General features: G+C 47.9%; 251 protein-coding genes, 1 tRNA gene and 14 pseudogenes (2 of these 266 only partly in view). 139 read left to right on the forward strand and 127 right to left on the reverse strand.

What is annotated here, in order from left to right:
- The 22 genes and pseudogenes from GN277_RS14550 to GN277_RS14655 all read right to left on the reverse strand — a co-directional run.
- A protein-coding gene (locus tag GN277_RS14550) for an RNA polymerase sigma factor (protein ID WP_159751679.1) crosses the window boundary here: on the reverse strand, nt 1-290 show its 5' portion. Its footprint begins 184 nt before the window's first position; the window shows 290 of its 474 coding nt (coding positions 1-290); its start codon is at nt 288-290; its stop codon lies off the left edge, out of view.
- Between the two features lie 64 nt (nt 291-354).
- Nucleotides 355-798 (reverse strand): sigma factor-like helix-turn-helix DNA-binding protein, encoded by a 444-nt coding sequence (locus tag GN277_RS14555; protein ID WP_159751680.1) that lies wholly within the window; start codon nt 796-798, stop codon nt 355-357.
- 556 nt (nt 799-1,354) lie between these two features.
- On the reverse strand, nt 1,355-1,528 hold the full coding sequence (locus tag GN277_RS14560; RefSeq protein ID WP_159751681.1) for a cysteine-rich KTR domain-containing protein: 174 nt from the start codon (nt 1,526-1,528) through the stop codon (nt 1,355-1,357).
- Nucleotides 1,529-1,549: 21 nt separating this feature from the next.
- Nucleotides 1,550-2,581 carry a serine hydrolase domain-containing protein gene (locus GN277_RS14565; protein ID WP_159751682.1) on the reverse strand — a complete coding sequence of 344 codons (1,032 nt, stop codon included), beginning with the start codon at nt 2,579-2,581 and terminating at the stop codon, nt 1,550-1,552.
- 73 nt (nt 2,582-2,654) lie between these two features.
- Nucleotides 2,655-2,915, reverse strand: coding sequence for a hypothetical protein (locus GN277_RS14570; RefSeq protein WP_159751683.1), 261 nt, complete (start codon nt 2,913-2,915; stop codon nt 2,655-2,657).
- A 35-nt stretch (nt 2,916-2,950) separates the two neighbouring features.
- The gene (locus tag GN277_RS14575; protein ID WP_159751684.1) at nt 2,951-3,223 is read right to left on the reverse strand and encodes a TetR/AcrR family transcriptional regulator; all 273 of its coding nucleotides are present in this window, start codon (nt 3,221-3,223) and stop codon (nt 2,951-2,953) included.
- A 245-nt stretch (nt 3,224-3,468) separates the two neighbouring features.
- The gene (locus GN277_RS14580) at nt 3,469-4,236 is read right to left on the reverse strand and encodes a conjugal transfer protein (protein WP_330587280.1); all 768 of its coding nucleotides are present in this window, start codon (nt 4,234-4,236) and stop codon (nt 3,469-3,471) included.
- On the reverse strand, nt 4,209-4,841 hold the full coding sequence (locus GN277_RS14585) for a CatB-related O-acetyltransferase (RefSeq protein ID WP_159751685.1): 633 nt from the start codon (nt 4,839-4,841) through the stop codon (nt 4,209-4,211). Before GN277_RS14585 ends, GN277_RS14580 begins: the two co-directional genes overlap by 28 nt.
- Before the next feature lie 129 nt (nt 4,842-4,970).
- Nucleotides 4,971-5,234, reverse strand: a complete 264-nt coding sequence (locus GN277_RS14590; RefSeq protein WP_159751686.1) for a CD3324 family protein — start codon at nt 5,232-5,234, stop codon at nt 4,971-4,973.
- Nucleotides 5,235-5,601: 367 nt separating this feature from the next.
- Nucleotides 5,602-5,973, reverse strand: coding sequence for a TnpV protein (locus GN277_RS14595; protein ID WP_159751687.1), 372 nt, complete (start codon nt 5,971-5,973; stop codon nt 5,602-5,604).
- Between the two features lie 95 nt (nt 5,974-6,068).
- Nucleotides 6,069-6,941: pseudogene (locus tag GN277_RS14600) on the reverse strand (LPD25 domain-containing protein); the annotation flags it as partial.
- Between the two features lie 14 nt (nt 6,942-6,955).
- Nucleotides 6,956-7,414 (reverse strand): DUF3435 domain-containing protein, encoded by a 459-nt coding sequence (locus tag GN277_RS14605; RefSeq protein WP_159751688.1) that lies wholly within the window; start codon nt 7,412-7,414, stop codon nt 6,956-6,958.
- A gap of 70 nt (nt 7,415-7,484) precedes the next feature.
- Nucleotides 7,485-7,709: a hypothetical protein gene (locus GN277_RS14610; protein WP_159751689.1), complete on the reverse strand. Its 225-nt coding sequence runs from the start codon at nt 7,707-7,709 to the stop codon at nt 7,485-7,487.
- Nucleotides 7,706-7,912 carry a hypothetical protein gene (locus tag GN277_RS14615; protein WP_159751690.1) on the reverse strand — a complete coding sequence of 69 codons (207 nt, stop codon included), beginning with the start codon at nt 7,910-7,912 and terminating at the stop codon, nt 7,706-7,708. Before GN277_RS14615 ends, GN277_RS14610 begins: the two co-directional genes overlap by 4 nt.
- A 12-nt stretch (nt 7,913-7,924) precedes the next feature.
- On the reverse strand, nt 7,925-8,623 hold the full coding sequence (locus GN277_RS14620) for a hypothetical protein (protein WP_159751691.1): 699 nt from the start codon (nt 8,621-8,623) through the stop codon (nt 7,925-7,927).
- Nucleotides 8,623-9,228 (reverse strand): hypothetical protein, encoded by a 606-nt coding sequence (locus GN277_RS14625; protein WP_159751692.1) that lies wholly within the window; start codon nt 9,226-9,228, stop codon nt 8,623-8,625. The genes GN277_RS14620 and GN277_RS14625 overlap by 1 nt, the downstream gene beginning before the upstream one ends.
- Nucleotides 9,218-9,376: a hypothetical protein gene (locus GN277_RS14630; RefSeq protein ID WP_204162862.1), complete on the reverse strand. Its 159-nt coding sequence runs from the start codon at nt 9,374-9,376 to the stop codon at nt 9,218-9,220. The genes GN277_RS14625 and GN277_RS14630 overlap by 11 nt, the downstream gene beginning before the upstream one ends.
- Nucleotide 9,377: 1 nt before the next feature.
- On the reverse strand, nt 9,378-9,653 hold the full coding sequence (locus GN277_RS14635; RefSeq protein ID WP_159751694.1) for a hypothetical protein: 276 nt from the start codon (nt 9,651-9,653) through the stop codon (nt 9,378-9,380).
- Nucleotides 9,643-9,963, reverse strand: a complete 321-nt coding sequence (locus GN277_RS14640; RefSeq protein ID WP_159751695.1) for a hypothetical protein — start codon at nt 9,961-9,963, stop codon at nt 9,643-9,645. The genes GN277_RS14635 and GN277_RS14640 overlap by 11 nt, the downstream gene beginning before the upstream one ends.
- An 8-nt stretch (nt 9,964-9,971) precedes the next feature.
- Nucleotides 9,972-10,277: a hypothetical protein gene (locus GN277_RS14645; RefSeq protein WP_159751696.1), complete on the reverse strand. Its 306-nt coding sequence runs from the start codon at nt 10,275-10,277 to the stop codon at nt 9,972-9,974.
- A gap of 161 nt (nt 10,278-10,438) precedes the next feature.
- Nucleotides 10,439-14,587, reverse strand: a complete 4,149-nt coding sequence (locus GN277_RS14650) for a SpaA isopeptide-forming pilin-related protein (RefSeq protein WP_159751697.1) — start codon at nt 14,585-14,587, stop codon at nt 10,439-10,441.
- Nucleotides 14,588-14,852: 265 nt separating this feature from the next.
- Nucleotides 14,853-15,800 carry a ParB/RepB/Spo0J family partition protein gene (locus GN277_RS14655; protein WP_159751698.1) on the reverse strand — a complete coding sequence of 316 codons (948 nt, stop codon included), beginning with the start codon at nt 15,798-15,800 and terminating at the stop codon, nt 14,853-14,855.
- A gap of 390 nt (nt 15,801-16,190) precedes the next feature.
- On the opposite strand from GN277_RS14655, the pseudogene GN277_RS32160 reads away from it, so the two are divergent.
- Nucleotides 16,191-17,524, forward strand: a pseudogene (locus tag GN277_RS32160) (IS110 family RNA-guided transposase).
- Nucleotides 17,525-17,919: 395 nt separating this feature from the next.
- Nucleotides 17,920-19,383, forward strand: a complete 1,464-nt coding sequence (locus GN277_RS14665) for an IS66 family transposase (RefSeq protein WP_159750299.1) — start codon at nt 17,920-17,922, stop codon at nt 19,381-19,383.
- An 83-nt stretch (nt 19,384-19,466) separates the two neighbouring features.
- Here GN277_RS14665 and GN277_RS14670 read toward each other — a convergent pair whose 3' ends face one another.
- Nucleotides 19,467-20,243, reverse strand: coding sequence for a ParA family protein (locus GN277_RS14670; RefSeq protein WP_159751699.1), 777 nt, complete (start codon nt 20,241-20,243; stop codon nt 19,467-19,469).
- 240 nt (nt 20,244-20,483) lie between these two features.
- Here GN277_RS14670 and GN277_RS14675 point away from each other — a divergent pair, with 240 nt between their 5' ends.
- Together GN277_RS14675 and GN277_RS14680 are read left to right on the forward strand one after the other, a co-directional pair.
- Nucleotides 20,484-21,167, forward strand: a complete 684-nt coding sequence (locus GN277_RS14675) for a helix-turn-helix domain-containing protein (protein ID WP_159749279.1) — start codon at nt 20,484-20,486, stop codon at nt 21,165-21,167.
- Between the two features lie 23 nt (nt 21,168-21,190).
- Nucleotides 21,191-22,054, forward strand: a pseudogene (locus GN277_RS14680) (IS3 family transposase); the annotation flags it as partial.
- Nucleotides 22,055-22,168: 114 nt separating this feature from the next.
- Here GN277_RS14680 and GN277_RS14685 read toward each other — a convergent pair.
- The 8 genes from GN277_RS14685 to GN277_RS14720 form a co-directional block, all read right to left on the reverse strand.
- Nucleotides 22,169-22,348, reverse strand: a complete 180-nt coding sequence (locus tag GN277_RS14685) for a hypothetical protein (protein WP_159751700.1) — start codon at nt 22,346-22,348, stop codon at nt 22,169-22,171.
- Nucleotides 22,349-22,394: 46 nt separating this feature from the next.
- Nucleotides 22,395-23,180 carry a TIR domain-containing protein gene (locus tag GN277_RS14690; protein WP_159751701.1) on the reverse strand — a complete coding sequence of 262 codons (786 nt, stop codon included), beginning with the start codon at nt 23,178-23,180 and terminating at the stop codon, nt 22,395-22,397.
- 95 nt (nt 23,181-23,275) lie between these two features.
- Nucleotides 23,276-23,911, reverse strand: coding sequence for a uracil-DNA glycosylase family protein (locus GN277_RS14695; RefSeq protein WP_244324727.1), 636 nt, complete (start codon nt 23,909-23,911; stop codon nt 23,276-23,278).
- Between the two features lie 208 nt (nt 23,912-24,119).
- On the reverse strand, nt 24,120-25,367 hold the full coding sequence (locus GN277_RS14700) for a class I SAM-dependent methyltransferase (RefSeq protein WP_159751702.1): 1,248 nt from the start codon (nt 25,365-25,367) through the stop codon (nt 24,120-24,122).
- A 3-nt stretch (nt 25,368-25,370) separates the two neighbouring features.
- Nucleotides 25,371-26,030, reverse strand: a complete 660-nt coding sequence (locus GN277_RS14705; protein ID WP_159751703.1) for a DNA-3-methyladenine glycosylase family protein — start codon at nt 26,028-26,030, stop codon at nt 25,371-25,373.
- Nucleotides 26,031-26,173: 143 nt separating this feature from the next.
- The gene (rlmD, locus tag GN277_RS14710; RefSeq protein WP_159751704.1) at nt 26,174-27,841 is read right to left on the reverse strand and encodes a 23S rRNA (uracil(1939)-C(5))-methyltransferase RlmD; all 1,668 of its coding nucleotides are present in this window, start codon (nt 27,839-27,841) and stop codon (nt 26,174-26,176) included.
- A 287-nt stretch (nt 27,842-28,128) separates the two neighbouring features.
- A complete protein-coding gene (locus tag GN277_RS14715; RefSeq protein WP_159751705.1) occupies nt 28,129-29,076 on the reverse strand; it encodes a 3'-5' exoribonuclease YhaM family protein in 948 nt (315 codons plus the stop codon).
- A 419-nt stretch (nt 29,077-29,495) separates the two neighbouring features.
- Nucleotides 29,496-30,806, reverse strand: coding sequence for a S1C family serine protease (locus GN277_RS14720; protein WP_159751706.1), 1,311 nt, complete (start codon nt 30,804-30,806; stop codon nt 29,496-29,498).
- Nucleotides 30,807-30,992: 186 nt separating this feature from the next.
- Between GN277_RS14720 and GN277_RS14725 the strand changes: the two genes are divergently transcribed.
- Genes GN277_RS14725 through GN277_RS14735 form a run of 3 tightly spaced genes read left to right on the forward strand, consistent with a single transcriptional unit; the run spans nt 30,993 to nt 35,547 of the window.
- On the forward strand, nt 30,993-33,368 hold the full coding sequence (locus GN277_RS14725) for an endonuclease MutS2 (protein ID WP_159751707.1): 2,376 nt from the start codon (nt 30,993-30,995) through the stop codon (nt 33,366-33,368).
- 31 nt (nt 33,369-33,399) lie between these two features.
- A complete protein-coding gene (locus GN277_RS14730) occupies nt 33,400-34,104 on the forward strand; it encodes a response regulator transcription factor (protein WP_159751708.1) in 705 nt (234 codons plus the stop codon).
- A 36-nt stretch (nt 34,105-34,140) separates the two neighbouring features.
- Entirely contained in the window at nt 34,141-35,547 is a 1,407-nt protein-coding gene (locus tag GN277_RS14735; RefSeq protein ID WP_159751709.1) for a sensor histidine kinase, read from the forward strand.
- Nucleotides 35,548-35,572: 25 nt separating this feature from the next.
- Here GN277_RS14735 and GN277_RS14740 read toward each other — a convergent pair whose 3' ends face one another.
- Nucleotides 35,573-36,325, reverse strand: coding sequence for an N-acetylmuramoyl-L-alanine amidase (locus tag GN277_RS14740; protein WP_159751710.1), 753 nt, complete (start codon nt 36,323-36,325; stop codon nt 35,573-35,575).
- 51 nt (nt 36,326-36,376) lie between these two features.
- Nucleotides 36,377-37,882 (reverse strand): recombinase family protein, encoded by a 1,506-nt coding sequence (locus GN277_RS14745; RefSeq protein WP_322101259.1) that lies wholly within the window; start codon nt 37,880-37,882, stop codon nt 36,377-36,379.
- Nucleotides 37,883-37,940: 58 nt separating this feature from the next.
- Between GN277_RS14745 and GN277_RS14750 the strand changes: the two genes are divergently transcribed.
- The 20 genes and pseudogenes from GN277_RS14750 to GN277_RS14830 all read left to right on the forward strand — a co-directional run bounded on the left by GN277_RS14750 (nt 37,941) and on the right by GN277_RS14830 (nt 48,717).
- Nucleotides 37,941-38,159, forward strand: a complete 219-nt coding sequence (locus GN277_RS14750) for a hypothetical protein (protein WP_159751711.1) — start codon at nt 37,941-37,943, stop codon at nt 38,157-38,159.
- Nucleotides 38,117-39,100, forward strand: coding sequence for a DUF6017 domain-containing protein (locus GN277_RS14755; RefSeq protein WP_025577810.1), 984 nt, complete (start codon nt 38,117-38,119; stop codon nt 39,098-39,100). The genes GN277_RS14750 and GN277_RS14755 overlap by 43 nt, the downstream gene beginning before the upstream one ends.
- 31 nt (nt 39,101-39,131) lie before the next feature.
- Entirely contained in the window at nt 39,132-39,353 is a 222-nt protein-coding gene (locus GN277_RS14760) for a DUF5348 domain-containing protein (RefSeq protein ID WP_002569164.1), read from the forward strand.
- Between the two features lie 41 nt (nt 39,354-39,394).
- Nucleotides 39,395-39,871, forward strand: a complete 477-nt coding sequence (locus tag GN277_RS14765) for a PcfB family protein (protein WP_002586631.1) — start codon at nt 39,395-39,397, stop codon at nt 39,869-39,871.
- Nucleotides 39,868-41,334, forward strand: a pseudogene (locus tag GN277_RS14770) (VirD4-like conjugal transfer protein, CD1115 family); the annotation flags it as partial. The gene GN277_RS14765 and the pseudogene GN277_RS14770, both read left to right, overlap by 4 nt.
- Nucleotides 41,335-41,775: 441 nt before the next feature.
- Nucleotides 41,776-41,982, forward strand: a complete 207-nt coding sequence (locus GN277_RS14775; protein WP_159749052.1) for a hypothetical protein — start codon at nt 41,776-41,778, stop codon at nt 41,980-41,982.
- Complete coding sequence (locus tag GN277_RS14780) at nt 41,966-43,792, forward strand: reverse transcriptase domain-containing protein (RefSeq protein WP_016295882.1); 1,827 nt, start codon at nt 41,966-41,968, stop codon at nt 43,790-43,792. The genes GN277_RS14775 and GN277_RS14780 overlap by 17 nt, the downstream gene beginning before the upstream one ends.
- A gap of 90 nt (nt 43,793-43,882) precedes the next feature.
- Nucleotides 43,883-44,224 (forward strand): annotated as a pseudogene (locus GN277_RS14785) (hypothetical protein); the annotation flags it as partial.
- The gene (locus tag GN277_RS29470) at nt 44,211-44,381 is read left to right on the forward strand and encodes a hypothetical protein (protein WP_002569167.1); all 171 of its coding nucleotides are present in this window, start codon (nt 44,211-44,213) and stop codon (nt 44,379-44,381) included. The pseudogene GN277_RS14785 and the gene GN277_RS29470, both read left to right, overlap by 14 nt.
- 96 nt (nt 44,382-44,477) lie before the next feature.
- Entirely contained in the window at nt 44,478-44,813 is a 336-nt protein-coding gene (locus tag GN277_RS29475; RefSeq protein WP_244324729.1) for a hypothetical protein, read from the forward strand.
- Nucleotides 44,789-44,929 carry a Maff2 family mobile element protein gene (locus GN277_RS14790; protein ID WP_002586628.1) on the forward strand — a complete coding sequence of 47 codons (141 nt, stop codon included), beginning with the start codon at nt 44,789-44,791 and terminating at the stop codon, nt 44,927-44,929. The genes GN277_RS29475 and GN277_RS14790 overlap by 25 nt, the downstream gene beginning before the upstream one ends.
- Before the next feature lie 115 nt (nt 44,930-45,044).
- Nucleotides 45,045-45,293 carry a helix-turn-helix transcriptional regulator gene (locus tag GN277_RS14795; RefSeq protein WP_022742100.1) on the forward strand — a complete coding sequence of 83 codons (249 nt, stop codon included), beginning with the start codon at nt 45,045-45,047 and terminating at the stop codon, nt 45,291-45,293.
- Nucleotides 45,290-45,607: a hypothetical protein gene (locus GN277_RS14800; RefSeq protein ID WP_016227606.1), complete on the forward strand. Its 318-nt coding sequence runs from the start codon at nt 45,290-45,292 to the stop codon at nt 45,605-45,607. Before GN277_RS14795 ends, GN277_RS14800 begins: the two co-directional genes overlap by 4 nt.
- A gap of 144 nt (nt 45,608-45,751) precedes the next feature.
- Nucleotides 45,752-46,042: a hypothetical protein gene (locus GN277_RS14805; protein WP_159751713.1), complete on the forward strand. Its 291-nt coding sequence runs from the start codon at nt 45,752-45,754 to the stop codon at nt 46,040-46,042.
- Between the two features lie 307 nt (nt 46,043-46,349).
- Nucleotides 46,350-46,529: a hypothetical protein gene (locus GN277_RS14810; RefSeq protein WP_159751714.1), complete on the forward strand. Its 180-nt coding sequence runs from the start codon at nt 46,350-46,352 to the stop codon at nt 46,527-46,529.
- A 38-nt stretch (nt 46,530-46,567) separates the two neighbouring features.
- Nucleotides 46,568-46,828: a hypothetical protein gene (locus GN277_RS29480; RefSeq protein WP_162225341.1), complete on the forward strand. Its 261-nt coding sequence runs from the start codon at nt 46,568-46,570 to the stop codon at nt 46,826-46,828.
- Nucleotides 46,804-46,962 (forward strand): Maff2 family mobile element protein, encoded by a 159-nt coding sequence (locus GN277_RS14815; RefSeq protein WP_009243792.1) that lies wholly within the window; start codon nt 46,804-46,806, stop codon nt 46,960-46,962. The genes GN277_RS29480 and GN277_RS14815 overlap by 25 nt, the downstream gene beginning before the upstream one ends.
- A gap of 154 nt (nt 46,963-47,116) precedes the next feature.
- Entirely contained in the window at nt 47,117-47,389 is a 273-nt protein-coding gene (locus GN277_RS14820; RefSeq protein WP_002593556.1) for a helix-turn-helix domain-containing protein, read from the forward strand.
- Nucleotides 47,349-47,738: a TnpV protein gene (locus tag GN277_RS14825; protein WP_009296082.1), complete on the forward strand. Its 390-nt coding sequence runs from the start codon at nt 47,349-47,351 to the stop codon at nt 47,736-47,738. The genes GN277_RS14820 and GN277_RS14825 overlap by 41 nt, the downstream gene beginning before the upstream one ends.
- 16 nt (nt 47,739-47,754) lie before the next feature.
- Nucleotides 47,755-48,717 carry a DUF3658 domain-containing protein gene (locus GN277_RS14830; RefSeq protein WP_009296083.1) on the forward strand — a complete coding sequence of 321 codons (963 nt, stop codon included), beginning with the start codon at nt 47,755-47,757 and terminating at the stop codon, nt 48,715-48,717.
- A gap of 61 nt (nt 48,718-48,778) precedes the next feature.
- Here the strand turns inward: GN277_RS14830 and GN277_RS14835 are convergent, their stop codons facing one another.
- Nucleotides 48,779-49,585, reverse strand: a complete 807-nt coding sequence (locus tag GN277_RS14835; RefSeq protein WP_009296084.1) for a helix-turn-helix domain-containing protein — start codon at nt 49,583-49,585, stop codon at nt 48,779-48,781.
- 483 nt (nt 49,586-50,068) lie between these two features.
- On the opposite strand from GN277_RS14835, the gene GN277_RS14840 reads away from it, so the two are divergent.
- The 15 genes and pseudogenes from GN277_RS14840 to dcm all read left to right on the forward strand — a co-directional run bounded on the left by GN277_RS14840 (nt 50,069) and on the right by dcm (nt 63,380).
- A complete protein-coding gene (locus GN277_RS14840) occupies nt 50,069-50,257 on the forward strand; it encodes a hypothetical protein (protein WP_009296085.1) in 189 nt (62 codons plus the stop codon).
- Complete coding sequence (locus tag GN277_RS14845) at nt 50,254-50,595, forward strand: DeoR family transcriptional regulator (protein WP_006873175.1); 342 nt, start codon at nt 50,254-50,256, stop codon at nt 50,593-50,595. The genes GN277_RS14840 and GN277_RS14845 overlap by 4 nt, the downstream gene beginning before the upstream one ends.
- Nucleotides 50,588-50,884, forward strand: a complete 297-nt coding sequence (locus GN277_RS14850; RefSeq protein WP_009296086.1) for a DUF3847 domain-containing protein — start codon at nt 50,588-50,590, stop codon at nt 50,882-50,884. The genes GN277_RS14845 and GN277_RS14850 overlap by 8 nt, the downstream gene beginning before the upstream one ends.
- Before the next feature lie 591 nt (nt 50,885-51,475).
- Nucleotides 51,476-51,862: a cytidine deaminase family protein gene (locus GN277_RS14855; protein WP_244324730.1), complete on the forward strand. Its 387-nt coding sequence runs from the start codon at nt 51,476-51,478 to the stop codon at nt 51,860-51,862.
- Nucleotides 51,853-52,545, forward strand: coding sequence for an MBL fold metallo-hydrolase (locus GN277_RS14860; protein WP_009296088.1), 693 nt, complete (start codon nt 51,853-51,855; stop codon nt 52,543-52,545). Before GN277_RS14855 ends, GN277_RS14860 begins: the two co-directional genes overlap by 10 nt.
- 181 nt (nt 52,546-52,726) lie before the next feature.
- Nucleotides 52,727-54,307 carry a MobQ family relaxase gene (gene mobQ / locus GN277_RS14865; protein ID WP_009296089.1) on the forward strand — a complete coding sequence of 527 codons (1,581 nt, stop codon included), beginning with the start codon at nt 52,727-52,729 and terminating at the stop codon, nt 54,305-54,307.
- Nucleotides 54,308-54,373: 66 nt separating this feature from the next.
- On the forward strand, nt 54,374-55,018 hold the full coding sequence (locus GN277_RS14870) for a CHC2 zinc finger domain-containing protein (RefSeq protein WP_009296090.1): 645 nt from the start codon (nt 54,374-54,376) through the stop codon (nt 55,016-55,018).
- A complete protein-coding gene (locus tag GN277_RS14875; protein ID WP_016289964.1) occupies nt 54,987-56,324 on the forward strand; it encodes a virulence-associated E family protein in 1,338 nt (445 codons plus the stop codon). Before GN277_RS14870 ends, GN277_RS14875 begins: the two co-directional genes overlap by 32 nt.
- 241 nt (nt 56,325-56,565) lie before the next feature.
- Complete coding sequence (locus tag GN277_RS14885) at nt 56,566-56,763, forward strand: hypothetical protein (protein ID WP_006873181.1); 198 nt, start codon at nt 56,566-56,568, stop codon at nt 56,761-56,763.
- Complete coding sequence (locus GN277_RS14890) at nt 56,764-58,434, forward strand: recombinase family protein (RefSeq protein ID WP_009296092.1); 1,671 nt, start codon at nt 56,764-56,766, stop codon at nt 58,432-58,434.
- 91 nt (nt 58,435-58,525) lie between these two features.
- Nucleotides 58,526-58,609, forward strand: a pseudogene (locus tag GN277_RS14895) (Maff2 family mobile element protein); the annotation flags it as partial.
- Nucleotides 58,610-58,628: 19 nt separating this feature from the next.
- A complete protein-coding gene (locus GN277_RS14900; protein WP_002584320.1) occupies nt 58,629-59,498 on the forward strand; it encodes a VirB6/TrbL-like conjugal transfer protein, CD1112 family in 870 nt (289 codons plus the stop codon).
- Nucleotides 59,499-59,675: 177 nt separating this feature from the next.
- Nucleotides 59,676-60,077 (forward strand): PrgI family protein, encoded by a 402-nt coding sequence (locus tag GN277_RS14905; RefSeq protein ID WP_159751715.1) that lies wholly within the window; start codon nt 59,676-59,678, stop codon nt 60,075-60,077.
- The gene (locus tag GN277_RS14910; protein ID WP_118340138.1) at nt 60,028-62,466 is read left to right on the forward strand and encodes a VirB4-like conjugal transfer ATPase, CD1110 family; all 2,439 of its coding nucleotides are present in this window, start codon (nt 60,028-60,030) and stop codon (nt 62,464-62,466) included. Before GN277_RS14905 ends, GN277_RS14910 begins: the two co-directional genes overlap by 50 nt.
- A complete protein-coding gene (gene dcm / locus GN277_RS14915) occupies nt 62,463-63,380 on the forward strand; it encodes a DNA (cytosine-5-)-methyltransferase (protein WP_159751716.1) in 918 nt (305 codons plus the stop codon). The genes GN277_RS14910 and dcm overlap by 4 nt, the downstream gene beginning before the upstream one ends.
- Before the next feature lie 18 nt (nt 63,381-63,398).
- On the opposite strand, the gene GN277_RS30260 is transcribed toward dcm, so the two are convergent.
- Genes GN277_RS30260 through GN277_RS30270 form a run of 3 tightly spaced genes read right to left on the reverse strand, consistent with a single transcriptional unit; the run spans nt 63,399 to nt 64,548 of the window.
- On the reverse strand, nt 63,399-63,587 hold the full coding sequence (locus GN277_RS30260; protein ID WP_244324731.1) for an IS3 family transposase: 189 nt from the start codon (nt 63,585-63,587) through the stop codon (nt 63,399-63,401).
- A gap of 31 nt (nt 63,588-63,618) precedes the next feature.
- The gene (locus GN277_RS30265; RefSeq protein ID WP_322101290.1) at nt 63,619-64,290 is read right to left on the reverse strand and encodes an IS3 family transposase; all 672 of its coding nucleotides are present in this window, start codon (nt 64,288-64,290) and stop codon (nt 63,619-63,621) included.
- A 15-nt stretch (nt 64,291-64,305) separates the two neighbouring features.
- A complete protein-coding gene (locus GN277_RS30270) occupies nt 64,306-64,548 on the reverse strand; it encodes a transposase (protein WP_244324639.1) in 243 nt (80 codons plus the stop codon).
- Nucleotides 64,549-64,707: 159 nt separating this feature from the next.
- On the opposite strand from GN277_RS30270, the gene GN277_RS14925 reads away from it, so the two are divergent.
- The 9 genes and pseudogenes from GN277_RS14925 (at nt 64,708) to GN277_RS14965 (ending at nt 75,229) form a co-directional block, all read left to right on the forward strand.
- Entirely contained in the window at nt 64,708-66,777 is a 2,070-nt protein-coding gene (locus tag GN277_RS14925) for a C40 family peptidase (protein WP_159756802.1), read from the forward strand.
- A gap of 38 nt (nt 66,778-66,815) precedes the next feature.
- Nucleotides 66,816-67,094, forward strand: a complete 279-nt coding sequence (locus GN277_RS14930; protein WP_009003586.1) for a DUF4315 family protein — start codon at nt 66,816-66,818, stop codon at nt 67,092-67,094.
- Nucleotides 67,087-67,800, forward strand: coding sequence for a DUF4366 domain-containing protein (locus tag GN277_RS14935; protein WP_159751717.1), 714 nt, complete (start codon nt 67,087-67,089; stop codon nt 67,798-67,800). Before GN277_RS14930 ends, GN277_RS14935 begins: the two co-directional genes overlap by 8 nt.
- Nucleotides 67,797-67,985 (forward strand): hypothetical protein, encoded by a 189-nt coding sequence (locus GN277_RS14940; RefSeq protein ID WP_004607959.1) that lies wholly within the window; start codon nt 67,797-67,799, stop codon nt 67,983-67,985. The genes GN277_RS14935 and GN277_RS14940 overlap by 4 nt, the downstream gene beginning before the upstream one ends.
- A 15-nt stretch (nt 67,986-68,000) precedes the next feature.
- A complete protein-coding gene (locus GN277_RS14945) occupies nt 68,001-70,091 on the forward strand; it encodes a DNA topoisomerase 3 (protein ID WP_159751718.1) in 2,091 nt (696 codons plus the stop codon).
- Between the two features lie 239 nt (nt 70,092-70,330).
- Nucleotides 70,331-73,699, forward strand: a complete 3,369-nt coding sequence (locus GN277_RS14950; protein ID WP_159751719.1) for an antirestriction protein ArdA — start codon at nt 70,331-70,333, stop codon at nt 73,697-73,699.
- 3 nt (nt 73,700-73,702) lie between these two features.
- A pseudogene (locus GN277_RS14955) lies at nt 73,703-74,658 on the forward strand (hypothetical protein).
- A 2-nt stretch (nt 74,659-74,660) separates the two neighbouring features.
- Nucleotides 74,661-74,867 carry a transposon-transfer assisting family protein gene (locus GN277_RS14960; protein WP_004853547.1) on the forward strand — a complete coding sequence of 69 codons (207 nt, stop codon included), beginning with the start codon at nt 74,661-74,663 and terminating at the stop codon, nt 74,865-74,867.
- The gene (locus GN277_RS14965; protein WP_025489053.1) at nt 74,864-75,229 is read left to right on the forward strand and encodes a cysteine-rich VLP domain-containing protein; all 366 of its coding nucleotides are present in this window, start codon (nt 74,864-74,866) and stop codon (nt 75,227-75,229) included. The genes GN277_RS14960 and GN277_RS14965 overlap by 4 nt, the downstream gene beginning before the upstream one ends.
- Nucleotides 75,230-75,435: 206 nt before the next feature.
- On the opposite strand, the gene GN277_RS32425 is transcribed toward GN277_RS14965, so the two are convergent.
- The 5 genes and pseudogenes from GN277_RS32425 to GN277_RS14990 all read right to left on the reverse strand — a co-directional run bounded on the left by GN277_RS32425 (nt 75,436) and on the right by GN277_RS14990 (nt 79,109).
- Entirely contained in the window at nt 75,436-76,059 is a 624-nt protein-coding gene (locus GN277_RS32425; RefSeq protein ID WP_159751720.1) for a DUF3267 domain-containing protein, read from the reverse strand.
- Between the two features lie 23 nt (nt 76,060-76,082).
- Nucleotides 76,083-76,664, reverse strand: a pseudogene (locus GN277_RS32430) (methyltransferase family protein).
- Nucleotides 76,665-76,850: 186 nt separating this feature from the next.
- A complete protein-coding gene (locus GN277_RS14980) occupies nt 76,851-78,197 on the reverse strand; it encodes a relaxase/mobilization nuclease domain-containing protein (RefSeq protein WP_159751721.1) in 1,347 nt (448 codons plus the stop codon).
- Complete coding sequence (locus GN277_RS14985; protein WP_004081247.1) at nt 78,158-78,487, reverse strand: plasmid mobilization protein; 330 nt, start codon at nt 78,485-78,487, stop codon at nt 78,158-78,160. Before GN277_RS14985 ends, GN277_RS14980 begins: the two co-directional genes overlap by 40 nt.
- A gap of 268 nt (nt 78,488-78,755) precedes the next feature.
- The gene (locus GN277_RS14990) at nt 78,756-79,109 is read right to left on the reverse strand and encodes a helix-turn-helix transcriptional regulator (RefSeq protein WP_159751722.1); all 354 of its coding nucleotides are present in this window, start codon (nt 79,107-79,109) and stop codon (nt 78,756-78,758) included.
- A gap of 455 nt (nt 79,110-79,564) precedes the next feature.
- On the opposite strand from GN277_RS14990, the gene GN277_RS14995 reads away from it, so the two are divergent.
- The 7 genes from GN277_RS14995 (at nt 79,565) to GN277_RS15025 (ending at nt 84,704) form a co-directional block, all read left to right on the forward strand.
- Nucleotides 79,565-80,941 (forward strand): MATE family efflux transporter, encoded by a 1,377-nt coding sequence (locus GN277_RS14995; RefSeq protein WP_159751723.1) that lies wholly within the window; start codon nt 79,565-79,567, stop codon nt 80,939-80,941.
- Nucleotides 80,938-81,111 carry a cysteine-rich KTR domain-containing protein gene (locus GN277_RS15000; RefSeq protein WP_159751724.1) on the forward strand — a complete coding sequence of 58 codons (174 nt, stop codon included), beginning with the start codon at nt 80,938-80,940 and terminating at the stop codon, nt 81,109-81,111. The genes GN277_RS14995 and GN277_RS15000 overlap by 4 nt, the downstream gene beginning before the upstream one ends.
- Before the next feature lie 491 nt (nt 81,112-81,602).
- Nucleotides 81,603-82,043: an RNA polymerase sigma factor gene (locus GN277_RS15005; RefSeq protein ID WP_159751725.1), complete on the forward strand. Its 441-nt coding sequence runs from the start codon at nt 81,603-81,605 to the stop codon at nt 82,041-82,043.
- Complete coding sequence (locus GN277_RS15010; RefSeq protein WP_016289899.1) at nt 82,024-82,284, forward strand: helix-turn-helix domain-containing protein; 261 nt, start codon at nt 82,024-82,026, stop codon at nt 82,282-82,284. Before GN277_RS15005 ends, GN277_RS15010 begins: the two co-directional genes overlap by 20 nt.
- 133 nt (nt 82,285-82,417) lie before the next feature.
- The gene (locus GN277_RS29485) at nt 82,418-82,564 is read left to right on the forward strand and encodes a hypothetical protein (RefSeq protein WP_204162752.1); all 147 of its coding nucleotides are present in this window, start codon (nt 82,418-82,420) and stop codon (nt 82,562-82,564) included.
- Between the two features lie 195 nt (nt 82,565-82,759).
- Entirely contained in the window at nt 82,760-82,927 is a 168-nt protein-coding gene (locus tag GN277_RS15020) for a transposon-encoded TnpW family protein (RefSeq protein WP_029676856.1), read from the forward strand.
- A gap of 100 nt (nt 82,928-83,027) precedes the next feature.
- Nucleotides 83,028-84,704 carry a recombinase family protein gene (locus tag GN277_RS15025; RefSeq protein ID WP_159751726.1) on the forward strand — a complete coding sequence of 559 codons (1,677 nt, stop codon included), beginning with the start codon at nt 83,028-83,030 and terminating at the stop codon, nt 84,702-84,704.
- A 48-nt stretch (nt 84,705-84,752) separates the two neighbouring features.
- Here GN277_RS15025 and GN277_RS15030 read toward each other — a convergent pair whose 3' ends face one another.
- The 4 genes from GN277_RS15030 to GN277_RS15045 form a co-directional block, all read right to left on the reverse strand.
- Nucleotides 84,753-84,959 (reverse strand): recombinase family protein, encoded by a 207-nt coding sequence (locus GN277_RS15030; protein WP_159751727.1) that lies wholly within the window; start codon nt 84,957-84,959, stop codon nt 84,753-84,755.
- Nucleotides 84,960-85,038: 79 nt separating this feature from the next.
- Complete coding sequence (locus GN277_RS30935; RefSeq protein WP_002323371.1) at nt 85,039-85,161, reverse strand: hypothetical protein; 123 nt, start codon at nt 85,159-85,161, stop codon at nt 85,039-85,041.
- A gap of 421 nt (nt 85,162-85,582) precedes the next feature.
- Nucleotides 85,583-85,831 carry a helix-turn-helix domain-containing protein gene (locus tag GN277_RS15040; RefSeq protein WP_002323370.1) on the reverse strand — a complete coding sequence of 83 codons (249 nt, stop codon included), beginning with the start codon at nt 85,829-85,831 and terminating at the stop codon, nt 85,583-85,585.
- Between the two features lie 6 nt (nt 85,832-85,837).
- Nucleotides 85,838-86,254, reverse strand: a complete 417-nt coding sequence (locus tag GN277_RS15045) for an RNA polymerase sigma factor (RefSeq protein WP_118591622.1) — start codon at nt 86,252-86,254, stop codon at nt 85,838-85,840.
- A gap of 525 nt (nt 86,255-86,779) precedes the next feature.
- Between GN277_RS15045 and GN277_RS15050 the strand changes: the two genes are divergently transcribed.
- Entirely contained in the window at nt 86,780-87,139 is a 360-nt protein-coding gene (locus GN277_RS15050; RefSeq protein WP_159751728.1) for a helix-turn-helix transcriptional regulator, read from the forward strand.
- Between the two features lie 79 nt (nt 87,140-87,218).
- On the opposite strand, the gene GN277_RS15055 is transcribed toward GN277_RS15050, so the two are convergent.
- The 8 genes and pseudogenes from GN277_RS15055 to GN277_RS15090 all read right to left on the reverse strand — a co-directional run.
- Nucleotides 87,219-87,443: a hypothetical protein gene (locus GN277_RS15055; protein WP_159751729.1), complete on the reverse strand. Its 225-nt coding sequence runs from the start codon at nt 87,441-87,443 to the stop codon at nt 87,219-87,221.
- A 27-nt stretch (nt 87,444-87,470) separates the two neighbouring features.
- Nucleotides 87,471-88,124 carry an ATP-binding cassette domain-containing protein gene (locus GN277_RS15060; RefSeq protein ID WP_159751730.1) on the reverse strand — a complete coding sequence of 218 codons (654 nt, stop codon included), beginning with the start codon at nt 88,122-88,124 and terminating at the stop codon, nt 87,471-87,473.
- Between the two features lie 12 nt (nt 88,125-88,136).
- A complete protein-coding gene (locus tag GN277_RS15065; RefSeq protein WP_159442381.1) occupies nt 88,137-88,313 on the reverse strand; it encodes a hypothetical protein in 177 nt (58 codons plus the stop codon).
- A gap of 16 nt (nt 88,314-88,329) precedes the next feature.
- Complete coding sequence (locus GN277_RS15070) at nt 88,330-89,697, reverse strand: ABC transporter permease (RefSeq protein WP_159751731.1); 1,368 nt, start codon at nt 89,695-89,697, stop codon at nt 88,330-88,332.
- Nucleotides 89,698-89,813: 116 nt separating this feature from the next.
- Nucleotides 89,814-90,929, reverse strand: a complete 1,116-nt coding sequence (locus tag GN277_RS15075) for a sensor histidine kinase (protein WP_244324732.1) — start codon at nt 90,927-90,929, stop codon at nt 89,814-89,816.
- Between the two features lie 2 nt (nt 90,930-90,931).
- The gene (locus GN277_RS15080) at nt 90,932-91,600 is read right to left on the reverse strand and encodes a response regulator transcription factor (protein ID WP_159751733.1); all 669 of its coding nucleotides are present in this window, start codon (nt 91,598-91,600) and stop codon (nt 90,932-90,934) included.
- Between the two features lie 142 nt (nt 91,601-91,742).
- Nucleotides 91,743-92,654 (reverse strand): conjugal transfer protein, encoded by a 912-nt coding sequence (locus GN277_RS15085; protein ID WP_159751734.1) that lies wholly within the window; start codon nt 92,652-92,654, stop codon nt 91,743-91,745.
- A gap of 16 nt (nt 92,655-92,670) precedes the next feature.
- Nucleotides 92,671-93,048 (reverse strand): annotated as a pseudogene (locus GN277_RS15090) (C40 family peptidase); the annotation flags it as partial.
- Between the two features lie 79 nt (nt 93,049-93,127).
- Between GN277_RS15090 and GN277_RS30275 the strand changes: the two are divergent.
- Nucleotides 93,128-93,406 (forward strand): transposase, encoded by a 279-nt coding sequence (locus GN277_RS30275; RefSeq protein WP_244324733.1) that lies wholly within the window; start codon nt 93,128-93,130, stop codon nt 93,404-93,406.
- 17 nt (nt 93,407-93,423) lie between these two features.
- The gene (locus tag GN277_RS15095; RefSeq protein WP_244324962.1) at nt 93,424-94,281 is read left to right on the forward strand and encodes an IS3 family transposase; all 858 of its coding nucleotides are present in this window, start codon (nt 93,424-93,426) and stop codon (nt 94,279-94,281) included.
- 41 nt (nt 94,282-94,322) lie between these two features.
- Here GN277_RS15095 and GN277_RS15100 read toward each other — a convergent pair.
- The 18 genes and pseudogenes from GN277_RS15100 to GN277_RS15185 all read right to left on the reverse strand — a co-directional run.
- A pseudogene (locus GN277_RS15100) lies at nt 94,323-94,955 on the reverse strand (lysozyme family protein); the annotation flags it as partial.
- The gene (locus tag GN277_RS15105) at nt 94,952-97,138 is read right to left on the reverse strand and encodes a CD3337/EF1877 family mobilome membrane protein (protein WP_159751735.1); all 2,187 of its coding nucleotides are present in this window, start codon (nt 97,136-97,138) and stop codon (nt 94,952-94,954) included. The pseudogene GN277_RS15100 and the gene GN277_RS15105, both read right to left, overlap by 4 nt.
- Nucleotides 97,138-99,588, reverse strand: a complete 2,451-nt coding sequence (gene tcpF / locus GN277_RS15110) for a conjugal transfer ATPase TcpF (RefSeq protein ID WP_159751736.1) — start codon at nt 99,586-99,588, stop codon at nt 97,138-97,140. Before tcpF ends, GN277_RS15105 begins: the two co-directional genes overlap by 1 nt.
- Nucleotides 99,566-99,964 (reverse strand): conjugal transfer protein, encoded by a 399-nt coding sequence (locus tag GN277_RS15115; RefSeq protein WP_004843362.1) that lies wholly within the window; start codon nt 99,962-99,964, stop codon nt 99,566-99,568. Before GN277_RS15115 ends, tcpF begins: the two co-directional genes overlap by 23 nt.
- Nucleotides 99,965-100,081: 117 nt before the next feature.
- Nucleotides 100,082-100,585 (reverse strand): antirestriction protein ArdA, encoded by a 504-nt coding sequence (locus tag GN277_RS15120; RefSeq protein WP_002323345.1) that lies wholly within the window; start codon nt 100,583-100,585, stop codon nt 100,082-100,084.
- Between the two features lie 17 nt (nt 100,586-100,602).
- A complete protein-coding gene (locus tag GN277_RS15125; RefSeq protein ID WP_159751737.1) occupies nt 100,603-101,106 on the reverse strand; it encodes an antirestriction protein ArdA in 504 nt (167 codons plus the stop codon).
- The gene (locus GN277_RS15130) at nt 101,025-101,321 is read right to left on the reverse strand and encodes a conjugal transfer protein (protein ID WP_159751738.1); all 297 of its coding nucleotides are present in this window, start codon (nt 101,319-101,321) and stop codon (nt 101,025-101,027) included. The genes GN277_RS15125 and GN277_RS15130 overlap by 82 nt, the downstream gene beginning before the upstream one ends.
- A gap of 87 nt (nt 101,322-101,408) precedes the next feature.
- Nucleotides 101,409-101,879: a GyrI-like domain-containing protein gene (locus GN277_RS15135; RefSeq protein WP_077707137.1), complete on the reverse strand. Its 471-nt coding sequence runs from the start codon at nt 101,877-101,879 to the stop codon at nt 101,409-101,411.
- Nucleotides 101,876-102,118 (reverse strand): DUF3781 domain-containing protein, encoded by a 243-nt coding sequence (locus tag GN277_RS15140; protein ID WP_077707136.1) that lies wholly within the window; start codon nt 102,116-102,118, stop codon nt 101,876-101,878. The genes GN277_RS15135 and GN277_RS15140 overlap by 4 nt, the downstream gene beginning before the upstream one ends.
- A gap of 86 nt (nt 102,119-102,204) precedes the next feature.
- Nucleotides 102,205-102,426, reverse strand: a complete 222-nt coding sequence (locus tag GN277_RS15145) for a hypothetical protein (RefSeq protein ID WP_002323342.1) — start codon at nt 102,424-102,426, stop codon at nt 102,205-102,207.
- Nucleotides 102,427-102,561: a DUF3789 domain-containing protein gene (locus GN277_RS15150; protein WP_002322987.1), complete on the reverse strand. Its 135-nt coding sequence runs from the start codon at nt 102,559-102,561 to the stop codon at nt 102,427-102,429. It abuts the gene before it with no gap.
- Nucleotides 102,562-102,573: 12 nt separating this feature from the next.
- A complete protein-coding gene (gene mobT / locus GN277_RS15155) occupies nt 102,574-103,770 on the reverse strand; it encodes a MobT family relaxase (RefSeq protein ID WP_159751739.1) in 1,197 nt (398 codons plus the stop codon).
- A gap of 183 nt (nt 103,771-103,953) precedes the next feature.
- A complete protein-coding gene (locus GN277_RS15160) occupies nt 103,954-105,348 on the reverse strand; it encodes an FtsK/SpoIIIE domain-containing protein (protein WP_159751740.1) in 1,395 nt (464 codons plus the stop codon).
- Between the two features lie 64 nt (nt 105,349-105,412).
- Nucleotides 105,413-106,018, reverse strand: a complete 606-nt coding sequence (locus tag GN277_RS15165; RefSeq protein ID WP_159751741.1) for a VanZ family protein — start codon at nt 106,016-106,018, stop codon at nt 105,413-105,415.
- A gap of 99 nt (nt 106,019-106,117) precedes the next feature.
- A complete protein-coding gene (locus GN277_RS15170) occupies nt 106,118-106,501 on the reverse strand; it encodes a YdcP family protein (RefSeq protein ID WP_159751742.1) in 384 nt (127 codons plus the stop codon).
- Between the two features lie 15 nt (nt 106,502-106,516).
- The gene (locus tag GN277_RS15175; RefSeq protein ID WP_002606075.1) at nt 106,517-106,843 is read right to left on the reverse strand and encodes a YdcP family protein; all 327 of its coding nucleotides are present in this window, start codon (nt 106,841-106,843) and stop codon (nt 106,517-106,519) included.
- Nucleotides 106,791-107,069 (reverse strand): hypothetical protein, encoded by a 279-nt coding sequence (locus tag GN277_RS15180; protein WP_081484684.1) that lies wholly within the window; start codon nt 107,067-107,069, stop codon nt 106,791-106,793. The genes GN277_RS15175 and GN277_RS15180 overlap by 53 nt, the downstream gene beginning before the upstream one ends.
- A gap of 12 nt (nt 107,070-107,081) precedes the next feature.
- Nucleotides 107,082-107,891: pseudogene (locus tag GN277_RS15185) on the reverse strand (SrtB-anchored collagen-binding adhesin); the annotation flags it as partial.
- 198 nt (nt 107,892-108,089) lie between these two features.
- On the opposite strand from GN277_RS15185, the gene GN277_RS15190 reads away from it, so the two are divergent.
- The 65 genes and pseudogenes from GN277_RS15190 (at nt 108,090) to GN277_RS15505 (ending at nt 155,356) form a co-directional block, all read left to right on the forward strand.
- A complete protein-coding gene (locus GN277_RS15190) occupies nt 108,090-108,263 on the forward strand; it encodes a hypothetical protein (protein WP_159751743.1) in 174 nt (57 codons plus the stop codon).
- Nucleotides 108,260-108,535, forward strand: a complete 276-nt coding sequence (locus GN277_RS15195; RefSeq protein WP_159751744.1) for a helix-turn-helix domain-containing protein — start codon at nt 108,260-108,262, stop codon at nt 108,533-108,535. Before GN277_RS15190 ends, GN277_RS15195 begins: the two co-directional genes overlap by 4 nt.
- A gap of 24 nt (nt 108,536-108,559) precedes the next feature.
- Nucleotides 108,560-109,144: a hypothetical protein gene (locus tag GN277_RS15200; RefSeq protein ID WP_204162753.1), complete on the forward strand. Its 585-nt coding sequence runs from the start codon at nt 108,560-108,562 to the stop codon at nt 109,142-109,144.
- Nucleotides 109,145-109,158: 14 nt separating this feature from the next.
- A complete protein-coding gene (locus GN277_RS15205) occupies nt 109,159-109,434 on the forward strand; it encodes a hypothetical protein (protein ID WP_159751746.1) in 276 nt (91 codons plus the stop codon).
- A complete protein-coding gene (locus GN277_RS15210) occupies nt 109,422-110,231 on the forward strand; it encodes a hypothetical protein (RefSeq protein WP_159751747.1) in 810 nt (269 codons plus the stop codon). Before GN277_RS15205 ends, GN277_RS15210 begins: the two co-directional genes overlap by 13 nt.
- Before the next feature lie 11 nt (nt 110,232-110,242).
- Nucleotides 110,243-110,419: a hypothetical protein gene (locus GN277_RS15215; RefSeq protein ID WP_159751748.1), complete on the forward strand. Its 177-nt coding sequence runs from the start codon at nt 110,243-110,245 to the stop codon at nt 110,417-110,419.
- A 148-nt stretch (nt 110,420-110,567) separates the two neighbouring features.
- Nucleotides 110,568-111,920 carry an SUMF1/EgtB/PvdO family nonheme iron enzyme gene (locus GN277_RS15220; protein ID WP_244324734.1) on the forward strand — a complete coding sequence of 451 codons (1,353 nt, stop codon included), beginning with the start codon at nt 110,568-110,570 and terminating at the stop codon, nt 111,918-111,920.
- Nucleotides 111,913-112,650: a 3'-5' exonuclease gene (locus GN277_RS15225; RefSeq protein ID WP_159751749.1), complete on the forward strand. Its 738-nt coding sequence runs from the start codon at nt 111,913-111,915 to the stop codon at nt 112,648-112,650. The genes GN277_RS15220 and GN277_RS15225 overlap by 8 nt, the downstream gene beginning before the upstream one ends.
- A gap of 8 nt (nt 112,651-112,658) precedes the next feature.
- The gene (locus GN277_RS15230; RefSeq protein WP_244324735.1) at nt 112,659-113,399 is read left to right on the forward strand and encodes a cell wall hydrolase; all 741 of its coding nucleotides are present in this window, start codon (nt 112,659-112,661) and stop codon (nt 113,397-113,399) included.
- 29 nt (nt 113,400-113,428) lie between these two features.
- Entirely contained in the window at nt 113,429-114,274 is an 846-nt protein-coding gene (locus GN277_RS15235; protein ID WP_159751751.1) for an ERF family protein, read from the forward strand.
- Nucleotides 114,267-114,620, forward strand: a complete 354-nt coding sequence (locus GN277_RS15240; protein ID WP_159751752.1) for a single-stranded DNA-binding protein — start codon at nt 114,267-114,269, stop codon at nt 114,618-114,620. Before GN277_RS15235 ends, GN277_RS15240 begins: the two co-directional genes overlap by 8 nt.
- 18 nt (nt 114,621-114,638) lie before the next feature.
- Nucleotides 114,639-115,457: a DUF6291 domain-containing protein gene (locus GN277_RS15245; protein ID WP_159751753.1), complete on the forward strand. Its 819-nt coding sequence runs from the start codon at nt 114,639-114,641 to the stop codon at nt 115,455-115,457.
- Nucleotides 115,450-116,133 (forward strand): replicative helicase loader/inhibitor, encoded by a 684-nt coding sequence (locus tag GN277_RS15250; protein ID WP_159751754.1) that lies wholly within the window; start codon nt 115,450-115,452, stop codon nt 116,131-116,133. Before GN277_RS15245 ends, GN277_RS15250 begins: the two co-directional genes overlap by 8 nt.
- Nucleotides 116,133-117,023 carry a DNA-methyltransferase gene (locus GN277_RS15255; protein ID WP_159751755.1) on the forward strand — a complete coding sequence of 297 codons (891 nt, stop codon included), beginning with the start codon at nt 116,133-116,135 and terminating at the stop codon, nt 117,021-117,023. The genes GN277_RS15250 and GN277_RS15255 overlap by 1 nt, the downstream gene beginning before the upstream one ends.
- Nucleotides 117,024-117,104: 81 nt before the next feature.
- Nucleotides 117,105-117,713, forward strand: coding sequence for a DNA-methyltransferase (locus tag GN277_RS15260; protein WP_244324978.1), 609 nt, complete (start codon nt 117,105-117,107; stop codon nt 117,711-117,713).
- Nucleotides 117,714-117,726: 13 nt separating this feature from the next.
- Nucleotides 117,727-118,248: a DUF7768 domain-containing protein gene (locus GN277_RS15265; protein WP_120478115.1), complete on the forward strand. Its 522-nt coding sequence runs from the start codon at nt 117,727-117,729 to the stop codon at nt 118,246-118,248.
- Nucleotides 118,245-118,868 carry a Holliday junction resolvase RecU gene (locus GN277_RS15270; protein WP_159751757.1) on the forward strand — a complete coding sequence of 208 codons (624 nt, stop codon included), beginning with the start codon at nt 118,245-118,247 and terminating at the stop codon, nt 118,866-118,868. The genes GN277_RS15265 and GN277_RS15270 overlap by 4 nt, the downstream gene beginning before the upstream one ends.
- Nucleotides 118,861-118,977: pseudogene (locus GN277_RS32435) on the forward strand (hypothetical protein); the annotation flags it as partial. The gene GN277_RS15270 and the pseudogene GN277_RS32435, both read left to right, overlap by 8 nt.
- A 67-nt stretch (nt 118,978-119,044) precedes the next feature.
- Nucleotides 119,045-119,536 carry a DNA N-6-adenine-methyltransferase gene (locus GN277_RS30280; protein WP_280178610.1) on the forward strand — a complete coding sequence of 164 codons (492 nt, stop codon included), beginning with the start codon at nt 119,045-119,047 and terminating at the stop codon, nt 119,534-119,536.
- Nucleotides 119,533-119,733 carry a hypothetical protein gene (locus GN277_RS15280; RefSeq protein WP_159751758.1) on the forward strand — a complete coding sequence of 67 codons (201 nt, stop codon included), beginning with the start codon at nt 119,533-119,535 and terminating at the stop codon, nt 119,731-119,733. Before GN277_RS30280 ends, GN277_RS15280 begins: the two co-directional genes overlap by 4 nt.
- Nucleotides 119,734-119,750: 17 nt before the next feature.
- Nucleotides 119,751-120,383 carry a replication protein gene (locus GN277_RS15285; RefSeq protein ID WP_159751759.1) on the forward strand — a complete coding sequence of 211 codons (633 nt, stop codon included), beginning with the start codon at nt 119,751-119,753 and terminating at the stop codon, nt 120,381-120,383.
- 17 nt (nt 120,384-120,400) lie between these two features.
- A complete protein-coding gene (locus GN277_RS15290) occupies nt 120,401-121,144 on the forward strand; it encodes a hypothetical protein (protein ID WP_159751760.1) in 744 nt (247 codons plus the stop codon).
- Nucleotides 121,145-121,252: 108 nt separating this feature from the next.
- Nucleotides 121,253-121,945: an ASCH domain-containing protein gene (locus tag GN277_RS15295; protein WP_159751761.1), complete on the forward strand. Its 693-nt coding sequence runs from the start codon at nt 121,253-121,255 to the stop codon at nt 121,943-121,945.
- Nucleotides 121,946-122,156: 211 nt separating this feature from the next.
- Nucleotides 122,157-122,384 carry a hypothetical protein gene (locus GN277_RS15300; RefSeq protein ID WP_159751762.1) on the forward strand — a complete coding sequence of 76 codons (228 nt, stop codon included), beginning with the start codon at nt 122,157-122,159 and terminating at the stop codon, nt 122,382-122,384.
- A gap of 21 nt (nt 122,385-122,405) precedes the next feature.
- Nucleotides 122,406-122,555: a hypothetical protein gene (locus GN277_RS15305; protein WP_159751763.1), complete on the forward strand. Its 150-nt coding sequence runs from the start codon at nt 122,406-122,408 to the stop codon at nt 122,553-122,555.
- A gap of 12 nt (nt 122,556-122,567) precedes the next feature.
- The gene (locus GN277_RS15310; protein ID WP_159751764.1) at nt 122,568-123,224 is read left to right on the forward strand and encodes a hypothetical protein; all 657 of its coding nucleotides are present in this window, start codon (nt 122,568-122,570) and stop codon (nt 123,222-123,224) included.
- Complete coding sequence (locus GN277_RS15315; protein ID WP_159751765.1) at nt 123,208-123,360, forward strand: hypothetical protein; 153 nt, start codon at nt 123,208-123,210, stop codon at nt 123,358-123,360. Before GN277_RS15310 ends, GN277_RS15315 begins: the two co-directional genes overlap by 17 nt.
- Nucleotides 123,341-123,889 carry a hypothetical protein gene (locus GN277_RS15320; protein ID WP_159751766.1) on the forward strand — a complete coding sequence of 183 codons (549 nt, stop codon included), beginning with the start codon at nt 123,341-123,343 and terminating at the stop codon, nt 123,887-123,889. The genes GN277_RS15315 and GN277_RS15320 overlap by 20 nt, the downstream gene beginning before the upstream one ends.
- Nucleotides 123,876-125,216 (forward strand): site-specific DNA-methyltransferase, encoded by a 1,341-nt coding sequence (locus GN277_RS15325; RefSeq protein ID WP_159751767.1) that lies wholly within the window; start codon nt 123,876-123,878, stop codon nt 125,214-125,216. Before GN277_RS15320 ends, GN277_RS15325 begins: the two co-directional genes overlap by 14 nt.
- Before the next feature lie 23 nt (nt 125,217-125,239).
- Nucleotides 125,240-125,737: a DUF1492 domain-containing protein gene (locus tag GN277_RS15330; RefSeq protein WP_159751768.1), complete on the forward strand. Its 498-nt coding sequence runs from the start codon at nt 125,240-125,242 to the stop codon at nt 125,735-125,737.
- Nucleotides 125,738-126,018: 281 nt separating this feature from the next.
- Complete coding sequence (locus GN277_RS15335; RefSeq protein ID WP_159751769.1) at nt 126,019-126,675, forward strand: hypothetical protein; 657 nt, start codon at nt 126,019-126,021, stop codon at nt 126,673-126,675.
- Nucleotides 126,676-126,779: 104 nt separating this feature from the next.
- Nucleotides 126,780-127,490 (forward strand): hypothetical protein, encoded by a 711-nt coding sequence (locus GN277_RS15340; RefSeq protein WP_159751770.1) that lies wholly within the window; start codon nt 126,780-126,782, stop codon nt 127,488-127,490.
- 276 nt (nt 127,491-127,766) lie between these two features.
- A complete protein-coding gene (locus tag GN277_RS15345) occupies nt 127,767-128,342 on the forward strand; it encodes a protoporphyrinogen oxidase (protein WP_159751771.1) in 576 nt (191 codons plus the stop codon).
- A complete protein-coding gene (locus tag GN277_RS15350) occupies nt 128,326-130,263 on the forward strand; it encodes a phage terminase large subunit family protein (protein ID WP_159751772.1) in 1,938 nt (645 codons plus the stop codon). The genes GN277_RS15345 and GN277_RS15350 overlap by 17 nt, the downstream gene beginning before the upstream one ends.
- Before the next feature lie 12 nt (nt 130,264-130,275).
- Nucleotides 130,276-130,554 carry a hypothetical protein gene (locus tag GN277_RS15355; RefSeq protein ID WP_159751773.1) on the forward strand — a complete coding sequence of 93 codons (279 nt, stop codon included), beginning with the start codon at nt 130,276-130,278 and terminating at the stop codon, nt 130,552-130,554.
- A gap of 102 nt (nt 130,555-130,656) precedes the next feature.
- Nucleotides 130,657-132,393, forward strand: a complete 1,737-nt coding sequence (locus GN277_RS15360) for a phage portal protein (protein WP_159751774.1) — start codon at nt 130,657-130,659, stop codon at nt 132,391-132,393.
- Nucleotides 132,377-133,630 carry a head maturation protease, ClpP-related gene (locus GN277_RS15365; RefSeq protein WP_159751775.1) on the forward strand — a complete coding sequence of 418 codons (1,254 nt, stop codon included), beginning with the start codon at nt 132,377-132,379 and terminating at the stop codon, nt 133,628-133,630. The genes GN277_RS15360 and GN277_RS15365 overlap by 17 nt, the downstream gene beginning before the upstream one ends.
- Nucleotides 133,630-134,010, forward strand: coding sequence for a head decoration protein (locus GN277_RS15370; RefSeq protein ID WP_159751776.1), 381 nt, complete (start codon nt 133,630-133,632; stop codon nt 134,008-134,010). The genes GN277_RS15365 and GN277_RS15370 overlap by 1 nt, the downstream gene beginning before the upstream one ends.
- 16 nt (nt 134,011-134,026) lie before the next feature.
- Nucleotides 134,027-135,100: a major capsid protein gene (locus GN277_RS15375; RefSeq protein ID WP_159751777.1), complete on the forward strand. Its 1,074-nt coding sequence runs from the start codon at nt 134,027-134,029 to the stop codon at nt 135,098-135,100.
- A 24-nt stretch (nt 135,101-135,124) separates the two neighbouring features.
- Nucleotides 135,125-135,574 carry a hypothetical protein gene (locus tag GN277_RS15380; protein ID WP_120478095.1) on the forward strand — a complete coding sequence of 150 codons (450 nt, stop codon included), beginning with the start codon at nt 135,125-135,127 and terminating at the stop codon, nt 135,572-135,574.
- A gap of 13 nt (nt 135,575-135,587) precedes the next feature.
- Nucleotides 135,588-135,899: a response regulator receiver protein gene (locus GN277_RS15385; protein ID WP_120478094.1), complete on the forward strand. Its 312-nt coding sequence runs from the start codon at nt 135,588-135,590 to the stop codon at nt 135,897-135,899.
- 4 nt (nt 135,900-135,903) lie between these two features.
- A complete protein-coding gene (locus GN277_RS15390; protein WP_159751778.1) occupies nt 135,904-136,221 on the forward strand; it encodes a hypothetical protein in 318 nt (105 codons plus the stop codon).
- Between the two features lie 12 nt (nt 136,222-136,233).
- Complete coding sequence (locus GN277_RS15395; protein WP_120478092.1) at nt 136,234-136,863, forward strand: hypothetical protein; 630 nt, start codon at nt 136,234-136,236, stop codon at nt 136,861-136,863.
- Nucleotides 136,864-136,880: 17 nt separating this feature from the next.
- Nucleotides 136,881-138,368 (forward strand): phage tail sheath family protein, encoded by a 1,488-nt coding sequence (locus tag GN277_RS15400; RefSeq protein WP_159751779.1) that lies wholly within the window; start codon nt 136,881-136,883, stop codon nt 138,366-138,368.
- 14 nt (nt 138,369-138,382) lie between these two features.
- Entirely contained in the window at nt 138,383-138,892 is a 510-nt protein-coding gene (locus GN277_RS15405; protein WP_159751780.1) for a phage major tail tube protein, read from the forward strand.
- 69 nt (nt 138,893-138,961) lie between these two features.
- Nucleotides 138,962-139,393 carry a hypothetical protein gene (locus tag GN277_RS15410; RefSeq protein WP_159751781.1) on the forward strand — a complete coding sequence of 144 codons (432 nt, stop codon included), beginning with the start codon at nt 138,962-138,964 and terminating at the stop codon, nt 139,391-139,393.
- 114 nt (nt 139,394-139,507) lie between these two features.
- A complete protein-coding gene (locus tag GN277_RS15415; protein WP_159751782.1) occupies nt 139,508-143,131 on the forward strand; it encodes a phage tail tape measure protein in 3,624 nt (1,207 codons plus the stop codon).
- Nucleotides 143,124-143,372, forward strand: a complete 249-nt coding sequence (locus GN277_RS15420) for a tail protein X (protein WP_159751783.1) — start codon at nt 143,124-143,126, stop codon at nt 143,370-143,372. The genes GN277_RS15415 and GN277_RS15420 overlap by 8 nt, the downstream gene beginning before the upstream one ends.
- Nucleotides 143,369-144,343, forward strand: coding sequence for a phage late control D family protein (locus tag GN277_RS15425; RefSeq protein ID WP_159751784.1), 975 nt, complete (start codon nt 143,369-143,371; stop codon nt 144,341-144,343). The genes GN277_RS15420 and GN277_RS15425 overlap by 4 nt, the downstream gene beginning before the upstream one ends.
- A complete protein-coding gene (locus tag GN277_RS15430) occupies nt 144,343-144,690 on the forward strand; it encodes a hypothetical protein (protein WP_159751785.1) in 348 nt (115 codons plus the stop codon). Before GN277_RS15425 ends, GN277_RS15430 begins: the two co-directional genes overlap by 1 nt.
- A gap of 11 nt (nt 144,691-144,701) precedes the next feature.
- Complete coding sequence (locus GN277_RS15435) at nt 144,702-145,388, forward strand: hypothetical protein (protein WP_244324736.1); 687 nt, start codon at nt 144,702-144,704, stop codon at nt 145,386-145,388.
- Between the two features lie 11 nt (nt 145,389-145,399).
- Nucleotides 145,400-145,678 carry an early E1A protein gene (locus GN277_RS15440; protein ID WP_120478084.1) on the forward strand — a complete coding sequence of 93 codons (279 nt, stop codon included), beginning with the start codon at nt 145,400-145,402 and terminating at the stop codon, nt 145,676-145,678.
- Nucleotides 145,675-147,021 carry a baseplate J/gp47 family protein gene (locus tag GN277_RS15445; protein ID WP_159751786.1) on the forward strand — a complete coding sequence of 449 codons (1,347 nt, stop codon included), beginning with the start codon at nt 145,675-145,677 and terminating at the stop codon, nt 147,019-147,021. Before GN277_RS15440 ends, GN277_RS15445 begins: the two co-directional genes overlap by 4 nt.
- Before the next feature lie 13 nt (nt 147,022-147,034).
- The gene (locus tag GN277_RS15450; RefSeq protein WP_159751787.1) at nt 147,035-148,267 is read left to right on the forward strand and encodes a phage tail protein I; all 1,233 of its coding nucleotides are present in this window, start codon (nt 147,035-147,037) and stop codon (nt 148,265-148,267) included.
- A gap of 23 nt (nt 148,268-148,290) precedes the next feature.
- Nucleotides 148,291-148,602: a hypothetical protein gene (locus GN277_RS15455; protein WP_159751788.1), complete on the forward strand. Its 312-nt coding sequence runs from the start codon at nt 148,291-148,293 to the stop codon at nt 148,600-148,602.
- Between the two features lie 18 nt (nt 148,603-148,620).
- Entirely contained in the window at nt 148,621-149,046 is a 426-nt protein-coding gene (locus GN277_RS15460) for a hypothetical protein (protein WP_159751789.1), read from the forward strand.
- A gap of 2 nt (nt 149,047-149,048) precedes the next feature.
- Entirely contained in the window at nt 149,049-149,447 is a 399-nt protein-coding gene (locus GN277_RS15465; protein WP_159751790.1) for a hypothetical protein, read from the forward strand.
- Nucleotides 149,448-149,465: 18 nt separating this feature from the next.
- Entirely contained in the window at nt 149,466-150,599 is a 1,134-nt protein-coding gene (locus tag GN277_RS15470) for an SUMF1/EgtB/PvdO family nonheme iron enzyme (RefSeq protein ID WP_159751791.1), read from the forward strand.
- Nucleotides 150,600-150,669: 70 nt separating this feature from the next.
- Nucleotides 150,670-151,014: a diversity-generating retroelement protein Avd gene (gene avd, locus GN277_RS15475; protein WP_120478077.1), complete on the forward strand. Its 345-nt coding sequence runs from the start codon at nt 150,670-150,672 to the stop codon at nt 151,012-151,014.
- 38 nt (nt 151,015-151,052) lie between these two features.
- Nucleotides 151,053-151,334 carry a hypothetical protein gene (locus GN277_RS15480; protein ID WP_159751792.1) on the forward strand — a complete coding sequence of 94 codons (282 nt, stop codon included), beginning with the start codon at nt 151,053-151,055 and terminating at the stop codon, nt 151,332-151,334.
- 98 nt (nt 151,335-151,432) lie between these two features.
- Nucleotides 151,433-152,560 (forward strand): reverse transcriptase/maturase family protein, encoded by a 1,128-nt coding sequence (locus GN277_RS15485; RefSeq protein ID WP_159751793.1) that lies wholly within the window; start codon nt 151,433-151,435, stop codon nt 152,558-152,560.
- Nucleotides 152,551-152,907, forward strand: coding sequence for a serine/threonine protein kinase (locus tag GN277_RS15490; RefSeq protein WP_159751794.1), 357 nt, complete (start codon nt 152,551-152,553; stop codon nt 152,905-152,907). The genes GN277_RS15485 and GN277_RS15490 overlap by 10 nt, the downstream gene beginning before the upstream one ends.
- A gap of 14 nt (nt 152,908-152,921) precedes the next feature.
- Nucleotides 152,922-153,299 carry a hypothetical protein gene (locus GN277_RS15495; RefSeq protein WP_159751795.1) on the forward strand — a complete coding sequence of 126 codons (378 nt, stop codon included), beginning with the start codon at nt 152,922-152,924 and terminating at the stop codon, nt 153,297-153,299.
- A 14-nt stretch (nt 153,300-153,313) separates the two neighbouring features.
- Nucleotides 153,314-154,813: a GH25 family lysozyme gene (locus GN277_RS15500; RefSeq protein WP_159751796.1), complete on the forward strand. Its 1,500-nt coding sequence runs from the start codon at nt 153,314-153,316 to the stop codon at nt 154,811-154,813.
- A 12-nt stretch (nt 154,814-154,825) separates the two neighbouring features.
- Nucleotides 154,826-155,356, forward strand: coding sequence for a hypothetical protein (locus tag GN277_RS15505; RefSeq protein ID WP_159751797.1), 531 nt, complete (start codon nt 154,826-154,828; stop codon nt 155,354-155,356).
- 93 nt (nt 155,357-155,449) lie between these two features.
- On the opposite strand, the gene GN277_RS15510 is transcribed toward GN277_RS15505, so the two are convergent.
- Nucleotides 155,450-156,010: a hypothetical protein gene (locus tag GN277_RS15510; RefSeq protein ID WP_159751798.1), complete on the reverse strand. Its 561-nt coding sequence runs from the start codon at nt 156,008-156,010 to the stop codon at nt 155,450-155,452.
- Nucleotides 156,011-156,152: 142 nt separating this feature from the next.
- Between GN277_RS15510 and GN277_RS15515 the strand changes: the two genes are divergently transcribed.
- From GN277_RS15515 to GN277_RS15525, 3 genes are all read left to right on the forward strand, one after another.
- Nucleotides 156,153-156,401, forward strand: coding sequence for a helix-turn-helix domain-containing protein (locus tag GN277_RS15515; RefSeq protein WP_159751799.1), 249 nt, complete (start codon nt 156,153-156,155; stop codon nt 156,399-156,401).
- A gap of 117 nt (nt 156,402-156,518) precedes the next feature.
- Nucleotides 156,519-156,755, forward strand: coding sequence for a helix-turn-helix domain-containing protein (locus GN277_RS15520; protein WP_159751800.1), 237 nt, complete (start codon nt 156,519-156,521; stop codon nt 156,753-156,755).
- 62 nt (nt 156,756-156,817) lie between these two features.
- On the forward strand, nt 156,818-157,861 hold the full coding sequence (locus GN277_RS15525) for an IS30 family transposase (RefSeq protein ID WP_159751801.1): 1,044 nt from the start codon (nt 156,818-156,820) through the stop codon (nt 157,859-157,861).
- 40 nt (nt 157,862-157,901) lie between these two features.
- Here GN277_RS15525 and GN277_RS15530 read toward each other — a convergent pair.
- The 14 genes and pseudogenes from GN277_RS15530 to GN277_RS15595 form a co-directional block, all read right to left on the reverse strand.
- Nucleotides 157,902-160,151: pseudogene (locus tag GN277_RS15530) on the reverse strand (SrtB-anchored collagen-binding adhesin); the annotation flags it as partial.
- 287 nt (nt 160,152-160,438) lie between these two features.
- Entirely contained in the window at nt 160,439-160,891 is a 453-nt protein-coding gene (locus GN277_RS15535; RefSeq protein ID WP_244324737.1) for an FMN-binding protein, read from the reverse strand.
- Nucleotides 160,892-160,896: 5 nt separating this feature from the next.
- Nucleotides 160,897-162,843 carry a methyl-accepting chemotaxis protein gene (locus tag GN277_RS15540; RefSeq protein ID WP_159751802.1) on the reverse strand — a complete coding sequence of 649 codons (1,947 nt, stop codon included), beginning with the start codon at nt 162,841-162,843 and terminating at the stop codon, nt 160,897-160,899.
- Between the two features lie 121 nt (nt 162,844-162,964).
- A complete protein-coding gene (locus tag GN277_RS15545; RefSeq protein ID WP_159751803.1) occupies nt 162,965-164,221 on the reverse strand; it encodes a glycoside hydrolase family 10 protein in 1,257 nt (418 codons plus the stop codon).
- A gap of 66 nt (nt 164,222-164,287) precedes the next feature.
- Entirely contained in the window at nt 164,288-165,469 is a 1,182-nt protein-coding gene (gene dnaJ / locus GN277_RS15550) for a molecular chaperone DnaJ (RefSeq protein WP_159751804.1), read from the reverse strand.
- A gap of 216 nt (nt 165,470-165,685) precedes the next feature.
- A complete protein-coding gene (dnaK, locus tag GN277_RS15555) occupies nt 165,686-167,566 on the reverse strand; it encodes a molecular chaperone DnaK (RefSeq protein ID WP_159751805.1) in 1,881 nt (626 codons plus the stop codon).
- A gap of 94 nt (nt 167,567-167,660) precedes the next feature.
- On the reverse strand, nt 167,661-168,353 hold the full coding sequence (gene grpE / locus GN277_RS15560) for a nucleotide exchange factor GrpE (protein ID WP_159751806.1): 693 nt from the start codon (nt 168,351-168,353) through the stop codon (nt 167,661-167,663).
- Nucleotides 168,354-168,369: 16 nt separating this feature from the next.
- Nucleotides 168,370-169,380, reverse strand: a complete 1,011-nt coding sequence (hrcA, locus tag GN277_RS15565; protein WP_159756814.1) for a heat-inducible transcriptional repressor HrcA — start codon at nt 169,378-169,380, stop codon at nt 168,370-168,372.
- A 238-nt stretch (nt 169,381-169,618) separates the two neighbouring features.
- The gene (locus tag GN277_RS15570; protein ID WP_159751807.1) at nt 169,619-169,912 is read right to left on the reverse strand and encodes a hypothetical protein; all 294 of its coding nucleotides are present in this window, start codon (nt 169,910-169,912) and stop codon (nt 169,619-169,621) included.
- 104 nt (nt 169,913-170,016) lie between these two features.
- On the reverse strand, nt 170,017-171,333 hold the full coding sequence (locus GN277_RS15575) for a replication-associated recombination protein A (RefSeq protein WP_159751808.1): 1,317 nt from the start codon (nt 171,331-171,333) through the stop codon (nt 170,017-170,019).
- A 21-nt stretch (nt 171,334-171,354) separates the two neighbouring features.
- The gene (locus GN277_RS15580; RefSeq protein WP_159751809.1) at nt 171,355-172,083 is read right to left on the reverse strand and encodes a tRNA threonylcarbamoyladenosine dehydratase; all 729 of its coding nucleotides are present in this window, start codon (nt 172,081-172,083) and stop codon (nt 171,355-171,357) included.
- Nucleotides 172,084-172,115: 32 nt separating this feature from the next.
- On the reverse strand, nt 172,116-172,727 hold the full coding sequence (locus GN277_RS15585; protein WP_408641724.1) for a polysaccharide deacetylase family protein: 612 nt from the start codon (nt 172,725-172,727) through the stop codon (nt 172,116-172,118).
- Nucleotides 172,728-172,964: 237 nt separating this feature from the next.
- Entirely contained in the window at nt 172,965-173,573 is a 609-nt protein-coding gene (locus GN277_RS15590) for a flavin reductase family protein (protein WP_159751811.1), read from the reverse strand.
- An 18-nt stretch (nt 173,574-173,591) separates the two neighbouring features.
- On the reverse strand, nt 173,592-175,238 hold the full coding sequence (locus GN277_RS15595; protein ID WP_159751812.1) for a putative manganese-dependent inorganic diphosphatase: 1,647 nt from the start codon (nt 175,236-175,238) through the stop codon (nt 173,592-173,594).
- Between the two features lie 258 nt (nt 175,239-175,496).
- Here GN277_RS15595 and GN277_RS15600 point away from each other — a divergent pair, with 258 nt between their 5' ends.
- The gene (locus GN277_RS15600; RefSeq protein ID WP_159751813.1) at nt 175,497-176,201 is read left to right on the forward strand and encodes a S1 RNA-binding domain-containing protein; all 705 of its coding nucleotides are present in this window, start codon (nt 175,497-175,499) and stop codon (nt 176,199-176,201) included.
- Nucleotides 176,202-176,356: 155 nt separating this feature from the next.
- Here the strand turns inward: GN277_RS15600 and GN277_RS15605 are convergent, their stop codons facing one another.
- From GN277_RS15605 to GN277_RS15625, 5 genes are all read right to left on the reverse strand, one after another.
- A complete protein-coding gene (locus GN277_RS15605) occupies nt 176,357-177,217 on the reverse strand; it encodes an ABC transporter permease subunit (protein WP_159751814.1) in 861 nt (286 codons plus the stop codon).
- A 5-nt stretch (nt 177,218-177,222) separates the two neighbouring features.
- Complete coding sequence (locus GN277_RS15610) at nt 177,223-178,119, reverse strand: ABC transporter ATP-binding protein (protein ID WP_244324738.1); 897 nt, start codon at nt 178,117-178,119, stop codon at nt 177,223-177,225.
- Nucleotides 178,116-179,120 carry an ABC transporter ATP-binding protein gene (locus GN277_RS15615; RefSeq protein ID WP_159751815.1) on the reverse strand — a complete coding sequence of 335 codons (1,005 nt, stop codon included), beginning with the start codon at nt 179,118-179,120 and terminating at the stop codon, nt 178,116-178,118. The genes GN277_RS15610 and GN277_RS15615 overlap by 4 nt, the downstream gene beginning before the upstream one ends.
- Nucleotides 179,121-179,209: 89 nt before the next feature.
- Complete coding sequence (locus GN277_RS15620; protein ID WP_159751816.1) at nt 179,210-180,220, reverse strand: GGGtGRT protein; 1,011 nt, start codon at nt 180,218-180,220, stop codon at nt 179,210-179,212.
- A gap of 12 nt (nt 180,221-180,232) precedes the next feature.
- Nucleotides 180,233-180,925, reverse strand: coding sequence for an iron-sulfur cluster assembly scaffold protein (locus GN277_RS15625; RefSeq protein WP_159751817.1), 693 nt, complete (start codon nt 180,923-180,925; stop codon nt 180,233-180,235).
- 309 nt (nt 180,926-181,234) lie between these two features.
- Here GN277_RS15625 and GN277_RS15630 point away from each other — a divergent pair, with 309 nt between their 5' ends.
- The 3 genes from GN277_RS15630 to GN277_RS15640 are packed head-to-tail and all read left to right on the forward strand — an operon-like array spanning nt 181,235 to nt 183,431.
- A complete protein-coding gene (locus GN277_RS15630) occupies nt 181,235-181,996 on the forward strand; it encodes a TetR/AcrR family transcriptional regulator (RefSeq protein WP_159751818.1) in 762 nt (253 codons plus the stop codon).
- Entirely contained in the window at nt 181,993-183,246 is a 1,254-nt protein-coding gene (locus tag GN277_RS15635) for an MFS transporter (protein ID WP_159751819.1), read from the forward strand. Before GN277_RS15630 ends, GN277_RS15635 begins: the two co-directional genes overlap by 4 nt.
- Nucleotides 183,243-183,431 (forward strand): cysteine-rich KTR domain-containing protein, encoded by a 189-nt coding sequence (locus tag GN277_RS15640; RefSeq protein WP_159751820.1) that lies wholly within the window; start codon nt 183,243-183,245, stop codon nt 183,429-183,431. The genes GN277_RS15635 and GN277_RS15640 overlap by 4 nt, the downstream gene beginning before the upstream one ends.
- Before the next feature lie 273 nt (nt 183,432-183,704).
- On the opposite strand, the gene GN277_RS15645 is transcribed toward GN277_RS15640, so the two are convergent.
- The 4 genes from GN277_RS15645 to GN277_RS15660 form a co-directional block, all read right to left on the reverse strand.
- Nucleotides 183,705-183,777 (reverse strand) — tRNA-Thr (locus GN277_RS15645).
- Nucleotides 183,778-183,918: 141 nt separating this feature from the next.
- Nucleotides 183,919-184,263, reverse strand: coding sequence for a cupin domain-containing protein (locus GN277_RS15650; RefSeq protein ID WP_159751821.1), 345 nt, complete (start codon nt 184,261-184,263; stop codon nt 183,919-183,921).
- A gap of 169 nt (nt 184,264-184,432) precedes the next feature.
- The gene (locus tag GN277_RS15655; RefSeq protein ID WP_159751822.1) at nt 184,433-186,418 is read right to left on the reverse strand and encodes an ABC transporter permease; all 1,986 of its coding nucleotides are present in this window, start codon (nt 186,416-186,418) and stop codon (nt 184,433-184,435) included.
- Nucleotides 186,411-187,178 (reverse strand): ABC transporter ATP-binding protein, encoded by a 768-nt coding sequence (locus GN277_RS15660; protein ID WP_159751823.1) that lies wholly within the window; start codon nt 187,176-187,178, stop codon nt 186,411-186,413. The genes GN277_RS15655 and GN277_RS15660 overlap by 8 nt, the downstream gene beginning before the upstream one ends.
- Before the next feature lie 293 nt (nt 187,179-187,471).
- Here GN277_RS15660 and GN277_RS15665 point away from each other — a divergent pair, with 293 nt between their 5' ends.
- A complete protein-coding gene (locus tag GN277_RS15665; protein ID WP_159751824.1) occupies nt 187,472-187,765 on the forward strand; it encodes a hypothetical protein in 294 nt (97 codons plus the stop codon).
- A 42-nt stretch (nt 187,766-187,807) separates the two neighbouring features.
- Complete coding sequence (locus GN277_RS15670) at nt 187,808-188,167, forward strand: hypothetical protein (RefSeq protein ID WP_159751825.1); 360 nt, start codon at nt 187,808-187,810, stop codon at nt 188,165-188,167.
- A gap of 96 nt (nt 188,168-188,263) precedes the next feature.
- On the opposite strand, the gene GN277_RS15675 is transcribed toward GN277_RS15670, so the two are convergent.
- Complete coding sequence (locus tag GN277_RS15675) at nt 188,264-188,728, reverse strand: acyl-CoA thioesterase (protein WP_159751826.1); 465 nt, start codon at nt 188,726-188,728, stop codon at nt 188,264-188,266.
- A 162-nt stretch (nt 188,729-188,890) separates the two neighbouring features.
- Here GN277_RS15675 and truA point away from each other — a divergent pair, with 162 nt between their 5' ends.
- Nucleotides 188,891-189,667 (forward strand): tRNA pseudouridine(38-40) synthase TruA, encoded by a 777-nt coding sequence (gene truA / locus GN277_RS15680; protein ID WP_159751827.1) that lies wholly within the window; start codon nt 188,891-188,893, stop codon nt 189,665-189,667.
- 106 nt (nt 189,668-189,773) lie between these two features.
- Here the strand turns inward: truA and GN277_RS15685 are convergent, their stop codons facing one another.
- The 6 genes and pseudogenes from GN277_RS15685 to garR form a co-directional block, all read right to left on the reverse strand.
- The gene (locus GN277_RS15685) at nt 189,774-190,523 is read right to left on the reverse strand and encodes a DeoR/GlpR family DNA-binding transcription regulator (protein ID WP_159751828.1); all 750 of its coding nucleotides are present in this window, start codon (nt 190,521-190,523) and stop codon (nt 189,774-189,776) included.
- Between the two features lie 165 nt (nt 190,524-190,688).
- Nucleotides 190,689-192,092: a GntP family permease gene (locus tag GN277_RS15690; protein WP_159751829.1), complete on the reverse strand. Its 1,404-nt coding sequence runs from the start codon at nt 192,090-192,092 to the stop codon at nt 190,689-190,691.
- A 105-nt stretch (nt 192,093-192,197) separates the two neighbouring features.
- The gene (gene pdxA, locus GN277_RS15695; protein ID WP_159751830.1) at nt 192,198-193,202 is read right to left on the reverse strand and encodes a 4-hydroxythreonine-4-phosphate dehydrogenase PdxA; all 1,005 of its coding nucleotides are present in this window, start codon (nt 193,200-193,202) and stop codon (nt 192,198-192,200) included.
- 42 nt (nt 193,203-193,244) lie between these two features.
- The gene (locus tag GN277_RS15700) at nt 193,245-194,549 is read right to left on the reverse strand and encodes a four-carbon acid sugar kinase family protein (protein WP_159751831.1); all 1,305 of its coding nucleotides are present in this window, start codon (nt 194,547-194,549) and stop codon (nt 193,245-193,247) included.
- 160 nt (nt 194,550-194,709) lie between these two features.
- Nucleotides 194,710-196,134 carry a four-carbon acid sugar kinase family protein gene (locus GN277_RS15705; RefSeq protein ID WP_159751832.1) on the reverse strand — a complete coding sequence of 475 codons (1,425 nt, stop codon included), beginning with the start codon at nt 196,132-196,134 and terminating at the stop codon, nt 194,710-194,712.
- Between the two features lie 16 nt (nt 196,135-196,150).
- A pseudogene (gene garR, locus GN277_RS15710) lies at nt 196,151-197,050 on the reverse strand (2-hydroxy-3-oxopropionate reductase); the annotation flags it as partial.
- 256 nt (nt 197,051-197,306) lie between these two features.
- Between garR and GN277_RS15715 the strand changes: the two are divergent.
- Nucleotides 197,307-197,963: a GntR family transcriptional regulator gene (locus tag GN277_RS15715; RefSeq protein WP_159751834.1), complete on the forward strand. Its 657-nt coding sequence runs from the start codon at nt 197,307-197,309 to the stop codon at nt 197,961-197,963.
- A gap of 2 nt (nt 197,964-197,965) precedes the next feature.
- Here the strand turns inward: GN277_RS15715 and GN277_RS15720 are convergent, their stop codons facing one another.
- Complete coding sequence (locus GN277_RS15720) at nt 197,966-198,691, reverse strand: LytR/AlgR family response regulator transcription factor (RefSeq protein ID WP_159751835.1); 726 nt, start codon at nt 198,689-198,691, stop codon at nt 197,966-197,968.
- Between the two features lie 243 nt (nt 198,692-198,934).
- Between GN277_RS15720 and GN277_RS15725 the strand changes: the two genes are divergently transcribed.
- Nucleotides 198,935-203,689 carry a hypothetical protein gene (locus GN277_RS15725; RefSeq protein WP_159751836.1) on the forward strand — a complete coding sequence of 1,585 codons (4,755 nt, stop codon included), beginning with the start codon at nt 198,935-198,937 and terminating at the stop codon, nt 203,687-203,689.
- A gap of 64 nt (nt 203,690-203,753) precedes the next feature.
- Here GN277_RS15725 and GN277_RS15730 read toward each other — a convergent pair whose 3' ends face one another.
- The 8 genes from GN277_RS15730 to GN277_RS15765 form a co-directional block, all read right to left on the reverse strand.
- A complete protein-coding gene (locus tag GN277_RS15730) occupies nt 203,754-204,617 on the reverse strand; it encodes a DegV family protein (RefSeq protein ID WP_159751837.1) in 864 nt (287 codons plus the stop codon).
- A gap of 3 nt (nt 204,618-204,620) precedes the next feature.
- Complete coding sequence (locus tag GN277_RS15735; protein WP_159751838.1) at nt 204,621-206,003, reverse strand: MATE family efflux transporter; 1,383 nt, start codon at nt 206,001-206,003, stop codon at nt 204,621-204,623.
- A gap of 151 nt (nt 206,004-206,154) precedes the next feature.
- On the reverse strand, nt 206,155-207,516 hold the full coding sequence (locus tag GN277_RS15740) for a spore germination protein (RefSeq protein WP_159751839.1): 1,362 nt from the start codon (nt 207,514-207,516) through the stop codon (nt 206,155-206,157).
- 111 nt (nt 207,517-207,627) lie between these two features.
- On the reverse strand, nt 207,628-208,146 hold the full coding sequence (locus tag GN277_RS15745) for a dCTP deaminase/dUTPase family protein (RefSeq protein WP_159751840.1): 519 nt from the start codon (nt 208,144-208,146) through the stop codon (nt 207,628-207,630).
- Between the two features lie 49 nt (nt 208,147-208,195).
- Nucleotides 208,196-209,581: an alanine/glycine:cation symporter family protein gene (locus tag GN277_RS15750; RefSeq protein WP_159751841.1), complete on the reverse strand. Its 1,386-nt coding sequence runs from the start codon at nt 209,579-209,581 to the stop codon at nt 208,196-208,198.
- 117 nt (nt 209,582-209,698) lie between these two features.
- The gene (locus GN277_RS15755) at nt 209,699-210,577 is read right to left on the reverse strand and encodes a bifunctional 5,10-methylenetetrahydrofolate dehydrogenase/5,10-methenyltetrahydrofolate cyclohydrolase (RefSeq protein WP_159751842.1); all 879 of its coding nucleotides are present in this window, start codon (nt 210,575-210,577) and stop codon (nt 209,699-209,701) included.
- A 74-nt stretch (nt 210,578-210,651) separates the two neighbouring features.
- Nucleotides 210,652-211,278, reverse strand: a complete 627-nt coding sequence (locus GN277_RS15760) for a cyclodeaminase/cyclohydrolase family protein (protein ID WP_159751843.1) — start codon at nt 211,276-211,278, stop codon at nt 210,652-210,654.
- A gap of 12 nt (nt 211,279-211,290) precedes the next feature.
- Nucleotides 211,291-212,532 carry a serine hydroxymethyltransferase gene (locus tag GN277_RS15765; RefSeq protein WP_159756820.1) on the reverse strand — a complete coding sequence of 414 codons (1,242 nt, stop codon included), beginning with the start codon at nt 212,530-212,532 and terminating at the stop codon, nt 211,291-211,293.
- 259 nt (nt 212,533-212,791) lie between these two features.
- Between GN277_RS15765 and GN277_RS15770 the strand changes: the two genes are divergently transcribed.
- Nucleotides 212,792-213,394, forward strand: a complete 603-nt coding sequence (locus GN277_RS15770; protein ID WP_159751844.1) for a flavin reductase — start codon at nt 212,792-212,794, stop codon at nt 213,392-213,394.
- A gap of 58 nt (nt 213,395-213,452) precedes the next feature.
- On the opposite strand, the gene GN277_RS15775 is transcribed toward GN277_RS15770, so the two are convergent.
- From GN277_RS15775 to GN277_RS15840, 15 genes are all read right to left on the reverse strand, one after another.
- A complete protein-coding gene (locus tag GN277_RS15775) occupies nt 213,453-215,000 on the reverse strand; it encodes a BCCT family transporter (RefSeq protein ID WP_204162754.1) in 1,548 nt (515 codons plus the stop codon).
- 68 nt (nt 215,001-215,068) lie between these two features.
- Nucleotides 215,069-215,830 carry a sugar phosphate nucleotidyltransferase gene (locus GN277_RS15780; protein ID WP_159751845.1) on the reverse strand — a complete coding sequence of 254 codons (762 nt, stop codon included), beginning with the start codon at nt 215,828-215,830 and terminating at the stop codon, nt 215,069-215,071.
- 1 nt (nt 215,831) lies between these two features.
- Nucleotides 215,832-217,652, reverse strand: coding sequence for an NTP transferase domain-containing protein (locus tag GN277_RS15785; protein ID WP_244324740.1), 1,821 nt, complete (start codon nt 217,650-217,652; stop codon nt 215,832-215,834).
- A gap of 100 nt (nt 217,653-217,752) precedes the next feature.
- Nucleotides 217,753-218,382: a hypothetical protein gene (locus GN277_RS15790; protein WP_159751847.1), complete on the reverse strand. Its 630-nt coding sequence runs from the start codon at nt 218,380-218,382 to the stop codon at nt 217,753-217,755.
- Nucleotides 218,372-221,167 carry a leucine-rich repeat protein gene (locus GN277_RS15795; protein ID WP_159751848.1) on the reverse strand — a complete coding sequence of 932 codons (2,796 nt, stop codon included), beginning with the start codon at nt 221,165-221,167 and terminating at the stop codon, nt 218,372-218,374. Before GN277_RS15795 ends, GN277_RS15790 begins: the two co-directional genes overlap by 11 nt.
- Nucleotides 221,168-221,316: 149 nt before the next feature.
- Nucleotides 221,317-222,783: a flippase gene (locus GN277_RS15800; RefSeq protein WP_159751849.1), complete on the reverse strand. Its 1,467-nt coding sequence runs from the start codon at nt 222,781-222,783 to the stop codon at nt 221,317-221,319.
- A complete protein-coding gene (locus GN277_RS29490) occupies nt 222,780-222,950 on the reverse strand; it encodes a hypothetical protein (RefSeq protein ID WP_204162755.1) in 171 nt (56 codons plus the stop codon). The genes GN277_RS15800 and GN277_RS29490 overlap by 4 nt, the downstream gene beginning before the upstream one ends.
- Entirely contained in the window at nt 222,943-223,542 is a 600-nt protein-coding gene (locus tag GN277_RS15805) for an SIS domain-containing protein (RefSeq protein ID WP_244324741.1), read from the reverse strand. Before GN277_RS15805 ends, GN277_RS29490 begins: the two co-directional genes overlap by 8 nt.
- Nucleotides 223,526-225,046, reverse strand: coding sequence for an NTP transferase domain-containing protein (locus GN277_RS15810; RefSeq protein ID WP_159751850.1), 1,521 nt, complete (start codon nt 225,044-225,046; stop codon nt 223,526-223,528). Before GN277_RS15810 ends, GN277_RS15805 begins: the two co-directional genes overlap by 17 nt.
- Before the next feature lie 14 nt (nt 225,047-225,060).
- Nucleotides 225,061-225,924 carry a hypothetical protein gene (locus GN277_RS15815; RefSeq protein ID WP_159751851.1) on the reverse strand — a complete coding sequence of 288 codons (864 nt, stop codon included), beginning with the start codon at nt 225,922-225,924 and terminating at the stop codon, nt 225,061-225,063.
- A gap of 62 nt (nt 225,925-225,986) precedes the next feature.
- Nucleotides 225,987-226,175, reverse strand: coding sequence for a hypothetical protein (locus GN277_RS15820; RefSeq protein ID WP_159751852.1), 189 nt, complete (start codon nt 226,173-226,175; stop codon nt 225,987-225,989).
- A 63-nt stretch (nt 226,176-226,238) separates the two neighbouring features.
- Nucleotides 226,239-227,186, reverse strand: a complete 948-nt coding sequence (locus GN277_RS15825; protein ID WP_159751853.1) for a hypothetical protein — start codon at nt 227,184-227,186, stop codon at nt 226,239-226,241.
- Nucleotides 227,187-227,214: 28 nt separating this feature from the next.
- Nucleotides 227,215-228,024 carry a LicD family protein gene (locus tag GN277_RS15830; RefSeq protein WP_159751854.1) on the reverse strand — a complete coding sequence of 270 codons (810 nt, stop codon included), beginning with the start codon at nt 228,022-228,024 and terminating at the stop codon, nt 227,215-227,217.
- On the reverse strand, nt 227,993-229,276 hold the full coding sequence (locus tag GN277_RS15835; RefSeq protein ID WP_159751855.1) for a hypothetical protein: 1,284 nt from the start codon (nt 229,274-229,276) through the stop codon (nt 227,993-227,995). The genes GN277_RS15830 and GN277_RS15835 overlap by 32 nt, the downstream gene beginning before the upstream one ends.
- Before the next feature lie 28 nt (nt 229,277-229,304).
- A protein-coding gene (locus tag GN277_RS15840) for a glycosyltransferase family 4 protein (protein WP_280178612.1) crosses the window boundary here: on the reverse strand, nt 229,305-229,331 show its 3' portion. Its footprint extends 1,122 nt past the window's final position; the window shows 27 of its 1,149 coding nt (coding positions 1,123-1,149); its start codon lies off the right edge, out of view; the stop codon is at nt 229,305-229,307.

Below are 229,331 nucleotides of genomic sequence, written 5' to 3' on the forward strand. Positions count from 1 at the left end.
AACAATTCATTCCGTTCTTTTTCAATCATGCTTTCATCAAGCGTCTTAGGCACTCGCAATGCCCGTCTGCAAAGCGTTTCGTCCCATACCTCGTTAAACTCCCTGTGCCGCTGGTTCCATTGCTGAAGGTTTCTGTTCCTGCGCTCCATCTGCCGAAATTCAATGAATAATTGTTCAGACACTTCCAGTTCGTGGTGTTCCCCCTGCCCGTCCTTAAAGCTGATAAAATACCTTTTGCCGCTTTCCGTGGATTCCTCCCGAAGCGTGTATGTCTTTGCCCCGTATGCCATTTCCTTTCCTCCCGAAAAATTGAGCGGGAGGATTGCCCTCCCACCCAATAGCCCATGGAAATGGTTAAATTTCCCCGAAAGGATAAAAAATAGGCTTCAATTTTTTACGGAGCCGTTCCAGGCGTTTGTAGACTGCCCTTTCGGTAAGCCCTGCCATTGCCGCAATCTCCCTTGTGGAATACCCCTGCATTTTCAGCAGGAGAATGAGCAGGGTATGCTTGTCCACCGTAAGAAGTGCTTGATACAACTTTTCGTCCTCAATCTCGTCCAGCAAGTCCGCAACGGTATTCGGCTCTGCCTGCTGTTCGTTGCCCGCTATTCCCTCAAGGTATTCTCCAAAATCGCTTGTCCATCGGTAAAACCGCCTGTTGGAATTAAAGTCCGCCCTATCCTCCATGCGGATTTGCTCAATGACCGCTTCATCAACGCCATGCTCACGCAGCATTTTTTCCTCAGCCTCTTTCCAGATGCGCCATTTCCTGTCCTCACGTCCGTGGTTATATGCCATTCCTTATTCCCTCCAATCCGAATTGAGCAGGCTTCTGCCTGCGATGCTTCTTGACTGTTAGGTCAAGAAGATTGCTATTGAACTAATCCAGATTGGAAAGGCGGCGAACGACAGCCAACAGCGGAAACAGCCCTGCGGCACATTCCGATAAAAAACGACAAAAGAATAACCGCAAAGGTTCTGTGACCTCTGCGGTTATAGGAGATACATATTCTGTTATGCGGAGATTCTACTTCTTGTTTCATGGCAAGAAGCAGCGTTGCATGATTCGGGATAATTTTTTTAACTGGTTTCCTACCAATCCCCGATATGCTATGTATAAGTCAATTCTGCGTTGCATGAGCAGATGGATAACTGCCCGAAAAAAGGACATAAAAAAATCCCTCCAAACTTCAAAACAGGTCTGGAGAGTGTCTGTTAAGTCTTTTCGGGCATAGCAATACCGCCCACCAAAACACCGTTTTTTTATATGGTGGGCGTTTGCCTTAAAACCCTATGAAATAAAATAGAGCCAACGAACTGTAATTGTAAATATACAAGTTCATTGGCTCTGCGTCTATGCGTCTGGCTCTGTGATGACTGTAATCTGTAAATTCTTTACTTCAATCAATGTTTCCTGCCTGCATTTCGGACAGTAAAGGGGAAAGTTTTTCAACTCTGTATCTGCTCGTATTTTCAACCTTGTTTTATTTTCACAGACAGGGCAATGTATCCATTCTGTTATCTTCATTTTTTATTACCTCATTATTTCTTATGGTGCAAACATAGCAAGTTGCATTACAAACCTTATAGGCAATGTAGGATATTTCATTTGATTAAAATCTCCAACAAAAAATAACTCTTTGTTTGGATAGTAAAATGCAAATGAGCCTGTTGAGCCGCTATGTCCTATCAAATCACCTTGTCCCAAAAAGGAAGTGGAAAATCCGCCCATTTTTACTCTCATATATCCGCTTCCATAATAAATAGGAAACATAGATAGTTGTAATTTTTTATACAGTTTTAAATCAAGAATTTTTTTGTCAAAAAGCCATCCATGAAAAAACGCCTGTATAAATATCATTAAATCTCTTGCAGAGGTAATACAGCCGCCACTCGCTTTACTACACACTATGAATTGCGGTCTATACAACTGCTTATCCCCATAGTAAACCATAGGTATGTATTCTTTTTCCGAAACAGGCAGATAAGTCCTCGTCATATTTAATTTTGAAAATATGTATTTTTCAAACACCCTTTCTAATGAACATTCTGTGACTTTTTCAATAATATCGCCCAGTATATTATAGTTAATATCTGCATAGTGGGCGTTATTTTTGTAATTAGGAGGAAAATGAGCATCTTTTTCTTTTGTTAACGCAATATTTTTGTCAAAAGTAATAAATGTATCGGAAATTATAGCTTGTTTTTTGACGCTGTTTTTTCCCTCCTCATATATATCTGCCAATCCGCTTGTTTGGTAGAGTAAATCTGATACTTTCAATTCACAAGAATAATCTTTACCTTTATAAACGTGCAATCCCTTTAGATAAGCAGGTTCATAAAAATTTAGCAGATTATCATTCAATGTCATATAACCTTGTTGAATAAGAATAAAAATACATGCAGCAGTAAACATTTTTGTTATACTTGCCGCTATTATTGGACTATCTATATCTTTTTTTCCATAAGCTTTTGAGAATATAGTTTCCCCAGTTCCTTTTTCAATTAGGATTATGCTTTCATAAATCTTTTTTGACTGAATATATTTATCAAATAAATCATCATAATTTTTCGTTTTCATAGCATCACATGTTATATATTTCCGTTCACCTTTCCATAATTCTTTTAATCACCTAAAGAATAAATGTGTTGTACTATTTGGTACGGCTGACTATCATATCCATAAGCCAATCTATCTTTGGCAATGGCGTGCTGGGGATTCTGACTTTTTCCTGTGCAATTCCTTGTACGGCACCCAAAACAGCGACACATAGCGAATGGGGATTTCCCTCACGAAACTCGCCACGTTGTTGCCCCTCTAAAATAACAGGAACCCATTGCTTATAAATATCTGTTGATTCTAAAAGCGACGTTATCTCCTTTTCATTAACTACTGTGTACTGCACATTATCCATAAACACAAACATTTTTGCAAAGAAAGAATTGTTTTCTAACTGCTCAAACGTATTTTTAATAATTTCAAAAGGTAATTGCGAGGTGAGTTCATTGCCATTTTTGTATTGATTTTCATTTCTTGAATGCCAATCTTTATTAATTCAAGATAAATACTATCTTTATTACTGAAATAGTGAAATAACAAGCCAGAGCTTACACCAGCTTGTCTTGCAATTTCGCGAGTACTTGTACCGTAATAACCCTTTTCTATAAATACATCTAACGCAACTCGTAAGAGTTGTTTTTTTCTTTCATCTCCTTTTTCCATGATGAACCTCCCATTTTAAAAATTAAGCATATGCTCAATTATATACTGTTGTCTGCCAACTGTCAACAAATCGAATAAAACTATCACTTCTTCTTTTCATAGAGTCCCTCCAAACATAAAACTCTGGTCTGGAGGGAATTCAATTAATTATATAGGCATAAGAAATCACCCACCAAATCAACCGTTTTTTTATTTGGTGGATTTAACGCAATATAGGTACAACATGTGCTATCGCTCTTTATCGTTTACCTGCTTTCTTTGCAACATATTTTTTGTTTCTGATTCTTGTCAAACTGGTACTCTGTAACATTCATAAAGTCATTATTTAAAACATAATAAACCCGATTCTCTTTTACAGAATATACAAAAGAAACCCGTGTTGCCCAAAGTCCCTCTTGTCTTACTAATTTTAATATGCTGAATGCATCAGCGACCGAAAATTTTTCATTCTGCTTTTTTAACTGCTTATCAGCCCTCTCAAATCTGTCATCTCCAGATACAATGTAAGGTCGGGTTATTTCAGGATTTAATACCGAATAGTTGGTAATCAGAGAATATTTTGTATGCTCGAAACGGTATCCTATCCCTGGCTCAATAATAAGGACACGTCCGTTCTTATCAGAAAGCATAGCCTGCATGGTGGCATCTTTTGCATATACAATTTTTTTGCTTTGGACAATATTGAGTGCATCGTCAAATAAAATTTCACCTTTAATATAGCTTTCTGTTAAATCGGCAACTGTAATATACTCCTCACCGTCGCAATATTCACCGTTCTTATTTCCATTCACATAAAGTAAAGTCCCGACATTCCCGTTTCTATTGATTCCATGAAAAGAGTGATATTGATTATCTGGCATTTTAATGCCAATAAAAAACCTGTCCTTTTCTGCAATAACTGTATGCGTCCATACAGAAAGGTCAATGTCAAAATTAAATCCGACAACTGTATTATCTCCGTTATAAACAAATCTTGTACACATATTTAACCCTCCATAAGCTCCTTGATACATCCCGACTGTATAGCCGCTATATTTCGGGCGATTTTTTCATTTGGCCAGTCCCACCATTCGATACAAAGCAAATCAGAAATAACATCTTCATCAAAGCGTTTTTTAATTGGCTTTGCTGGAACGCCTCCTACAATGGTATATGGCGGCACGTCTTTTGTGACAACGGCACGAGCGCCAATAATAGCACCATCGCCAATCGTAACTCCTGCTAAGATAACAGCTTCAAAGCCAATCCATACGTCATTGCCGATTATTATGTTTCCCTTATTATCCCAACTCTTCGCCACATTCTTTTTATCCAATCCCCATTCTTCAAAAAAGAGCGGAAAAGGGTATGTGCTTAATGAAGCCAATGTATGATTCGCACTGTTGAAAAGAAATTTTGCACCGCAGGCAATGGAACAAAACTTTCCGATTATGAGCTTGTCATGATTGATTGGATAATGATACAATACGTTATTTTTTTCAAATCTCGTAGGGTCATTTAAAAAATCGTTATACATCGTATAATCGCCTACTTCAATATTGGGATTTGTAATCACATTTTTAAGATAAACTGTCTGCATATCTCCTGTACGTGGATATATTTTCTTTGAATCAGCCATTTTTAAACCCTCCTGTCGGCCATGTATGAAATAATTTTATTCATCTGCTGTGTTATTTTCAATACACCAAACATTACAGACGTAATGTGTAAAAAAGAGAGCCGCTTTTCTTTAAGCAGCTCCCAATCATTATTTTTGATATATTATTTTTCTAATAGCATAAACCGAAAGATGGTAAAAATCTGCAAGATTCTCCATAGATATGCCTAGCTTATAATCCGATATAATCTTTTTATTACGGTCTTCAAGCTCTTTTCGGTAGCCAGATAATTCTCCCCAAGATTTATGCTGTTCCGTTTTTGCAGGAATATAGATATAACCTGCCTGCATATACTTTTGCAATTCTTCAACCAGCCTGACAGGGAGAATTTCATTTGCATTTATATATTTCATATGCGGCTTCCTCCTTGATTTCCTTAAGAATCGCCATATGGCATATAGGTATCCTTTAGGATTGATTCAGTCAAGCAGCAAAGCCAGCAATATATGTTAGCGACTAATATTTACTCCATGCAAGCGTCGCTTATACTGGCTTTGCATGGAGCCAAGCTTTATTCTTTCTTTTCTTGTTTATGCACATAAATATCACCACCAGTGTTCTTTTTAATTACCAGAAGAAATTATACCATAGAGGTTTGGACAAATCAAGAAATGCCACATTGTCTTTTGCATACAGAGGACGAATTAAAATTTACAAATTTTATAATCAGCACATCCAAAAACAAACGACAGAGCTTTTCATGCCCTGCCGCCTTGTCACTTATGCGTAAATGATTTCCTCGTTCACAATCTCCCTCGCACACGCTCTTACATTATTCATTCTTCCTGTCCATTCTAAGGCGTTTTCTTCCTTTAGGCGTTCCGTTATGCCCTGTACCTGCTTCATGCCCTCTATGAGCCGTTCAAAGCGTTCCTGCGCCTGCCTGTTAATGTCGGCAAGGTATGTATTCAGCTTGCCGCTTGTGAGAAGATTAGTGTATGTGACCTTTTGGTACTGCTTCAGATAGTCCAGATGTCGCTGTCCCCATGTGCCTATCGGCTGTTCTTCCTCAGTGGGTAATCTTAAATCTGGAATCAGATACCCATTTTCTTCGTGATATGTGCCGCCTAACTGTTCAAATATTGACTTCATATGCAAAAACTCCTTTTCTGTATGGTTTGGTTTCTGCGGGGTATCTGCAAGCAATGTATCAGCAGGCTATATGTATATATTATCTTTAAATTAAGTAATCCCCCTGTTTCGTGTAAGTGATTTCGCTCATTGTATTCGCTCCTTTCGGGTTGTTTCCTGCCTTTATCATACTGGCTTGCGATATTTCTTGCAAATGTGCGGTTCTGCCGCTTCGCTTCGATTTGCACATTTCGGAGTGTCGCAGAGATTTCCCGCAACGCCATCTCGGAAATGTCGCTTGTGGCGATGCCGATGGCGTTAAGGGTGGCAGGCGTGTTGAAATTCGTAATGTCAGCAAAATCCTCACGCTCAAAATAGCCATCCGCATCCAGTCCACAACGGCTCAAAAGCATATAAGCGACGCTGTTTGCCGCCAGACGTTTATAAATCACTTCTATATTAAAGCCGTCCAGTTCCTCTAAGAAACTGTCTTTCGTACAATCTTTAAGCTGTGAAAGGTAATCGGGTAAATTGTCCTCCACGGCGATTTCCGCCGTTCCCATTAAAAAGGTGGCAAGGTCGCCGCCCTCCGTGCCGCCGAACCTGTCCGCAAGCCGTTCCATGACGGGCTGCTCGTACCGCTTATCCATCTGCCATATCGGGACGGGTCGGCTGCCATAATAGCCCTCATGAGTGTCGGAAACGTCAAAATAATATTTCAGCGTGTTCCTGCGTCCTTTCGGGTCAAAGACTGCAATCCCTTTGCTGTCCTTGTTCACCCAACGCTTAAAGAGCCTGTTCCATGTGCCAATCTCGGCAACTGCCGTAGCGTCTGGGCGTTGGGCATAAATTAAGAGCTGCTCGTCAAAGCGGCACTTGTAATTGCGGCAGGCAGAGGATAAAAAGCCCTGCCACGCCTGCGGGTTTCTCGTGACGTCCCTCCCCGTGCGGCGGTACAACTCCGTGATAAGCTGGTACTTTGCAGCCATAGGCTCACACCTCCTTATCGTTCTAAATCCTTGTTTTTTTGCTTCTTATCGTATTCCCCGCACCTTTCGGCGATTTCGGAATACATCTTTTCCCGCATCTCACGCTCATAGGCTCGGTATTCCTTAGCCTTTTCCGTGGGCTTATACCAAACGCTTTTCTGGTCAGCTTCGTCCATCTGCCCATAGCGGTCGTCTATTTTATCCATATATTTCTGGTAGACGGCACGGGCGGCGGGGGTGTCCTTTGCGTATCGGTAGCGGTCAAGGCTTTTATGCGAGCCACGAAGCTCGGCATACTCATAGAGCATACGGATAACCTCACGGTCAAGCCCTTTCTGCCCCTCAGCGGCATAGATTTCCGACAAGCCCTTGCACCTCCATGAATGGTAGGGAGAAGTGTCATTCGAGCTGTGAGAGGACAGATAAACGCCGTCTTTCTTTACTGTGATACGGTTGATAAGCTCGGTACTCACTTCTTACCACCACCCGATAAAACAATCTGTTCCATAAAATATCAATCCTCCTGTTGTCCATGCCCCGCCTTTAGGCAGGGGCATAGCTGATTTTGTTTCGTTCCATCCTCTGTGCAAACTCCCGAACGGCGTATCTTACGCCGTCAATCTCTGCATGGGTTTCATCTAAATAATGGCAGACTGCAAAATAATCCTCCCCATTCCCATAAAGCATACGGATAATGTCGCCATCGGGGACAGAAAAAAGCATCCTGCCTACGCTGTCCGTCATGCAGATTTTTTGTCCTCCGCTCATTCCGTGCCACCTCCCAGAAATGAGATGACCTTGTTTCCTTTGATGCTCTTTTGCAGCTCATTGATGAGCGTGATTTCGGCTACGGTAATCCCCTGCATGGAGGGAATGTCGTCCATCGTCATTGCAGCAATGGCTTTTTCTTCGGTAAAGCCTGCATCCAAAACCTTGTTTAAGGCTCTGACGGCTTTGGGGTTGACTGGCATATCTCAATCCTCCTATCGTTCGTGGTCTTTGTGTTTCGGTGCTTTCTGTACGGATGACGGTTCTTGCGGCTTCGGCTCATAGCTGTGTCCGTTCCTTTCCATACGCTCTGCAAACTCGCAGATGTGGTAGAGATTGCTTCCTACCTCGATATGGTACTCGTCAATATAGCGGCAGGTCTTTTCCGCCTTTTCTCCCCAATCATAAGTGATGATGATTTTGCCGCCGTCTGGGATGCGGAATTTCTCTTTATATCCAGAATCAATAAAGCGGATGCCTTTCTCAGCATTTTTAATGTGCTTATCAAGCCATTCTTTCACATAGCAGTAGCAGTAAAAATCATAGTCGCCCTTTGATGGGTTGCAGCGGAGCAGGAAAGCATGTTTACCCGTATCTACACGGAATCCGTACTCTGTGCAATAGTTCCCCTTAAAGCCACTATCGGGAAATTGCTTTGTAAATGCACCCATATCATAACGGTTATGCAAAAGCCCCTTATCTTCACGCAGGGCATTGATAACCCCGTCCAGACCTGCCTTAAACTCGTCCGTTTTCCATTGCTCCCTTGTATCAAACCAAGTGGTATAAAAGCCATATCCAGAGGGGGCAAAATTACCCCGCAGATGACCGATGCACCCTGTCTGCCCCTCAAGCTGCATACTCTGGGCATAGGTGTATTTCTGTTCGGGCTGTGTCAAAGCTCGTATCTCCATCAGCGTTCCTCCCTGCTCTTTGATTTTTTTGCTTTTTCCTGTTCCTTGATTTTAGAAAGGGCTTCTTTTGCCCAATCGGGCATCTTCTCTGGCTTGATTTCCCCAAGCACATCGTACCTTTCCCATCGGGCGTGTTTGCCGTCCGCAAGCGAAGTCCCAAATACCGCCTGCCCCCTGCCGCCCCTTGCACCGTGTCCGCCGTCCACCAACACAAGCTGATAGGCGGAATGCCGGTACTCATAGCGGTTGACTTCGGCATTGATAACAACGACCTTTCCCACAATGCTGTCATTTTTATTGTCTAGGATGCAGTCGTCTATGGTAAACGGCGTCATGTCGAACTTGAATTGTTCCTGCTCGGCTCTCACAATCCCTATCTGCTCCTGCACCCTGTCCGTAAAAATCTGCATGGCTTCCAGATAGTCGTCTGAGCCGACCGCATCCGTCACCCACTCTGCGGACAGGGGATTGTCATAAGTGCAGTCGCAGACTAAAAAAGGATATTCTTCTTTTAAATCCACACCGAACACCACTTCTTTTTTACCGATATGGATGCTCTGCATGACCTCATAGGAGCTTATCATCCGCTTTTCTTCATTCTCCATCGGGCTTCTCCTTTCCCTGCTTTTTCTCCCTCTGCTCATCTAAAATTTTTCGGATGCAGACGTCGCAGAAGATAACACGGCTGTCCTTATATCGGGGATAAGGACAGTTCGTACAGTCGTATTTCTTATGGTTTTTATTGCTGCTCATGCTACCGCTCACGCCCATCATGCTGCTTCGCCTTTTTATCGTGCTGTTGATTGTACGGCATCTGGCACTCTGACTGGTAGCGTTCGTTCAATTTCTCCCTTGCGGCTTCAAGGGTATTGCAGTAGCAGCCCCAGTAATAGTTGTCGCCGCCCTTACAGTACCAACAGACATAAGGGTTCGGGGCTTTCGGGTGATGCCCGATGACAAGCTCCGTATTCCCGATAGTGCAGCTCTCTATGATTTCATAGCCCTGATTGGAGCGTGTTTCACCGTTCATAGGCGTTCCTCCTTTCCTGCTGTTTTCCGTCCATATATTGCTGCAATTCATACTGGCAGGGGACGTAAAGCCTGCCATTCTCCACGCAGCGGAAAATATCACATTTCTTATCCGTGGATGCAGCGTAAAAATCGTCATAAGAATAAGGGAATTTCTGGCTTCCCCTGCCATAATAGTCGGCGGCAAAAAAGCCAAGTTCCCTGTCTGTTTTTAATCTGCGGGTAATCTTGAAAAAATCATCTTCCCGCTTTGTGAACTGCCGCTCTGGGATAAAATGATACCCTCCGTATTCAAAAGACTTATCCTGCATCTTTCACCTCACGATTTTTTGGCATATCTGCGGTATGCCTTTTCGCCTGCGGCTCTGATTTTCTGCATCCGCACACTGCCTAAAAGCTCTGGGTATTTCTCCTGCAATTTGCGGCGTGTCCTGCCCACGCTCTCAAAGCTCGGCAAGCCAAGCTCCTTATGCCTTGTCATTATTTCTGCAAGCGGCATATTCCCCGCATCTTTCAGATAAAGGTTGCAGAGGGCAAGGTACAGCACCATGTCGTCATTTCTGGCATCCTCATTCTTTTGCAGGACAGCTTTCACTTTCCCCTCTATGGTTTTTAAATTATCCATAGCTACCTCCATACATGGAAAGAGGGCGGTATCTTTCAACCGCCCCAATCCACATCAATCTGTCTTAATTTATTTCTTCCTGCGGATATGCAGCCATACAGCCGCACCACCGATAAACGCTACAAGCACAATAACAATCATATTTTTTTCTCTCATTCTGCTTAGTCCTCCTTTTTCTTTCTTCCACACTGGTAGCCTGCAAATCCGAAGATTCCTGCACCGATTGTAAATGCCGCCGCAAGGCTCACCCACAAACCGAGGTTAAAGTCATCGCCTGTTTTCGGTGTGTCACGCAGCTCGTTGTGCATAGTGACAGTCGCCGTTTCGTCTGTCTTGATGGTCACTTTCTGGTCGGCAGGCAGGATATAGCCAGAGGATGCCTTGTCGCTGACCTCAGAAACGGTGTATTCGCCGATACGCAAGCCGTCAATGACGATTTCGCCGTTTTTATCGGTGGTAAAGGTCTGGTCGTAATCTTTGCCAATGACACGGAAAGAGAAGCCCTCCACTTTGCCGTCCGAGGAAGTCTTGACGATTTTGAGTGAGCCTTTTTGTGCTTCATTTAAGAATCCTTTGCCTGCTTCATTCTCCACGTTGTAGGTCTTGCCATTTTCCTCAATGGATACAGGATAGACATTCTCATCAAGCACAAAGCCTGTCGGGGCGGTTTTCTCACGGACAAGGTACTTGCCATAACGCAGGTCGTCCATCTGGTAAATGCCTTTCTCCACCTCACCCATCTCGCCGAGCAGTTCGTCTTTCTTATCCAGTTTGCCGTCACCGTTCATATCCGAGTAAACCTCGAATACCGCACCCGTGAGCTTGTTGTCTGGATAATCTTTATCTACTTTCGTCAGAGCGATATTGCCTGTGATAAAATAATTGACAAGCTCAACCTCCACAACCTCGTCAACTTCGCCGATTGTCACGCTGATTTCTTCCTCGGAGAGTACATATCCTTTCGGGCTTTCGATTTCACGGATGACCCATGTGCCATACGGAACTTCTTCAAAAGAAAAACTGCCGTCATCCTCGGATGTGGCAGTCACAATCGCATTTTCCTTTGTATATTCTGTTGTGCCTGTCTGAAAGATGCCGATTAACGCACCGCCTAAATCTTCGCCGTCCTCATTGGACTTCTTACCGCTGACAGAGCCGTAAATCAGTTCGTTTTCAATGGCTTCGCCCTCGTTCGCCGTGATGTTTACAACGGCTGTTTCCTGTCCTGCATATTCAAATACAACAGGATACTTTTCATCGCTGACAAGATAAGCGGAATTTGTGCTGATTTCCTGCACATAGTAGCTGCCCATCGGTAAATCGCTGACTGCCTTTCCGTGACCGTTTTCATCAAGGAAGATAACCTCAATCAGTTCATCCGCAGGGATAGAAGAACCGTCTGCGGCAGTCAGTTCCTCGGCGGCATACAGACCAAACGTAACGTCTTTGATTTCGCCGTTATTTCCCACACCGTATGCTTCATCCACCTCAAGGCTCTTGATTACGTCGATTTCCACACGCTGACGCTCGTTGTAAAAATCCGTGCCTGCTTCCGTCACTTCGATTTCCTGTCTCGCATATACAAGCTCCACGGCGTGGACTTCCTCGCTTAACACCATGCCATACGGGGCGGTCACTTCCTTAACCTCATATCTTCCCAGATACAGTTCTTTTGATTCTGCCGTGCCGTCCTCTCCTGTGGTAAGCGTGTCTACAACCTCGCCTTTCTCGGCTCTGACCGTCCCATCCGTTGTGATAATGTTCTCGGCTGCTGTAATCTCATAAACCGCACCCTCAAGGCTGTCTACTACAAAAATCGGCTGATACAGCCCCTTGTTTCCTGATACCCTGCTGAATACCTCCCCAGACTTTTCTACCGTGATTTTTCCTTTTTGTGCCACGTTGGAGCGTTCCACTTTGACAATCGTGATGCCGCTTTCATCCTCGGAATTTTCCTGTTCTACATCAAAATAAACTGGCTCGGAATCCAGAACGTAGCCATACGGAGCCTGCACCTCAACCAGAGAATATCCCTTGCCGTATTCCAGAGTCTGCGGCGTGATAAGCTCACCGTCTGCGGTAGTGTAGAATGTGTCAATCGTTGTCACTTCGGGATAAGTGAACGTCATCGTCACAAGGTTTCCGTCTGGGTCGTAAATCTGGAATCCTGCACCTGCATATGGGATAACCCTGCCTGTTTCTATATCCTTTTTCACAATCTTGATATAGCTCTCAAAGTTGGCATTGTTAATGAGATAACGGTAGGTCTGGCTGTCCTTGCAGATAAATACGTCAAAATCTTTCATCAGCTCACGCCCGTCCCATCCAGAGGTCTGGTGAACCGTATAAATGCCATACGGCATATCTTTTGTCTGTGCAAAGCCGTTTTCATCGCATATCAATGTGTCACGTTCCGTTTCCTCCGCCGCATCAAAGCTGCCTGCGGATTTTAAATATACCTCAAATACAGCCCCCTCCTCTGGCGTTTCAATCTGGGTTTCGCCGTTGTCAGTGTGCTTGATGATGGCGATATTGCCTTTGATGACCTGCTCGTTTACGTCATTCTTTGCAGAATTATATTCCACGGTGTAAAGCTGCGGCTCTGCCCCTACATGGTGGATTGTGGTGTCCAGAAGATAGCCCTCGGACGGGGTAATCTCACGGATGCTCCAGTCATCGCCGCATACATAATATTTTGTTGTGAACTGCCCGTTTTCATCGGTGGTGTAAGTGTCAGCCAGTTCCTCGCCCTTATAGATGCCGTAAACCGCACCTGCAAGGGAAGCGTCGCCCTGCGGCTTCTTTCCTGTTTCCACGTCGGTCTTTAATACCGTGACATTGAACTTCTTCAAAATGTTGTGGAAGCTGCGGTTTGTGACCTTTTTCCACTCAATCGGGGCGGTCTGGGATGCAGGGACGACATAGCGGACTGCCGTATCCACTTCCTCAAGGGTATAAGGCGTGCTGCCGCTGATAAGGACATTTTCAAACTTCGCAACGCCCTTTGCATTGGTAACGGCATATTCATCAACAGCCAAGCCGCTTAAAGACGTGCCGTAAAGGTGGAACTTCACGCCCTCCACAAGATTATCCTCGGATGTTTTTACAACTTCCAGACTGCCACGCTTCAAAGTATTGCTGAATGTGACCGTAGAGGTCTTTCCCCCGATAATCGTCACTGTCTGGGTTTTCTGCGGCTCATAACGGTCAATGGACTGCTCCGTAATGGTATAAGTGCCTGGAAATAAACCCTCCACCGTAATGTTTCCATTCTTATCGGTTTTCACGGTCTTATTGAAGCCGTCGCCCTTGATGGTAAAGGAAATCCCCGCAACAACGCCGTCCTCGGAAGTCTTTTTCAGTGCAACTGTGCCTGTCGGCGTTTCCACGTTGATATATGCCATCATGGTGTCCACGTTTTCCACGCCCGTAATGACATCCTGTAAGTTCGGGTCGCCGTAGGCAATCATCATCGCACCGCTGCTGACAGTCGGCGTGTTGTTCCTTGTAGCGGTAATCCTTGCCTTGCCGTCAATCGCCTTTGATGATGTGATGGTCAGCTTGTTCCCAGACTTGGACACCTTTACATTGCTGTCGGAGCTTGTAAAGGAATACTCGGACAACACGCCGTTGCTGTCGGTCAGCGTAAGACTGTATTTGCCGTCCTTATAGGCAAGCTCCTTTGTGACGTCTTTCTTCCCTGCCGACATAAAGCTCGGAATCGTGCTGTGCCTTGTAAGCATCGACACAATCTGGTCGTAAGCCGCCCTCGCCCCGCTGTTAGCATAGTTTGAGCCAAAGTGCAGGCTGTAAACGGTCGTGCTTGTCTGGCTGTACGGGCTTGTGGCGTTGCGGCATCCCGTGACAAACTCCCACACAAGGGTCTGGGTGGCAAGCCATTTTTCATCATCACTCCCAGACAGGTTTCCGCTGTTGCCCTGATACCCATAGAGCAGGGCAAGCCCCACCGCCTTTTTCTGGTCTGCGGAGAGGGCGTTCCATGTGTTGGAAGATGCTTTTGCAAGCGTATTGCCTGTTTTTAAGGGTACGCCCGGCTGAAGGCAGAACGCCGTTTCCCGGTCCACATACATACGGTACTTATATTCGCCTGTCCCTCCTGCGGTATGACCTCCAATGTTCGCACTGGAATTGTATCTCATGGCGTTCCCTGCACCATCGTAGGTGTGGGTAAAGCTAATCGTTCCGATGTCGCCCGCCGCAAACGCTGTCGTGGCAGGGACGGCGGACAATGCCGTGACCGCAGCCAAAGCAAACGCCGCAGCCCTTTTGAATATTTTACGAATCTTCATTCATTACCTCCTGTTCGTTCTCATGTTGATAGTTGACTTTCTGGCAGAAAAAAAGCCGCCCATGTGGACAGCTTTAATAATTCTTTTCTCGGATAGTTACTGGCAGTATCTAGGGGGAGAGGTGTGGAGAGGGGGTGCCGTGTGCCAGTGGCACACGTTTAGCACCGACCGAAGCGGAGCGGAGACAGCGGAAAAAAATTTGCTGTCCCTCAAGGGGCAGACTTCTCCCTCGGCGTTCCATGCCAAAATCCCTATTTTGCCTGTTTTACCTCTCGTGAGCTTTGTTCCGCTGCAAATGGCGGTTATAAAACTCCAACGCCTTTACGACAAAATCCGTTTCCTGCCCTCTGGGGATGGATTTCGGTATAAGCTTGGTTATCCGCTCGTCCTTAAAGGCGGGCTTCTCTTTCTGGTTTGGCTTGTCCTCCTGCATGATGCTCTGGATAACCTCGTCTGTTAGCTTATCCTCCTGCATAAACTTTTTCATTTTGATAGCCTGTGCAAGTGAGGGCGTGGCATCGTTGTAGCCCATCGCTTCAAGCAGGGTGTACTGCTGTTCCTCGGAAAGATAGGAAATCTCTACCGCAGGACGGAAAGCAATCTGGCGTTCATCTACCATTTGCAGAATTTCAGGTACAAGCTCGGTCAAGCGGATAAATCGGCGTATCTGCTCACGGCTCTCACCAACCTCTTTTCCCAACTTCTCATTTGTTCGGGGAGTTTCTAAATCTGACACCACTGGTGTCAAATTATCTTTTGGTGGTCTGCCCGCTTGTCTGTTCATTGCTTCAAGCCGCATCTTATACGCAAAGGCTTTCTCACTCGGCAGAATAACAGAGCGTTGGAGATTACTTTCAACCATGACAATAATCGCTTCATCATGGGTCAGCTCCTTAACCTCACATTTGAGCGTTTCAAGCCCTGCAAGCTCACAAGCCTTTTTCCGCCTGTGACCGCTGATAAGCTCGTACCGTCCGTCCTCTTTTTGCCGAACTGTCGCAGGGGTCATTACGCCGCTCTGACTGACACTTTCCACAAGCTGCTCCATATCCTCATTCATCAAAACCTTGAATGGGTGGTCTGGGAACTCATCAATCTCGGAAATGGGTATCTCCCTTATCTTGCTTAGATTCGCTTCTGCTCGGCTCTCGTCTGTTTCAAAGAGGTCATCGTATGCGGTCAGCTCGATTTCTGTTCTTTTGTTTCTCGCCAATCTCTGCCACCTCCTAGTATAATAATGGTGTAGTCAAGAATGACCACTGGTTAATAGTTACAAAGTCCAATCTAATAAATCTATATAGATATAACAGAAGGAGGAGTTCCCCCTCCATCAGAAGTTATAAGGCAACATTATTTACCCTGTCTGAGGTTTCCTTAATGCACCAGACAAAACATAGAGGTATAATCACTGGAGGCAGGATCATTGACGACGCCTCCTTGGGAACTGGCCTTCCGGCTGGTGAAACCTCTTAGAAAGTCTGTCAGTCCATTCGGTGGTGATTTATGTTTTGGCTGGTTGGGAAGCCCCAGGCTATACCTGTATAAACCGCTAGGTTGTGTATCCGCCCTCTGGAAATGGATACCTGCCTGAAAGGATAAAACCATGAAATACCAAAAAGTACTTATGATGCTTGAAAGCATCCCTTATCTCTCAGTCGGGCTTGATGTCGGCGCAGACTTCACCTGGATGTCCATCATGCTGCCCAATGGCATTCTCTCTGGAAAACCTTTTAAGATCATTCATTCTGATCCGCAGTCCCGTGAGCAAGCTGTCGCAAAAATAAAGGAAGCACAAGAGATGTATTCCCTCGAAAGCCGCTGCTTCCTTGAGTCCACCGGGATCTACCACATCCCGCTCCTGTACTTCCTTCGTGATAAGGGGTTTGACTGCTCAGTCATTAATCCTATCATCACTAAGAATAGCACAAATATGAACGTTAGGAAACTGCATAATGATAAATTTGATTCAAAAAAAGCTGCCAAAGTCGGCCTGGATGCTTCCCTGAAGACTTCCATCATACCAGATGATGAGGTCATTGACCTGCGCAACCTGGTACGGGACTACTATTACTTCAAGGACCTGCAGTCCGCTGTCGTACTGAAGCTCACGGCGGAACTGAAAGTGTCCTTTCCCGCATACCGGAAAGTGTTTAGCAAGGTCACTACCCAAACTTCCTTAAAGCTCCTGGAAGCTTACCCCTTGCCGCAGACATGCTTGCCGCCCCAAAAGACATACTTGTGGAAACCATACGCAAAACCGCACGTTTCGGTGAAAAATATGCCGTTTCCAAATATGATGCCATACGTGCTGCCGCAAAGGACGCCGCTGTTTTCGGACGTGCGCTTCAAAGCAGTGCACTCCGGATCCGGCTGTATATCAAAACCTACCGGGAATACCAGGAGCATCTGGACAATATACTTGAGGACCTGCATAAGGCTGTTGATAAGCTGGAAGGGACGCCGGTTTATGACCGTATCTTCCTTCTCCAGTCCCTGCGTGGTGTCGGTTTTCTCAGTGCAGCCGTCCTGATCGCTGAAATGGGCTCCTTTGACCTGTTTTCTTCCCCAAAGAAGCTTTATGCTTACTTCGGCTTGGATCCTGCCGTGAAGCAATCCGGCAAGTTCAATGGGGATAAAGTCCACATGTCCAAGAGGGGTTCTAGCCTTGCCAGGCGTATCCTGCATATGGTGGCTATCAATAATCTTAAGGTGGATAAAGGGACAAAAACACCAGTAAATCCAGTTATCCACGGCTATTATACCGACAAATGCAAAAGCAAGAAGAAAAACGTGGCTGTCGGGGCTGTCATGCATAAAATCTGCAATATCATTTTTGCCATGCTCCGGGATAATAAACCATTTGAGATCATCACTCCTCAGGAACACTGTGAGCGGTATCTGGCAGCGCAGCCTGACAAGGTACGGAACGCAGCCTAACAGGTCTTATGAATTTTAAATAGTTCCACATGGGTGGGCTTATTAAAGTTACCCTTTTTACATCAAATGCTTCTGAAAAACTTTTTGTAACAGTTCAGCCTTGCGACTGGCAAAAGAGAGAAATTGAAAAAGTTTTTTCTTCTGATTATCCACATGGAAACACGTAATTTCACGAATTTTATTGCTTTGTGATTAGTATGTGGATAACTTTTGAACAACATGTCTGTTCAGAATCCCATTTTTCATAGTTTTTGTGACCGGTATTCCACAGAACCTCTGGAATACACAAAAATAATCCACCGTCATTTTGACGAACCTATTCTAAAGAGGATTTTTCTTTTCTATTCATTTCTGATAAACTATGGTTATCAGAAATGAACGGAAGGAGATGCCCCATGGGAAGAAAAAGCAACTATGAAAATGGAATGTACCAGCAGCTCATGGAAATCATGGGGCGTCTGGATACGGTTGAAAAAGAACACAAACAGGAAGTTGGGGAATTGAAAGCGGAAATCGCAGATTTAAAAGAAGAGAACCGGCTCTTACGTCAAGAAAACCGACTGCTTAAAGACGATAATGCACGTCTGAAAAGTATTATCAATCATGACAGCTCCAATACTTCCCTTCCACCATCTACCGATCAAAAAGGCGGAAAACCTGCAAATACCTATAACGGAAGAAAGAAAACAAAACGTAAAGCAGGCGGACAAAAAGGGCATAAAGGAACAACGCTTACAAAAGCAGAGATAGAAGTAAAAATTGCTTCCGGCAAATGCAGACATGAAGTAAAAATGATTGGTAATGCAGCCGGACAGAAATACGTCACAAAATATGTGGTTGATCTAGCTGTGGAACCGATGATTACAGAAATCCGTATCTATGCAGATAAAGAAGGGGTTTTACACATTCCAAAAGAATACCGCAGTGATGTTACCTATGGAGCAAATGTAAAAGCGCTGGCTGTATCCCTGTATAGCGAAGGGGTTATGTCAAACGACAGGATTGCTTCTTTTTTAAATGCAGCCGGTAACGGAGAACTCGAATTATCAGAAGGGAGCGTCTATGGATTTTGCAAAAAACTGGCGTCGTTTTCTCAAACAAGCATTTCAAATTTGGAAAACGGACTGTTGAACCAAAAGGTTGTTGCAACCGATGCCACAGTGGTAACAGTAAATGGGAAACAGAATTATATCCGGAATTTCAGCATAAAAAACAGCGTGGTATACCATGCCATGGACAGCAAATCCATAGAAGCACTGAAGGGACTGTATTTTTTGAAACACTATACAGGGATTCTTCTGCATGACCATGAAACCGCTTTGTACCACTTTGGCACGGATCACGCAGAATGCAATGTCCACATCATGCGTTATCTCCGAAAAAATACGGAGGAAACAGGGAATGCATGGTCCGGGGAGATGAGTGCGCTCCTGTGTGAAATGAATCGGGAACGGAAAGAATTACTAGGGCAGGGGTTCCCATCATTTCCGCCTGCAATCCTAAGGGAATATGAAGAAAAATATTTTTCCCTGATACGAAAAGGAGAGGCAGAAAATAAAACGACCAGACATAAATATGCGAAAAAAGAGGAAAAGACATTACTTAACCGTATGGATAAATACAGTCATAACCATCTTTTATTCTTGCATGATTTTTCCGTGCCCTTTGATGACAATATTTCGGAACGAGATTTACGGAAAGCAAAAAATCGCCAGAAAATGGCTGGAGGTTTTCGCAAGGAAAGCGGCAGTGAAATGTACTGTTCCATTATGACAGTCATAGAAACCCTTAAGAAAAGGAAAATGGGGATTATAGAAAATATAAAAATGTTATTTATGGGCACACCGGCTATATTTTAGCCGGTGTAATACCCGTTAGGTCAATCGCAAGGCTGAACTGTTACAACTTTTTTAACATTTTTCATTTTAGCTATTGACATTTCTTAGCTGGACTTTGCAAACTGTTCATAGGCTGCGGCTACTTTGCCGCCTTTGTCGTAGGCAAAAATGCTCTTTCCCTCTGCGGTAGCTTCAACCGCACGGATAGAGTGAGGTATCTGGGCATCAAAAACTTTAATCCTCTGCCCGTAGGCATTCTTTACCGTTGCGGTAATCTCCTTAGAGATGTTCGTGCGTGGCATTACCATCGTCATTAAGATGCCGTCAATCCGCAGATGGGGATTGATTTGCCGTTTGACTTTAGACACGGAGCGAAGCAACAGCTCTAAACCCTTTGCAGAAAGATAATGTGGCTGTGTCGGGATAACTACGCTGTCAGCCGCCGCAAGTGCGTTGATTGTCAGCATCCCCAAGCTCGGCATACAGTCAATAAGGACAGTATCGTAATTCTTTTTTACTTCATTGATGCAGGTTTTCAGCACGCTTTCACGGCTTATGGCGTTAATCAGCCTTACTTCCAGTCCCGACAGTTCAATGTTGGATGGGAGCAGGTCAACGCCCTCATCATGGTGCAGGATAGCTTTCTGGACACTGGCAGGCTCATCGTCTATCACGTCCTGCATGATGCTTGAGAGCGTATCAGACAAATCATCTGGTCTGCCATAGCCAAGCGACATCGTTAAATTTGCCTGTGCATCGGCATCAATCAGCAGGACTTTTTTGCCCTGCTGTGCCAGACTGACACCCAGATTGACCGCCGTGGTGGTCTTTCCCACGCCGCCTTTCTGGTTCGTCAGAGCAATTACTTTGCAATTTGACATAGGTGCGTCCTCCTTTCATTTAGATTTAGCCACTTTGTCAAGGTGGCTATGTAACAGTACCAGAGAACGCAGCTCGATTAGCATCTCGCTGATCGTGACAGTCGCCAAATGGAAATTCAAGCATTTCCACTTGGCTCGTTGCAACACGCAAAAAAGCCGCTTACTCTCAAAACTGATATGCTCCCCTTATGGTAGACAGATGAAATAATAAAACTGTCACTATAAGGAGGAGCATATTTTATGGGACAACATTCAAAATACTCTTTTGAAATGAAATTAGATGCCGTTACAAAATATTTGGAGGGAAGCTGTTCAACAGAAAGTATCGCCCGAAGCCTGGGAACAAATGGAACACGTATCGTCGAGTGGGTGACCTTGTATCAGTCTTTAGGAATAGAGGGGTTAAAAACAACTCCAAAACTCCGTATCTATTCCGCCGAAACAAAACAAAATGCTGTTGCCGATTACCTTTCCGGCAAAGGAACATTAAGGGAAATCCAGAAAAAGTATGGAATCCGCTCAGATAAGCAGCTTCGCAACTGGATTATGAAGTATAATGGTCATGAGAAGTTAAAGACTTCTGGAACAGGAGGAACCAGCGTCATGACCAAAGGAAGAAAAACCTCATATGAGGAACGGGTGGAAATTGTAACATACTGCATAGAGCATGGAATGGATTATGCCCAGGCAGCAGAAAAATACCAGGTATCCTACCAACAGATTTACCAATGGACAAGGAAATACCAGTCAAACGGCGTAGAAGGGCTTATTGACAAAAGAGGGAAAAGAAAATCTGAAACAGAAATGTCGGAACTGGAGAAGCTGCGTGCGGAAAATAAGCTTCTTCAAGCGGAAAAGCGCAGAGCCCAGCTGGAGGTTGCTTTCTTAAAAAAACTCGACGAAATCGAAAGGAGGCGGTTCTAAGCCAGACACAAAATGAAACGGTTTATCTGGCGATACAGGAAATATATGACGAGCAGGGATGCTCAATATCAGAACTCTGCAGATTTGCGGGAATTTCGCGTTCTGCTTATTATAAATGGCTGAACCGAAAACCAAGTGAAAATGAGAAATTCAACCAGAAATTATGTGTCCTTATCAGAGATGCGTACGAGGAAAAAAGCGGAATTCTGGGTTACAGGCAGATGACGATTAAATTGAACCGTGAAAATGAATTTCAAGTCAACGCAAAGAGAATCTTGCGCCTTATGCGGATTTTACATCTGAAATCTGTGTGCCGGCGCAGGAGAAGAAACTATGTAAAATCAACGCCAGAGGTTACTGCCGAAAACATCTTAAACCGGGAGTTCCATGCGGAACGTTTTGGGGAAAAATGGCTTACGGATGTAACGGAGATGAAATATGGAGCCAGTGGGAAGGCATACCTGAGCGCCATTCTGGACTTGTCAGATAAAAGTATTGTTTCCTTTGTCATTGGACATTCCAATAATAATGCCCTTGTTTTTGAAACCTTTGACACTGCCCATGAAAACCATCCAGATGCAAGGCCTTTATTCCACAGTGACCGTGGATACCAATACACCTCAAAATACTTCCGTAAAAAGCTTAACAAAGCGGGAATGACACAAAGCATGTCAAGAGTATCCAGATGTATTGATAACGGACCAATGGAAGCGTTCTGGGGGATGCTGAAATCAGAAATGTATTACCTGAAGAAATTTCAAACATATGAGGAGCTAAAGGAGGCTGTATCAGATTACATAGATTATTATAATAATCATCGGTATCAGAAACGCTTAAACTGTATGACACCGATAGAATATAGAAACTATTTGAAAGATGCTGCATAAAAGCTCTGCCAGTCCTCTTTGCGACTGGCAGGTAAAAATTTTTATTTTTTTAACTGTCTACTTGACAGGGAGCGGTTCAAACAAATAAGAATAAGCGGCTTCTAATAATGTGCCTTAGACATATTCAATTTTCATTCTCTTAATCGGTGCGTTTACTACCTTGAATATCAACTCATCAACGCAGTCTGTATATCTGCCATGTTGAATAAGCTGATTTTTCAGCTCCACAAGGCTATGTAATAAAATGCTTCGTTCTTGGCTATCCACATACAAATGATTTTTCTTTTCTTTCATAAATGCCAGTGTTCTTTCCTAACAACACCTAATATTTTCTATTGCATCATTTAAAATTTAGACCTACTTCATAAGGAAACGGAATTGTTAAATCTTTAGGTCTTTCTGTAAATATTATTCTTTTAGAAATAGCCACCATAAAACCAAACTCAAACATTGTACCTTTTCCAATAAAGCCATCAGGATTACATACAATAATAGCATCGGATTGCCGAAATTTATTCATATGTATATATTTATGTTTCCAAGCATCACGCTTATTTTTTAGAGGCTCTTGACCCTCCAAAAGAATAAAATCAGTTCCTAAAGTTTCTGGTACAACCTTTGTTGTCCAAGGACTTAATACTTCAATGTTGTATTTTTGCAAAACAGTCATTATATCACCGATTTCATCCAAATGCTGTTGAAAGCTACCACATACTACAACTTTTCTGAATTCCTGATGTATCAAACCCTCCATTATATTTTTAGACCCATAAATGGATATGCTTTTTTCCAAATAAAATTGTTCCAAATCGGGCTGTATAATATTAAAATAAAGCCCATAATCCACAAAAGTATGAATTATTAGTTTGGTTTGATCTGTAGAATTAAATTTTTGAAATATTCCAATAGCATACAATCGGATACGCTCATTATTAACCGTTCCAACACTCTTTTCCAAAGTATCTAAAAATCCATCAAGTTTTTCCAATAATGCCTCTGTCACAGAGCATCCTTCAAAAGTAACACATTCCTCACTCAACAATTTTAACGTATTTTCTTTTAAACTATAGACCTTAATGACATTTGTATTAAAAAGAACCAGTACTCTATTTTCTACTATCAACATATCATACATACCCTCTTTCTTATAGACCTAACCTTACTCAACCATAAAACCAATAAATTTACAACTACACTCTGAAAATGATAAGCATAGTATGTTCAACTACATAAGGCGTTGATATATTTCTCCATAAACACATCTTTACGCTTTGAATTGTATTGCATAATAAAGCGTGGATGTTCTAATGGTATAATTGTGTTAAAAAAATTATATTCACTGTTAACTTTTGATAAGAAGGCATAGTTTTCTCCACTTCCAATACAGTAGCATACCGAGGTGTCAATTCCAAAATTTATTTGACTACGTATTGCACTAATAATGAAAGAATATAAAGTCTCTTGTAATTTTTTGTTTTCATAGTAATTACAATTAACTTCATTACCTTTTGCATTTATCCTAACTATACCAAGGGGACAAACAAAATTCATATAAAAATCAGTATAAAATTTCTTACAACCTCCATACTCTTTCATAACATCATATAAAAATCCTGATGATGATTTATTTACATAAAATTTATCAATAAAAATTCCCGTTTCACTCTGAAGATGTTTGGCATCTTCGAAAGGAATTCCTGTTACAGCTGTGCCTCTTCGTGCGGGCGAGCTGCCAAGTATTAAACGACGAGTAGAGGTATCATTATAGTATTTTTTATAAAAAGCAGTTGTTACCTCCTTAACTTGCTGTTTTTGCTCTCCTACAAAAGGATTAATAATTTTATATCCTGATGGCAATTCAAATAATTCATGCGAAAGTTTTTCATTGAATTGTAATACTTGTTCAGCAAATGTCTTTTTTCACTCATACATTATTACTCCTCTTTTTTCATTTTCCAATGAAACAAATTTTTTATTTTACTATTATCCGTCACTGTGGTTGGCATATGAACCTTTCCATAAATTGAAAAAACAATTGGATTTAATCGTTTAGTAATGAATACTCCTAGGCAGCAATCGCCGATAAATATATCTCTGTATTAGTAGGAATAAGTTGTATATTCTTAAATCCTAATCGAATAAATTCATTATGTATTAGTTTAGATGTATTTATACCACGATAAATATCAACAAATTCTGTTCCAGGAATGATTAAGCCAGGAACAATACCATGTTTCTCCGAACACAAAAAACCATTAGCCACAGAAATAATAATTACTGCGTCAGTTTTTAGCACCCTATGTGCTTCTGATATTGCTTCCTTTATATCAAAAAACGATGAGTTGTATGTCCTTAAAGATACATATAAATCATAACTATTATCAGGTATAGAAAACAAACTTCCAGCACTAGAAACAATAATCTTTGATAAAGGAATATGTTCTTTTATCCTTTCCAAACTACTTTGTACGATATCTACAAAAGTAACATGGGTACAATTGGAAAACAGAGCTATTGCCTCATGCCCACCACCAACACCAACATTTAATATATTAATAGCGGACATATTTTTTTCAGATGACCTCTTATAAACAGATATAAAATTTTCTTTCCAGTCCACATCAAGCGAACGAGTATCATCTGAATAATTATACGATGCGTATTTACTACTAAAAGCCTCGGATATCACACCAGATACAATACCGTTAGCTTCCGAATATTCAATCCCATATCTATCACAAAGTATTGATGCTATTGCAGATTTGCTTTTATTTGTATTAAGTTCATCCTTAGAAATAACAAACCCTCTTAATTTCAGCTTTTCAATAACCAAATTGCTAATTCTATTTTCAGAATAGTAAGGACTATATTTGATATGTTGTTTACTTTCTGAAAAAAATTGATAGTTCTGTTCTAATATCTCACGCTGCAATTTATCAGGATAACGGTATACACAATCAAATACAATAGCAGGATCATTATCCCAATAACATGTTAAAGTAGGGTCTGGAAGACCCACGTATATTTCATTAATGCTAATCCTCTTTAACAGTTTAATTAAATCAAATGAACAATCCTTTGATATTGTATTTATCGTAAGATAAATACTCTGTGCATGAGATATTTTGAGTTTCTGTATCTTTCTTAAAAGAACAAAATACCATGATTCATTGCAAGTTTCACCTGAGTAAGCAGAACAGAGTAATTTGTTTTGTTCAGATACAAGAACAGTGCCTACCCGCAAAAGTGAAGGAGATACTTTCTTTGATATATCAATCGAATATTGCATCCAATACATACTGTTAACATTCATATTTTATCCTCCTTGTCCCAAAATCGCTTCGTCAAAGGGCTTTTGTGTTAACCCTAATGAGATAGACTTCCACAAGTACGAAGAAACAATCGTGGCATATTCATTCCAATTAGTAAAATATTTTGCTAATTCTTTTGAAGAAGGCAAGTCTTCTAAACCATACATCCATTGAATAGTACGCCTAATTGTTCCATCTCCTTTTGAAAGTACATTTTCTCGTCCTAATGAAAAAATTAAATACATTTCAGCCGTCCACTGCCCAATGCCCTTTAAAGCCGTTAACCTTGTGATAATCTCCTCATTTGAAAAGTTTTTAAACTCCTCAAAATCTATTCTCTTCTCAACAACACTTTCTGCTAATATTTTAATATACTCTACTTTACGACTGGACAACCCTACCTCCCGAAGATCACTAGTGCCTGTTGAAAACATTATATCGGGCGTTACATTACCAAAAATGGTACAGATTCGTTGCCAAATGGTTTCACGAGCTTTATCGCTTATTTGCTGCCCTACAATATATTTGACAAGACATTTAAAACCATCTTTTTCCATAGCTAATTCGCTAGTACCGATGTATCTAATTAACCTTTCTAACGTCTTATCAGTACGAATAAGATATTGTACCTTCTCATCATTTAAATCATATTTTAAGTAAACCATATCTCTCACTCACTCTAATCATTATTATAATCATTTACTTATTTTAATCTTTTCCCCATTCAGAAACACATATTTAAGGTTCAATTTTCCGCAATGTCCATCATTTCCTCAAAGGAAACCGTCCCACCATTTCTAAGCTACAATCAAATCATACGAAAATGTTCCAATGCTTCTCTTATAGCCATTTCTTTCTCTAACGGACATTTTGGCTGTCTGGAATTTTCCGATTTTGGCAGATTATAATTTGCCCTCTCAATAATACCACATTTCTCCTTTACCTGTGCTATATATAAACTGCTGACTTTCAATCCCGTATGCTCCAACACATAATCCTTGATTTCCTCATAGGTGGCTTTGCTCTCCGCAGCCGTCAAATCAAGCTCGTCCATCTGAAGCTCTACCTCGATATGTTGGTCTGCATGAAGTTTGGACAATAAACATACCGTCTCTACATGCACCGTCTGCGGAAACTGATCCACCGCCCTCACCCTCTCAACCTCATACCCTTCCCCCCTCAGGTACTTCAAATCCCTCGAAAGCGTCGCCGGATCACAACTCACATACACAACCCTCTTTGCCCCCATCTCAACAATCGTCCTAAGCAGCCCCTCATCGCACCCTTTCCTTGGCGGGTCAACCACTACCACATCCGCATAATATTTTCTCCCCTCATGCTCCTCCTCATATTTCTTCCCAAATTCCGGCAGAACCTTCTCCGCCTTCCCCTCAAAAAACTCCACATTCCCAATCCCATTTATCTTAGCATTCATCCTTGCGTCCAAAACCGCCTGAGGCACAATCTCCACCCCATATACCTGTTTTGCCTTCTTTGCCAGAAACAGCGAAATAGTCCCAATCCCACAATACAGATCCCACACCGTTTCCTCACCCGTAAGCTGCGCATATTCCATTGCCACCCCATAGAGCTTCTCCGTCTGCACAGGATTCACCTGATAAAAAGACAGCGGAGAAATCTGATACTTCACATCCCCAATCACATCTGTAATATACGTCTGCCCCCACAACAGGCGAATCTCATTCCCCATAATCACATTTGTTCTCTCCCGATTAACGCTATAAGTTATACTGGTCATACCTTCAATCCCAGACAAACGTTCTGCCAGTACCTCCCCATGTGGAATCCCATTCCCATTAATTACCAGACAGACCATAATCTCTCTGGTCCGGAAGCCGTATCGAATCAACACATGTCGAACCAGCCCCCTATGCTCCTCCTCATGATAGGCGCTGATACGAAATTCCTCCATAAAATCAATCACGCACCGCAGAATCCGTTCATTCACCTCCACCCCCAATGCACATCTGGTATTTGGAATAATACTGTGGGTTCTACCAGCATAGAACCCTGCGACAATCCTCCCATCTCTATCCGTTCCAACTGGAAACTGGGCTTTATTCCTATATGCAAATGGATTCTCCATCCCCACAATCGGCTCCATAGCTTTTGAAACAATCTCCTCTGGTATCCCCCCAATCCGTATAAGCTTCTCTCTTACCTTGTCCTCCTTGAAGCTCAACTGCCTGCCATACTCCATCTCTTGAATTTGACACCCGCCGCAGCTTCGGGCCATGGGGCAGACAGGCTTTTTTACACGGAATTCGGAAGGCGTGACAATATTCACTAATTTTGCATATGCATAATTCTTCTTTGCCTTCATAATCTTGGCTTCCACAACATCCCCAATGACAGCGTCCTTAATAAACAGCGCATACCCTTCTATTTTCCCAATCCCTTCGCCATTGCTGCCTATATCCTCAATCCTTACTGTAGCAATATCATTCTTCCTCATTTTTACCCTCCATCTTGCACCTGACTCCCTCTAATACTTCGTCTGCCCCTAAGTCCCTGCCTTTTGGTATCCTTCCAAGCGTCGTCGCCTAATTTCCTAATAATACTTCATCCACTTCCCTGATTGGCCCTGTAAAAGCCAAAATGACCCTCAGCCGGCAAAGAACCACTCCTAACAACCATTTGCTTCTCTGCCCACCAAGGGTTTTCTCATGCTAAAATATAAATCTCCAAACTACTTCATATGCTGTCAGAGCAAATACCTCTGTTCTAAATATCCCAATCCAACTATATCCCCATAGTCGTTTTTCTCAGATTCGACTCAAACAACCGATTATACCCCAACCAGTCATTGCTGTTCTTATCCTTAAAAATCTCCGTCAATGTCTGCATCTTTGCATCCGCACAGTCTGCAAAATTAAGGGCCAGAGCCTCTGCAAGCGCAGGCTTCTTTGGAGAGCCGTACTCTAGCTCACCGTGATGAGCCACGATACAGTGCTTCAATTCGCTTGCCAGCCTCTCCGGAAAGTCCGGTATCGACCTTACCGCATCACTCACCATCTCCACTCCAATGACAATATGCCCCAGAAGCTGCCCGTCGTCCGTATAGTCATTCTCTGGAAATGCAGACAACTCTCTGACCTTGCCGATATCATGGCAGATTGCCGCCGCGCACAAAAGATCCCTGTTCAAAATGGGATAAGCCCCAGCCATATATTCGCAGAACTTCACCACACTTAACGTATGCTCTAAAAGCCCTCCCGAAAATCCATGATGCACACTCTTAGCCGCAGAGTGCGCCTTGAACCGCCGGATAAACGCCTCGTCCTTCACGAAATAAAATTCAATCATCTGCTTAAGATATGTGTTCCCAATCCTCCCCACATATCCCATAAGCTCACGAAACATCATCTCCGTATTTTTCTCACTGGTAGGCAGATAATCCGCCATAGCATACTCTTCCTCCTGCGCCTTGCGAATCTGCTTGATGTTCAGTTGAAGATTATTGTTGTAATTAATTACCTCACCGTAAACCTCAATGAAATCCATTTCCTCATAATCCGCAATCCCGCCGGAATTGGGGTCCCAAACCTTTCCGTCCAGAACTCCCGTCTTGTCCTGGAGAATCAGATTGTCATATGGCTTCCCGTTCCTTGTCTCCGCTGAACGCTTTCCCTTACATAAATAAATATTCCTAATTGTCTCACCCTCACGAAGAGTATTGATATACCTCATTTTTCTGCCTCTTTTCATTCTGTCAAAATTATTGTGTTTTTATCTTAGTTAATCCTTTGCCCAAGCAGCCGCACATCGAAGGTGCCTAAGCAATTTTTCGCAGGATTTCCTACATCTCCTTACTCTATTCCTCAATCATTAGGTAATTGCGAAACTCTGGAAACCGCATAAATACTGGCTTTTTTGTTGCCATATTTTCTTTCGCTCCTCATCTCGTTTTAGATACATTACACAAAAAGTTTGCTTAAATGTAGATACTAAAACTCCTTTATTGTGTAGTTTCTACAAATTCTGAATGATGTGTTTCGCAATTGCCTATTCCTCAATCATGCAGATGCATCACCATAGCTCTCCCATTCTCTTATGCATCTCCTGACTCTATCCTTCAGTCGCACAACCAAGCGACTCTCCCACTCCCTTTACATCTCCTTACTTCCCACCGTCACCTTAAAATCTATATCCACATAACCATCCGCACCCTGGCGCTGTCCCTTAATCACCGCCTCACTTCCCACCTTCTTTTCCATTAGTGTCCCATGATAAATCCCATAAGAGGTGATCTCCACATCATCTATGCCCGTAATGACGTCGCCGCTCTGGATGCCTGCCGCCATGGCCGGAGAGTCGGCATCCACATTCTTCACATACAACCCCTTTGGAATACCCTGTTCTTCAATCTCCTCCGTGACATCCACGCCCCAAATCCCGATATAGGGAACGCCCTGACCGTTGGAGAGAAATTCGATTACATCCTTCACATCCGTAATCCCATATCCGATAATCAGCTCAGTACTCCCCTCCTCCGCGGCGCTCTGGTCGATTAAGGCAATAATCTCCCCCTTAAGATTCACAATGAACCCGCTTCCATTCTTAGAGCCTGCAATGTCCGTATTAATCAGCCGATATTGTCCGTCAGCCGAATCCAGCGTGTTTTTGCCAGAGGCAATCGAGCCGAACCCCATTGCACCCGCATACCCGAAAGGTTTACCAAGGACAATCGCAATATCCCCCTTAGAAACCGCATTGGAGCTTCCAAGAACCGCCGTATCAATCTGCGCCCATGTAGAATCCTGAATATCCGAACGGTTCACAGCATAGACGCCAAAGCCCAGATTACCGTCACTCTTTTTAAGGGTTGCCGGATATGCCTGACCGTTGTTAAATACAATCTTTAATTCCTTCGCGTCCTTTGCCACCGAGGATTTCCCCAGAACCAAAAGCTCACGCCCGTTGTCTGCCACAATCAAGCCTGACACACTATTCTTATAATCCTTGGACTCCTCCGTCCAGTCCTGGTCCTCCAAAACACCCGCAATCTCCACCACCGAACGGTTCGCCTTGACGCCAATGGTCGTCAAGGACTGCTGCATCTGCCGATAACTGTCCGCGTCCAGCGGCGGCTGCACAACCTCCTCCACAGGCGGAGGGGCTTGTTCTTCCTCCTCCTGAGACTCCTCCTCCTGGGGAATCGTAACCTTCTGCGGGTCGTCCTGAAAAATACTGTCCATAGCGGGCTTCATGGCGCTGAAGCTAAAACAGGCAAACACGCCGAACACCAATCCCAGACCCGCCATCCGGAAAAAGCCCTTCCGCTCACCCCTCCGGTCCCGCTTAATCGTCTCCTGCAAAAATGAATACTCCCTAAACTCCTCCTGCATATCCTCCTGCGCAGCCTCCGAAGTATCCTCCTGTGGATGTAATTCTTCCCTTGGATCTTTCCGTTCTTCCATAGACCCACCCTTCTCTTTCTTTCCATAATGAACCGCCGAAAACCTCTGGCAATTTTGTCCCGATTGCCACTCACATCCCTAAATACATCCTATCGGATATAGTATACTCCAAGAAAGACGATTGTTCAATATTTATCCTTCCCTTTATGGCGTAAATAGGTTAGAATAGTTCTAGGTGATTAAATTATGAATAAGAAAACATTAAACAAACTAGAATACAATAAAATAATCGAGTTACTGACAGACCATGCCTCCTCCTTTAGCGGCAAAGAACGATGCAAAAGACTTCGGCCTATGACCCTGCTGGCGGACATTAACGCTGCACAGCAGCAGACAGCGGCAGCATTTACCCGAATCGTCAAGAAAGGACGACTCTCTTTTAGCGGGTGCAATCCGGTAAATGATTCCCTGAAGCGTCTTGAGGTGGGCGCCGCCTTAGGAAGCGGCGAGCTTCTGCGCATCTGCAAGCTCTTAGAGACAGCCGGACGTGCCAAGGCTTACGGAAGGCATGATAATAACGATGAAGAAGAAGACTGCCTGGATTCCTTTTTCCAGCAACTTGAGCCAATCAGCCTGCTTACCACAGAGATTCGCAGGTGTATCCTGGAGGAAGACGAGTTAAGCGACGACGCCAGCGGGACATTAAAGCACATCCGCCGTTCCATCAGTCAGATGAACGACAAGGTTCATGCCACCCTGTCCGGCATGGTCAACGGCTCTCTTCGCTCTTATTTACAGGACCCCATCATTACCATGAGGGGCGACCGCTACTGCATACCGGTAAAGGCAGAATACCGAAGCCAGGTATCCGGACTGATCCATGACCAGTCCTCCACAGGCTCTACACTATTTATTGAGCCCATGGCCGTGGTAAAACTGAATAACGATTTGAAAGAGCTCTACGGGAAGGAGCAGGAGGAGATTCAGGTCATCCTTGCCCGTTTAAGCGAAGATACGGCACAGTATATTGAAGAAATCCGTACAGATTACACCGTACTGGGTGAGCTGGATTTCATTTTCGCAAGGGGAAGCCTTGCCCTTGATATGAATGCGTCCATGCCAAGCTTTAACACAGAAGGGCGCATCCGCATCCGAGAGGGACGACATCCTCTGCTGGATAAGCGGCAGGTGGTTCCCATCACCGTCACATTAGGAGATGAGTTTGACCTGCTCATAGTGACAGGGCCCAACACAGGCGGTAAGACCGTCTCCCTGAAAACAGTGGGCCTATTTACCCTGATGGGCCAGGCCGGACTGCACATTCCAGCCCTAGACCGCTCAGAGCTTGGGGTGTTTGAACAGGTTTACGCAGATATCGGGGATGAACAGAGCATTGAGCAGAGCCTCAGCACCTTTTCCTCCCATATGACGAATATTGTTTCCTTCCTCACCCATGTGGATGAGCGCTCTTTAGTTCTGTTCGACGAACTGGGGGCAGGGACAGACCCTACAGAGGGCGCGGCCCTTGCTACGGCAATCTTAAGCCATCTGCATAACAGAGGCATCCGCACCATGGCTACCACCCACTACAGTGAGCTTAAGGTCTACGCCCTTTCTACTGCGGGAGTGGAGAATGCCTGCTGCGAGTTTGATTTGGAGACCCTTCGCCCCACATACCGGCTTCTTCTGGGAATCCCTGGAAAGAGCAACGCATTTGCCATTGCAGGAAAGCTTGGACTGCCAGACTATATTATCGCAGAGGCAAAGACCCATTTGACCGAGCAGGATGAGTCCTTTGAGGATCTGCTGACCGATCTTGAGACCAGCAAACGGACCATTCAGAAGGAGCAGGAGGAGATTGCCGCCTACAAACGAGAGCTTGAAAGGCTCAAAATGGAGGTGCGTCAGAAGCAGGAGAAATTAGAAGCCCAGAAGGAGCGGATTCTAAGGGAAGCCAATGAGAAGGCCCACGCCATTTTATCTGACGCCAAGGAGACTGCCGACGAGACCCTGCGTAACTTCCGCAAGTTCGGCAAGGAGAATATTTCCGCCGCAGAGATGGAAAAAGAGCGGGAGAGACTTCGCAAAAAGATGGCTTCTGTCAGCTCTGGCTTAACCCTTGAGGCCAAGAAGCCCAAGAAGCAGCACAAGCCTTCGGACTTTAAGCTTGGAGAGACGGTCAAAGTCCTAAGCATGAATCTGAACGGCTCTGTGATTTCCCTTCCTGATTCCAAGGGAAATGTCACCGTCCAGATGGGTATTTTACGCTCACAGGTTCACATCTCTGATTTGGAGATTATTGAAGAAACTCCCTCCTACTCGGCAAAGCAGATGCACAAGACCTCCAAGGGCAAGATGAAGATGGGCAAATCCTTCTCCGTCAGCTCAGAGATTAATCTTCTTGGCAAGACTGTAGACGAGGCCATTGCAGAACTGGACAAATATTTAGACGACGCTGCCTTAGCCCACCTTTCCAACGTCCGTGTGGTTCACGGCAAAGGAACCGGCGCTTTGCGTACCGGCATCCACAATTATCTGAAACGCCAGAAGCATGTGAAGTCTTTCCGGCTGGGCGCATTCGGTGAGGGAGACGCCGGCGTCACCATCGTAGAACTTAAGTAACTCCGGTAAACACATATAGGAGACAGCATAAATGGTAAATAAACAAAAAATATTAATCGTAGACGATGACGAGAACATAGCCGAACTGATTTCTTTGTATCTGACCAAAGAATGTTTTGACACAATGATGGTGCATGACGGAGAGAAAGCCCTAATCGCCCACGATACCTACCAACCTAACCTGATACTCTTAGATTTGATGCTTCCGGGCATCGACGGCTACCAGGTATGCCGCGAGCTTCGGACCAGATCTAACGTACCGATTATCATGCTATCGGCAAAGGGTGAGGTCTTTGACAAGGTACTGGGACTGGAGCTAGGCGCAGACGACTATATTATGAAGCCTTTCGATTCCAAGGAGATGGTTGCCCGCGTCAAGGCGGTTCTCCGCCGTTACCAGGTAACGCCTAAGCAGGAGGATGCCCCTGAGAATAAGGGGAAATGTGTGGAGTACCCTGGCATTTCCATTAACCTTACCAACTATTCTGTTCTGGTGGACAACACCCAGGTGGATATGCCCCCCAAGGAGTTAGAGCTTCTGTATTTCCTTGCCGCCTCCCCCAACCAGGTATTTACGCGGGAACAGCTTCTTGACCAGATTTGGGGCTATGAGTATATTGGGGATACCCGCACCGTAGACGTCCATATCAAGCGGCTGCGGGAGAAAATCAAAGACCATGGCTCATGGAGCCTCAGCACAGTCTGGGGCATTGGCTACAAGTTTGAGGTCAAATAAACAGGCAAATGAAATCACAAAGGAGTATGAGACCACATGCGCAGTACATTATATCTGAAATTCGTAATCGTATACGTCATATTCGGATTCCTCAGCATTTTTATTGTGGCGACCCTGACATTTAACCTGACAGAAAGCCCCCTGGAAATTGAGATGGCTACCTCCCTCTACCGAGAGGCGAATCTTTTTGCCAACCACTATCTCCCCTCCTACTTTTCGGAGGGGGTGGACGACTCCCAGGTACACCTACAGTTGTCCGGCATCGAGATACAGTTGGAGGCAGCCGTGTGGTTTGTTGACAAGGACGGTGTCATGATTTCCTCTGCGGTATCAGAGGAATATCCCTCAGCCCCCTATGAGATTGAAGCTTTTGACCCTGTGGAGAGCAAAGGAAGCCAGTACCAAATAGGCGATTATCATGAATATTTTGAGGAGGATGTGATTACCGTCATTGCTCCGGTGGTCTACAGCTACTCCCCCAAAGGCTACCTGCTGATTCACAAATATGTTTCTGATTCCCTAAAGCCTCAGAAAATCCTGCTTCGGGCTTCGGTCATTACCGTGTTTGTCATTTATATTCTCTCCTTCATGGTACTCCTTGCCTTCCAGTATTTTGTCTATCTGCCCCTGCGCAAGATTACAGAGGCAGCCACTCAGTATGCCTTGGGCAATCTGGAATACGAGATACCGGTAAACACCGAGGATGAGATGGGATATCTGTCCGCCTCGCTGAACTATATGTCCTCACAGCTTCGGGACATGGAGGATTATCAGAAAAAGTTTGTGGCAAATGTGTCCCATGATTTCCGCTCTCCTCTGACCTCCATCAAAGGATACGTGGAGGCTATGGCAGACGGTACCATCCCGCCTGAGCTTCATGAGAAATATCTGAAGATTATTTTATTTGAGACAGAACGTCTGACGGATCTGACCCAGGACCTTTTGACTCTGAATGAATTTGACACAAAAAACATGCTGTTGAATAAGGAGGTTTTTGACATTCACGAGATGATCCGGAATGTGGCGGCCTCTTTTGAAGGAACCTGTAAACAGAAAAAGATTTCCATCGAGGTCATTTTTCCGCCAAAGAAGCTGACCGTCAATGGGGATAAACGGAAAATCCAGCAGGTTCTATATAACCTTTTAGACAATGCCATCAAGTTCAGCGAGCCTGATTCCGTGGTTACGATTGAGACTACGGAGCGTGGCGAAAAGGTTTACACCTCGGTCAAGGACGACGGCATTGGAATACCGCGGACTTCACTGAATAAAATCTGGGAGCGTTTCTACAAATCAGACCTCTCCCGCGGGAAGGATAAGAAGGGGACTGGACTTGGACTTGCCATTGTCAAGGAGGCGATTCAGGCCCATGGGGAGAATATTAATGTGGTCAGCACAGAAGGAGTCGGGACGGAATTTATCTTCTCCCTGCCCAGAGGATAATGGGCAGGGTTCTTTTTATGCCTTCCTACTTCACAATTACGGTCGGGAAGCCCGCCTGTTTTAGACGCTGCTCCATCTGTACCGCATCGTCCATGTCGTCAAAATCTCCGACCTGGACTCTAAGATAGGGACCAGAATCGTCAATATATGCGGGGAAGCCTTTCTCAAGAAGTTCGTTTAACAATCTTTCTGCATATCTGCGGTTGCGGAATGCGCCTACCTGGACGCGGTAATCTTCGTCTTTTATGATTCCCTGCGAGTCCAAAGTGTCTAAGACGCCTGCTGCGATTGCCTGTGCAATATCCTGAAAATTTTCGTCAAACAACTGATTATCCACATCTGAGTTAATGAATCCGGCTTCCACCAGAAGCGCCGGCATGTTGGTTCTTCTAAGTACTGCCAGATTGGGGCGTTCCTTCACTCCAAGATTCACGAAGCCAACAGCCTCTAACTGGTCGTTGATGTCCTGTGCCATCTGATATTTCAGCCCTGACAAATCGTACACCAGTGTTTCCACACCTGATACCTCGTTATCTGTGGGAAATGAATTCCTGTGGATGGACAGGAAAAGGTCAACTCCCGCCTGGTTTGCTTCCATTGCTTTCTGAATGGGTGTCTCGAATACATCTGTGGTCCTGGTATATTCTACGTCAATTCCATGGTTCTGGAGGATTTCACCTACCGCAAGGGTCAGACGCAGTGCGTCGTCCTTCTCCTGGCGTCCGTTGTAAACTGCGCCGGGATCGCTTCCGCCATGTGCTGATTGTAGTTTACGCAAATTGTGATATGTATTCCCCAGTATATATGGGGAGTTAGAAATGTATTGAGATTAGATAGCCTTTTTCTCCAAGTCCTCACAGTAAACGCTTGAAAATAAATGTTCCAGCTCATTTCCGAAGTTGTATGAGATTTTAAGTTTGCGGTTTTCATAAACTGTTATCTGGTCTATCATTTCCACAATAATATCTCTGTCTAATTCTTCAATGTCTTTCAGTTCCAACAACCGCCTTAACCACGGTGTTTCAAAAACATCTTCTGTTACACTTTCCTTTTTCTTTTCTTCCAGCGTTACAATCTGTTTGGAGTAAAGCGTTTCTTTTTGTTGATAGTCCTCTCGATAAGAAAGAAATTCTTCTTTAGAAATCAGTTCGTCTTTGTAATCTTCATAAATTGACTTTTTCAACTTCTTCACTCTTTCAAGCTCTGCTTTTAACTTTGTCAGTTCTATGTCTGTTGATTTTCTGATTTTTGTTGCTGTGAAAGATTGTGATTTTACAAGTTCCTGCAAGTTCTCTACATTGCGGATAATCTGCTTTAAATCTCCCAGCACAATATCATTCAATACTTGAAACGGGAGCGTGTGCGGAGTGCAATAATCTTTTCCACTTCTTTTGTAAGTTCCACAATAGAATGAATAGGACTTACTTCCGTCAGCACGTCGCCAGAAATTTTTCATCATTGCCCGACCACAATCACCACACTTAATAAAACCTGCAAAGATATTTTTATTTGTTTCTAAATCAATATCCCTATGCTTTTTCGTCAGCAGTTTTTGTACCTTATCCCACAGTTGACGGTCTATAATCGGTTCATGTGTATTTTCAACCCTTATCCAGTTTTCTTTCTCAACTGGACGCTGTTTGCTTCTCATACGTTGATGTTTCTTTCCTTGTACCATGTTTCCAATATAAAGCTCATTTTGTAACATCACTTTAATCGTGGAATACGTCCAATAAGAAGTTTTCTCTAAACGGTTGCAATTTTTGTAGTTTTCGCCGTTGAGCTTTTTATATTCCGACGGACAAAGGATACCCTCTGCATTTAGTATTTTTGCAATGCTTTGTTTTCCTATTCCTTGTGCATACATATTAAATACTCTTTTTACAATTTCGGACGCATATTCATCAATCACAAGTTTATTCTTATTTGCAGGAGATTTCTTATAACCATAACTTGTAAAAGCTCCGATAAATTCTCCTGCTTTCTGCTTTGATTTTACTGTCGCTTGAATTTTATTAGAAATATCTCTGGCATACTGTTCGTTGAATATATTTTTAATAGGAAGTAACATATCGTATGCCTGCTTCATACTATCAATATTATCTGTTACAGAAATAAAACGAACATTAAGCTCTGGAAATATTCTTTCCAAATATCGCCCCGTATCAATGTAATCTCGTCCGAAACGGGAAAGGTCTTTTACAACAACACAATTTACCTTGCTATCTTCAATGTCAGCAATCATTCTATGAAAATCTGGTCTATTAAAAGCTGACGTTAGATAACGATACTTTTGAAAACACTGGAAAATCAAGGTTTTTCGAGCGACGGACAAGCAGGGTATTGTACTAAAAACTGAATACGACGCAGAAGCGGCGTTTCTTACTCTCTACATGGGAGAACAGGAACGCCGCTTTTTTCATGCCCTTTGTTACGCAGTAGGGGCAGAAAAAGCCTTGCTACAAGCGGTTTTGCGGGTGTGTATCTGGCGCGGCAAGGGATTTATACCTTATTCCCCGAAACCGCGCTTCTACTGCGTAACAAATCCAAAGCAAAGGAGCTATGAACTATGGCAGTTTTCAGAGTGGAACGGAACAAGGGCTACACCGTAATGAGCAACCACCACCTACGCAACAAGGAGCTTTCCCTAAAGGCAAAGGGGCTGTTGTCGCAAATGCTGTCACTCCCCGAAGATTGGGACTACACCTTGAAAGGCTTATCCCTTATCAACCGGGAGAAGATAGACGCTATCCGCGAAGCCATTAAGGAGCTTGAACGCGCCGGGTATATCGTCCGTTCAAGGGAGCGCGACGAGAAAGGATGCTTGCGGGGCGCGGACTATGTGATATTCGAGCAGCCGCAGCCGCCTACGCCGGATTTACCTACATTGGAAAATCCAACATTGGATAATCCAACGCAGGAAAAACCAACATTGGAAAAACCTACGTTGGAAAATCCAACGCAATTAAATAAAGATATACAAAGAACTGACTTACCAAAAAAAGAAAAAATAATTACTGATGAACAAAGTACCCATTCCATTCCTATCCTTTCCCCTACCCCCTCTCCTTGCAGAGAAGCGGCTACGCCGCCGGAACGGAAAGGAACGGAAGCGACAGCACAGAGCGCAGTTGATATATACCGGGAAATCATCAAGGACAATATCGACTACCACATTCTCAAACAGGACATGAAGTTTGACAGTGACAGGCTTGACGAGATTGTAGACCTCATGCTTGAAACCGTATGCACCGCCAGAAAGCGGGTACGGATTGCAGGGGACGACTACCCGGCAGAGCTTGTGAAATCTAAGTTTATGAAACTGGACGGCGAGCATATCCGCTTTGTGCTTGACTGTATGCGGGAGAACACAACGAAAATCCGCAACATCAAGCAATATCTGAAAGCAGCCCTTTTCAACGCCCCGTCCACTATCGGCAATTATTACACTTCCCTTGTCGCCCATGACATGGCAAGCGGCGCACTGTCACCGAAGAAGCCGCAGTACGGCGACCCGGACTATTATTCATGCAACGAGGGCGAAAGCCTGTAACCACCCACAACCACAAAAGGAGGATTTTATTATGGCACAGAAAATGACAGGAGCATTGGTATTTGACGAGCGCACCGACCGTTACGACATCCGCTTTGACTTAAACAGCTACTACGGGGGCTTGCATTGCGGCGAGTGCTTTGACGTATTCGTGCGGGGCAAGTGGAAGCCGACCCGGATTGAGTACGGCGACAACTGGTATCTTGTGGGTATCAGAGCCGAGGACTTGAACGGGCTGCGGGTGCGTATCTGACCGCCGCCCCATAAAGAAAAGCGAAAGGAGGACGCGAGAAATTGCAGGACGAAGTAAACGAAAAGACCATAGCCCTTTACATCAAGACCGGGAAGCTGACCGCCCAGACGCTCCAAAAGGCAATGAAAGCCATACTGTCAAAGGGAAAAAAGCAGCTTTCCAAACCGCCACAGGGCAAGCAGAGCTTAAAGCAGCTTATGAAGCAGAACGCGGGCGTTTCCAACATTGAGATTACCGAGGGCAATATCAAAGCCTTTGAGAGTACGGCGAAAAAGTACGGTATCGACTTTGCGCTGAAAAAGGACGCGACGGAAAGCCCGCCCCGCTATCTGGTTTTCTTCAAGGGGCGGGACGCGGACGTGCTGACCGCAGCCTTTAAGGAATTTTCCGCAAAAAAGCTGACACAGGAGAAAAAGCCCTCAATCCGAAAGCTGCTCTCTACCCTCAAAGAAGCTGCACAGGGCAGAAACGCGGAACGGGCAAAGGTCAAGAACAAGGACAGGGAGGTATCGCTATGAAGCCGGAAATCAAGAAGCTGCTTATCCTAAATCTCCCGTATCTGCTCTTTGTCTGGCTCTTTGATAAAGTGGGCGCGGCTGTCCGGCTCTCCCCCGGCGCGGACGCAAGCGCAAAGCTGCTACATCTTGGGGACGGTTTTACCGCCGCCTTTTCCAGTATCGCGCCGAGCTTCCACCCGGCAGACTTAGCTTTAGGCATTGCGGGGGCGGTCATTGTCCGGCTGATTATCTACACCAAAGGCAAGAACGCGAAGAAATACCGCCGCGGAACAGAGTACGGTTCGGCGCGTTGGGGGACAGCCGACGACATAAAGCCGTACACCGACCCGGTATTTGAGAACAATATCCCCCTAACGCAGACGGAACGGCTCACCATGAACAGCCGCCCGAAGCAGCCGAAATACGCAAGAAACAAAAATATCCTTGTAATCGGCGGTTCCGGCAGCGGCAAGACCCGGTTCTTTGTGAAACCGTCGCTCATGCAATGTACGTCAAAGGATTTTCCAACGTCGTATATCGTCACTGACCCAAAAGGAACACTGATTTTGGAAACCGGGAAAATGTTACAGCGGTACAAATACCGTATCAAAGTGTTAAATACGATTAACTTCAAAAAATCCATGAAATACAATCCCTTTGCCTATCTGCGGAGCGAAAAGGACATTTTGAAGTTAGTCAATACCATTATCGCCAACACCAAAGGCGACGGGGAAAAATCCGGCGAGGATTTCTGGGTGAAAGCGGAAAAGCTCTACTACACCGCGCTAATCGGCTATATCTGGTATGAAGCCCCGGAGGACGAGAAGAACTTCACGACGCTGCTTGAAATGATAAATGCGTCGGAAGCCCGCGAGGACGACGAGGACTTCCAGAACCCGGTTGACCTCATGTTTGAACGTCTGGAAGAAAAAGACCCGGAACATTTTGCAGTCAAGCAGTACAAAAAATACAAACTTGCGGCGGGCAAGACCGCAAAAAGCATACTTATCTCATGCGGCGCGAGGTTAGCCCCATTCGACATTAAGGAGCTGCGGGAGCTTATGGAAACCGACGAAATGGAGCTTGACACCATAGGCGACAGAAAGACCGCCCTTTTCGTGATTATCAGCGACACCGACGATACTTTTAACTTTGTCGTGAGTATTCTCTACACACAGCTATTCAACCTTTTATGCGACAAGGCAGATGATGAATACGGCGGGCGGCTTCCCGTCCATGTAAGGTGCTTACTTGATGAATTTGCGAATATCGGGCAGATACCAAAGTTTGAAAAGCTCATTGCAACGATACGGAGCCGGGAAATATCCGCGTCAATCATCTTGCAGAGCCAGTCACAGCTAAAAGCAATCTACAAGGACAACGCCGATACCATAGTCGGCAACTGCGACACCACCCTTTTCTTGGGCGGCAAGGAAAAAACGACGCTCAAAGAAATATCGGAGATTTTAGGCAAGGAAACGATAGTGCGCCCGTTAGGGTGTATGCCATAAACCGCCTTTAGCAAGCGGTAGACAAAGATATCAAAGAAAGGACGGTGAAAATTTATAGTCTATCATTCCACGACTTATCCGTGAGGGGAAACCCTCTGGGGAGTGTAGCATGTCGTTGTTATAGCCGCCACTATTAACGCTATAACTGGCATAAAACGGCGCAATCTTCTAACCGCTGTTTTATGTGGGGATGAAAATCCGTGTATGAGGATGAAAGCTAAACTGCTTGATTGGTAGCCGGAGCCTGGGAGTATCTGGCCTACGTGCGAAAGAAGATGAAACGCACGGTGCTTTGGCGTCTGTCGCTCAATCGTCGGCAGACGTGCGATATCCAAAGCAGGGCAAGCCTTAGATTAGGTTGAACGGCGAACGCCACATATCTACAAAGATTACCGACAACACGGAACGCTAAGTATGGCATACGCTACCGGGGATGACCTAAACCCGCCCATATGCGGGCATGGTTACACAGCTCCCATAGTAGCCCGTGGACTCTGGATTTACAGGGATAGCCGTAAAAACGGAAGCGGGAGAGCCGCCCACATGACGAAGGGGAGCAGTATGCTTTTAATACAGAGAAAGAAAGGAAGGTGCGTGAGGCATCATGAGAAATCCAACTGATGTATTGAATAGCCTAAACAAACAGTCTAAAGATTTATCGTATAGGTTCCAAAGGCTCTACCGGAACCTGTACAACCCGGAGTTTTACCTTTTGGCATATAGAAATATCTACGCCAATGAGGGAAGCATGACGCCGGGTGTGGATGGTGAAACACTGGACGGAATGAGCAGTCCGAGAATAGAGCGTATCATCAGCGCATTAAAAGACCGTTCTTACCGCCCAAAACCTGCACGGCGTACATATATTGCAAAGAAAAACAGCAGTAAGAAGCGTCCGCTTGGGATTCCTTCCGGGGATGACAAGCTGGTGCAGGAAGTAGTCCGAATGATATTGGAAAGCATTTATGAGCCAACCTTCTCCGACTATTCCCACGGATTCCGCCCGAAAAGGAGCTGCCATACAGCCCTCGAACAGATACAGCGGACATTTGCGGGGGCAAACTGGTTTGTGGAAGGTGACATTCAGGCATGTTTTGACAGCTTCGACCACCATGTTATCATTGATATTCTGCGCAGGCGCATTGATGACGAAGCTTTTATCTCATTGATGTGGAAATTTCTGAAAGCCGGATATATGGAACAATGGCAGTACAACAGGACTTACTGCGGCACTCCGCAGGGTTCCGGTATCAGTCCCATATTGGCAAATATTTACCTGCATGAATTGGATATGTATGTGGAGGAATACAAAGAAGGCTTTATAAAAGGGAACCGGGTAAACCGTAAAGTGAACCCGGAATACGCCAGACGGAACCGTGAAGTGCAGAAGTTCATGCGCCAGAACAGGGAAGTATGGGATACGCTTACCGAAGCCGAAAAGAAAGAACGTGCCGGGGAATTACGCAGACTGCGGGAGAAACAGAGGGAAATCCCGTCTAAGCAGTTCAGGGATGAAACCTATAAAAACCTGCAATACGTCCGTTATGCGGATGACTTTATCATAAGCATTATCGGGAGCAAAAGGGATGCGGAAGAATTAAAAGCAGACCTTGCTGTATTCCTCAAAGAAAAATTAAACCTTACGCTGTCAGTGGAGAAAACCAAAATCACCTATGCTACTGACCGGGCGAGATTCCTCGGCTATGATATCTCTATTTCAAAGAGCCGGGAAATCACAAAACGCCAAGGCAGGAAAGTGAAGGGGTACAGCGGCGCAGTAAAGTTATACATGCCGCATGAAAAATGGGAATCAAAACTGTTGGAGTATGGCGCAATCCGTATCAAGAAGGACAAAGTTACACAAAAAGAGCATTGGAAAGCCATTCACAGACCACAGCTCATTAACCGTAAGGATATCGAAATCCTGTCAAAGTACAACTCTGAAATCAGAGGTTTGTACAACTATTACTCACTGGCATGTAATGTATGCGCAATGAGCAAGTATGCGAGTTTAATGCATTATAGTATGTTGAAAACATTCGCAAATAAATACCGCACAAAGACCAGAAAAATCAAAAAGAGATATTTCAGAAATGGACGGTTTACAGTCATTTATAAGACAAAAGGCGGTATGAAGGAGAGCGTATTTTACAGAGGGCCTTTTATCCGCAAGGACAAGCCTAATGTGCCGCAGGCAGATATCCTGCCCGCCTATAAGCGGTATGATAAACCGAACCGCATAGCGGCAAAACTGCGCTCCAAAACCTGTGAACTCTGCGGACAGTACACAAATGACGTGGAGATTCATCAGGTGAAACGGCTGAAAAGCCTTAGCGGTAAATATGAGTGGGAAAAAGTTATGTTAAAGAACCATAGGAAAACGCTGGCAGTATGCCCGGCGTGCCACCGTGAGATACACGGAAAAGACTGATTTTGTTAGTTGATGGCATATGGAGAGCCGTGTGCATCGAGAGGTGCCCGCACGGTTCGGGAGGGAGCGTCCACGAGGCGCTTACCTCATGACAGCTTCAACACTTCCGAAACAAGGGGACGGGAGCTTTCGCATGGGCTGAACTATCAGAAATTGGGAAAGCAGCTTATGACGGAAGATGAAATTGCAGTCATGGACGGAGGGAAATGTATCTTGCAGCTACGCGGGGTGCGCCCGTTCTTTTCGGATAAATTCGACATAACGAAGCACCCGAAATACAAGTACCTGTCCGACGCAGACCCGAAGAACGCCTTTGACATGGAAAAGCACCTTAAACGCCGCCCCGCCATTGTCAAGCCCGACGAGGTTTTTGACTATTACGAGATTGACGCGGCAGACTTACAGGAGGGCGCAGACCATGAGGAAACGTAGCGCAGAGGAAAAACAAAAGCAGCTTGAACGGTTTTTAATGAATGTTGCGGAAGCCGCCGACGCTGCATTATGGGAGTATTGGCGGGAAAAGGAAGCGGAACACCGCCGTTTTGCAACGGAGTATGTCACGCGCCGGGGGCTTATCCCGCAACAGTGACAGCATGGCAGACCGCCGGGGGACAGGGGAAGCTACACTTCCCCTACGCTGCCTTGCGGCAGCTACCCCTTTGTGAACTTGCGGGAAGCGAACACCTTGCTACGCAAGCTATTCACTTCCCGCAAGTCTGAAAAAAACGTCCGGCAGCACAGCGGGACACAGAAAGGAGCGATTGAAGCAATCACATCTATCCATACCGGCTACATGATACGCGCCCCCACTTTCCGGCGCAGTACACAGCGGCAGGAGCCGCACCCCTTACAACTGAATACCGCCGCGCCGCAGGACTTACGCAGCGCGGGGACAGCCGCCTTTACCAGAGGGCGGTTTTTTTGTGCGGCGGCATATGCTGACCGCCTTTTGTCCGCTTGCCGGACAGCCGCAGACGCGGCAGAAAGGATATATTTATGGCATTTTTCAATAGCGCAGTAGACGTTTTGCAGACCCTTGTTGTAGCACTTGGAGCCGGGCTTGGTATCTGGGGCGTAATCAATCTGATGGAGGGCTACGGCAACGACAATCCGGGCGCGAATGCTCATGTGCGGTAAAGTAACAAGCAAAGATTTTGATAGGCAGCCGCCCGCTATTCCGTAAATATTTCTAAATCTTTATTTCACAAAATGCAAGAAATATGTTATACTTACAAGCGCATGAGAAAACAAAATGGAGAAAGGCGGTGAGCCAGTGGCGAACAAGAATCAATACCACTTTGACAGTAAAATTCATATATATCGAGCCACAAAAAGAATGACACAACAAGAGCTTGCCGATTTGGTGGGCGTTTCAAGACAAACGATTATGCAGCTTGAAAGAAACCGATACAATCCCTCTATGCTGTTGGCTTATGCTATTGCAAGAGTATTTGACGTTTCGATTGAAGAATTATTTGATTTTTGGGAGGACGAAAAATGATTGAAATATTAAATGAGATTGCCAACAGCACAACACTATTCATTGTGGGCGCATGGTTTGGATTAGTAATTACAATCGTTCTAATCATATTGTTTTTCGTTAAATCTTCCCGTGATGAAAGAGGTCGGTCTATTATCGGCAAAGCAAGCATTATTTCTACGATTGTATTTATCGTTCTTGTAAATTTTGTTTGTAAAATATTGGATAATATTGAAATTAACTACGTTACTATGGGCTTTTGTTTTCAATGGATTTATGATATTGTCCTTGCCGTAGAGGTTATTGCAATTCTGATTTACAAAAGAATTGAATAGACGATAACCGAAAAATTCAGCGGTTGCTTTCAAAATGCCGCTGAATTTTTTTGTTTTATAATGTATGAAATACTTTACTTTGAGCAAGAAATATGATATGATAGCGTTGGTCGGAAAGACTGAAGAAATTATGGAGGTAATGATATGATTGAAACGATTATCGAGGTACTTATCATTGCAGGAACATTAGTCTGTGCCAGCCTGCAAATGAGAAAGGACGCACTGAAAGCCAGACGAGTGTACGCCATAGCGTTTGTTTTAATGATTGCCGTCTGCATTGCTTTTGGCATTGCACAGGGCGCAGTTGCCGCAGGAATATTCTATACTACATTGTCCTTTTCTCCTATTGAGGTATTATCTCTCCTTGCAGTTATCTACTGGATTTCCTTAATAACCGAAAAAGGGAAAATGTTCAACAAGGTAATCGGAGAATGAAATAGCAAAACCAGCCGAGCCAGTCAACGGCAAGATGAACGGGCTGCGCCCGCCGTTGACAGCCCCGACTGTTTTCGCTGATAGGCAGCTAAGGGGCGACAGCAAAAAGTGCTGCCGCCCTTTACTATCATAAAAATCAAATTTCAATCCACGCATTTGTAGAGGAAAGGGGGAAATTTCCATGACCTGTACAGAAGAATACAAGGAGCCTATCGTTTACACATTCCATGCCTTTTGACAACTGAATAACCGCCGCCAGAGGACGGCACACCGAGCAGGAAATCAGCAACAAGGTTTCCTGCTTTTTTTGCGCTTTGCGGTTGCCGGAATCGCCCTCTTTGCATTACTTATGCAGAGCCAGTCACAGCTAAAAGCAATCTACAAGGACAACGCCGATACGCTGCCTTGCGGCAGCTACCCCTTTGTGAACTTGCGGGAAGCGAACACCTTGCTATGCAAGCTATTCACTTCCCGCAAGTCTGAATAATACCCGTCCGGCAGCACAGCGGGACACCGAAAGGAGGAATGGAAGCAATCACATATATCAATATCGGCTACATGATACGCGCCCCTACTTTCCGGCGCAGTACACAGCGGCAGGAGCCGCACCCCTTACAACTGAATACCGCCGCGCCGCAGAACTTACGCAGCGCGGGGACAGCCGCCTTTACCAGAGGGCGGTTTTTTTGTGCGGCGGCATATGCTGACCGCCTTTTGTCCGCTTGCCGGACAGCCGCAGACGCGGCAGAAAGGATATATTTATGGCATTTTTCAATAGCGCAGTAGACGTTTTGCAGACCCTTGTTGTAGCACTTGGAGCCGGGCTTGGTATCTGGGGCGTGATTAACCTCATGGAAGGCTACGGCAACGACAATCCGGGCGCGAAAAGCCAGGGCATGAAGCAGTTCATGGCTAATTAAAGGGAACAAAAAGAAAGGGAAAGCCAATCCAGACGGTATCAGCGGCAGGATACAAGAATAAATTGTGATTTCACAAGATTGGTGCTATAATAAGAGAAAAGTTCCTGCCGGGGCAGCCGCCCCGGTGGTATGGATAGAAAGGCAGGAAAACAATATGCACATCAGCTATAAACCACTCTGGCACACACTGTTAGAGCGTGATATGAGGAAAGAGGATTTAAGGCTTGCTGCTGGTATGACAACAAATATGATTGCCAACATGAGCAAAGAGGGAAAGCACATCAGCATGGATACATTAGCCCGTATCTGCGAAACGCTGAATTGTGAGATTACCGATGTGATTGAGTTAGTACCAGACGAGCCTGCTTCCACAGGAGGTAAGGAACATGAGAGAATTGAAACCAAGAATAACGGAAAACGGAATTGATTATATCCTTGTCGGAGATTACTACATCCCGGACTTGAAACTGCCGGAGGAACACCGCCCTATCGGAAAGTACGGACGGATGCACCGGGAATATTTAAGGGAAGTCCACCCAGCCAGATTGAATACATTGATACTGACCGGAGAATTGTGGACATATCTTGCAGACCTGAACGAACAGGCACAGGAACGGTTAGACACTATCATGGAGCAGATGAAAGCCACCGAGGGCGTGACAGAGGAATTGAAGCGAACTCAACAAATGGAATGGGTGCAGCGTTGTAATAACATTCACAACCGGGCAGAAGAAATTGTTTTGCATGATATAATTTATTCATACGGGAGTAATTAAATCGGAGGTATATAAGATGATTGAAATTGTATTTGGTGAAAGTGCCTGTGGAAGTTTGAAAATTGCCCAAACTTACGGTAAGGGAAAGTATAGAGGAAGTGCAGTTTCGGTCTTTATGAGGCACGAAGATGGGAGTGTTCCATCTTCAGATGAAATGAAAGAAGCACAAATTCAAGCACAGGAACAAGAACATATTGCTTGGGAGAATGCTATTCCATTGGGAGGCAAGAGCAGTGATGTTTATTGTTTTGATATGGCTCTTAGTGTGGGAGATATTTCTGATAATGGAATTGGCGAACAGCGGAAAAATGTTCTCAAGAAAATGCTGTCTGTCTGGTTTGTAGAGGATTTAGACTATCAGGTTGAAGAAAAAATACAGAAAATTAAAACTACATTGTCTTCGGTTATTGAACGATATGTAGCTGGGGAAGAAGTTCGTATTTGGTATAGCTATAATCCGGATGAACTTTGCGGTATGTACTGGCTTATGAAACAACTTCGACCATTAAACTGTCAGACAACAATTTATTTGGTTAAGTTACCTGCCTGGGAATATGGAAAAGAAAATACTATGATATCCAAAATAGCATGGGGTGAGGTTTCTCCTGGCGAATGGGGAAAATATATAACTCTACAAGAAAAAGCTAAGCCTGTATTTCTTTCAGCTTGTGCTATGAAATGGAATCAACTTCAAAATGAAAATGCACCTTTGCGTGCAATGCTAAATGGTAAATTGCAAAGTGTTTCAGAAGATATATATGATAGTTTCATTCTTCGTGAAATTGCGGAACAGCCAGAGCAATTCAAAATGGCTATTGTTATAGGTAATGTTTTAGGAAAATATCAACTTGGAATTAGTGATGTATGGATTTCTAATCGCATTGATAAAATGCTTGAAGATGGTGTGTTGGAAATTATACAGGACGCACCAAAGGGAGAAACAAATTATCGCCGGATATTAAGAAAACGAATGAAATAATAACCACAGCAAGAACCGCTGCTACATGGAAGGCACCCCAACCATGCAACAGCGGTTTTTTTTACCGTTTTTTCCTCTGGCTGATAGGCGTTCCCATTTTCTTTGATTTTTTGAGAATCCGAATCAGCCAGCGAAATTCTTCGTCTGACAGATTTTTATAGTTGATACCGAGCTGCTTGCAGTAAAGGACAACCAGCTTTTCATCCCGGCTGCCCTTGAAATTTTCGACTGCTTCGAGATTTTCTTTCAATTCATCGGCAACGGTGGTCTGGGGCGCACTCTCACTGTCCTTTTTGTGGGCTTCCCGAATATCCCGGATAATCAGGTTGAGGTCATCCAGAACCATGTGACTGAAATACTCATCATCACTGATATGGGCGGCTTGCAGCACTTTCAAATGCGGGTCATCTTCGCCTGGGCGATACCGTTCAATGATTTCATGCCGGACGGTATCGACAAGTGCATTGAGGTTTTGAATCTGCATGGTAGCAATCCCGTCCACATAAATCTCAATGTCTGCAAGAAACTTGATAAAATCTTTATGTGTAGCAAGCTCACAGAGCAGACGGTTGTTAATCCGACCGCTTTTCAGCAGTGCCACCATCTCATCATTCAAATGCAGCTCCGTCAATGGTGTGTTGATCTGCTCCCTGTTCTCTGTCCGGCACAGTAGATAATCAACAGAGACCCCATAGAAGTCTGCCAGCGTGATAAGGTTGCCATGATTGATTTCCTTAAAATCCTCTTTTTCATAACTTCCAAGAGCTGATTTGGAAATGCCTGTCAGCTTTGATAGTTCTTCCAGATTTAAGCCTTTGTCCTTGCGGAGTTCCCAAAGGCGTTCCTGTATGCTTGTTGCTCCTTTCATGGGCGCACGCTCCTTTCCAATGGTTTCATTGCTGCCGCTTATCTGGATTATATCACACTTTCCGCAATCGTGGAAATTTCTGATTTTTACCCCTAATTCCTACTTTGTGGACATACGGCACAGGGCACAAAAATGTTCTATGATACAGGTAGTTCATCGATGGATTATTCCAATCGAATGACCAGCCTGTGTGGGATATGCTTCCCCGGCGATGTAGCGCCATGACTTTTGGCAGGGATGTGGAGGAACCCTGACCGAAACGAGCGTACCAAAGGGAGCGATACGCCGCTGTGAGATTCAGGGGAGGAACGACACCGGGGAGAACTGGCGAACTGACACCGAAATGATACCGAAACACGACAATCTGATAGGGGGATAGTCTACCCTATCGCTGATACTTCGGGAGATTTTAATCGGCTCTATGACCGTAATTTTGCCGAAAATCGCCCCGAAACCATACACTAAAACGGGAGGAAATACAATATGCCGAGAATGAGCAAAAAGAGGAAGCATGAGCTTTCCTTTTACCTCAATGACCGGGGGCGTGTCACTTACAACGAATTATGCCGGAAATGCCAGCATGGGTGCAAGCAGAGCTTCCGGGCGGTTGTGATTGACTGCCCCCGTTATTTATTCAAACGATCAAAGAAAAAGGAGGAACACACCGAATGAATTTTGAATTTATGACGATAGACACACCATTGCCGCCCTGTATGCCATTTCCCAGAGCGTTGACAGGATTTCCAGTCAGCAGCACCGCAAAGGTCATGTACTGCCGGATGCTGGACGCTATGCTATCCAAAGGGCAGGAGGACGAGAACGGAATCCTGTTTGTCTGCTTCCCTGTCACAGCCATTGCCGCAGTCCTGTCCCGCAGTCCCATGACGGTCAAGCGTTCTCTGAATGAACTGGAAAACGCCGGACTTATCATGCGGGTGCGTCAGGGCGTGGGAGAACCGAATAGGATTTATGTGCTGATACCGGGAAAGGAGGACGCTGCCCTTGCCTGATACCTCGAAGCTGGAAAAGCTCAACCGGGAGCTGGAGAAAAGCGAAAAGAAACTGCGGAAAGCCATCAATGATGAAAAGGCATTGCAGCACCAGTTAAAGCAGCTTACCCGAAAGGAACGGACGCACCGGCTCTGCACTCGTGGCGGTATGCTGGAAAGTTTTCTGCAAGAGCCGGAACGCCTAACAGATGATGATGTCATGCTGTTGTTGAAACTCATTTTTCACAGGCAGGACACGCAGGAACTATTGAAAAAAATGCTGGAACGGGAGAAGCCGGAAACCCCTTAGTTTACTAAGGGCGCATTATCCGAGATTTCCAATTATCCGAGGTAACTCTCAAAGCTGCCGATATGAAAGGCTTTCAAAGAAATTATCTCGGATAATTATTTATGAAAAGAGCAACTGCCATTTCAAAAATTATCAGAGGCAAAGGTGTGATTTACCCAATTATCTCGGATAAGTACAAATCACCCACAATTGAAAGCGGGGTTAATTATCCGAGATAATCGTTTTCAAATGCTGTATTCATCGGATTTAATCAATTTACCTCGGATAAGTTTTTATCTCGGATAATGCGCCCTATCCAAGAACTCGGATAGGGCGCAATTATACACCACCCAGAGGTTGGTGCATTGCGTTCTCCGAAGGCTCCTCGCCGGAGGGCTGTGATTTTCCGCAGTCATGGTCTGCTCCAAATCATACAGGGGACGCTACGCTTCCCCTGCGCTGGCTGCCGCCAGCTACCCTTTTGTGGACTTGCCATCTGGGGACACCTTGCCTTGCAAGCTGTTCCCAGCCGACAAGTTTCATAAAATATGCTATCTTTTCGATAGGCAATACAGTATAATGATGTTGATAACAATTTAAGTAAGGAAGATAGTGACGAAAGACTTATATGATATTGCCTTGTGTACGGTAAAAAACATAAATTTAAAGAAAAATGGTAAAGCAGGTCATGTGGCTTGTGCTTTAGAAACAGTAAGTGGTATTGTTTATACTGGCATTTGTATTGATGTGCCCTGTTCAATTGGAATTTGTGCAGAACAGGCAGCTATTGCCGAAATGCTGAAACATGGAGAAACGAAAATCAAAAGAATTGTATCTGTTTATGAAGATGGCAGCATCCTGTCGCCTTGTGGAAGATGCAGAGAATTGATTTCACAGTTAGATCTGGATAATGAAAATACAGTAGTTGCCATTAACAATGACCAAAAGGTTACATTGAAAGAATTATTACCTGAAAGGTGGGACAAAAAATGGGATTAAATAAATTAACCAACAGAATTTATTTTTTAGAACACGCCCCCGAAGTGGACAGACCGATGTTAGCTTATCTTAAAGGAGATAAAATTTCTCTGGCGATTGATGCTGGATATTCGGCATCTCATGTTCAGGATTTTTACAGGGCAATCGAAGCGGAACAGTTTAACAAGCCGGATTTTACGGTTATTACACATTGGCATTATGACCACACCTTTGGTATGCACGCAATCAATGGAATAAGTATTGCCTATGGCAAAACAAATGAGTTCCTCAAAGACCAGCAAGAACAGGCAAAAAACCTCAATTATATCGAAATTCTGAAAAAGGAAGATATTCATTTTAGAAAAGAATATTGCGGACAGGACAAATTAAGTATTGTGCTGTCCGACATAACTTTCTCGGATAAAATGACTTTGGATTTAGGTGGCATTACTGCACAAATCTTTCATACAATTTCGCCACATTCAGAAGATACTACTTGTGTTTATGTGCCAGAAGAAAAAGTTTTGTTTTTAGGAGATTCAACGAGTGAAGATTTCTTTAATAATGGATATATGGATAAGGATAAACTGTATTCTTTGGTTCAGACTATTCAATCTATCGATTGTAAATATTGCATACTAAGTCATTGCGAACCTCTTAGTAAAGAGGATTTGCTTGCTTATTTGTTGTCAGTAGAAGCTTGAAATTCCATTTTGCTATTTTTCTACATCGGGTCAACTTGCCCCGAACTTTTACAACTAAATACCCGCCGCCCAGCGGCATACCGAGCAGGAAATCTGAAAAAGGTCTCCTGCTTTTTTTCTGCCCAAAATGAGGTGGCAAAACGCCACCCCATCCACCAAGCATAGAAAGGAGGGACACGAAATGCCCTGTCCACACAACGAAATCACGATTGTACAGCGAAGCCAGCGGCAGTCTGCGGTTGCCGCCGCTGCTTACCAGAGTGGCGAAAAGCTTTTCTGTGAATATGACCAGCAAGTGAAGCACTACCCGGAAAAGCGTGGTATCGTCCACAATGAAATCCTGCTCCCGGCAAATGCCCCACAGAAATATGCAGACCGCAATACCCTATGGAACGCCGCCGAAGCGGTGGAGAAACAATGGAACTCTCAGCTTGCAAGGCGGTGGGTGCTTACCATCCCCAGAGAGATACCACCTGACCAGTATGCTGTCCTTGTCCGGGAGTTTTGTAAACAGCAGTTTGTTTCCAAAGGCATGATTGCTGACTTTGCCATCCATGACCCCCATCCGCCGGGACACAATCCCCACGCCCATGTCATGCTGACTATGAGGGCAATGGATGAACATGGGAAATGGCTTCCCAAGAGCCGCAAGGTTTATGACCTTGACGAAAACGGGGAACGGATAAAACTTCCCTCCGGCAGATGGAAAAGCCACAAGGAAGATACGGTTGACTGGAACGACCAGAAGTATTGTGAAATCTGGAGGCATGAATGGGAGGTCATCCAGAACCGCTATCTGGAAGCCAATGACCGCCCGGAGCGTGTGGACTTGCGTTCCTATGCCAGACAGGGGCTTGATATTGTCCCCACTGTCCATGAGGGTGCTGCTGTCCGGCAGATGGAAAAACGTGGTATCCAGACGAATATCGGCAATCTGAACCGGGAAATCAGAGCCGCCAACCGCCTGATGAAGTCCATCCGGCAGCTTATCCAAAACCTCAAAGGCTGGATTACCGAGCTGGGAGAAAAACGGAAAGAGCTGCTTGCACAAAAAGCGGCGGAGGAAGCGGTCTTTCTTCCAAATCTGCTGATGAAGTATATGGAGATACGAAAGGAAGAACGGAAGGACTGGACAAGGGCTGGACAGAACCGGGGGACTTCACAGGACTTAAAGGCAGTCAGCGAAGCCCTGTCCTATCTCCGGCAAAAGGGGCTTTCTACTGTGGAGGACTTAGAAGTATTTCTGGAATCTTCCGGGAAATCAGCCGCAGATTACCGCAATCAGATGAAGCCAAAGGAAGCCCGCAGCAAAGTGATTGACGGGATTCTTGCCAGCCGGACAGACAGCAAGGAATGTAAGCCCGTCTATGACAAGTACCAGAAGATATTTTTTAAGAAAACAAAGGAAAAATTCAAACAGGAACACCCGGAGGTTGCCCGGTATGAGAAAGCCGCCGCCTACCTTGCTAAGCACCCGGACGATAAGGACAGCACTCAAAAGGAACTGCAAGAGGAGCAGGAAACGCTTCTCAGCGAAATCGCAGAGCTGAAAGTACCGCTGACCGAGGTACAGGAGGATTTGAAGAAGCTGCGGGACATCCGTTATTGGGTACGGAAAGCCACACCCGGCACAGAGGAAAGTAAAGAGCCACCCAAGAAACAGCCCATCAAGGAAGCCTTGCAGGATAAGGTGGACGAGAAAAAGGCTAAAAGAACTATCCCGGCGCAGACAAAACGCAAACAACAGGATATGGAACTTTAACAGACACTTGCCATTTTCAATCAGAGAATGTCAGGTGTTTTTTCTTTTTTTCAAGGAGGGACAGATTTGAATGTATTTGAAGCTGTGAAGCAGTCCGTCACAACCAGACAGGCTGCGGAGCATTATGGAATCCATGCAGGGCGGAACGGGATGGCTTGCTGCCCGTTCCATCACGATAAAACCCCAAGCATGAAGCTGGATCGGCGTTACCACTGCTTCGGTTGCGGTGCGGATGGGGATGTGATTGATTTTGCCGCCGCCCTGTATGGGCTGGGAAAGAAAGAAGCCGCCGTACAACTGGCACAGGACTTCGGGCTTTCCTATGAGGACTGGAAGCCGCCGGGAAAGGCAAAAAAGCCCAAGCCCTGGCAGAAATCCCCGGAGGAACAGTTTCAAGAAGCAAAGAGCCGCTGCTTCCGTATTCTTGCCGATTATCTCCATCTGCTTCGGGCATGGAGAACGGACTACGCCCCACACTCCCCGGAGGAAGCCTTTCATCCCCGGTTTATAGAAGCCTTACAGAAGCAAGACCAAGTGGAGTATCTGCTGGATGTGCTGCTGTTCGGGGAAACAGAGGAAAAAGCGGCTTTGATTACGGACTACGGAAAGGATGTGATACAGCTTGAACAGCGAATGGCAGAGCTTGCCGCCGCAGACGCAGCAAGAACTAAAAAACACCATGAACGCCATGCAGCCACCCCAGAGCATTGAGGAAATCAAGGAGGGGCTGGAAACTACCGAGAAAGGCGGCGTCCGTCAGAGTATACGGAACTGCCTGACTGTATTCCAGCGTGACCCGCTGCTTTCCGGGGCTATCGCATACAATATCCTGACTGACCGCAAGGACATCATAAAGCCCATCGGCTTCCACAGGGAAAGCACCCCCCTGAACGATACAGATATGAAGTATCTGCTTCTCTATCTGGAAGAAACCTACGGGCTTACCAATGAGAAAAAGATTGATAACGCCATCGGGATTGTGGCGAATGAAAACAAGTACCACCCCATCCGGGATTATTTAAGTTCCCTTGTGTGGGACGGGACAGAGCGAATCCGCTTCTGCCTGCGGCACTTTCTGGGGGCTGACGCAGACGATTACACCTATGAAGCGTTGAAGCTGTTCCTGCTGGGTGCAATCTCACGAGCCTTTCAGCCGGGGTGCAAGTTTGAAATCATGCTTTGTCTGGTAGGCGGTCAGGGGGCTGGCAAGTCCACCTTCTTCCGTCTGCTGGCAATCCGGGACGAGTGGTTCTCCGATGATTTGCGGAAGCTGGACGATGACAATGTGTACCGCAAGCTGCAAGGTCACTGGATTATCGAAATGTCGGAAATGATGGCAACCGCAAACGCCAAGAGCATTGAGGAAATCAAGTCATTTTTAAGCCGGCAGAAAGAGGTTTACAAGATACCCTATGAAACCCACCCGGCAGACCGCCCCCGTCAGTGCGTGTTTGGCGGCACTTCCAATGCCCTTGATTTTCTTCCCCTTGACCGTTCCGGCAACCGCCGCTTTATCCCCGTCATGGTGTACCCGGAGCAAGCCGAGGTTCACATTTTGGAGGACGAAGCCGCTTCCAGAGCCTATATCGAGCAGATGTGGGCGGAAGCGATGGAGATTTACCGAAGCGGCAGGTTCAAGCTGGCTTTCAGCCCCGCCATGCAGCGGTATCTCAAAGAACACCAGCGGGATTTTATGCCGGAGGACACCAAAGCCGGAATGATACAGGCGTATCTTGATAAGTACACCGGGAGCATGGTCTGTTCCAAGCAGCTCTACAAGGAAGCCTTGAACCATGCCTTTGACGAACCGAAGCAATGGGAAATCCGGGAAATCAACGAGATTATGAACCAGTGCATTTCCGGCTGGCGGTACTTCCCGAATCCAAGAATGTTTTCAGAATATGGCAGACAAAAGGGCTGGGAGCGTGAAAACCCGGCAACGGACTCCGGCAACCCGTCTGAAAAAATGGTGGACGGTTTTGTGGAGGTCACAGAACAGATGGAGCTTCCATTCTGAAAATGACAGCCTGTTGCACACCCTGTTGCTATCCCGTTGCCGAGCCGGTTGCCGGAGAAAATCCCATAACTGCGGGCTTTTCTCCCCTATGACAACCAAAACAACAGAAAAATAAAAGAAAAATATAAATAGTAACCATCGCCAGATTGAGATTGTTTGCAAGGTCTTTTGAAGCCCGTTGCCGGACTTCGTTGCCGACACCCTCTGTCTGGCTATTTTCATGTATGGAGGATAACTGCCTATGGCAAAAAACAAAACAGAGATTCATGTGACTACTGTGTTTGACGGGGAGCTTGACGCAACCGATGTGTTCGTCAGCCTGATTTCCCAGAAATATGGAAAGACAAATTCAAAAGAATATCTTGCTAAAAAGAAAGATTTGAAGTATAATGAAGATGAGGTTCAAAAGAGCCAGATACCGTCTGGATTGTGTGGGTAAATGGCTATGATGAACGAAATGGAATACAGAACAATCGGTTCGGCACTTGCCGGGGGCTATCGTGCAGCGGTCTATTGCAGACTGTCAAAGGACGATGACCTGCAAGGCGAAAGTGCCAGTATCGCAAACCAGCGTGATATGCTGGAAAAATACTGCGAAAAGCAGGGATGGGAGGTTGTGGCAGTCTATCAGGACGATGGCTTCACAGGTCTTAATATGGAGCGTCCTGATTTACAGAGAATGTTGAGAGCCATTGAGCGCAGGCAAATCAACCTTGTCATCACGAAAGACCTCAGCCGACTGGGGCGGAACTATCTGCAAACCGGGCATTTGATTGAGGACTTTTTCCCAAGAAACGGTGTCCGCTATATCGCCATGAATGACGGTATCGACACCCTGCGGGATAACAACGATATTGCCCCGTTCAAGAATATCCTGAACGAGATGTACAGCAAGGATATTTCCAAGAAAGTCCATTCCTCTTATCTTCTGAAAGCGCAGAAAGGACAGTTTACCGGGTGTCTTGCCCCGTTTGGGTATCGGAAAGACCCGGAGGACAAAAACCATCTGCTCATTGACGAGGAAACCGCCCCGATTGTGCGGCTGATTTTCGGATATGCCCTGAACGGTCATGGTCCGAACTATATCCGCAGACGGCTGGAGGAAGAAAAAATCCCCTGCCCCACATGGTGGAACCGGGAACGGGGGCTTCGCAATACCCGCACCAAATGGGAAAAGAAAGACCCGGAAAACGGGCGGTATATGTGGGACTTCTCCGTTATCAAAGACCTTTTGATGAATCCCGTCTACACCGGGGCGATTGCTTCCCAGAAAAAAGACTACCGCTTCAAAATCGGCACGATTGGGGAAAAGAAGCCGGAGGACTGGATTGTGGTGGAGGGACAGCATGAACCGCTGATTGACCGCATGAGTTTTGACATTGTGCAGAACAAGCTGAAATCCCGCCAGCGTCCGGGGCAGACCAATGAAATCAGCCTGTTTGCCGGACTGCTAAAATGCGGCGAGTGTGGGAAGTCGCTGACGATACGCTACACAAACGCAAAACATCCCCAGCGGATATACTCCTGCAAAACCTACAATGCCTTTGGAAAGAACCACTGCACCCAGCACCGGATTGATTATGACACCCTTTACAGCCATGTGCTGCGGAAAATACGGGAATGTGCCAGAGCTGCCCTGATGGACGGGGAAGCGGTTGCCGACCGCCTGACCAATACCTGTGAAGCCGAGCAGCGGGAACAGCGGGAAGCAATGGAACGCTCCCTTACAAGGGACGAGGAACGGATTGAGGTTCTGGACAAAATGGTAATGCGGCTTTATGAGGATATGATTGCAGGGCGTATCAGTGAGCAGAACTTCAACACCATGCTGGAAAGGACACAGACCGAGCAGACGGAGCTTAAAACAAAAGTGTCCGAGGGCAGGAAGCGGCTGTCCGATGAAGTCCAGCTTGCCAATGACGCAAAACAATGGGTGGAAGCCATTCAGGAATACGCCAACATCACAGAGCTGGACGCAGCCACCCTCAACCGCTTAATCAAAGAAATCGTCGTGCATGAGCGCATTGACGAAAATAAAACAAGACACATTTCTATCGAAATTCATTTTAATCTCAAACCCATCCCGGAGGTGGAACAGGTCACTGCCTGACCTGTCCCGCCGGGACGGTTCTCTTAACAACACCATATAGATTTTTTGTACGCCGCCGCCCGCCATCGAGCAGAGTTTTTACACCTAATTGGGGATAAAACAGCTCATGGCGGGCGGCGGCGTTGCCCTTATCGGCATGACCCTTGTACCGCTGCTTTCCGGGCTGTTCGGTTAAGAAGCGTGGGTAAAGGCTTATGCAGAGCATACTTGACGCGATTAACGAATGGATAAAGGAAATCCTCATAGGAGCCATAAACGGTAATCTGTCAACTATGTTCGGGGACGTAAACGAGAAAGTCGGCACTATCGCCGCAGAGGTAGGGCAGACCCCGCAAGGGTGGAACGCAAATATATTCTCCATGATACAGACGCTTAGTGAGAATGTAATCGTACCCATTGCGGGGCTTGTCATTACCTACGTCCTATGCTATGAGCTTATCAGCATGGTAACGGAAAAGAACAATATGCACGACGTTGACACTTCCATGTTCTTCAAGTGGGTGTTCAAGGCGTTTGTGGCAGTCTACCTTGTGACGCACACCTTTGACATCACTATGGCGGTGTTCGATATGGCGCAGCACGTTGTTTCCGGCGCGGCGGGGGTAATCGGCGGCAGCACAGAGATTGATGTTGCCGCCGCCCTTGCTTCCATGCAAAGCGGGCTTGACGCTATGGAAATCCCCGAACTGCTCTTACTTGTCATGGAAACAAGCCTTGTGAGCTTGTGCATGAAAATCATGTCCGTACTGATAACCGTTATCCTCTACGGGCGCATGATAGAAATTTACCTTTACTGTTCGGTATCGCCTATCCCGTTTGCAACTATGACTAACCGGGAATGGGGGCAGATAGGAAACAACTACCTAAAATCCCTGTTCGCTATCGGTTTTCAAGGCTTCCTCATAATGATATGCGTCGGCATTTACGCGGTTTTGGTAAACAACATGATAATAGCGGACAACCTGCACAGCGCGATTTTTTCCCTTGCAGCCTATACCGTTATCCTCTGTTTCTCCCTGTTCAAATCCGGCGCACTGGCGAAGTCGATTTTCTCCGCGCATTAGCGGCGTGTCAAGGGCAGGGTGGAGATTTTCAGAGCGAAGCGGCGAAAATACGACCCGACCTTGACGCGGATAACCCCCATATAATACGGGCGGGCAAAGGGCATAGATTGACCTTTGCCTTGATTACCCTTATGGAAAATTACAGCAACACCAAACCCAGAGAAAGGAGGTTTTCACTTGGCGTATGTACCCGTACCCAAAGACTTATCCAAAGTCAAGACAAAAGTAGCTTTCAACCTTACCAAACGGCAGATTGTATGTTTTGCGGCAGCTCTCATTATCGGCTTGCCGCTTTTCTTTCTGCTCAAAGACAGCACAGGCACAAGCCTTGCGTCTATGGCTATGATTGCCGTCATGCTGCCCTGTTTCCTGTTCGCCATGTATGAGAAGCATGGACAGCCCCTTGAAGTGGTGGTGAAGAACATTATTCAGACGAAATTCATAGCCCCCAAAGAACGACCATACAGGACAGACAACTTTTATTCCGTCTTAGAACGGCAGAGAAAACTTGAAAAGGAGGTATCAGCGATTGCAAAAGGAAACACGAAGAAACAGCGCGGCGGGAAGCGCAAAGCCTAACCCGCCCCGCAAGCTCACCCGCGCCGAGAAAAAGCAGATTGCGGAAATCATCAGACAGGCAAAGGGCGACGGGAAAGCGCATACCGCGCAGCAGACAATCCCCTATATCCAGATGTACCCGGACGGTATCTGCAAGGTTACGGGACGCAAATACTCAAAGACCGTCGCCTTTGAAGATATTAACTATCAGCTTGCACAGGCAGACGACAAGACCGCCATTTTTGAAAACTGGTGCGACTTCCTCAACTACTTTGACGCTTCCGTTTCGGTGCAGCTCTCTTTCATCAATCAGGGGACGCAGCGGGGCGAAGCGGAAAAAGCGGTCAATATCCCGGCACAGGAGGACGCTTTCAATTCTATCCGCACAGAATACCGGGATATGCTGAAAAACCAGCTTGCAAAGGGCAACAACGGGCTTGTCAAAGCAAAATATATCACCTTTGCCATTGAAGCCGACAGTCTGGGCGCGGCGAAATCCCGCCTTGCCCGTATCGAAACGGACGTACTCAACAACTTTAAGCTCTTGGGCGTGTCTGCCCGCCCCATGACAGGCTATGAACGCCTTAAAATGCTGCATGGCATTTTCCACCCGGAGGGCGGGCAGTTTGCCTTTGATTTTTCATGGCTTGCCCCGTCCGGGCTTTCCACAAAGGACTTTATCGCCCCGTCCTCTTTCCGTTTTGGCGAGGGGCGGTATTTCCGCATGGGGCGCAAAATCGGCGCGGTTTCATTCCTTGAAATCCTTGCGCCGGAATTAAACGACCGTATCTTGTCGGACATTCTGGACTTGGAAACGGGCGTTATCGTCAATCTGCATATCCACAGTATCGACCAGACCGAAGCCATAAAGACAATCAAGCGGAAAATCACCGACCTTGACAAAATGAAAATCGAGGAACAGAAAAAAGCGGTACGCAGCGGCTACGACATGGATATAATCCCGTCCGACCTTGCCACGTTCGGCAGCGAAGCGAAGAACCTCTTACAGGACTTGCAGAGCCGGAATGAAAGAATGTTCCTCTTGACGTTCCTTGTGGTGAACATGGCGGACACGAAGCGGAAACTGGAAAATGACGTATTTGCGGCGGCGGGCATTGCACAGAAGAACAACTGCGCCTTAACCCGCCTTGACTACCAACAGGAAGCGGGGCTTATGTCCTCTGTACCGCTTGGGGAGAACCTTATCCCCATTCAAAGAGGGCTTACCACGTCAAGCACCGCTATCTTTATCCCCTTTATCACACAGGAGCTTTTCCAGACGGGCGCGGCTTTGTACTACGGCTTAAACGCCCTGTCTAACAACATGATACTCTGCGACCGCAAGCAGCTAAAGAACCCCAACGGCTTAATCTTGGGTACGCCGGGAAGCGGGAAATCCTTTGCCGCCAAACGGGAAATGACAAACGCTTTCCTCATTACAGACGACGACATAATTATCTGCGACCCGGAAGCAGAGTATTTTTCCCTTGTGCAGCGGCTTGACGGGCAAGTGATACGGTTATCGCCTACGGGCAAGGGCATTGACGGGAAGCCCCAGTATGTGAACCCTATGGATATTAACCTCAATTACAGCGAGGACGACAGCCCCCTTGCGCTGAAATCCGACTTTATCCTCTCCCTCTGCGAGCTTGTCATAGGCGGCAAGGAGGGCTTGCAGCCCGTCGATAAGACCGTCATTGACCGCGCCGTTAGGAACGTGTACCGCCCTTTCCTTGCAGACCCCGACCCGGAGAAAATGCCTATCTTGGGCGACCTCTACAACGAGCTTTTGAAGCAGCCGGAGCCGGAAGCGGCGCGTATTGCGGCGGCGTTGGAGCTGTATGTTTCCGGGAGCCTTAACGTATTCAACCACCGTACCAACGTGGAGCTGAACAACCGCCTTGTCTGCTTTGACATCAAGCAGCTTGGGAAGCAGCTCAAAAAGTTAGGTATGCTCATTGTGCAGGACCAGGTATGGAACCGCGTCACCGTCAACCGGGCAGAAAGGAAATCCACCCGGTATTTTATGGACGAATTTCATCTTCTCTTGAAAGAGGAACAGACCGCCGCCTATTCCGTTGAAATCTGGAAGCGTTTCAGAAAATGGGGCGGCATACCCACAGCCATTACGCAGAACGTCAAAGATTTGCTTGCTTCCCGCGAAGTGGAGAATATCTTTGAAAACTCTGATTTTGTCCTCATGCTCAATCAGGCGGCGGGCGACCGGGCTATCCTTGCAAAGCAGCTCAACATCTCCCCGCAGCAGATGAAATATGTCACCCACACCGAAGCGGGCGAGGGGCTTATCTTCTACGGAAACGTGGTGCTGCCCTTTGTAGACCGCTTCCCGAAAGACACCGAGCTTTACCGGGTAATGACGACGAAGCCGGAGGAAGTGGGCGAAGCATGATAAAAAACGAAAAAAATATAAAACCACTGACACATTTAAGCCTGTTTACCGGGATAGGCGGCATAGACATAGCCGCCGAAGCCGCAGGCTTCACAACCGTCTGCCAGTGCGAATGGGCGGATTACCCAACCGCAGTATTGGAAAAGCACTGGCCGGACGTTCCACGTTTCAGAGATATACACACTCTGACAAAGGAGGCTTTCTATGAACGGACAGGAAAAAAAGAACTCACGCTGCTCTCCGGCGGCTTCCCATGCCAGCCCTTTTCCAGTATCGGGCCAAAAAAGGGGTTTGAGGACACCCGTTACCTCTGGCCGGAAATGTGCCGCGTCATTAACGAACTCCGGCCCCATTATGTGCTTGGCGAAAATGTTGCTAACTTCATCAATATGGGGTTCCACAAAACGCTCATTGACCTGGCAAAAGCGGGATATGCTGTTTGGACATTCGTACTTCCTGCTTGTGCCGTCGGCGCATGGCATGAACGCAAGCGAACTTTTATCGTGGGGATTGATGTTTCCTACTCCCCTTGCCGCCGACACAGGCTCAAGGACAAGGACGGAACGGATAAGCATATCCCCAAACGGGGCGTTCCGCCGGAAGAAACGGGACGGGAGGTACTGGTCGGCGGGGCTTTCGGAAACAATCTATTTTCTGACGCCGGTAACAGACCCGTCCCTGCGCTTCAACCCGGAATGGGTGGAATGGCTGATGGGCTTCCCACAGGGGTGGACGGAAATATCCTCTGGTGCATAGAGCCTACGGATATTCCCCGGCTGTCCCCGAACACAAAGGACAGGTCAAAACGCCTAAAAACGCTTGGGAACGCCGTAGTGCCGGCACAGGTTTACCCAATCTTAAAATATATCGCGGACATGGAAACCGGGAAATGTGGATCTATGTCAATACTTTAGACAAAAAAAGTTGAAAGATTATGCTGCTTTTTTGAGTTCCTCATCCTCCTTTTGCTGTGGTGTCAGATAACCGATAGAGCTATGGATCCGTTTACGGTTATACCAGCCCTCTATGTATTTAAAGATTGCTCTGCGAGCTTCCCTTAAATCCTGGTAAGTATGAAGATAGATTTCTTCCTTTTTCAGTACGGAATGGAAAGATTCCATACAGGCATTATCGTATGGATTTCCCTTACGACTAAATGAACAGGATTCCTTTACTGCCCAGGCAGTCTTCAAATGCCTGGCTCGTATACTGACTTCCAAGATCACTATGAAGGATGATCCCCTCGGTATCCCTGACATTCAGGCATGCGTTTTCTACCGCTTTAACCGCCAGTTCCGCCGTCATAGATGTGCCATAGGCATACCCTATAATCTTTCGGCTGCACAGATCCATGACAGAAGCCAGATAGGTCCATCCTTCTTTCTGTACATGGATGTAAGTGATATCCGTACACCATTTCTGGTTGATGGTCTCCGTCCCAAAATCACGCCTCAGGATATTTTTCTTATCCTCCGGGATGCTGCCATGGTTGGCATGATGATTGTACTTCTTTACTACGATAGAGCGCAGTCCCTGCTCTGCCATATGCCTCTGCACCCTCTTGACGCTGCAAGGTGTACCATTATCATTCAGCACACGGCATATTTTGACAGCCCCATACCTTTGTTTTGAGTCATCATATGCCTGTTTCACTTTCCTGCCGAATTCCGCATATGCCTTCTGCTTATTTGAGGGTACACAAACCAGAGCCTTGTAATAGGTACTCCTTGGGAATTTCAGAGCGCTGCAAAGCTGAGATACACAGTAGCGGGTTAAGTTGTTCTGGATAAAGGAAACAATCTCGGCTATTGTTCTTTCGCGAATATGGCGGTCGCTTTTTTAATATTTCATTCTCAATCTTAAGGCGTTGGATTTCTTTCTGGAGAGCCTTATACTCCTTAAGGGTGACCGTCTCCTCCCCGGATACTTTGATGGGGAGAGCTGTTTTACCCAGTTGCTGAGTGTGCTTCGATTTACGCCATATTCACGCTCCAGTTGCGGATACGAGGTTCCTCCGGCATTATACAGATCCACGATCTGCTGCTTGAATTCCGGAGTGTAAGATTTCTGGTTTTTCGCCATGTAAAACATCTCCTTTGCTTTTTCACTTGATAGTATAGGTTGTTCAACTTTTCCTGTCCACACTTATATACTAACACCAATGTTCGGAATGGTGCGTCTGGGAAAAGGAGGTGGCAGACCATGAAACAGTATAAATCCAGTGACAAGACCATGCTGAAAATGACCCGCGAGGGGGCTGTCGAGGTAAACGCCGCCACCGGGAAAAAGAAACGTATCAGCAAGCGGATAAGGGACGCGGACTTTGCAAAGACCGAAGCCCCGCCGCAGCCGGAACAGGCAGCGCAGACCCTACCGGGCGGCGCAGCTCCCGCGCCCACAGCCGACGCGCCGCCGCTTCCCCATGCGCCGGGGGCAGAACGGGAACAGGACACCGCAGCAGCCGAGCGCGTCTTGGAGCGTATCGACGGGACGCGTACCAGAAAGGCGAGCAAAAAGGCGGCGAGGAAAGCACAGGCAGAAGCCACAGCAAAAGAAAAATCTTCCCGCTTGCAGTTTACCGACGAGGAACGGGCAACGCCGGAGCTTGAAAGGTATATCCGAAAATCGGACAAAGCCGCCGACCGTCTGGACGCGGCAAAGGCAGCTATCCCAAAAGAAAAGAAACTTGTACGGGAGCGCACCTTTGACGAAGCCACCGGGAAAGGCAAGACCCGCCTACATTTTGAGGAACGGGAAAAGCCCATAGGAAAAGAAAAACCCCACAGCAACCCGCTATCCCGCCCCGCACAGGAAGCGGGTATTTTCGTCCACAACAAGATACATTCCGTTGAAAAGGACAATTCCGGCGTTGAGGGGGCGCACAAATCCGAAGAACTGGCAGAGCGCGGCGCAAAGTACGGGGCGCGGAAAATCCGGGAGGGCTACCGCAGCCACAAGCTCAAACCCTACCGGGCGGCGGCAAAGGCAGAGAAAGCGGCGTTCAAGGCGAATGTGGATTTCCAGTACCACAAAGCCCTGCACGATAACCCGCAGATTGCGGGCAATCCCCTTTCCCGCTTCATGCAGAAGCAGCAAATCAAGCGGCAGTATGCAAAGGCGGCAAGGAAAGGCGGCGCAAAAACGGCGCAGAAAGCCGCAGAGAACACCCGCAAGGCGGCAAAAAAGACCGCCGAGGAAACAAAAAAGGCAATCGCTTTTGTAGGGCGGCACCCGGCGGGCGTATGTATCGCCGTTGCCGCGCTGCTCTTATTCATCATGGTATCGGCGGGGCTTTCCTCTTGCGGTTCCATGTTCTCCGGCTTGATGAACGGCATACTTGGGACTTCCTACACGTCGGAGGACAGCGACCTTGTGGCGACGGAGAACAATTACGCCGCAAAGGAAAACGAGCTTCAGCAGCAGATTGACAATATCGAAAGCACCCACCCCGGCTATGACGAATACCGCTATGACCTTGACAGTATCGGGCATAACCCTCACGAATTAGCGTCCTACCTCACCGCCCTTTTACAGACCTACACCCCGCAGAGCGCACAGGCAGAACTAAACCGCGTCTTTGCCATGCAGTACACCTTGACGCTGACGGAAGAAACGGAAATCCGCTACCGCACAGAAACAAGCACCGACCCGGAAACAGGGGAAACGACCACCGAGGAAGTACCCTACGAATACCATATCCTCAACGTGAAGCTGACGAACAAGCCCATTTCCGAGATTGCGGAGGAACTTCTAACGCCACAGCAGCTTGAAATGTACCGCGTCTATCTGGAAACAAGCGGCAACAAACCGCTGATTTTCGGCGGCGGCTCCCCCGATATGGGCGCGTCCGAGGATTTAAGCGGCGTACAGCTTGTAAACGGCACACGCCCCGGCAACACCGCCGTTGTAGACCTTGCGAAGCGGCAAGTCGGCAACGTGGGAGGGCGACCCTTTTGGAGCTGGTACGGATTTAACAGCCGCGTGGAATGGTGCGCCTGTTTTGTTTCATGGTGCTACAATCAAGCCGGGAAAAGCGAGCCGCGCTTTGCCGGGTGCCAGTCACAGGGCGTACCCTGGTTCCAGTCACGCGGGCAATGGGGCGCGAGGGGCTATGAGAATATCGCCCCCGGCGACGCTATCTTTTTCGACTGGGACGGGGACGGGAGCGCAGACCATGTAGGGCTTGTTATCGGGACGGACGGGGAGCGCGTCTATACCGTCGAGGGCAATTCCGGCGACGCCTGCAAGATAAAGAGCTACCCCGTCAATTATGGCTGTATCAAGGGCTACGGCTTAATGAATTGGAACTGACAACAAAAAAATGAAAATCTGAAAGGAGAAATTTATTGATGGCTATGAACAAAATTGAACGTATCGACAAGGAGATTGCAAAGACCCGCGAGAAAATCACCGAGTACCAGAATAAATTAAGGGGGCTTGAAGCGCAGAAAACCGAAGCGGAAAACCTGCAAATCGTACAGCTTGTGCGCTCCATGCGCCTTTCCCCGCATGAGCTTTCCGCTATGCTTTCCGGGGGCGGTATTCCGGGCATGGAAGCCGCGCCGGGCTACCCCGCAGAACCCGCAGACCATGACAACGAAGAAATGGAGGACACCGAGAATGAATAAGAGCAAATTTATCCGCAGCTTTTTTGTGCTGCTTACCACATTTATCTGTATGGGCGGCTTTTCCGTCACCGCCTTTGCACAGACCCCGGAGGGACAGGACGACACCGACGACAGCGGCGTTGTCTACGAGGAACCCGAAAGGGAAGAACCCCTTACCCCGGACGGGAACGCGACCCTTGTAGACGATTTCGGCGGCAACAAGCAGCTTATCACCGTAACGACCAAAAACGGCAATTACTTTTATATCCTCATTGACCGGGACGACGAGGGCGAGAATACTGTACATTTCCTTAATCAAGTAGACGAAGCCGACCTCTTAGCACTTATGGAGGACGGAAGCACCGAAGCAGCCCCGCCCGCCGTTTGCAGTTGCACCGAGAAATGCGAAGCCGGGAAAGTAAATGTGAGCTGCCCCGTCTGCAAGGAGAACATGACCGCTTGCAGCGGCAAGGAAGCGGAGCCGGAAACCGAAGAACCGCCGGAGCAGCCCAAAGAAAAAGGCAATGCGGGCGGGCTTGTGCTTTTCCTTGTCGTGGCACTTCTTGGCGGCGGGGGCGCGTTCTATTATTTTAAGTTTATGAAGCCGAAGCAAAACGTCAAGGGCGGCACCGACCTTGAAGATTTCGATTTTGACGACTACGACGAGGACGAGCCGGACGAGGGGGACGGGCTTTCTGATGAAGAACAGGAGGACGAGGAAGCATGACCCTGTTTACCGACAATCCCTTTGAAAAGATGATGATACAAAGACCGGGCGGGCGGCGTGACAATGCGCCGCCCGTTCCCCATTCCCCGGCTTGCGCTTCCTGTCCGTACAAAGGGCAGCTCCCTTGTGTGGGCTACTGTCTGAAACAGGTACAGGAGAAAAAGGCAAGTGAGCCGGAACGCTGAAAGGAGGATTTTTTCATGGCACTTAGACTTGTGATTGCAGAAAAGCCGAGCGTGGCGCAGACTATCGCCGCCGCGCTTGGCGTTAAGGAAAAGAAAGACGGATATATCAAGGGCGGCGGCTACCTCATTTCATGGTGCGTCGGGCATTTGGTACAGCTTGCGGAAGCTGCCGCCTACGGGGAACAATACAGGAAATGGCAGCTTGACAGCTTACCCATTCTGCCGGAGGAATGGCAGTACGCCGTTGACCCGGACAAGGGGAAGCAATTCAAAACCCTAAAAGAGCTTATGCACCGCGCCGACGTTTCCGAAGTGGTAAATGCGTGTGACGCGGGGCGCGAGGGTGAATTGATTTTCCGCTTTGTCTACGAAGCGGCGGGCTGCAAGAAGCCCATGCGCCGCTTGTGGATTTCCTCAATGGAGGACGGGGCAATCAAGGCGGGCTTTGCTTCCCTCAAAGACGGGCGGGACTATGACGCGCTCTTTGCGTCTGCCCTCTGCCGCGCAAAGGCTGACTGGCTTATCGGCATTAACGCCACCCGGCTTTTCTCCTGCCTGTATGGAAAGACTTTGAACGTGGGGCGCGTCCAGACCCCGACCTTAAAAATGCTTACCGACCGGGACGCGGCTATCTCCCATTTCCAGAAAGAAAAATATTATCATGTGCGCCTTGATTTATCCGGCGCGGAAGCGGCAAGCGAAAGGATTTCAGACAAGGCAGAAGCCGCCGCGCTGAAAGGGGCTTGCGAAACACAAACGGCGGTATGCGTTTCCCTCACCAGAGAGAAGAAAACCGCAGCCCCGCCGAAGCTCTTTGACCTTACCTCTTTGCAGCGGGAAGCGAACCGCATTTTCGGCTACACCGCGAAGCAGACCCTTGACCTTGCACAATCCCTTTATGAAAAAAGACTGCTTACCTATCCGAGGACGGACAGCAGCTTTCTTACTGACGACATGGGCGGCACCGCAGCGGACATTATCACGCTGCTCTGCGAAAAGCTCCCCTTTATGGCGGGCGCGGACTTCACGCCGGAGGTTGCAAAGGTATTAGACAGTAAAAAAGTATCAGACCACCACGCAATCATTCCCACTATGGAGCTTGCAAAGGCTGACCCGGACGCGCTGCCGGAAAGCGAGAAAAATATCCTTACCCTTGCGGGGGCGCGTCTGCTTTTTGCCACCGCCGAGCCGCATATTTATGAAGCGGTTACGGCGGTTTTCTCATGCGCTGATACGGAGTTTACGGCGCGGGGAAAGACGGTGCTTTCTGACGGGTGGAAAGAGATTGAACACAGATACCGGGCGACGCTGAAAGATAAACCCGACCCAGAGGACGGGGAAAATGAGGGCGTGACGCTGCCGGAGCTTTCCGAGGGACAGGGCTTTCCTAACCCCGCCGTAAAGGTAACGGAGCATACCACAACGCCGCCGAAGCCCCACAGCGAAGCGTCGCTTCTCTCTGCTATGGAGCGAGCCGGGAACGGGGACACCGACCCGGACGCGGAACGCCGGGGGCTTGGCACTCCCGCCACCCGCGCCGCCGTCATTGAAAAACTGGTAAAGGGCGGCTTTGCAGAGCGCAAGGGGAAGCAGCTTATCCCCACGCAGAACGGAGCCGCCCTTATATCAGTGCTGCCGGATATGCTCACTTCCCCGCAGCTTACCGCAGAATGGGAAAACAATCTGACGCAGATAGCAAAGGGAGCCGCAGACCCCGGCGAATTTCTGTCCGGCATTGAAGCTATGACGCGGGAGCTTGTGCAGACACACGCCGCAGCACTGGACGGGAAAAAGGATTTGTTCCGGGAGGAAAAGCCCTCTGTCGGCAAATGCCCCCGTTGCGGTTCCCCCGTCCATGAGGGGAAGAAAAACTATTATTGCAGCAACAAAGAATGTGCCTTTGTCATGTGGAAGAACGACCGCTTTTTCGAGGAACGCAAGACCGCTTTTTCCGCGAAGATTGCCGCCGCGCTCCTTAAATCCGGCAAGGCGAATGTGAAGAAGCTCTACTCCCCGAAAACAGGCAAGACCTACGACGGAACTATCGTTCTGGCTGACACTGGCGGGAAATACGTCAACTACCGTATCGAAGTGCAGAAGAACTAAAAACTTGAATAGCAAGCATAGGAAGCGGGTACCCACTTCCGTAAATCCCCGTTGCGACGCTGACGCGCCGGACGGGGATTTTGCTTGTTGGGAAGTTTCCCAAACCCTCTTTTGCGGAGGGCTTCACCCTCTAAAAATTTTCAAAAATATTTGGCAGAAATGCGGGCGTACCCGTAGTAGACCATGCAGCCAAAAAATGCAGCTTATGACGCTGCCGCAGAGAAAGGAGGTTTTTCACTATGGCAAGTTTACGGGACACCGTAAAGGACTATCAAGACGAGCTTAGGGACGGTATCGCATGGGTGGCGTTCTGGAAACAGGGGCGTTCATGGAACGCGGAATATTTTCATCTTGATATGGACGATACGCTCTACCCGGAGGACAGGAGCCGGTTAGAGGAAATCAAAAGCACCGACCCCGCCGCCGTTATCCTAAACGGCTACTATTGCGGGCATTTAGGCGAGGACATGAGCCTTGACGAGCTGACCGCCGGAGTGCGCTACCACTACGAAAACAGCATGAACGACATTGACGGTTTTATCGGGGCGCATGACGACAGGCTTCCCCCGGAGGTTATCGAGGAAGCGAGGGCAGCCGCCCATGAAGCGGGGCTTCCCTTTTCCGAAAAGCCCTACCGGGACGGAGAGGATTTTGACCCCTATGTATTTGACGGTAGACAGAGCTACGAAGATTACGAGCTTATGCACCGCATGATGAACGAAGAAAGGAGCAGACAAATGGCAGAACCGATTTTAAGCGGCTATCTTTCCAATCTTGGGAAGTACACCGAGGGCAGACCCGCGGGCGAATGGGTGACGTTCCCCACGACTGCCGAACATCTGAAAGAAGTCTTTGACCGTATCGGGATTGACTTCAAGCACTATGAGGAATGGCATTTCACAGAATTTCAATCCCCTATCCCCGGCTTGACGGAACATTTAAGCGAGTATTCCCACCCCGACGAGCTGAACTATTTAGGGAAGCTCTTGGAAATGCAGTTTGACGACGACCGGGAGAAATTCATTGCAGCCATTGAATACGGCGACCATGCCGACAGCTTACAGGACATCATCAACCTTGCACAGAACCTTGACTGCTACTGGATTTATCCGTCCGTCCACAATGAAGAAGAATACGGGCGTTATCTGGTTGACGAACTGGAAGAACCGGAGCTTCCCGAAGAAGCGAAAAAGTATTTCATGTATGAGGAATACGGGCGGGACGCTTCCATTAACGACGACGGTATGTTTACCGAAAAGGGCTATATCTACAACAACCGCAACACCTTTACAGAATGGTACGACGGGCGCGACGTGCCACAGGAATACCGGGTAACGCCGCAGCCCCCGCAGCGGTCACGCCCCGACCCGCAAAAAGCAGATTTTGACGCAGCCACACCGGGACAGAGAACCGCACAGACCGCAGAGCAGCCACAGGAGCCGCGCCCGGTTATCCCTATCGTGCTGACGAGCGAGAAGCCCGCCGAGAAATTAAAAGAGATTACCGACCGTCTGGAACAGGGTATTGCGGAACTCTTTGACAGCGAGCGTTACAAGGAATATCTGAAAGTCATGTCAAAATTCCATAATTACAGCTTCCGAAACACCGTCCTTATCGCCATGCAGAAGCCGGACGCTTCCCTTGTGGCGGGCTTTTCCGCTTGGAAGAACAACTTTGAGCGAAACGTGATGAAAGGGCAAAAGGGAATTAAAATCATTGCCCCGTCGCCCTATAAAATCAAACAGGAAATGCAGAAAATCGACCCGCACACGCAGAAGCCCATAATCGGCAAGGACGGGAAGCCCGTCACCGAGGAAAAGGAAGTCACCATACCCGCCTACAAGGTGGTATCCGTCTTTGACGTTTCCCAGACCGAGGGAAAGGAGCTGCCGGACATTGCCATTGACGAGCTGCCGGGCGACGTTGACCGCTACAAGGATTTTTTCGCAGCCCTTGAAAAGACTTCCCCCGTTCCTATCGCCTTTGAGAATATCGAGGGCGGCTCTCATGGCTACTACCACTTGGAGGACAAGCGCATTGCTATCAACGAGGGCATGAGCGAATTGCAGACCTTAAAGACCGCCATTCACGAAATCGCCCATGCGAAGCTGCACGACATTGACCTCAACGCGCCAAAGGACGAGCAGCAGCCCCACATTGACCGCCGCACCCGCGAAGTCGAAGCGGAAAGCGTCGCCTATACCGTCTGCCAACATTACGGGCTTGACACGTCGGACTACTCTTTCGGCTATGTCGCCGGGTGGAGTAGCGGGCGGGAATTGTCCGAGCTGAAAAGCTCCCTTGAAACGATACGCAGCGCAGCCGCCGAGATTATCAATTCAATAGACGAAAATCTTGCGGAGCTGCAAAAGGCACAGGACAAGGAGCAGACCGCCGGACAGGAGCAGCCCACCAGAGAGGAACAGGCAGCCCCGCCGGAGCAGCCGCAGCCGGAAGCCCCGGCAAAGGCAGATACAGCCGGGAAAGAGAAGCCGGAAGCAGCCGCACCGGGAAAATCCGGCGCACAGGAAAAGGCGGGTGCCGCCCCGAAAGAAGCCTTTACCCCGGAAACGATTTACAAGGTGCGCCGGAACCCTTACAGCGACAGCCGGGAAAACAGCTACCTCTTGCAAGCCTATGTGACACAGGAGAACGGGCGGGCGAAAATGGGCGACGTGCTTTATACGGGAACGCCGGAGAAATGCCGCGAGCTTATGGGGCAGCTCAAAAGCGGCGAGCTGACCGAGGGCGACGTAAAGCAGCTTTACGCAAAGGCACAGGAAACGGCGCAGACCGCCGGACAGGACAAAGACACCTTTTCCATTTACCAGATAAAAGGCGGGGACGAAACAAGGGATTTCCGCTTTGAGCCTTACGACCGCCTGCAGGCGGCGGGGAATGTGGTTGACAGGGCGAACTATGAGCTTGTCTATTCCGCGCCCCTTGCGCCGGAAACTTCCCTTGAAGATATTTACACCCGTTTCAATATCGACCACCCCAAAGATTTTAAGGGACACAGCCTTTCCGTTTCGGACGTGGTAGTGCTTCATCAGGACGGACAGGACGCGGCGCATTTCGTTGACAGTGTAGGTTTCCGGGAAGTGCCGGAGTTTTTACAGGAGCAAAAGCAGCTTACCCCGGACGACTTGGAAACGGGCGAAACTGTCAAAACACCGAGAGGGACTTTCCATGTAACCGCCATGAGCCGGGAGCAGATAGAAGCCGCCGGATATGGCTTTCACCACCAGTCGGACGACGGAAAGTATCTGATTATGGGGAATGGGACGCGGGCGTTTGCCGTTGCCGCAGAACAGGCGCAGCGGGACAATCCCTTGAAAACCGCCGAGCAGACCACAGAGCAGAACGGGAACATGATTGACGGTATCATCAACAACACCCCCACCGTTGACGAACTGGAAGCAAAGGTAAAGGCGGGCGAGCAGATTTCCCTTGTTGACCTGGCTAACGCTGTCAAAGCCGACAAGGAGCGCGGCAAGGGAGCGAAGCCGGAAAAGAAGCCCTCTATCCGGGCGCAGCTTAGAGCCGACAAGGAAAAGGCACAGAAGAAAAACGCAAAGCAGAAGTCACAGGACTTGGAAAGGAGCTGACCCATGCCGGAACAGAGCAAATTTGAAAACGTGGATTTGTTCGCTTCCCTTGAAGCGATTATGAAGCAGAACACAGGCTTTTACCAGAGCGACTTAGACATTGACAAAGAGATTATCGCAAAGGCGGCGGCAAGCCCCCCACAGGGAGGACAAGACCCTTTTTGTGGTTCTGCCGCCCGTCCGGGACGCACTGTTTCCGGGAGCGCGACGTTTTCCTCAAAGACACCGCGCCCCACAACACATGGCGTTTCTACATGGAGCAGACAAGCGACCGCGTTCTTGCCTATGCAATCGAGCTGACGGGAAAGGAGCGCGGGAAAATCAAGGGCAATCTGTACGAACTGGACTACTCTAAACATTATGAGCGCGTCAAGGAAAAGGAGCTGCCCGCCGATACGGTGAAGCTGATTTATGAGCGAGGGGAAAGGGAGATACCCGCCGGACGGTTCTTCAACGGCAACCCAGACCCGCAGCTTGGGAAGTTTGAACGCTTTGAAGCCCTACCCAACGACCCGGACGCGCTGCAATCGCTCTTACAGGAAGAACGGCGCAGCCGGGAGCAGCTTTCACCGGGGGACTTCAAGGCGCATATCACAGCCTTGCGGGACGGGCTGATTGAAACGGAAGCGCGGCGCATTGTGCGGGAAATGAAGCGGCATTACGAGCCGAACAGCCCGAACAAGACCCATTTCATGGCAGAGCTTTCCCCGGCGTTCATGCGGCTTGCAGCCACAAAGGACACTGACCGCCTTTTCTCCATGCTGCCCTACAAGACACTTTCCTTTTCCAAAATCGAGGGCAGACATGGGATGTATGCGCTGATTGACAAGGGGGAGAACCGGGACAGGGAGATAAGGAAGCCCCGCCCCTCTATCCGGGCGCAGATTAAAACGGACAAAGCAAAGACCGCCCCGAAAAAGGCGGCGGCGAAAACAAAAAATCACGATTTGGAGGTGTGAACATGACAAAACTGACCGTAGAGGAAACAAACCTTTTGAGCATTTACAAGACCGGGAGCCGACAGGGGCTTATCGTCGCCATGAACGCCGCGCTGCCCTTTATGGACGGGGAAATGCGGGACTTTGCAGCCCGTACCCTTGCCAAAGTGGAGCGCATGGGCGAAGCGGAGTTTGCGGTGCTTCCCATTTACGCCGCTGATGAAGCATGAGTGGGATTAAGCGGCTGACACCGCCCCAGAGCCGGAAAGTAAATGCGCTTGTGCGCCGGACGTGCTGCAACTGCGATAACGGGAACTGTATCTTACTGGACGACGGGGACGAGTGCGTATGTCCGCAGCTCATTTCCTATTCGCTTCTCTGCAAGTGGTTCCGGGTTGCGGTGCTTCCCGCCGACAAGCTGCTCTATGCGGAGCTTTACCAGACCGGGGACAGGAAGAAGTGTACCGAGTGCGGCGCGTTCTTTGCGTCAAGCTCTAACAGCGTCAAATACTGCCCCGACTGCCGGAAACGTATCACTCGCAGGCAGGCCGCCGAGCGCATGAGGAAAAGACGCGCCCCTGTTACGCAGTAGGCGCGGAAAATCCCTTGATTTACAGGGCTTTCCGGGCGGGAAAATTAGACAGGCGATACTTTATACCTTTATCCCCGAAAATGCCGTCCTATTGCGTAACAATCCAATCTCTGCACCCATAAAAAACCGGGGCGCGGTGGCTATCTGATAGCTGCCGCGTCCCGATTTTCTTTTGTCCTACAAGTGTGAATTTGTAGTATTCGTTCCTATTTCTCAAAAACAACAAAACCACATTCGTAAGGATGGGCGCAATACAAACTTTCTCGCTTATCAGTTAATATACTTCTCAGTATAAGTTGAAAATCTCCGCCACCTGATAAAATCATGTATTCTGCCGCAAAAAACAGCAGTAACTGATTTGTCATCACCGCAGCCGCTGCACCCCCGCCTCCTAAAACCAATGTAGGCATAGCCGTTCCTAACAGATATTGCCATTTTTTCAATGGTTCGAAGCAAGTGCAATATGGAGATAATGTACTCCAAACGATTCCGAAATCAATCGCATGAAAATGATTTTTTGCAAAAATCCCCCAGGTAATTCCATGTATCAGCTCATGCACGATAATCAGGCATAAAATAAGCAGAGGCAACGCCACAGCATATCCCCAGGAAATACCATCTAAATTAAAACCATTCACCTTATTGTAGAGCCAAAATGTTAAAGCCATAAACGGAAACATGACTAAAAGAGCTAAATACTTTGCCTTTTGCGTATTGATAACCACATTTTTCATTTTATATCCTTTTTGTTGCATTTCAGAGCTTATTTTTTCAAAGTCATTTTTACGTTTCAATTCTTTTTCTGTTAATTTTCTTTTATCGTCAGCCATAGATAATTCCTCCAAATTTGACTTTATCTTCTTCTGCCAATATAACGGCAAACTTTTTTTCTTATATTTCAAATATTCATTTCCAAATGTAGCAAGTAAAAAATCTTCCTCGACGTTGACAATCTGCAAATGGTACATAGTGACCGCAAATACAGTTAAGAAGCACAAAATCCAGTTAAAAAACATTAATAGTGTACCAATATACAAAAGGTCAAATCCCAGAAAGGCGGGATTACGGCTGATATGGTAAATACCGTTTGTTATAAGTTCTGTTTTATCGGTTTTGGATACTCCCGCCCGCCAACTGTCCCGCATAGTCCATACTGCAACAATAAATATAACCGTTCCTCCAACACTTATTATTGCGCCCATAACTCGAATAGCAGTAAGACTATGCCCCGTTTCAAGGAAAATACTGACAAGTCCCGCTATAAAGACAAGAATAGCCGCAATCTTCATTGTGATTTCCACAAATTTTACAAAACCGATTTTGTCCTTTCCAATTTGGTCTGTTTGTATTCCTTGCTTTTTTGATGAAACATTTTTAAAAAATAACATCCATAAAAAGCAATCATGCTTGCTATGGAAATCAGCTTAAATTCCATTCTTTTCCTCCTCCAAATTCCGATTTGCCTAATTATGAATTTACAGTTCTTATTATATGATTTCTAAGTTCTAAATTCAATATCTTTAGGACTATAAATGAGCAAAATCATAATATGCACAAAAATCAATCGAACTTGTTTTCCTATTTGTACAACTTTCGGATTTTCTCATTTATAGTTTAAGCATTATCCGCGCTCTGTCTGCTGTTCCCGTGCTGGCTGTTTCTCTGTCTGTAAAATGCTGTCAATGTTCTGCTTGATAATATCATATTCCCGGACTTTCTTTTTCAGCTTCCCATAGTCGGCGTAAAGGGCTTCTTTCTGCGCTTGGAGGGCTTCATATTCCGATTGCAGCGCGGCGAGGTTCGGGAGCTTTGCAATGCCCGCCGCTTTCAGCGACCTTGCGGCGGCTTCATGTAGGATAATCGCCTGTTCCTGTCCGGCGCGGTACTTCTCCCTGTTCCTTGCCTTGCGGTATGCGTCATAGACGGGCTTTGTCTTTTGGTAGGTGGAAACATTCTTGATAAGCACCGCCATGTCCGCAAGCCGCTTTTCCGCGTTCTTCAATGCGTCTGCCGCCTGTCCGCTTTCCGCTGACATTTCCTCAATCCGGCTGACTAAATCCGCGTACTGTTCAATCTTGTGTTCCGTCAAGAAATTCATGGTTTTAGCTGCCTGTTTCAGATTGTGGATTTTCGCCCACTGTTCATAGCCCTTACTCTGCGCCGCCTTGATACTGTTCTCAATGTCGATAAGCAGCGACACGCCGCGCTGTTCTCTGGGAGCTTTCGCCGCTTTTGCCCGTCTGCCCGCTATCCGTTCCCTTATAGCTTCCTCTGTATAGTCTGCGCCGAGGGTTTTAAGGCGTGTGAAGCGTTCCTGTCCGGGGGCGCGGCATGACACATATTTCCCCGGCTTTATCTCATAGCCCGCCGCCTGTAACCGCGTTAGCAATTCCTCAAAACTGGAAACTTGGGGGATAAGCGCGTCAAGGGCGGTTTTCAGCTTGCCTTTCCAACTTGTACCCGTCTTTTCTGCCTGGTACTCCGCATAGCTCTTTCCCTTGCTGCCCTTGCCGGGGACGACGACGGACAAGCCATTCTCCCGGCACAGCTTGTCGCTCATGTTCCGTATGCCGTAATAGCTCCTTTTGTTGGAATTGTATTTATGGTGGTCTACAAAATTCACCGCGCAAAAAATGATATGGTTATGGACGTGTCCTTTGTCAATGTGCGTCGTGAGTACATATTCATGCTGCCCCTTTGTTACCGCGTCGGCAAGCTGCTTTCCGATTTCATGGGCTTTCTGATAATCGACTTCCCCCGGCTCAAAGGACTGTATCAGATGAAAGGCTAAATTGTTCCCCTTTTGGAGTGCTTGGGACAATGTATATTCAAACTCAATATCTGCCGTTTCATAGGAGCAGCCGAAAGAGGACACAAGCATTTTTCCGTCCGTCTTGTCCGGGTTTTCGATATAGTCAAGGGCTTTGCTTAGAGTGCTTTTAACAGGCTTAATCTTTGTAACCGCCATATTTCCGCAAGCACCCCCTTTATTTCCTCTATGTCCTCTTGGTATGCGTTCCCCGTCGCGTTTACGCGGCGTGCTATCTGGTTGACGTTGACCCCGATTTTCTGTATCTCTGCGGTCATTGCCTTAATGTCGCTGTGGTCTATCTGAATGATGTACCCGTCAATGGCAATCTTCCGCAGATATGCCGCCATGTTCCGGGTGGGTACGAGCTTCATTTTTTCCAGTATTAAATCCCGTTCCGCTTCCGTCACTCTGAATTTGATTTGTACCGTCCTTTTCCGTCCGTCCATTGCTTCGCTCCTTTCCTTTCCATTCTGAGGGTTTGGGACACTTCCCAACAAGCCATTTTCAACCGACGCACCGCAGCGCGGGAGGGGGAAAATACGGAAGTGGGTACCCGCTTCCTATGCTTGCTACGAATGTTTTTATCTTTTAGGCTCTTATCCCCTACTACGGAGAAAAAGCTATTTTGCCAAACTTCCGCAAAAGAAAAACGCCGCAATCTCAAAAAAGATTACAACGCTTTCTAAATCCTGTTCAGTTTTAAGCCGGACATTCCTATCCGCCCTCTTTTTCGACTTCGGAAATCTCTTTTGCCGTTGCGGTCACAATCCGTATGCCTGTATCGCTCATACCGTCAAGGAGCGCGTCAAGCTGCCGCCGCTGCGTGTTCTTCTCTGGCGGCGTTTCCAAAAGGAACTGGTCTACGGAGATATTGTAGCGGAGCATAAGCTCAAAGAATATCTGCAAACTTGGGTGCTGCCCCTTGTTCTCAATGTTCGCAAGGTAGCGCGGCGAGATAAACATTTCGTCGCTCACTTTCTTACGGCTCTCCTTGCGCCCTGTCCGCGCCGCCTTTATCGCTGCCCCAAAAGCCTTGAAGTCGTATTTTGGTACTGGTCTTTTTGCCATAATTATTCACCCTGTTACATTTTACAATTCCTCTTTTTATCTGAATATGTCTACACAGTACCTATTATTAGCCAAAATAGAGCATAATTCCAACTACCCACCTAACTACATCATTGACAAACACCCTTAGAGCGTTTATAATAAGGACAAATTTCTAAGAAAGGGTGAGTACAGTGTTATTCGGGAAGTTTTGTATTGAATATAGCTCCGCACAATTTGAAATTTCAAAGCATTGTACGGAGCCTAAAGAACACAGGAACATTTACGTTTAGGCTTGCTCTGGCTATTGATAGTTTGGAGTTTTGTTCGTGTGTTCATAGTTAATTTTGATGTTTAGGCAGTTGGCAATGTTTTGTCTGCTGCCTTTTGTTTATGACGATTGTTTTTTTGAGCAGAGGGCGCACTTTATCGTGTTTCCCTCTGCTTTTTTGCGTTAAAGAAAGGATTTTGACAAAATGAAAAAAGAACAAAACTTGGCAATAGGAAGTGTACCCAAAAAGCTCATTATGTTTGCGCTTCCTTTACTGTTAGCAAACTTGCTGCAGTCCTTTTACAGTGTTGTTGATATGCTTGTTGTTGGAAATGTTGTCGGCGAAACAGGACTTGCCGCGATTAGCAATGCGTCAATGATAAGTTTTATTATCAATTCTATTTGTATCGGCGTTACTATGGGCGGTACTGTTTTAATTGCACAATATAAAGGAGCTGATGACAAACAGGCACAAGTCGAAACTGCAGGGACATTATGTGTAATATCCTTTGTTGCTTCACTTATAGTTACAATAATAGGATTGTGTGTGTATAATCCCCTTTTTCATGTTCTGAATGTTCCTATGGCTTCCATGCAAGAAGCCTGCGAATATATGAAAATCATTTGCTACGGCACTATATTTGTATTTGGGTTTAACGCTATATGCTCTATTATGAAAGGTTTTGGAGATTCTAAAAGTCCACTTTACTTCATAACGATTGCAACGATTGTAAATATTGTTCTGGACTTGATTTTAGTAGGGCTGCTTGGCATGGGAACTGCGGGTGCAGCTTATGCTACGATATTTGCACAGGCAATTTCTCTTATGGTTTCAATTATTCACTTAAAAAGGACACACTTTATCTTTGATTTTAAGCCAAAGCACTTTATTATAAAATCGGATAAATTGTTAGTTATTCTAAAAGTTGGTTTGCCTACCGCTATTCAAATGGTAGTCGTCAATATTTCTTATCTTGTGATTACAGGTATGCTCAACAATTTTGGTGTATCAGTTGCCGCTGCATCTGGTGTTGGACTTAAAATCAATACATTTGCCGGTATGCCTTGTTGGGCAATCGGACAGGCTGTAACTGCTATGGCAGGACAAAATATGGGTTCAAATGATATAGAGCGCGTAAAAAAGACAACAAAAATCGGACTGCTTTTGAATGTGGTTATTACTTTTATCGTAATTGTAACCGTACAATTATTTGCGAAGCAAATCATCACATTATTTGAGCCAGAAAGTTCAGAAGTCATTAAAGATGGAATATTGTATCTAAGGATATGTTGTGGAATTAACAGTCTGATTTATGCAATTATGTATACATTCGATTCTTTCGCTATTGGTATTGGTTCAGCAAATATCGCTATGATAAACGCTCTTTTGGACGCAGTATTTGTCCGACTTCCTGTAGGTTGGTTGTTAACTTTTGTGGTTGATATGGGATTTTCTGGCGTATATATCGGGCAAGCAATTTCTCCGATATTACCTGCAATAGTTGGTTTACTGTATTTCAAAAATAAAGCATGGGAAAAGAAAAAACTAATACCTTGTATAGATAAGGGGGTGCAGCCATGAAACATATGGAATGGTTGCTATGCCCCATATGTCACAATAAAACCCGTATCAAAATACGCGAAGATACAGAACTTAAAAAGTTTCCTCTTTACTGTCCTAAATGCAAACAGGAAATTTTAATTAACGTAAAATTGAGCAATATATACGTTATCAAAGAGCCAGACGCTTAGACGCAGAGCCGATAACATGTAGACATTGAGCTACGGTTATCGGCTCTTTTTTTAATAATAAAATCAAACTGCCGCACGACGGCAAAAGAAAAAAACCGTCGTAACGCAGATATTTTGTCACGCCTTTTTTAAGAAACGGCGGTTTTGAGAAATCAGAACCGCCTTTTCTTTTTTGAACAGGAGCTGGCGGTATCAAGGAGGTATCGCCATGCCCTTTACTATTTTCTATTCGCCGTTTAACGGTAACTTATCAAAAAAAGCCCGTCCACCGCCGGGAATCTCTCTACCCTTGAATATGAACTGTCTAATCACCTGAATACTGTTTACAATACCTATACGCCTATCCGATTTTTTCGGACAGGCGTATTTTGCTGCTCAAAAAATTTTTTGAAGAAATTTCAAAAAATCTTCGGCGTTTTTCAAAAACGCCGTATTGCCCCGCGAAAAGGGGGAAGCACCACCAACTTTCCAACGAGAAAGGAGGTGAGAATGTGGAACCTAATAGCAGGGAGTTTTACAAACAGTGTGCTTTTCAGAAGTTTTGTAATACGGTGCTGCACAATGAAGCGTGTGACGCTCACAGGGAGCTACACAGGCATAAGGCAAGGGAAGTCACCTTTTCCGATTTGCCCTTAGACGAAGCGCGGCAGCTTCATACCTTTGATGAATATTTCAAACGGGAAACCGCCGAAACCGTCTTTGAGAAAGCCGGGAAGAAAATCACGCCGAAGCTGCTTCTTGAAGCAATCCGTACTTTGCCGGAAGAAAAGCGCAAAGCCGTACTCCTGTACTATTTCGAGGGAATGAACGACACCGAGATTGCGGAGCTGTTCAATACGTCGAGAAGCACGATACAGTACAGGCGGACAAGCTCTTTTGAGCTGCTAAGAAAATATCTGGAGGAAAATGCTGATGAATGGGACGAATGGTAACGAACCCGGCTACCCGGAAAATGCCCTTGTTCCCTATCCTGTCATTGTGGCAGCGACAAAGGGCGACCCGGACGCTATGAAGATTGTCTTGCAGCATTTCAGCGGCTACATAGCCCGCCTCTCCATGCGGAAGCTGTACGACGAGCGCGGGAACGTCTATTTCGGCGTAGACCACGACATTCGGGAACGGCTGCAAGCAAAACTGATGATGGCTGTCCTCACCTTTAGGACAGAGGAATAAACCGCAGCGGCGGGACGCTTTCATTCTCACCCCCTTTTCCGTTCCGCTGCTGACGCGGGCAGCACAGCCATTTTGAACCTTGAAAAAGAAAGCGGCGCAAGATAACGGCGGCGCAGCATAGGGCAAATCGGATATGTTCCTTTTGCGCCGAGCCATACAGCGGGTGCGCCATGACGCTATCCGGGAGGGATTACCCCGCCCGGACAGCCGAGCGACCAACACCGCGCCGGAAAGCAAGTGTAGCGGCTTGCGGGCGACGACAGCGCAGAATATACAATGATACTTCCTTACAGCCACAGTCCGAGCGTTAAGAGCGTCGCAGGCAATGGGTAGGGCGGCATGAGAACCATGCCGGGGTGAAATTCCCATGAGGTTATGCTAATAACCGTCCGATTAAAGCCTTTGTTTTATTGAATAGTGGACTTGCTGCTATTCATAGACTGTATTATATTTGCGAAAGAAAGGGGGATTTTCTTTGACGCAAAACCAAACGCCCGTTACCACAACGGAGCATAAAATAGGGAAAGTTACTTACCTTGTATGTTCGTCCGCAAGTGAACACGCGACGGACACACTGGATAAAAAGATAAAGAAGCTCATACGCAAAGACATGGAGCTGAACCCCGCAAACGCCCGGAAATAGGGCGTTTCTTCACATTTTATACATGACACAGGCAGCGGTATGTGGTATAATATAAACAGTACAAATACCATGCTTGTCTGTCGTCGGAAAGGAGGACAAAATGTTACAGACAGACAAGATTACCGCTTTATATTGCAGATTGAGCCAGGAAGATATGCAAGCCGGGGAAAGCGAGAGCATACAGAACCAAAAGCTGATTTTACAGAAGTACGCTGACGAACACCACTTTTTCAACACGCGCTTTTTCGTAGACGACGGATTTTCCGGCGTGAGCTTTGAGCGTGAGGGGCTTCAAGCCATGCTGCATGAGGTTGAAGCCGGGAACGTAGCGACCGTCATAACAAAAGACCTTTCCCGTCTGGGACGTAATTATCTGAAAACCGGGGAGCTGATAGAGATTGTCTTTCCCGAATATGAAGTGCGCTACATTGCCATTAACGACGGTGTAGACACCGCAAGGGAAGATAACGAGTTTACCCCTCTGCGGAACTGGTTCAACGAGTTTTACGCCCGCGACACTTCAAAGAAAATCCGGGCAGTCAAACAGGCAAAGGCGCAGAAAGGCGAGCGCGTCAACGGCGAAGCCCCTTACGGCTACCTTATCGACCCGGATAACCGCAATCATCTGATACCCGACCCGGAAACGGCGCACGTTGTAAAACAGATTTTTGCAATGTATGTACGGGGCGACCGTATGTGTGAAATCCAGAACTGGCTGCGGGACAATGAGATATTGACCGTCGGGGAACTGCGCTACCGCAGGACAGGGAGCAAACGCCACCCCCGCCCACAGCTCAACGCATGGTACAACTGGCCGGACAAGACGCTGTACGACATTCTGACAAGGAAAGAGTATTTAGGGCATACCATAACCGGGAAAACCTACAAGGTATCTTATAAGTCGAAAAAGACGAAAAAGAACCCGGAGGAAAAACGGTATTTCTTCCCCAACACTCACGAGCCTTTGATTGATGAAGAAACCTTTGAACTTGCACAGAAGCGGATTGCCACCCGGCACCGCCCGACAAAGGTTGATGAAATTGACCTGTTTTCCGGGCTGCTCTTTTGCGGGGACTGCGGCTACAAAATGTATGCGGTACGCGGAGCCGGGACGCTTGAGCGAAAGCACGCCTACACTTGCGGCAACTACCGCAACCGGGCAAGAAATGATATGCTCTGCACTACGCATTATATCCGCAAAAGCGTATTAAAAGAACTTGTCCTTGCAGACTTGCAGCGCATAACGTCTTATGTGAAAGAGCATGAACAGGAATTTATTCAGACCGCCAACGAGTGCAGCGCAAAGGCAGTACAAAAGACGCTGACACAGCAACGGAAAGAGCTTGATAAGGCGCAGAGCCGGGTTAGCGAGCTGAATATCTTATTCCGCAAGCTCTACGAGGACAACGCTTTAGGGAAACTTTCAGATGAACAATTTGCTTTTCTGACTTCCGGCTACGACGAAGAAAAAAAGACGCTGACCCGGAGGATTGCAGAGCTGTCACAGGAAATCGACAACGCCACCGAGCGCAGCGCGGACGTGAAAAGGTTTGTCGCACTGGTACGCAAGTACACTGCCATTACCGAACTGACCTACGAAAACGTCCATGAATTTATTGACCGTATTCTTATCCACGAACTGGATAAGGAAACGAACACCCGCAAAATCGAAATCTTTTATAGCTTTGTCGGCAGAGTTGATACAGGCGACAAGCCTACCGAAAGTATCTCCTATTTCAGACAGATAGGAGCCGACGTAAAGAGTTATGCTATCTAACATACATCAAAAAGAGGTAAGATAACACCCTCTGCAAAAAAGGTATCGTTATCTTACCTCAACAAAATTCGTTCCCGTAAAACCGTCATCAATATAAACATCATATAGGATAAAGTCATCATGCTTGTTCACATATTCTGTTAAAAGTTTTCTCTGATTTCCTACACTATCGCTTTCTTCCTTATCTCCGTCCTCTCGTGATAATCTGATATAAATAGCCACGTTAAATAAGTTTGAACCTTTTTGATAAATCATTTTTCCACCTATTCAACTGCCGTACCTATGATAATATTATACCATAAAGTACGGCTTCTTTCCATTGTTTTCAAGGGTTTTATCCTCTTGATAGTCCTTTTTTTACATGAGATTTCACGATACGGACAAGCAATTCCTCTACGGAAAATTTACCTAAAAATTCCCGTTCTACGATATATTGTGCAGGTTCTTTTTTAGCCAAGTTATCAGCCCCCTTAGTCAGCTATCTATTCTCAACATACGCACATAGGCTTATCCAATATGCGTATTTTTCACAATGTTACAGAAGCAGACAGACGGCTTTGGAAAGCTCCATTAGTATCTCAACTATTCCCATTCTTGTGGGCAGAACCGCACCATGCGGACGTATCATTATTCTGTGAGGATAGGTCGTGGCAAAACGACTTTTCCAACAGTCGCTCTCGGATCACTGCGTGGGTCGCTCGCTTTCTTTTGAAAAGGTCGTGGCGTACAGTCCCCGTGGCTCGCTATCTCACAAACGTATCTGTCTGCTTTATTCAGTTGTCAAAGAGCTGTGGCGAAAGCGTGTTACTTTCATGTAAAAGCAGGTGCAGAGCAGGAAAGAGGGGATTGAACAAATCATGCTCTGCGGTTACTGCTTGTTATTCTTCTTCGATTTCTAAGGCAATATCAAACCCTAAAATCATTTTAATAAGTGCTTCTCTGATAAGTCCCTTTAACTCCATATCTACAACAATATAGACATTGCCGTATTCATCATAGAGTGGACGCAGACAGCACTTTGATATGTACGGGTCATAAAATGCCAGTATTTTTTCAATCGCTTTTTCGTCCCCGTCCATTGCCTGCGAAAGCAAGTAGTAGGACGGCTTCTTCATTGTGTGTTTCATTTGCTATCATTTCTCCTTTAGTATTTTTTTCATAAGCTCTAGTGAATTGTGTCGGTTTTGAAAAACACCACTTCTTGAAATATTTTGTCTTTTTGCAATCTCGGTATCGCTCATTTCCAAGAAATAATACATCAGCAAATTTTCTCGATTACGCTCAGACAAATGTTTCAAAGCTTCTGCCAGTTCATCATCACAAATACGAATATCACTACCACATACATTGAAAATCGTATAGTCCGTATCGTAGTCGTCCCAGACAGCCAGATTTTCTACAACGATTTCTGGAAGTTCACAAAAAAGCGTTTCTTCCTTTTGTCGTCGTTTTAATTTCTTCTGATAGTCCTTAACAACATGTCGGACAACTTTCTTCAAACAACTTTCAAAACGGCATTGAACTGTTTTCTGGAAGTCAGACGGTTTCATCAATCTCACCCCCTTTCCGTTACGACGTGAAAAGTGGTTATCCCTCTTTCCGCACCATATAGGGAACGGCAGGTGTGATTTGCTAAGTTGAAACCGAAAAAAGTCGAAAAAACTTTTTAACAAAGCAAAAACAGCCCGATAATGTGTAATTACACAAACGGACTGTTTTATAAATTCTATTGATATGAAATTTTAACTCATATAAAGGGTATAATGATTGTGATAGTGGACGGAAATATTTATCCAGTTGAGAACGGCAGAACGTTCTTCCGTATGCAATCATGGTATAGCCCCCTTTAACCAGAGCTATACCTTATTTACCCCTAAGAAAAAAAGGACAGTTCTGATTATATCCAAAACCGTCCCGTTATTTTTCAAGACGCACAAAAGTATATTATCTAGGAACGGTTTTTTTTATTTACCGCACACGATAACAGCTTTTGAATTATTACTGCATACTATATGCAATTTTAACACATTCTAAATATACAGCATGAAGTATAAACTCATGCTAGGTGATTTAAAATGAGAAAAGCAAAAGAAACACAAACTTTTGATTTCAGACCTTTAGGACTGGCAATCAGAGAAGCCCGTGAGAGAGCAGGGCTTTCTCGTAATGATTTAGGCGATAAAGTGTTCTATGGAGAACGCCATATCGCAGATATTGAAAATGTTGGTTCACACCCTAGTTTTCAATTATTCCATGATTTAGTTACCATGTTCAATATATCGATTGATGAATATTTCTATCCAGCAGAGAACGTCGTAAAAAGCACAGCTCGCCGCCAGATAGAAACCTCTCTTGATTTATTGAATGATAACGAATTAAAAATCATTCAAGGTACGATTGACGGTATCTTGAACAGCAGGGAGAGCAAGAAGTAATCAGCTTCTTGTTTTCCCTTTTTGCTATTCTGCATTATCTATTTGCTGATCTGCTCCGCAAGTAGCAAATAGTCTTAAATCAAACTTTTGTCTTTTTCGTAATCTTGTAAATATATTCTTCTGGTGTAGGACGTTTATTACCAAAATACTTTTTGAAATTTGCCTGCACCTCTGGGTCTGGACTGTTCATAGCTTCATCAATCGTCGCTTCAATATTTGTCCGAATATCAGCCAACGACACACCGCCAGCTTTTGCACCTGCTTTCAATGCTTTTTTTATATCTCGTTTTCTTAGCCCTATCATATTTCAAATAACCTTTCGTATGAATTTTCACATTAAATTCTTTTTTGATGTATCTATGATTTGTAAAGTACCTCGTTTTAATTGAAAAACTACATCAGCACGTTTCGCAACTTCACTAGAATGTGTAACAATAATCGCACATTTATTCAAATGATGTACACTTTCTTCTAAAATTCTCATAATCGACATTGCCGTATCTTCATCAAGATTTCCCGTAGGTTCGTCTGCCAAAATAATAGGTGCTTCGCTGGCTAATGCTCTTGCAATCGCTACACGTTGCTGTTGTCCGCCAGAAAGCTGTAACACATTTCGTTTCATTTCTTCTTTTGTCAATCCCATTTTTTCTAAAATCGGTTCGGGTGGCAATTTACTTGTCAACTTCACATTTTCCAATGGTGTCATATAATCAATCAGATTATATGCTTGAAAGATAAAAGAAACGTGATTACGACGATGATTTTCCAATCCCTTTTCAGCAATATCTTTTCCATTAAATAAAATCTTACCTTTTGAAGCACTATCCAGTCCACCAAGTAAAGAAAGTAATGTCGTTTTCCCACAACCAGATGTTCCCAAAATGACATATATCTTTCCTAGTTCCATTTGAGCATTGATACCATTTAGTACATTTTTCTTGTTATCATAAGAATATTTTAAATCTTGTATTTCCAAAACACCCATATTGTCTCCTTTCTACTTTGTCGGTGTAAATTCAAATATAAAGTCATTCGTATTTGCATTATCTTTTAATTCCCAATCATATTCATTTATATTTTCCATATTATTTGTTGTGTCCTCAGTTTCTAAAGTACAGCCACAAAACATTACAGAACAAACGCATATCAATAGAACTATTCCTATTTTCTTCATCACAAACTACCTTTCATTAACTCATTTTTGTCAATATTTCACGGGGCTTTAATCGCATGATTGAAATTGAAGATATCCCTGCTGAAATGACAACAATTCCAATTCCCAAAATAAATAACATAACCATTTCTTCTGATTGAACTTGAATATCTAAATCTGGCATAGTTATATTTGTATTCGCTACATCATCACTTGTACCGTTTCTATTATCGTCAACCAATCCCTCGGTATCTTCTGATATTTCAATTTGCTCTGGTGCATTTTGTAAATAACTTCCTACTTGATCTGCAACAACAGTAGCAGGGAAGTAGGAAAGGAAAAACGCAATGACTGCAATAAGAAGTACCTCTGTAATATATTGACTGATAATTGATGTTTTCCTTATTCCGACAGAAAGCAAAATTCCCGTTTCGTGAATACGAGTTCTTGACCACATTGTTAAAATAAGAGAAAGAATAATAACACTTGCAATGAAAATAATAACTAAAAATGTGGATACAAGATTAGAAATTTGTTGTAATGAGCTTGTTGCATTATCATAGTTTTCATTATTTTCTATAATAGAAAAGCCTTTCCAATCAACCGTCTTTATGTCTTTTATGGTAGAAATAATTTTCTGCATACTTTGAGGGTCAGAAATAGAAACTGTCATTTCATTAAAACCTTGAATAGCTGGACTGTTTTCTAAAGCAATGAGTGTAGCTAAATCAGCAATCATTAAATTCTGAATTTTGTCATAAGAAGTAACTTGTTCATTGATACTTTCCGTTTCATTTTGCTGAAACAAACCGACAATTTCTAGGTCAATTCCTTTATCTGTTTTAAGAATATCGCCCACTTGTATTTGATTTTTTACAGCTAAATCTTTGCTTAATATCACTTTGCCTTTATCTTGTGGGGTAATATGCCTGCCCTCAACTAAATTTATCTGTTTAGAAGTAAAATGTTTATTTTCTTCGCTTTTCCAAACACCTAAAATCTTAGTCGTATTCCTAAATTCTTCTTCTATCGGTATGTTTCCCTTAAAGAAATCAATCGTAGAAAATGCTGTAAGTGTTTCTGTTATTGCACTACAATACTGTACGCCTTTTATTTTACTTATTTCTTCAATCAAGTCTGGAGTAATTTGCTGGGTAGAATACATAATTGTACTACCATCTACCGCTTCTACATTCAAATAAGGGTTAGCTTCCGAATAATCATATCCGATTGTAAATTCTCCCCCTAAACTTTTGCGTAAATTATCTTGTGCTAATGACGAAGCCTTATCAATAGCCAACGCACTTAAAACAAATACTGCAATAAGAAAAAGAATACAAAATAGCAAAAAACTTTTTCCTTTTTTTCTGGTGGTATATAGCCAGCCACGCTTTATACAATTCATAAAAATGCCTCCTAATTTCATAATATCTGTTGCAACAACTATAAAATAACATCTCAATATGGAAGCAATATGAAATTTCAGATAAAATCAAAAAAACCTCCCACAATGAGAGGTTTCTAAAAATACAATGTAAAACACATACCTTGTAAAGCGTTCATTTGCTTAAATGTATATGTCAGATTTAATGACTTTGCTATCATATCAACGATATATAAACCAAGACCATTTCCACCGTCTTTTCTATTTCTGGCAAAATCTGGACGGTAAAATGGTTCAAACAAATGCGGAATTATACTCTCTGGAATAGGTGTACATTCATTTTTAACCATAATTTTGTTTTTTTGCAAAACTACCGAAACACTATGTCCCAATTCCGTATAAGAAACAGCATTTGATAATACATTTGAGAGTAGTTTCTCCATGTGCTTTTTTGAAGTATTTACAAGGCAAGTATCTTGAACAGTTACTTGAAAATCAATTCCTTTTGACTGTGAAATTAGTTGGTATGGTTCACAAATTTTATTTAGAATTTCCGCTAAATTAAATTCTTCGGTTTTTTCACTTCCAGCTAAAAAGTCTAATCGGGAAGTATCTAAAATTTCTTTAATCATGTGAGAAAGTCTATCTGCGATTTCTTTACACTCCAACAAATAAACATCTTTATTTTTATATTTTCCAACTCCCAAAATCATATTTTCTAAAATCGCATTTAAAGCAGTTACGGGAGTTTTCAATTCATGTGAAGCAGAACGCAGAAAATCAACTTTTAATTGTTCGGCTTCATTACTCTTTATCTTTTCATCTTCTAAATTGTTAATAGTCGTGATTAGATTTTTATATAATGTATTTACATTTGTAGCCAAGACACCTATTTCATCAAATGAATAAACAGAACATGATACCTCTTTCTTTAATTTTGCCATTTTTTCCGTCGTATCAGAAATTTCTTTAATCGGAGTTGTAATTACTCTTGAAAATAAAAAAGAGCAAATGAAAGCGATTATTATGCTAAGTATAAAAGAGAACGGAAACGCCCGTAAAATTGCTTCAGAAACAAACCTCTCTGTATTTAGAGCATTTTCAATCATAATTCCATTTTCTGATATGCTGTTTATACTTGATAACATTTGCGGAGCAAAAGTATAAATCATTATATGTGCAATAATAATGATAAATAGCATTACAGAAAATGTATAAAGAAAAATTTTAGGGAATAATTTCAATTTTTTCATAATCATATAATTTCCTCATATTTGTAGCCTACACCCTTTACAGTAATAATATTATCTATATCAAGTTTTTTTCTTAGGTTCTTAATATAAGTATCAATTATTCTGTCTGCAATAGGATAGCCGTACCCCCATAAATCATCAATAATCTGATTTCTCGTCAGTACAAGCCCTTTATGCTCTACAAGCAATTTTAACAAATCAAATTCTTTTGGAGTAAGGTCTATTTTCTCGTTATCTTTTTTCTTTGCAGTATATCCAGCAAAATCTACCACAATATCATTTATCTGTAATTGTTTCATATCACAATTTTTCCCACTACGACGCAATAACGCTTTTACTCTTTTTTCAAGCAAAATCATAGAAAATGGTTTTGTAATATAGTCGTCTACTTCTGCGTCAAAACAAGAAACTTGCGTATGTTCATTTTCGATTGCAGTTAATACAAGAACGGGAATAGAGCTATTTTCTCGAATTTCTTTCAAAACACTAATACCGTCTTTTTTAGGTAGCATAATATCCAATATTACTAGGTCAACATTATTTTCTTGTAACGTAATTATTGCTTGCACTCCGTCAAAAGCAGATAGAGTGCTATGTCCGACCATTTTCATATATTCGCTGATTGCTTCATTTGTATCATAATCATCTTCAACTACTAATAAATTTGCCATATTCTCACCTCAACGTATATTATACAAAATGAATGTGGAATAAATATGAAATTTGTTCAGAAAATAAATTTAGAGCATTTCTGTTTATAAACAAATATTGTAAAAGCGTGCAAATCTGGCAAGAAATGCACGCTATATCTGTTTATCCTACAATCTTCCAGTTACTATCCTTATGTAGTACAAGCTCGTACTGTGATACCTGCGTCGCCTTTGTCTGATTATCAATGAATTTTACCGCTACCTTGACTTTCACATTATCCCCGTCCTTTGTAAAGATAGGGTTTACAAATTCAGAATAAAGGTAGTCCCTGCCGATAGGTTCAAGTACATTACCAGATACATAATAGGCAAGCTCTTTTTCTGTGGCTGTTGGGTAGAGCTTAAAGAATGTTTCCAGAAATGCGGTAGCGTCATTGACAGTATCAGCGTCTACGCTTGCGTCTGCTTCTAGTGTCTTAGGCTCATAGTCTGATTTTTCGATTGCTGGTGCAAGGGTAGGGTTCTGAACGATTACCATATCCCCGTCAGCGTCCACATGGACTTTTACGGTATAGGTTGCTTTCACATTGTTTGTCTGTTCTCCCTCTTTTATCTGCTGATCTACTTCGTAGGTAGCAGAAAAAGTGTCCGTTCCCGACTGTTCAATACTCCATACAATCACATCTGTAACTGTGGAGCTGGTCGGTATATCCGTTCTGATTGTATCAATATTCAAGTCCTGCAATTCCTTTGTCAGATAACCGTTGATTGCCTGCGTCCTTGCTTCAATCGCTTCTTTGCTGTTATTCCATGTGTAATAAGACTTCGCAAAGTTCTTCACGAAATTTTCTATCCCGTTGGTGTCCTGCAAGCGAAGTTCAATGATTTCTTTTTCATGGGTCGTGTGTTGGTCGATAGCGGTAAAATTCTTATATACCCCAAAGCTCACGCTTGCGATAAGCACCCCCCACAACGCAATCACGGTTTTCTTATGTGTGCCTACCTTAACGGTATGCACCTTTTTTTCTTTTGGTTCTTTGAGAGTTTCTGTCTGTTTCTTATTCTTCTTAAACATATTTTTCAAGTCCTTTCTATTGTTTTACTCGTCCTGCACCGATTAAGTGCTGTTGCCAGTAACTACTGCTTAGGTCTGCATATCCTATCGGGTCGCCTGCATGGTACATCTGGTTATTTCCTACATAAATGCCGACGTGGGTTACATACGAACCAGCGTTATAGGTAGAATGGAAAAATACCAAGTCCCCAGCCTTTGCCTGCGAGAGTGGAAGATGTTGGGTTGCGTCATACTGGGCTTGTGCGGTTCTCGGTAAGGAGATACCAGCTTTTCCATAGCACCATTGCACAAGTCCGCTACAATCAAAGGAAGTGTTCGGGTTACTGCCACCATACACATACTTCCAGCCTTGATATTTCAACGCTTCATTCATAATCGCTTGTGCCGTCGCATTTGGTGTTAGTATATAAGTGTGGACAGGAAAAGTTGAACAACCTATACTATCAAGTGAAAAAGCAAAGGAGATGTTTTACATGGCGAAAAACCAGAAATCTTACACTCCGGAATTCAAGCAGCAGATCGTGGATCTGTATAATGCCGGAGGAACCTCGTATCCGCAACTGGAGCGTGAATATGGCGTAAATCGAAGCACACTCAGCAACTGGGTAAAACAGCTCTCCCCCATCAAAGTATCCGGGGAGGAGACGGTCACCCTTAAGGAGTATAAGGCTCTCCAGAAAGAAATCCAACGCCTTAAGATTGAGAATGAAATATTAAAAAAAGCGACCGCCATATTCGCGAAAGAACAATAGCCGAGATTGTTTCCTTTATCCAGAACAACTTAACCCGCTACTGTGTATCTCAGCTTTGCAGCGCTCTGAAATTCCCAAGGAGTACCTATTACAAGGCTCTGGTTTGTGTACCCTCAAATAAGCAGAAGGCATATGCGGAATTCGGCAGGAAAGTGAAACAGGCATATGATGACTCAAAACAAAGGTATGGGGCTGTCAAAATATGCCGTGTGCTGAATGATAATGGTACACCTTGCAGCGTCAAGAGGGTGCAGAGGCATATGGCAGAGCAGGGACTGCGCTCTATCGTAGTAAAGAAGTACAATCATCATGCCAACCATGGCAGCATCCCGGAGGATAAGAAAAATATCCTGAGGCGTGATTTTGGGACGGAGACCATCAACCAGAAATGGTGTACGGATATCACTTACATCCATGTACAGAAAGAAGGATGGACCTATCTGGCTTCTGTCATGGATCTGTGCAGCCGAAAGATTATAGGGTATGCCTATGGCACATCTATGACGGCGGAACTGGCGGTTAAAGCGGTAGAAAACGCATGCCTGAATGTCAGGGATACCGAGGGGATCATCCTTCATAGTGATCTTGGAAGTCAGTATACGAGCCAGGCATTTGAAGACTGCCTGGGCAGTAAAGGAATCCTGCATTCATTTAGTCGTAAGGGAAATCCATACGATAATGCCTGTATGGAATCTTTCCATTCCGTACTGAAAAAGGAAGAAATCTATCTTCATACTTACCAGGATTTAAGGGAAGCTCGCAGAGCAATCTTTAAATACATAGAGGGCTGGTATAACCGTAAACGGATCCATAGCTCTATCGGTTATCTGACACCACAGCAAAAGGAGGATGAGGAACTCAAAAAAGCAGCATAATCTTTCAACTTTTTTTGTCTAAAGTATTGACATAGATCCACATTGTCAAAATGTGCCACGGTCAGATATTGATTGACTAATTCCACATAGAACATATTTCCATAGCCATACCGCCAGCCCCCATTCTTTGCAACGGCTATCGGGTTGGTGTAGGTTACTTTCTTTCCACCCGATTTTTCACGGGCGAAGTTCTCTGCAAGATTAAAGGTGTGTTTCTTTCCTTTTCCTGCCACATATCCCACATAGCCACCGCCATAGTTATAAGACTGTATTGCTACATTCAAATCGTCGATACCTTGATTTTTGCAGGAAGAAAGCAGGGACGCAAAATACTTACACCCCTGCTTGATTGAGCTTTCCGTATCTAAAGAGTTGGGCGGTAAACCAAGACTTTCCGAACTCTGCATAACATCTTCTGCCGTACCGCCACTTTCTACTTGAATGATAGCCAGTAACACATTGACATACTCGGAAATGCCGTATTCTCTGGCGTATTTTTCCACCATAGGCTGATGTTTCAAGACTTCTGCGGATAAGTTCATACCCGTAATGCCAGAAGAAAAATTGCTGTTCTCGTCGTCGCTGTCCGCACTAATCAACACTCCAAAGAAAAGCACCAGAGAAAAGAGGATAGGAAACAGACTGCCGATAAGAGCGATATGTTTCAGTTTCATTTTTTCTTCTGTCCTTTCTTCGTTACAAGGTTACGAGTTTTCTCTATGGTCTGTTGGTTCTTCTGGACGCTCTGCGTCTGCTGAACCTTTGTCCTGCGGTCTTTGGTGTAATTCTGGCGTGTTTCCTGCGATACCACTTTTTCTACATTCTGCCTATGTACTGTCTGTGCAGGCTGGGTCGCTTTCCTATCAGAAACACCAGAAGATAACGGACGCTCTTTAATAACATTTGTCTTGACTGGCTCACTTGCTTTTGAAGTGGTCGCTGTGGCAGGACGTTTCACTTCCTGCGTTTTTTCAGCACTCGGCTTTGAAGCTGTGGCTGGTCGCTCATGGGGACGGGTAGCTCCCGTTGTCGCTGATCCGTCAGCCTTTCGCTGTGCCTGCCTTGCTTCTTGTGCCTTTTGAAGCTCCATACGCTTGTCAGCGATACTCTGTCTATGCTGTTCCTGCTTTTCTAAACGTCCCGTCTGTCTGGACTGCTGTTCCTGCACCATGCCACGCTTGAAATCAGACACGCTGGACTTTGCCTTTTCCTTTGCGGAATACACCGCATAAGCGGTCTGTGTCGGCATATCCTTGATATTCTCTTTGACAGCGTTTGCTTTGTCTTTCACTTTATTTTTCGTATCTAAGACAGCACCCACCTTTGAACCTGCACGCTGTCCCATGCTGGAAGTGGTATTGCCCCGACTGTCTTTTGTAGCTGTGTTCCTTGTCGGTTTTCTGTTTGAAATCGTGCTACCTGCCACCGCACCAGCGACACCGCCAGCCGTAACCGCACCAGCAAGCCGTCTTTCCATACGCCTAGCTCTATGTCGCATAAACAGATACGGTCTGTGGAATATCCTGCGTCCCATGTTTTGACTGTCGCCAGCGTTCAAAGAAAACATATTCATTAAGTCGCCTAACTTGATAAAGATACCTGCAAAACACACTATCTGTAAGAACGCCACCATAAAAAACGGGTACTCTTTGGAGATGTTATAAAACATACTGGAAATACTGAACGCTACCGTTACAATGAGCGTAATTCCTGCCCGTGTCATTATGGTATTAAACACCCTCACGATTGCCTGCTTTGCCAGATTTTCTTGACTAGGTATCATAGAAAGAAGAAAACTGATAGGTAAAAACATTGCAAAGATAATAAAAAGTATCTGGCTTAACATCATTATCCCCGTCAATAAGAATACAAAGATTGTGATACCTATATTAAAAATGAATAGGAAGAACACCATGCCTAAACGGTTCACGACCTGCGGTATCGTCAGATTGTTGTTGTCATTGTCCTCGATTTCTGTTTTCACGACTTCTTCTCTGGTTTTCCCGTCCTCGTCCTCTGGGCTTGCCGATACAAGAGCTTCCACACGGTCTGCCCCGATTTCCTCTGCGTTGCTGTTACCGAATTGAAGTAAAAGCCACGGCTGTTCCACTTGAATAGAAAATAAGCTGTCCCGTATCAAGTCCACGCTGTCCTTGCCCTCGCTGTCAGAATTAGGGAGCATGATTTTTGTTCCCAAATCAAGTGAAGCGGTACTGATGTCTGATGAAAACTCATTTATCTTCTTGATGTAGTCGGGAGCGTAAGCAATAAACGAAGCGGATAGTACGAACACCACAAGAAAATTGATAACCGCTTGAACCGCTTTGCTGGTTTCTCTTTTTATCAGTCCCGTATAGGCAACATAAATACCAATGATTAAAATTATCAGTAATAGAGAACCTACATAAAATCCCGTACTCCCAAAACCATTCTCGGTAACGCCTGCAAGTGTCTGTATGCTCTTTCCGATACTGTCTGCCATATCATTGATGAAGTCCAGTTTGTAGGCTTCCTGCACCACATAGCCCGTAGCATTGCTTAAATAAAGGCTTATCGTCCAGATAAAGTTGGTAATGCAGTAAAGCCCGTACTGCACCGATTTTCCAATCCCGTCCAGCCAGTTCCACGGAAGCCACGACCAGCTATTATCCACATAAAAATCAAGCTGGTAGTTGGAAAGGGGATATTTTGAATATAGATTTTCTGCGTTTATGGTATCGTCCACAAGCCCCGTCGCATGAGCCACCGTCCCCAGAAGTGAAAGCAGGATAAGGGAGAGTGCCACCACGAACAGAGCCATTTTGAGAAAGTGAAGTATCTTCTTTTTTGTGAACGCACCTTTTATCCTTTCTTTCATCACTCCACCTCATTTCTCTGTACGGGCGGTCTGGTATCAAAGGCGTGTAGCAGTTCTTCAAAAACTGGGTGTATCTGCACCACACCGACACGCCCGTATAAGTCCTGCAATAAGCATTGTCCGTTCTCCAAATCACGCAAGCGTTTCTGGTTATTTTCGTCGTCCTTGTCGATACCGAAAAATTCTAAGGTCTGCTTTATCTCGTTGATGTCAGTAGAACGAAAGGCAAACTTCAAGCCGATATTGTTTTTCAGACTTTCCTTTGACACGTCGCCAGAAGATTGTGTAACGAAATAAACGCCTGCCTGCATAGCTCGTCCAGCACGCACCAGCTTATTTGATAAGGTTTCTCCTTGTGCCACATTTAAGAACGCCCACGCTTCGTCAAGGTCTACAATCTTAAAAATACTTCTGTCCGAATGGATAAAATCAAGAGCAAAGGTACTAATCACAATCAGCATAGACACCGACAATAATTCAATGGTCGTGTATTCCTCAAAGGTCGTGTCCTTATCTGGCAACACAAGGTCGGCTACTTGAATGATATTGAGCTGGTTATCCAGACTGATAGCATTTTCTACCGTACCGTCTGAAAACAGCAGGTGTGCAAAGTCGTAGTCCGTGAAGCTGTCGATATGGTCTGCAATATTTCTTGATATGGGCGTATCTTCACGGCGTAGCTCGTCTATCACATGGAGCAAGCCCCGACTGTCGCTCTGGGTAACGGAGCGAACCGCTTTACGAAGTACGGGGAATTTTTCGCCGTCCCTAGAGGAAATACCCGTAAGGAATGTCAAGATGTCGATTGCCAGACTTTCAGCGTCTTTTACATTCTTCATAATCACGAATGGGTCAAGAAGTCCTGCATTGTCCTTGTCGCTGGTAAGATTTACGATATTGATTTCATGGGCGATTTCTGGGAGCGTTTTTTTCCAGTTGCCACGCTCTGATTTTGGGTCTAAGATAACCGCTTGTCCCCCAAAGAGAACCGAATAATACACCAGAAGATTGTTACAGAACGACTTTCCACCGCCAAGCGAACCGACAAAAGCAGACGCAAGGGCATTTGTAACTGTACCTTTCACACCTTGACTGGCAAGGGACGGTTGCAGGTACACATTTCTTCCCGTATCAACGGAATAGCCCATATAGATACCCGTAGTTTCCCCTAACTGCTGTGTCGCACCAAAACCAAGCCCTGCCAAGAAGTCTGATTTTACATACTGCACATAGTCGTTGATATATCGCTTGCTGGCAGGAAGAAATTCAGAATGAAGCCCCAGCATATCCCCAGCAGGACGCACCAGCTTTACATTGAGGTCGTCGTAAAAGTCCTTGACTTCATCACAACGGCGTTTCAGCTCGTCAAGATCGGGTGCAGACACCCGTATCACGTAGCTTAACTTATACATACTTTCTTTGCTCTGGTCTAAGTCTGTTTCCAGCTCGTCCACGCTATCTAATGCGTCCACCACATTTGAGCTGGTTTCACTTCCTGCTTGATAAGCGTGATTGTCAAGGTCTTTCAATTCCTTTTTCTTGTTGCGGACTGTTGTTAATGCTTTTCGATTTTCCACGATTTCTACATTCATAGAAGTATCAACGGGGAATGTGAATTGCTGTTGCTGGAAATAGAAGATTTCAGACGACGGAAAATCAAGCTCCCCGACAATCGTATTGACAGTAAAGTAGGACGCATAACTTTCCTTGTCCTCATGTTCCAATCGTAAATACCGCTGGCTTTCCTCAATCACACACCTTGTCGGACGGATAAGGTCGTAGTATTTTATCAGCGTTTCTTTGTTCAATTTTTTCTTTGGTAGCTGGTACTCATAATCTTCATAGGCGATACCGTCCCTGCCGTAAAGATGTTCCATGAGATACCCAAAATCATTGATTTCCAAGCGACGCACCTTAAAGCGACGGGAGATTTTATTTTCCAGTAACTTTTCCATTTTCATGTAACGGTTGATTTCATCATTCGGCATGGAAACAAAATCATTCATCAGCGAGTGGTTCACTTCATGGAGAAATTCTGTGAACGTCAGCCAAGCCGATTTTTTGATGTTCTTCAGATTAAGCTGTTCTTCCGTAACCATGAGCTTAAAGCCAAGAAAAAAGCGGTAATCCACTTGATTGTCCCCAATCATAGATACTAACGCTTCGGTCTGTTCGTCTATTTTCTGGTAAGCAACTTCCTTTAATTTTCCAGTTACCAGTTTCTTTGACTGTTCCTGCATACTGCGGATTGAGCTTTCTGTGGCAATCTGCAAGGCATGAATTTTACCCTCACGGGACTGTGCGATAAGCTGTCGAAAGCTGTCATGCACGATAAATTTCTGCTCTGCGGATAAGAAAGAATAGTTGTACGGTATCAGCTCATAGTAGGCGAATACCTCATTGTCCTTGTTCCAGACAAGGTTATTGTCAATATATTTTATCGGGAACATAGTTCACACTCCTTACTGCCGTGATTGTTTCATTCAAGGTCTGCTTATGCAATTTTACGGCTTTTCCTGCATAAGTGATTTTAGGTCGCAACGCATAAGTTATCTGTGATTTCAAAAAGCTGTACGGCTTCTTTCCGTCAAAGGTTTTCTGCGACATAAACCAAGTGAGAGCAACGGGAATACCGAAGTATTTGAGAAATGCTCCCTCAATCATGGAAAGTGGGGGAATATCCCCAAACAGAATGATGATAAATTCCGTAATCACAAACCATGTAATCTGTGTAAAAGTAACGGGAAAGGGCAAGTTAAAATCATTGATTGCATATAAGACTTTTTCCACGTTCCAGATACCCGTGTAAGATTTAATCTTTTTCAAGTTCTTTCAGCTCCTTTCGTAAGTTCTTCAAAGAGAAAAGGACAGCCATTTTCAGACTGTCCCTTAAAGAGAAATACGCTGTCAGTAGCAACAATGCTTGTCGCTGATCTTCCAGCGTTAATATGGTATCTCGCACATACCTCGGCTTGTTTCAATGAAGCAACCGCCCATATCCAAATCTCGCCCGTAGGCTTCATAGTCAATGTAGTTCTGCAAACTGGGTGGAATATCCCCAAGTGCCTGCAATTCGTCTATGTAGTAGTAGGCAACGTCTGTCATGGTTTCACAGTCGGGATAATAATAAATATCGTCCTTATGTTCCACGACTTCTTCCAGCGTCCCGTAGTGGCTGATAAATTCGTCCAGACATTCTACGATATAGTCGGGAAGTTCCTCTATCATTTCATACATCTCGTTGAGTTCTTCAATGGAAACATACTCACCAATCGCAATCGGGAAGTTATCGGTATCATGGATTGCGTATTCCTCATACTGTTCATTCAAGCCGATTTTTTCTTTCACATCTTCCTCGTCAATGGGAAATGTGAACCAAGCACCGACTAAATAGCCCTCGTTGTATTTGCCAAGATTAGCAATATAAACCGCCATATCATCAATCATAAGCACCACCTCATTTCCTACTCTGGCAGTTCAAAGATACCGTGTTCTGTTACTAAAAATTTCCCGTGTTCCTGCAAGTGAGAAGCATAGGCTTCAAAGTCAAAATAGTAGGCTTGACAGTCCTCGGATAAATGTTTGAACGTCGGGTCGTTCATCAGCTTTTGCTTTGCAACATCTATCATGCTTTTGCAGTTGGGATAAACCGTAATCACATTCCTGCAAATATAAAGTGCTTCTAAATTTTCATATACGGTAAGAAGTGATACATATTCTTCCTGCATATCACTTGAAAGCTGACGGTACATAAAATCTAATTCGTTGAGCTGGTACACGCTTGTATGTTCGTGAACTTCATCAGCATAAGGCAACACCTTTTCGATAATACGGTAATCCCCACTTTCTGCACCGACACCTAACTTTTCTTCAAACTCGGCAACATCTATCGGCAGTTCAAACCAGTATGATGTTGTTTCTTCGCCAGTTGTTCCTCTCGTTTCCACCAGCACCCTTGTTTCCTGCATTGTTCCTCACGTCCTTTCTGTTGTTTTATCACATCTTTTATGGTCTGGTACGACATACCAAACACATACTTTGAAAAATCTTCTAACTGTCTTTCTTCATAGTCGGCAGGGTTCAGTCGTTTCATTTCATGCCATACCTTACGCTTGTAAGAGGGCAGGTCAGAAATATAATCACAGCCGACCTTTGCCTGCATATCCTTAAAAATATCGTTCATTTCATCCCTCCAATCTGAAATTTGGGTATGAAAAAAGCAGTCAATCCTAAGACTAACTGCTTTGTGTGTAGGGATATAAAATTGTTTTTAATCTTGAATAGGTATCCAAATTTCAATAACTGAATTATCTCTATTCCAATGGAAACGGTAATCATATTTTTCAAAGTGCAGGATAATATTTTTTATAGGGGTATATGGTGTATTAGGAATAATTTCCTGATAAATTTTTCCATAAGTTTCATATATTTTTTCCATAGCACCGATATGCTCCATGACCAAATATTTATAAGACGGTATTTCTTTATACAGAAAGTTGTCTGGAATAATAGTTCGCTTTGGTATAGAACAGAAATAATAAAGTTTTCCATTTCTCCGTTCCATAAAAGCATATTTTACCCAATTTTCCGATTGTGAAAGATATGATTTCTTCAAATTACTGTTAAACTTTCTCCAAAACTGCGTACTAATCTGAATATTCCTTTTTTGGTAATTCGTAAGCTCTACTTCCTGCCCAATAACTGAAAATGCGTCTAATTCTCTTATAGAATAATTCATCATTTTACTTTGTGAGCAGTGATAACGGTATAACTGTACACATTTATTGTAATGATACAATTATCAATCGTTATGTACCAGTTTTTCCCTTTTCTTATAATTTCTGCATTAGAAAGACTGATTTTTTCTTTGCACCATTCAATCACGTTTTCTACATTCAAAGATAAGTTCTTTTTAATTCTAATAACGCCAAGTTCAGTTGTATGAAGTCTATCCAAGTTTTCCAGTAATTCATTTGCCATATTTTGACACCTCATTTTTCAACAGATTTATTTGTATATTTCATATCCCAATTATATCATTCTCATACCAGCACCACAATAAAATTTTATGCACCGATAATCTTATTGAACAGCTCTAACAGTACATCTTTCACACCACCAGCATTGAATACCAAGCCGACAGCAATCAAGGCAACTACCAAGAAGCCGATAAGTTTTGAAAACTCACGCTTGAACCCTAAGTAGATACCGATAACCACAATCGCCATAAGCACTAAGCTCTGTGCGTTTGATAAAAACCATTGATATAAATTTTGTCCGAAATTCATTTAATTGTCCTCACTTTCTTTTAATTGTTTCATTTCACAGTCAGCTTCTTTGCCGACATTCAAAATACACATCAAGACTACGCCGATACCCATTCCCATAGATACCAGCAGGAAGTCTTTTAATAATACCCACATTTTTTATCACTCCTAACTTTCTATCAAATCTTTTGCAGGGGTCGTCTGCTGTTTGATTATCATTTCATGCTTTTCTGTGAGCTTTGCCTGCTGTTCGATAGTTTCCATGTAGTCTGTACCGTTTCCTTTATCAATCTTTTTCAGCATTTTCAAGGTCGGTGCTACCTGCCTTTGTACCCAACGCAATGTACGGTCTAAGGTATAAGGTTCTGGCTTTGTCGTCAGCTTCAAGCTCTGTCTGTTATCGCCGATAAACCACGCCCAGCGGTCATTGAGTTTCCAGTCATTTTTTCGCTTGTCTGGTTCTTCATCAACAAACCGCACATACTGGTTGATGATAGAAAAGGCGGTCTGTTCTGCGTCATAATAGGTCAGCAAATCCCGTACTGCATAATAGGCACGTTCATTTCTAAGCCGTATCTCAAAACGGTTGATAATGTCGGCTTCATCAAGCGGTGTACCTAATTTGACATACTGTTCATAGTCTTTTTCATAGATACAGAAATACACATCTGATTTCAGCGAACCAAGATAAAGGGTACGTCCCATATATTCTCTGTCGTCCTCTCTGTGCTTGATAAGCTCGCCCGACTGGTAAAACTTATAACTTCTGGACTTTCCGATATATTCCCGTTTCCTGCATTTTTCCGCAAGCTCTGGAATATCCAAAATGCCCGTATGGTCGTTGATAGCAAGGTCGATACGCTTCATCACGCCACCGTCTATAAGTGCGTCCATAAGAAAGTCATACCAGCTTCTCTGTTGTGCCAGCAGGTAACTTTCAAACTGTCGGCAACCACGCCCCTTTAACTCTAAAAGGACACCTTTTTCTTCGTCTGCCGACGTATAGATAAAGATGTCCCCTAATGAATAATGCTCCGTATAGCTGTAATGTCCGTAATCTTCATGGAGCATATAATTGATGTTCAGTTTTAATATATCTTTGATGATGTGCTGTATATCCAGCGTGGGAAAACGAATTTTTACATAATCAAACAGCATGGTAAGCGGTGCTTCTGGATTGAACTTTGCCAGTTCTTTATGCAGAGTTTCCAAAAGCTCCTTTGACGGCTTCATTTTTCCGCTTTCTATCTTGTTGAGATATTCCCTTGTGATACCAGAAGCCACCGCCAGCCTGCCTTGTGAGATACCGTAAGCAATCCGTTTCTCCCGTAATTCTTTTATCCATTGTTCTTCATTCAGAACCATACCCCCAATCTGTAAAGTGTGAAGTTTTTTAAAGCGCCTTCACAGCCGATTTTTGCTAGGAAATCATGCCAGAAGCCTTATGTTTCCTATGTTTTTTATCTATTGTCTATTTGCAAACGTACCCCTCTGTTAGATACCGAGGGGTTTTACCTGCTGGCGTGGCTGACGCCACACCAGCAACGGCTAGTCCGTGCCGTCGCCTTTCGCTTCGCACGTCGCCGTCCCGTCCTGCCTTGCTTGTGCAAGAAAACCGATTGTCTGCAAAAAATCATGTCCTTTCGGGACTAAAGGCGTGTAAAATTCACTTATGACGCTTGTTCCCACATCACAATAGCCACGCCCTTTGATACGCTTTTGGAAAAACTGCTTTTTCACATCTGAACCAAACAGCATACCGTAACCTAACTCGCTGATACGCCCCAATCCCACACGGAAATTGAAGTTATCTCTGATACCGTCCGAGAAATATTTTGCGTCTGGACGCTGGCAGGCAACGATAAGGAAATAACCTGCTTGTCGTCCTAACATGACGATTTTCTTTAACTGGCTAAGTAAGCCCACACTTTCTTTTGTCCCTAGCATTTCAAAAAACGCCACATATTCATCAAAGATAAGAAAGCAGGGTGGCAGTCCCAGATAGGCGTAATTTTCGCCCGTCTTATAGTTCGGGTGTCGTTTCATTTGCTCGCTTCGCTGTACCATGCCCTCATAAAAAGCATTGACACAGTCTATCATTTCTTCTTTGGTGTGATACACGTTTCCCATGACTGTTCCCAAGTCTGCTAAGTCCGCATTTTTCGGGTCTAAGATGTAAAGGACAGCGTTGGTATGCAGTAGAGCTTCAATGAGCGTCAGAAGAAAATATGTTTTACCGCCACCAGTCCCACCAGCAATCAAAGCGTGAGGGAGTGCGTCATATTCCCAGACAAGATTTTTCATCAGTCTAAGACAGCCGTTCTCTGCCCGTACTTCATCAATGGTAATGCGGTTCGCTATCATATCATAAAGCAGGGTATATTCGATATAGCCGTCATGCAGGGTCTTGTCGGTCAGCTCACAATACAAGCCACTTTCCAATTTATCCTCTAACCGTAAAAGCTGGTCTTGATATTTCCCCAGCGTAATTTCACAGCGGATATGAAGCAGTCCCTTTTCCATTTGATAATAAATCTTTGGAAACCAGACGATTTTTTCCCTTGATCTGCTTTGCAGGTCAGTAAAAAAACCACTGTCTTGTACGGTATCGGCTTCATACCACTTATTTTCCAGTATCATTCGTGCCAGCTTTTGACGGTGCAGGAGCTTCTTGAAACTGTCGTAACAGAAGCGGTAGTACAGAAAAGCGACCAATGCACAAACACCAGTCGCTATCAGTATGGTTATGAAGTTGTAAGGAGAAAGCGTCAAGCCGTTCTCTAACAAGCTGAAATGCTCCCAATCGGTACACATGAACTGTTTTATATTCAGTAGCAAAAGAACCGCCACAAATACAAACAGAAGCGTCCCTATGGAAAAGTGGTAAACAAGGTGCTTGTCGCTGGCTCTGATACGGTGTCCTTTATTCCAAATCTTTTGCATAAATCAATCACTCCTTTCTGGGTATAAAAAAAGTGGTCAATCATATAGACTAACCACTTTATTTCTAAAGAAACCATGTCCAATTATATAGTAGAAAATTACATGCACAAGCTAACACCAAATAGATAACTGGCTCGAAGTTTCCCAATGAAATAGTTCGCTGTTTTTCTTTTTTATTAAAGAAATGATTTCCAATCATTTTCCACACTACATATCCTAAAACCGCACCTAATGTATTCATCAGCAAATCATCAATATCTACCAAACGATTAGTTGGTAATTGAGCAAATTCGATAAATATTGAAAATGCCAATCCTGTTAAGGCTACTTTTATCGGATTTCTAAAATTTCTCCATATATAAGGCAATAGAAATCCTAACGGCATAAGCATAATTATATTCATGCAATAAGTGAATAAACCGTCTGACTGAAATGGGATAATTCCTATATTTGCTTGTTGAAAAGTTTCAATCAAACCACCTTTTGAAATAATATCCCATACAGAACCGATACCCGTAACAGAAAAAACAAGCCATATATAAATCATCATAGTGTAAGTCCAAAAATAATGTGTAGAAGTTGATTTTTTCTTACACAACGATAAAATTACTTGATATAGCATTACTGGAACCACAGTTAAAATAATAGGAATAGTCATCATTATAATCATTATTCTCACTCCTCTCTGAAACTATATTTAATATATTATCATACAATTATGAATAAAATCTCAAAGATAAGCAAAAGAATTTCTTGATTTTCTACAATTTTATTTTTTCGGCTGTCCCTGCGGTGTATGGTTCTGTGGATTACCTGTGTTCTGATTGCCTTTATTCTTCAACACAATATCCTCTGCTTTTACATACCAGTCCACATCTGCACCCGTATAGGTCTTTCTTGATACCGTATCGGCTACGGGATTGACAAGCTCCACGACTGCATTGTACGGAAATTCCCTCAACGGTACTTCTGGCGGTACAGACACGGGGATAATTCCACCATGCAGACTGCACTTCAAATCATAGATACGCTTTTTAAGCTGGGTACTCGGTGTCCCGTCCTCGTTCTGCAAGAACACATCACGCACCGCTGTAAATTTTAATTCTCCAAATGTTTTTTCTTTGTCAATAACAAACCCGTTTGATAATCTCATAAATTCTTCACTCCTTTACTTTTCTTCAACTGCTACAATATCATCAGCAACTAACACATAATCGGTATGTCCCATATCCCCGATTGCGTAACCTCTGCCGTATAACTTCGGATTGACAAGTTTTACTTTCTGCTCATACTTGAAATGCTTTTCGCCAGCCTGCACGGGAATTTCCACCACAACATTTTCGCCTTTCTGTACGTCAGAATAAAGGTTATAGCTTCGTCTGGCTAAGACCCTGCGGTTATTTTTATCTCTTTCAAAGACTGGCTCGCTTTCGCCTGCAAATTCAAGAGTTCCAAAAGACTGTGCCATATCTGGCACGACATATTTCATTTCCATATTGTTTTACCTCGTTTCTTTCTATATTCGATAAGTTTTTTGATTGTGATTTCTTATTCTGGCGGTTTGGGAAGTACCAGCAATCCCCCAGATAGTAAAGGGTAAAATCAATGCTTACGCACCCTTGACTATCCGTGTTCTTGCAGGTTGTAGGCAGACAAGCCAGAATAAGCAAAAGTCTGCCGTTTGACAGCTTCGGCGGAGAGCGTGATTTTTCTTTCATCATACCATTACCGCCTTATGATTTCTTCAATTTACGGCGTTTGTAAAGATATGTTCCAGCCAGTCCACCAGCAGACGCAAGCAACATCACAACAAATGCCATTACATTTGTACTGTCGCCCGTTTTGGGACTGTCGCTAGGTCTGTTAGGCTTTTCTGGTGTCGGTGGTGTTTCGGGTTTCTCTGGTTCTTCTGGCTTTTCCTTAAAGGTAATTGTCTGTCCCTTATCCTCAATATCCTTATGCTCGGTAACTTTCTTCGGCTCGTCTGGATTGCTTAAATCGTACAATTCTTCAAAAGTTACAAGCTGTTTGCCGTCAAGAGAAGTAGCGTCAAACGTAAAGGCAACTTCTACTTTCATAGTTTCGCTGTCAGCAGTAAACGTATAATCACTTTCCACACGCTTTCCATTGATAAGAAGTTCTGCATTTTCTTCTTTCAACATCTGCCAGCCCACAAGTTTGTACTGTGTACCGATTTCTAAGCCCTCTAAGGTTACGGTATCAATGATTGTAACGTCTTTTCCAGCTTCAATCTCTTTGTTGCCGTCCTTATCGGTAGCAGTCGTATGAATTTTGATGATACGCTCTGTGATAAGTACGGTTTGCCCGTCGTCCTCAATGTCCTTGTGTTCCGCAACTTTTACGGGTTCGTCTGGATTGCTGAAATCATACAATTCTTCAAAGGTAACAAGGTTCTTGCCACCTAAAGCAGACGCATTGAATGTATAGGAAATTTCCACTTTCATTTCTTCCTCATCAGCGACAAAGGTATAATCGTTTTCTACACGTTTCCCGTCAATAAGAAGTTCTGCGTTTTCTTCCTTTTGAAAATTGTAACATTAAATGCGAAAGGAAGCGAAAGCCTCCCGACGCATTATTTTTTTACCACAAAACGGGCAACACTGGCCCCTCGGCCATTTTGTAAAGTCTGTATTTATCGGTGAAGGATAACAAGTTTTAAGTCCGGTTTTTAAGGTGAAAACCGGGCGGCGGTGGAGAGCAGCAACGCCTAAAAAGGCTCCATGTCGTTCAACAAGTTTCCGGCTTTTAAGGTGAAAGCCGGTACGGTCAAGGCGGCCCAGAAAAAAGACGCCAGCCGGAGCGCGGGAGGCCGGTTGAGAAGTACCCGCCCGAAAATGCAGATTTTACAAAATGGCCGGAGTATGCACCCACACCACAAGGAGGTGAGAACGTGAGAAACTACCGATATTTGACACTGGCAGACCGCGAGGCTCTGGAGTCCCGCTATCTCAAAGGAGAACGCCCGCAGGATATAGCCGACTCTCTCGGCATGCATGTGGCGACTATCTACAAAGAGCTGAAACGCGGGGACACTGGGGATCTTGACTGCAACATGCGGCAGGGCTACAACGCAAAGCTGGCCCAGCTGCGGCTCCAGCAAAACCTCAAACGCCGAGGCAGCAAGGCCAAACCTGAACAGCAGAAACTTGAAACTGTCACCACATAACGCACAAGAAAGGAACACTCCGCCATGATGTTAGAAGAATTTGAAAAAAGAACGGGCTACTTCCCTACCATGGAAGAATACGCAGCGATCGAGAAGGCTTATATGGAATTTAGCGGCGACAAAGACGCCTTTTGCAAAGCCTACAAAAAGAACGAGGACGGGATCGCCGAAAGGATCCAGCGCGAGGTAAATATGCAGCACATCAACGCGCAGAGCGAGGCCGAGAGAGCTCAGAAGGCCATGGAAGAACGGATCGCGGAACTGGAGAAGGCGCTGGAACGCGAGCAGGAATGGCGGCCCTACGAGGACACCGACAACGTGCAGCAGGCCGACTACGAAAGACTGGCGAGCCAATCTGACACCGAGCACATGAGCGACGAAAAGGCCAAGGATCTGCTCTATGAGTGGTACGGCTTCGCCAAGGAGAAGATCAAGATCCACCGGACGCTCCCGCGGTACGAAGTCAACCGGCACCGGCAGCTCCGCAAAGTCGGAGAAATCGACCGGGCCCCGCTCTACAATGCGACCGACTGGAACTATATCCGCTTCGACTGCGGCTGCATGAGCTACGAGCTTTACAACGACAACCTGCGGCCATATATGCACTGAAAGGAGGCACCGGCATGGCAAACACTGACGACTTCAAATATGACGCCGCTCTCTTGTGCCGGGCTTCGTTTCCGGCCGTTCTGGAGGACGGCGGCCGCCCCGGCATTGTGGAGGTATCAGTTTACCGGCTCAACGCCGTGGCCGCCACCAGCTATTCACTTGACGGGGAGGATCCTCTGCTCCATTTCCTCGGACTGGATAAAACAGATACATACATCACCCGGCATGAAATTGACGACCTTTTCACCGTCGTTCACGCCAGAAGGGAGGCAGAACCATGGCAGCAATAAACACGATCGCAAAAGAATGGGCTGGCGAGCTCCGCGACGGGATCGCGTGGGTGATCGTCTGGAAAACCGGTCGGAGCTGGAACGCTACGGCGGTATGGCTGAACAGTGACAACGACACCTTCGAGCCGGAGGATCTGGAGCGGGCCCGCAAGATACTGGAGCAGGATCCAAACGCTGTTATGCTAAATGGCTACTACTGCGGACACTTCGGCGAGGACATGACCGTGGCAGAGCTGGCGGCAGGGATCCGCTGGCACTACGAGAACGGCTACAACCTGCTGGACGGCTCGACGGCATTTCCACCGGGGCCTATGGAACACCTGGCAGATCAGCAGCAGGAAACAGATAAATGCCCAGCGCCCAGCGCTCTGTATATTGACGGGAAATGCTTCACCGGACAGATCACAGAGCTGACGCTTCCGCGCTTCTCCCCTCCTGAGCTGAACCTCCCAGAGCTTCGGAGCCCGCCCAGCATGGAGCTGAACCTCACGATCACACCGAACACGGCCGCGGCTATTCTGGAAGCCCTACAACCGGCAGTGCTACGCTTTTTCGAGGCGCTTGTCAACGCTGCAAGGGAGGCGTGGGCTGGGATCAAACGATCGGCCAAGGCGGCGGGCAGGATCGTGGCCCGGATCGCTGGCAGGTGCATAGACGCCATGCTCTACAAAGCAAACGATCACCCGAAATGGTGGCACTACTACAAGCACGCTAAAAAGTACCGTGTGCGCAAAAAATACCGGCGACGACTGGAGCAGCAACTCTGTGATAAGCTGCTGGCCGCCGCTGCTGGATAGGAGGTGGACACATGAGCAAATCTAAACCGTACCGCGTATGTCCGAATTGCGGCTGCAATTTGGATCCCGGCGAGCGTTGCGACTGTAAAGAACGCGCGGAGCTGGACGCCGCCAAAGAAGCCGCGCAGCTGGCAGCAGACCTGACGCACATAGACCGGCGCGAGCCCGTACTCATGCCCGGCGCATAAGCGGCGCACGCTATGAGACATGCCGCGAGTGCGGGCTGGAATGGAATATAAGCAAACAAGCGACGATCCCGTGGTATGGCTATCTCTGCCCGCGGTGCCGGGCAAAGTATAAGCAGCCACGCAGGATCCAACCGAAAGGAGCAAACACATGAGAAACGAGGTTATTTTTGACAGAAAAGGGATCCCGGACATTATGGTGGTATTCACACCGGACGAGCTGGGCCTCCCGGCAGAAATCAGAGGCAAGGCCGTGAAGGAGTACGCGATCAGCAAGTACCCCAACACCCTGATCGGGGGCGTGCCCCACTCCATGCCCTACCAGCAGCCCGCCGTAAATATCAACCACGACGAGGCGATCCGGCTCTGCGAAAGCAAAGGCCCCGGCTGGCACCTTCTGACAAACGACGAATGGGCCGCCCTGGCACACCAGAGCCGCAAAAACGGCACCCTCCCCCGTGGAAACACTGACTGCGGAAAGAGCCACAGCCACCCGGAGGAAACCGGCACTACATACAAAGACAACAGCGGCAGCAGTAAAACCCTGACCGGCTCCGGCCCGGTGACATGGAACCACGACCACACAGCCGAAGGAGTCGCCGACATGTGCGGCAATGTCTGGGAACACGTCGGCGGGATCCGCTTCATAGACGGCAAGGTGCAGGTGATACCGGGAAACGAGGCAGCAGCAGGCGCGGATCAGTCCAGAGACTCAAAGGAGTGGAAAGCGATCTACACAGCCGACGGCGATCCCGTCTACTACAACGTAGAGGACGGCGAGATCAAGCTCCAACCGATAGCACCGGAGGGCAAAGACTACGACGGCGTACAATTCACCGATCTGAACACCTCGGCGCTGGAAGTCCCGGAGAAGCTGATCGAGCTCGGCCTCTATCCTGCGCCCGGATATGAGGGCACGGACTACTTCTGGCTGGACACTGACGGCGAAAGGATCGTGGTCCGCGGGGGCGCTTGGCCCAACGGTGCGAGCGCTGGTGTGTTCTGCTTCGACGGCTACAACTCCCGCGCGTTTGTGTCTTGGGGCGTGGGCTTCCGCTCCGCTTTAATTCGATACTCTGGCGACTCTGGATCTCTGGACGATCTGGACGACGAAGCCGCCGATCTGAGCGACGCGCCGCAGGAAATCAAGAATGAGATCAAGGCTAACGCCGAAAAACTGGAGCATAAAGACACCATGACGGATATCACAAAGGACTGGCCCTTCCCCCTTCCTGACACGCTGCCGGGCATGATCCGGCTGACACTTGCCAAGGTACTGACAGACATATACACAGCCGCAGGCGGGCAGGACGCGCTCAGCTTCCAAAGTCTGGCCTACAATGCCAGCGAGGCAGAAATCAAAGTGGCGATCCCGATTGCCTCACAGCTGGCGCAGATCAACATAGCAGCCGAGGCCATGAGGCGCGGCATGGAGCAGCTAAAGCTCGCCGCCACCACTTCACTGACACTGACACTCGGAAAGGAGGCCGCCGATCGTGAATAATCTCCGGGAAGTATTCAGGAAATATAAGGCCGTCGTGTTCTTCGACGTGGAGACAACCGGCCTCGACGCCAAAACCTGCCGGATCATAGAGCTGGCAGCAATCAGGATCGAGCGGGCAGGTGACGGCACCCTCTACACAGCGGGCCGCGCTGACATGCTCATAAAACTGCCAGACGGACAGCGGATCCCCGAAAAGATCACAGAGCTGACCGGGATCACGGACGAACAGCTGGAAGCCAGCGGCGTGACTGAATACAACGCTGCAGCAGCCTTCGCCTTCGAGTTTTTGACCTGCGGGCCCGTCCTTCTGGTGGCCCACAATGCACAATTTGATCTTTCATTCACTCAGGAAATGCTCGGCCGGTATGGAGACGACGCGCTGCAACTTTTGAAAGACTGCGACTATCTGGACAGCCTGACGGTGTACAAAGACCGGAGGGACTACCCACACAAACTGGAGAACGCGATCGCGGCCTACAATCTGGGGGACAAGGTAAAGAACACCCACCGGGCGATCGACGACGTGAAGGCACTTTTTGAGGTATGCAGAGCCATGGACGACGAGCGGCCCGATCTTCTGAAATATGTGAACACCTTCGGCTACAACCCGAAGTACGGAGTCGGTGGACAGAGGATCGAAAAAGTGAGCTACTGGCCGCAGCGTTTCAACAAATACATGCAGCCGCCAAGCTGCACACTACCGGCCCTGATGAAGAAAAGGAGGAAATGAACAAAGAAATGATTAACACGAAAATAGAGCGGCACCCACCGCGAATGAGAAGCCGCTCCGCAGGCTATCGCGCAAGCCGCCGAAAGCCTAAAACCATTTTACACCGCTTCTCTCTATTTTTCAAGCGGAGAAAATGGAAACATGCGCTTGTTTTGGCGCTGGCCGTCCTGGCTGGACTGGGCGTGCTTTTCCTGCTGCACTGGCTGATCTATTCCTCGAATGGAAGTGACACCACCGCAGCATATACGCCGGAGCCTTCAAGGCCACCGGAAATCACCATAGAACCGGAGGACAAGCCGCAGACGTACATATTCAAGGACGGCGACGGCCACCCGGTAGACTGGGAACACCTAACAGACGCATGGGCGAAAGAGTCCGGTTACGAAAAGCGCTACACTCTCACCGACGACGAGCGGCTGGAGATTGCGCAAGTAATCACCGCAGAAGCCGCAGGCGAGCCCTTCGCTGGCAAGGTAGCCGTGGCCCAGTGCATACTCCAGACATGTGAGGACGAGAGGATCCGCCCGTCCGAGGTTCTGGAAAAGTATAAATACAGCAAAAGGCGGCCGGATCCTACCGCCGAAGCTCTGGAAGCCGTGGAGGCCGTGTTTGACTTCGGACACGTTGCAACCAGCGAGCCGATCCGGTACTTCTACGCGCCGGAGCTTATAGAAAGCAGCTGGCACGAGTCGCAGGCGTATGTAATGACAATTAACAACCATAAGTTTTTCAAAGACATTAACCGCTGAAAGAAACCATCAACCAAAGGAGGTAGACCATGGCAGGAAGTCCAAAGGCTGACGCACAGCCGCAAAGCGCAGAAACACCGCCGCGGGAGGCCATGAGCCTGCAAGAGAAGTTTGTCAAGCTCCGGGAGGCCGTGCCTGCAATCACGCAGCGCCAGCACTCGGAGGGCGTAAAGTATAAATTTGCAAAGATTTTCGACGTTTACGAGCTTCTCACCCCGGCTATGAACCAGTACGGCGTCAACTTCGACATTGTGGCCGAAAAAGCCACCAGACACGCCGAAAACGGCGATCCCGTCTACTACTCACATTTTCAGCAGAACACCCAGAGGGGCGGGCTGATCGTGTGGGTGTATGAGGCAGACCTGACAATCCGCTGGACGAACGCAGACGATCCAGAGGACATTCTGGAGGTAACTCTGCACGCGATCGGAACCAATGACGGCGGGCCGGACAAAGCAAAAGGATCCGCGTGGACGTACTGCCTCAAATACTATCTCTTTGAAAAGTTCGGCATAGATCAGGGAGACGACGATCCAGACCTGACCGACCGCGGGCAGACAGCGCCGCCACCGGCCGCAAATCGCCCCGCAGCGCCTCAAAACGGTGCCGCGGGCAGAAATACCCAGCCGCAGCAGCAGAACGCCCAGAACGGGCACACAGGCGCTTCACGCCCTCTAACTGACGCGCAGCTCTCCCGCATGTACCGAAAAGGTGAGGACGCCGGGATCACGCAGGCGCAGATCAATGAGGATATAGCCACGCGGTACAGACAGCAGGATCCGCACAACCTGACACGCGCCCAGTATAATGAAATCTGCAACCGGCTGGACGCCGTAAAGAAACAGCAAGGACAAGGAGGAAACTCAAATGTTTAACCATGTAGGGCTTCTGGGCCGTCTGGCTCAGGAACCGGAAATCAGATACACCCAAAGCGGCGTACCCGTGGCGAGCTTCGACCTCGCCGTGCAGGTGCCGAGCAAAGACAAGAACACCCCGCCCGACTATATCCCGATCACATGCTGGGACAAGCAGGCCGAGTTTGCCGGGCGCTATCTCACCAAGGGCCGCCAGATCGTAGTCGAGGGCCGGCTCTCCACCCGGAAATATACCGGTAGCGACGGAAAAACCCACAAAGTCGTAGAAGTCAACGCCTCCCGCCTCTATTTTGCTGACAGCGGCCAAGGAGGCACCGGGGACTATGACGGGAGCAGCCAAGTATAACAGAAAGGAGGCAGGGCTATGGCGCAGGACTCAAAAAAAGGCTTTTTGTTGTATTACGACTACCGGAAACACCTCTCACTTTTAAGCGACGCAGAACGCGGAAAGCTGCTCATGGCTCTGCTGAACTATGGGGAGCGTGGAGACATGCCGGAGGATCTGGACGGTATGGCCTTTATGGCTTTTTCCTTCATCACCGGGCAAATGGACAGAGACGCCCAGAAGTATGCTGATACCTGCCGGAAACGCAGCGAAGCAGGCAAGCAGGGCGGGCGGCCTAAGAAAGAAACCGGAAAGCAGGACAAAGCAAAAAAAGCAAATGCTTATTCTGAAAAGCAAACCGAAGCAAAAAAAGGTGATACAGAGAAAGAGACTGATACAGAGACAGTAACAGAGACAGACACAGAGAAAGGGAAAGAAAGCTCTACCCCCTACCCCCTGAAAGGGGGCCAGCAGGATCCCGTCCCGTATTCAAAAATCGTGGAGCTTTACCACTCAATCTGTACCAGCTACCCAAAGCTGAGGGCCGTCGAAGGAAACCGGGAGAAGCAGATCGCGGCACGCTGGAAAAAATACAAGTCCCTCGACACCTTCCGGGAGCTATTCGAGAAGGCCGAGGCGTCGGACTTCCTGAAAGGTGAAAACGACCGGGCGTGGACGGCCGACTTCGACTGGCTGATCCGCCCCACAAACATGAGCAAAGTGCTGGAAGGGAAATACGACAGCGGCAGCAAGCCCAGATCAGGAACCACGCAAAGCCAGACCGGGGGCAAGCCCTCCACCATGGACGTGCTCGCCGGTATTATCGCAGACGAGGAAGGAGGCGGCGTTTTTGACTAAAGCAGACGCGGCAAAGCTGGTGGCGATCGTCGTCACGGCCTACCCCAATTATGACAAATTCAGAGACGAGGCAGCAGTCACCGCCACAGTGAACCTCTGGGCCTCAATGTTTCAATCGGACGACGGCCGGATCGTGGCGCTGGCCCTGAATAAACACATAGCAACAAACAAATGGCCGCCCAGTGTGGCAGAGATCCGGGAGCTCATGCTGGAGCTTATGCACCCTGACCTCATAGAGCCGGATCGGGCGTGGCTCGCAGTCAGTGACCTTCTGTACACGGCCGGGGAAAACAATCACGGCGACCTGCACCAGCAGCTCCCACCACTGGCGGCCCGTGCCGTTGAGGCGATCGGGTACTGCAACCTCTACGAAATGCACCGGAGTTGTTACCGAGGCGGCAAGCCCGGCATGGATCGCGTGGCCTTCATGGACATTTACAAGCCAATGTACGAGCGGGAGAAACAGCGGGCCATGACACCGGAGGGGCTCACCTCGCAGATCGACGCCGTGGCCTCTGCTATTCCTGACAAGGGCCAGCACCTACTCGCTGACCGTGAGCAGGCCCGCAGGGAACACGACGACACCATGAACCGGATCACATACGGCTGGAGCCGCAGGGCTCTGGAAGCGGCAGACGCGCCGCTGGAACTCACAGACGGGGAGGTGAAAAGCTAATGCAAATTATAACCGGAGAAGCCACCGAAGCGCTGCGCCTGCTGCCGTCTGGCTGCTGCAGCACATGCGTGACCTCACCGCCCTACTATGGGCTGAGAAACTACGGAGAAGCCGGGCAGATCGGGCTCGAAGAAACGCCGGAGGAATACACCTGGCGGCTGGTAGAAGTATTCAGGGAAGTGCGTAGAGTCTTAAAAGACGACGGCACCCTCTGGCTGAATATCGGCGACAGCTACGCAGGCAAAGCGGCAGCAGGTGAAGTCAAGCGCAAGGATCTGAACGGAATCCCGTGGCTTCTGGCCTTCGCGCTACGATCGGACGGCTGGCACCTGCGGGCCGATATAATCTGGCACAAGCCCAACACTATGCCGGAAAGTGCAAAGGACAGACCGACAAGGGCCCACGAGTATATTTTTTTGTTAAGCAAGAGCCCAGACTACTTCTACAACGCCGAAGCAATCAAGGAACCGGCAGCAGGTTTTCCGGGAAGCGAAAACCCGAACGCCAGACGCCGGGGCAATACCAAGACATTCAGAGGCGGCAACGCATACACACACGATCAGGCGGCAGAAAACAGCGCCAGTGTGGAAAGAGACAGCCACGGCCTCACGCCGAACGAAACCGGAAAGCGAAACCGGCGCACCGTCTGGACAATCGCCACAAGGCCCTACAAGGGCGCACACTTCGCCACATTTCCAGAGGAACTGGTGCGGCCGTGTGTCCTGGCTGGCAGCAGGCCCGGCGACACCATTTTGGATCCGTTCTGCGGGAGCGGGACTACTGGAGCGGTGGCAATTCAGGAAGGCCGGGACTTTATCGGAATAGACATAAACCCGGAATACTGCACCATGAGTGAACAGAGGATCAAGGAGGCGATAACATGCGGGTAGAACATTTTAGAAAGGCTACGCTCTACTGCGGAGACTGCCGGGAGATCCTGCCAGAGCTCGCGGGGGGGGGTGGCGGCCATAGTGACGGATCCCCCGTATGGGATCTCATATCAGACCGGGCGGCGCAAGGTAATGGACACGCCAGACATGCTGGCAAATGATAGCAAAGCCCCGCTTTGGAGCGTGCCGCTCATGTATGAAGTTGTCGAAAATACCGGGGCGATCTATCTCTGCACCCGTTTTGATGTAGCACCAATGTGGCAGCAGGCGCTCATTGACGCCGGGGCAATCTTAAAAACTCCGATTATATGGGACAAGGGAAACTGGACAAGCGGCGACTTGACCGGGGACTACGCGAACCAATGCGAGCTCATTTTGTTTGCACATAAAGGCAGGCACAAGCTCAAAGACGGCAGGCCCTCAAACCTCTGGCGAGTATCGCGGGATCCGGCTGGAGAACACCCGACACCAAAGCCGGTCGCACTCATGGCCCGCTGCATACATAACAGCGTAAACAAAGGCGGCACGGTGCTGGATCCGTTCATGGGAAGCGGGAGCACCGGTGTGGCTGCAATCCGGGAAGGCTGCCATTTTATCGGCATAGAGCTGGAGCTGAAATACTTCGATATTTCCTGCCGACGCATTGAGGCCGAGGACAGCCAACTATCAATATTTGACTTTATGGAATGAAAGGAGCAACACCATGAGAAAACGGTTTATTTATATCTGCTCCCCGTGCCGGGGAGATATGGAAAAGAACATCACCAAAGCGCAGGGCTACTGCCGGGAAGTCGTCGAGCTTTTCCCTGACGTGGTGCCGATCGCGCCGCATGTCTATTGTACGCAATTCACGGACGACACAAACCCGAAGGAGCGGGCCCTCGGCATGGAACTGGGGATCTCCCTTTTGGGGATATGCTCAGAGCTCTGGGTGTACGGCATGGACAATCCAAGCGAAGGCATGAAGGCCGAGATCGAATACGCGAAGGAACACGGGATCCTCGTCCGGGACGCAGCGGAGGCATACCAGAGCGCAGGAAGCGAAACGCCGGACACCGAGCTGGGCGACGCGCTGATCGTCCTTCCCTGCCACGTCGGCACAATGAGCGGGATCTCCGTCGTGGAGTCTACCACCGTTCAAATACCCGGCGAGGCTGTCATAGAACTGGCAAACGAGCTCAGGAAGCACCCCGGCCACGACATAACCATGGAGGCAGATCAATGAGCTGGGACACGGTGCCCGGAAAAAACAGCGAGGGCTACCGGGATCCGACTGCTGCCACCGCCCTCTCCAATGTGCAGCGCAGCCAGCGCGGGCTCCAGAGCAAACGGGCCGGGGAACACTTCGAGAACCTGATCTCTGCAAGCCTGAACTGGTACAAAGACAAGGGCGTGGCCTTCATTGAAAAGACGCCGGAGCCTATGCGCCCTCTCCGGCCGCCTAACCGCATGGGCCAGTTTCTTGCCTGCTATACCAAAGCGGGGCAGCCTGATTTTAAGGGGACGCTGACCGGAGGCCGGGCCGTCGTATTTGAGGCAAAGCATACGGACGGCGACCGGATCGAATATGGACGGCTGACCAAGGAGCAGATCGACAGCCTGACAGAGCACCACCGCCTCGGAGCTGCCGCCTTCATCATGGTGAGCTTCGAGCTGCAAGACTTCTACCGGGTGCCGTGGGAAATATGGCGGGACATGAAAAGTCGGTACGGCCATAAGTACATGACGCAGGCAGAGCTTGAACCCTTCCGCGTCGAATATATCGCCGGAGTGCTCAAACTGCTGGAAGGCGTGGAACTTGACGCTCCAGACATTGAACAGAAAGGAGATCAAACAAATGAATGAAGCATTGTTAAGCAGCAAAAAGCTGGACTGGTGTACACCGGCCGACTTTTTCGCAGAACTGGATCAAGAGTTTCATTTTAATCTGGATCCGGCCGCCACCGATAAAAGCGCCAAGTGCGCGAGATATTTCACACCGGCCGACGACGGCCTAAAGGAAAGCTGGGGGGGGATCTTGCGTGTTCTGCAATCCTCCATATGGACGCAATATCGCCGAGTGGGTGAAAAAGGGCTACGAGGAAAGCCAGAAGCCCGGCACCGTCGTGGTTATGCTCATACCGTCCAGAACGGACACCTCATATTTCCACGACTACATACTGCACGGGAAAGCAGACGAGATCCGCTTCCTGCGGGGGCGGCTCAAATTTACAGACGAGGACGGAAACGCGAAGGACTCCGCGCCCTTCCCCTCTGCCGTCGTTATCTGGCGCAGCAAAGACATTGGCCAGAGCCTCCGGGACATGGTGCTGGATCTCATTAAGGGCGAGTCAATGACTGCAAACGAGATCGCGGCCACTCTCTCCGATCGGGGGCAGCAGGTGAGCCGCAGCGACGTGGGCCCGATCCTCACCAAAGCGCAGGCAGCAGGCAAGGCAAAGAACGCCGGGAAACGGGTGTGCAGCGTGACGGGACGCTCCGCAATCGTCTGGACGGCAGCGGAGGGCGCATGAACGGACTGGCAACCATACACGACGACTGCCTCGAATATGAGCTTGAAATCATTTCCATAGCGGAGGAATTAACCGAAAGACGCCTAAAAGCCTACAAAAGCGGAAAAGCGGAAAGTTTCAAGGATATTATTTCCCTGCTGGAAAGTATCAAGCAGGAGGCTGAAACCTACAAAGAATATTTAGACGAATTAAATTAAAAGGAGGGATCCCAGACATGAAGAAACAGAAAACCGAGGCAAAGATCAACCTCGAAGCGCTGGCCGGCGGTGCCTTCGCCGAGAAGCTCAACGAGGCGCTCATTCAGGTGGCCGACAATATCCAGAACCCGAACACCGAGGCCACCACCAAGCGGCAGATCAATGTCACAATCAAATTTGCACCGAACAAAACCCGCCAGCTCGTCAACACCCAGATCGCCGTCACAACCAAGCTGGCCGCCACCGAGGCGATCGACACTCAAATGATTATGGGCGTAAACATGAGAACCGGCCAGCTGGAGATCGCGGAGTATGACGGACAGATCCGGGGACAAATGAGCTTCTCTGATCTCACCCAGCCGCAGGAAAAGCCGGAACCGGCAGCAGGCGACGCCCAGCAGGACAAAGCGGCCGAGGCGGCAGCAGGAACCAAGGAGCAGGAAGCAGCCGAACCGGAGCCCACCGGAAAGCCGCTGGATCTCAAAAACAGAAAGAAAAAGCCGGAGCCTGAAAAGGCCGAAGCGGCAGCAGGCGATCTCGTGCCTGGCAGAGACTTTGATCCTGACACCGGGGAAGTATTAAAAGACGGGCACCCGGTAGACGATCAGAAAAAAATAGTTGCAATCGGCCAAAGAGCCGCACAAGCATAAAAAAGGAGGACAAACACATGGAAGGTATCAAGGAAGCAATCGCTTTTATCACGGGACTGGCAGTAAAGGCAGAAAAGCCCGAAGTCGTGCAGATCAATGGAAGAACCTACTGCACAAAGGATTTAAGGCGCTACGACGCAGCGGACAAGGCGAAACCGATCAAGGCGACCACCCTCACCTCTCTGGTGGACTACATAAAAGAAATCCGGGAAGAACTGCGGGATCGCATGATTATTCAGGTAATAAGCGCCACCGAGGTGCTGCTCTATTCTGGACTGCTGCCGGAGCGGGATCGCGAAACACTGTTCGAAGTCAACGCCCTGCTGCCTCAGTTTGAATACGGCCGGGAGTACGATCAGGAGAGTTTTCTCGTGTCCATGCAATCGTGCTTTATGGCAAGCGACGACCGCGAAGCCGTCACCATTCTGGCGAGCAATATCACCAACACGCAGGAGCAGGCATATTCAGACAACGGCGTCACCCAGCAGGCAACCATGAAAACCGGGATCACTACGAAGGAGAACGTGCTGGTGCCGAACCCGGTCAACCTGATCCCCTACCGCACATTTCTGGAGGTGGAGCAGCCCGCGAGCGACTTCATATTCAGGATCAGCGAAGGCAGGGGCGGCGCTCCGGTATTCAAGCTCGTGGCAGCAGACGGCGGGCTCTGGAAGTCTCAGGCCGTCGAGAATGTGAAAAAATACCTCACCGAAGCGCTGAAAGATATACCAAACCGCGAGCAGATCACCATTATTGCATAAGAAGCACGGGAGGGCCTCAAACCCTCCCAAAATCTAAAAAGCATATCAAAGCAAAAGAAAGCAAATAAAAGCATAAAAAGCAAATGCTTTTATTAAGGAAGTGAAAATATGAAAGCAATCACAATATGGCAGCCGTGGGCTTCTCTCATAGCCTGCGGTACTAAGAAATATGAGACAAGAAGCTGGCCCACAAAATACCGCGGGCCGATCGCTATTCATGCAGCAGCCAAAGAACCCCGGACGCTCCCGCAGGAAGTCCGCGAAGCTCTGGATCAACTCGACGAGGTGCCGCTCGGCGCTATTATAGCTACCGCTGAACTCGTGAATGTCTGGCATATAGTATATAACCCCGGCACAGACGTGGACGTGGCAAAGAATATCCCAATCGGAGCCGAAAGCCTCACCACAGACAAGCACGCGCCGGACTTCGGCGACTACTTCGTGCCAACCGAGCAGGAAATGGAGCTCGGAGACTGGACGCCGGGCCGGTATGCATGGGAGCTCCAGAACGTCACCTTCCTGCCGGAGCCGATACCGATCAAGGGCAAGCAGGGGCTCTGGAACTGGGACGTGCTGCTGCTGAGGCATAAAGGCCGTGACAGCTGGGATCGTCCAGTGTACGAGGACGAAACCGGGAAACTCTGGAAAGACGTTGAACCGAGGGCCGACGACGGGCCGAAGTTATGCAGCGCTCTGTATAATGCCTTCGACGGAGAGCCAGACACGCCGCTGGAGGTTATGGAGCGATACAAGGACAAGGCGATTGTGTTCATGCCGAAACGCGACACATGGACATGGTAAGGAGGCGAGCGCATGAAAACAAGCACATGCAAAAGCTGCGGAAAGCCGATCCACTGGATCCGCACCCGCTCCGGCCGTTCAATGCCGTGCGACACTCGGCCGGTAAGCTACCGCATAAAGCCCGGAGGCAGCACAAAGCTGGTAACGCCTGCCGGGGACGTGATAAGCTGCGAAACAGTGGACGATCCGGCAGAGGCTCAGGGCTGGGGCTATGCGCCACACTGGAGCACCTGCAACGCGCCGGACTCGTTCAGAAAGAGGTAATCATGGCAAAGAACAGAAAAAGGCGCAGAAGGCAGCCGCCGCCATTGTGGCAGCGCCGGACGTGCGACACATGCGCAAGTCAAAAGAGGTGCGACGACTTTTTCGAGAGAGCATACGCCCGTATGGGAATGAAAGAGCCGGAAAGCTGGAGAAAATGGGCTTGCAAAATGTATAAAGAAAAGGAGGACAAAAGGAAATGATCGCACTCAACATTCTGCTGGGCGTCGTGGCCGCGGTGCTGCTGCTCGGCGTTCTGGGTGAAAAGGACAACCAGCGCCACAAGTCGATCGTGCTCGCCTTCACGGCCGTGATCGCGCTCATTATCTGCATGAATACAATTTTTTAAGGAGGACGCAAAATGGGATATAAACCGAAAATCATCACCGGAAAAGTGACCGGAACGGGCTGGCCGATTGACGGCCATGTGCTCTACTTCTCCCAGTGGGACTATGACAACTACGACAGCTGGCACCTCTACGGCTGGGACGACGCCGACGACGAGGCCGTCATGGAGACAATGTTCGTCACCGAAACGGAGGCTGGGCTCTGCTGCTACGACACGCTGGAAACCTTCGCGGAGGTATGGCGGGCGAAAAAATGGGAACCGGAGGGCGTGTTCTGTCTGGAGCTCGATCAGGTGGAAGTCATAGAGGTGAAGCAGGAAGAACAAAAGGACGACACCCGCGAGAAGCTCCGCAAGTTTGGCATTGACCTGACGCCAAGGAAAGACGGAGAAAAGGGCGGGATCCTCTGCCTGCCTCTCGACGAGAACCTGAACGGAGACACCAAAGCCAAGCACCCGGACTGGGAGCTGATCGACTGCCCCAACTGCGGGCGCAAGTGCTGGAAATCGTCTGAAGCTGACAAGCTCAAAAAAGAGCAGGGCGTCCAGTGGCTCTGTACACGCTGCGCTCTGGAGGCGGGCCTCGTCTCCCCCTTCCGGCAAAACAACACACCGCACCCGGAAGGAAACCGGGCGCAGAGAAGGAGGGCAAAGCATGGGAAAAGAAAATAAATGGACAACCGGCTGCCGAGTAAATGGCTGGTGCGCCGCAAGTTTCTGGGCTTCAAGAATACCACAAAACCAGCCACACCCAGAAGGAAACCGGGCGCAGAGAAGGAGGGTAAAACGTGAAAAGAGAAAACAATAAGCTCTACGCTCTCACCCTTTTGATCTCAGCACCGGCATGGATCGCACTTCTGGCAGCAAAAGGCCGCGGATCCGTCGGCATAAACTGGCCCACCGCTATTCTGGGGGCCGTCTGGATCCCGGCGCTGGCGCTGGTGGCCCTTCTGGCGCTCACCGGCGTGCTCGTCCTGCTCCATGAGGCCACGAAGCGGATCCACGAATGGAAACGCCGCCGGAAAGTCGCCCGGACGCTCTGGGAGTCCATGGAGGGGCTCACCCTGAACAATATCGGCCCGATCTATGGGATAAGGCGACAGCCGGGCGAGAAAAACCGGAGCTACAAGCGCAGGATCCTGAGAGCCGCCCGGACGCTGGACACCGTAAACGTGCAGAACGCACCCACACCGGCAACCGGCCAGAAGCTCGACGCGATCGCGAAAAAGCACGGGCTCAGGCGCTACCCTCACGAGACAGACGAGCAGCTCCAGAACCGGATCCGGGAGGCTGTTCTCAAAAATCTGGAGGGAGGGCGAAAAAATGGCAGAGTATAAACCAGAAGCCGAGCCGAAAGCGTGGGCCGACGGCGTGCCGGTATTCTGCGCACACGACGCGATCGTGGACGTGGCAAAGCTGGTACCGAACCCGAAAAACCCGAACCAGCACCCGGACAGCCAGATCCAGCTACTCGGTCGGATAATCAGGCAGGCGGGCTGGAGGCAGCCGATCACCGTCTCGAAGCGCTCCGACTTCATAGTGAAGGGCCACGGACGCCTCGCTGCTGCCCTTCTGGAAGGAATGAAAGAGGCACCGGTGGACTACCAGAACTACACCTCGGAGGCCGAGGAATACGCCGATCTGGTGGCAGACAACCGGATCGCAGAGCTGGCAGAGACAGACAACAAGCTGCTGGCTGACATTTTCGCAGAAATCGACACCGGCGAGATCCCCATGGAGCTGACCGGGTACACGGAGGACGAGGTGGAGGGCCTCGTCACCGCGCTGTCAGAAGCCCTCCACAATGACCTGAACGAGCCGGACGACATACCGGAGCTGCCGACGCCAGAGGAAACAGTCACCCAGAAGGGCGACCTCTGGATCCTCGGACGCCACCGCGTCGTCTGCGGGAGCTCAACCAACGCGGCAGACATGGGCCTGCTGCTGGACGGCGCACACCCGGAAATCCTGCTCACGGATCCGCCCTACTGCTCCGGTGGCTTCCAAGAGTCCGGGCGCAGCAGCGGCAGCATAGGAACCAAGCGCTACGACAAAGACGGCAAGGAGATCGCCGTCACCATAGTCAACGACACCCTCAGCACGCGCGGGTACCAGTCTCTCATGCGCGAAGTGCTCCAGAACTTTGACGGCCTCGTGGCCTATATCTTCACGGACTGGCGTATGTGGGTATATTTGTTCGATATTGTGGAAACCGCAGGGCTCGGCGTCAAAAATATGCTTGTCTGGAATAAGAAAAGCCCCGGCATGGGTATGGGCTGGAGGACGCAGCACGAGCTCGTCATGTTTGCGCACCGCACAAAGCCAAAGTGGGACAATCACAAGGGCTACGGCAACGTACTGGAGGCCACGCGCTCCGGGAATGAGCTCCACCCGACACAAAAGCCAGTGGAGATACTGGAGAAGCTGCTGGACAATACGGACTGGGCCGAGGGCGTTCTTGACACCTTCGGAGGATCAGGCACTACCCTGATCGCAGCCGAAAGTGTCGGGCAAGCGTCGTTTCTCATGGAAATGGAACCCCGGTTTGTGGACGTCATTGTGCGCAGGTACATAAAAACCACCGGAAAAGACACCGGGATCCAGCTAATCAGAAAGGGAGCGCTGCAGCCGCGGGAAGTCTACGAGAGCATATTCAACGAATAGAAACAAAAAAGGAGGCGGGGCCAATGGGCCAGAAGAAAAAGACCGGTGAAAAACAGCCGAAAGAAACCGACAAAATAAAAAAGAAGCTGGAGCGCGTCGCCACGCTGAAACGCCGGATCGACAATCTGATCGAGCGGCTGGAGTATCTGGAGTCCACCATGGGCTCCGCTTCCACTCCAAATCTCACCGGGCTGCCGGGCGGTGGAGACGGCACCAGCAAAACAGAGCGAGAAGTCGCGAAAAAGCTGGAACTTGAAACGCAGCTCCGTGACCTGATCGACGACGAAGGCGAAACCCGCAGAGAGCTGGAGCGCATGATCGGACTTATGAAAAAGCCAGACGAACAGACCATCATAGAAATGCGTTATTTTGACGAGGCAAGCTGGTGGACGATCTGCGCCGTTCTGTACGGGAAGGAGGACGACTACGAAACAAATAGCCAGCGATACCTAAAACGGGCCTTTAAAATCCATGGTTCGGCCCTGCAAACCCTCGCAAAAATCGAAAAAGAAAATTATTAAATTTTTATAAACAAAACAAAAAAACGCCTCCAAAATGCCCGCAAAGCCTTATTTTACGGGCATTTCAGCGTATGGGGATAAAAGGGGATAAAAAGGGACAAAAGGGGATAAAAGGGGATAATGCCGTGTGCTATACTGTAAAATAGCGAAAGCCGTCTGGAGAGCATAAACGCCGCCGGGCGGTTTTCTGTTTTTCAAAACAGGATTGCTACACCACTTCCCTGCGTGCTATAATATCCCAAAGATGACTAAAACAAAAAAACCACGGGAGGTTATCAAACATGGGAAGCAATAAAAAACTCAGCTTATGGGGAGACATTCTCAACCAAAAGCCCCAAAAACAAACGCAACCGCAGGGAAATGTGTGGGAAGTGACGGTAAGAAATGCAAACGGAGCCCCGGCAATCCTCTGTAAAAATGGCAAGGAATGGTTTCATGCAGACAAAACATGGCCCTCTCCGTCTGGCGCTTATTACATTCATACCGGCATGGACGGAAACGCCAACGAAGGGATCGCAACCACGACAAAGAATGAAGGGATCCGCATACGGAAAACGGAGGACTTCGTGGAAGCTGCTCTTATTACAGACGAGGGCGTGGGCTATGCAATAACAGACGAGGGCGTCCTTTATGTTCTGACGGCAGATACAGCCAGCCAACGCCGGTTATGCGAGGACTACGAGCCAAACACCTACATGCTAACCCCTCAGCTATGCGCTGTCATTTATGACGCAGACAGCGACGACGATCTGGAGGCTGCCTATCTCAAAGTGATTGACCTTAAAAGTTTCAAGAGTTGGAAAAAGAAAATCAGATACAGCGCAGAGCGTGGAAAGAACCTGATTTTTAAGATTGAACAAAGCGGCAGCATAATAAAAGCAATAATGCCAGACCAGAGCGTCCACGAGTTCACGACCGACGGGAAAATAATTAAATAGAAATCTGAAACCGCTAAGGAAATACCGAGGCGGTTTTTCTTATGCCCTGCCCTCCAGAAAAAGACTGGGGGAGGGTAAATTTTTAGTAGAAAGGAGGCGCACACATGAGCAGCCTATTCTATACCGGGCAATCAAGACGCACAAATGGAGCCTTCTCTGTAACCATGAAAGACGGGGCAAAACTGGCAAAAAAACTGGAGAAACTAAAGGACGGAGGCGAGACAGCAATCAAGAGAACCGTGTCGGACTTCACCTCCAGAGCTCCGGCATGGGTAAGCAAAGGGATCCGGCAACATTATGGTGTAGATACCGCAGCAATCAAAGAGGCGGGCCCAAAAACAAAACGGGGGGCCACCTCCACAAATGTATCGGGGATCAGCGTTGACGGGGCGTCCCTCGAATACAAGGGCGAAACCTTAACTCCAATACATTTCAAAATGTCGCCAAAAGCTCCACGAGGTTTACAAGATAAGCGCCAGCGAATACCGGGGCAAATGGTTGACTTTAAGGGCGCAGCTGGCCCGGTAGGGATTGTTAGAACCCCAAAGCCGTATACCGTAAAGGCTACCATTATCAAAGGGCAAAGGGCAAGCATGAAGGCCGGGACATATCTTGCCTCGTCCAGTAAGAAAAATGCAGACGCCCCCACTCTCCCCTTCCAAAGAACGGGGGAAGGAAGAACACCAGTCGAAGCTGTCCGCACTCTGTCCGTACCGCAAATGATAAGCGGCAAAGCAAAAGAAACGATTGAGGAAACAATCGGCAGCAATCTGGAGAAGCGCTTCGAGCACCATATACAGCAAGCCATGAAGTGAAAGCCAAGCAGTAGGCAAAGCAACGAAGCAAAGACAAAGCAAATGAACACAACAAACCAATCACAAGCAAAAGAAAACAAAATAAAGCAATTAAAAGCAAACTAAAAGTGATTGAACTGTTCAAAGCAAACCGTGAAAATTTTTTCGACAAGCCGCAAGGTACTGTGACAGATGCCAAAAGCCCTGCGGTGCTGGCGAGCCCAAAACTCGCGCAGACTCCAAAAAATTTTTTTAGGCCGTTTCGTTTCGTTTGGACACCGGAAAGGAGGTGGAGCCATGGCAGACGCACCGAAGCAGAACCTACAAACAACGGCAACAATAGCAAAACTTTTCGAGCTTGACGAGCGCCGGGTGCAGCAGCTCGCAAAAGCTGGCGTCCTTCCTGCGGCGTCCACCCGCCCGTATAAGTTCGACCTACTCCCGACGATCAAGGCGTACATAAAGCACCTGCGGGAAAAAGCCAACGGCAAGGAGGCCAAGACTGCGGACACCGCAAAAGCTGAGGCCGACAAGCTGAGGGCCGAGGCCGATCTCAAACAGAGCAAGGCCAAGATCGCAGAAATGCAGCTCAAAGAGCTGGAAGGGAAAATGCACCGGAGCGAGGACGTGGAAGCCATGACAAACGACCTCGTGTTCACCGTCCGCAGCATGATAATGGCGCTGCCCGGCCGTCTGGCTATGGACGTATCTCAGGCAGCCAGCGCAGCCGAAGCCTCGGCGCTGATCCGCTCCGAGTGCCACAAGATCCTGAACGAGCTCGCGGGCTATCAATACGATCCCGAAGCATACAAGCGGCGGGTAAGGGATCGCGAAGGCTGGAGCGAAGCGCTCGCTGATGAAGACGACGACTAAAAGAGCCGCAAAGAAGCTCAACGCGGCCATAGGCCCGGCCGTCCGCAACTTTAAGCCGCCGGAGGATCTGACGGTGGCAGAATGGGCCGATAGACACCGCCGCCTATCGCCGGAAACCTCCGCAGAGGCAGGCCCGTGGCGCACAACACGCACGCCCTACCTCCGGGAGCCTATGGAAGCGTTCACCGATCCGAAAGTGAAAAAAATTGTCATGGTGGCGGCCTCTCAGGTGGGAAAGTCCGAGCTTGAGCTGAACATAATCGGCTATATCATAGACCAAGATCCGGGCTCTATCCTTTATGTGCAGCCCTCGCTCGACGACGCCCGCAAGTTCTCCCGGCTGCGTATCGCTCCAATGATCCGGGACAGCAAGGTGCTGAAAGCCAAGGTTTCGGACATAAAGACACGGGACTCCGGGAACACAATCCTCCAGAAGTCCTTCCCTGGCGGTATGCTGACAATCACCGGATCCAACAGCGCCTCGGCCCTTGCCTCCACTCCGGCCCGCTATATCATAGGCGACGAGCGCGACCGCTGGGCCATAAGCGCCGGAACCGAGGGCGATCCATGGGCGCTGGCTGAGGCCAGACAGACCACCTTCTACAATGCAAAGGCCGTCGAAGTATCGACGCCGACCATTAAAGGCTCGTCCAATATCGCGGACAGCTTCGAGAAAGGCACGCAAGAGCGCTGGTGTCACCAGTGCCCTGAGTGCGGCGAGTACGGCGAGATCATATTCGACCGGATCCACTTCGAGCACACCCACAAGAGGATCCGCGGGAAAAAAGTCTACAAGATAACCGGCCCGATCACATGGGCCTGCCCGAACTGCGGCTGCATTATCCCGGAGGAAATCATGCGGCGGCAGCCTGCGAAGTGGATCGCAGAAAACCCGGAGGCATACGACACCGGCGTGCGCTCCTTCTGGCTGAACGCCTTCTCGTCTCCATGGACTCCGTGGGAGAAAATCGTGCTCAAATTCCTGCAAGCGCTGGACGATCCTCAGAAGCTAAAAGTCGTTTACAACACGCTGCTGGGGCAGCTCTGGGAGGATCGCGGGGACATACCGGACGAGGAAGGCATGATGGCGCGTCGGGAGGACTACGGCACCAATGCCGACGGCTCCCCGGTGGAAGTGCCGGAGGGCGTTCTCGTCCTCACCTGCGGAGTGGACACGCAGGACAACCGGCTGGAGTATGAAGTCGTAGGCCACGGCCATTACGGTGAAACGTGGGGCATAAAAAAAGGCTACATCATGGGAAAGCCGGACACCGACGAAGTATGGGAGCGGCTCGACGACGTGATCGAGCATGTCTACCACTTCAAGGACAGCCAGCGGGGCCTCCGTATCTCGATCACCTGCGTGGACTCCGGCGGCCACTACACGCAAGAGGTGTACCTGCGCTGCCGGGCCCGGAAAAACAAGCGCGTTTTCGCTATCAAGGGCGGCAACGGCGAGGGGATCCCATTCGTGACGCCTCCCTCTCAGGTTAAGATCGTACTGAACGGGCAGACAATCGGCAAATGCTGGCTCTATACTCTGGGCGTTGACGCCGGGAAAGAGCTCATAATGTCAAGCGTTCTCGTGCAGGAAGCCGGGCCAAAATATTGCCATTTCCCCCTCGGCGAGTCCTACGGGTACGACTCTTATTATTTCAGCGGCCTGCTGTCTGAGAAGCTGGAGCTCACGCAGACGAAGCGGGGCAACCGCTGGACATGGGTAAAACTGCCCGGCCATGAAAGAAACGAGGCCCTCGACTGCCGCAACTATGCGCTGGGAGGCTTTAAGATCATAAACCCGGACATGCAGGCGGTGGAGAAACGGCTCAAAAGCCTGCCGACAAAAAAGGCACCGAAGAAACCTGCAGCACAGAGGCCGCGGCAGAACCGCCCGGCCAACATTTACAACGACGACTGGTAAGGAGGCACACACATGGCAGCAAGACGACGATCGAAGGAAACCGTGCGCACGGAGCTGGAAAGGACGCGCACCCGGCTGGATCTTTATCTGGCCCGCGAGCAGGAAATGCTCAGCAAGGACGGCGTGCAGCTCTACACGATCGGATCCAGAAATCTGCAAAGATACCAGACACCGCTCACCGCAATTCAGGACGAGATCGAAAGACTCAGAAAGCGGATCAGCGAGCTGGAGGCAGAGCTGGCGGGGCAATCGGCCCGCCGTGCGGTGGGAGTAGTCCCCCGCGACTGGTAACGGGTAAACGCCGGGATCACCGGCTTTACTACGGCAACACCGGAGGGAAGGTTTCGCTCCTTTACTCCCCCGGCGCTGCCGTTTTTTATTACAGACAAGGAGGTGAGGAAAACGAGGTACGACAAAACGACGGGCCTTTATCTGCCGGAAACCGTGCGCCCGAAAAACAAAGGCTACGGCGAAGCGGGGGCCAGCTGGAGCAAGCGAGCCGTGAAAGGCTTCAATTCGCCCAGCGGCTCCGCACATGAGGACATAGACTTTCACAACTTCACCATGAGGCAGCGGGCCCGCATGTTATACATGGCCGCACCCATGGCGACCTCGGCGATCAAGACCAACCGCACAAACGTGGTAGGCGTGGGACTCCGCCTAAAGAGCCGGATCGACCGGGAGGCGCTGGGACTCACGCCGGATCAGGCCGAGAAGTGGCAGAAAGACACCGAGCGGGAGTTCTCCCTCTGGGCGTCCAACAAAAGGGCCTGCGACGCCACCGGCATGAACAACTTTTACGGGCTCCAGCAGCTCGCGCTCGTGTCGTGGCTGCTCTCCGGTGACTGTATCGGCATTGTGAAGCAGTACAAAACCACGCGGCTGCTCCCCTACTCCCTGCGGGTACACCTGATCGAAGCTGACCGGGTGGCGACACCGACCGGGGCGGGGATCGGCACGTCTCTGTTATACACCACCGGGAAGAACCCGGACAACGGGAACACCATATACGACGGCGTGGAAGTAGACAAGGACGGCATGGTGGTGGCCTACCATATCCGCAGCACATACCCCTTCGAGCTCGGCGCACCCGCCCTGACTGAGTGGGCCCGTGTCCTGGCATATCAGGAACACACCGGACTTCCCAACGTGCTGCATGTCATTGACACGGAGCGCCCGGATCAGTACCGTGGCGTGAGCTATCTCGCGCAGGTGATCGAGCCGCTGCTCCAGCTCCGGCGCTACACAGAGTCCGAGCTCATGGCCGCGGTGATCGAGTCCTTTTTTACTGCCTTCGTAAAGACGGAGGCGTCCACGGAGGATATGCCGTTCAATGAGCTGAACGAGGATGCAGAAACAGAACCAAGGAACCCGAATGACTACAACATGGGGCCGGGGCAAGTCAATATAATGAACCCCGGCGAGGACGTCGTTTTCGCTGAGCCAAAACACCCGAACGGGAGCTTCGACAAATTCGTGGAAGCGATCAGCTCGCAGGTGGGCGCAGCTCTGGAAATACCGTCCGATCTGCTGCTGAAAAAGTTCAACGCCTCGTACAGCGCGAGCCGCGCGGCCCTGCTGGAAGCGTGGAAGGCGTTCAAAATGCGCCGGGAGTGGCTGGGGGACAACTTCTGCCGCCCGCTCTATGAAATCTGGATGAGCGAAGCGGTGGCCCGCGGCCGTATCTATGCGCCGGGCTTTTTCGACAATCCGGCGATCCATGCCGCATACCTCGGCAGCGAGTGGCTGGGGCCGTCTCAGGGACAGCTCGATCCGGTGAAAGAAATCACCGCGGAGATCCTCGCGTGCAGCGAAGGCTTTTCCACCCACGAGCAGAGCACGATCCGGCTAAACGGCGGCCAGTGGGACAGCAACGTGGAGCAGCTGCAACGCGAAAACGAGAAGCTCGACGGGCAGGCACCGGATCCGCACCAGAGCGGAGGCGCTGGAAGCACTCAGGAAGGCGCTCATGAGCCGCAGGAAGGCGAAGAACCGGCAGAGGGGGACAACAACCCACACAACCCGGAAAACGCCCGCAGACGAGGCGCTGAGGCGCTCCGTAGCCTCGTTTTAGCGGAGCAGATCAAACAATCCGTAAAAGGAGGGCAAGCAGATGAAACAACTCAGTGAGCTGCGCATGGGGCCGACACCGGCACCGGCAGCAGCACCAACCGCCACGGCGACAAAGTTCTGGAACGTGGCGACCGTCGGCGACGACGAGGCCGAGATCACACTATACGGCGACGTTATGAGTAAACAGCCGACAGACTGGTGGACGGGCGAACCTGAGCCCGGACTCTACATCACCCCGGAGGGCTTCATGGAGGATCTGGCAGCGGTCAAGGACAAAGGCCACATCACCGTCAAGCTGAACAGCTGCGGCGGCGACCTTTACACCGGGATCGCAATCCACAACGCCCTGAAAACTCTCAGCGGAGAGGTGAACGTCGTCGTGGAAGGGATCGCAGCAAGCGCCGCCAGCGTGATTATGTGCGCAGGCGACACCGTGACCGTGTACCCCGGATCCCTCGTTATGATCCACGGCGTAAGCGTGTATCTCTGGGACAACCTGAACATTCAGGACATGAAACAGCTTATGAAGGGAATGGACGCCAGCGAGCGGGCCGTGGCTGAAATCTACAACGCCAAGACCGGGATCGCGGTGGACACCCTGCGCGGCATGATGACAAAGGAGACGTGGCTCACCGGCCGGGAGGCTCTGGAGAAGGGCTTCGCCGACAATCTTCTGGAGGACGAGGACGATCCCGACATGAGCATGAGCCACGACCGGAAAGTCCTCTACGTCAACGGCATAGGCCACAACGTCGAAGGGCTCCGTCACATACCGGGCACAATCCCGATCCAGAAAAGTGCTAAACCGGCCGCAAGACCGGCAGCAAATAAAAGGCCGACCAATCAGGCGGCAAAACCAAAAGGAGGTAAAAACCACATGACACTCGAAGAACTGAAAGCTCAGGAGCCTGATCTGGTGAGCCAGATCGAGCAGGCCGCAACGAACGCGGCAAAGGCTCAGGCAAGCGCCGACGCGGTGACAGCTGAACGGCAGCGCCTCGCGGACATTGACTCGATCGCGGCCTCTATCCCCGATCAGCAGCTCGTCCATGACGCGAAGTACGGAGAAAACCCCTGCACTGCTCAGGAGCTCTGCTTCCGCGTTATGCAGCAGAGCGCAGCGTCCGGCCAGAACTTCCTCGCAAACTATGAGGCAGACGGCGCGGCCTCTGGCGTCGGCGACGTGGGCGCAGCTCCCAACGGCGGCGCGGGCGTCAATCAGGAAGAACAGGACGCGGCAGACATTCAGGCGGTAGTGGCCGCCTACAACCAGACCAAAGGAGGTATGAAGTAATGAGCAGACTCGACGAAAACCTCGGCGGCGTGGGCTTCGACAACCTGATCGCCGACAGCTACCCGCCTGCGGACGTGTTCAGCGTGCAGCTGGCAGCCGGGCAGGGGATCCTCGAACGCGGCACCCTGCTGGCGTTAAAAGACGACGGCACCATGGAAACGATCGGCACCGAGACAACCGGAAAGGCAAACGCCGTACTCACGGATCCGGTGGACACCGGAGACGCCGCAGAGGGCGAAGCGGTGCCCGGTATCGCATACCGCACCGGGCATTTCAACACCAACCGGCTGATCGTAGCTGAGGGCTACACAATCACGGCAGCAGACAGAGAGGCGCTCCGCGTCGCGGGGATCCTGACCTCTGAGGCCGTGGAAATCTAAGAAGGAGGACAGAAAAATGGCTTTTAATTACTATGATACACACCACCTGCTTGCCTCCGTGCAGCAGCTCCCGCCTCTCCACACCTTCCTGCTGGATCGCTACTTCCCCACGAACGCAGCGACCGACATTTTCGCCACCGACGACGTGCTGGTGGAATACAAGAAGGGATCCAAGAAGGCGGCACCGTTCGTAGCTCCCCGCAAGGGCGGGATCACGATCCTGCGCGACGGCTACACCATGAAGCGCTTCACGCCTTCCTATATCGCGCCGAAGCGCCCTCTCACCATTGACGACCTGAAAAAGCGCGGCTTCGGCGAGGCTCTCTACACCAAGCTGACACCGCAGCAGCGGCAGGGCGTAATCATGTTGGGCGACCTCGACGAGCTCCGCGCCATGAACATGCGCCGCAAGGAGGCCATGGCGTCCGAGGTGATTTTCACAAACGGCTGCGTCATGGACGAGTATGTGGACGACCTGCACAACTTCGAGGAAAAAGAGGTGCGGTACTACGACGGCGAGAAAAACCCGGCAGTATATACACCGGCCGCCACTCTGGACACCACAGAGGCGAGCGGGAAACGTTTTCTCGCAGACGTCGCGGCCATGGGCTACATGCTGACGTCCCGCGGGCTCGCCTTCACCGAGGTGCTGGTGGCTCCCGACGTCGCAGACGTGATCCTCGCGAATGAGTGGATCCTGCGCCTGCTGGACAACCGCAACTATCAGATCGGCGGCGTGGATCCTGCCGTCCTTCCCTCTGGCGCGACCAAGATCGCCCGCCTCAATGTCAAGGGCCGCATGATCGACTTCCTGAGCTATGAGGACACCTACACCGAAGTGGACGGATCCGTCAAGCCCTTTATTCCTGCGGGCATGATCGCAGCGGGCGCACCGAACGCCGGGCGCACCGTGTACGGAGCGATCACTCAGGTGGAGCAGTCCGACGGCGAGTTCCACACCTACACCGGCGTGGACGTGCCGAAGTACCTCAGCGACGCGAAGCACAACGTCCGCGAGCTGATCCTGAGCTCCGCGCCTCTCTGTATGCCGAACAACGAAAACCCGTTTATCACCGCGAAAATGCTTTAATGCTGGCGGGGAAAGGAGCAAAGCATGGTAAAAATCAGAGTAACATGTGGCGGCTGCGGGATTGAATACACGGACGAGCACGGCAACGCACGGCACGCACTGAAAACGGCCGAGAGCGGCCCCTTCATGTGCGACGCCGGGCAGGCCGAGCGCCTCGTCCGTCTGGGCGTGGCCGCCTATGTAACCACAAAGGAACCGGACAAGACCGAGGACGGCAGCGATCAGGATCCGGGGGAAACCCCGGACACCCAGACCGGACACCTCTCTGCTGAGGATCTGGAAAAATGGGACTTCAACGATCTGCGCAAGCTCGCGGCCGACATGGGCCTGAAACCCGAAGGCAAGAAAAAAACCGATTATATCGCCGCGATCGCAGCCGCAAAGATTACGGCCGGTGACGACAACACAGAGGACGGCAGCAGGGACGAGGGAGACGACGAGCTCCCGGATCTGGGAGCTGCCGATCCTGAGTAAAGGAGGCAAGGACATGATCCAAATGGTAAAAGGAACCTACGGACGCATGGCGAACGGGCGCGTGGAGCCTATGACAAAGCGCTCCAGCCCCTTCTCCCTCTCAGAAGCCCGCGAGGCCGAGCTGGTGAAGGCAGGCGTGGCCGTAAAGGTGGAAGCGTCCGATCAGGCCAATGACTACAACCGCATGAAAATGGCAGAGCTGCGCAAGGCTGCTGCAGCTGCGGGAGTGGACGCAGAAAAGGCAAAAGCGGCCAAGAGCAAGAAGGAACTGATCGGCCTGCTGGAAGCTGCGGCGAAACCTGCGCCGGGCTCCGGCAAGGAGTAAGCCGGTGGGCTTCAAAGAGCAGCTCCAGAAGGATCTCGACTCTGTTTTCTTCAACCTCGACGAGTTCGCAGAGATCCACCGCGTCGAAGGGAAAAAGATCCCCGTCGTGGTGGACAGCGACCAGCTGAACAAGCTCAAAAAGGGGCAGATCCTCGGACTCATAGAGGCCGACATGCTGCTCATGGGAAAAGAGGCAGATTTTCCGTCCAATCTGGAGCCGGGCCGCCTGCTGAACGTAGACGGCCGCGAAATGCTCGTGGCAAACTCAGGCAGGGATCTGGGACTCGTCGAGGTGGCCCTGCGGCAAAACAGAACGGGCTAAGGAGGCGACGACATGACACTGACACAAAGCATTGACAAGGTGGTGGGCTGGCTCGCTGAGAACGTATGCAGCCAGATCACCCTCAAACTCCCGGACGACGACCGGAACGGCGCGGAGTACCCCGTGGAGTATGTACACCCGGCAGCCTTCCCTCTTTATGTGCCGGGAAAAGACCGGCTCCCCCCTTCGGTGCCCGCTCCGATCCCTTCGGTATGCGTGCAGCTCATGGAGGGGAGCGACGATCTGCTGAAATTCAGGCGGCAGCTCCAGCTCCGGCTCTGCCTCTCGTGCTGGAACCCCGGATTACATGGAGCCGAAGTGCTTCATGCGAAGCCGGACGCCTCAAAGATCGGCGGCTTTTCCTACTACCGCGTGACCGGGGAAGCTGCCGAAACCTACACCCGCAACATGGAAGGCTGGCGGGACTCTCTCAACTTCGCGGACATTGTGCTGCGCGAAGTCGAAAACGCGGAATTTATAGCAGGGCACCGGCTCGTGAAGGAGTCCGGGATCAAGTACGGGCCGTTCGTTGAGGACGGCAATATATGGGACTACTACCCGTACTGGCACAACTGGATCAGCTTCACGCTGGAGGCCGGAGTCTCTGCGACGACACCGAAACAATACGAGGATCTTTTGTAAGAAAAGGAGGTTTTATTATGCCATATTTACACGGCGCATACGGCGAGATCGGCGACTCCAAAGTAACCGAAGTCCGGCAGGGAAGCGTGATCTGCGCCTATATCGGCACCGCACCCGTGAACCTCGTCCGAGGCTATGCTGAGGCCGGGATCATCAACATGCCGGTCAAGCTCACCGGCATGGGGGACGTACAGAACAAGGCCGGGTACTCCAAGACCGGCTGGGAGGACTTCACGCTCTGCGAGGTTTTCGCTGAGCACTTCGACAACACCGAGGGGGACATAGGCCCGATCTATATCGTGAATGTGCTCAACCCGGACATTCACCGGGACACCGAGCCGATCACCGAGGAACTGACCGTAAAGAACAACCGCGTGGAAATCAAGAGCGCGGAGATCATTCTCGACACCCTCGCGATCAATGACATGGCCGAGGGTGTGGACTACACCCTGAGCTACAACTTCTCCAAGGGGGCAGCCGTGGTGCAGTTTACCAAGACGCCCACGACCGAGACTGTCACCTGCTCCTATAACACAGTGGACGCCTCCATGGTGGACGCTGCCGACATTCTGGGAAAGGAAACCGAGGAAGGGGAATACACCGGCCTGCACGCCATGAGCCTGCTCTACCAGTATTGCAACGCGGTACTTGACATTCTGGCAGCGCCGGGCTGGAGCCATAACCCGGAAATCTACCGGGCCATGGTGAACACCGTCACAAAGCTGAACGGGCACTGGGACGGCTTCGTCAATGCGGACATACCACTGGAGGACGAAGCCGGGAAACCGATCGACACCATGGAGAAGGCGAAAAAGTGGGCCGAGGATCACGCATACAACAGCGAGCGCAGCAAGGTGTACTGGCCCAAAGTCAAGGACGGCACCGGCCGCGTGTTCCACCTCTCCACCGTAGGATCTGCCACCATGCTGCGCGTTGACCTGAGCCACAACGGCGTCCCGTTCGAGTCGCCCTCCAACAAGGCGATCATGGCAACGGGGCAATACTTCGGTGAAAGCTCCAATAACCGCGGCTTCGACCAGCAGAAAGCCAATACCCTGAACGAGTCCGGGATCACGACGGCGTGCTTCTGGGGCGGCCAGTGGGTACTCTGGGGGCCTCATACGGCCGCGTACAAGTACGAGGACAGCATAACCGGGAACATGGACGCCCGCGCGATCTTCGACGTGAACCTGCGTATGCTCATGTACATCACCAACCAATTCCAGATCGACCACGGGACAGAGATCGACTCCCCGCTCACTCCGACGGCTAAGGACACGATCCTGAACGACGAGAAGCGCAGGCTCGACAACCTCTGCGGGATCGGGGCCCTGATCGGCTCCCCTACCGTGGCATTTCTGGAGAGTGCGAACCCGGTCAACCAGATGATGAACGGCGACTTCGTGTGGGACTTCACCGTCACCAACACACCGCCGCTGAAATCTGCAACCGCCCGCGTATGCTACACAGACGAGGGCTTCAATGCGTTTTTTGAAAGTGAATAAGGAGGTGCAAAAGCATGGGAAAATGGGTAGACATTAAAGGCCCCGTAGTGGCCGACACCGTTTACTCGGACAATGTGCTGGTGGCGAAGGACACGTCCTTCACGCTGCCGGGCATTGAGTTTTTAACCGCAGACGTACAGGCCATGGGGACAATGACCGTGCCGCTGATCGGGCTTCTGGAAAATATGGAGCTCAGCGTCACGAAGATCGGCGTGGACAACGGCCTCAGCCGCCTGAACCGCCTCGAAAAGCAGAACCTCGAATTTAGATGGGTGCAGAGCGTTATCAGCTCGGACGGCTCCCAGTCTACTGAGGGCTGCAAGGCGTTCGTGCGGACGCTGCCGAGCAATATCCCGGAGATCGGCGTGGAGGTAGGAAACGCGACAGAGGTTGAGGCAACCTACAACGTCACGCGCCTGCAAATCTACGCGAACGGAGTCGAGGTTTTGTGTGTTGACAGACTGAACCAGATCCTCCGCGTCAATGGCAAGGACTACTACCAGAGCATTGACAATCTTCTGTAAAAACCAACCATAGAGGCCACCGGTCAATGAAACGATCGGCGGCCTCTTTTCGTAGAAAGGAGCAAAACCATGGACAAGAAAGACAAGAAAAAGGACGGCACCCTGACGCTGAAAAACCCGATCCAGATCAACGGCGAAACCGTCACCGAAATGCGGTACGACATCAACGAGATCGACGGCGTTCTGTTTGCTACCGCTGAGGCAAAAAAGAAGGCGGCGGCAGGCATGAAAAACGTGTCAATCTCCGCGGCGGCCGAGTTTGACTTCGGCCTCCACCTCTACCTCGGATATGCGGCCATTATCGCGGTAAATCCGAGCTACGACTTTTCGGACATGGAGCGGATCAAGGGGCGCGACGTCGTGGAGGTTATGCAGATCGGCCGAAATTTTATGCTCGCGTCGGACAAGGCTTCACCGGAAAGCGACTCCGACGAGCATACAGAGACTACGCCAGAGTGTACCACACCAGCACCGCAGACCTCGAAAAAAAGCCAATCGTAAACTTTATTCTTGAATATGCCGAGGCGGCCGAGGATCTGGCAGAGGAACGGAAACGGGCCAAGGAAAAGGCCCGGCCGCCGATCGGCAAGATAAAACACAAAAGGAGGTGAGCGCATGGCGAGAACGCTCGAAACCTCGGTCGAGATCTCCGGCGTCCTGAGCCCGTCGCTGCAAGCGGCGATCAGGAACGCGGTAAGCAAGCTGGAGGAAATGAGCGAGGAAACGCTGGAGGCTGCCGGAGCTGCCGAGCGTCTGGCTGCTGAAATCAGCACACAAGAGTCTGTACTGAGAAGCCTCGAACGGGGCTATGCAGATTTTATTGTGAGCGGCGAGGAAGGCACCGACGAGGCCCGCGCACTCGCGGATCAGATCCAAGAGCTCAGCAGCGAGCTGGACGAAAACCGGGGAACGCTGGAAGCTGCACAGCAGGCAGCCGAGCAGCTCGCCTCCGGCATGGACGAAACGGCCAGCGAGGCCGACCAGCTCAGGGGCACGATCAGCGAGCAGGAAAGCACCCTCGAAAAACTCAAAGAGCGGTACGTCTCCCTTGCATTATCTGAGGACGACACGACCGACGAGTCGAGGGAGCTCGCCGCACAGATCCAAGAACTCAGCAGCGACCTGAACGAAAACCGGCAGCGGCTACATGACGCGGAAAACGCGGCCGACCAGCTGGACAACTCGCTGGAACAAGTAGATGACTCGGCCCGGCTTGCGGACGAAGGCTTCACAGTCTTTAAGGCTACGCTTGCGAACCTCGCAGCAGACGCAATCCGGGCAGCAATCGACGGGATCAAGGATCTGGTGAGCAACGTCATGGAGTTGGGCCAGAACTTTACCAGCACCATGTCGGAGGTGCAGGCCATATCCGGCGCAACCGGTGACGAGCTGGAAACGCTGGAAGCCTGCGCCCGCGAGTTCGGCGCGACGACGACATTCTCGGCGTCCGAAGCTGCCGAGGCCCTAAAGTATATGGCACTGGCCGGGTGGGACGTAGAACAATCCACGAGCGCCCTCGGCGGCGTTCTCAATCTGGCCGCGGCCTCCGGCATGGAGCTGGGTGCTGCCTCCGACATGGTGACAGACTACCTGAGCGCCTTCGGCATGGAAGCAGATCAGGCGGCATACTTCGCCGACCTTCTGGCCTCTGCTCAGGCAAGCAGCAACACCACCGCCGAAGCTCTCGGCGAAGCATACAAAAACTGCGCCGCCAACCTGAACGCAGCCGGGCAGGACGTGGAAACCGTCACCTCCCTGCTGGAAGGCATGGCGAACCAAGGCTATAAAGGCAGCGAGGCTGGCACCGCTCTGGCTGCAATCATGCGTGACATAACAAACGCCATGGACGAAGGCCAGATCAAGATCGGCGACACCTCCGTGGCCGTCATGGACGCAGAGGGCAACTTCCGCGACCTGACCGACATTCTCACCGAGGTGGAAGCCGCAACAAATGGCATGGGGGACGCTGAGCGGGCCGTGGCCCTATCCTCCACTTTTACGGCAGACTCCACCAAGGGCCTGAACCTGATCCTCAACGAAGGCATGGACAGTATCGCCGGGTATGAGGAAAGCCTGCGGGGAGCCAGCGGCACCGCCGAGGAAATGGCGGCAATAATGAACGACAACCTCTCCGGCGATCTGGCGCAGATGAACAGCGCATGGGAGGAACTCGGCCTCAAAATATACGAGCGCTTCGAGGGATCCCTCCGCTCTGCCGTCCAGTTTGTCACCGGCTCAGTGATACCGGGGATCGAGTGGCTGCTCGGCCACCTTCCTGAGCTGGGCGTGGCGTTTAGCGCTCTGGGCGTCGTAATCGCTGCAATCAAGTGGGAGTCAATCACCCAGAAGCTCACCATGGCAAAGGGAGCCGTCCAGGGCGTAATCGGAGCCATAGGTGGCATATCTGCCCCGGCGCTGGCCGTGGGCGCTGCCATAGCTGCGCTGATCCTCGCCTTCGCGAACCTCTGGAAGAACAACGAAGAATTTAGAGCCAAGATCACGGCGATCTGGGACGGGATAAAGGCCAAGTTTGACGAGTTCGGGCAGGCAATCACCGACCGGCTCAACGAGCTGGGCTTCGAGTTTGAGGACATAACCGAGGTACTGAGCGCCGTCTGGAACGGCTTCTGCGAGCTGCTGGCCCCCGTATTCGAGGGAGTATTCCAGCAGATCAGCAATATTCTGGGCGTAGTGCTGGACGTGCTCGTCGGGCTTTTCGACGTGTTCGCCGGTATATTTACCGGCGACTGGGATCGAGTCTGGCAGGGCGCCGGTGAAATCTTCGGCGGCGTCTGGGACTTCGTGGTGGCGACCTTCACGAACTGGATCGACACCTTCAAGGGGCTGGCCGACACCGTTCTGGGCTGGTTTGGCTCCAGCTGGGACGAAGCATGGAGCGCGGTCAAGGACTTTTTCGAGGGGATCTGGAACGGGATCGCCTCATTTTTTACCGGTATATGGGAGGGGATCGTCTCCTTCATCACCGGGACATTGGACACAATCGCGACCACATTCTCAAATATCTGGAACGGGATCACCTCGTTTCTGTCTGGGACATGGGAAACGATCAAAAACGTGGTGCAGGTGGGCGTCATGGCGCTGGGCGAAATCCTGAACGCCGCCTTCCAAATCATCACTCTGCCCTTCCAGTTTATCTGGCAGAACTGCAAAGATTTTATTATCCCGATCTGGGAGAGTATCAAGTCCACCGTGTCCGGGGCACTGGACGCGATCGGCGGCTGGATAAACAGCAAAATGGAGGCAGCAAAAGCCACATTCACGGCCGTGACGACCGCGATCAGCAACGTGGCAAGCACTATCTGGAGCGCGATCAGCACGACCGCCTCGACAATCTGGGAAAGCATAAAGGGAGCGATCAGCAGCAAGATCGAAGCAGCCCGCGCCGTGGTAAGCTCGGTGACGAGTGCGATCCAGAACGTCGCAAGCGCAGCATGGAACGCGATCAGCTCCGTGACTTCAAGTATCTGGAACACAATCACCAGCACGATCACCAACAAGGTGAACGCTGCACGCAGCGCCGTGTCGAGCGTGTTCAACAGCATAAAATCGACGATCAGCTCGGCCCTGAACTCGGCCCTCAGCACCGTGTCGTCGATTTTTAACAGCATACACTCCGCGATCTCTGACAAGATAAACGCGGCCAAAAATGCGGTAAGCTCCGCAATCAGCGCAATAAAAAGCGCGTTCAACTTCTCGTGGAGCCTGCCACACCTAAAGCTCCCGCATATCAGCATAAGCGGCAGCTTTTCACTATCACCGCCAAGCGTGCCACACTTCGGTATTGAGTGGTACAAGGAGGGCGGCATTTTAACACAGCCGACAATCTTCGGAGCGTCCGGCAACAACCTTCTGGCAGGCGGCGAAGCTGGAGCCGAGGCCGTGGTGCCTCTGGCTACTCTCTGGGAGAAGCTGGACACCATGATCCACGAGGTATTCAACAGCGCCAGCTCGACCGGTGGAACCTCTGACGCAGGGCTCACCAGCAAGGCCGGGGAGCTGCTGACTCTGGACAACTTCTCACTGGGAAGTCTGGCAGACAACGGCGGCGTGGTTATTTATTACGACTTTTCCGGCTTCACATGGAGCCCACAGATCCAGACGGGCAATACCGGAGACGGGGACGACGACCTCATGGCGCAGCTCAAAGCGCACGAGGCTGAGTTCTTCGACTGGCTGGAGGAATTTATTCAAATGCGGGAGGTGGCCCAGTATGCGTAGAGTAACAGCCTACAAGGAATACGCCACGCGGGAGGGCGACACCTTCGACGCGCTGGCCCTCGAAATGTACGGCGACGAGACACTCGCCCACTATATCATAGACTTTAACCCCGACCATGCGGACGTGCTAATCTTCGACGCAAACGTGGCCCTCCGGCTGCCGATCGTCGAGGACGTGGAGACGCCGGACACGCTGCCGCCGTGGCGTCGGGACACTGAGGGCGAAGGGGGCAGCCCGTGAAACTTTTCTACAATGGGACGGACATATACAACGACGTATCGCTGAACTACTGCGTGCATGAGATGTACGCAGAAAAGCAGGCCGACACGCTCGTGCTCCGTTTCAACGACACCAAGGGGATCTGGAGCAAATGGAACCCGGCAGACGGTGACGTCCTCCGCTTCACTGAGGGAGCAAGCGACACCGGGAAAATGTTTCTGCACTCCATGAAACCAGAAAACGGACTCTTTACGATCCGGGCCATGGCTATGCCGAAAAGCGGAGCCACCAGAAAGTCCAAAAGCTGGGCGGGCGTCCGCTTCCTGCAACTGGGAAACGAAATCGCGGCGAACCATGGCCTCACTTTTCAGAACTACGGCTGCACGGATCAGGCATACCCGTATCTGAGGCAAGAGAGCGAGACAGACTTCGCTCTGTTTTCCCGCCTCTGCACGCTGGAGGGCTGCCAAATGCTCATATACGACGGCAAGCTGCTGGCGTACAGTGAACAATACATTGAGCAGCAGGCCGTCGCTGGCACGCTGGAGGTGGACGAAAACGGGAACTTTACCTACCAAGACAACCGGAGCGCGTGCTTCGGATCCTGCGAAGTAACCGCGGGCAACTTCTCCGGCACATTCTCAGCGCCGGACGCAAAGAACGCGGCCGTGCTCCGGGCGAAATGTATCGCCGAGGCGCAGCTCCGAGCTCCGGGGCTCCCTGCCTCCGGTGATCGCGTCACGCTTATGAGTAACAGCAACGCGGAGGCGGCCCGCTTCGCCAAAGGGCTGCTGAGGAACGCCAACAAATACGGGCACACGGGCCAATTCTCCAAGGCCCTGCTGACCGGCTACGCTGCCGCAAGCCTGCTGCAGCTAAAGACCGAAAAGGCAAGCGCATGGAACGGCCCCGTGTTCGTCTACAAAGTGCGCCATGACTTCGTAGGAAATAAATCAACCCTGTATTTCAGGGATCTGCTGGAGGGCTACTAATGGGACAAATAAACAAAGGCAGGATCGCCAGCATAAAAGGCAACACGGCCCGCGTGGTGCCCTCTGACGCAGGCGCAAAGCCTACCGCAAATATCACGATCCCGTGGCACCTGAGAGGCGACACGGGGAAATTAAAGAAGGGCACGGCCGTGGTGTATGTCGAGTTTGACGACGCCACCGGGCTGCTGCTGGGACGCGCCGACGGAGAGTGGGGCGCATATCTTCCCCACCTGACAGCCGGAACCATAACGGGGGCCGTGCCTGACGGAGACGTCACGGCGGCAGGCGTGAGCCTGAAAGGCCACACGCACACCGGAGCGCATGGCGAAACCAGCAGCCCGCACTAAGGAGGGATAGCATGGCAACAATGGCAAAATGGGGCCCGAAAACATGGGCCGTGAGCTCTCAGAAAGTCGTCGCCCTTCAAGACCTCAGCTTCTCCTATTCGCAGGTGGCGGACAATAACACCTCCACCGAGGAAAAGAAAACCACCAACGAGAGAGGCACCGAGCTTTTCCCGCTCAGCTTCACCACGACGCTGCACTCCGGGGCGGGCGTAGACGTCCGGGCCGAGATCGAGAGCTGGAAAGCGCTTGTTACAAAAGTAAATTATTTCTATCTGGGCGGCAGGCAGCTGGGCCCGAAGCTCCAGCTCAGGAAAGTGTCTGTCGGCAGCGTAAAGACTGACGACTCCGGCCGCATACGGCTGGCGACGCTCTCCTTCGAGTTCAAAGAGTACGATCCAGACACCACCAGCGTGAAGGTGAACACCTCGGCGCTGAAAGTGAAGGCCAGCAAGACGACCAAGGCCCAGAAGAAAAAGACAAACACCGCCGTCAAGAAGGCGGCAAAAAAGACAATCAAGGTGGGCGACTATGTGAAGCCTACCGGCAAGAAATACGCAACCGACCAGACGATCCCGGCATGGGTAAAGCAGCGCAGCCATAAGGTGAGCCAGATCAAGGAAAGCCAAAACAGGGTACTGCTGGGGCACCCGAACGGGATCAACAGCTGGGTGTATCTGAGCGAAGTCACGCTCGTGTAAGGAGGGAGGACATGCAAGCACATGGAAACGGGAACCCGGAAACGTGCGCCTCCAATCTGCTGCGGACGATCCGCGGCGAGGTGCCATACGACCGCGTGAGGGGGCGGGACGGTGCCCTGATCGACCAGCCGAACGCCACGGACGAAGCCGTCGCGGACGCTGAGTGGGTGCTGGAGACATTCGAGCCCCGCGTCAATATAAAGGACATACAGATCAACCCGGAGGCCGGGAACCCCGGAAACTTTAACACCTATGTGGACATTGAAAGGAAGGAGGACGAGGACGCATGAGCGAGCTCAAATTTATTGACACCGAAGCGGGGCCGATCCGGGACGGAATACTCGAAGATCTGGAGAACGGCGTCGGCGATCCCCTATATCCGGGCGACGAGCGCCGGATCTTCGGCGAGGCTCTGGCTCAGGTAGTCGTGGCCGTGTACAACAGCGTGAACGACGCCTGCCGCCAGAAAATGCTCCGGTATGCCCGCGGGGACGTGCTGGACGCTCTGGGAGAAAACCGGGACACCGCCCGGCTCGATCCTACCTTCGCCACCACCACGCTGCGCTTCGGCGTAAATGAGGCCGTGTCTCATAATATCATCATACCGGCCCGGCTGCGGGTGACTGGCGACTTTATCCACTATTTTCTGACAGACCAAACCGTCGTTCTTTATGCCGGGCAGCTATTCGTCGAGGTGGGAGCGACGGCCGAGAAAGGCGGCGCAGACTATAACGACGCAGCGATCGGGGAACTATCACAGATCGTTGACCTCTCAGACGTCGCCCTGATTGACTATGTAACCAACACGGAGCCGACGGGCGGGGGCGGCGATCAGGAAACCGACGAAGCATACCGGGAAAGGATCCGGGAAGCGGAGAACCGGCTCAGCACCGCGGGCCCTGAAAAGGCGTACCGCTACTGGGCGCTATCTTCGAGCCCGATCGTCACGGACGCGGTGGTGGAGTCTGAAACCGAGCGGATCAGCAGGACGCTGAAAACCTACGCCGGGCACGCCTTCCAAGGTGGCGCAAACCTGATCCCGGAGTCTCTGGCGGTGTATCTGCCGGGCGGCTCCGAGGCCGTGGACGGTACGGACTATACGGCCAGCTATGACGACGAGCTTCTGACGCTGACCCTCTCCGGCTCTCTGGCAGCAGCCGACGAGGTAAAGATCGAGATCACCCGGAACATGTACGGGCGCGTCAAAATCGTGCCGATCTGCGCCGGTGGAGAACTGCCGGACGAGGACGTGCTGGAGGCCGTGCGCCGCGTCTGCTCTGCGGACGACGTGAGGCCCCTCACCGACATTGTGCAGGTGGAGGCCCCGCAGGTGGAGCTCTACGACATAGAGCTGACCTACTACACGACCAAGGCCAACGAGTCCGAAGTCGTCAAAAACGTGGAAGGCCCGGACGGGGCTATCAACCGGTACATATACTGGCAGGGCTCCGCTCTGGATCAGGAAATCAACCCGGACGAGCTCAGGAAGCTGATCCTCTGCCCTCACTGGATAGAGAACCCGATCGGGGCCACCCGCGTTATCATCACCAAACCGGAATACAAAGAGCTGCCAAGCACCACCGTGGCGAAGTTTTCCGGGAACATCAACGTGCAGCACGTTGTAAAGGATTGAAAGGAGGTGGAACATGGGCGGCATGAAAGTGTCTGAGCTGGAGTTTGTGCGCCTTCTCCCTGCCTTCATGCGGGACGACGAGGCGGCGATCGCTCTCAGCAAGGCCATGAACCGGCTCATAGGAGAACCCAGCAAGCGCTTGAAAACGCTCAGAGTGTGGGACAACATAGACAACCTCAACGAAGCGGAATGCGACGAGCTGGCGTGGGAGCTCGACGTGGACTGGTACGACTCCACCGGCATGAGTCTGGAGGAAAAGCGGGCCACGCTAAAGATCGCCCAGCAGATCAAGCGAAAGCGCGGCACAAAATGGGCCGTGGAGCGTCTGATCTCCGCATACTTCGGCGAGGGCTACATCATGGAGTGGTACGAAATGTACGGCACCCCGTACACCTTCGTGGCGCTCACCACAAACGCGCACATAACGGCCCAGAACTATGAGAAATTCGTCGAGGCCGTGAAGGCTGCCAAGAACGTGCGCTCTCATTTAGCTGGCATTTTTTACTTTTGGCAGCAGGGGCCGGATCCGGGCGTCGAGTACGCTCTGGACTCCAGCCTGCACCGGTACAACTTCGTGAAATGCGGTACCCGTCCAAGGATCGCAACCGTGGGCTTTATCGTAAAGCCGAGCATTGAGCTGGATCCGGAGGCGAGGCTGCTCTTTTACGGCTTCACACATGCCGGAACAATCAAGTGCGGCACCTATCCGCGGCCCGGCACTCTGGGAGCTGCCGACAAGCACAGGATCGCCGCCGAAGGCACGGCCGGAGCTATCCGGTACAACTTCAACCGGCAGGCGGGCACCTACCCGCGGCCCGTGACACTGGGAGTCGTCGAAGGGCGTCACATCAAGGCAGCGCCAGAAATAACCCCGCTGCCCTATGGCTTCACCAGCGCCGGGACAATCACCTGCGGCACCTACCCGCGCCCCGGCACTCTGGGGCGTGTGCTCCAGAACCCGATCGGCTCCAATCTGGAGGCGAAATTCACCGGCTACGGGTACGAAAAGGCTGGATCCCATACCTGCGGCACATATCCCCGGAGGCTGGCGCTGGGCGTCGTTCTGGCGGGTAATGCGGCCACGGCTGCGCGGCTGCTCTGCGGGGCGTACAGCTTCGTGAAGTGCGGGACAAAGGGGGCCGGGACAAAGGGCGCAGCTATAACCAACAAGGCAGCTACAGCGGCAAGCCTCGCCTGCGCGGCGTACAGCTTCGTAAAATGCGGGACGAGACGCTGCGGTGAATAAATAAACGAAAGGAGGGCACGCGCATGGCTTATTTTTCCGACACATTCATGGGCCACCGGAGGAACCAGTGGCTCCGCTCGATCCATGCCGTAGAGGTGCAGGTGGGCGCAGCGTGGCACCGCGGCACCATTAACCAGAAGCGGATCGAGGGCGACACTCTGGTGATTTTAGCGACGTTTCCGACGCTGGACTCCGTGGAGTGTACGATCTCGGCGTCCCGTCTCATTGACGTGCGCGGCGAGGTGGCCGCCTACCAGCAGCGCCTCGTCGAAAAGGTGGCCGGGCAGGGAGTAATGGTGAAGCTCACGATCCCTATCTACGAAGTAACAGCCTAAAAGGAAGGAGGAAAACGCATGTACAGAAATACCCAATGGCTCGACGAAGTGAAAGACATTGACACCGGCGAGCTCATTCAGGAAGGAACCGACCAGAGCGCCGGGCACTTCAACAACATGGAGCACGGCATAAGCGACGCACATCTGGCGGCGGCCCTGCTGGTGATCCAGAGCTCACTCACGGCCGATCAGGTGGCGACGGAGGAAAAGACGGTCACGCTCACCAACACCCAGCGTTACCCGTTCAACAGCTCCACCCAGACGATCGCCCTCAGCACCGTGAGAAACTTCGCGGACTACACCGTGGAGGCAGAGATCGCCGACCACGAGGGCAACGTCGGCGAGGTGAGGATCTTCGATCGTATGCTGAATGGCTTCAAGGTAGCCTACGACGGCAGCGCCAAAAGCGCCACCATTAAACTGAGAATTAAAGGAGGAATGTAACCATGGCAAAAACCAACAAAGTGACCGTGATCGAAAAGAACGCGGGCCAGAAAATCGACTTCGAGCAGAGCGGCACCCGCCTGATCTTCGGCGACGACGAGCTCATGCTGAACGCTGCCAAGTACCAGAAGGACTGGGACGTGGAGGTGGACGTCTGCCGCGATAAGTCCGACAACCTGACGATCGGCACCGGCTCCGGGCTGCGCTATGTGGCGCAGGTAAAGATCCCCGCCGCAACCTATACCGAGACGGAGATCGAGGCAGAGGAACCCGCAGAGGCTCCGGCGGCTGAGGACGCCGCCGAGAACGGCGACGGCATGAACCAGAAAACCACCGTACAGAGAGACAAGAACCCGCTCGACATGGGCGACGTGACCGTTATTCTCTGGAGCATTGAATAAGACAAGGAGGACATGACAATGGCAAATTTTGATCTTTCCATGCTGGCACTCAAAAGCGTGTGCCCGAACAACACGATCGAGGTAGACGACACCGATCTCCCCTCCGTGCTGGTGTATATCCCTGCATTTAAGAACAGCGACGTGCTGACCGGCGGCAACGACTCCACCCACCCCGCCTTTATCGTGAACGGCGTCCAGATCCCCGGCTTCTACTACTCCAAATACCAGAACGTCGTCCACGCTGTCACCAACACCGAGGGCTACAACGTGACGGCGGCGTACAGCCTGCCCGGCGAGGATCCGGCGCATGATATTAACTTTGACACCGCCCGCGCTCGCTGCGAAGCCAAAGGCCACGGCTGGCACCTCTCCACTAATGCAGAGTGGGCCGCAATCGCCCTCTGGTGCAAAAAGAACGGCTTCATGCCCTACGGCAACAACAACTACGGCAAGGACACCAGAGAAAGCAACTACAAGGCGATCCCGCTCCATAAATACACCGAAAACAGCGTCACCCGCACCGGCCGCGTAGCAACTGGCACCGGCCCGCTCACATGGAGCCACGACAAGACATTGGGCGGGATCTGGGATCTGAACGGTAACGTGTGGGAATGGCAGGCGGGGATCCGCTTCGTATGGGGCGAGCTCCAGATCCTTGCCAACAACGACGCCGCGGATCCTGACAACCCGCAGAACGAGACGAGCGTATGCTGGAAGGCAATCAACGCCGCCGACGGCTCTCTGGTGGAGCCTGAGTGTACCGTTTCCGGCTCTGCGAAGCTCTCCGGCAATACCGTGAAGCTGGACTATGTGAGCGGCAAGTGGACATACAGCACCACCATTTCCAGTCTCGCAGACCAGAGCCGGAGCTGCCTCTTTGCAAACGTCACCTGCACCGCTGCGATCGGCGCGGCCACCAAGGTGCTGCTGCGTTCTCTGGCTCTGCTGCCTGACGAGGGAACCACCGAGGCCAGCTACGAGGGCGACTACTACTGGCTGAATAACGGCGTAGCCGAGCGCTGCGTGATCCGCGGGGGCGCCTGGGACAACGGTGCGTCCGCTGGTGTGTTCTCCTTCTCCGGCAGCCCCTCCCGCGCGATTGTGCCCTGGGACGTGGGCTTCCGCTCCGCTTATATCCCGAATATCGGGTAATCTGGCAATCTGAAAATCTGGCAAGGGCGGCCCCCACCCAAGGGCCGCCCTCCGCTTTTAAGGAGTAAGTATGGACAATTTAGAGCTGCGCCAGCGTATCGCCCGGAGCATGATCCGGGTGGCCGAGCGCACCCAAAATATGAGACGGCCGGAGAAATTCGAGTACCGCAAGCACATGACGAACGCCTACGCGGAAATGCTGGAGCTCTGCATTGAGGCCAACCGTTCACGGGGCAACCGACGGCTGGAGCTCCAGAACAAAATGGACACGAAGCTGGACGTGCTGCGCACTCTGGTGGACACGGCAGTCTCGCCGGAGGATCGGCTGATCTCTCCGGGGCTTCACGAAGTCTGGAGCAAAGAACTGAATGAAATCGGGCGTATGCTCGGCGGCTGGAAAAAGTCGAACGAGTGAGCCCGTGGGGAATGTGTCGAGAAAAAAGGAGGCGCTGCGTGATCCGCGGGGGCAACTGGAACAACGGTGCGAACGCTGGTGTGTTCTACTTCAACGGCAACAACTCCCGCGCGAATGTGAACTGGAACGTGGGCTTCCGCTCCGCTCTCGCCTTATTCGTTATTGTCTGCGGGCTACGGCTCAGCAGAAACAGCAAGGCAAAAGGGACGCATTTCCCGGCCGACAAGGCCAAAGATCAACGCTCGCGCGGCCTGCTGGCGAAAGTCGCCAGAGGCGGCGGGCAAACCGCGGAGGCTGGCCGTTCCCTCGTAAGCGGGTGAAGGCGGCCGGGATCCTATGGTGTGGCGGCCATAGTGGAACGGACGCGCCAAGGAGTGTCACACGCGGGCCATTATTTTGACATTAAAGGAGTGAGGACATGGAAACAGCAAACCGGCCCTCCCTTCTGGAGCGAATATACTCGTGGGAGAACCTGCTGAACGCATACCACGAGGCAGCAAGCGAAAAGTGGTACCGCAGCGACGTGGTGGCCTTCTCGGCCAATCTGGAGGAAAGCCTGATCGGCATACAGAACGACCTCATGTGGCGCACCTACACCGTGGGACGGTACCGGCAGTTCTACGTCTCGGAGCCGAAGCGCCGCCTCATTATGGCGCTGGGCTTCCGCGATCGCGTCGTACAGTGGGCCATATATCTGCAAGTAAACCAAGAGCTCGACAACGGCATGATCTACCACTCATACGGCTGCCGCGTCGGCAAAGGAACCACCAGAGCAGCCGACCGGCTGCAATACTGGGCCGAGCAGGTGGACAGGAAACCGGGCCCGCGCTGGCACTACTTAAAACTGGATATTTCAAAATATTTTTACCGAGTGGATCACAATGTTCTGCTCGGTATTTTAGCGCGAAAATATCCGGGCGAGGACGGTTTTCTCTGGCTCATGCGCGTGATCGTATGCTGCGATCATACGCCGTTCGGCCTGCCTCCGGGCAAAAGCGCCGACGAGGTGCCGCCGTCCGAGCGGCTATTCGAGGTAGGTATGCCGATCGGCAACCTCACCAGCCAGCTGCTTGCGAACGTCTGCCTCAATGAGCTGGATCAGTACATCAAGCACGAGCTCCGGGCCCACTACTACGTCCGGTACATGGACGACATGGTGCTGCTGCACCAAGACGCCAAAACGCTGAACGAGTGGCGGCAGCTTATAGAGGACTACCTCAACAACGTGCTGCACCTCGACTTAAACAGCAAGACCGCGATCGGCCTCGTCTGCCGCGGTATCACGTTTGTGGGCTGCCGGATCTATCCGGGCAGGCGAAAGCCAACGCCGCAGGCCGTCAAGAAAATGAAGGCCCGTATGCGGTACATAGCCAAGGAATACGAGGCGGGGCTGATAGACTTCGACGCGGTGGACGCAACCATGCAAAGCTACTTCGGTATGCTGGGACATTGTACCACCCACGGGCTCCAGAAGTGGATCGAGAAAAACATCATTTTCAAACGGAGAGACAGCGATCTGTCTCAGGAGGTGAACACATGGACGTAACAGCAATCATTATCGCCGCCAGCATACCCTCGGCGCTGACGGGCTTCTGTTTCTGGCTGATCGAGCAGAGACTCCAGAAGCGGGCGAAAAAACAAGAGGACGAGGAAAAGCAGCGCCGGGAGAATGAAGAAAAGCGCGAAAAGCTGCGCGAGCAGCAAGAGCTTTTTCTGGTGCAGGGTATCGGAGCCGCGATCGCTCTCGGCGAGGCAACCGCCAAGGCCGTGCAGCGGATCCCCGACGCTCACTGTAATGGCGACATGCACGCCGCGCTGGAATATGCGGCAAAGGTAAAGCACGAACAAAAGGACTTTTTGACCGAGCAGGGGATCGGCGCACTGTTTGACTAAGGGAGGTGGAAACCATGCGCGGAGAATACGAAACAACGGGATCCACAGCCGAGGATCCGCAGATACAGATCGAGCAGCTCAAAGAGGAAAACCGGCGGCTCAGGAAACAGATCCGGCAGCTAAGAGCTGCTGCAGCAGAGAAGAAAAAAGTGGAGTTTTCAAAGCTCATTTTTCTGGGCGTGAGTATCGTCACCATAGCGATCACCGTCTTTTCCTGCCGCGTGATCTGGCTCACCATGGACACCTCGGCGCTGGCCTACCTGATACCGGCCGTGTTCGCTGAAATGGCGAGCGCGACCGGCTTCTATTACACGAAAGCCAAGGCCGAGAACAAAATCAAGCTCATGGCGCTGTCTGGCGTACAGCCGGAGGCGCACAACTTCGACACATAGGAGGTAACAGCACTATGGAAAAAATCAAAGGGATCGACGTTTCCAAGTGGCAGGGAGCGATCGACTGGGCCAAGGTAGCCGGGGACGGCGTAAAGTTTGCCATGATCCGGCTCGGCTATGGAGGGAAGAACGGCGCAGCCTGCGGCGTCGATAACTTCTACCAGAAAAACGTCGAGGGCGCTCTTGCGAACGGGATCGCCGTCGGCTGCTATTTTTACAGTTACGCCCTGAATGTAGAGGGCGCAAAGAAGGAGGCGGCGTTTGCGATCCAGCAGCTCGCCCGGTATAAGGGCCGGATCCTCTACCCGATCGCCTTCGATATTGAGGACAAGACGCAGGCAGGGCTCGGAAAGAAAACCCTCACGGACATGGTGACGGCGTTCTGCTCCGCGCTGGAGGCTGCGGGCTATTATGCGAGCTTTTACTGTAATGCAGACTGGGCCCGCAATCGTCTGGACATGCAGGCGCTCGCCCGCTTCGACTTCTGGCTGGCCCAGTGGACGGCCTCGCCCACTTATACGGGCCACGCCTTCAACATGTGGCAGAGCTCCAGCAAGGGCCGCGTGGCCGGTATCTCCGGCGACGTAGACATGGACACCGCTTTTGTGGACTATGAGGCGGAGATCAAGAAAAACAAGCTCAACGGCTACACCGGGAGCACGGCAGCACCCGGAAAGCAGGAAGGAGGCAATATGAGCGACAGACAGAAATTTGTAAACACGGCGGCGTCTTTTATCGGCTGCAAGGAAGCAGACGGGAGCCACCGCCAGATCATTGACATTTACAACGGACACAAGCCCCTCGCCAGAGGCTACGCCGTGAAATATACGGACGCATGGTGCGCCACCTTCGTGTCTGCCATGGCGATCAAGTGCGGCCTGACCGACATTATCCCGACCGAGTGCGGGTGCGGGCAAATGATCCAGCTTTTCCAGAAGCTCGGCGCATGGCAGGAAAACGACGCCCACACCCCGCAGCCCGGTGATGTTATCTTCTACGACTGGGACGACTCCGGCGCGGGTGACAATACCGGCTGGCCGGATCACGTCGGCATTGTGGAAAGCGTGAGCGGCTCCACCATGAAGGTGATCGAGGGCAACATGAGCGACGCCGTGGGCCGCCGCACCATGCAGGTGAATGGCCGGTATATTCGCGGCTATGGCCTGCCGAAATTCAAGGGCGGTGCGGCCAGCTCTGGAAACACCGGCAGCAAACCCGCAGGGAGCACCGGCAAAAAGACCGTGGCGCAGCTGGCAGACGAGGTACTGGCTGGCAAGTGGGGAAACGGGCCCGACCGCAAGAGCCGCCTCACCGCGGCCGGGTATGACTACGACGCCGTGCAGAGCGCCGTCAATGCGAAGCTCTCCGGCCAGAAGGCCAAAAAGTCCAACACCGAGATCGCCAAGGAAGTGATCGCGGGTAAATGGGGCAACGGAGCCGACCGCAGAAAGCGGCTGGAAGCAGCGGGCTACAACTACGCAGCCGTGCAGCAAATTGTCAATAAACTAATCTAAGGAGGGATCGCCATGAATGAAACAATGCAGCAGATCGTGAACGCTTGCGTGCCTGTCCTCTGCCTGCTCATTACAACGGGCGGGGCCTATCTGGTGGCGCTGCTGAAAAAGCGTACCGCCCAGATCGAGAAGGAGCTCGACAACGAAACCGCGGCCAAGTACATGAACATGGCGGCCGACGCGGTGGCGCAGGCCGTCACCTATACGGCCCAGACCTTCACCGACGCGCTGAAAGCTGAGGGCAAATTCACCAAGGAGAAACAGATCGAAGCCTTCAACAAGGCCAAGGACAAGACACTGGAGATCCTCGGCGACGCTGCCGTCAATGCGCTGGGCGAGATTTACGGCGACTTTGACGCATGGGTGGAAACCAAGATCGAGCAGGTATGCCGCGAAATCAAGACGCCGGAGGCTGACAAAACCGCAGCGACAACCGCAGCGGCGACAGCTGCAAGCGTAGCAACTACGATCGCAGCCACGGCCGTGCAGCAGATCGCGGCCGAAGCCGTACCAGCAGCAGCGCCGGAGGCGACAGCAGAATAAAAGGCCCTGAGAGCTTCACACAAGCTCCCAGAGCAACGAAAAAGGCTCGGCGGGTGTTTTACCCTCCGGGCCTCTTTTGCGTCTCAATGCGCCTTATTCGACCGTCTGCCCGATTGCTTCGAGCGACTCTTTGATCTGGGTGAGGTTTTCCTTCGTCGCCTCGTCCTCTGCCTTTTCTGCTCCGCGGTACACATACTTCACGGCCTGCTCCATATCCATGCCGAGATTGTAATAATTACGGGCCCCTTCGTCGCCGTCGTATGCGTACTCCAGCCAGAAGCCGTAGAACATGGCCCGCTCCATTGTCTCATTATCGCCGTAATAATCAGGGTAATGCTCTACAATGAACGCCACGGCCTCGTCCCTCATTTCCTCCGTGACGTCCCCTGCCACGGAGTCCTTCGCCTCGCGTGCCAGCGCATCCACCTTCGCGCTCGTGTTCGGCTCCGGCTCTGCTGCGGACGGCTCCGACTCTGCCGGGGCGCTTGCCTGAGTGGGCGGCTCCGAGCTCGGAGTGCCCGCCGTCTGATCGCTGCCCTTATTCCCTCCAACGGCAGCGGCCAGCACCAAAACAGCCACAACGCCAACAATGATCCACTTCTTTTTGCCGTTTTTTCCCTCGCCCGGCCCGGCTTTTTTCTCTGATTTACTCATGTAAATTAAACCTCCATTTCCATGACTTTTTTATTTGCGTTTTTTCGCGTTAGTCATGTTTGGGATAATTATAGACGATGAATCATGCTAAAGTCAATATGCTGTCTACCTATCTTTGGGATAAAAAAGGAGGCGCAACGCCATGAAACTATACAAATACACCGACGGCAGAGCCAACGCCTCCGGCCAAAAAATAAAGGAACGCCGGGAGGCTGCCGGACTATCTCAGGAAGAACTCGCGGCCCAGCTCCAGCTCGCCGGGCTGAACCTGAACCAAAAGGCAATAAGCCGGATCGAAACCGGCGAGCGCGTCGTGCCAGACTTCGAGCTGCTCTACTTCTCGAAGGTGCTAAACGTGCAAATTTGCGAGCTGCTGCCTGCTGATGAATGAGGACGGGGAACCGTCCTTTTTTATTTGCGAAAAAATGCGAAACGTGCTTGACAATACGCCGATAAAGGCGTATTATATAAACACGCCGATAAAGGCGCATTTTGGAGGTGATACGCTATGAATATCAAAGAAATGAGAAAAGACAAAGGGCTGACACAAAAGCAGTTGGCCGAGCAGATCGGCGTAAATATCAGGTGGGTGCAGAAATTAGAGGCCGGGGACACTAAGCTGGAAAATATCACATTCTTAAACGCCATAAAATTGATCCGGGCCCTGACTCCATACGACGACGAAAAACAGCTTGCGCGGGAAATGTATATCATACTCAAACGCACGCTGCAAGAAAATGATTAAGGGACAGGAAAGCGGGAGCGGCTACGGCTGCTCCCTTATTTTTATTTATGGAGGGCATAAGCATGAGACGCTTCAAACATTTAAGTAAAACCGACCGACTCCGCATGGAGGCCCATTTAAGGGACAAAAAGACACCGAAAGAGATCGCGGAGATCCTCGGCGTCCATATTTCCACAATATACCGCGAAAAGAAGCGTGGAGAGTATCAGCACCGGAACAGTGACTACACAGAAGAAACCCGGTACAGCTCAGACCTCGGCGAAATGAAATACCGCGCCAACCTCGCAGCGAAGGGCGCGGACATAAAGCTCGGCAAGGATCACGAGCTGGCCGAGTATATAGAACGCCGGATCGCTGACGACAAGCTCTCGCCTGCTGCCGTTCTGGGCGAAATCGAGGCCAACGGAATGAGCTTCAAGACTTCGATCAGCGTCAACACCCTATACAGCTACATAGAAAAGGGCGTTTTTCTGCGGCTCACGAATGGCAGCCTCCCACAAAAGGGTGATAAAAAACGCGCATATCATAAAGTGAAAGCGCAGAAACGCCCGCCGAAGGGTGAGAGCATAGAAAAGCGCCCGGAGGAAATCGACGAGCGATCCACCTTCGGGCACTGGGAAATGGACACCGTAGTGAGTGCCAGACCGGGCAAGGCTGCCATTCTGGTGCTCACCGAACGGCTCACCCGCGAAGAAATCACAGCCAAGCTCCCAGACAAAAGCGCGGCCAGCGTGGTGCAGGCCCTCGACAATCTGGAGCGCGAGTGGGGCGACAAGTTCCCGCTGGTATTCCAGACAATCACCGTGGACAATGGGAGCGAGTTTGCCGACTGTCCCAGTATGGAGCGCAGCGCTCTGGGCGACGGCTCACGGACTAAGCTCTACTACTGCCACCCGTACAGCTCATACGAGCGCGGCAGCAACGAGAACCTCAACAAGATGATCCGGCGCTGGCTGCCGAAGGGGACGAACTTTGACGAGATCGCCGACGAAGTGATCGAAGCTGTCACCGTCTGGATCAATAACTACCCGCGGAAAATCCTCGGCTATATGACCGCGGATCGGCTATTTCAGGCGCATTTATCGGCTATTTTGGGGGCCGCTTAAAATTTTTTATATTTTTTTCGCATTTACTCTTGACATTTGCCGCGTTTTCTTCCTTTAACATCTGCCAGCCTTTGAGCTGGTATTTTGTGCCTTTTGTAAGTCCGTCCAATTTTACAGTATCAACAATCGTAATCTCTTTTCCTGCAAGGATAGTCTTTTCGCCGTCTTTGCTGGTCGCTGTGGTATGGATAGAGATTTCTTTTTCGTATTCATCAGTCAAAGTCCCTAAATCAATCACAAGATTATTTCTTGATACCACGATTTCAAAAGGTGGGATAAGCTCAAAGCCTTTGTTACTATCAGAGCGTAATTCTTCAATGATGTAGGTATCATAAGGTAATGCACCCTTGCTGTCGTCTGGTTCAGAAGTTCCAAACCACACACCGTCCTCGCTGGTCTTTCCTGCGTTGGTATTGTGCTTATGAGAAGCCCAGTCAGCAGAAGTGGAGAATTGCCCGTTATCATCAGTTACCACTACATGATTTTCGCCCGTTGTCTTGCTTGTGATCCTAAAAGGAACATCAGCAAGACGCTTGTGTGTGCCTGCACCGATTTTCACGCCCTCAATATCTCCACGCTTAATCTGATTATAGATAGAATGGGCTTCGTCGGTTAAGTCCACGATTTTTCCATTTTCTGTGATTGTAAAATCAATCGTTTTTGCACCGTCAGTTAAGTAACCGTCGGGAGCTTCACTTTCAACGATACGGAATTTTCCATAAGGTAAGAGGTCAGCAGAAGTAGAAGCGACACCCTCAATATCTGTACGAATTGTCTTTACCACTTCATTTTTCTTGTATAGCTTGCCCTCAACCAAAACAGAATTATCATTTAAGGAAATGATGTCAAAAGCAGTATCTTTCAAAGTGGCACTTCCTTGTGGCTTTGTATCGCCCGTTTCTAAATCTCGTTTCTGAATTTTGACACCGCCACGGATAACTTTATCTGATACGGAAAACTGGTTACTTCCAGATAGTACGGCAAGGTCGCCGTCCTCGGTAATCTGTGTTACATATAAGCCCTTAATCTGTTCGGACTTATCGCCAGCTTGCATATATGCACCCTCTAACAAGTAGCCGTTTGGAGCTTTTGTTTCTTCAACGGTTAGCGTTCCAAGTGGAAGAACGGCTTTTCCGTCCTGCATATAGAAGCTGTCGCCAGATACTTTGTATGTGTCCGCTAATTTTGTGATGTAATGAGTTGTCCCGTCGCTGTCTGTTTCGGCGATTGTCTTTGTAACCCATGTACGAGTAGCTTCGGCAGGGAGATTTCCTTTATTGTAGAAGCCAGCATAATACTTCCATGTAAATTCCGCACCTGCTAGAGAAGCGTTCCCCTGCGGATTGTCTTTCTGTGTTTCCATATCAATCTTGAAAAGCTCAATCAAAGTGTCTGTTACTTTTGGCGTATCAGATACGTTCAAAGTCGCTGTCTTTCCAGCTTCAACCTTCAAGGAATATACAGTTTTATCCACTTTATATCCTGCTGGTGCGGATAATTCCTTGATATAGACTGTGCCTGCTTTTACCTCTACAATATCTGTATTTCCGTTTTCATCGGTCGTAAGGGTGGCAAGCTGTTTCGTGCAGTCCTTATCAGAAAAGACACCATAGGTCGCACCAGCGATAGAGTAATTTCCGTTACCGTCGGTAATGCTGGTATTACTGGAAACCTTTTGCAGTTTCGCATTTCCAATATTCAGCTTCGCCCAGAATTGTCCTAATTCCTGCCCCTCGCCAGAGTAGATATAACCGCCACATTCATAGCGTCCTTTATTCTCTTTGACAAAGGCTTTCGCACTAGAGAAAACTTCGTACTGCGTTGCCTTTGGTATTTCATCATAAGAAGCTCGCACGTTATCACATTGCCAGCCAAGATGTACGCTCAATCTCTGCCAGACAACACATTGTTCCAACAAATAGACTTGTTTATAGTTCAATTCCTTGTGAGCTTCGCCATACTGTTTGACATACTCTAAGGATAACGCCACATCTGAAATCTGGTCGGCACTCATGCGTGAGCTTGCGTCAGCTCTGGTCTTATAGCCGTTCTTAAAATCTGTATTGATGTCAATACAATAGGCAGTTTCGCCCTCGACTTTCATATAGCCCTCATTGAATGTCGAACCAATAGAACCGTCATTCATTACTTTTTCAATGATACCGACACGCTCCGCACTTTCCGTCCAGTATTGCTTGCTTTCTGCATGGACGGGTGTAGTCGGTAAAGCAGTAACGACAGTTGCAAGAGCTAAGAAGCCCGTACACAATCGTTTCCATGTCTTTTTCATAAATCTAATGCTCCTTTCATTTTGGGTATAAAAATAGACGCTCATTTCTGAACGTCTACATTACTGAAAGGCTTGTCCTCTCACACATATTCTATTTTAATAGGTACAACAGTTGCCTTTCTCCTTGTATTTTCGTTGTTTTCATCACTTGCGTTATCTACAACCTCCATGACCCGCATCCAACATAATTGAATAAGCCATACACTTACTCCTATACTTTTTGTACTATAGTATGCAAAAAGACAGGACTTGGTGTATCCTGTCTTTTGAAAAGCATTTGTGAAATTTTATTCTTCCTTCTCCGACTCCACAATGGCAACCGTAGGGTCCCCATTCTGCGCTCTTTCAAGAACCGCAGACGCCAGCCTTACAAAATTCTTCCCTGATGTGCTTGCGCCGCTTACTGCATCTATATCTCCGTTTCCCTGGTTCTCAAGAAGCTGAGCCGCATATTCCCGCGTATACTTATTGGGATAAGTTCCCGTAATCCCATTCATATTCTTCATATAGGCAATATCCCAAGATTTGATGAAGCCGCTTGCATTCTCCGCATTATACTCCACGGAAACAATCTTATTCTCCATCACGCAGATGGTTACATACTCCTTCCATCCATGACTGTAATCCGACATCTCCGCCGTATAATATCCGTCCTTAAGTCCTTCCTCCTTTTTACAGGAAACCGCCAAAATTCCCATACACATACAGAACAGCAGAACCATTATCCTCTTTTTCCACATGCCGCTCACTCCTCCCTTAACCTGAAACTGCCTGAAATCTCCTGAAGCTGCTGTGCCTGCTGATTCAATTTCTCACTGGCCGTGGTGCTCTCATAGCTTGCGTTCAAATTCTGCTGCGCTACGTCTCTAATCTGACTAATCTGACCAGTCATATTGCCAAGGGAATGCTTCTGAACCGTTACATTCTCTGCAAGCTGTTCTGTAATCTTGGAAATCTGGTCTGCAATCTCCCCGATGTCACGGAAGGATTCCGCTACCTTGTTTGCGTACTCTGTTCCTCGTTTCACAGCCCTAAGTGAGCTGTCAATCATACCGGAGGTTCGTTTGGCAGATTCTGCGCTCTGGGCGGCAAGATTTCCTACCTCCTCCGCCACAATGGCAAAGCCCCTGCCTGACTCTCCTGCCCTTGCAGCCTCCACCGACGCATTCAGCGCCAGGATATTAGTCTGGAAGGAAATGTCCTCCAAGAATTTATTAATCTTCGTAATCTCCACCGAATTCCGGTCAATATCCTCCATGGCCAAAAGCAGATTCTTCATATAATTGCCGCCTGTCTCCATGTGACCCTGGGTTGTCTCCATCAGACTTCCCACCATCCTTGTATTCTCATCCACATCCAGAATATTCTGCTCAATCGCTGTCGTCTCCTGGGACAATACATTTAGAGATTCCGACTGCTCCGTTGACCCGTGGTGTACCTGCTGTGCGCTCTCTGAAACAACTCCTGCTGTGGAAAGCACCTCCTTTGAGGAGCTCTTAATTGATTTTAACATCCTATTAAGGGCGTCAATAATCTTATTCAACGACTCCTTCATTATGACGAAGTCTCCCTCAAAATCACCTCTTACGTCCACCTGGAAATTGCCGCCGGACATATTCTCCAGAATATGGGACAGTTCTGATATGTACCCGTTGACGCTGTCCACCGTATCGCTCAAAGCGCTGGAAAGAATCTCCGTCTCGTCGTTGGTCTTGATAACCTCCGTCGGGGTCGTCAAATCTCCCTGGGCCAAAAGCTCAATTCTATTCGTCACTCCCTTAAGGGACCTCTGAATCCTGGAAGAAAAATGTAAGGTATATATGCCTGCCAGTACCAGCAGCACACAAGTAATCCCAATACTGAGCAGGATTCCAGTATTAGCCGGCCCCATGAAATCCCTCTGGGGAACGATTACCGTCAGATACCATCTGGTTCCGTTAATAGGCGCGTGACTGATAAAAGCTGCATCTAATGACTTACCCATGGTGAGTACGCCCGTCTCCTTTGTCGTCACCTGATCTTTAATCCCAGTAAACCCTGTCACCTTCTCAAGCCCTTCCTGACTCCTGACAAGATCCTTATTCCGGCAACCCATGATCTCGCCTTCCCAGTTTACAATATAAGCGGTCCCGTTTGCACTGAGGTTAATATTGCTCAGTACATCATTCAGCACGTCGTACTTATAACTTCCAACCAGATAATAGAGCAGCTCGTCGTCTGCCGTCACAGGGATTCCCATAGCAAGCTCCAGTTCTCCTTCTGACGAATCTACATCATCCACCGCAAGATTCTGGGTCTCCTGAAGCAGCGAATACAATTCCCTGTCCGCAATCGACGAAGGACATTTCTCGTCTCCCAGATAGAGAGAGCCGTCAGCCTTATAAAGCCCAAGCCAGATAAACTCAATCCCTGACTGCGCGTCATCAAGAGCCTCCTTCTTTTCCTTCTTCGTGCTGTCAGGGTTCCTGATTGCCACCCTGTCGCTGATCATAAAGATTCGGTCCGCCAGCATATGCATGTTGGACTCAATGCTCTGTGAAGCCATCTTCGTCGTAGACGGAAGCACATCTGCCATAATTTCTCTCGTAAGTACCTTCATAGACAATGCCATAACTATAACAAGAATCACAGCCAGGACAACGACAATAGCAGTTGTGTTCGCCACTATTTTTTTATTGATACTCTTTTTCACGCTTCCTTCCTCCGCATAAATATACTCTTTGCAGCCGACACGGATTTACCGATTTTTACCACTGCATCATTATATCATTATAGCAACAGCCCCCTAATATGTAAAGCCAGAAATACAAAATCTAGTGTTCTGAATAAGCCTTCCCCAACACCTGCTGTATGGAAGGGCAATTCGCTATAAGTCCATAACGAAAATGTATCGTCCCGCTCACCGTATCCTCAACGCTGCACGCCTCCATCTGCCTTTCAATCTCACCCCCGCCATACCAGGGGTTATTCCCGTCCTCTCCTGCCTCCGCAGTCTTATAGTCGGCAAGTCCCACATAGAGCTTTACGCCTTTTTCTTTGGCCTCCTTAGCCACAGCCGACCACCAGCCAAGCAATGCCGAAAAATCTGCTGTCGCATGTCCCATCTCCCAGTATAGCTGAGGGGCTATATAATCCACCCATCCCTCCTTCACCCAGGTCCTGCTGTCCGCATAGAGAGAAAAATAAGAAGAAAAACTGCTGGTGGTTGCGCTTCCCTCCGGATGCATGGTATTGCTTGCCCAGATTCCGGCGGGACTAATGCCAAACTCCATGTCCGGCTCTGCCTCATGAATGGCCGTATCCAAACCATTTACCAGAAGATTCACGTTGTTCCGGCGCCAATCACCGATATCCGGAAAATCTCCTCCGTAAGCTGCATAAGAAGCTCCGTCATTGAAATCTCCTCCTGGATAGAAATAATCATCCAGATGAATCCCGTCCACCTGGTAATTTTCTACAATCTCCATCACTCCGTCGGTTACCAGCTCACGTACTTCCGGCAGGCCTGGGTTAAAATAGTATCCATCCTGATACTGCACCACCCAATCAGGATGCTGCCTGGCAGGAGAGCTTTCCTCCAGGCTCTCCCACTCGACGGCATCCCTGGCAATCCGGTAGGGGTTAAGCCATGCGTGCAGCTCAAGCCCTCGTTTGTGGGCTTCGCTGACCCAATATTCCAGAGGGTCAAACTCTGAATCTGGCGCCGTCCCCTGCTGACCCGTCAGATAGCGGCTCCAGGGATAGATTTTTGACGGGTAAAATGCATCCGAGCAGGGACGAACCTGTAAAAAGATGGTATTAAATCCCATCCTTCCCACTCCGTCCATAACAGCGTCTGCCTGGGCCCGCAATTCCTGTGCCGAAGCGGTGGGCATGGCGGGATAATCCAGGTTCTCCACGCTTGCCACCCATACACCCCGCATCTCTCGGTCTGTTTCCCGCTTCATGACAGCCTCCTTTGGAGGTTTTTCTTCAGGCTTCTTCCCATGAACACCGAACAGGACCATTGCCAGAATCACAAACAACAGGCTTACGGCTATCTCAGTCAATGTTCTCTCTAATTTCTTCATTTTTTGTATATCCTTCTAACTCATATCTTATCTATACTCTATTCCGCAAAAAAGCCTTTGATGAACTTAATCATCAAAGGCCTCCTTCATTTTGTCCATAAAACCTCTTTTCTTCTTACCCGTCTTTGTTTCTTTTTCTTTGGAAGCCATATTCAGCGTATTGCCTGACAACTCGTCAAACCTTTTAAGAGCCTCCTTAGCCTCTGAGCTTAAATGCTCCGGCGTCTGGATTACCAGAGTCACATAATGGTCGCCCCGCACCTGCGAATTACGGACAGACGGAACTCCCTTGCCTTTTAAACGCACCTTGGTATCCGTCTTTGTTGCCGGTTTCACGGTATAGAGCACTTCCCCGTCCACCGTCTTAACACGAATATCTGCGCCAAGGGCTGCCTGGGCAAATGAAATCGGTACGGTTGAAAAGATATGCATATCCTGTCTCTGGAAAATAGGATGTCTGGAAACCACAACCTCCACCAGAAGATCTCCTCTGGGGCCACCGTTTACGCCCGGCTCACCCTTTTCACGAATCCGAACACTCTGTCCATTGTCGATTCCGGCAGGAATTGTAACCGCAATCTTCTTCCGGTTGGAGGTATAACCCGTTCCGCCGCAGTCAGGACATTTATCCCTGATAATCTTACCCGTTCCACCGCAGTCAGGACAGGTCTGGACATTCTGAACCATCCCAAAAAAGGACTGCTGTGTGTACACAACCTGGCCTTTGCCTCCACACTTGGGACAAGTCTCCGGTGATGTTCCCGGCTTGGCCCCTGTCCCGCTGCATTTGGAACATGGGTCCTTCAATACCATATCCAGCTCTTTCTCGCACCCAAATACCGCCTCCTCGAAGGTAATCCGAACACTCTTTCGGATATTCATGCCCTTCATAGGGCCTTGGCTTGCACGTCCCCTTCGGCCTCCCCCGAACAGATCCCCGAAGATATCGCCAAAGATGTCGCTAAAGTCTGCGCCGCTGAAGTCAAAGCCTCCAAAGCCTCCTCCGCCTGCGCCGCTTTCAAATGCTGCATGGCCGAACTGGTCATACTGACGCCGTTTATCCGGATCGCTCAAAATCGCGTAAGCCTCCGAAGCCTCTTTAAACTTCTTCTCAGCCTCCGCATCTCCAGGATTCATGTCAGGGTGGTATTTCTTGGCAACCTGTCTGTATGCTTTTTTAAGAGTTGCGTCGTCAGCGTCCTTGCTGACGCCCAGCACCTCATAATAATCTCTCTTTGATTCTGCCATTCTTTCTCCCTTTCTTTCCACTTACAAAAAATCTCCGACAGCATGTAACCTATTCATATATGGAATACAGAAGATAAACGCCGTATACAGACAATTATGAGAAACCTGCAGGTCATCCCTGTATCCTTTGTTCCTCATAATTGCCTGCGCATATCATATCTGAATCAATCTACTCTGCTGCAAAGATGTATCTATGGGAAATCTTCTTCCTGCCAATTAAACCTCTTTGTAGTCTCCGTCTACCACATCATCGCCCTGGAAGCCCTCTGGCGCCGGACCTGCTCCTGGATTCGGGCCTGCGCCCATGTTGGGGTCTGCGCCCTGCGCCGCTGCGCCTGCCTGCTCATACATCTTGGTAAATACCTTCTGAGCGCTTCCCATTAACTTCTCCTTTGCCGCCTTAATCTCAGCAATCTGGGCATCCGTCATGTCGTCCATATTTACCTTGTCAAGAATCTCTTTCAGAGCCTTGCAGTCTGCCTCTACCTCTGCTTTGTCTGATGCGTCAATCTTATCTCCGACCTCTCCTAATGCCTTCTCTGTCTGGAACAGCATGGAATCTGCCTCGTTCTTAGCGTCAATGCCCTCTTTACGCTTCTTATCCTGCGCCTCGAAAGCCGCCGCTTCTTTTACTGCCTTGTCAATATCTTCATCGGACATGTTAGAGCCTGCCGTAATCGTAATGTGCTGCTCTTTGCCTGTGCCAAGATCCTTCGCGGAAACGTTTACGATACCATTTGCATCAATATCAAAGGTAACCTCAATCTGCGGTACTCCACGGGGAGCCGGTGCGATTCCATCCAGTCTAAACTGTCCTAAGGACTTATTATCTCTTGCAAACTGTCTCTCACCCTGTACTACATTGATATCAACGGCTGTCTGGTTATCTGCCGCAGTTGAGAAAATCTGGCTCTTTTTGGTCGGGATGGTTGTATTTCTCTCAATCAGTCTTGTAGCTACGCCGCCCATAGTCTCGATTGACAGTGACAGCGGAGTTACGTCCAGAAGAAGGATGTCTCCTGCGCCTGCGTCTCCTGCAAGCTTACCGCCCTGTACGGATGCGCCCAGAGCCACACACTCATCCGGATTCAGAGACTTGCTTGGCTCCTTGCCTGTCAGTCTCTTTACTTCCTCCTGTACCGCCGGAATACGTGTGGAGCCACCTACCAGCAATACCTGACCAAGCTCAGAGGCGTTGATTCCCGCATCGGAAAGGGCTCTCTTTACCGGCTCTGACGTCTTCTCAACAAGGTCGTGGGTCAGCTCGTCGAACTTCGCCCTTGTCAGATTCATATCGAAATGCTTTGGTCCTTCGGACGTAGCAGTAATAAACGGAAGGTTAATATTGGTTGTAGTGGCAGAAGACAGCTCTTTTTTCGCCTTCTCTGCCGCTTCCCTTAATCTCTGAAGAGCCATCTTATCTGTAGATAAGTCCACACCCTCCTGCTTCTTGAATTCTGCAATCATATAGTCTGTAAGCTTCTGGTCAAAGTCGTCGCCGCCAAGACGGTTATTTCCCGCTGTAGACAATACCTCGATTACGCCGTCGCCAATCTCGATGATGGAAACGTCGAACGTACCGCCTCCCAGGTCATAGACCATAATCTTCTGCTCCTTCTCATTGTCAAGACCATATGCAAGAGCCGCTGCCGTAGGCTCGTTAATAATACGCTTCACGTCAAGACCTGCAATCTTACCTGCATCCTTGGTTGCCTGGCGCTGTGCATCGTTGAAGTAAGCCGGTACTGTGATAACCGCTTCTGTTACCTTCTCGCCCAGATAACCTTCTGCGTCTGCCTTCAACTTCTGAAGGATCATAGCAGAAATCTCCTGAGGCGAATACTTCTTCTCGTCAATAGCTACCCTGTAATCGCTTCCCATCTCTCTCTTAATAGAAGAAATGGTTCTCTCTGCGTTGGTTACTGCCTGACGCTTTGCCGGCTCGCCTACCAGACGCTCTCCCGTCTTGGAAAATGCCACTACAGACGGTGTGGTTCTTGCTCCTTCTGTATTCGCGATGACCGCTGGCTGGCCGCCTTCCATAACTGCCACACAACTGTTTGTTGTACCTAAGTCAATACCTATGATTTTGCCCATTTTTATTTCCTCCTGTTAATTTGTTGTTTACAAGATTTACAAGTTGTTTGTTTGATTCACTAGCCTTATATCATACCTGGCCAAGTGCTCAATGTCAGTTTGCCACCTTTACCATGCTGTGTCTCACTACAGAGTCGCGGTACATGTAACCTTTCTGGAATTCCTCGGCTACTATGTTCTCACCGAAATTCTCATCGTCCACATGCATCACTGCATTGTGGAAATCCGGATTGAATTCCTGGCCTACCGCCTCAATCGGCTTGACTCCGGCGCTCTCCAGCGTGGTCATTAACTGCTTATACACCTTCTCCATCCCTTGAATAAAGGGATCCTCTTTTTCTTCCCCCTTGACAGCCCCAAGCCCTCGCTCGAAATTGTCAACCACCGGAAGAATCTTATCTATGATATCTTTCGCGCCAATCTCGTACATCTGGGATTTTTCCTTATCCGTACGCTTGCGGAAGTTATCAAACTCTGCCATCTGACGGGTGAGCCTGTCTGTCAGCTCATCGATCTTCTCATCCTTCTTATCCTTCTTATTCTTCTTGCCAAAAAACTTCTTGCCAGACTTTTGGTCATTCTCTCCGGCTTCTGTATCGCCGTCATCTTCACTGGCCTCTGCTTCGTCCTCACATCCCTCTTGAGCTTCATCCTTCTTGGGTCCATGTTCCTCACAGCCGTCCTTTGGTTCTGCCTCGGAATCCTTCGCTTCCTCAGCCGCCTTCTTCGCTTCCTCTACGGCTTCCTTTACCATATCTTCCTGGCTTTTCTCCTTCTGCTTCTCCAAGGGTTATTCCACCTTTCTATTCTTTTTTATGAAACATCTGATCCAACTCGTTCTGGAGTCTTTTCATTGATTTTAATACATGTTCATAATCCATTCTCTTTGGCCCGATAATACCTATCGTTCCCTTCATACCGTCTCCTAATTCATAAGTTGCAGTAACAACACTGCAATCTTTCATGTTCTGTACCGGAGTCTCGTCTCCGATATACACCTGAATTCCCGTATTATCCTCCTTCGCCAGCGTCTGCGTCACCAGCTCAGTCAACTGCTGCTTCTCCTCGAAAGCATTAATGATCTCCTGTGCGCTCTGATTATCGCTTAGCTCAGGATATTTAAAAATATTCGTCGCACCGCTTGTGTAAATCTGCATATCTTCATCAATCTGTATCGCGTCCGCAACTGCATCCAATACATTTCCAATTACGCTGCTGTGGATTCCTGCCTGCTCTTTTAGTCTTGCAATCAGCCCCAGATTAATCTCCTCGATGGACATGCCGTTAAGCGTTGTGTTCAAAAGCATATTCAGCTTCAAAAGATTCTCATTGCTAAGAGCTTCCTCCACCGGAATAATCTTATTCTTAATCACATTGCCTCCAAGGACAATCACCGCAATTACCTGCTCCGCATCCACCATGGATAACTGAATGAACTTAATCTTATTGGCGTTATTCATGGGGGTGGAAACCATGGTGGCATAGTTCGTGTTGCTTGCCAGAACCTTAGCCGCCTGCTTAAGAAGCAATTCCATCCGGTCTGCCTTGTCAAGCATCTGCTCCTGCATCTCATTGAGCTCCTGCTCCTTCTCCTCCATCAGCATATCTACATAGAGCCTGTAGCCCTTATCCGAAGGAATCCGGCCAGCCGACGTGTGGGGCTGCATGATGTAGCCCAGTTCTTCCAGATCTGCCATCTCGTTGCGAATCGTCGCAGAGCTTAAATTTAAATCCGTATACTTGGAGATCGTCCTGGAGCCCACAGGCTCGCCCGTCTCAAGATAATTCTTGATAATTGCATGCAGAATCTTCATCTTGCGGTCACTAAGACCGTGTTCTGTCACTGTCTACCTCCTCCTTCCGGATTCTTCTGTTAGCACTCTACATTTTTGAGTGCTAACATCTTCGACTACTAATGTATCACTCCCCATTTCTTTTGTCAACACTCTTTATATTTTTTTTATACTTAAAAAGTCCCGTCCCTGGTTATCCCAGGCACAGGACATTTTCTTATTCATATAGGCTTCGTATGTATCCCCAATTCCAGACTCACTAACTCAGTTCAATCTTCTGGGCTTCCTCCGGCTTAAACTCGTTCTCCAGGTCATAAATGTTATGTCCTGTGGACTCGCCCAGCACTCGTCCCTCCAGAGAATAGCAGCGGATGAATCTCTTAACGTCAATACTGGACCAGTGCTCCACATCCCAGCTCATATAACCATCTGCATCCGTCTTCTTCTCCTTCAGGTACAGGTCTACCTGGCGGCCATCCCTCATAATGTCAATTAACCCCTTGGTTCCATCCACTTCCACTTCTACTTTCTTTACTGCATCATACACTTTCATCTTGATATTCCCTCCTAAATATTAAGAACGCCTTGCTTCTATGGTTCGATTATACTCTTTCAGACATAAAATGTAAAGCCCTCCCAGGAACGCCGTCCCTTACGCTACTGCCTCCTTATGAACTCCATCCACTCCCGAATCTCCTTCTCATGCCCATTGTCCGACGGCTCATAGAATCTGGCGTCACGAATCTCGTCAGGAAGATACTGCTGCTTTACATAATGATTGGGATAATCGTGAGCATACTGATAGCCAATCCCCCGTCCAAGCTTTCCTGAGCTCTTGTAATGGGCGTCCTGAAGGTGAGCAGGAACCGTAGTCCTATGCTGCTTTACATTTTCAAAGGCAACAAAAATAGCATTGCACGCAGAATTACTCTTTGGCGCCGTCGCCACATACAGGACTGCCTGGGACAGAATAATCTGCGCCTCCGGCATTCCAATCCTCTCCACAGCCTGCGCCGCTGACACCGCCACCGTAAGAGCCATGGGGTCTGCATTTCCCACGTCCTCAGAGGCGCAAATCATAATTCTCCTGGCAATGAACTTGATGTCCTCACCTGCGTACAGCATCTTCGCCAGATAATAGACAGCCGCGTCCGCATCCGACCCACGCATACTCTTAATAAATGCGGAAATGGTATCGTAGTGGTTGTCTCCTGTCTTGTCATAACGCACTACCCGTTTCTGGATACACTCCGCCGCCACCTCAAGGGTAATATGAATCCTGCCGTCCCCGCTTTTTTCTGTCGTCAGGATTCCAAGCTCCACCGCATTCAACGCATTCCTGGCATCTCCTCCGGAAATATCTGCTAAAAATTCTAAGGCGTCGTCATCAATATCTGCATCATAACTCCCCATTCCCTTTTCTGTATCGTAAACCGCCCGACGAAGCACAGTCTTAATATCCTCCCTAGAAAGGGGCTTTAGCTCAAAGATACTAGAGCGGGAAATCAGGGCGCCATTTACCTCAAAATATGGGTTCTCCGTGGTTGCGCCAATCAGGATAATCGTTCCGTCCTCCACAAACGGCAGAAGATAGTCCTGCTGTCCCTTATTGAACCTGTGAATCTCGTCCACAAACAGGATGGTGCGCTTCTGATACATACCAAGGGTCTCCTTAGCCTTTAGCACCACGGCCTCCATATCCTTCTTTCCCGCCACCGTCGCATTAATCTGGGTAAACTCTGCGCTGGTGGTATTGGCAATCACCTTGGCAAGAGTGGTCTTCCCTGTCCCCGGCGGCCCGTAAAATATAATTGAGCTTAACTTGTCCGCCTTGATGGCACGGTACAAAAGCTTATCCTTCCCAATGATGTGCTGCTGCCCCACCACCTCGTCAAGAGTCGCCGGACGCAGCCTTGACGCCAGAGGCGCCTCCCTGTCCATGTTTTTTTCTCTTGCATATTCAAATAAATCCATAGCCTGATTTCTCCTTTTGCTCTATATTCCGGCAAGCTCACGGATTACCTCGCCGGCAATCAAAAGCCCCGCCACAGGGGGGACGAAGGAAACACTTCCGGGAACTCCCCGCCTGTGCTCCTTCTCCTGATTAGTTTTTACTTCCTCAACCGACGCAGACACCCTTATCGGCTTCTCCGGCGAATACAGCACCTTTAAATGCTCGATTCCCCTGGCGCGAAGCTCCCTTCTCATGACCTTGCACAGAGGACACACACTGGTCTTACTGATATCCGTAATCTCAAACAACTCCCCATGCAGCTTATTTCCAGTTCCCATACTGCTGATGATGGGAAGCCCATAGTCAATAGCTCTCTGGATGAGAGCCAGCTTCGCTGTCACCGTGTCGATTGCGTCAACAATGTAATCCGGCTTCTGAGCAAAAATCTCCTCCATATTTTCCGGCAGCACGAAGCGCTCATAAGTAATCACCTCCGTCTGAGGGCTGATATCCTTAATCTTCGCCTTCATAACCCTGGTCTTATACTGTCCCACCGTACTGTGCATTGCAATGGACTGACGGTTGATATTCGACACAGAAACCCTGTCATGATCCACCAAAATCAGCTTCCCTACGCCGCTTCGGGCCAGCGCCTCAATACAGTGGGAGCCCACGCCTCCCACCCCAAGCACCATCACCGAAGCCGCCCGAAGTCGTGCAAGCCCCTCGCTTCCGATCAATAATTCTGTTCTGGCAAATTCATTTTCCATTTTTCCTCTCCCGTCTTATACCCAAAGGCACACTAATCCATAAGCAATTCATCCACAGTCACAAATTCAAATCCCTTTTTCTTCAGAATATCCACAATCCTAAGGGCAGCATCCACACTGGAATCGTAACAGTCATGCAGAAGAATAATATCATTCTCCTCGGTTTCCGTCACTACCTTATTCACAACTTCCTCCACATTCTTTGTCGTCCAGTCCAGAGGGTCAACACTCCACATCACAGGCAGCACATCCAGCTCCTCTTCCAACTCCTCCTGCCAGAGTCCAAAGGGCGGACGCATATATTCCACATGCTCTCCCGTAATCGAGCTGATAACACGGTCTGTCTCCATAATCTCTTTCTTGGCGTCCTCATCCGAAAGCTTGGTAATCTCCACATGGCTGTAAGTATGGTTCCCAATAAGATGCCCCTCCTCATAGAGACGTTTAACCAGCTCTGGATTTTCCTCGGCATTCTTCCCAATCAGAAAAAATGTACCTTTAATTCCCCTCTCCTTAAGTCCGTCCAACAGCCGGCCAGTACAGTGAGCGCTTGGACCGTCATCAAAGGTGATTGCGATACGCGGCGCCTCCCCTTCCATAGAGGAAGTCTTATGTTCTATTGTTTCCTTGGTCGTCCCCTTCATCCCCGTCTTTTGTCCATCGCCAATCCTACCCAATGAAATTCCCAAAAATTGAAACAGACAGAACATATAGAGCAGGCCGCACAGAATCAATATCTTAAAGTAGTCCTGTTTCTTCATATCCACACCTCAGATTACAATACCCTTCTTACTATATGTATGTAGGGGGGACGCAGTAAAATGCGCTTTACTGCGTCCCAAATCAAAAAGACATGTATCTATTGAAATGTGGTAGATTTATTACCGCTTCTTTACACTAAAGCCGAACCCTCCAAGCTCTTTGCCAAGTCCCAGGTATTCTCCGTGGGAATAGGCCAAAAGCCCTGTAGAGTTCAATTCAAACTTTCCCTTCTTATTCATATATTTTTCGTCTGCCTGAACCGCCGCAACCCTTGCAAGGAACATATGATGGGAGCCAAGCTCACGAACCTCTGTCACCTTGCATTCAATATTGACCGGACTCTCCAGAATCACAGGGGCAAACTTAAGCTTCGCCGCCTCGCCCTTTGTCAGCTTCATTTCCTTCCATTTATCCACATCCCTGCCAGACTTTACGCCGCACCAGTCAGTAGCAAAGGCCAATTCTTCTGTGGTCAAGTTGACCACAAATTCCCCTGTCTCGCGAATCATATGGTAGGAATAACGCTCTGGTCTCACGGAAATATAGAGCATGGCAGGATCAGAGCAGACTGTTCCAGTCCAGGCCACAGTCAGGATGTTGGAATTGCCCTCCTTATCCGATGCGCTGACCATCACAGCCGGAAGGGGATACAGCATATTGCCCGCCTTCCAAATCTGTCTGTTTCCCGCCTTCTTCCCTTTTATTTTCTTCTTGTCTGTATTCTTCATCCAAGCACTCCTTTTTGTCTACTGCTGCAGAGTTCCAACCAGCGTAGGGATTAACTGCTTTTTCCTTGACACCACGCCCTTAAGCACCACCTTATCCGTGTCCTCCCCAAGATCAAAGGCGTCAATAATATATTCCTTAGCATTATTTCCCACGCACAGCAGCTCTGTGGACTCGTCCAGAATATCCGTCAGCATAAAATAAACCATCTGCAGGTTATTAGACTTAAGCACCTCCGGCAGATGAGGCAGAAGCACCTCCCTGATTTCCTTTAACTCGTCCTTATTCATAGAGTTAATCTGTCCCACGCCGAACACCACGTCATTTACGGTAAACTGTTTGAAATCCTGGAAACAAATCTCCTGGGCACTCTTTCCTGCCAGGCTACTTCCCGCCTTGAACATCTCTCCCGCCATCTGCTCAAGCTCAATATCAGCAATCTTCGCAAGCTTCTTCGCCGCCTTCTCGTCAACCTGAGTGCAGGTGGGCGAACGGAACAGCAGGGTATCTGAGATAATGGCAGAGCATAAAAGCCCCGCAATGGTCGGAGTAATCTTCACCCCATACTCCTCATACATCTGGTAAACGATGGTGGCCGTACAGCCCACCGGCTGATTGCGGAAGAACACCGGCCCCATGGTCTCGATGCTGCCGAGTCTGTGGTGGTCGATAATCTCCACAATCTCCGCCTCCTCAATCCCGTCTACTGCCTGTGACTTTTCGTTATGGTCCACCAGAATCACCCGTTTCTTGCTCACATCCAGGAACCGCCGTCTGGAAATGAACCCCTTAAACCGTCCGTGCCTGTCAAGAATCGGGAAATCTCTGAACTTCTTCTTCGTCATAGAGTCCTTGATATCGTCCACATAGTCCGTCATGCGGAAGGTCATAAGAGGCGCCTTGGTCATAAAATGCTTTACCGGTATACTCTGGTTAATGAGCCGCGCCACTGTATAAGTATCGTGAGGCGTACTGATAATCACAATACTCTGTTCTTCCGCTCTCTTGACTAACCGTTTTGACACCTCCGCCCCCTGGCACACCACCAGACAGCTTACATCAATATCTACAGCGCAGGCCTGGGATTCGTAGCGGTTGCTTAAGATTACCAGGTCATCCTTCTCAATGAATTCCTCCATAAGCTCCGGACTTGACGCGCCAATCGTCACCTTCCCTCTGGTAAAATATCCGTGGTCATTGCCGCAGATTAAGGTCCCGTCTAAAGTCTCCACAATATTCTTATACTGTGTCTTTGCCTCTGACAGAATATTGCTGTCATAGACCTCCATATAAGAAGTGGCAATGTCTCCTGTGGAGATTACCCCCACCAGTTCGTCCTCCTTTAAAATAGGAAGGGTCTTCACATTCTGCTCCTTCATCTTCTCCCAAGTAGCCTTAATCGATACATTGGGCTCTACACCCTCTATCTTATGTATGTCGATATCCTTTACCTGAAGCTTTACGTTGGACAGAAGCTCCGGCGCCCGCACCTTGAACCGCTTAAGCACATAGAGAGTCTCCTCATTAATCTGCCCTGCCCTCTTTGCGACATACTCATCACCTGTTACCTCTTTTTTCAAATTCGCATAGGCAATCGCGGAACAGATTGAGTCTGTATCCGGATTCTTATGCCCTACAACATATACTTTTCCAGTCTTCTTTCCCATTGTTATCACATCCCCAAAATCAGATTTCTTTCGCTTCTAAATATAAGAGTGCCATCTTTTTTGTCTTTCGTCAACCATAAATTTTGATGAAATATTCACAAATACAATTTTTTTATGAACTTTTTCCTGTTTTTATGTTATAATTAGGGAAGTACGCTGATACCTTAACAGATTGTCAGCCTGATGGCTTGATGACGCGTGATACTGGGAATGGTATAGGATAACGTACAAGTCTTGCTAGCGAAAGGGAATAATACTATGAGTGAAGAATTATTACAAGAAACAGCAGCAGAAGCTGCCATCAGCAACACAGAAGAAACCATGGCAGACTTTGAGGAACATTTTGACGATGCCAATCCCTGGAATCTCGTGGCATCCTACAAAGAGAAAGGCACCATTCTTCCTGTTAAGGTGGAGGGAATCGTGAACGGCGGCGCCATTGCCATGGTAGAGGGACTGAGGGGATTCATTCCTGCCTCAAGGCTGTCCCTGTCCTACATCGAAGATCTTGAGACCTATCTGCTTAAGGATATCGAGGTAAAGGTTATCGAAGTAGATCAGGCCAGCGAGCGTCTGGTACTCTCTGCCCGTGAGATACTCAAAGAAAAAGAGAAAAAAGCCATGGAAGAAAAAATCGCCAATGTGAAGATTGGCAGCGTTGTAAATGGAACGGTAGAAAGCCTTCAGAACTACGGCGCATTTATCCGCTTAGAAGACGGCTTATCCGGTCTGGTTCATGTATCCCAGATTAGCCAGAAGCGCGTGAAGTCACCGAAGGATGTGCTGAACACAGGCGACGAAGTCAAAGTAAAGATTATTGGGCTTAAGGACGGTAAGATTAGTCTCAGCATGAAAGCCCTGGAGGAAGTAAAAGAGGAGCCGGTTGAGAAAGTAAACATTCCGAAGTCTGAGAGCATCGGCACCAACTTAGGCGAGCTGTTTAAGGGAATCAAATTAAATTAAATATTCCGAATGGAAGCCGGCTTTTCAAAGACTGCCGGTAGGCGGAAGGGCTAGTGCAGATCGTTTCATCTGCGGCGGCCCTTCCTTTTTATTTTATGCCTGTATCTGCTAAGCTTACGCCTTAAAAGCTCTGCTTGTTTTGTCTCTCTTAGAGCCTACAAAGGCAGATCCTTCCTGCAAAATCTTAAGGCCCCCGCCCCGTAAGCTACAGCCGCGATACCTGCCAGAATCCCAAGCTTCCATAGAAAATCATAATTCACCATGTCGCTCCCCACAGTTTCCATGGCTGTAATATCCAAAAGTCCAACCAACGTCAACTGATTAAAGATATCAAGCTCAGTAATTCCAACACCCATCTCCACCAGCTTGTCTGAGCCAAACACACCGAGAAGAGACGCGATAAAGCACCAGACCGTAATCCCTCCGCCGAACGTAAGAGCCCTGCTGCTACGGTTAAACAGACAGCTTCCCAGATAGCAGACGGCTGAAACCGCTTCCACCAGGACATACATTCCGGCAAACTTAACGACTGTAGCCTCCCAGTCAACATCCCCTATAATCTGCTCATTCAGCGCACATTTGACACCACATACAATCCCCATGATCAGCAGTGGAACCACCAGCATGAATACCATATGGGTAAACGCCACCGCCCTGCGCTCTGTGGGGGTGGCCAAAATATACGCCATCGAGCCGTCGTCCACCTGGGAGGCAATCAGAGCATTGGATGCCACAACCACCAAAAGGAAAATCGGAATCAGCACAATCACCTTATAATACATGGTATCCAGAATTACGCTGGGGTCCATATGAGGAATCTCAAGGCCCGTCTTCCCCATTTTCTCCAGCATCTCCCCATTTAGGTCCCCTGCCAGCTCCGACTGGATGGCATCAATGGCAATCGTCACCACGCCGCTCATCATCGACATGATTAAGACCACCGCCAGGACAAAAAACCAGTAGGTTCTCATATTCTGTCCAAACAGCGGTCTTGAAAATAATTTCGTTGTCTTCATCCCTGTCATTCTCCTTTACGAATCGCCTCTTTAAAATAAGTCTCAAGGGTTGTGTGCTTCTCCTGAAATTCACAGAGCAGATACCCCTTCAAATGCTGCAGCAGTATCATAAGATCCATAGCAGGAATCGTCACCTCACATGAACGCCCGCCCACAATCTTCACGGTATCAAAGCGAAATCTGTCCACAAAATCAGCCCTGTCCCATGCCGTGTTAAACGTAATGCCAAACCATTTATTCTCTGGATTGCGTATTTTGTCAACATCAACCGTATCCACCACTCTTCCCTTGTGGATAATCGCCGCCACATCGCAGACCTCCTCAATCTCCTGAAAAATGTGGCTGGACATGAATATAGTCTTTCCCTTTGCCTTCTCCTCACGAACCAGCTTAAGGAAAACCTCCCTCATAAGCGGGTCAAGACCAGTAGTCGGCTCATCCAGAATGAGAATCTCCTGATCGCCCATAAAGGCAGCAACCAGGGCGGTCTTCTGTTTCATCCCTTTGGACATCCTTTTTAGGTTGACCGACGTATCAAGCTTAAAAAGCTCGATTAGACGCTCCATATATGTGAAATCCGTGATCCCAAGATATTTAGCATAGTATCGCAAAAACTGTGTTCCGGTACGAAGACGCGGAAATTCAAACTGTCCGGCTACGTAACCTATATCATATTTTAATTCTGTCCGATCCTTCCAGGCGTCCTTGCCTTTAATTCGGACCGTTCCTTGCTGAGGCTTCAAAAAACCCATAAGATTGCGGATGGTTGTGGTCTTCCCTGAACCATTCGTGCCCAAATATCCATAGACCATCCCTGGTTTTATGCTTATACTTACGTCAAAAATACCGCGCCCCTTGCCAAAATCCTTCGTAACGCTGGTAAGTTCTATGATATTGGTCATAATGCACCTCCCGAAATCCCCAGGTCATTGTCCGGCTCTTTTAGCGCTTCATCGTCTACCCTGTAAAACTTCATAAAATGGTCCTCCAGAGTGTAGGGAATCTCACTGATATCTGCAACATTCAGCTCAGAAAGAATAGGAAGCATTCTGTTGAGCCCGTTCATATCCACCATAAACCGAACCGACATCTGTTTGGGGTCCTGATTGGTAAACAGAAAATCATTTTCAATAAAACGGCTGTAATCCCTCTCCGTCTCAAAAGATACCTTATAAATCCACTGTTTCTGCTCCTTTAACTCATTTGCTCCAAAATCAGCCGCAATCCTGCCGTCCTTGATGATTGCAATACGGTCGCATACAGCGTCAACCTCCTGGAAAATGTGGCTGGACAAAAAGATTGTCTTGCCCCGCTTCTTCTCCGAACGGATAAAGTCAATAAACACCTCCTGCATAACCGGATCTAACCCAGAAGTGGGCTCGTCCAGAATCAGCACATCAGGATCGTGCATAAACGCCGTAACCACAGCCAGTTTACGTTTCTCCCCGATGCTCATGTCACGGATTCTCATGCTTATATCCAGTGAAAACATTCTTAGGAGACGGTTAAAGTAATCCGCAGCATCCCCCGCATCTTCCGGTTCGACTCCTAAATTCACAGGCTTTCCCCGATGGAATATCTTCTCCATCCTCCTTAACCTTCTCATATATTCAAGAAACCGTCTGCCAGTCATCATCTTGGGAAATGCAATCTCCCCTGGCAGATACCCTACCATTCCTTTCAATTCAGCCCCATGCTTTTGGCAATTCATTCCCCAGATCTCGGCTTCCCCCTTCTGAGGTTTTGAAAAGCCCATCAAGTGACGGATTGTCGTGGTCTTGCCCGCCCCGTTGGGTCCCAAAAAACCGTAGCATACCCCTTTATCCACATGCAGGGAGAGATCGAAGACACCCCGTCCTTTGCCGTAATCCTTCGTTAAATTTCTGATGTCTATCACACTCATAAGGCGCCTCCCCTCTTCTGAAAATAAACTAATTTAAGGCTACCGCCGACACCTCACGTCAACGATAGCCCTTGATTCTACACTATGATTTAAAACTTGCCAGCCTTCGCCGCTTCCTCAAGCGCAACAGCAACAGCAACAGTCATTCCAACCATAGGGTTATTTCCTGCGCCGATTAATCCCATCATCTCAACGTGAGCCGGTACGGAGGAGGAGCCTGCAAACTGAGCGTCAGAATGCATACGTCCCAGAGTATCGGTCATACCGTAAGAAGCCGGTCCTGCAGCCATGTTATCTGGATGAAGGGTACGTCCTGTACCGCCGCCGGATGCAACGGAGAAATACTTCTTGCCCTGCTCGATACATTCCTTCTTATATGTACCTGCAACCGGATGCTGGAAACGTGTGGGGTTGGTAGAGTTACCAGTGATAGATACGTCTACGCCCTCCTTGTGCATGATTGCAACACCTTCGCGAACGTCGTTGGCGCCATAGCAGTTTACCTTAGAGCGAAGTCCCTCAGAGTAAGGAATTCTCTGCACCTCCTTCAATTCGCCTGTGTAATAATCATAATCTGTCTCAACGTATGTAAATCCGTTAATTCTGGAAATAATCTTCGCTGCGTCCTTTCCAAGTCCGTTCAGGATAACGCGAAGTGGTTTCTTACGAACCTTGTTAGCCTTCTCTGCAATACCGATGGCGCCCTCTGCAGCAGCAAATGATTCGTGTCCGGCCAGGAATGCGAAGCAGTCTGTATCCTCCTCAAGAAGCATCTTTCCTAAGTTACCGTGTCCAAGGCCAACCTTCCTCTGGTCAGCAACAGAGCCAGGAATACAGAATGCCTGTAAGCCTTCTCCGATTGCAGCAGCAGCCTCAGCAGCAGTCTTGCAGCCCTTCTTGATGGCAATAGCCGCGCCTACGGTATATGCCCAGCATGCGTTCTCGAAACATATAGGCTGGATACCCTTTACCTGATTGTAAACGTCAAGTCCGGCATCCTTGGTAATCTTCTCTGCCTCTTCGATGGAAGCAATGCCATAGCTTCCTAATACTTCATTGATTTTATCAATTCTTCTTTCATATGATTCAAATAAAGCCATTTACTTGTCCTCCTACTCTTTTCTTGGGTCGATGATCTTCGCTGCGTCTGCAACACGTCCGTACTGTCCTTTTGCCTTGTCCCATGCGTCGTTCGGTGTATCGCCTGCTTTGATGAAGTCCGTGAACTTTCCAAGATTGACGAACTGGTAACCGATGATCTCGTCATGGTCATCCAATGCGATTCCTGTCACATAGCCTTCTGCCATCTCCAGATAACGAGGACCCTTTGCTAATGTTCCATACATAGTACCAACCTGTGAGCGAAGTCCTTTTCCAAGGTCTTCAAGGCCTGCGCCGATTGGAAGTCCGTCCTCTGAAAATGCACTCTGGGTTCTTCCGTATACGATCTGCAGGAATAATTCTCTCATTGCGGTGTTGATTGCATCACAGACAAGATCCGTATTTAGAGCTTCTAAGATTGTCTTGCCTGGAAGGATCTCAGATGCCATGGCAGCAGAGTGTGTCATTCCTGAACATCCAAGGGTCTCAACCAATGCTTCCTGGATAATACCATCCTTAACGTTTAAAGTGAGTTTGCAGGCTCCCTGCTGCGGTGCGCACCAGCCAACGCCATGTGTCAGACCAGAGATGTCTTTTACCTCTTTTGCCTTTACCCATTTTGCTTCTTCCGGAATCGGAGCTGGCCCGTGATTTGCACCCTGAGCTACAGGACACATCATTTCTACTTCGTGTGAATAAATCATTTTAAAACTCCTTTCAACTATGTATGATTTTTCTGTCGTAAGGCTTGTTATAACTTTAACACCATACTTGTTTATATTTTCTCACATTATCTAAAATTCGTCAATTATATCTTTCTGATATTTTCATGATATTTTTGGTGATATAAACCAAGTATGAAACCAGATAGGGATAAAACTCTAAAATTTTGTGGATTTTGTAAATGAGTGATTTCTATGTCAAATTATGGCTATTGCAAAAACTTTAGAATGGTGCTAAAATAGTTATTGACTTACAGTCAATAACTAAATACAAAGGAGGTGCAATAAAATTTGGCTAGACCTGTAAAAAAGACACCAGAGGAATGGAGAAAAGAAATTCTAAATGCTGCCCAAAACCTATTTATTTCTAAAGGATATGAGGAAACTTCGATTTCCGATATTATGGACAAGGTGGGTGGGGCAAAAGGAATGTTTTACCGCTGTTTCAAAAGCAAAGAGGAGGTGATGTACGCATTAGGCAATCAAATGTTTTTCGAGGACAATCCATTTAAAGCAGTTAAGGGGAGGGATGACTTGAACGGTTTACAAAAAATCAGGGCATTGCTTGCGCTGAATCAGTCGGACGCTAAACGAAACCAGCTAAACATACAGGCGGTCCCGATTTTGAAAGACCCGCACATTTTGGCGGCAGCAGTTGGGGAAAACAGGCGTGTATTAACTCCCTTGTGGTTGGAATTGTTAAAGGAGGGAAAACAGGACGGTTCTATCAAGACGGAATATACAAAGGAACTCTCCGAGCTTTTGCCGCTTGTCAACTTCTGGCTCATGCCTTCGGTATTCCCTGCCACAGAGGAAGAATTGCTTCATAAATACCATTTTGTGAAAGAAGTATTAGCCCATATGGGGCTGCCACTTTATGATGATAATATGACATCCTTTACAGAAAAATTTATCACTGATATTACGGAAACACCCTGCGGGTATACCTCTATGCCAGAGAATGCAGGCAAAATCAAGGAAACACCCTGCGGGTATACCTCTATGCCAGAGAATGCAGGCAATAATAATGTAAAAGGAGGGGATGAGCTATGACAGAAAAATTATTTACGAAAAATTTCACGCTTCTTATTTTGGGGCAGCTAACCTCATTGTTTGGAAATTTTATATTAAAACTGGCATTATCCATGTATGTACTGGAAGTGACTGGTTCAGCAGCCATATTTGCAGGGATATTGTCTGCTGCTACAATCCCGACCATTCTATTTTCACCACTGGGCGGCATCTTGGCGGACAGGGCAGACAGGCGGAATATTATGGTAGCGTTAGACGCATTGACCGGCGTATCGGTTTTATGTGCGGCATTATTCCTGTCGGAAAGCAATGCCATTGCCGTAATCAGTACGCTGCTTCTTATACTTTCTATTTTCGGTGCGTTTGAAACGCCTACTGTTCAAGCGTGTATTCCTACCATGCTGCAAGGCGACAATATTATGAAAGGAAATGCCGTTGTAAATCAAGTGGCGTCTTTATCCTATCTGATTGCCCCTATGTTGGGCGGCGTACTTTATGCCATGCTTGGATTGAAACCCGTAATGTATGCAAGCGTTGTCTGTTTTTTTATTACTGCCCTCTTTGAATGTTTTATAAAATTGAGCTATCAGCATACTCAAAATAAAGGCGGTGTGCTTCAGATTGTAAAGCAGGACTTTTTATCAAGTATGCAGTATATTTCAAAAGAACAGGCAAGCATATCAAAAATGCTGCTCTTAACGGCATTCTCAAGGTTTTTTGTGATGGGTATTACCATAGTCGGGCTTCCCTTTCTTGTGCGGACTGTCCTTGGATTTAATGCAAAGTATTATGGGGCTGCGGAAAGTGCGTTAGCAGTCGCTACAATTTTAGGGAGTATTGCCGCAGGAGTTTGGGCCGAGAAATTGAAAATATATAAATTATCTGTCCTGCTTGCATTTCTGGGTATTTTTATTATCCCTGCTGGTGTTATTTTTCTTTTGCCAGTGACCGCCACCATAAAGTATGGTGTTACGATAGTATCCTTTTGCGGTATGCAGGCTGTTATCAGTATATTTTCTATTTTTGCCGTTTCCCTCATTCAACAGAGGACGCCAAATCATTTAATAGGAAAAGTGATGGCTTATACATCAACAGTTACTTTATGCGTTCAGCCCATAGGCCAGGTCGTGTATGGTTTTCTGTTTGACAGATTTCATAGTGCTGTATATTTCGTCTTAATACCCACTGGTATCATAGTTTGCATTGTAGGGTTGTCTGCAATGAGCTTTTTTAAGAATATGGAAAGGGAACAGCAGGAGGTGGCAGCATGAAACAGGAAAAATGGTTATTGTGTCCTGTATGTGGAAGCAAGACAAGATTGAAATTGCGCGAAGATACGGTACTTGAGAAATTCCCTTTATTTTGCCCAAAATGCAAACTGGAAACTCTTATAAATGTCCGAAAAATGAATATGACTGTTATCAGAGAGCCAGACGCAATGACGCAGAGCCAATGAACTTGTGAAATAAAATCACAGTTTGTTGGCTCTGTTTTTGATTACGCAGACAGTCAAGATTTTCACTTTACTGTTTTTCGTGGAATGGCAGGAGGCCAGCCAAAAAAATCCCTGTTCAAGAACAAATCTTTGAGAATAATGTACAAGAGTATTGGATAAAAAGAATAATCCCCGAACTGTGCTGCAACACGATTCGGGGATTCGTTCCTTGTCCCCATGGACTTGTGGTCACAGACTCTTAAAATCTGTGACATCTTATTCAAAAATTCAAAAAGCTGGAAATCGGACTTGAACCGACGACCCCTTCATTACGAGTGAAGTGCTCTACCGACTGAGCTATTCCAGCCTATGGCCTTGTCTTTCACAACCACGACTACTATTATAGCAACTTTCCCAATTTTTGCAACAATTTTTTTCAAAAATTTTCAAAAAATTGCTGCAAAAATGGATACTCCTCTTTTCAGACAGGATTTGCCAGGCTTTCAGGCTATTTTTTCAGGATTAACGCTACAAAAGTCAAATCCTCTGTCCCTGTATTCTTCATGCCGTGGCCGTCGCCGTCTTTGCAGAAGAATACGTCGCCTGGCTCTGCCGGAATCGCCTTTCCGTTATCGTCATACATTCCTGTCCCACTTAAAATATAGTAGGTCTCCGTCTCGCCATGATGCTCATGGTGGCCAAGCTCGCAGTTGGGCGGCAAAGTCACTTTGCTGAACATCCTGCAGTAATCTCCCTGTTCTTCTGGGCCAAGTAATGCCTCCTTCATGATAAATCCAGCGCCTCCGCCTACATGTTCTACCTTTACAACTTCTCTTTCTCCTGCTTTTGTCATGTCTGTTCTCTCCTTATTATTTACCCCTTTTATTGGCCGAAATCTACAAACTATGATATCTTCTTTAACTTTTCAAAATGCCCTCTGACACCCCTTTGGTATAATATATACCGTCGTCTTACGATACCTATTATACCATGGTCAGGGTGCCTGTACAACGAATATCTTATTAATTCACAATTTTATAATACTCTCTCGCCGTCAGTGAAAATACGATTCCATAGAATAACGCAAACACAATAACCGTTATAATCGTACATATGAGGAACAACGGAACATTCGTAAGATTCAGTATTGCCAACAGCTTCGTAATTACCCCAAAGGCTACCGAGATATGAAGCACCGCCATCACAAGGGGCAGGAAGAATACCATTAGCACCTGGCTTCGTATGGAATGTTTGACCTCCCGTTTGCTCATTCCTACTTTCTGCATAATCTGGTAACGTTCCCTATCGTCATACCCTTCGGAAATCTGTTTATAATACATAATCAGCACCGTTGCCATTAAAAACAGGCTTCCAAGGTAAATACCGATAAATAAAAGTCCTCCATATAGGAAATAAAATTCTTCTCTGCTAAGCTCTCTGCCCTCACAAAATCCGCTGTGGACTTCCCTCTCAATCCTGTCCTTCATTACCTTCATTACATTCAGGCAGTCTTCCTCCTTCCCTTCCAAATCAAAGGTCAAGCGGTAATCAAGAGCTGCCATCTGCTCCACCCAATCTGGCTGCATATCGCTGTCTTCATAATTCCTTCTCAGAATCTCCCCGATTTGCTCTGCATCAGAAACAATAATATAATATCCGTCCACCATCCTCTGCTCATCCTTGGGCGCAATCTTCATATTGTCAAGTTCCTTCGTCACCTGATAGGTCTGCTCGCCAATCTGAACCGTATCCTCTCCCCAGACTTCCCCTGTACTGTAGATATACACCTCGTCGGGTCCAAGGCAATCCTTAGTGCCTTCCGTCTGATTATAATCCTCAAGCGGTATCATCCATATTTCTACAACATCATCAACGCCGTAATTTCCAAATTTCTGCAACGCGAAGCCATTTCCCTGTCTTAACGCCGCTATACTTCCGTCATGATACCGAAGCATGGACTTTGCCTTCACTCCTGCATTTGCCAACTCCTCCTCCACAATCCTCTCAATCGCCTGGTCTGACTCTGGAGTGGACACGTTGGTCTTGGCCTCGAACTCCCTTGGATATCTAGTTTCAAGCACATCCTCCATTCCCACATAGAGAGAGATTGTAGTGGAAATCATCACCAACACCATGGTACTTAAGATACAGATGTTGGCAAGCCCTACTGCATTTTGCTTCATCCGGTAAATCATCCCTGCTACCGCGCTGAAATGCTTTGTCTGATAGTAGAATTTCTTATTCCTGCGAAGCCCCTTAAGAAGTGCAACGCTTCCGGCCGTAAAAAGTGCGTAAGTCCCAAGAATAACGCATACGACTGCAACAAAAAATGCCTGGATTGCCGCCAAAGGGTGGTCTACCGTCACAGCGATAAAATACCCGATTCCCAGCGACACCACCCCAAATACGGTCATAAACCACTTTGTTTTCGGCTCTTTTTCCCCCTGGCTGCCTCCGTGAAGCAGCTCTATGGGATTAGAGAGCTGAATCTGGAACAAATTATAAAACAAAGTCATAAGAAAGATGACCAGGAAAAATACTAATGTATACATCAACGTTTCCTTTGAAAATTCAAAATCCATGTTGATGCCATAGTTCAAAATTTTTAGCAGAATCAGGTACGTTAGCTTGCTGAAAATGAGCCCGAAAATAATTCCTGCACTGATGCTGACTACTGCCGTCACCATCGTCTCAACAATAAGCATCCTGGCAATATGCCGTTTCCCCATGCCAAGGATATTATAGACGCCGATTTCCTTCTTCCTGCGTTTAATCAAAAAACTGTTGGTGTAAAACAGGAAGATTACCGCAAATATAACGATTACCGCCCTGGCATAAACAAGTATCATATGCAGGCTTTCATAACTGATACCGGAATTTCTGGACAGGTCATCCATAATATAGTACATCATCACCGTAAGAATTGCCGTAAGGATATATGGAATGTAGGTCTTTCGGTTGTTCTTAAGATTTGTCAATGCAAGTTTTCCATAGATAGAGCTACTCAACGCCCTCACCTCCCGTAGTCAGTACTGTCAGCGTATCAGAAATCTTCTGGTACATCTGCTCATTGGTCAGATTTCCGCGGTATAGCTGGTGAAATACTTCTCCGTCCTTGATGAACAGCACCCGATTCGCGGTGCTTGCCGCCTTGACGCTGTGGGTGACCATGAGGATGGTCTGGCCGTCCTCATTGATTTCTGTAAAAAGATTTAGAAGCCCGTCAGCTGCCCTGGAGTCTAAGGCGCCGGTTGGCTCGTCCGCCAGAATTAACTGAGGCTTTGTGATTAACGCCCTGGCAACCGCCGCCCGCTGCTTCTGCCCTCCGGACACCTCGTAGGGGTACTTTTCCAAAAGTTCATGAATTCCAAGCATCTGCGCGATTGGCATGAGCTTTGTCTCCATCTCCTCGTACTTCTTTCCGGAAAGCACCAGCGGAAGGAAGATATTATCCTTGAGAGAAAACGTATCCAGAAGATTAAAGTCCTGAAACACGAACCCAAGATTCTGCCTGCGGAATGCGGCAATCTCTTTTTCCTTCACTGTGCCTAAGTCCCTGCCCTTCAGGTAGACCTTGCCTCCTGTGGGCCTGTCAAGGGCCGCCAGGATATTTAACAGAGTCGTCTTGCCAGAGCCAGATTCTCCCATAATCGCTACATACTCTCTCGGCTCGACGGAGAAATTCACATCACGCAGCGCCTCCACCTGGTTTCCGCCGAATCTGGTCGTATATATTTTCTTTACATTTTTTACTTCTAACAATGCCATATGTTTTCCGTCCTTTCATGTGATATTTTCTTGATTACACATCCCATTATAAAGAAAAAAGAAATGCCTTTCCATCGAATTAGGTGACATTTTCTCTATTGAACCTTACATTCCTGTAAGAAATGCGTTTTAAAATCTTATGCCTGTTTTAATCGATTTTTAGCTGTTTTCAGCATTTCCTGAAGATATTTTTCAAACACCAAATCGCCTAGACAATTCAATAGACTTTATACCCCAAGCGTGATATAATACTACTACCAAGACAACGGACAATCTCAGACGGGGTGATAATCATGGCATTGACAAATGATGATTTACAGGCGATGTCTAATCTATTAGACGATAAGCTAAAACCGATCAAAGATGATATTGATACATTAGAGAAAAAAATAACAAGCCTTGAACTAACATTGGAAAATGAAACCAACCACGGTATCAAAATCATAGCAGAAGGACATCTTGACTTAAGCCGTAAACTTGATCAAGCGTTAAAAGTCGAGAATGAAAAAGAAATTCTTCTTCTTAGAGTCAATCATCTTGAAAATGAGTTACGGAAAGTAAAAGAACGAATTAGTCAAATAGCATAGCAACCACAAACTTTTATATAACCAATAGAAGGGGTGATAATCATGACATTGACAAATGAAGATTTATTGGCAATCTCTCAATTACTAGATGTGAAATTAGACGCAAAACTAAAGCCCATGGAAAATGATATCAAATCTATCAAGGACGAACAAACCAGAATCAAGGATGAACAAACCAGAATCAAGGATGAGCAAACCAGAATCAAGGATGAGCAAACCAGAATCAGCTTGATCATTGAGAATGATATTTTGCATGAAATCAATATACTTGTTGAGAATTATGTACCAGCAGCAAAACGGTATCAAGACGCTACGTCTCAGATTGAAGCAATGCAAGCCGACATGGATATCATGAAAAAGGTTATCTCTGATCACAGTGAAAAGCTGAAAAAGATATCATAGTTATCATCAAAGGGGTGTAAGGTCTATTGAATTATCAAGGGCTTTGCACTCTTTTTATTTACAGGTTATGGAGGCATCAGTTCAACTACTTTCTCTCTACCTCCTATGTTCCCGCGTCTGCCGCCGAAGAAGCGCCTCCTCCCAGACAGCCTTTTCTTCCTTCGTTTCAAGGATTAACCCAGGCACCGGTGCTGGTCTGTCCTTTTCATCCAATGCCACCATAGTAAAAAACGCCTGATTAATATGGCTTCTCCTTCCCTCCAGGTCCTCAATGTAAGTATCAACCTTCACCTCCATAGAGGTACGGCCTACATAGGTAACCTTTCCCATGATAATAATCACGTCATTCTGATAGGCCCCTCTCAGAAAACGAAGGTTATCTACCGACGCTGTGGTAACATTCATATGGGCGTGGCGCTTCGCTGCCAGGGCAGCAACCTCGTCAATCCATTGCATTAAAATACCGCCAAACAGACGGCCAACGGCATTCAGATGGTTGGGACGGACAATATGGACGGTTTCGACTATAGATTCTGATACTTTTCTGCTCTCTGCACTCATTTCACGGCTCTCCTGTTCTATACCCGAAGGGCAGACCCATCAGGGATGAAATTCATCTTGATTCTTTTCTCATAAACCCTTTTATTATAACACAAGATTTGCTATACTATGTTTAATTTATGACAAATTTATTATCTGTATAGAAAGATGAGGTCTCTGAATATGAGAAGACGACGGAAAGTAAAAGAAGTAGAGATTTCCCTTAGAAATATTAAAATCACTATCGAATACGACGGAAGCCGTTACCAGGGTTGGGCGCGCCTGGGTAAAGACGAATCCAACAATACCATTTCCAACAAAATTCTTGAGGTGTTAAAGAAAATGACCGGCGAGGAGCAGATCGAGCTGTTCTGCGGCTGCCGTACAGAGGTGGGCGTTCATGCTTATGGGCAGACAGCCAATTTTAAGACAGCCTCCGACATGGATATCATGGACATGAAGCGTTACTTAAACCGATACCTTCCTATGGATATTGCTATCGTGAATGTGGAGGAGATGTCCGAACGTTTCCACTCCCAGTTAAACGCCATTTCCAAGACCTATATGTTCCGCATGACCGTTGACGATGTCCCAAGCGTATTCGACCGCAAATATACCTATCACTGTTTTAAGGTTCCGGACAAACAGTTGATGCGCCAGGCTTCTCTGCTGCTGGTGGGAACCCATGACTTTAAGAACTTCTCCACCGCCAAAAAGAGCAAATCCACCGTTCGGAAGATTTATGATATTGAGATATACAGCGCCGCACAGGAGATGCAGATTATTCTCTATGCAGACGATTTTCTCCACAATATGGCCCGCCTGATTGTCGGAACTCTCCTGGATATCGGACACGGAGTCCGGCCTAAGGAGGATATTGAGGATATCTTCGATGGCATCCAGTCGCCAAGCGCGCCCTGTGACCCAAAGGGACTCTATCTTCAGGAGATTTCATATTAAGTTAATCAGGATATATACGATTATCGCAGTATACAACACATATTACGGTAATCGTACATATCCTGACCTCCTATCCATATTATGAAAACAACCTTGGTTCTATATTTCATTCAACACCGATAATCACCGTGTTCCGTTCTTTTAGCCTCTCCCTCTCCTTATCGTCGAATTCTTTATCCGTCACCACCCCAGTGTAATCCCACAGGTGATTAATCTTGGTCATTGCCTGCCTCCCGAATTTAGACTTGTCCACCACCAGATATGCTTTCTCACACTGCTTCGGCGTGTTGCGTTTCAGCCACATCTTCTCAGAAGTGGGGGTGGTCACCTCAAACTCCTCATTGACAGACGCCGCCCCAAAAAATCCTATGTCGAATTTGAAATCCGCCAACATCTGCGTCGCATAACGCCCGAACATACTACCAGTGGACTTCTGAATACTTCCGCCACAGATAAATAATTCCGCCTCACTGTTTTTCAAAAGCTGAGCAATCTCAAGATCATTGGTGACAACCAGGATTCCCTTCACATCCTTAATCAGCTTCGCCACCTCATAGGTGGTGGTTCCTGCATCCAGGAATACCGTATCGCCTTCCGACACCAGCAAGGCACACACTCTCGCCAGTTTTTGCTTGGCCCCCTGATGGCTGATCTGCTTGTCAGCGTAGATTTCCTCATGCTTCGCCACCGCGCCGCCGTGACAGCGTTCAATCTTGTTATCCTCCTTAAGCTTCACAAGATCCCGACGGATCGTCATTGCGCTAACGCCCAACTCCCGCGCCAGAGCGTCTACCTGGACACTGCCGTTTCTCTGGAGCATTTCTACAATCATAGCCTGTCTCTCTGCCGCAAACATGCCCTTCTCCCTCCTGCTCTGTTACAAATATACTCTGTCATAAATCCTGCAAAACATCCTGTCTGCTATTATATTAACCTTGATACATACATTTGTCCAGCAAAAAAGGCCAGCGGAAATGAGTTTACACCATTCTCCGCCAGCCTTAGGGCTTCTGTCACATGATTACATAAAGATATTCAATATAATAACCTCCACGACGCCAACCGCCCATGCAACGGTGGAAGTAATGGACCAAACCGTCAACTGATCCTTTGCCTCACTGACTCCAAGGGTACGGTTTACCACCCAGAAGTAACTGTCGTTAAAGTATCCGAAGAACAGAGAGCCAACGCAGCATGCAACTGCCCCAAGCAGCGGGCTTGCGCCTGACGCTACCACGATAGGCGCAGAGATACTTGCCGCTGTTGTCATGGCTACTGTACCAGAGCCCTGAATGAAACGCATTGCAGTTGAGATAATCAGCGGAAGAATAATAATCGGAACCGCCGTCTGTGCAAGCCCTTCTGCCATAAATGTTCCAAGTCCGGAATCCTTAATGATCTGTCCCAGGGCTCCGCCTCCGCCAGTCACCAGCATAATAATTCCTGCGGACATCATACCCTTCTCCATCTCAGAGATACAGGTCTGCCTGTCAAGATTTCTTCCCAATGTGAAGATTGCCACCAAAAGTCCAAGTCCTACCGCTACAATCGGCTGTCCAAGGAACACCAGAATCTCCATGAAGCCCGTTGTCTTACCCAGGGCTGACGCAATCGTATTGATGAGAATCAGAATGATCGGCACAATCAGAGGCATGAAGGATTCAAGAGTTCCCGGCATTCCTGTCAAATCCATAGAAAAAGCGTTCTCATAATCCGGCTCCTGGTAAGGCGCCTCAATAATCTCGCCTTCTTCATTTACAATACGATAATACTTCTTCGCCAACACCATTCTGGCATATGCGATACACGCAATCGCCATAGGAAGCGCAAGAACGATGGTAAGCAAAATAAACTTTCCTACATCCACTCCGAAGATACCACACACGCCAAGAGGACCAGGTGTTGGAGGAACCAGGGAGTGAGTGATTACAAGACCAGCCGCCAGTGATACGCCAAGGGCTATGACGGATTTCTTCGTCGCCTTGGAAATCGCCTTAGCAATGGGCGCCAATACCACGAAGCCAGAATCACAGAAAATCGGGATGGATACCAAAAAGCCTGTAAGCGCCAAGGCTTCCTCTTCCCTTTTCTTGCCGAATAGCTTAAGGAATGTATGAGCCATTCGCTTCGCTGCTCCTGTCACTTCAAAGATTTGCCCCATCATAACGCCGAAGCCGATAATAATACCGATACTGCCCAGCGTGCCGCCAAATCCCGACGTAATGGAATTTACGATACCAAAAGTCTTTCCGTCCTCAAGGGTGATATTTACCAGAGGCATTCCGCCTACAACACCCACAATAATCGTACAGATAATCAGCGCCAGAAACGCCTGTACCTTTGTCTTTAAAACCAGGAATATCAGGACGGCAATACCGATTGCCAGACCTATTAACATTCTCTGTCCACTCAGTCCGTTTACCATATCTAAACCTCTTTTCTTATAATTATTAATTCTTTACACAAACAGATCTCTCTGGCCTAGACGGTGAATGAAATTCACCGTCTGTCTTTCCCCCCATGAACCTGTCTATGGCTTCTTCGTAAAATTCGGCGCATACTTCGCCGCCAGCAAAACAGCCTCAATCATGCTGACTGCACTTACGATTCCCTTTCCTGCAATGTCGAATGCAGTTCCGTGGTCTACTGAAGTACGAAGAATCGGCATCCCGTTGGTAATGGCAATGGTCTTCTCAAAATCAAGGGTCTTTGTGGCAATGTGCCCCTGGTCATGATAGAGGGATAACACGCTGTTGTATTTCCCGATTGCCGCCTGATGGAACACAGAATCCGCACCGATAGGCCCTACCACATTGTAGCCCTCTGCCTGTAATTCCTCCACCGCAGGCGTAATCTCATTGACCTCCTCCCAGCCGAACAGCCCATGCTCTCCGCTGTGGGGATTAAGTCCTGCGATAGCCATCGTGCCCTCTGATACGCCAAGCTTCCTGAGGGCTTCAAGGCACCGCTTCACATAATCCTTGATCCTCTCCTTGGTAATCATATCCAGCATTTCACGCAAGGACACATGCCTTGTCAGGAAGAATACACGCATCCCGTTAGTTTCAAACATAGTCAGCGGGTCTTCTGTATCTGTCAGCGCGCCAAAAATCTCCGTATGTCCGATAAAGTTAATCTCACCTGCCCGCAGCGACTCCTTGTTAATGGGCGTCGTAGCTACGGCGTCCACCTTCCTGGCATTGGCAAGCTCGATACTCTTTGCAATGTATGCGTATGCCGCCTTTCCGCACATGCCGTTTACCCGTCCAAACTCAAAATTTGCCATATCAACATTTGCCAAATCAATCAGGTTCAATACACCCTGACGGTAATCCCCTTCCTCTGGCTCATTAATGACATGAATCGTAAGATTGGTGTCTGTAATCTTGATGGCATTCTCCATAATGGTCTTGTCTCCGACAACTACACACTCTGCCATGTCAAATACTTCCTTAGAAGCCACCGTTTTTGCTACAATCTCCGGCCCAACTCCTGCCGGATCTCCGATTGGTACTGCGATTCGTGATTTTCCCATAGTTTTTCTTCCTTTCTCAAATAAATATGATTGACATCCGTACTAAATGTACAATTTCTCCTTTAAATACGTAATACACTGGTTGATAGCGTCTCGTCCGCCCTGGCTTCCGCCCTTGGTGATAATGTGGACGCCCTCGAATTCACCCTTTAAAAACTGCCCGTATGCGGCAAGGGGAAGCACCTCGTCTTTTAAAGATAATCCTGCTGTACGAAATCTCTCGCACACAGCAACCGTCACATCTCCTCCGCTGGTGTAAAGCCCCCGAAACGTAGGCTCTGCCTTGAAAATTCGGTATGTAATCTCCGCAAATGCATGGTTAATCCTTCCAGTCACATCATCAAGGGAGCACTGGTAACGCTCCATATAGGGCTTAAAATCAATCCGGTTCTCCGGATAGATACCGTCTCCGGTCACGGTACAGATGGCGTTGCGGTCACAGGCGGCAAGGATATCGTCTGCAACCCTCTCAATCTCCGCCACTCTCTTTTCATCGTCCTCCAACAGCTCTTTGGTATCCACGAACACATTATGGGTTCTCTGGGACAGCCAAAGCTCCTTCATCTGTGCGGTTGTGTTCGGATTCACACTTCCCACCACGGCAAGAATCTTACTCTTTTCCTTCTTCTGGGACGGCGTAATCAGCTTCCTCGCCAGGGTCGCCGTAAATACCCCAGGATCTACCGCAACCACATGCAGCTTACTGGTAATCACCGCGTCTGCTATCAAATCCAAGTCCTCCTGGGTAATACAATCCAGAACGATAATCCTGCTGCCGCCGGCAACGCACTGGTTCATCAAGTCCGCCAGATAATGCTTCCCATGCATCAAATCCTTTAGCTGAATAGACGATACCTGGTACTTGCTCTGCTTATCAAAGAGCACCGCCGCCTCCGAAATCTTCACAGGCGTCTTAGGGTCAATGGCAATATCCGTCTTGTGAAGGGGTAAACCGTTTACCAGCATGTAGCCGCCTACCACAACCCTTCCAGATGAAGGGAAGCAGGGCGCGGCAATGGCAACATAATCCTCCCCCAGACAATCCAGCATAGCGTCCGTCTCACTTCCCAGATTCCCCCGAAGTGTACTGTCAATCCGCTTGGAATAGACCTTCACGTCGTCTCCCTTCAACAGATTGCAGACATTGTGCACTCTGTTATAGGCAATCTCAGGCTCAACACCTCGACTATCCGTTGGATACAGGACACAGTCGCAATCCGCCAGGGTTGACAGCTCGATTCGCTCGGTATTCATCACCGTGTACGCTTCGTAGTTCATCTTCTTTAGGAGTACACCGGTGGCATTGGCTCCTGTCAAGTCGTCTGCTATTACAACACACTGAGACATAACCAGCCTCCTTTCTATAAACATTTTTTGTTTGATTGTGTTTATATTGTACTCTTATTGTTCATTTATGTCAATTTAATCTATTTATTATCAAAAATTTCAGCTAATCGCACAAATAAAATGTTTGTTTTTGTTTATTTTCACCAGAACCCTACATGGGCTATTTTCCCATCAGCACCTCTGCTGCCTCTTTTAGAGTCGTAATCTCCCCTACATTTCCTGGGAAAATGACATAAGGTGTCATTGGAAACTTGCTCTCATCCCCTGTCTGCCAAACCGGAATACCCGGCTTAATCTGACCGAGAACATTAGCTTTCCTGACCCTAAGGGCTTTCGTCCCCACATCACTGGAGGTAATGCCACCTTTGGCAATCACGAAGCTTGGCGTAACGCTAAGCCGTCCCACCAAAGACTGCACCGCATCGGAAATCTTAACGGACAGTCTCAGTTCGTCCTCCTTATCTCCGGTATCCGCCGTGATTAATGCCCGCGTCGTATAACAGCAAACAGTCTTTCCGGCTTTGATGCACTCCTCCTCTTTATCAAGGCACCGCTTCACCTCTGCCTCAAACGCAGCCTCATCCTTTACGAGAGTCGCATCCAATTCAATAAATTCAATATCAGACAGCTCTTTTAAACACTCTACCTGCTTCGTGGTTTTATCCGTGTGGGAGCCGACTACAATAATTCCTCCGTTTGACGTCTCTTTTACCACCATCTGCTCTCTTAACAGCAAGGGCTGGTCTGTCACAGCGCCCATGACCTTTACGATGGCGGCCGCTGTACGGAACATGAATACCTTGCCCTTTGCCATAGCGCGGTAAAGAGCCACACAGAACACCTTCACATCCACATAATCGACTGCATTTACAATAATCTTATTGAAATCCTTCACCTCCATCAACTGGGCCTCAATCCTGTCAATGTCCATGTTGTGGATATCCTCAAGGGAAATACAGGTCACATCAGCGGCTTTATATGCGCCCTTCGTCTTTTCCTCCACGTATTCTGGCATGGTCATTGCAGTATAGCCAAAGGTCTTATCCTTGGCAAATTCCGTCTCATTTGCCGGAACAAGGTCGTCGCCGTACTTTACGTAGTGTACGTTCTCAATGGTAAAGCGTCCTCCTTCTTTGAAAAACGGACAGAGAATCTCGCCGTCAATGGTCTTTCCCGTATTCTGCTCATAGCAGCTCTTAAGAAGCTGCGTCTCCAAGGGGTAATGTCCCCGCAGCGTGCTGTCGCTTCTGCTGATGAAAATGTATTCCTTCCCCGTCTCCTTTGCCACTTGATCCACCACATCCCCAATCTCTTTATGGGCTTTCGTGGTCTGCTCCTCTGTAAAACCGCGGGAGTTGGTCAATACATAGAACAGATTGTTCTCCTCCTCAAAGCCCTGCCGGATGCTGTCCTTCTCCCAGTTGGTGTAAACAGAAATATCATGAACCGTCTGCACTCCCGTAGGGTCGTCGTCCAATACCACAATCTTCTTATTATTCCTGTCGATTTCCTTCTTCAAAAGGCTGTCGATATATTCCTCATCAATCCTCTTGTAAGAGTTTATAACCTCTGCTTTGACTGCCATTGCAAAATCCTCCCTGTTAATCAAACTTCTTTACTTCCACGTCCGCCAGCTTCTCGAAATACTGAACGATTCCGCCGTGGTCGTCGTTCATATGTCCGTGAATCTTCAAGGTCTGTAAAATCTCATAGAGCTGTGCGGTATATGGAATCGGAACGTCAATGGAATGGGCAGTATTCACCACATTCTTGATATCCTTGTGATTGATGCGGATTGGGCCGCCCGGCTTAAAGTTGCGCTCTACAATCATCGGAATCTTTGCGTCCAGGACTGCGCTTCCCGCAAGGCCGCCGCGAATGGCCTCATATACCTTCTGAGGGTCTGCCCCTGCCTTTGTTGCCAGTACAAACGCCTCAGATACGACTGCTATGGTGTTGTTTACAATAACCTGGTTGGCAAGCTTGGTGACGCTTCCGCTTCCACTCTCTCCAATCAACAGTGCGGATGAGCCTAAGATGTCAAAATATTCCTTCATCTCATTAAAATCCTTCTCGTCTCCGCCTGCCATAATCGCCAATGTTCCGGCAACCGCCCCCGGCTCTCCTCCGGAAACCGGCGCGTCCAAAAAGCCTACGCCCTTCTCCTTCAACGCCGTGTAACACTCCTTAGATTCCACAGGGGTCACTGAGCTCATGTCGCAGATAATGGTTCCCGCTTTCACGGTTGACGCCACGCCGCCCTCGTCAAACAGGATGGATTTGGTAATGGCGCCGCTTGGAACCATAATGATGATACGCTCGCACTTTTCTCCGATCTCTGCGTAGCTCGCTTCTACTGCGCCGGCTGCAACCACATCCGCAACTGCCTCCTTGTTCAGATCAGCAACCATCAAGTCTACTCCTGCCTTCAGCATGTTCTTTGCCATTGGTCTTCCCATGATACCAAGTCCGATAAATCCTACCTTCATTTTTTCAACTTCCTTTCTTGATTTAAATTTGTTGTACCCATCTTACTGCATACCGGTATACCGGTCAATAGATTTGTCAGAATTCTTTTGTTTTCTCTCTTTTCTACAGTTTTGCAGGCTTATTTTTGTGCAAAATGTATATGATATTAATTTTATTTCGTTATATTTTTCACAGAATATACAATATTGCGGTTGACAGGATATATGACAGAATATATACTATTTTTAGATAAGAATCAGAAGCACCAAGAAACGAAAGGATTGTGGCATGACACCGTTAAACGAGCAAGCATACCAACATCTGCAAGGCCTAATCATGGAAGGGCAATTTGCTTACAATCAGATTTATTCCGAGACAAAGCTTTCCAAAGAGCTTGGCATCTCCCGAACGCCATTTCGGGACGCTGTCCACAGGCTTACCCAGGAGGGTTATATTGACATCATCCCAAGCAAGGGCTTCATGCTTCACAAGCTTACAAGACAGGATATTGACGAGACGTTCCAGGTTCGTTCCGCTTTAGAATGTTACTGTACGTTACAGATTACAAAAGAGATTGCGGCCGCGCCTGCAAGCCGAACTGTAAAGAAGCTCATAAAGGAACTGCGGCTGATCATGGATATGTTAAAGGAAATCATTGACACAGGCGGGTCGATTGAAGAATTCTGCGAGTATGATTTCCAGTTTCATACCAAGATAATCGACTATCCTGGGAATCATCAGATTTCTTCTATCTTTGCAACCTTCAAATACCGTATGCGCAAGCTGGCCGAGCTTTCACTGGCACATGATGGAAGGCTTACGGACACCTGGCATGAACATCTGGCTATTTTGGAGGCTATGGAAAATGGGGATGTGGCACACATCTATGAGATTACCCTTACACATATGGAGACGGCGCGGGAGATTAATCTGGAGGACCTATAGGGCTACCCTCCAATCTCCCTGCGCGTCTGCTCAAAACAAAACTCCATATAAGCCTTTTGTACCTCCTTCTCCCTCCTGCGGCTCATATACACCTTTTTCCCATTGCTCATCTCAAAGAAATGACCGCCAAACTCCTCCACTTCATAGAAATTCACTACAATCCCCTTAGCACAGCGCCAAAAATAAGGATATTCACAGATGAGCTTCTCAAACTCAGTCTGAGTAATCCTTGTCCGGATATCTTCCCCTTTCTTATTGTAGACCGTTACAATATGATTACCGTATTCTGTGTAAATAATATTGCGCAGAACCATATGCTGTCCGTCCGGCAGGATCACAAAACGGCCGGTCTCATATTCCTCCATCTTAAGCCTCTTGAACATATCCGAAATCCTCTGTTTTGAAACCGGCTTCTGCAGATAATAGTGAGCGCCCACTTCATAGCTTTCACTGGCAAACCCGTTACTGATTGTACAGAAAACCAGCCGGACATCCGCGTCCAGCCGGCGGATTCTTCGTGCGGCGTCAATGCCGGAAAGCCCGTCCATATAGATATCCATAAGAATCAGGTCATATCCTTGGACCTCCCACACCCCAAAAAATTCCTCGGCGCTTTGGAAGGTATCCACCCTGTTTTCCAAATACCCTGCTTCGGACAGATACCCTCTGATTGCCTCGGACAGATAGCTTAACTCCATCTTTTCATCGTCTATCACAGCGATTTTCATAGATTTTCTCCAAACACAAATTTAATGAATTCATGATACCACATGTTGATATAAGAGACAATATTGGATACTTTACCACTTGTTACCGTTTGAGTTAAAAAAAAACCGTTTAAGAAATTATATTGAATGTACGTTTTTCTTCTTTATATAATTTCTGTACAGTCTGCAGAACAGAATGTACAGAAAACACGGATGATTTGCAAACAGCAATGATTCGGATATGGAAAAGGAGTACAAAGCTTTATGAAAATGAAACCAAACAAACCAACCATCCTTCTTCTCGGAGCGGCAATGCTGTTTTCAATCCTGTCGGCAGGGACGTCCTCTCTTGCCGCTTTAGCAGCGCCGGAACAATCGGGACAAAATCCCAACTCTTCTTCAAGACCAGGCGAAGAAAAAAATAGGGCTCCGGATACACAACATTTCTCTACATACTCAGAAGATATTCATACACAGACCAAAAGTCTCTCCAATACAGGGGGCCGCGTTACCTATGAGACAACAGCCGATTATGTGCATACCATATATGCCAACGGGGAGCCTTTAATCATCAAAGCCTCCAATTCTGTTGACTATGTAAAATTGTATCTTGATTCCAATGGAAACGGCTTAGGAGAACCGGAGGAGGAAATCGTTGATTTTAAAGGTGACGGCACCGTTACAGGCGGCGGTATCTTTTACAGGGATGGGGACGGATATTTCCTTCCAAACTCCTCCGTATACGGCGGCGCCAAGGAGGGCAGATGCCAATATGATACTGACATCACCCTGACAGGCCCAACAGACTCATCCGGAAAATACAATATCAGGTTAATCTTCGGCGGCAATAAAAGCGGAAGTTTGACAGGGAATACCCATGTAACGATTTCGGGCGGCAATGCTGGATGGGTATTCGGCGGCGGAAATGAAGGCGAGCTGAACGGAGATACCTCCATCTATATGACCGGCGGAAGCTCATTAAAAAATATGTATGGCGGGAGTTTATCCGGACAGATTAACGGGAATACCCACATTCATATCGAAGCCGGACAGGTTGCTTCTGTCTACGGCGGCAATGAGAATTCGGGACTGATTACAGGCAATACTGAGCTTACCTTTGACGCCAACTCCACAGCAGAGGGATGGATTTACGGCGGCGGCGCCGGATACTCTGACAGCGCTGCAACAGAGGTTGCCGGAAGCGCCAACATTAGGGTCAACGGCGGTACCTTTTTCCATAACCTTTACGGCGGCGGCGCCTTTAGAGGCGCAAAGGTTGGCGGCAGCAGCATTACCGTTAATGACGGCGCCTTTAGCGGGTGGATCTACGGCGGCGGCGAGGAAACCTCCCTCGTGGCCAATCAAGCCTCAATCACCATTAAGGGCGGCAACATTCCTGCCGTATGCGCTTCCGGCGCCGGTTTTAACAATACAACGGCCCAGGTCCAAGACGCCGAGCTTCTCTTACAAGGCGGCGCCGTGGGCAGATGCTTAACCCATCCCAATGAAGCCGACAGAGCGGCGGCCTTAAACGGCGATTTTTCCCTCCAATTATCCGGAAATACATTTTCTAATACAGAGATTTATCTGGGGCAAACCAATCCCTCTGTGCAGCTTAAAAATGTGGCGGTAACATTGACAGACACATCTTTAAGACTCCTGAAACTCCAGTCTCAGATAACAGGAAAGCTGTCTGTCACCTTAAAGCATGCAGACCTTGCAGAGCTTGTGCTATTAAAAGATACCCTTGCCCCTGCTTTAGAGACAAACCTTACCTACACAGACTGCGGCTCAAGCACAGGACGCTTTGGAACCTTTGTCCAGGGTTCAAATAATTACTTTACAGACAGGGATAATCCTCTGCTGACAGGCTCACAACTGAATCAGAACCAATTCAGTACCCTCACATTCCAAAACAGCTATGTGAATTACTATGACGACACCCTGGCAAATGAGGACAACAGCCCAAAGGCATGTGCAGAAAAACTTGTTATCAACGGCGGCGCATTGAGGATTACCGGAAATATGCTTACCAATATGCCTAAAACCGAATTTCAGAACAATCCCCTGCTGATTCGCACCAGCAGTTTCTATGAGGGGTTCCATTTTGATGAAAATCCCGAAGGTCTGGCCCGTCTCCAATGGATGGATACCAACGGGACAGGGATTCCTGAACAGACGGCTGACCATTGTATTGCGGAAACGCCACTTGATACCCCTGACGATACCTTTGGGGCCGCAAGTTCGGAATATGCCCTAAAGAGAGACACAGCCTACCGCGCCGACTTAACGGGCCAGCAGTTCTGGGAAGGGACGGTATGGTACACCGACAAGACTGAACTGCTGTGCAAATGTCAGGTCATCCCTTCTTTCTTAACAGAAACCTTGTTTTCCCTTCCCAAAGATAACACACTGGCCTCCTTTACCTTGAAGGACGTACTCACAGGCACTACCAACCTTTCCTCTAGCTGTCTGGTTATCGGCCACAGGGGCTCCTCTCCAAGCTTTACTTACTCCGTGGTTCCCGACGGGACAACCATTGCAGACATTGCAATCACTGACGACTGCCTTACCGTCGGCAGCGCCGGAACCGTCCATGTCTCAGTGACCCAGGAACTGAATGGTAAGACTCTTCACTATAACGACTATGTGAAAATCATTCATGTTCCCATGGAAGACAGCTTTCGGTTTACGAAAGGGCTGGCAGAGGATCTTCCCCTCTCCTTTGACGGGGATGGAATAGAGTTTGACACAAGATACTCTTTTATCTGGAACGAATCAGACCACAAATTCATGGCTTCCGACGATTATACCATGACGCTTGACAATAATGCCCTTAATTTCATTCTTAAGAAAGATTATCTGAATCAGCTTGACCCTGGCGAATATTATTTTCAGACCAATGCATATGTAAAGAAGGACGACTACAACGGACAGCGATGCGAATATAATTTTAAGGTTACCATTACCCTTCCCACAGAAGTAGATCATCCGGTGATTGAGTTGTCCCAGAACCGCTTTCACTACGACGGACTCCTAAAAAAACCCTCCGTAACCGTAAAACACGGCGACACGGTCATTCCTTCCAGTGAGTACGCCGTAACCTATGAGAATAACTTGAACGTGGGTACCGCCTCCGTCATAATTAAGAATAACGCGGGAGGAAATTATATTGTAAACGGACAGACCACTTTTGAGATTACCAACGAATATCGTCCAGAAAAGGGGACTGATTACGTCACGACACCCTTAAACGACGGCTGGACAAACAAGGACTTCGTAATAACTGCAGCGGACAACCGCCTCATTTCCACCGGCAATACGCTTAAGGACGAATGGGTAAAGAGCCTTAACAGGACCGAAGAAACCGCCAAAGCTTCTGTCTCCTTCTACGTAAAAAACCTGGAAAACGGAGAGATTTCCCTCATGGCAGAAGAAAGCTACAAGCTGGATAAAACGAATCCGTCCGACTATGATATCCTATTTAACGAAAATTCTGTAAAAAAGCTGATTCACGAGGTTTCCTTCGGGCTGTTCTTTAGGAAAACGGTTGACGTAAGAATCACCGCCGAAGATTCCTTAAGCGGAATCGGAAAGATTTCCTATTACCTCTCTGAAAGGGCTCTGACCGAAGAAGATGTGCGAAGGATTACTGACTGGACAGACGGCGGACATTTTAGCCTTGCCCCTGAGGATGAAAAAAAGTTTATCGCCTACGTTAAGGCGTCCGACCAGGCAGGAAACCTTGTATGCTTTTCCTCAGACGGCGCGGAATTTGACCTGATGCCGCCTGAAATCACAGAGGTCAATGAAAACACTGTGTACTATACCACCCAGGCCGTAACCGTGACGGACAGAAACCTTAAAACCGTCACACTAAACGGACAACCCATTTCCGGAGACATTCTCCTTTCCGGAAATGTGGATGAAGCCTACATAATCAAAGCCGTTGACCAGGCAGGAAACGAGTCGTCTGTCACAATCACCATGAAGCCGATTCAGACCATTGCTAAACCCATCAGCGGGCTTTTAGAAGCTACGGTAACATCTGACAATCAGCCCGCCGTCAAAGCCGTAATCACTGAGCTGAACCTTCTGCTTGAGTCTGAATATCTGACAGAACAGGAGAAAGCCGAGCTTCAAGACCTGAAATCCCATGCAGAAGATCTGGACGCCCAGATTACCTCTGCCTCAAATGCAGCAAGCTCAAAGGAGATACAGGCTGTTGACGGTATTTCCAAAGATACGGTCAGCATGGAGGATAAAGAGATTTTGGAAGCAGCAAAGAAAGCGTTGGAAACAGCCCTTAATGAGTTCGTCCAAAACTACACAGAAGCCGAAGCACAGGCAATCAAGGAGGACCTTGACCGTATTGACCAAGCGCTCAAAAGCATCCAAAACGTACAGACCGTAACTGATGCAATCGAAAAGCTTCCCAATCCAGACGATGTATGTCCGGATGATACGGAGACTGAAAAAATGGCTAAGGAGGCTGAAAAGCTTTTTGAAGCCCTGACAAATCACGAAAAATCTCTGGCAGACGCCTCCAGGCTTAAGAAGGTGCTTGCCGCGCTGACAGACTATCAGATTCTTGAAGGCAACAACAGCCTGTGGGAGAAAGGTATAAAGCACAGCTTAAGCTTCAAAGCCAACGGGCCTGTCAGCAAGTTTACAGGGATTCTAATTGACGGAAGGGATGTGGATGCGCAGCATTATTCTGTGGCCCCTGGCAGTACCATAATTACGTTGAACGCAGATTATCTTGAAAAGTTACCTGTCGGCAGACACAGCCTGACCCTGCTCTACCTGGACGGCAAAACTACCGCGGTCTTTGAGACGACGGAAAAGCCCTCTGGAAATACTTCAACTGGAACGCCTGTTGAAAGTGACGGTACTCATCTTTCTGCTTCTCCCCAAACCGGCGAAAAAAGCCATTCTCTGCTTTGGCTTGCGCTGTTAGCAGGCAGCGTTTTATCCTGGGTCAGCTTCTATAATAAAAGGACATCCCGCGCTGCATAACCCTTAGTAAGGAAAAGGAGATGCCAACTCCTGCATCTCCTTTTCCTTCAAATATATCAAATATCTAACGCTTCTCCCCCATACAGAACACTGCAGCCACGCCAGGCCCTGTATGGCTCCCAATCACCGTCCCAATATTGTTAATCAGGATATTGTCTATCCCCATCTTCTCCCGAACTAGCTTCGCCACATATTCGGCGTCCTCCCTGCAGTCTCCATGGGTAATCATTATGATATCATTCTCCCATCCCTTAGACTGAACGACAGCCTTATCTACAATGTTGTTCAAAGATTTCTTACGTCCCCTCTCTTTCCCGATTACCTGCAAAGCGCCCTTATCGTCTATATGAATCATAGGCTTAATCTTCACCATGCCCCCAAGCACAGCCACCGTCTTAGAAATCCGTCCTCCCCGCTGAAGATGGTTTAAATCATCAATCGTCACATTATGGCAGACATGCAGCTTGTTTTCCTCCACCCATTTAGCCGTCTCCTCCATGGAACAGCCTTCAGCCTTGCGCTTCAACGCATAGTAAAGCAAAAGTCCCTCCCCCATGCAGGCACACAGCGTATCAATCACTATAATGTTCTGGTTGGGATACTCCTCCTTAAGCTCCTCTGCCGCAATCCGCATACTGTTTAAGGTCCCACTCAGCGCAGAAGAAAACCCAAGGTGGAGAATATCCTTCCCCTCCTCAAGAAACGGCCTCAGCGCCTCTTTTGCATCGTCCGGATTCACCTGAGAAGTCACCGCCATTTTTCCAGCACGCAGCTTTTTGAAAAATTCCTTGGCGGACAATCCGTTCATATCCTGGTATGTCTCCCCGTCAATGGTATAACTAAGGGGCACTACCGGCACCCCTCTTTCTGTCAGCCATTCCTTCGGCAAATCGACCGTACTGTTCACAGTTATGATATAATCCTTCAATATTTATGCCTCCTTTGATGTATGATTCTTATCCATATTTCCTAAAATCTTCTTCATGGTAAATGTAAATACAATCCCTGTCGTCACGACCGAGATAATATCCGCCACCGGCTCAGCCCTATAAACTCCCATCACCCCCATAAACTTCGGGAAAATGATTGCCAGCGGAATCAGAAGGAGTACCTTTCTCAAAAGAGCTATAAACAGAGAAACCTTCGCCTGCCCCAGAGCCAGAAAGGTAGACTGGCACGCAGACTGTAATCCAAAGATGGTAATCCCCAGGAAATACACTGGCATTACCTGACAGGTCAGTTGGATTAATTTCTCATTATTGGTAAATATACCCGCATAGACCTTGGGCACAAATACCGCCACGCCGCCCAGAACCAGAGTCCCCAGAAGTCCTGATGCCAAAAGCCTCATAAACGCGTCTTTTACCCGCTTCTTATCCCCCGCGCCATAGCTGTAGCTGATAATCGGCTGCACTCCCTGGGCAATCCCCTGAACCGGAATCAGAATCAACTGCATGATACTGGTCATAATGGACATGGTACCCACGTATAAATCCCCGCCATAATTCTGAAGACCGGAATTTAAAGTAATGCTCACCATGCTCTCCGTACTCTGCATAATAAACGGCGAAATCCCAAGTCCTGCAATCCGCTTCACAATGTCTGCCCTAAGCCTCATATTCCTGACTCCAAGCTTCATGACGCTGCGCTCACAGGTTAGGAAACGAATCACCCACGCCGCGCTGACCGCCTGAGAGATTACCGTCGCCATAGCCGCGCCTCTCACCCCAAAATCCATAACGAAAATCAAGATTGGGTCAAGAATAATATTTAATACCGCGCCTATGACCACCGACAGCATGGCCGTCCTGGACTCTCCCTGTCCGCTGATAAAGGTGTTAAGCCCCACCGCCACCTGCACGAATATGGTTCCGATCAGATAGATTCCAATATAGCTCTGGGCATACGTTATGGTTACGTCACTGGCTCCAAACGCGTACAGAACCGGCGTCTTGAATATGGAAAAGCCGATTGTGAGCACAATGGAGAACAGAACAATCATACCGGCAGAATTTCCCAAAATCAGCTCAGCCTTGCCAACGTCCTTTCTTCCAAGCTCAATAGACGCAAGAGGGGCGCCGCCCATACCTGCAAACGCACTGAACGCTGAAATCAGCATGATAATAGGAAATGTAACCCCCACTCCTGTCAGCGCCACATCTCCATATCCTTCAATATGCCCGATATAGATTCTGTCCACAATGTTGTATAATACATTGATAAGCTGGGCCGCCACAGCAGGTACTGCAAGGGAAACCATCAGCCTTCCCAGGGGCGCCCTGCCTAGCCTCTGGCTGTCCATTTCTTTTTTCATATGTACCCCTTCCTAATCGTCTTTTCTCAGTCATGCAGGCAATCCCCTTGTTCATTTACCAGAGACTGCCTGCACAATCATGCCCCTTATTCTAACATGTCTGGAAGATAATGTAAAGCAAAGGCATCCTGCTGCCACATAAAGCCAACTCTTAATTTAATTTTACATTCAGATAATTTCTTCCTGAAAGGGTCTTGTTAAAACAGATACTCAACACGATAATCAGAGTTCCGGCTGCAAATCCCCACCAGTTGAACAGAGCCGTCAGAATCAAAAGCTCCAAACGCATGAATTTTAAGGCATAACCAAGTTCAAAGTTGGGCTGAGTGTAATTTGCCACGGACACAAAGGCCATGTACAGCATAACCTCCGCATTAAACCACCCTGATTTGACTGAGAATTCTCCCATAACCAGACCGGCAATTACACTTAAGGGCGTGCTTAACATACTGGGCGTATTCAGAGCCGCCAGACGCAGACCGTCAATGGCAATCTCCAGAATCAAAAGCTGAAAGATTAGCGGAATATTAACCGTATCCTTCACAGACACAAAGGAAAACGCCTCTGGAAGCCAGTTCAGATTCTGCATGAACAGAAGAAAAACCGGCGTCAAAAATACGGTCATCAGGGTAATGAGCCCCCGCGCCACCTTCAGATAGATATTGGTCAGGGTTGGAAAATAGTAGTCATTTGCCTCCTCAATCATATCAAAAATTGATGTGGGAAGAATCATTGCCGACGGAGAGTTATCTACCAGCAGCACAATCTTCCCCTCTAACAGACAGGCAGTTGCCGTATCGGGTCTCTCTGTAAACTTAAACTTGGGAAAGGGATTAAACCATTTCCGTTTATATAATTCTTCTGCCAGGCTTTGCTGGTTCATGCGCAGAGCGTCTGTACGGATACTGTTGATGCGGTCTGACACATTTTTCAGAAGCTCATGATCCACCCTGTCGCTCATATAACAGATGGCAACATCCGTCCGTGAACTGTCCCCAATCTCCATCATTTTCATGACCAGATGGGGATCACGAATCCGCCGCCGCATAAGCGCCGTATTAAACACAATGGTTTCCACGAATCCGTCCCTTGAGCCTCTAAGAGACTTATCCTTGTCCGGCTCCTCCACACTTCTGGCCGGATATGTTCGGCAGTCGATGGCAATTCCCACCTCGTATCCATCAATAAACAGGCAGCTGACGCCAGATAACAGATTCTTTAAGACCTGGTCAAAATCCTCCAGGATATCCACCTCCACATAGGGGATACATTTTCTTGAGAAGCTGTTGGCATCTCCAGGCATATCATCTTCTGTAACTCCGAAAAAAGAATCCATAATCTTAAGCAGGGACTCATCATTAGCAAATCCATTGATAGAATAAAAGGTGGAGCATCGGCCTCCTATCATGATATCTCTCTTTATAATGTCAAAGCTCTCCTTAACCGGAAGGATCTGGTTGAGATACTCTGTATTTTCTTCTCTTGAAGCAGTTACCTTCTTTACGTCTGACATAGCAATTCCTCCGCTCGTTTACACTGTATTCAGACTTATGATTCCCTGAACGCAAAAAAAATATGCAGAAAAGCCGCTATCTGCATAACACCCCTTCTGCATATGTAAAAATCAGTTATTCGTGGTACTGCCAAAGCCTCCGTTGCGAACTGCCGTCACACAATCGTCCTCCGTAATACCGTATTCCATGAAAATCCCCTGCATGAATCCTGCCCCTGCTTCCAGACAGACCGTCTTTCCTTCTCTGCTGTCATTGGTAATCTTAGCAAAGATATGTCCCTCGTTATCCGAATAGAAATAGTCGCTGTCTATGATTCCCACCGTATTATTAAGCTGCAGCCGGTATTTGAAGCCAAGGCCGCTTCTGGGATAGCACATAAGCACCCAGTCCGCCTCCATTCTGGCGCGGATTCCTGTTGGAATCTTTACTGTCTCCCCCGACTTTAGCGTAATCTTTACAGGTGTGAAAAAATCGTATCCCGCCGAGCCTGCGGTTGCTCGCTTGGGCGCCATGATACTGTCATAAATCTTCTGAATCTCCTGCTCATTCTCCTTACCAAATGCATCCTCGTATCCTTCTTTAAACTGCTCATAACTTACCTTATAGAACTGTGCAATCCTTCTTGCCATATCCTTCCTCCATTCATCCTTTATTCATTCTTTTTCATTATTAATTCCGTCAATCCTCCACCACCGAAATGGGCGTGTCGTCTTTTGCATCAAGGTTATGTATAAATCTTTTCGTATCCTTCACCATCACATTCGACAAAAGTAGAACGGCCACCAGGTTGGGAATGGCCATCAGTGCGTTCAAAGTATCCGCAATCAGCCATATCAAGTCAAGGGCCTCCACAGACGCAATGACCGCTACCCCAACATAGAGAAGCCGATATGGAAGAAGCCCCGCCTTGCCGGAAAAATACTCCACACACCGCTCTCCGTAATATGCCCACCCAAGAATCGTAGAGTAGGCAAACGAAATGATTCCAAGGGTCAGGATAATGGGCCCAAGATAAGGAATCTGCCCAAATGCCAGCGTAGTAAGCTGCCCGCCGTTGTCAATGGTATCTGCATTGATGTTGGGATTCTTCATAATCGTGGTCACCAGCACCAGCCCCGTCATCAGACACACCACAACCGTATCCCAAAATGTACCTGTGGAGGATACAAGCGCCTGACGCACAGGATTCCTGGTCTGGGCGGCCGCCGCTGCAATGGGAGCAGAGCCAAGGCCCGACTCATTGGAAAACAGTCCCCGTGCCACTCCATAGCGAATCGCCATACGCACGCCATTTCCCACAAGTCCCCCCGCCGCCGCGCCAGGTGTAAATGCCAGACTGCATATAACGCTTATGGCAGGAATGATATAGTCAAAATTCATACACAAAATAATAATACATCCCAGCACATAGAATACCGCCATAAATGGAACCAGCTTCTCACAGACTCTTGCGATTGAACGAATCCCACCGAAAATAACGACCGCCGTAAGAGCGCCAATGGCAATGCCCACCCCAAGCCTTGGGATGTGGAAATTTGTCTCACAAATCTCCGCGATTGCATTTACCTGGGTAGCGCAGCCAATTCCAAAAGAAGCAAAGGCCGCAAAAAATGCAAACAACATTCCCAGCCATTTCATATTAAGACCTCTCTCCAACGCATACATGGCGCCGCCCTGCATACGCCCATCCGCTGTCTTAACCCGATACTTAACGGCTATGTAAGACTCTGCATATTTTGTGGCAATGCCGAACACTCCGGTAAGCCAGCACCACAGAACCGCACCGGGACCTCCGATGGCAATAGCAGTACCCACGCCGACAATATTTCCTGTGCCAATCGTCGCCGCCAGCGCCGTGGTCAGCGCCCCAAACTGGGATACCTCGCCTTCTGCATCCGGCTCCTTGGCTATGGAAAGCCTGATTCCTTTGGATATGGTATACCTCTGGATAAATCCTGTACGGATTGTCAGGAATACGTGGGTTCCCAACAGCAGTACAATCATTCCCCATCCCCACACCACGTCGTTAATTGCCTGCACCAATGAATTAATCATATCATACATGTAAATCCCCCTTTTTTAACGTCTGTACATAAAAACATAAAAACTCCAAAGCCTTTCCATCCTTGGAGTTTTTCATATACAGTCTTTCTAATATTATTCAATAATACGGATAATATACTACCATATACTTGAATTCTGTGCAAGCATTTTACAAAAACCTTTTGCACTCTTAACTACGTGCTTCGCCAGCACAGAGGAAGTGACGCTTCCGACTCCGCCAGGCACTGGGCTAATGTATGCGGCCTTGTTCTTTACCGCCTCAAAATCCACATCCCCGCAAAGACCTCCATCTTCGTCCACATTGATTCCCACATCTATAACCACAGCATTCTCGCCCACCATATCCTCTGTGACCATCCTGGCTTTCCCTGCTGCCGCCACCAGAATCTGGGCTTTATTGCACTCCTGCGCCAACTCCTCTGTCCGCGTATGGCATAGGGTAACGGTGCCGTCCGCCTTGAGCAGACTCATGGCTAAGGGACGTCCCACTACCATACTTCTGCCCAAGATTGTAATTCTTTTGCCCCTGGGCATGACTCCATAATACTGAAGGATTTCCATAACGGCCTGCGCCGTACAGGGCGCAAATCCCGTCTCGTCTCCGGAAAATACCTTCGCCATATTTACGGGACTCATGCCGTCCACGTCTTTATTTGGATGAATCATCGCTCTGACAGGTCCCTCGTCCAAAGACTTTGGAAGCGGGCGGAGTAATAAGATTCCATGTACGTCTGAATCCTCATTGATTCGGGAAAATGTCTGCTCAAACTCCTCCTGGCTTACGTCCTTTGGAAGCGCTGTCACCCTGCACTGGATTCCCGTCATCTCCATGCGTTTTCTCGCGCCCCGCTCATAGGATAAGTCGTCCGAACGCTCCCCTACCCTGATAATAGAAAGGCAGGGTGTGATTCCTTTTTCCTTCAAGGCTTCCACCTCTTTGACCAACTCCTCCTTTATGGACTTTGCCACATCGGCTCCCTTCATAATGATACTCATTCTACACTCTCCCTTTTTGGATATTCTGTCTGTAAATTTAGCCTGTAATTAGCTTTTCCCTGGACAGGACAGAATCATCGGATTTTTGCCAACACTTCTCCATAGATTTTCTCCTGAAACGCGGCGCCCTCCTGTATCAAATCGTCTGCTCTTCCATTCAGCTTTTGGGCCTTTTCACGGTCCTTCATCAGCTTCGTATTGATAAATACATTCAAAGAGGCTCCATTTAGCGCCGCCTGTGCAAACAGGATACCCACGCCTGCATCACTGACTGCAAGCCGGCTGCCTTTTTCTTCCAGAAGCTTCAGACACTCCATGACCTCAATGATTGTCTCCATCAGCTCCAATGGCACGATACTGGCCTCGTACAAGGCCTTTTCAAGCACCCTCTCCTTGTGAGCCTTCTCCTCCTGGGTTTCCCTGGGAAGACCATACGCCCTTGACAACGGCTCAAAACACTCTGCATCCTTATCCGTCAGCTCAATCAGCCGATTCTTAAGCTCCTTTAGACGTGCTAAGGCTCCCTTTATTTCTTCCTCCACATCTGCATAGCGTTTCTTTCCCACAGTCAGGTTCCCCACCATCATCCCAAGAGCCGCGGCCAAAGCACCCACTGCGGCGCAGGCGCCTCCTCCTCCCGGAACCGGCTTTGCCGAAGAAAGCTCGTCTATAAAATCCGTCGCCTTTTTTTCTAACATCATAGCCTGGTTCCTCTACACATACAGGGGATACTTCTCACAAATCTGGTTCACCGACCTTCGTATCTCGTCTGACTTGGTCTCAAAATCCGTCACCGCCATCTTAATCAATCCTGCGATTGTCTTCATATCCTCCTCCTTCAGCCCCCGCGTGGTGACTGCCGGAGTGCCGATACGGATACCGCTGGTCACAAAGGGGCTTGCCGGATCATTAGGAACCGCATTCTTATTGACCGTGATATACACCTCGTCCAGCCGTTTCTGCATCTCCTTTCCAGAAACGTCCATATTCTGCAGATCAACCAGCATCAGATGGTTATCTGTACCGCCGCTGACCAGATCAAAGCCTTCCTCCACCATCGCCTCGGCAAGAGCCTTGGCGTTCTTCACAACCTGCTGTTGATATGCCTTAAATTCCGGCTTTAAAGCTTCCCCGAAGCAGACCGCTTTTGCAGCGATGATATGCATCAGAGGCCCTCCCTGGGTTCCTGGGAAGATAGCCTTGTCAATGGCCTTGGCATGCTCCTCCTTACAAAGAATAATACCGCCTCTTGGCCCTCTCAGGGTCTTATGAGTGGTGCTGGATACCACATCCGCATAAGGAACTGGACTCTGGTGTAAGCCTGCCGCAACCAATCCGGCGATATGGGCCATATCTACAAACAGATACGCTCCCACTTCCTTGGCAATATCCCCAAAAATATCAAACCGTATCTCCCTGGGATAAGCAGACGCGCCCGCAACAATCATCTTCGGCTTACATTCCCTGGCCTGTCTTCTGATCTCATCATAGTCCAGAAATCCCTGGTCATTTACATTATATGGTACAAAATTATAAAGAAGTCCTGACATATTTACCGGAGAACCATGGGTGAGATGGCCGCCATGGGCCAGATTCAGCCCCATTACCGTATCTCCCGGCTTAATCAAAGCCTGGTAGACGGCATTGTTGGCATTAGCCCCTGAATGAGGCTGCACACATGCGTGGTCGCAGCCAAACAGCTTCTTCACACGCTCGATTGCAAGGTCCTCCAGGATGTCCACATGCTCACACCCGCCGTAGTAGCGTCTTCCCGGATAACCCTCCGCGTACTTGTTGGTGGGCACTGTTCCCATCGCCAGCATGACTGCAGGGCTTACAACATTTTCAGAAGCAATCAGCTCCAGATTCCTTCTCTGGCGGTTCAGTTCCAGATAAAGAGCATCACCAATCTCATCATCACAGCTTTTGATGTAATCCATAACATCTTGAATCATGTTCATCGCATTTCCCTCCATTTGTCTTTTGCGTTCTCCGTTTGGTAAATGTAACATTTACATCTTACCATTTGCCGGAAGATTCGTAAAGACAGAAATTAAAAGCCCAATATCCTTCGGCGGATGTATATATGGTATTTAAAAGAATTCTATGGTGTAAAGTATTGCCATTAAGGGAAGAATTATGTATAATTTCCATAGACAAAGACGCTGGAATTCTTTGACAAAAAGACTTGCTTCAGCGCAAAAGGAGGAGAAAATGGACAGAAAAGCAATGTATAAGCTTACCTACGGACTCTTTATTCTGACGGCAAAAGAGGGTGAGAAAGACAACGGCTGTATCGTAAACACGGTAACCCAGGTTACCACAGAACCCAACCGGATTACGGTAGCAGTAAATAAAAAGAATTATACCCATGATATGATTCAAAGGACAGGCGCTTTCAATGTTTCTGTCCTTACAGAGAATTCTCAATTTGATACTTATAAGAACTGGGGCTTTCAGAGCGGCGCCCAGGTTGACAAGCTGGAGGCAATTTCATCAAAGAGGGCAGAGAATGGGATTGTGTATATTGAAGATGAATGTAATGCGTACATTTCCGCAAAGGTGGTGTCAGCCACAGACCTTGGAACCCACACTCTGTTTTTAGCGGATGTGACGGATGCCTGCGCGTTGTCGGAGGACGAGTCGGTGACTTATAGTTATTATCAGAAGAAGATTAAGACCGCGCCTAAGACGGACGGGGCGAAGAAGGGGTTTGTCTGTACGGTGTGCGGATATGTCTATGAAGGGGATGCGCTGCCGGAGGATTTTGTGTGTCCTTGGTGTAAGCATCCGGCAAGTGATTTTAAGAGGTTGTAGGGGATGGCGCTCCATCCCCTTATTTGTATATTTGTAAATTAGCCTCTCGACTATACTCTCAACTTTTCTCCAAATACGCCTTTGCCTCCTTGATAAAACTGGCAATAATTAAAACAATTACCATCCCAATGGGAAATGCGGCAATAATAGATACCGTCTGAAGATTACTCATTGACCCTTCGGAGAAAATCAAGGCAATCGGCAGCAGGATCAATAGAATCGCCCAGAACAATTTCATCCTGCCGCCAGCTTCCTCACCGTCCTGAAATTCTCTATAACTGTAGGCGGACGCAACCAATGTAATGCTGTCAAATGAAGTGGCGTAAAAAGCAATCATGGCAGCAACCAGCAGAACCAGCGCAATCCAATGTGCCGGCAGAGTTTTTATAATCTCAATCACCGTCTGATAGAGATCACCGCAGCTCTCATAAAAAACAATTCCATCAAATCTCCCTGTCATCTGTAAACCAAGGCCATAATTCCCCAGAACGATAAAGGAAATAAATGTGCTGCTCACTCCGAAAGCATACGCCCCTAGTATCACCTGTTTCACAGTCCTTCCCCTGCTGATGCCTCCCATGAAAAAAGGCGACGCTACGCACCACACCAACCAGTACGCCCAATAGAAAATCGTCCAGTTCTGAGGAAATGAGGTCGTTCTTCCCGCATCTGTCCAGGTAGAAAGCCCGATAAAGTTCTGCACCACATTTCCTACTGCTGTAAATCCAGTCTCAATGATATATCTGGTCTCGCCTCCAAGCGCCAGGACAAACAGCAGCAAAATCCCGAACAGCCACATACAGGCATTGGCCAGCCATGAAACCTTCTTCATTCCTCCCATTACAGACACCGTATATACTATACAAATCACCACCAGAAGACTAATGGTTATGAGCTTTGAGCTTTCCACGCCCACAAGACTCGAAAGCGCCGCCGAGAGCAGAGGCGTCGCAACAGAAAATGTGGTAGCAGTTCCAGCAATCAACGCAGCCACTGCCAGCACGTCAATCAGCCTCCCAGGAAAACGATCTGTCCAGTCCCCTAAAATGGGTCGGCATGCTTCTGAATACTTCTGTTTTCTCACGTCCCGCACATGCACCATAAATCCAAAACAAGCCGCCAATGTAGCATAGAAACTCCAGGGAATGGGGCCCCAATGGAACAGGGGGTAAGCAGACGCCCAATCCTGAACAGAGCCAAGCTCTGCCGTGTGAGCCTCCTGTGCATAGGAAATCCACTCGCACAGGGAATAAAACAGGATATCTGCCGCAAGACCGCAAGTAAATACCATGGCCCCCCAGGACCAAAATCCATATTGTGGCTTCTCCCCTGGTTTTCCAAGGGTGATTTTCCCTATATCAGAAAATGCAATCCATAATGAGACAAGTAAAATTCCCAGACCAAGCATAAGATAATAGACACCAAATTTATCCCCAAGAAAAGTCCGTACAGACGACAGCAAATTAGTTGATCCTTCTGGATTCACTAAAAAAAACGTGCATAGAACCAGTATTACAATGAGGGGTACAATCGTAGTTGCGGGATCAATCCGTCTGAGTAAATTCTCCCCTTTCCTATTCTTCAGGTCCGTTTTATCAATCATCATATTCTTTTTTCTCCTAATTTCTGTTTAATATATACATAACGGTATATCTTTTGACCATACAGCCCGCTTCAAATTGTTGAAGCTTCCCTATCTTCTGGAATTTTAGACTGTCTTTGGGAAATCATATATTTCAGATATTCACGATCAATGGCTGCCAATTCCTTTAGATTATCAATCTCCGTCACATCATTTCTGCCCATTTCATAAATACCAAGCTGATACTCCTTAGGATAACAAAACATTGCCACATCATCCCAGTAAATCTGTCTGTTCATCTTTTCCTCAAATTCGATTTCCAAATGCCTTTTAAGCCTTCTGCCATCCTTGGCACTCCATCTTGAGATACTGTAAAGCTGCCATCCTCTTTTTCCTCCTGTACGGCTACAATTTACCACAACACCATTTTCAACCGTCATGAGCCATTCATCTGTAGGCTCGTTCGTCCATACTGCATTGTAACCGGAGCGTTCAAATTGAGGACAAAGAATGTCCTTGTTATAGATCATCTGATCTCCGTCAAGAATCATAGCATTTTCCAGATAGTCTCTGGCAGCATACAGGGATGAGATATTGTTACAGGAGAAATAGTATGGATTTTCAATCAGATTCACCTCTGGATATGCTTCCTTCAACACCCTGAACTTTTCCTTTTGATATCCGACTACCACATAAATTTCTCGAATACGATTCTGTATCAAGCCCTGGATTACCGTATCAATCATCCTCACTCCATTCACAGGGATTAAAGGCTTCGGCGTCTCCAATGTCAGAGGATGCATCCGTTTTCCAATCCCCGCCGCCATAACAATGGCTTTATTCACATATTCCATCCTACTCCTCCTCGTATGCGTTCCTTTGATGCTTATCCTCTGATGATTGCTCCCCGCTGTGTATTTCCATCTCCTGCAGGGCATATCTGTAATAATCTTTTGCAAAACGATACTGCTTTAGCGAATACTCCCCGAATTCCACCCCAAGGCTTCTCTTATATTCGCACCAGTTACTCCACAAAAGACCGCAGGCTGCAATATAACAATAAATCTTAAGCCGATTCTCCCAGGAGCACTTTTCTTCAAAGTAAATATCAATCAACTGGTCAACCTGCTCTCTGTCATAAAAACTGTAGACGCAGAACATGGCAAGATCCAAATGTGGGTCCTGCATCCCCGCATATTCCCAGTCCGTAAGCCTAAGTTCTTCCTCCCCTTTCTGATTCCGGTAAAACAGAAAATTATCCGGAACCGCATCTATATGGGTCAATGTTTTCCGTTCTATGTGACTCTCAACAAAAGTCTTTAACGATAAGACTCCCGCCTTAGCCTCCTGATAATCCTTGAAAACAGAAGGCTCGCCACTCCACAGAGATTCATAGAATTCAATCTGTCCATACAGGTTAAACTCATGGCCGACCTCCAGATGCATGGAATGAAAATCCCGTAATTTTTCCATACATTGATTCAAATCCCGACAGTCCTTTGGATCAGCCGTTCTGACGTCTCTTAAATATTTTGTAATCTTATATCCATTTTCCGGATTAAGATAGACTACATCATCACACAGCCCAAGCCCTGCAATCGTCCGATAAACACAGGCCTCCTGCCTTCGATTAATGAGTTTTTCTGTCCCTTCTCCTGGTATCCGCATAATATATTCTTCTCCCTCACAGGAAAATAAAAAGGAACGGTTTGTCATTCCTTTTTTCAGGACTTTTATATCTGTAATCTCATCTACATGAACGTGGAACACATCGGCAATCACATCAAGGGCGTCTGATTTCAAATGATTTGATTCCTCATCCAATTCCCGTAGTTGTTCATAGGTGTTAATCTCCGCCACATCAAAGGCATGGACCACCCTTGCCGGCACAATCATTTTTCCATTATCATACAAAGTTATCTCCCAGAAAGCATTATCATTGCGGGAATCCTGGCATAATTCTTCCAGTCGTTTCCGGACAAGGACACACTCCTCCTTAAGAAGATAGGCAATGCCTGTCATTGCATTTCCCCCGCTTAATTTGGGTACAGACACCAGCTCCATCTTACGGTTCACCCTGACATCGCTGTCATTGTCTACGATATCGCTGACCATATACCAGGAATAGAGCTCATGCCTGCTAAATGGATTTTGGTCGCACCAGATATCACAGGGAACAATGTATGTATTGGAAAGATATTCTGCTGCCAGGCGTAAGGAATGTAGATTATTTTTGGCTGCGTAATTCGGATTGAAGATGAGCTTTACTTTGTATTTGTCGATAAGATATTCATATTTTTCTTTCAAAAATCCTACTATAATATAGATTTCTGTGATTCCAACCTTTTGTAATTGTCTGATCTGCCTCTCGATTAACGGCTCGTTGTTTACTTCCAACAGACCTTTAGGGAGCTCTCTGTTAATGGGAACCATACGCATCCCAAAACCTGCAGCCAAAATGACTGCATTTCTAGGCTCTTTGTCCTGGTACTCCTGCCTTGCCTTTAAAGTTGGTTTTAGCTGCCCATCCAGGTATCCGTTTTCCATCAGCCTCCTGACGGAACGGTTCACGACTCCCAATGAATGACCGCTGGACTGTGCAAGAATACGCTGGTTAATGTACGGCTCTGAAAACAAGACTTTCAGAACATCGTTTTCTTGTTTGTTCTTGAACAATTTTGATTCTCCTTTCGTGAACTTTGGCATAAAAAATAATACCTTGGAGATAAAGTAACATCTCCCAGGCATTATTTTTCATAAACAACTCTTTTTAATATTATTCAGGATTTTGGGGATCCTCCGGACCATCGGCGCCCTTAGGACCGACAACCATATTTTTATACTCCAGTGAACATACCTGCAGCGAATGTCCCCCCGGCCCTTCTGAAATGCTGACAGAGAAGCCCCCAATCTCTGCCGTGGTATTCCCATTTACATTTTCGGTTACCCAGGCTGCCGCATCGCTTCCAAATGTTCCTGCACATTTAGACAAAAAATCAGCATAGTCATCCCCTGAGTCTGTAAAAACTGCATTATAGACATTTCCGTTCCCATCAGCCTGGATGTCACAGGTATAGTTACCATTTTGCAAGACCCAACTGGCAGACCCATCCGGCGCATCCACTCCTCCGGTATCAGAAAAACCGTACTCTGACAGCAGCTCTAACACCTGCTGGCCCCTGACATCCTTAAGTCCCTCAATTTCTTCCATCACCGGCGCATCTGACGGGTCCTTGATTTCTACATCATTCTCATCATGTACCTCGTCTGCCGGCGACTGTGGTTCTTTCTTATTTTCATTTTCAATACTGCTGCTATTTTTATCTGAACATCCCCATATACATATTGTGCAGAGCAGACATATAAAAAAACAGCCTTTTTTGATACAATTACCTTTACTCAACATCTATCGCTCTTTCCCCCCTGGTTGCATCCCATTTTCCATCCTGACCAACGTGATATTTTCCGATCCATTCCTCCCGCGCCATGGTACCGTCAGACTTCATATAATATTCTCCAAGTACCCACTGATTGACAAGCATACGCCCTGATGAATCAAGATAATACCAATTTGAATCTGCATATAGCCATCCAGTCTGCATATAGCCGCTGGCATTAAAATGATACCAATGATTACCTACCTTCCTCCAACTGTTTCTTGGATAAGAACCGTCTGCATTCTGATACCACCAGCCTGTGGAATTTTTCTTCCACCCCTCCGTGACCTTCACCTTGTTCGGCACCCATGCTCCGCTGCCGTCTACATAGTATTTTCCGTTATCCACCCATTCGTTCATTGCCAAGGCGCCGTTGGATTTCACATAATATTTATCTGCTATCCACTGGCTGGATGCCATAGCCCCTGAACTGTTAAAATAGTACCAGCTTCCTCCGATTTTCTGCCACCCTGTCCTCATGGCTCCATTTGTTCCAAAATAATACCAGACAGAACCGATTTTCTGCCAGCTTGTCTGCATGTAACCATTGACGTTAAAATGATACCAGCTATTTTCAATCTTTTTCCATTCATTCTTCGGGTAGGAACCATCTTTATTCTGATACCACCAGCCTGTGGAATTTTTCTTCCATCCCTCTGTGACCTTCACCTTGTTCGGCACCCATGCTCCGCTGCCGTCCACATAGTATTTTCCGTTATCCACCCATTCGTTCATTGCCATAACACCGTTGGATTTCACATAATATTTATCTGCTATCCACTGGCTGGATGCCATAGCCCCTGAACTGTTAAAATAGTACCAGCTTCCTCCGATTTTCTGCCACCCTGTCCTCATGGCTCCATTTGTTCCAAAATAATACCAGACAGAACCGATTTTCTGCCAGCTTGTCTGCATGTAACCATTGACGTTAAAATGATACCAGCTATTTTCAATCTTTTTCCATTCATTCTTCGGGTAGGAACCGTCTGCATTCTGATACCACCAGCCTGTAGAGTTAGATTTCCAGCCTTCCTGAATTGGGGTTGGATTCTGGCCCGGCTGATATCCATTAATAAACGGAATGGAATAATCGCTGGCATAATCCTGGGCAAAAGAACCAGACATCCCATATATGGTCAGATTATTGTCATTTCTAAACACATTACTGCCAAAGACGGTGACACTATCTGGAATATAAATTTTCTTCAAACTGGTACAGCCGTCAAATGCATAGCTGTTGATTACCGTAACACTCTCCGGAATATGTACGTTTTCTAGCGAGATATTATTCCGGAAAGCATAAGAGTCAATCTTGGTTACAGAATTCGCAATCGCCAATTCTGAGAGAAGCTTACAATTATAAAAGGCTTCATAACCGATTACAGTCGTTCCGTTATATATTACGGCTTTTTTCAGTGACGTACAGTCTGCAAAACAACTGCTGGATATGCCGGCAGTTCCTGAATAATAAACCGTTTTCAAATTCGTACAATATCTGAATGCACTGTTTCCCAAAGAGCTAACGCTGGCAGGGATTGTACATGTCGTAATGGATGTATTATAAAACGCTGAACTTCCGATAGAAGACAATCCGTTATTAAACGATACATTCGTCAGAGCCTCACAATAATCGAAAGCGCTGTCCCCAATACTTTGCAATCCAGGTGGAAATGTAACCGACTGCAATGCACTGCAATTATTAAACGCTCTGGTCCCAATCGTTTGTAATCCCGAAGGAAGGGCAATTCCCTGCAATGCGGCGCAATCCCTGAATGCATAATCATCAATTACTGTTAATGTCTGCGGGAAATTAATCCTTTCCAATACAGAACAACCACGAAATGCTTCATAGCCTATTTTCTTAATCGGGACATTGATGGTTACGGAGTTTAGATTTGAGCAGCTCTTAAATGTGTAATTGCAAAGCTCTGTAAACGAACCTCGTAATACTGCCGAAGTCAGTTTTGTGCATCCCTCAAATGCGCCTTTTCCCAATGTCACCATGGATTCCGGAATGGAGATACTTGTCAGCGCCGTGCCACTGAAGCACCATTCACCGATTGTAGTCACATGGTTTCCTATGGTTACCTGTCTAAGCGCACTGCAATCATTGAACGCCCTTTCTCCAAGCTCCACAACCGTACCCGGAATCGAAATAGACGTAATAGCCGTACATTTTCGGAACGCGCGACTTCCGATTGAGATAAGCCCTGAATTCAATGTTACAGTCCGAAGTCCTGTACAGCCAAAAAACGCTTCATAACCAATCGTTGTTACTGATGAAGGGATTGTTACGGACTGAACGCCTGTACATTCCTTGAATGCATAGCTTCCAATCTCAGTAACCGTATTGGGAATTACCACCTGTCCGCCGGCTCCGTTGTATTTCTTTAATACAGTACCTTCAATAGTAAAATCAGCTGAAGAACTGAATAGCTGCGCCGTTTCATCTGATTCCGCCCCGTCGTCTGCTTCCTGTATATCTTGTTCTTCTTCAGCAGACGCCTGATCTTCTGCAGATACATCTGTGACTGTACCAGAAAATGATTCTTCTGAATCTTCATCCTGTTCTCCATTTGCGTTATCGGTGATGCTTGTATCTTTAGAATCTTCCAATTCTGTTTCAGTCTCGATTTCGACATTAACATTATCTGCGTATACATCGTCTGTCGAATCTGCCGCCCATACAGTCAAATTGAATAACATTGTTACTAATACACTACTTAAGATGATTCCTCTTTTTATCTTTCGCACTTAACTCCATCTCCTATTCAAATAATACTATTCCTACACCGAGGGCCATATCCATTTCTCCTAATTGTTAGTTTTATATAATATTAGCTTATATTATTTTTTCAAAACACTTTTATATACGTTCTAGCAAAGAACTTTTAACTGTACAATTATCTTTTTATATTTTTATTTAACCATATTACAGCACTTTTTACAGAATTGTATATCACCTCATTCTTAAGCCAATATTCAATCACAAAATATCCTGACGCACATAAGAAAATACTTAAAAATAATTCTGGAATTGTTCCTGCCGTCACCCGTTTCATAACAATCGCCGCTGCCAGTACAAATCCACTTCCAATCAAACTTTTTCTGACCACCGAACTGACTCCATACAACGTAACCATCCTTCTTCCATAAATATACGCCATCAACCCTGTAAAACCTTCACTTAACATTGTGGTAAACGCCGCTGCTTCCTGTTTAAAAAAGGGAATGAATATAAGATTCAGCACAAAATTTATCCCTGCGCTGACTGCAGTTATATAGAGAAGGGCTTTTTCTTTTCCATTAGGTACAAGAACGCACTGTCCCCAATAGACTGCCATCACAAAACAGTACAGACCAATGGAAAGAATAAACATAGATGTGGCTGCTTCCAGATACTCACTGCCTCCCACAAGATAAACTGCTTCTTTGGAGAACACGCACAATCCAATGACTGTAGGAAATGTAATCGTCAGAACCATGCGATATATTTCCGATGCAGTCTGATAAAAACTCTCCAGATTTCCATTGCCCACAAATTCACTTAATCTTGAAATTCCAATGACAACTGCTGCAACTAAAATCCCACCTACCACACTATAAATCTTTACTCCGGTGCTGTATAATCCCACACTGTAATCTCCGCACAGAAAACCAAGCAAGGTCTGGTCCGTATTTACATAAATGGTTATCATCAACGAATTAGCAAAAAAGATAATACTCTTTTTCAGATGTCTGCCCCAATCAATATGAAACACCAGCCTTAGGTCGCAATATTTCCTTGCATATATAAAATTAAATATATTTGAGCCGGCAGACGCTATGATTGAGATGAATGCATAATGAAGCAAGTCATCTCTGTCACGCACTAACAGAAAAAGCATTGCCATGGACAAAATCTGTGTGACAACCTGACGAAGTGTAATATACAGATAATCCTCATATATGTTAAACACCCATTCGACGCCAATCGCCGTAAGAAAAATGGACAGAGAACACAGGAACACTAAAAGCGCATCTTTCCGGAGATAGGGCGCTGATAGGGTGCAGATGAACAAAAGAAGATAAGCTATTCCAACTATAAAAATCTGAAAGGAAAAAACCTCAGACCCAAATTCTGACATCTTTTTCCTGTCACTTCGGATCATAGCTCCGTCCCGTCTGGCATAATCCGTTAATCCAAGTGCCCCAATCAGGCTAAAGTAACCAATAATAGACAAAACAAAATTATAACGCCCTATGTTTTCCACCCCAAGGGTCCGCAGCGCATAGGGCATGGTAATCATCGGAAAAATAACATTTAACACTCTTTTACATGCAAATATGATTGTATTAATCTTAATTGATTTATTTTGCCCGCCATTCATAATGCTTCATCAAATCCCAGTCTAAGCTTCAAAGCCCCATCCCTTTTCTTTGACACCGCATATTCCGTCCTAAGCCCCGACGGCTCCGCCTGATAGCCATTATGCTTCACAATGGTTCCATCCAGAATCCAGGCATGGCCTAATGTAGATAAAATCAGCTTATTCATGATTCAGTCTCTCCCCAATAGCCCCTCCCGGATGGTTAGGCTTAAAATCCCTCTCCAAATCCAGACGAAGCCGCCTTGACAACTCCACCGCAACCGTCTGAAGCACAATCAGATTCAGGGTTGTGGAATTATTCGGAACAATATCCCACAGATCCCCCTCATGTTCCATCTGGATTAATATCTTATTTTCCATGGTGTCCGCCAGCACACTCTGCTGCTCAAAGCTTATTAGCCACAGCTTCACATCCTCCCGCTTCCTCAGCAATTCCACAAGGTACACCGTCTCCGCAGTCGCACCGCTTTTGGTAAGAATAATCACCAAATCTCCCTTATGTACCATTCCCATATCCCCATGCACCGCAGAATTCATATGGAGGAATCCCGCGTCCAGCCCAAGGGAAAGCATGGTCCCCACAAACTTATCACAGATAGGCACATTCTTCCCCAATCCAGACGCAATCACCTTATGCCCCTTTCTAATCGTTCTCTCACAGTCAGAAATCAGCCTCTCCATATCATGTTCAGAAATCGAATCCAACGCATTCCCAATAATCCTGCTATTCATGTCAAAAAATTTATTCATTGTATTCATCTAGCGCCTCCTCCAAATAATAAAGTCCATTATAAAATGCCCCGCAAATCGAATCATAATCCTCCCAGGCATAGGTGGTAAGACTCAACCACGTAATCGCCAGAAACAGCTTCATCTGCCTCCTTGTCACTTCCCCCTCCAAGAGCTCAAAAAAACAGTCCTCCATATCTTCCCAATGGTTTGACGCAATCACAAGTCTCACGCCTTTCTCATCAATATCAAGGGTAAAACGCTTCAAATTAAACTGGTCATAATTACTTACCAGGGAATAATACAGCTTTACCCAGTCATAGGCTGCGTCGCCATAGAGCTTAGTCCTTCCAAAATACCCCCGCGGGTCAAGTAAAACCGGCGTCTTCTCCTGCTTAAGCATCATATTGCTGAAGGTACAATCCCCATGAATCAGTCGGAAGCTGTCCGGACAATACTCCATCACCAGCCTCTCCACAATATCCTGACAGCAGAAAATATTTCTGCACCTTCTACCGTTTACCACCACCGCCTCATCATCCCCAAAAGGAACCAGACGGCGCACCTTCTTAAGCCTCTCATATGTTTTATCCAAATAAGCAATCCTGTAACTCTCCTGGTCAGACGGAACCGACTCCAAACCATGGACTTGCCTCAGACACCCAATCACCTGTTCCAGAATCCCCTTCTTCTCCTCATAGGAAATGGAATCATATTCATAGATATTCCTTCCATCAATGTACTCCATACAAAGAGGCTCATACTCATAGATTACAGGGATATTTTCAAACTTTTCCTCTTTAATCTTTTGATACCAGGCCGCCTCCCGAACTGCCAGCTCTCTGCCCTGCTTATCAACAGGAAGCTTATAGATTCTATCCCCCTCCACTCTCATACTGTTAAAGGGACGGCATCTTGCCTTACTCAACTTCTCCCACTCACTGTACAGCCCGTACTCATGAGTGTGGTACAGCCCTTGTTCTTCAAAATGAAAGCCTTTTGATTGAAGCCAGCGAACAAACTCCCCCTCATCCGGTACATCTTCAAGGCGCTGTTTGTCATGAAAAATGAAAAAACCCGCCACGCCAAACTCAGAACTTTTTTCCTCACTGAACACCCCGTTCTCATACTTCCACCTGCATGGAAAATCCTTTGACAGACCGATGATATCACCCTTTGAGTTTGGTATTTCATACACATCCGGAAGAATCAAATCGCACCAGATTAGCATGAAACGTTTCTGCCCAGGAATATGAGAAAGAGCCTCCTTTAGTCCCCCGCAGGTGCCCACATGCCCCGTACCGCATACCAGACAATACTCCACCTCTGCAAATTCCCTCAGATAACGTTTTAGCACATCATATTTATAATCCCCGATAATCACATACTTCTTATCCGGAAATTTACGGAACAAATGAAAAAGCATCGGCAGGTTATTCACCGGTACCAATGCTTTTGGTTTATTTTTTGTCAACTCCTTCATGCGCGTTCCCTTGCCGCCTGCCTGAACGATAATATACTCCAACTCTCCCATTATGCAGCCTCCCTTCAAAATCTTAGATAACCTTTATCACTTGCAAAATCCTGGTTTTGAAATAACCTTCTTTGCTGGCTCTGAAAATATCTGGATTTACAGATTCTATTTTCCAGAATCCTCATACCCTCATCCTTCGTGGCTCTCACGTCGATTCTGACCGCATCCGCAATATCCAGACATCCAGCTTCTTTATTGTGATAGATCCCCTCCAAAATCGGATAATGTATCTTCCCATTCTCCCAATAATTTACCCAGGAATAAAAAGGATTGATAAGAGAATTTCCCCAATGGATGAACCAGCACCTTTCTATATAAAAGGTCTCTATCTTTATGTCCTCAAAATCCTTCAGATAAGTAAAAAACCAATCCAGGTTAAATGCGGTTTCCATCTCTTGATAATGCTTCATCCATTCTTTAGATACCGTATTCTGAAAAATGTCTATAAATCCTACATTATCATTAATAAAAGTCACGCCAAAGCTCCAATGTTTGCCATGGGTACGGCTAAACCACATATCAAGGGACATGGCAGATACGCCCTTTTCCTTTACATACTGTTCCACCTGTATAAGAGCCTGACTCGTTCTTTCATATTCCATCAAAAAAGAAGTATCGTCTGCATCCACACTCCAAAACGACTGATATCCCATTTTTTTCGCATGATAGAAAGGTGTTAAATGGGCATGTGTGGCAAACCTCCAATTTCCTGTATAGAGCCTGTCCGCAGTCTGCCTGACAGAACGGCCATAAGAGGGGATGAATTTGATATTACGGTCCTCAAAAAGACAGGTTTTCAAAACCTTGTGCTCCAGCCATTTATTATCACATATAATATAATAATCTGCCCCCATCTGCGCCGCGATATCCAGCCACATCTGAATACATTCCAGAGTGTACGGGGCCTCTCTGTTAATTTTCAGATAAAATACTGGAGTACTTATACCCCCCCCTTACCCTTTTGGCCATCTAATTTACCGCTTACCGTAAAGCCGAAAAATCTGATAATCCGATGGATTTGTCCATTCATATGGACATCTATAGGGCCGGTATCCATACATCTCCATCCCACTTTTTTAAACGACTTTATAATCGTTTTAACCATATTTTTTATCTTACTTTTTATCATATTTCCTCCATCCCGCTTCGCAGTCATGTTACCCTACCCTTTCGGTTACCTAATTTCTCTGATTTAATTTCCACATCTTATAACCCTGTCTATCACCTGCTCTGCGATTCGAGTCTCATCTTCCTTGCACCAGTGATATGTTTTTATTCTGGAATGGTTCTTCCAACATTTCTCCAACAGAAATAAATCCTTATGAGGATACAATAGATTATCGATTGAAATAATATTAGCTTCTGAGAAACTGATTAAATCCATAAATCCGCTTCTGGCGCCAATCACAGTTCCACATATTTCACAAAGAGAGATTGCTTCAATCAAATCAAAATCCAACCCATATGTATTCTCTAAAGCTTTCTGACCTTTGATAGCCGAACTAATCACCTGATATCCTCTGGCTGCCAGGTGATTAGCAATTTTCTGAAAAAAAGAAAAGGGAATATTTCTGCAACTGTTTGCATATGGATTCATTACTACCGTTTTCTCCGGTACAATCACCCCTGAAGCTATAAGCTGCTTTGTCCTTTTCGATAGCGGAAACTTTTTACAAGCTGCCGGTTTTGTTTCCTGCGGCAGCTTATAGATAGCCTTTACGATGTGTGAGTAATCTACGAATTCAACCGAACTGAAAAGCTCTGACCTTACATATGCGTCAACTGAGACTGACAAGATCTCTGGTTGAATATGCCTAAAATGGCAGCCAATATCCATTGTATAGAAATCATTCAGCATCAGCATCTTTTCTCTTTTAACAGGAAGGATTTCTTCTTTTTTGATATCAAAATATTGATATACTGCATTATAGGGATCAGCGGAAATGATTTTAATATCATTAATATGGTTTCTTTTTTGATATTCTCTTAGATATGAAAGAGTAAAGACCCGGTCTCCCACTCCAGAATATGTTGATATCATCTTACTTTTCGGATTATGCTTAATCAAACTATTTGCCGTCAGTAATCCGCCCATAGCGGCATACCCTTTTCTGGCATACTTTAATACTGAAATACCCATATATAAAATACTCCTGGTTTTAATCTATTCATTCGATATAATATGCCTCAATATCATGCTGAGCTGCTGATTGTTCTTCTTTTGACGGTAATTTCATATAATCTCCATACAGTATTTTCAGCCATTTATCATACTTTGCAGGTGCATGATATTTTTTCCCTTCAAATTCAACTTCGCAGAAATCCTCAAATAATTTCCTGCTTACAACCCAATGAATCTTATCATAGGGGTCTGTCATATCACATACCCGCTTTGTCTCTGCATGTGTATATTTCCGAGCATTATGAATAATTTTTAGTGCAAAATATTGTCTGGGTACAAATTTTAATATGGCTTGTATTCCTAGAACTCCTATCCTTTTAGCAGAAATCTTTGCCTGTCCCAATGGTAATTGATATCTTCTCAGTCTTCCATAAAAATCTCTTTTTCTGAATATCTTCCGAAGTTTCACATCATCATCAGGCGCATAATCCACCACAAAAACATCTATGTATACTCCTATCTTTAAACCTTTTTCTCCCATTTCGTATAATACTGTTTCAGTATCTACTATTTTGCCAAAAGGATAATAATATTCTCTATCCTTTTCAGGACACAAAAACTGATATCTTCCCATACCCTCACGATTAAAGCAATCCATTAAACGCTCGTAATCTTTCCGAAGCATGGATACATCTATATCGTCATCCCATGGAATATAGCCTCTATGCCGTATTGCTCCCAATAATGTACCATAATCAATCCAATATCGAAGCTCATGGTTGTCACAAAATTCTGCAAAATAATCTAAAATACCAATTTGAATCCTATGCAACTCCTCTTTTTCTATCTTTTTCATCTCTTTCCTCATTTACTTCTATTTCTTTATTTCTCCTTATATATAAAAATGGAATATATTGGCCTATTGTCATCATTTGCAGAAAAGAGGTACCTAATATGTAGGGCACAATTAATACTAATATCATCATACAACGTTTTTCCTTATATAAATGAGCTTTCAACATCATCTGCATATATAATAAAACAAAAAGAATCGTACCTACAATTCCCTGGCAATACAACATCTCTACGATAGCCGTCATATATATCTGATATCCTGTACTATAATTCATCGGTATATTCTTGTAGCCCATCCCCCATACTCTGTCTAATCCCGTTAAATCCATCACATACTTAATTGACCATATACGCCCTTTTATTGCCGTACCCCCCTGAGAAGGCAGCAGCCTATTCATAGTCTGGATAAAAAAGTCAGAGCTAAATATTAATATCACAAAAACAACAAGTACAAATAATATTCCTCCTACTGTCTCAACCATTTTCTTTTGGGAAACGGTATCCATATTGATTAAATAAATATATAACCATAAAAAAATAACCGTTAATACTCCAATTCCCGATGTAGTCATTATTATTCCTGCCGAAACTAATATTGTTTTACCGTTTACCCTTTTTTCTTCCTCTAACAGCAGACACGCTAATCCTATGGAGCAATATTGCGCAAAATGAGCTGGCTCTAAAAATAGAGCAGATGGACGGAACAAACCATTATAAACCATCAAACTTACATCCAAATAGTGCTGCGAGTCAAGCACTAGACTTCGCATCGGCAGCAGGAAGCCCCTGTCGTTATTAAAATCAAACTTAAAAATATAATAGAGCACATATTGTAAAACTACACAAATTGACATTATAATTGCAATATCTTTTACATAGTTTATATAGTATCTCTGTATTTCTGAATCATAAAAAGTCAATGCCATAAATGTTATAAACATTAATAAGCTTACAATATTAAAAAAATTTGAGGTGTTGTCTGAAATTATTTCCTCAGGACTTTTTCTAAAATAAGTAATAATTATATACAAGAACATAATTATGGTCATTATCCAAATGATAGATTTTGCTTTATTATCCTTATATACTCCTTTAACACAATTCATAAAAACAGAATACAGCATCAATATCCAATATGTGACAAAACACATATTCATTTCCAAAAAAGGAATTTTATACAAGCTTAAAATTGGAGATAGAGCAAATATAAATGCAAATATTTTCTTTTTATTTACTGTAATTTTACATATCATAACACTATACTGTCCTTACTATCGGCAATCAAATATTCAACAGCCTTTCATAAAT

Source organism: Sporofaciens musculi (assembly GCF_009830285.1).
GTDB classification, from domain to species: domain Bacteria; phylum Bacillota; class Clostridia; order Lachnospirales; family Lachnospiraceae; genus Sporofaciens; species Sporofaciens musculi.

Bases quoted from the DNA above. Each gene is read 5' to 3' on its own strand.
- GN277_RS14555 (WP_159751680.1), bottom strand. From the start codon at position 798: ATGGCATATAACCACGGACGTGAGGACAGGAAATGGCGCATCTGGAAA.
- GN277_RS14560 (WP_159751681.1), bottom strand. From the start codon at position 1,528: ATGAAGATAACAGAATGGATACATTGCCCTGTCTGTGAAAATAAAACA.
- GN277_RS14565 (WP_159751682.1), bottom strand. From the start codon at position 2,581: ATGAAAACGAAAAATTATGATGATTTATTTGATAAATATATTCAGTCA.
- GN277_RS14570 (WP_159751683.1), bottom strand. From the start codon at position 2,915: ATGGATAATGTGCAGTACACAGTAGTTAATGAAAAGGAGATAACGTCG.
- GN277_RS14575 (WP_159751684.1), bottom strand. From the start codon at position 3,223: ATGGAAAAAGGAGATGAAAGAAAAAAACAACTCTTACGAGTTGCGTTA.
- GN277_RS14580 (WP_330587280.1), bottom strand. From the start codon at position 4,236: ATGTATCAAGGAGCTTATGGAGGGTTAAATATGTGTACAAGATTTGTT.
- GN277_RS14585 (WP_159751685.1), bottom strand. From the start codon at position 4,841: ATGGCTGATTCAAAGAAAATATATCCACGTACAGGAGATATGCAGACA.
- GN277_RS14590 (WP_159751686.1), bottom strand. From the start codon at position 5,234: ATGAAATATATAAATGCAAATGAAATTCTCCCTGTCAGGCTGGTTGAA.
- GN277_RS14595 (WP_159751687.1), bottom strand. From the start codon at position 5,973: ATGAAGTCAATATTTGAACAGTTAGGCGGCACATATCACGAAGAAAAT.
- GN277_RS14610 (WP_159751689.1), bottom strand. From the start codon at position 7,709: ATGAGCGGAGGACAAAAAATCTGCATGACGGACAGCGTAGGCAGGATG.
- GN277_RS14615 (WP_159751690.1), bottom strand. From the start codon at position 7,912: ATGCCAGTCAACCCCAAAGCCGTCAGAGCCTTAAACAAGGTTTTGGAT.
- GN277_RS14620 (WP_159751691.1), bottom strand. From the start codon at position 8,623: ATGGAGATACGAGCTTTGACACAGCCCGAACAGAAATACACCTATGCC.
- GN277_RS14625 (WP_159751692.1), bottom strand. From the start codon at position 9,228: ATGGAGAATGAAGAAAAGCGGATGATAAGCTCCTATGAGGTCATGCAG.
- GN277_RS14630 (WP_204162862.1), bottom strand. From the start codon at position 9,376: ATGAGCAGCAATAAAAACCATAAGAAATACGACTGTACGAACTGTCCT.
- GN277_RS14635 (WP_159751694.1), bottom strand. From the start codon at position 9,653: ATGAACGGTGAAACACGCTCCAATCAGGGCTATGAAATCATAGAGAGC.
- GN277_RS14640 (WP_159751695.1), bottom strand. From the start codon at position 9,963: ATGCAGGATAAGTCTTTTGAATACGGAGGGTATCATTTTATCCCAGAG.
- GN277_RS14645 (WP_159751696.1), bottom strand. From the start codon at position 10,277: ATGGATAATTTAAAAACCATAGAGGGGAAAGTGAAAGCTGTCCTGCAA.
- GN277_RS14650 (WP_159751697.1), bottom strand. From the start codon at position 14,587: ATGAAGATTCGTAAAATATTCAAAAGGGCTGCGGCGTTTGCTTTGGCT.
- GN277_RS14665 (WP_159750299.1), top strand. From the start codon at position 17,920: ATGGGAAGAAAAAGCAACTATGAAAATGGAATGTACCAGCAGCTCATG.
- GN277_RS14670 (WP_159751699.1), bottom strand. From the start codon at position 20,243: ATGTCAAATTGCAAAGTAATTGCTCTGACGAACCAGAAAGGCGGCGTG.
- GN277_RS14675 (WP_159749279.1), top strand. From the start codon at position 20,484: ATGGGACAACATTCAAAATACTCTTTTGAAATGAAATTAGATGCCGTT.
- GN277_RS14685 (WP_159751700.1), bottom strand. From the start codon at position 22,348: ATGAAAGAAAAGAAAAATCATTTGTATGTGGATAGCCAAGAACGAAGC.
- GN277_RS14690 (WP_159751701.1), bottom strand. From the start codon at position 23,180: ATGTTGATAGTAGAAAATAGAGTACTGGTTCTTTTTAATACAAATGTC.
- GN277_RS14700 (WP_159751702.1), bottom strand. From the start codon at position 25,367: ATGAATGTTAACAGTATGTATTGGATGCAATATTCGATTGATATATCA.
- GN277_RS14705 (WP_159751703.1), bottom strand. From the start codon at position 26,030: ATGGTTTACTTAAAATATGATTTAAATGATGAGAAGGTACAATATCTT.
- rlmD (WP_159751704.1), bottom strand. From the start codon at position 27,841: ATGAGGAAGAATGATATTGCTACAGTAAGGATTGAGGATATAGGCAGC.
- GN277_RS14715 (WP_159751705.1), bottom strand. From the start codon at position 29,076: ATGAGGTATATCAATACTCTTCGTGAGGGTGAGACAATTAGGAATATT.
- GN277_RS14720 (WP_159751706.1), bottom strand. From the start codon at position 30,806: ATGGAAGAACGGAAAGATCCAAGGGAAGAATTACATCCACAGGAGGAT.
- GN277_RS14725 (WP_159751707.1), top strand. From the start codon at position 30,993: ATGAATAAGAAAACATTAAACAAACTAGAATACAATAAAATAATCGAG.
- GN277_RS14730 (WP_159751708.1), top strand. From the start codon at position 33,400: ATGGTAAATAAACAAAAAATATTAATCGTAGACGATGACGAGAACATA.
- GN277_RS14735 (WP_159751709.1), top strand. From the start codon at position 34,141: ATGCGCAGTACATTATATCTGAAATTCGTAATCGTATACGTCATATTC.
- GN277_RS14750 (WP_159751711.1), top strand. From the start codon at position 37,941: ATGGGAGAACAGGAACGCCGCTTTTTTCATGCCCTTTGTTACGCAGTA.
- GN277_RS14755 (WP_025577810.1), top strand. From the start codon at position 38,117: ATGGCAGTTTTCAGAGTGGAACGGAACAAGGGCTACACCGTAATGAGC.
- GN277_RS14760 (WP_002569164.1), top strand. From the start codon at position 39,132: ATGGCACAGAAAATGACAGGAGCATTGGTATTTGACGAGCGCACCGAC.
- GN277_RS14775 (WP_159749052.1), top strand. From the start codon at position 41,776: ATGGCATACGCTACCGGGGATGACCTAAACCCGCCCATATGCGGGCAT.
- GN277_RS14780 (WP_016295882.1), top strand. From the start codon at position 41,966: ATGAGAAATCCAACTGATGTATTGAATAGCCTAAACAAACAGTCTAAA.
- GN277_RS29470 (WP_002569167.1), top strand. From the start codon at position 44,211: ATGAGGAAACGTAGCGCAGAGGAAAAACAAAAGCAGCTTGAACGGTTT.
- GN277_RS14790 (WP_002586628.1), top strand. From the start codon at position 44,789: ATGGCATTTTTCAATAGCGCAGTAGACGTTTTGCAGACCCTTGTTGTA.
- GN277_RS14795 (WP_022742100.1), top strand. From the start codon at position 45,045: ATGGAGAAAGGCGGTGAGCCAGTGGCGAACAAGAATCAATACCACTTT.
- GN277_RS14800 (WP_016227606.1), top strand. From the start codon at position 45,290: ATGATTGAAATATTAAATGAGATTGCCAACAGCACAACACTATTCATT.
- GN277_RS14805 (WP_159751713.1), top strand. From the start codon at position 45,752: ATGATTGAAACGATTATCGAGGTACTTATCATTGCAGGAACATTAGTC.
- GN277_RS29480 (WP_162225341.1), top strand. From the start codon at position 46,568: ATGGAAGCAATCACATATATCAATATCGGCTACATGATACGCGCCCCT.
- GN277_RS14815 (WP_009243792.1), top strand. From the start codon at position 46,804: ATGGCATTTTTCAATAGCGCAGTAGACGTTTTGCAGACCCTTGTTGTA.
- GN277_RS14820 (WP_002593556.1), top strand. From the start codon at position 47,117: ATGCACATCAGCTATAAACCACTCTGGCACACACTGTTAGAGCGTGAT.
- GN277_RS14825 (WP_009296082.1), top strand. From the start codon at position 47,349: ATGAGAGAATTGAAACCAAGAATAACGGAAAACGGAATTGATTATATC.
- GN277_RS14830 (WP_009296083.1), top strand. From the start codon at position 47,755: ATGATTGAAATTGTATTTGGTGAAAGTGCCTGTGGAAGTTTGAAAATT.
- GN277_RS14835 (WP_009296084.1), bottom strand. From the start codon at position 49,585: ATGAAAGGAGCAACAAGCATACAGGAACGCCTTTGGGAACTCCGCAAG.
- GN277_RS14840 (WP_009296085.1), top strand. From the start codon at position 50,069: ATGCCGAGAATGAGCAAAAAGAGGAAGCATGAGCTTTCCTTTTACCTC.
- GN277_RS14845 (WP_006873175.1), top strand. From the start codon at position 50,254: ATGAATTTTGAATTTATGACGATAGACACACCATTGCCGCCCTGTATG.
- GN277_RS14860 (WP_009296088.1), top strand. From the start codon at position 51,853: ATGGGATTAAATAAATTAACCAACAGAATTTATTTTTTAGAACACGCC.
- mobQ (WP_009296089.1), top strand. From the start codon at position 52,727: ATGCCCTGTCCACACAACGAAATCACGATTGTACAGCGAAGCCAGCGG.
- GN277_RS14875 (WP_016289964.1), top strand. From the start codon at position 54,987: ATGAACGCCATGCAGCCACCCCAGAGCATTGAGGAAATCAAGGAGGGG.
- GN277_RS14885 (WP_006873181.1), top strand. From the start codon at position 56,566: ATGGCAAAAAACAAAACAGAGATTCATGTGACTACTGTGTTTGACGGG.
- GN277_RS14890 (WP_009296092.1), top strand. From the start codon at position 56,764: ATGGCTATGATGAACGAAATGGAATACAGAACAATCGGTTCGGCACTT.
- GN277_RS14900 (WP_002584320.1), top strand. From the start codon at position 58,629: ATGCAGAGCATACTTGACGCGATTAACGAATGGATAAAGGAAATCCTC.
- dcm (WP_159751716.1), top strand. From the start codon at position 62,463: ATGATAAAAAACGAAAAAAATATAAAACCACTGACACATTTAAGCCTG.
- GN277_RS30260 (WP_244324731.1), bottom strand. From the start codon at position 63,587: ATGGAATCTTTCCATTCCGTACTGAAAAAGGAAGAAATCTATCTTCAT.
- GN277_RS30270 (WP_244324639.1), bottom strand. From the start codon at position 64,548: ATGGCGAAAAACCAGAAATCTTACACTCCGGAATTCAAGCAGCAGATC.
- GN277_RS14925 (WP_159756802.1), top strand. From the start codon at position 64,708: ATGACCCGCGAGGGGGCTGTCGAGGTAAACGCCGCCACCGGGAAAAAG.
- GN277_RS14930 (WP_009003586.1), top strand. From the start codon at position 66,816: ATGGCTATGAACAAAATTGAACGTATCGACAAGGAGATTGCAAAGACC.
- GN277_RS14935 (WP_159751717.1), top strand. From the start codon at position 67,087: ATGAATAAGAGCAAATTTATCCGCAGCTTTTTTGTGCTGCTTACCACA.
- GN277_RS14940 (WP_004607959.1), top strand. From the start codon at position 67,797: ATGACCCTGTTTACCGACAATCCCTTTGAAAAGATGATGATACAAAGA.
- GN277_RS14945 (WP_159751718.1), top strand. From the start codon at position 68,001: ATGGCACTTAGACTTGTGATTGCAGAAAAGCCGAGCGTGGCGCAGACT.
- GN277_RS14950 (WP_159751719.1), top strand. From the start codon at position 70,331: ATGGCAAGTTTACGGGACACCGTAAAGGACTATCAAGACGAGCTTAGG.
- GN277_RS14960 (WP_004853547.1), top strand. From the start codon at position 74,661: ATGACAAAACTGACCGTAGAGGAAACAAACCTTTTGAGCATTTACAAG.
- GN277_RS14965 (WP_025489053.1), top strand. From the start codon at position 74,864: ATGAGTGGGATTAAGCGGCTGACACCGCCCCAGAGCCGGAAAGTAAAT.
- GN277_RS32425 (WP_159751720.1), bottom strand. From the start codon at position 76,059: ATGGCTGACGATAAAAGAAAATTAACAGAAAAAGAATTGAAACGTAAA.
- GN277_RS14980 (WP_159751721.1), bottom strand. From the start codon at position 78,197: ATGGCGGTTACAAAGATTAAGCCTGTTAAAAGCACTCTAAGCAAAGCC.
- GN277_RS14985 (WP_004081247.1), bottom strand. From the start codon at position 78,487: ATGGACGGACGGAAAAGGACGGTACAAATCAAATTCAGAGTGACGGAA.
- GN277_RS14990 (WP_159751722.1), bottom strand. From the start codon at position 79,109: ATGGCAAAAAGACCAGTACCAAAATACGACTTCAAGGCTTTTGGGGCA.
- GN277_RS14995 (WP_159751723.1), top strand. From the start codon at position 79,565: ATGAAAAAAGAACAAAACTTGGCAATAGGAAGTGTACCCAAAAAGCTC.
- GN277_RS15000 (WP_159751724.1), top strand. From the start codon at position 80,938: ATGAAACATATGGAATGGTTGCTATGCCCCATATGTCACAATAAAACC.
- GN277_RS15010 (WP_016289899.1), top strand. From the start codon at position 82,024: ATGAATGGGACGAATGGTAACGAACCCGGCTACCCGGAAAATGCCCTT.
- GN277_RS29485 (WP_204162752.1), top strand. From the start codon at position 82,418: ATGTTCCTTTTGCGCCGAGCCATACAGCGGGTGCGCCATGACGCTATC.
- GN277_RS15025 (WP_159751726.1), top strand. From the start codon at position 83,028: ATGTTACAGACAGACAAGATTACCGCTTTATATTGCAGATTGAGCCAG.
- GN277_RS15030 (WP_159751727.1), bottom strand. From the start codon at position 84,959: ATGATTTATCAAAAAGGTTCAAACTTATTTAACGTGGCTATTTATATC.
- GN277_RS15040 (WP_002323370.1), bottom strand. From the start codon at position 85,831: ATGAAACACACAATGAAGAAGCCGTCCTACTACTTGCTTTCGCAGGCA.
- GN277_RS15045 (WP_118591622.1), bottom strand. From the start codon at position 86,254: ATGAAACCGTCTGACTTCCAGAAAACAGTTCAATGCCGTTTTGAAAGT.
- GN277_RS15050 (WP_159751728.1), top strand. From the start codon at position 86,780: ATGAGAAAAGCAAAAGAAACACAAACTTTTGATTTCAGACCTTTAGGA.
- GN277_RS15055 (WP_159751729.1), bottom strand. From the start codon at position 87,443: ATGATAGGGCTAAGAAAACGAGATATAAAAAAAGCATTGAAAGCAGGT.
- GN277_RS15060 (WP_159751730.1), bottom strand. From the start codon at position 88,124: ATGGGTGTTTTGGAAATACAAGATTTAAAATATTCTTATGATAACAAG.
- GN277_RS15065 (WP_159442381.1), bottom strand. From the start codon at position 88,313: ATGAAGAAAATAGGAATAGTTCTATTGATATGCGTTTGTTCTGTAATG.
- GN277_RS15070 (WP_159751731.1), bottom strand. From the start codon at position 89,697: ATGAATTGTATAAAGCGTGGCTGGCTATATACCACCAGAAAAAAAGGA.
- GN277_RS15075 (WP_244324732.1), bottom strand. From the start codon at position 90,929: ATGAAAAAATTGAAATTATTCCCTAAAATTTTTCTTTATACATTTTCT.
- GN277_RS15080 (WP_159751733.1), bottom strand. From the start codon at position 91,600: ATGGCAAATTTATTAGTAGTTGAAGATGATTATGATACAAATGAAGCA.
- GN277_RS15085 (WP_159751734.1), bottom strand. From the start codon at position 92,654: ATGTTTAAGAAGAATAAGAAACAGACAGAAACTCTCAAAGAACCAAAA.
- GN277_RS30275 (WP_244324733.1), top strand. From the start codon at position 93,128: ATGGCGAAAAACCAGAAATCTTACACTCCGGAATTCAAGCAGCAGATC.
- GN277_RS15105 (WP_159751735.1), bottom strand. From the start codon at position 97,138: ATGAAAGAAAGGATAAAAGGTGCGTTCACAAAAAAGAAGATACTTCAC.
- tcpF (WP_159751736.1), bottom strand. From the start codon at position 99,588: ATGTTCCCGATAAAATATATTGACAATAACCTTGTCTGGAACAAGGAC.
- GN277_RS15120 (WP_002323345.1), bottom strand. From the start codon at position 100,585: ATGATTGATGATATGGCGGTTTATATTGCTAATCTTGGCAAATACAAC.
- GN277_RS15125 (WP_159751737.1), bottom strand. From the start codon at position 101,106: ATGCAGGAAACAAGGGTGCTGGTGGAAACGAGAGGAACAACTGGCGAA.
- GN277_RS15130 (WP_159751738.1), bottom strand. From the start codon at position 101,321: ATGAACGATATTTTTAAGGATATGCAGGCAAAGGTCGGCTGTGATTAT.
- GN277_RS15135 (WP_077707137.1), bottom strand. From the start codon at position 101,879: ATGATGAATTATTCTATAAGAGAATTAGACGCATTTTCAGTTATTGGG.
- GN277_RS15140 (WP_077707136.1), bottom strand. From the start codon at position 102,118: ATGGCAAATGAATTACTGGAAAACTTGGATAGACTTCATACAACTGAA.
- GN277_RS15145 (WP_002323342.1), bottom strand. From the start codon at position 102,426: ATGAATTTCGGACAAAATTTATATCAATGGTTTTTATCAAACGCACAG.
- GN277_RS15150 (WP_002322987.1), bottom strand. From the start codon at position 102,561: ATGTGGGTATTATTAAAAGACTTCCTGCTGGTATCTATGGGAATGGGT.
- mobT (WP_159751739.1), bottom strand. From the start codon at position 103,770: ATGGTTCTGAATGAAGAACAATGGATAAAAGAATTACGGGAGAAACGG.
- GN277_RS15160 (WP_159751740.1), bottom strand. From the start codon at position 105,348: ATGCAAAAGATTTGGAATAAAGGACACCGTATCAGAGCCAGCGACAAG.
- GN277_RS15165 (WP_159751741.1), bottom strand. From the start codon at position 106,018: ATGATTATAATGATGACTATTCCTATTATTTTAACTGTGGTTCCAGTA.
- GN277_RS15170 (WP_159751742.1), bottom strand. From the start codon at position 106,501: ATGAGATTATCAAACGGGTTTGTTATTGACAAAGAAAAAACATTTGGA.
- GN277_RS15175 (WP_002606075.1), bottom strand. From the start codon at position 106,843: ATGGAAATGAAATATGTCGTGCCAGATATGGCACAGTCTTTTGGAACT.
- GN277_RS15180 (WP_081484684.1), bottom strand. From the start codon at position 107,069: ATGATGAAAGAAAAATCACGCTCTCCGCCGAAGCTGTCAAACGGCAGA.
- GN277_RS15190 (WP_159751743.1), top strand. From the start codon at position 108,090: ATGTCGTTCAACAAGTTTCCGGCTTTTAAGGTGAAAGCCGGTACGGTC.
- GN277_RS15200 (WP_204162753.1), top strand. From the start codon at position 108,560: ATGATGTTAGAAGAATTTGAAAAAAGAACGGGCTACTTCCCTACCATG.
- GN277_RS15205 (WP_159751746.1), top strand. From the start codon at position 109,159: ATGGCAAACACTGACGACTTCAAATATGACGCCGCTCTCTTGTGCCGG.
- GN277_RS15210 (WP_159751747.1), top strand. From the start codon at position 109,422: ATGGCAGCAATAAACACGATCGCAAAAGAATGGGCTGGCGAGCTCCGC.
- GN277_RS15215 (WP_159751748.1), top strand. From the start codon at position 110,243: ATGAGCAAATCTAAACCGTACCGCGTATGTCCGAATTGCGGCTGCAAT.
- GN277_RS15220 (WP_244324734.1), top strand. From the start codon at position 110,568: ATGAGAAACGAGGTTATTTTTGACAGAAAAGGGATCCCGGACATTATG.
- GN277_RS15230 (WP_244324735.1), top strand. From the start codon at position 112,659: ATGATTAACACGAAAATAGAGCGGCACCCACCGCGAATGAGAAGCCGC.
- GN277_RS15235 (WP_159751751.1), top strand. From the start codon at position 113,429: ATGGCAGGAAGTCCAAAGGCTGACGCACAGCCGCAAAGCGCAGAAACA.
- GN277_RS15240 (WP_159751752.1), top strand. From the start codon at position 114,267: ATGTTTAACCATGTAGGGCTTCTGGGCCGTCTGGCTCAGGAACCGGAA.
- GN277_RS15245 (WP_159751753.1), top strand. From the start codon at position 114,639: ATGGCGCAGGACTCAAAAAAAGGCTTTTTGTTGTATTACGACTACCGG.
- GN277_RS15255 (WP_159751755.1), top strand. From the start codon at position 116,133: ATGCAAATTATAACCGGAGAAGCCACCGAAGCGCTGCGCCTGCTGCCG.
- GN277_RS15265 (WP_120478115.1), top strand. From the start codon at position 117,727: ATGAGAAAACGGTTTATTTATATCTGCTCCCCGTGCCGGGGAGATATG.
- GN277_RS15270 (WP_159751757.1), top strand. From the start codon at position 118,245: ATGAGCTGGGACACGGTGCCCGGAAAAAACAGCGAGGGCTACCGGGAT.
- GN277_RS15280 (WP_159751758.1), top strand. From the start codon at position 119,533: ATGAACGGACTGGCAACCATACACGACGACTGCCTCGAATATGAGCTT.
- GN277_RS15285 (WP_159751759.1), top strand. From the start codon at position 119,751: ATGAAGAAACAGAAAACCGAGGCAAAGATCAACCTCGAAGCGCTGGCC.
- GN277_RS15290 (WP_159751760.1), top strand. From the start codon at position 120,401: ATGGAAGGTATCAAGGAAGCAATCGCTTTTATCACGGGACTGGCAGTA.
- GN277_RS15295 (WP_159751761.1), top strand. From the start codon at position 121,253: ATGAAAGCAATCACAATATGGCAGCCGTGGGCTTCTCTCATAGCCTGC.
- GN277_RS15300 (WP_159751762.1), top strand. From the start codon at position 122,157: ATGCGCCACACTGGAGCACCTGCAACGCGCCGGACTCGTTCAGAAAGA.
- GN277_RS15305 (WP_159751763.1), top strand. From the start codon at position 122,406: ATGATCGCACTCAACATTCTGCTGGGCGTCGTGGCCGCGGTGCTGCTG.
- GN277_RS15310 (WP_159751764.1), top strand. From the start codon at position 122,568: ATGGGATATAAACCGAAAATCATCACCGGAAAAGTGACCGGAACGGGC.
- GN277_RS15315 (WP_159751765.1), top strand. From the start codon at position 123,208: ATGGGAAAAGAAAATAAATGGACAACCGGCTGCCGAGTAAATGGCTGG.
- GN277_RS15325 (WP_159751767.1), top strand. From the start codon at position 123,876: ATGGCAGAGTATAAACCAGAAGCCGAGCCGAAAGCGTGGGCCGACGGC.
- GN277_RS15330 (WP_159751768.1), top strand. From the start codon at position 125,240: ATGGGCCAGAAGAAAAAGACCGGTGAAAAACAGCCGAAAGAAACCGAC.
- GN277_RS15335 (WP_159751769.1), top strand. From the start codon at position 126,019: ATGGGAAGCAATAAAAAACTCAGCTTATGGGGAGACATTCTCAACCAA.
- GN277_RS15340 (WP_159751770.1), top strand. From the start codon at position 126,780: ATGAGCAGCCTATTCTATACCGGGCAATCAAGACGCACAAATGGAGCC.
- GN277_RS15345 (WP_159751771.1), top strand. From the start codon at position 127,767: ATGGCAGACGCACCGAAGCAGAACCTACAAACAACGGCAACAATAGCA.
- GN277_RS15350 (WP_159751772.1), top strand. From the start codon at position 128,326: ATGAAGACGACGACTAAAAGAGCCGCAAAGAAGCTCAACGCGGCCATA.
- GN277_RS15355 (WP_159751773.1), top strand. From the start codon at position 130,276: ATGGCAGCAAGACGACGATCGAAGGAAACCGTGCGCACGGAGCTGGAA.
- GN277_RS15365 (WP_159751775.1), top strand. From the start codon at position 132,377: ATGAAACAACTCAGTGAGCTGCGCATGGGGCCGACACCGGCACCGGCA.
- GN277_RS15370 (WP_159751776.1), top strand. From the start codon at position 133,630: ATGAGCAGACTCGACGAAAACCTCGGCGGCGTGGGCTTCGACAACCTG.
- GN277_RS15375 (WP_159751777.1), top strand. From the start codon at position 134,027: ATGGCTTTTAATTACTATGATACACACCACCTGCTTGCCTCCGTGCAG.
- GN277_RS15380 (WP_120478095.1), top strand. From the start codon at position 135,125: ATGGTAAAAATCAGAGTAACATGTGGCGGCTGCGGGATTGAATACACG.
- GN277_RS15385 (WP_120478094.1), top strand. From the start codon at position 135,588: ATGATCCAAATGGTAAAAGGAACCTACGGACGCATGGCGAACGGGCGC.
- GN277_RS15395 (WP_120478092.1), top strand. From the start codon at position 136,234: ATGACACTGACACAAAGCATTGACAAGGTGGTGGGCTGGCTCGCTGAG.
- GN277_RS15400 (WP_159751779.1), top strand. From the start codon at position 136,881: ATGCCATATTTACACGGCGCATACGGCGAGATCGGCGACTCCAAAGTA.
- GN277_RS15405 (WP_159751780.1), top strand. From the start codon at position 138,383: ATGGGAAAATGGGTAGACATTAAAGGCCCCGTAGTGGCCGACACCGTT.
- GN277_RS15410 (WP_159751781.1), top strand. From the start codon at position 138,962: ATGGACAAGAAAGACAAGAAAAAGGACGGCACCCTGACGCTGAAAAAC.
- GN277_RS15415 (WP_159751782.1), top strand. From the start codon at position 139,508: ATGGCGAGAACGCTCGAAACCTCGGTCGAGATCTCCGGCGTCCTGAGC.
- GN277_RS15420 (WP_159751783.1), top strand. From the start codon at position 143,124: ATGCGTAGAGTAACAGCCTACAAGGAATACGCCACGCGGGAGGGCGAC.
- GN277_RS15430 (WP_159751785.1), top strand. From the start codon at position 144,343: ATGGGACAAATAAACAAAGGCAGGATCGCCAGCATAAAAGGCAACACG.
- GN277_RS15435 (WP_244324736.1), top strand. From the start codon at position 144,702: ATGGCAACAATGGCAAAATGGGGCCCGAAAACATGGGCCGTGAGCTCT.
- GN277_RS15440 (WP_120478084.1), top strand. From the start codon at position 145,400: ATGCAAGCACATGGAAACGGGAACCCGGAAACGTGCGCCTCCAATCTG.
- GN277_RS15445 (WP_159751786.1), top strand. From the start codon at position 145,675: ATGAGCGAGCTCAAATTTATTGACACCGAAGCGGGGCCGATCCGGGAC.
- GN277_RS15450 (WP_159751787.1), top strand. From the start codon at position 147,035: ATGGGCGGCATGAAAGTGTCTGAGCTGGAGTTTGTGCGCCTTCTCCCT.
- GN277_RS15455 (WP_159751788.1), top strand. From the start codon at position 148,291: ATGGCTTATTTTTCCGACACATTCATGGGCCACCGGAGGAACCAGTGG.
- GN277_RS15460 (WP_159751789.1), top strand. From the start codon at position 148,621: ATGTACAGAAATACCCAATGGCTCGACGAAGTGAAAGACATTGACACC.
- GN277_RS15465 (WP_159751790.1), top strand. From the start codon at position 149,049: ATGGCAAAAACCAACAAAGTGACCGTGATCGAAAAGAACGCGGGCCAG.
- GN277_RS15470 (WP_159751791.1), top strand. From the start codon at position 149,466: ATGGCAAATTTTGATCTTTCCATGCTGGCACTCAAAAGCGTGTGCCCG.
- avd (WP_120478077.1), top strand. From the start codon at position 150,670: ATGGACAATTTAGAGCTGCGCCAGCGTATCGCCCGGAGCATGATCCGG.
- GN277_RS15485 (WP_159751793.1), top strand. From the start codon at position 151,433: ATGGAAACAGCAAACCGGCCCTCCCTTCTGGAGCGAATATACTCGTGG.
- GN277_RS15490 (WP_159751794.1), top strand. From the start codon at position 152,551: ATGGACGTAACAGCAATCATTATCGCCGCCAGCATACCCTCGGCGCTG.
- GN277_RS15495 (WP_159751795.1), top strand. From the start codon at position 152,922: ATGCGCGGAGAATACGAAACAACGGGATCCACAGCCGAGGATCCGCAG.
- GN277_RS15500 (WP_159751796.1), top strand. From the start codon at position 153,314: ATGGAAAAAATCAAAGGGATCGACGTTTCCAAGTGGCAGGGAGCGATC.
- GN277_RS15505 (WP_159751797.1), top strand. From the start codon at position 154,826: ATGAATGAAACAATGCAGCAGATCGTGAACGCTTGCGTGCCTGTCCTC.
- GN277_RS15510 (WP_159751798.1), bottom strand. From the start codon at position 156,010: ATGAGTAAATCAGAGAAAAAAGCCGGGCCGGGCGAGGGAAAAAACGGC.
- GN277_RS15515 (WP_159751799.1), top strand. From the start codon at position 156,153: ATGAAACTATACAAATACACCGACGGCAGAGCCAACGCCTCCGGCCAA.
- GN277_RS15520 (WP_159751800.1), top strand. From the start codon at position 156,519: ATGAATATCAAAGAAATGAGAAAAGACAAAGGGCTGACACAAAAGCAG.
- GN277_RS15525 (WP_159751801.1), top strand. From the start codon at position 156,818: ATGAGACGCTTCAAACATTTAAGTAAAACCGACCGACTCCGCATGGAG.
- GN277_RS15535 (WP_244324737.1), bottom strand. From the start codon at position 160,891: ATGTGGAAAAAGAGGATAATGGTTCTGCTGTTCTGTATGTGTATGGGA.
- GN277_RS15545 (WP_159751803.1), bottom strand. From the start codon at position 164,221: ATGAAGAAATTAGAGAGAACATTGACTGAGATAGCCGTAAGCCTGTTG.
- dnaJ (WP_159751804.1), bottom strand. From the start codon at position 165,469: ATGGCAGAATCAAAGAGAGATTATTATGAGGTGCTGGGCGTCAGCAAG.
- dnaK (WP_159751805.1), bottom strand. From the start codon at position 167,566: ATGGGCAAAATCATAGGTATTGACTTAGGTACAACAAACAGTTGTGTG.
- hrcA (WP_159756814.1), bottom strand. From the start codon at position 169,380: ATGAAGATTCTGCATGCAATTATCAAGAATTATCTTGAGACGGGCGAG.
- GN277_RS15570 (WP_159751807.1), bottom strand. From the start codon at position 169,912: ATGAAAGTGTATGATGCAGTAAAGAAAGTAGAAGTGGAAGTGGATGGA.
- GN277_RS15575 (WP_159751808.1), bottom strand. From the start codon at position 171,333: ATGGATTTATTTGAATATGCAAGAGAAAAAAACATGGACAGGGAGGCG.
- GN277_RS15580 (WP_159751809.1), bottom strand. From the start codon at position 172,083: ATGGAAAATGAATTTGCCAGAACAGAATTATTGATCGGAAGCGAGGGG.
- GN277_RS15585 (WP_408641724.1), bottom strand. From the start codon at position 172,727: ATGAAGGGGACGACCAAGGAAACAATAGAACATAAGACTTCCTCTATG.
- GN277_RS15590 (WP_159751811.1), bottom strand. From the start codon at position 173,573: ATGAAGAATACAGACAAGAAGAAAATAAAAGGGAAGAAGGCGGGAAAC.
- GN277_RS15595 (WP_159751812.1), bottom strand. From the start codon at position 175,238: ATGGGAAAGAAGACTGGAAAAGTATATGTTGTAGGGCATAAGAATCCG.
- GN277_RS15600 (WP_159751813.1), top strand. From the start codon at position 175,497: ATGAGTGAAGAATTATTACAAGAAACAGCAGCAGAAGCTGCCATCAGC.
- GN277_RS15605 (WP_159751814.1), bottom strand. From the start codon at position 177,217: ATGAAGACAACGAAATTATTTTCAAGACCGCTGTTTGGACAGAATATG.
- GN277_RS15610 (WP_244324738.1), bottom strand. From the start codon at position 178,119: ATGACCAATATCATAGAACTTACCAGCGTTACGAAGGATTTTGGCAAG.
- GN277_RS15615 (WP_159751815.1), bottom strand. From the start codon at position 179,120: ATGAGTGTGATAGACATCAGAAATTTAACGAAGGATTACGGCAAAGGA.
- GN277_RS15620 (WP_159751816.1), bottom strand. From the start codon at position 180,220: ATGGCTTTATTTGAATCATATGAAAGAAGAATTGATAAAATCAATGAA.
- GN277_RS15625 (WP_159751817.1), bottom strand. From the start codon at position 180,925: ATGATTTATTCACACGAAGTAGAAATGATGTGTCCTGTAGCTCAGGGT.
- GN277_RS15635 (WP_159751819.1), top strand. From the start codon at position 181,993: ATGACAGAAAAATTATTTACGAAAAATTTCACGCTTCTTATTTTGGGG.
- GN277_RS15640 (WP_159751820.1), top strand. From the start codon at position 183,243: ATGAAACAGGAAAAATGGTTATTGTGTCCTGTATGTGGAAGCAAGACA.
- GN277_RS15650 (WP_159751821.1), bottom strand. From the start codon at position 184,263: ATGACAAAAGCAGGAGAAAGAGAAGTTGTAAAGGTAGAACATGTAGGC.
- GN277_RS15660 (WP_159751823.1), bottom strand. From the start codon at position 187,178: ATGGCATTGTTAGAAGTAAAAAATGTAAAGAAAATATATACGACCAGA.
- GN277_RS15665 (WP_159751824.1), top strand. From the start codon at position 187,472: ATGGCATTGACAAATGATGATTTACAGGCGATGTCTAATCTATTAGAC.
- GN277_RS15670 (WP_159751825.1), top strand. From the start codon at position 187,808: ATGACATTGACAAATGAAGATTTATTGGCAATCTCTCAATTACTAGAT.
- GN277_RS15675 (WP_159751826.1), bottom strand. From the start codon at position 188,728: ATGAGTGCAGAGAGCAGAAAAGTATCAGAATCTATAGTCGAAACCGTC.
- truA (WP_159751827.1), top strand. From the start codon at position 188,891: ATGAGAAGACGACGGAAAGTAAAAGAAGTAGAGATTTCCCTTAGAAAT.
- GN277_RS15685 (WP_159751828.1), bottom strand. From the start codon at position 190,523: ATGTTTGCGGCAGAGAGACAGGCTATGATTGTAGAAATGCTCCAGAGA.
- GN277_RS15690 (WP_159751829.1), bottom strand. From the start codon at position 192,092: ATGGTAAACGGACTGAGTGGACAGAGAATGTTAATAGGTCTGGCAATC.
- pdxA (WP_159751830.1), bottom strand. From the start codon at position 193,202: ATGGGAAAATCACGAATCGCAGTACCAATCGGAGATCCGGCAGGAGTT.
- GN277_RS15700 (WP_159751831.1), bottom strand. From the start codon at position 194,549: ATGTCTCAGTGTGTTGTAATAGCAGACGACTTGACAGGAGCCAATGCC.
- GN277_RS15705 (WP_159751832.1), bottom strand. From the start codon at position 196,134: ATGGCAGTCAAAGCAGAGGTTATAAACTCTTACAAGAGGATTGATGAG.
- GN277_RS15715 (WP_159751834.1), top strand. From the start codon at position 197,307: ATGACACCGTTAAACGAGCAAGCATACCAACATCTGCAAGGCCTAATC.
- GN277_RS15720 (WP_159751835.1), bottom strand. From the start codon at position 198,691: ATGAAAATCGCTGTGATAGACGATGAAAAGATGGAGTTAAGCTATCTG.
- GN277_RS15725 (WP_159751836.1), top strand. From the start codon at position 198,935: ATGAAAATGAAACCAAACAAACCAACCATCCTTCTTCTCGGAGCGGCA.
- GN277_RS15735 (WP_159751838.1), bottom strand. From the start codon at position 206,003: ATGAAAAAAGAAATGGACAGCCAGAGGCTAGGCAGGGCGCCCCTGGGA.
- GN277_RS15740 (WP_159751839.1), bottom strand. From the start codon at position 207,516: ATGTCAGACGTAAAGAAGGTAACTGCTTCAAGAGAAGAAAATACAGAG.
- GN277_RS15745 (WP_159751840.1), bottom strand. From the start codon at position 208,146: ATGGCAAGAAGGATTGCACAGTTCTATAAGGTAAGTTATGAGCAGTTT.
- GN277_RS15750 (WP_159751841.1), bottom strand. From the start codon at position 209,581: ATGTATGATATGATTAATTCATTGGTGCAGGCAATTAACGACGTGGTG.
- GN277_RS15755 (WP_159751842.1), bottom strand. From the start codon at position 210,577: ATGAGTATCATTATGAAGGGAGCCGATGTGGCAAAGTCCATAAAGGAG.
- GN277_RS15760 (WP_159751843.1), bottom strand. From the start codon at position 211,278: ATGATGTTAGAAAAAAAGGCGACGGATTTTATAGACGAGCTTTCTTCG.
- GN277_RS15765 (WP_159756820.1), bottom strand. From the start codon at position 212,532: ATGATTCAAGATGTTATGGATTACATCAAAAGCTGTGATGATGAGATT.
- GN277_RS15770 (WP_159751844.1), top strand. From the start codon at position 212,792: ATGGACAGAAAAGCAATGTATAAGCTTACCTACGGACTCTTTATTCTG.
- GN277_RS15775 (WP_204162754.1), bottom strand. From the start codon at position 215,000: ATGATGATTGATAAAACGGACCTGAAGAATAGGAAAGGGGAGAATTTA.
- GN277_RS15780 (WP_159751845.1), bottom strand. From the start codon at position 215,830: ATGGAATATGTGAATAAAGCCATTGTTATGGCGGCGGGGATTGGAAAA.
- GN277_RS15790 (WP_159751847.1), bottom strand. From the start codon at position 218,382: ATGTTGAGTAAAGGTAATTGTATCAAAAAAGGCTGTTTTTTTATATGT.
- GN277_RS15800 (WP_159751849.1), bottom strand. From the start codon at position 222,783: ATGAATGGCGGGCAAAATAAATCAATTAAGATTAATACAATCATATTT.
- GN277_RS29490 (WP_204162755.1), bottom strand. From the start codon at position 222,950: ATGAATAAGCTGATTTTATCTACATTAGGCCATGCCTGGATTCTGGAT.
- GN277_RS15805 (WP_244324741.1), bottom strand. From the start codon at position 223,542: ATGAATACAATGAATAAATTTTTTGACATGAATAGCAGGATTATTGGG.
- GN277_RS15810 (WP_159751850.1), bottom strand. From the start codon at position 225,046: ATGGGAGAGTTGGAGTATATTATCGTTCAGGCAGGCGGCAAGGGAACG.
- GN277_RS15815 (WP_159751851.1), bottom strand. From the start codon at position 225,924: ATGTGGCTGGATATCGCGGCGCAGATGGGGGCAGATTATTATATTATA.
- GN277_RS15820 (WP_159751852.1), bottom strand. From the start codon at position 226,175: ATGATAAAAAGTAAGATAAAAAATATGGTTAAAACGATTATAAAGTCG.
- GN277_RS15825 (WP_159751853.1), bottom strand. From the start codon at position 227,186: ATGGGTATTTCAGTATTAAAGTATGCCAGAAAAGGGTATGCCGCTATG.
- GN277_RS15830 (WP_159751854.1), bottom strand. From the start codon at position 228,024: ATGAAAAAGATAGAAAAAGAGGAGTTGCATAGGATTCAAATTGGTATT.
- GN277_RS15835 (WP_159751855.1), bottom strand. From the start codon at position 229,276: ATGATATGTAAAATTACAGTAAATAAAAAGAAAATATTTGCATTTATA.